Raw genomic sequence first — 228,928 nt, 5'->3', positions numbered from 1 at the left:
GCGACGACGTCGCCACGGCGTATCTGGGGGCGCCGGCCGACTGCGGCCCGCTCTACACCTGGACCCGCACGCCGGGTTACAACGGCCCGCCGCCGCCGACCGCGGAGGCCAGCCGAGCTCTGCAGGGCCCGGCGGTCGAGATCTGCCCGGTCTGCCACTACGTGTTGCCCGAGGGCTGGCGGCAGGGGCACGCCATCTGCATCGCCATGGCCGGGGCCCGTGCCACCGGCAAGAGTCTGTACATCGGTGTGTTGGTGAAACAGCTTGAGCTGCTGTGTGAACGGCTCGGGGTGTCGATGGAGCCGGTCACCCGCGCGACCGCGCAGGCCTATGCGACCAACTACGAGACACCGCTGTACGTGCAGCGCGGGCTGATCCCGCCGACCCCGACCGTGCACACCCAGGCCTCCACGCAGCGTGAACCGCTGATGTTCTCGATCGGCATCTGGCACGGCGTACGGCGGTTCCTGGTGTTGCGCGATGTGGCAGGCGAGGACATGGAGTCCGGTGATCTGCACACGCCGCCGTTCCGGTTCTTCGCCAATGCCGACGCGGTGTTCTTCATGTTCGACCCGTTGCGGGTCAAGGCAATTCGCGATCAGCTGCAAGATCTGCTGCCCGCCCAGCTGTTCAGCGGTGGCGACCCGCGATCGGTGCTCAACAACGTGACGATGGCGGTGGCGCCGGGGCAGCCCAAGCTCGCGGTGATCCTCTCGAAGTTCGATGCCCTACGCGTGCTGCGGGAGGTCGAGGGTTCCGAGTGGAGCCTGATCATGTCGAACGCGGGCGCGGCCTACCTGCGGGACACCTCCGACAGCCAGCAGTACGACGAGGTCGGTGGGCAGTTGATGCACGAAGAGGTACGCAGCCTGCTGACGCGGCTCAATGCCGGCTCCATCGTCGCCGCCGTCGAAAACCCGTCTAACGGAATGCGTTTGCAGAACCGCTATTTCGTCGTGTCCGCGTTGGGGCAGCCGCCCAGCGGCAACCGGCTGCATTCGCGGGGCATCGCCCCGTTCCGGTGTGCTGACCCTGTGCGGTGGGTGACGTCGAGCTTCGGGGTGCTGTAGGGGTGACGCAGGGTTGGGGGGATCCGTTCGGCGGGGCGCCGTTCGGTCAGTCACCGGATGGTCCGCCGATCATCTCCGCACCTGCTCAGCCCCCGCAGCAGCAGCCGCCGCGCAGAACCAAGACCGTCGTGATGCTGGCGGCTGTCGGTGGGATCGTGACCATAGCCGTTGCGGCGCTGGTGGTGTGGGCCGTGATGCCCGAGTCGCCGAGCACGCCGGCAGCGGGTCCGGCCTCGACGACCACATCGACACCGACCACCACGGCGGCACCGGCGCTGGCGACTCCGGCTCGACTGCCCGGTTTGCTGCTGAGCATGGACGAGGCCAAGCGCGCGACGGACGCGACGAGCACCGCCTACACCGTCACCGACAAGCAGCAGTTCAACGCCTCCGAAGGGGTTGCGACACAGCCTGACAACTGTCGCTCGGCGTTGTTCACCGGCGCCGGTGAGGTATTCGTGAACAGCGGTGCCACGGCCACGTATTCGCGATCGATCGTGCTGCCCGACCCGTTGACCACGACCGAGCTGGGCGGGGTCGAAGAGCGAGTGGTGTTGTACCCGAACGCGCCTGCGGCAACCAAGCAGGCCGCAGACATCGCGAATCGGTGGCGTGGGTGCGTGGGCCTGTTGACCGAGACGCTGAACAACGGCAAGAACTGGATCAAGTACCAGGTGGACCCTCTGGCCCGCTCACCGCAGGATCCGTCGATCGTGGTGTTGAGCAGCATCGTGACCGATACACCGGGTGTTCCCAACTTCCGCAACGTCCGGGTCGTCGCCGCCAAGAACAATGTCCTGGTCGATGTGGCGGTGTTCGGTGGCAATTTCGGCGATGGGGCGCAGACGATCACCGCGGAAATACTGGCCCGGATCGGCGATCTGACATGACCTATCCACCTCCGGACGACCCCTTCGGCGGGATGCCGTTCGGCCAGCTGCCGTCGGTTCCGCCACCGCCCTACAGCGGTCCGCCCGTCATTCCGGCTGCGCCGCAACCGCCGTCAGCGTCCGGCGAGGTCAACACCTTCGCGACGCTCTCGGTGGTGTTCGCATTCGTATTCGCTCCCATCGGCGCGGTGCTGGGCCATCTCGGCCTGTCGCAGGTCAAGCGCACCGGGCAGCGCGGCCACGACCGTGCCCTGATCGGGGTGGCCCTGTCGTACACGTTCATCGCGGCGGCCGTGGTCGGCCTGGTCGTGTGGATCGCGGTGAAACCGCCGGCTTCCGAGTCGAAAACCGTTGCTGCACAGACCACCACGACGACCACCTCGGCGCAGACCACCACGAGCCCGCTGCCACCGCCCCCGCCGCCACCTCCACCGGTCACTCCCGCGGGCATGGCCGGATTGCTGCCGAGCCTGGACGAGATGCGTCAGCTCATGAACACGCCGGATCTGACCGACGCGGGCAACGGCGACGAGGTGGGCGTGGTATCTCCGTCCGTGCAGACCTTCGACCCGCCGGAATGCGTGGTGTCGATGAATTCGTTCACCCCGGAGCCGTACAAGGACAGCGGCTACCGCTCGGTGCTGTCGGTGAATGCCTCGGGGCCCCATGGCAACACGCAGGCCGGCATCGGTGTGGCCGTCTTCGATGACGCCGCCGCCGCGCAGAAGACGCTGTCCCATTACATCGGGCTTCTGCAGCAGTGCGCAGGGAAGACGTTGACATGGACCATCGTCCAGGATGCCAAGTGGTCCAAGTTCATCCTCGGTGCACCCGAGAACAGCGGCGCCGTGACGGGTGTGCACAACACCAACATCGGTTCGACCACCGGCATCTATCGGGCCATCGGAGCCAAGTCCAATGTCCTGGTCGACGTGCAGATGGTCGGAGCGGATCTGACCGACCAGAACATCAGGGCGGTCAACAACGTCCTCGACAAGATTCCGGGCTGACGTGACATACCCGGGAGGACCAGAGGACCCGTTCGGTGGGGCGCCGTTCGGCAGCTATCCCGCGGGCCGGCAGCCCCCGTACGGTGGACCGCCGGTCATCCCGGCGCCCACCCCGCAGCCACCACCGCGCCGGAAGCGACGCGGCGTGATCCTCGCGGCGCTGGCCGCCGTGGTGGTGATCTGCGTTGCAGCGCTGGTGATCTGGCTGGTCATACCCGGCGATTCCAGCGCTCCGTCGGCCGGGCCGGCGGCGACCACGACGACCACGTCGACGAGCACCACCCCGACCTTGAGCGTGCCGGAACCCGTCAGCCCGTCGCAGCTGGCCGGCTTTCTGCTGTCCCTCGACGACGTCAAGCGGCTGGCGAACGCCGCCAACGACTACAAGACGACCGACAGCACGGCACTCAACGGATCGGAGGGCATCACCGTCACCCCACCGCAGTGCGTGTCCGCGCTGTTCGGCGGCGGCACCGAGGTATACGTTCCCAGCGATGTCATCGCGACCTTCGCCCGGAACGTGAACCTGGTCGGGGATATGAAGAAGGTCGGCCTCGGTGGTCTCGAGCAGCGCGTGGTGCTCTACGAAAACCCGTCTGTCGCAAGCCGACTCGTCGCCGATGTCGAGGCAAAATGGCGCGGGTGTGCAGGCCCGGTGTCCGTTGCCTTCGACGACGGTACGCCCACCTCGCATTACACGGTGGGGCCGGTCACCCACGGCAACCGGAATCCGTCCATCGTGCTGGTGAGTGCGACGATGGACAATTCACCGCTGTTCGTCAGCACACGGGTGGTCGTGGCCAAGGCGAACGTCGTCGTCGACCTCGCTTTGATGGGCGCCAATCTCGGTGAGAGCGCGGAATCGATTGCTCTGGAGATTCTGTCGCGGATACCGGCGTAGGCACCGACCCCTGTGCCATCGGTCGACCGGGCTGGAGGAAGCTGAGTCCAATCCGATGAGCAGAGAGGTGCTGGTGCGTGGGTAAGAACGAACGCGCGAAGATCGTCATGGCCGACGACGAGATCGCGGAATTCATCGAGCACAGCCGGACGGCGACCATGGCGACGCTGCAGGCCGACGGCCGGCCGCACCTCGTCGCGATGTGGTACGCGGTGCTCGACGGCGAGATCTGGTTCGAGACCAAGGCCAAGTCGCAGAAGGCGGTCAACCTGCGTCGCGATCCCACGGTCACGGTGATGATCGAGGACGGGCTCACCTACGGCACCCTGCGTGGTGTGTCCATCGACGGTCGAGCCGAGATCGTCGACGACCCGGAAACCATACTGCGCGTGGGCATCAGCGTGTGGGAGCGCTACACCGGCCCCTACACCGAAGAGATGCGGCCGTTCGTCGATCAGATGATGAACAACCGCATCGCCGTGCGGGTGGTGCCCGGCCGGCTGCGGAGCTGGGATCACCGCAAGTTGGGCTTGCCGGACATGCCGGTGAGCGGCAGCACGGCGCAATACCTGGGCGACGGGGTGTCCGGCTAGGACGTCGGATGCGGCCGCGGCTTGAGCTTGGCGTTGGGCAGCGGCGGCGCGGGCAGCCGTGCCGTGCGGCCGACGTATCCCTCGACGTCGCCGAACCGGGCGTCATTGGCCTGCCACTGTTCGCGGTACGCGGCGATGTCGTCATGGCTGCGTCCGACGAAGTTCCACCACATCACCAGTTCCTCGCGGAACGGGACACCGCCGAGGATGATCAGGCGAGCCGGGCCCGACCCGCGGTTGACCAGGTGAAGCTCGCGGTGGCCGGGGCTCTGGTACGCGAGGTCGGCGACCGCCAGAGGCGTTCCGGCCACCTCGACATCGCCCTCGTCGAGCAACACGCCGTGCTCGAAGGTCGGGTCGACCTGCAGGGTCACGGCGGCGCCGGGGTCGACGTCGAGCTGCGCGCCGAGCAGCGGGGTGAAGGTGTGTACCGGCGACCGCGAATTGGCCAACTCACCGAGGAATACCCGTAGCGTCGCTCCGCCGATGTCGCGGGCCTGCGGTGCGTAGTGGGCGAAATCGCGGTCGGTGTCGCGGTCGGCGTCGGGCAGGGCGACCCACAGTTGCACGCCGTGCAGGATGGTCGTGGTCGAGGTGGACACCTCGGAGTGGCAGATGCCTGCGCCTGCCGTCATGAGGTTCAGCTCGCCTGGACGGACCATCGCGTGTACCCCGGCGCTGTCGCGGTGTTCGATCTCGCCTTGGAAGAGCCAACTCACGGTCTGCAATCCGGTGTGCGGATGGGGCGGAACATCCATGCGGGTACCGCCGCGGACATCGTGGGGTCCGTAGTGATCGGCGAAGCACCACGCGCCGATCAGCGACCGGTCACGTTGCGGCAGGGTGCGCCGCACCAGCAGAGCGCGCGGCCCGCCGAGCGGCACCTCACGCGCGTGCAGAACCCCGGTGAATGCCGAAGCCGTGCAGGTGACTTCGGCCGGGAGGGCGTCGGTGTTGCTCATGGTTGCCACCGTAGTGCGATCCACTGGGCCGGCACGCCTGGTTAGCATGTCCGGCATGACCCGGCCGCTGACTGCCGACGACGTTCGCAATGTCACGTTGACGAAACCGCCCATGGGTAAACGGGGTTACGACCGCAAGTCCGTCGATGACTTCCTGCAACTCGTCGCCCGCCGGCTCGAGGGTCGTGGACACCTGAGCGCCGGCGACGTGCGCAACATTGCGTTCCCGAAGCCACCGCTGTTCCAGCGGGGATACAACGAGGACGAGGTCGATCGTCTGCTCGACGCGGTGGTCGCCACGCTCGAGCGCTGAAAGAAGTTGGGGGACGGTGCCGTCAGTGCGCCTCGCGGCGAGTGGTCGCTCGAAGCGACAGTTTTGGTGTGGGGCCCGGGGCAATGCCCGGCACCGTCGGATGCATAAACAGCACGCCCCGGGCCCCTATTCCTCCCCCGTGTGGAACTGCTGCCCTCCCGCCGCCGTCCCCTCGAAATCGGCGGCGAGAGGGCAGGTGGATCAGGCGGCTTCCGGGAAGATCAGCTTGGTCTTGCGGACCGGGTAGCCGTTGCGCTCGGCGAGCGAGCGGAGTTGCTTGAGCGCGAAGGTGCGGCCGCGGCCGCCTTCGGGAACCATGATCCCGGCCCAGAGCCCTTCGGCGCGCGGCAGTTCGCAGGCTTCCCGGGCGCACAGCCAACGGCGCGGGCACGCCCGGCAGATGACTTTCGCCTGGTCGTCGGGCGTGGAGGTCCAGCGCTCCGGGTTGGCGGTGCAGACGCCGAGCGGGATTCCGTTGGCCATCAATGCGGTCATGTGTACTGCTCCCCTCGTAAGGACTATGCGGTGTCCCGCGTTGAGGGGAACGCTATAGCAAGAACCGTAGCAGTGCAACAGTTTGCGGAAATTTAAACCGTTGCGGCGCTACGAAACAGTTTCGGTTGGCTCGCCAGCGTAAAACTACCTAGTTGTCATTACCTGCATGAACAGCACTGATGGCAAATGAAGCGGCCCGTGCTGGCTCCGTAGCATGGGTACGGTTGGCAGCCCGGCGAAGCTGTAGCACTGGTGCGGTTAGGCAAAAATCCTGAAACCCAAGTCGTAGCGGTGCTGCGGTATGGGGTTAGAATCGATGGGTCCACGCAGCCATCACGGGCCGCCAAGCGCTCCAGCTCATTCAGCTAAGGAACCATCCGGAGATGACCGATGCGGAGTTCGATCTCGCGACCGGCGAGTTCGACGTCGGCTTGATCCGCGCCGGAGCGGCTGCCGCTGCGCGCCGCCGCGAACTCGACATCAGCCAGCGCAGTCTCGCTGCCGACGGTGTTATCAATGCCGGTGCGCTGATCGCCTTCGAGAAGGGCCGCAGTTGGCCTCGCGAGCGCACCCGCTTGAAGCTGGAAGAGGTTTTGCGCTGGCCGCCGGGCACCATCGCGCGGCTGCGTCAGGGCGGTCCGGTCCCGGCTGCCGAACCCGCGCTGCCGCCCCCGCCCGCGGCGAGTCTGCCTGCCGAGCCCGCGGTAGCACCCAGTGCTCCCGCGTCGGCCCCGGCGAATGCCGAGGTGCCGCTGATCGCCCAGGCCGTGCTCACCGCGGCCAACACACTCGGTTCGACCATGGACGCCATGCCGCCGGTCACCGATCCCGACTTCACCCCCCGCGTCACGGCGATCCTCGCCGACCTGCGCCAGCTCGAGGCAGTGGCATCCCGGGCCGCTCGGATCAGCCAGGTGACCCCGGCGTTGATCAAGGCGCTCAGTGCGGTCCGGCATCAGATCGACGAGCTCACCATGCGAGCCGCCGCAGCGCCGGGGGCCACGCTGGGGCAGCGGCTCTACGCCGCGCGTCGACGCGCCAACCTCACCATGGGCGAGATGGCGCAGGCAGCGGGCGTGCCCGAGGACGTGATCAGCCGCACCGAGGCCGAATATCCGGTGGACGCCGCCGCCGTGCACGCGATCGAGGCGCTGATCAGCGCCATGGTCTGACCCCGGCGGTCAGTACCGCTCCCGGTGGCGGTCGTCTGACGACGGGAAGTGGTCGGCCAGCGCCGCGGCGATCTCCAGAAACTTGCGGCGTGCGGCCGGCGTCATCACCCGGGTGCCTTCGATCACGCCGCCGGGCCTCAGGTTCCCGTCGAACGGCACCTCCACGACGCTCTGGCCCTGTCCCGCGAACTGCCCGGCCAGGATGGACCGCGTCCGCTTGTCGGCGTGGCCATCCGAATCGTTGAGCACGACAACCGTGCGCTGCAGCAGGCTCGTCATGCCGCGGTTGGCGAGCCAGTCCAGCGTCTGACCGGCCGCGGCGGCACCGTCGACCCACGGCGAGGACACCACGATCAGGGCGTCCAGGTCCCGCAACACTTCCTGGGTGACCGGGGAGTCCATGGTCGAGCTGCAGTCCACGATCGAGATGGAGAAGTGCCGGTCGAGCCGGGTGGTCGCCTCGCGGTAGATCGCGGCGTCCAGGACTCGGCGGCGGGCCGGGGTGCCCTCGCCGGCCAGGACGAAAAGGCCTGCGGCGTTGTTGCCGACCCGGCTGCGCACATCGGCGAAGGTGTCGAGGTGCTTGTCGGAGGCCAGCTCCCAGTAGGAGCCCTGGGCGCGTGGGTCGACACGGCTGCCCAACTTGCCGAAGGCGGTGTCGGCGTCGATGGCGACGACGCGATCGTCCTGGCGCAGTTCGGCGAACACCGACCCGATGCTGGCCGAGACGGTGGTCTTGCCGACACCGCCCTTGCCCATGACGCCGACCTTGTAGTGGCCGCGCAGCACTCCCTTGATCTTGGCTTCGAGCTCGGCCTGCCGCACATCGTCGGCAGACGGTCCGGGGTTGATCAATCCGAACGACGCCTTGTAGACCAGCAGCCGCCAACCTCCTGCAGGGGGTTCACGACGCGGCGGGACGAGATCGTTGACGCGGATCCGGTCGGCGTAGGACCCGGGCGCGGTCGGCGGCGTGGCCTGAGGGTGGCCATCTGGCGCGAATCCGCCCTCGGCAGGCCACGGCGACCCCGGTTGTGGCCCGAAGGGTTGATGTGGCTGCGGAGCCGGGGGCGCAGGCGGGGCTGGAGGAGTGGGCTGCGGGGGTGACTGCGGCCGCTGCTGATGGACCGGCCAGCCGGACTGTTGTTCCCACTGGTTGCCTTCGGGCCGCGGAGGTGCCGAGGGAGCCGGGCGGCCGTCACGCGGCGGATGCGCAGGTTGCTTGGAATTCTGCTGCGCCGCTTGCTGAGGCGGCTGCTGTGGTTGAGCGGGCTCGCGGAAGCTGCTGCGGGGCTGCTCCTCTGCGGAAGCCTGCGGCGGGTCGGCGGCCTCGTGATGTCCGGGACGCGAGTCGTCGTCATTCGGGGCAGGCGACTTCGGCGGGACGTAGTCGACCGGGGGCCGGCCGGGCAGCGACGGTGCAGGCGGCTCCGGGGCCCGCCGCGGGTGGCGCGTCGGCCCGGTGTCCGGTTCGAAATCGGTGTCCTCCCCACCCGTCCAGCCGAGTTCTCTACGCAGGGTGTCGTCGGGGTCGGTCACGACTGAATCTCCTCGGGTTGTCACGCGACGGCTATCTCGACCGCCCTCAGTATCGACTACGCCACCGCCTCACCGCAGCCGCCGGTGGCAGCACCGGGTACCAGGCGTCGGCAGCTCATCTGCCGACGGCTCTGACCTCAATGTCATATCCGCAGGTTAAATGGCCGAAGGGCAACGGATTTGGGCAGAAATTTGGTGCTCAGACGGGCCACCTCGCGCTGGTAACGTCTGTCGCGTCGAGGGGTAATCTGGGTATGGGCGTGACGGGCGATATCGCCAAAACCGGCAAGGAACTGACTGAGGGTCGTGAACCCGGCGAGGGCATCCTCGATGCCGGGCGCAACGTCATCGAAGGCATGAAGACCACGACCGGTACCGGCATGCCGGACGACGGCAGCACGTTCGGTGCGGCGGCCGCGCAGCTCGGCAAGGCGGGTGACACGCTGAAGTCGGCGTTTCCCGACGACTCATGGCACAGCAGCGGATCGAGCGCCTACGCCGCCCGCAACAACGAGCAGCTCAGCCGCACCTCCGCGATGATCGAGGCCGATCACACCGTCGCGACCGTGCTGGCGCGCGAATCGGAGCAGATCTCCACCACCCGCGAAAACCTCGACGGGCAATCGGACTGGCTGGCCGACATGAGTCAGGTCACCACGGCCATCGGCAACATTCCGTATGTCGGCAAGGCTTCGCAGACCGCAACGGAGATCGCCATGGTGGCGCGTGCGCTTGGCGTCTCGACCGACCAGCTGCTCGCCATGCAGCAAAACGTCGACGCCAACGCCGCCGAACTGCACGGCGCCGTCGCCAAATATGCGGATATCGCGCGCGACACCAGGCCCGGCGGCGACGACCGCGACACCGAAGACAGCACACCGAGCCCGGCAGCGCCGGGGCGTGACGAATCCGCCGCCCCGGCCCCCGCGGTCTCCGCGACACCCACGTCTGCGTCCCGGCCGGCCCCTGCGGGCGCGGGCGGTGGGGACATGGCGGCCGTGATGGCGGGCACCGTGGTCGGCTCGATCCTCGGTCCGCTCGGCGGCATCCTCGGCGGCATCACCCAGGCCGCGTCGCAGGCCCTGCAGGCGGCGGTGCAGGCCGCCACGCAAACCGTCCAGGGCGTCACGCAAGGGGTCGGGCAGGCGCAGCCTCATTCGGCGACCCTGGACGACCAGGCCGAGAAGGTCGACCCGGCCGGTGACGGCAAGGACGAGAAGTCCGGTGAGGACGAGAAGGACGACAAGTCCGCGAAGGATGCGAAGGACCGCAGCAAGGCTGTCTTCCCCGCGGCGGAAAAGGGTGCACCGGGCGGGAATCCCGGCACACCCGACGCCGGCGCCGCCGTCACCGGCGCGGGCCCGACGGACAAAGGCGCCGCCAAGACGCTGCCGCCGGACCTTGGGTCAGGCGAATTCAGCGGCGGTGCCTTCCGTGCACCGGCCCGGGCGGAAGTGGATTTGAAGCAGGCTCAGCTAAGTGTTCCGGCTGCGGTTAGATTGGATGACGCTACTCCTGGATCTACGTCCGTGACGGGGACGTAAGAATCTAGGAAAGGGATCGAGGGGAAAACATGTCGGAGGATTTGCGCGTCGCTACCGAACATTTACGCGAACTGTCCAAAAGGCAAGGTCACGCCGCCGGCGAATTGGCCACGGCGTCGCAGGCCGTGACCGGCGTCGACAGCTCGCTGCGCTGGACACATGGGCCGATTTCATGGTCGACGGCCGGTGCGGTCGAGGCTGCACAGAAAGCTCGCCGTGCCGCGGGCCTCAGCATGGCGACGCAGTCCGAGGGCCTGAGTGAAAAGCTGACTGCCGCCGCGCGGCGTTACGACCACACCGATGAAGACCGGGCCGAGGCCCTGAAAACGCACACCGACAGCTTCGGACAGCTGGCGGAGCAAACCCGATGACGTCCGTGCACGGGGCTGATCCCGGCGCGCCGCATTACGACGACGTCGTCGGCGCCGAGGTGACCATCGACGGCATGCTGGTGATCGCCGACAAACTGGGACTGACGGATTTCCCGCCGTCCCTCGGTATCCGGCTGAACATCCCGCAGGTGGACCTGCGCCAGATCGTCTGGGAGCAGGTCGAACGGGACCTGACCGCGCAGGGTGTATTGGACGTTTTCGGTAACCCCCACCCTGAAGTCGCTGCCATGCTCGACACTCTGAGCAGAGCGGATCGCACCCTGGAGGGGCGCTGGTGGCGCCGCAACCTCGGTGGGAAGATGATCCGGTTCGTGGTGTGTCGTAAGGGGGCTCGACATGTCGTATGCGCGCGGGACAACGAGATGCTGGTGTTGCAGCGGGTGGCACCACAGGTCGGGATGGCCGGCATGGTGATGACGGTGCTCGGCACCGGTAACCCTGCCAACGTCGAACCGCTCACCGGCGTCGCCGACCAACTCGCGCAATGCCGCACCGCCGACGACCTCATCGGTTACGGCATCCCGCCCAACTCGGCCCGTGCTTACGCGAGCATCATCTCCGAGCCCGAGAGCTGGGTCGAGATCGTCGGCAGTGAACGCCTCCCCGGCGGGACGACTGCCCAATCCGATGTCGCCGCAGGGGTTTTGGACTCTGCACCGGGGCGGATCGTCTCGATCCCGCGCAAGGTCAACGGCGAGCTGTACGGCAGTTTCCTGTCCGGGACGCAGGACAACCTGCAGCGTGCCCTCGACGGGCTGATGGAGTTCCTGCCCTCTGGTGGCTGGTTCGACAAGACCGATTCGGACAGTTCCTATCTTCACTGAGAAAGGCCGCCACGGTGGGTGAGTCTCCGCCATACGACCGGGATTACGAAGACGACGATCAGGACATCCTTTCGGCGATCGATTTCGCGTACCCGGACCAGCAACCCGACGACGATGCCGACCTCGACGTGCAGGTCGGCGCCCCATCGGGGTCCGACGACGTCGAGACCGAGTTCACCGCTCTCGATGTCCTCGACGTCGAGACCGACGAACCCGACGTGCCGATCTTCAGCGTCACCAACCCGCCCGGGACGGTGACGGTCACCGCGTACATGGATGGCCGCGTGCAGCAGATCGACTTGTCGCCCAAGGCCGTCAACATGACCGAATCCGACCTCATCGACGAGATTCTCGTGATCGCCGAACTGGCGACGCAGGACGCTCGCTCGGCCCAGTACTCGTTCATGCTCGAAGGGATGCGAGAACAGGGGCACGACGATTTCGCGACCCGCGACTTCCTGACCCGTGATCTCAACCTGCCGACGCCCGAACAGTCCGACGCGGCCCGGGCCCAGATCTTCGCAACCCGCTACGGAGGAGAAAATGGCTGACCATCTCGCAGGCATGTTCGGGAGCGCCGTGGGCATGCTGGCCAGTTCCCCGGCCCGTGCCCTCGAGGTGTTCACCGAGATGACCAACTACGACGAATCGGCGTGCGACGCCTGGGTCGGGCGCATCCGGTGTGGTGACATCGACCGCGTGACCCTGTTCCGGGCGTGGTATTCGCGGTCCAACTTCGGACAACTCGCCGGTGCCGCCGAGATCTCGATGAACAGCCTGGGCGCGCGGATTCCGATCGGCGGCATGTTCAGCAGGGACATCAGCTACCCCATCAACTCGCCGTTGGCCATCACCATGGGCTTCGCGGTGCAGGAGGCCGCCCAGGGCAACTACGCCGACGCCATGGAGGCGCTCGAGAGTGCCCCGGCCGCGGGCTCGGAATACCTGGTCGCGTGGGTCAAGGCCGTCATCTACGGCGCCGCGCAGCGCTGGACCGACGTCATCGACGAGGTCCGCGGTGCCAGCGGGTGGCCGGACAAGTTCCTCGCCGCGGCGGCGGGCGTCGCGCACGGCGTCGCGGCTGCCAACCTCGGGTTGTTCACCGAGGCCGACCGCAGGCTCACCGAGGCGCACGACACCCCGGTCGGCGACGCGTGCGGCCCCGCCATCGCCTGGTACCTGGCGATGGCGCGCCGCAACGAGGGCAACGAGGAATCGGCCCGGGTTCTGTTGGAGTGGCTGCAGGCCAACTTCCCGGAGCCGAAAGTCACTGCTGCCCTTAATGATCCGACTTATCGGCTGAAAACCACCACGGCAGAGGCGATTTCGTCGCGTAAGGACCCCTGGGATCCGAACAGCGTTGTGGCCGACACCTCCGGCCGGGAGAAACTGCTCGCCGAGGCGCAGGCCGAACTCGACCGGCAGATCGGGCTGAGCCGGGTCAAGGAACAGATCGAGGCCTACCGGGCCGCCACCCAGATGGCCAGGATCCGTGCGGCGCGGGGGCATGAAGGTCGCCCAGGCCTCCAAGCACATGATCTTCGCCGGCCCTCCGGGTACCGGCAAGACGACCATCGCGCGCGTGGTGGCCAATATCCTGGCCGGTCTCGGGGGTGATCGCCGAGCCGAAGCTGATCGAGACGTCGCGTAAGGATTTCGTCGCCGAGTACGAGGGCCAGTCGGCGGTCAAGACGGCCAAGACCATCGACCGGGCGCTCGGCGGGGTGCTGTTCATCGACGAGGCGTACACCCTGGTGCAGGAACGCGACGGGCGGGCCGACCCGTTCGGCACCGAGGCGCTGGACACGCTGCTGGCCCGCATGGAGAACGACCGCGACCGACTGGTGGTCATCATCGCCGGCTACAGCAATGACATCGACCGGCTCCTGGAGGCCAACGACGGTCTGCGCTCACGGTTCGCGACGCGCATCGAATTCGATTCTTACGCACCCGAAGACATCGTCGAGATTTCGAAAGTCATTGCCAAAGCCAATGATTCACAGCTCGACGACACCGCTGCCAAGCGGGTGTACGAGGCGGCTTCGCTGCTCAGCCAGCGCCGGCTCAACGGTAAGCCGGCCTTGGACATCGCGGGCAACGGTCGGTACGCGCGCCAGCTGGTCGAGGCCGGCGAGCAGAACCGCGATATGCGGCTGGCCCGCACGCTCGACCTCGACAGCCTCGGGGTGGATCAGCTCAGCGAGATCAACGGCGAAGACATGGCATCGGCGATCGCGTCGGTGCACAGCCGACTGAACATCGGCGAGTAGGCGAGAACGGGCGATGGCAGGGTTCCGACTCACAACAAAGATCCAGGTCAGCGGCTGGCGGTTCCTGCTGCGCCGGGTCGAGCACGCGATCGTGCGCCGGGATACCCGGATGTTCGACGACCCGCTGCAGTTCTACAGCCGCGCGGTGTCGACGGGCATCGTCGTCGCCGTGATGGTGTGCCTGGGCGCGGTAGCACTGGCCTACTTCAAGCCGCTCGGCAAGCGCGGGAGTGACACCCTGGTGGTGGATCGCACCACCAACCAGCTCTATGTGATGCTGCCCGGCTCGGATCTGCTGCGGCCCGTGTACAACCTCACCTCGGCGCGATTGGCGCTGGGGCACGGCGACGCACCCACCGTCGTCAAGTCCGAGGAACTGAACCGCATGCCGAAGGGCCAGCCGATCGGTATCCCGGGCGCGCCGTACGCCACCCCGACGGGTGTTCCGGCATCCACCTGGTCGTTGTGCGACACCGTGACCAAGCCGGACAGCGCTGCGCCGGAAGTGGAAACGTCGGTCCTCATTCGGTCGCTGGTGACGGACATGTCCGTCGGGCCGCTGAACCCGAGCCAGGGCATGCTGGTGACGTTCAAGGGCGGCAACTGGCTGGTCAACGACGTCGGCAGGCACGCCATCGATCTGGCCGACCGCGCGGTGACCTCCGCGGTCGGTATCCCGGTCACCGCCAAGGCCACGCCGATCTCCGAGGGCCTGTTCAACGCGCTGCCCAACATGGGGCCGTGGCAGCTGCCGCAGATCGTCGCCGCCGGCGCACCGAATACCGTTGGGCTGCCGGCGAATCTGGTGATCGGGTCGGTGTTCCAGACCGCAACGGAATCCGGTAATCAGCAGTACGTGGTGCTGACCGACGGAGTGGCGCGTGTCAACGAGACGACCGCTGCGGCGTTGCGTGCGACCAACTCCTATGGTTTGCTCACGCCGCCGACGGTCGAGTCCAGCGTCGTCGCGAAAATCCCTGAGCAGGTGTACGTTTCGCCGCTGCCGGCCAAGCCGATGACCATCCTGCTCCGTCAGGAAGACCCGGTGCTGTGCTGGGCCTGGCAGCGCGAGCCGGGTGATCAGTCCGCCAAGACCACGGTGATCGCGGGGCGGCATCTGCCCATCTCGTCCGCGGCGATGGGTACCGGCGTCAAGCAGATCGAAGGTGACGCCACGGTGTACATCGACGGTGGGCAGTTCGTGCGGCTGCAGTCGCCCGATCCGAAAGTCGGTGAGGGCCTGTTCTACATCGATCCTCAGGGAGTTCGGTACGGGGTGGCCAACGCCGATGCCGCCAAGAACCTCGGCCTGGGAGCTCCGGTCAATGCGCCCTGGCCGGTGGTGAGCCTGCTCGTGGAGGGGCCGGTGCTGTCGAAGGATGCGGCCCTGTTGGAGCACGACACGCTGCCCGCGGATCCCCAGCCGCGCAAGGTGGAGGACAAGACAGGCTCATGACGACACGGAAATTCACTCCGACCATCAAGCGTGGTCCGCGTCTGACGCCGGGCGAGATCAACGTCGCTCCCCCCGACGATCTCGGCATCGAGATCCCGCCTTCGGGTTTCCAGAAGGCGATGCCCTGGGTGATGGGCGGCTGCATGATCGGCATGATCGCGATCATGGCCTTCACCGGCTTCCGGCAGCTGTCGCCGTACATGCTGATGATGCCGCTGATGATGATCATGGGCGCGTTCGGCATGATGGCCGGCGGCGGATCGGGCGGCAAGAAGGTTCCCGAGGTCAACGCCGACCGCAAGGAGTACCTGCGGTACCTGGCCGGCCTGCGTACCCGCGTGACGTCGTCGGCGTCGGCTCAGGTGGCGTTCTTCAGCTACCACGCCCCGCATCCGCAAGACCTGTTGTCGATCATCGGCACCAGCAGGCAGTGGTCGCGGCAGACCAACGGCAACCCCGACTTCTTCACCGCCGCCCGGGTGGGCATCGGTGCCGAGGTCGCGGTCGACCGGTTGCTCAAGCCGAACACCAGCGGCGAGATGTCGGGCGGGCAGGCCGCTCCGGCGCCGCATCTGGAACCCGTCAGCCACATGTGGGTGACCAAGTTCCTGCGCACCCACGGTCTGGTACACGATTGCCCCAAACTCGTTCAGCTGCGCGCTTTTCCGACCATCGCCGTCGGTGGTGACGAGGCAGGCGCGGCCGAGCTGCTGACCGCGATGATCTGCCACCTGGCGGTGTTCCATCCGCCGGACCTGCTGCAGATCCGCGTGCTCACCGACGATCCCGAGGATCCGAAATGGTCCTGGCTCAAGTGGTTGCCGCATGTGCAGCACCAGACCGACACCGATGCAGCGGGTTCCACCCGGATGGTGTTCACCCGGCCCGACGGGCTGGCCGATCTGACGGCGCGTGGGCCGCACACTCCCGACGCGGCGCCGGGCGGCCCGTACGTCATCGTCGTCGACCTCACCGGTGGCAAGGCCGGCTTCCCGGTGGACGGGCGGGCCGGCGTCACGGTGCTGACCCTGGGCAACCATCGCGGTTCGGCGTACCGGCTGCGGGTTTCACCGGACGGCATGACCGAGGACAAGCTGCCCAATCAGATCTACCGCGAGGTGGTCCGCAGCACCGACCGGATGACCCCAACGCAGGCCAACCGGATTGCGCGCAAGCTGGCGGGCTGGTCGATCACCGGAACGATCATCGACAAGAACGTCCGGGTGCAGAAGAAGGTCTCCAACGAGTGGCACCACCTGGTGGGCGCCCAGTCGGTGGAAGAGGTCACCCCGGCCCGCTGGCGGATGTTCAGCGACACCGACCGCGACCGGCTCAAGATCCCGTTCGGCCATGAATTGAAGTCCGGCGAGATCATGAGCCTCGACATCAAGGAAGGCGCCGAGTTCGGCGCAGGCCCGCACGGCATGCTGATCGGGACCACCGGCTCGGGTAAGTCGGAGTTCCTGCGCACGCTGATCCTGTCGTTGGTGGCCACCCACCATCCGGACCAGGTGAACCTCCTGCTGACAGATTTCAAGGGTGGTTCGACCTTCCTCGGCATGGAGAAGCTGCCGCACACCGCGGCGGTCGTCACCAACATGGAAGAGGAAGCCGAGCTGGTCAGCCGGATGGGCGAGGTGCTCACCGGCGAGCTCGACAGGCGCCAGTCGATCCTGCGGCAGGCCGGCATCCAGGTGGGTGCGGCCGGTGCGCTCTCCGGTGTCGCCGAATACGAGAAGCACCGCGAGCGCGGCGCCGACCTCGCGCCGTTGCCGACGCTGTTCGTGGTGGTCGACGAGTTCGCCGAGCTGCTGCAGAACCACCCCGACTTCATCGCGCTGTTCGACCGGATCTGCCGCGTCGGCCGGTCGTTGCGCGTGCACTTGCTGTTGGCGACGCAGTCGCTGAACACCGGCGGGGTCCGGATCGACAAGCTCGAACCGAACCTGACCTATCGAATCGCGTTGCGTACCACCAGCTCTGCGGAGTCCAAAGCGGTGATCGGCACTCCCGAGGCGCAGTTCATCACCAACAAGGAGAGCGGTGTCGGCTTCCTGCGCGTCGGCATGGAGGACCCGGTGAAGTTCCGCAGCCTCTACACCGGCGCCAACTACGTACCCGCCGGCAAGGACAGCGGCGACGAGGACAAGCCGCGTGCCAAGCGGCAGACCGCGATTCGGATCCGTCAGTTCACGACGGCACCGATCCTGGATGCGGCGGGAGCGACGCGATGAGCGCGCAGCGAGTAGCCGGAGGCGGATCGCGCATGAGTCCCAGCGACGAGACGGGGGTGGATCGCGGATGAGTACAGAGGCCGAACCCAAGGCGTTGCGCGAGGTGGTCCTCGGGCAGCTGGCCACCGGCGAGGCGCGCGCCTACAAGATGTGGCTGCCGCCGCTGGCCGACCCGACACCGGTCAACGAGTTGATCGAACGCGACTACCAGCGCCAGCCGCTGCGCTTCGCGCTGGGCATCATGGACGAGCCGCGCCGGCACCGGCAGGAGGTGTGGGGCGTCGACGTCTCGGCGGCCGGCGGCAACATCGCGATCGGCGGTGCGCCGCAGACCGGCAAGTCCACGTTCCTGCAGACACTGATGCTCTCGGCCGGTGCCACTCATTCGCCGCGGCAGGTGCAGTTCTACTGCATCGACCTCGGCGGTGGCGGTCTGATGTACCTCGAAGACCTGCCGCACGTGGGCGGTGTGGCGACCCGCGCCGAACCGGACCGGGTCAATCGCGTCGTCGCCGAGGTCAAGGCGGTGCTGCGAGCGCGCGAGCAGATGTTCAAGCAGTACCGGGTCGGCTCGATCGCGGCGTACCGCGAGATGCGGCAGGACCCCGAGCATGCCGCCTACCAGGACCCGTTCGGCGATGTGTTCCTGGTCATCGACGGGTGGCCGGCCTTCGTCGCCGAATTCCCCGATCTGGAGCCGGTGGTCCAGGACCTCGCCGGCCAGGGGCTGGCGTTCGGTGTGCACGTCATCATCTCGACGCCCCGGTGGACCGAACTCAAATCCCGTGTCCGCGACTACCTCGGCACCAAGATCGAGTTCCGCCTCGGTGACGTGAACGAGACGCAGATCGACCGGATCACCCGGGAAATCCCCGCCAACCGGCCCGGTCGGGCGGTCTCGGTGGAGAAACACCACCTGATGATGGGGGTGCCGCGGCTCGACGGTGTGCACAGCGCCGACGGGATCGTCGCGGCGATCTCGGCGGCCGTGCAGCACGTCTCCGAGCTCTACACCGAGCAGGCGCCCCAGGTGCGGGTGTTGCCCGAGCGGATCTACCTGCATCAGCTCGACCCCAACCCGCCCGGCCCGGATTCGGATTACCGGACCCGTTGGACGGTGCCGGTCGGCGTGCGCGAATCGGACCTCACGGTCGCCTACAACCAGATGAACGTGACGCCGCACCTGTTGATCTTCGGCGCGCCCAAGTCGGGCAAGACGACCATCGCGCAGGCGGTTTCGCGGGCGATCTGCGCCCGCAACAGCCCGCAGCAGGTGCGGTTCATGCTGGCCGACTACCGCTCCGGCCTGCTGGACGCGGTGCCGCAGAGTCATCTGCTGGCCGCCGGCGCCATCAACCGCAACAACGCGTCGCTGGAGGAGTCCATCAAGGCGCTCGCGCAGAACCTGCAGAAGCGCCTGCCGCCACCGGATCTGACGACGGCACAGCTACGGGCGCGGTCGTGGTGGAGCGGCCCGGACATCGTGTTGCTGGTCGACGACTGGCACATGATCGTCGCGGCCTCCGGCATGATGTCGCCGATGATGCCGTTGTCGCCGCTGCTGCCTGCAGCTGCCGACATCGGCCTGCATCTCGTGGTGACGTGTCAGATGAGCCAGGCGCACAAGGCCACCATGGACAAGTTCGTGGGTGCCGCGTACGGCGCGGGTTCGCCGACGTTGTTCCTCTCGGGGGAGAAGAACGACTTCCCGTCGCGGGAGATCACGGTCAAGAAAAGGCCCCCTGGCCAGGCGTTTATGGTGTCTCCGGACGCCAAGGAAGTCATTCAGGCGGCCTACATCGATCCCCCCGAAGAAGAAGTGTTCGCACCACCCCTACAGGGCGGTTAGTATTTATTCAACGCACTCAGCAACGCTGGCGGCAGCCCGCCAGCAAAGGGATCGGGGGACAGATTCCTTAGCGGACCGGCAAATTGCAGCCGGGCTGTTCGTGGGTGCACGTCCTTACTATTCGTCTCGAATAAAGGAGAACAGCAAATGCAACCGATGATGCACAATCCGGGCGCCGAAGCCATTGCTGCGCAGGTTATCGCAAATGCCGCACGTGGTCTCGCCGGTGGCACCACCGCCACCGCCGCAGTGACCGCACTGGTGCCTGCCGGCGCTGACGAGGTGTCCGCCCTGGCCGCGATGTCTTTCGCGAGCGAGGGTGTCGAAGCTCTGACGCAGAACACGTTCGCCCAGGAAGAGCTGACTCGGGCCGGTGCGGCGTACACGGAGGCCTCGGGCATCTACAACGCGGTCGACTCCGCGCAGGCCAGCACGCTCTAACTCTCGGTCAGCATTCGTCTCCAACAGATAGGTTCAACCAGCAATGGTCCCGGTACCGCCTGCGCCACCCACGTGGCACGGCATGCCACCCGAGGTGAACACGGGCCGGTTGATGGTCGGTGCCGGCCCGGCGCCGATGCTTCAGGCCGCGGCCGGTTGGGAAGCCATGGCGGTGCTGCTGGAGACGCAAGCCGACGAATTGGCGGCGGCGCTGGAAAACCTCACCTCGGTGTGGAGCGGGGCGGCCAGCGAACGCGCGGTCGCGGCAACCATGCCGATGGTGATGTGGCTGCGGACCACGGCCCTGCAAGCGCAGAAGCGGGCATTACAGGCCTCGGCGCAGGCCAGTGCTTATTCGGTGGCGCTGGCCACGACTCCGCCTATTCCGGAGATCGAGGAAAACCACATCACCAATGCGGTTCTCAATGCGACGAACTTTTTCGGGGTCAACACCGGAGCCATCGCCGCCAATGAGACGGATTATGTCGTCCGGATGTGGAACCAGGCGGCCGGCGCGATGGATGCCTACCAGGCCGAGACGGCCGTGAACCTGCTGTTCGAGCCGATCATGCCGATGACGCCGATCGTCATGCCCGGAGTAGGTGAGACGACCGCGGCTGCGGCGTTGGCGTCGACGGCCCCTCGGGCCGCCGAGGGGGCCCTCCGAAATTTGGTGATCGAACAGGTCGGCGCGACTGCGATGATTGAGTCGGTCGGTTTGATCACCGGCCGCACAGCAGCGCAAATCAATCAGGGGGAGCAGCGCGCGGTCGGCGCCGCGCAGAATGCACAGAATTCGGGTCAGCAGACTCAGCAGAGTCAGCAACCGGCGCAGCAGGGCCTTCAGCAAGGGATGCAGATGGCCATGCAGATGGGATCGCAGGCCGCCCAGATCCCGCAGCAGTTCGCGCAGATGATCCAGAGCCCGATGCAGACCTTGACCCAGCCGCTGCAACAGGTGACCCAGATGGTCAGCCAGTTCAGCAGCATGGGCGGCGGGCAGGACAAGGGCATTCAGATGGGGCTGATGAATGCGATGCCGTTCTCGAACCATCCGTTGGCCGGAGGCTCGGGGCCGAGCTCGGGGGCCGGGCTGGTCCGGGCGGCGTCGCTGCCGGGCCTCGGCGGTACCACGCCGCGTACCTCGCTGCTGTCCGGTCTGCTCGGCACCACCGAGGACGTCAAGATCCCGGCCGCCACAGGTGCCTCGTCGAACGCGACGGGCGGCCTGGCTCCGGTCGGGGCGGGCGGTGCCGGTCCGATGACCGGTACGGCCAAGGAGAAGAAGGAAGGCGAGTCGACGAAGCAGGGCCTTACCGCTGCGACGCCGCTGACCTACGACCAGTCGGAAGACGAAGACGACGACTGGTAAGTGGTTGCACCACAAGACTTCCCGGCCACAGGGTCGGAAGACTCGCCATACCCATGGTGAGGACAAAAGGAAAATAAGGGGTATCCAACATGGCAATGAATACAGACGTTGCCGTCCTCGCCAAGGAGGCCGGCAATTTCGAGCGTATCTCCGGTGAGCTGCAGAGCGTCATCGCGCAGGTCGAGTCCACCGGAAGCACGCTGGCCAGCCAGATGGTCGGCCAGGCCGGCACCGCAGCCCAGGCTGCTCTCGCGCGGTTCCACGAGGCCGCTGCCAAGCAGGTCCAGGAGCTGAACGACATCTCGCAGAACATCCACCAGTCGGGCACCCAGTACAGCTCGACCGATGACGACCAGGCCTCCTCGCTGTCCTCGGCGATGAACATCTGACCTAGAGACCACAGAGAAACGGAGAATCAGACATGACGGAACAGGTTTGGAATTTCGCCGGTATCGAAGGCGGAGTCGGCGAGATCCAGGGCGCTGTGAGCACCACCCACGGTCTGCTCGACGAGGGCAAGGGCTCGCTGGCCGCGCTCGCCTCGGTGTGGGGCGGCTCGGGTTCGGAGGCCTACCAGGCCGTTCAGACCCGTTGGGACAACACCTCCAACGAGCTGAACACCGCGCTGCAGAACCTCGCGCACACCATCAGCGAGGCCAGCTCGACCATGGCGCAGACCGAGGCCGGCGTCACTGGCATGTTCGCCTAGCACGACCATATGCACGCTTGTGGGCGGGTAGGCTAGCCGACTAGGCCAAGCCTCACCCGCCCACTGCGTGCGCCTGGGTGTAGACACCTGAATATCTTTATTTTCACTATTCTGAGGGGACCCCATGTCGGCCGACTATGACCGGCTCTTTCACTCGTCAGATCCGGGGAAACCGGTCGACGATGCCACGATCACCGTGGACCGAGATGCCATTCTGAAGGCCACGGCGACACCGCCGCCGATGCCGACTGGGGATACCGGATCGGGCGATGCGCCGTCGACACCCATGCCGGTGACGCCACCGCAGACCCAGGCGCAGTCGGCTCCGCCGCAGCGGCACGCTGAAGCGCCGCCGCCCATGCCCCAGATGCCGCCGCCCCCGGCCGCGCCGCAGTGGCCGCAGAACTCCATGTTGCGCGCCCCGCAGCAGCAGATGCCCACGGGAGCCCGCCACGAGCAGCCGCGCACGCTGCCCGGCCCGCCCGCCCGGGTGGCCCCCGGCCCGGCGCCCTCGCAGTTCCCCGAATTCGACCCCGAGATCAGTGGCGCATGGCGTGCCGGACAAGCGATTCCGGTTCCGGCCCAACCGGCGCAGACCTCCGCGGCGACCATGGGCAATCACCGCGCCATCGACGCGTTGTCGCACGTCGGCGTGAAGACCGGCGTGAAGATGCCGTCGCAGCGCGGCTGGCGGCACTGGCTCTACCTGATGACGCGCATCAATCTCGGGCTGTCGCCCGACGAGGTGTACGAGTTGGATCTGCACACCCGGATCCGCCGCAACGCGCGTGATTCGTACCAGATCGGCATTTTCGGCCTCAAGGGCGGCGTCGGCAAGACCGCCGTGACCGTTGCGCTCGGGTCCGCGATGGCGAAGATCCGCGGTGACCGCATTCTGGCCATCGACGCCGACCCGGACGGCGGCAACCTCGCTGATCGGGCCGGCCGGCAGTCCGCGGCAACCGTCTCCGACCTGCTGTCCGATCAAGAGTTGTCGCGCTACAACGACATTCGCGCCTACACCAGCATGAACTCCTCCAATCTGGAGGTGCTGTCCTCCGAGGAGTACAGCGGCGCCACCCGCGAGTTCAACGATGACGACTGGAAGGGCGCGACCTCTATCGTGTCGCGCTACTACAACCTGGTGCTCGCGGACTGTGGTGCCGGCCTGTTCCAGAAGTCGTCGCGTGGCGTGCTTTCCACGGTGTCGGGCATGGTGATCGTCGCCAGCGCCTCCATCGACGGCGCCCGGCAGGCTGCCATCACCATGGACTGGTTGCGCCAGAACGGTTATCAAGACCTACTCGGCCGCTCCTGCGTGGTGATCAACCACGTCACCCCGGGCAAACCGAACGTCGACGTCGAGGACCTGGTGCAGCAGTTCGAGCGGCACGTGCCGCCCGGCCGAGTCATCGTGCTGCCGTGGGACAAGCACATCGCCCAGGGCACCGAGATTCAGCTGGATCTGCTCGGCGACACCTTCCAGCGCCGGATCACCGAGCTGGCCGCGGCCCTGTCCGATGACTTCGACAGGCTCGAACGCCGTTGACCGCCACCGCCGCCGCCTCAGACACCTCAAGTGTGACGCCGGGCCGCCCGGCGACGACGCGGGTCACCGTCCTCACCGGTAAGCGGATGACCGATTTGGTGCTGCCCGCGGCGGCGCCGATCGAGACCTACATCGACGAAACCGTCAGTGTCCTGGCCGATCTGCTCGAGGACACTCCGAAGGACGTGCTGGCTGGATTCGATTTCACCGCGCAGGGCTCGTGGGCGTTCGCCCGTCCCGGGGCTCCGCCGCTGAAAGCCGAAGAATCGCTGGATGATTCCGGTGTGGTCGACGGATCGCTGCTGACCCTGGTGTCGGTGAGCCGCACTGAGCGGTACCGGCCGTTGGTCGAGGACGTGATCGACGCGATCGCCGTGCTCGACGAGTCGCCGGTGTTCACCCGGGAGTCGCTGCACCGCTTCATCGGGATCGCGATCCCGGTGGTTGCGCTGGCCGTCACGGTGATGTCCGTGGTGACGTGGAGCCAGACCAACCACGGTTGGTGGTGGCCCTTGGCACTGGCGATCTTCGGACTGGGGCTGCTGGGCGGAAGTGTGTTCGCGCAGACCAACTACGACAACGTCAACCTGGCCGAGAGCCTGTTGCTCGGTGCGGCGCCTGCCCTGGCCGGGGCCGCTGCGTTGGCGGTGCCGCTGCCCAACGGCGTCGACGGCTTGGGAGCTCCGCAGGTCGCTGGTGCCGGGGTTGTGGTGTTGCTGTTGACGTTGGCGGGCCGCGAGGCCGGGCCGAGGTCGCGTCGTTCGTCGCCGTGTTGGCGGTCGCCATCACGGGTGCTGCCGTTGCCTACGGGTACGGATCGCACGCCTGGGTGCCTGCGGGAGCGATCGCGTTCGGCCTCATCGTCGTCACCAACTCGGCGAAACTGACTGTGGCCGTGGCTCGTATCGCCTTGCCGCCGATCCCCGCGCCGGGCGAAGTCGTCTCCAACGACGAGCTGCTCGACCCGGTCGCGGGTCCTGACGCGGCTGAGGAAGAGACCTCGACCTGGCAGGCGATCATCGCGTCGGTGCCGGAATCGGCTGTGCGGCTGCAGGAACGCAGCCTGCTGACCCGCCAGCTGCTGATCGGCTTCCTGTCCGCGGGTGCCCTGGTGTTGTCCGTCGGCGCCATCGCCGTTGTGGTGCAGGGCCATTTCTTCATCCACAGCCTCATCGTGGCCGGCCTGGTTTCGGTCGTCTGTGGCTTCCGGTCTCGGCTGTACGCCGAAAGATGGTGCTCCTGGGCGCTTCTGGCAGCCGCCGTGATCGTCCCGACGGGCGTGATGGTCAGGCTGTGCCTGTGGTACCCGGACAGCGCGTGGCTGGTGCTGGCGATCTACACCGTCGTGGGTGTCGTCGCCCTGATCACCGTCGGTGCCACCGATGGTGTGCGGAGGGTTTCCCCGGTCACCAAGCGCATTCTCGAATTGACCGACGGTGCCGCGATCGCTGCAGTGATTCCGCTGCTGCTGTGGATCGCCGGGGTGTACGACCTGCTGCGAAATCTTCGTCTGCACTAAGGCTTGTCACCGATCCTGGGCGGGGCAGTTGCGCCGCCCAGGATCACCTTTTTGGCAGCCTGCCGAGAATTCGTGCGCCAGGGGTGGCTGCCTCCCTGGGATACTGACAGTCAACTGTTGAGTTCCTGGAGGTGGTCCGTGGGGCTGCTCGATACCTACCTGGAGACCTGGTCGCAGGCGCGGGAGACGTTCGGCCAGGGCACGCCCGAGGACGGCTCGCGGTTCGACGGTAGTTCCCGGCTGCAGCAGATGAAGACCAACGTCGAAGCGGCAGCGCCGGATTCTCGTTGGCAGGGCTCTGCCGCGGACGCCTACGCCGCGGCCAACAGGGAGCACGCCGCGGTCTACGGCAAGCTCGCAGATCTGGACAAGCGGATGGCCGCCGAAGTGAGGAACGCTGCAGCCGTCGTCACCGCAGGTCGGCAGAATCTCGATGTGAGTCGCGACTGGGTCGCCAGCGCCGCATCCTCGGTACCCAACAACGACGCAGGCCGGCAGGCCCTGATGACCATCGTCAGCAAGGGCACCGGCGACATCAGTGACATCATCCGGAAATCCACCGCCGACATGACCGAGATCGGCAGGCGGATCCAGGGACTCAAGGGCGAATATGAGGCGCTGACCCGCCAGAAGTTCGGCCCCGGAGCCGAAAAAGACCGTGACATCCACGAATTCAAGAACGACGGCAAGGACGAGCGGCCGACCAAGACCGACATGTCGTCCGGGGACATCAAGCAGATCGACGAGGCGAACCGCAAGCTGCTGCAGGAGATGCTCGACGAATACCAGCGCCTTCCCGACGGTCAGGTCAAGCGTGATCGACTGGCCGACATCGCGGCAGTCCAGGACGCACTGAAGGTTCCCGGTTCGCACTTGGTGTACCTGGAGAAGCCGGCCGACCCGTCGCAGATGATCCCTGCGGCCACCTCGGTCGGTGATCCGTTCACCGCCGACCACGTGTCGGTGACGGTTCCCGGGGTGTCCGGGACGACGCGCGGCACCATAGCCGGGATGACCGGTGAGGCAGCCCAATTGCGCAACGAAGCCATCGACATCGCCCGACAGGTCGGCGACAGCCAGAACATCGCCACTGTGGCGTGGGTGGGGTATCAACCGCCACCCAACCTCGGTGACTCCGGCATGCTCAGCGACGACCTGGCTCAGGCGGGAGCGCCGAAGCTCACGTCCTTCCTGCACGACATCGATGCGGCGTCGAAGAATCCGGGCCACACCACGGCCCTGTTCGGGCATTCCTACGGCTCTCTGACGTCTGGCATCGCGCTGAAGGAGGGAGCGAGCGCCTACGTCGACAACGCCGTGCTGTACGGCACACCGGGCTTTGAAGCCACCACCCCGGCGCAACTCGGCATGAACGACAACAACTTCTTCGTCATGGCCGCGCCCGACGATCCGATCAACCCGATCGGAGCTTTGGCGCCGTTCCACGGCTGGGGATCGGATCCCAACGACATCATCAACGATGATGGGCACCTGCGGTTCCGGTTCCAACACCTGGAAACCTCAGCCGGTGACACGCCGATACCCGGCTACGAATCGAAGACCGGCGCGTCAGGGCATTCTGATTACGGGCGGGATGCCGAACAACGGATGACCGGCTACAACCTCGCCGCGATCCTGCTCAACCGTCCGGATCTCGCAGTGAAGGAGACGCCCCTGTCATGGTGAGTTCACGGCGCGCCTGGCGCGGTCTGGCGGCGGCGTCCTTATTGCTTTGTGCCTCAACACTGATGGGTGGATGCCAGGTGACCGAGAATCCGTACGAGTCGAAGACTGTGAAGGGTGACGACGCCATCCAGCTCATCGACAGTCTGCGGCCCAAAGGCTCCTTCGAAACGGCCCGCCAACGCATCACCGACACAGCGGGCGTCATCGCCGCACGCATCGTCGCTGCCGTTCCCGGGCAGACGTGGAAGTTCGAGGACGATCCGCACGGTCTCGATGCCAAGCGGCAGGGGCTGCCGTGCGAAAAGCTCACCGGCGACATCGCCCGCCGGCCGATGGCCGATCCCGTGGTGTTCGGAAGGACCTTCAGAACAGAGGAATTCGCGACGGCCCACGACATCGTCCGTCAAGAAGCCGCCGCCTACGGCGCGACCGACCAATCGTCTCTCTTCAACGATCAGGCCAAGCGCGATTACGCCGTGACAGGCAACGGTTACGAGTTCAAGCTCGGCCAAATCAAGTACGCCACCCTCGAAATCACCGGAGACTGCTTCCTGATGCAGAGCGTGGTGAATCTGCCGGCGGGTCAATTGCCACCCGAACCGCCGATCGCGCCCACGCCTTGATGGGGTCATCCGCTGCTCCGAGTTCGACGCTAACGCAGTGATTCTCTTGGTTTAGCGGCACTTTCGTCGAATTGGATGGCGGCTGCGGTTCACACGCCGATCTTCGTGGAGATGGCATTGGCTACGTCAGAAGCACCACTTCCCGGATCGTCGTGGTTGCTCGCGTACCCGACAACTCGTACATCGACGATGTACTTGTCTCTCACAGAAACGGTGCGCCGATTGGGTGTGGAAGGGGAGGGTCCTCCGACAAGACCTTCGAGTGTCGAGTCGGTCGCTTGCATGTCCTTTAGGGTGTAGTTCTCCCCGTTGGAAGGGAATGTCATGGTGCGGCCCATGCAGTCTTTCCACTGCTGCGTCATAGCCGCGAACTGGGCCCTAGCCACTGCTTCGGAGGGGTAGATGATCACTGCCTCTTCGACGAGCCAACCGGTAGCGCTGACGGGAGGAGCCAATGCCTGTTGGGCGAACTCGGTTCCCCCGCTAGGTGCGTAGATATTTCCCGCTGCGACCGTGTAGGCGCCGAGGCATTCCGGCGCATCCACAATCGATGTGCGGTCGAACATCCTCGAGAGGGGACCTTCCGTTTCAGACTGGATGTTGGGGAAAAACGGAACATGCAGTACCGCAGTGAGTTCGGGACCGTCGAGTAGCCAGTCGTGTGGTGACAATTTCGGCTGTGCTGTCGGCGTAGTGCTCGACGATGTCGCCATTTGGGTCGACACCGTCGTCGAGGCTCGGTTCGGCGAACTGTTTGGCGACGCTTGTGGCGATGTGTCTGTGTCGCCGGGGTGAAGCAGTGACCACACCACGACGGTGACAACCGCGATCGCAATAGCGCAGTACGACAACGCCACGCCGACCAGCGCTCGGTCACGGCCCTGCTGCGGTTGGCGCCTGATCTCCGACAGCGCCAGGTGACCGAGCACAACTCCCACTGGGGCGAAGACGAATGCGAAGACAACCGACAGGGTGGCGAGAGTGTTGCCTCGCTGTTCCCGAGGAGGGGGTGGTGGTACAGCAGGCGGCGATGTTGGGGCGCCGCCGAACGGTTGTGCGTCGAACGGATTCGGCGAGTCACCGCCGCCGAGAGTCATGCATCCCCTTCAGTCACGTTCAGTGCAATCCGGTTGCAGCCGCATGGGTGTCGGGCGGGCGGTCACGCGGACGGCTACTGCTGGGGCGTGCCCTCTCTGGTCAAGCCCGCCACCATCTCGTCGAGTCGTTCCCGGTCGGCGGTGATCGATGCCGATGCTTTAGCGGTCGCCTTTTGCAGCGCCTCATTGAGCCGCTGCTCGACTGTTTGAGCACCCAGCCGAAGCAAGCCGTCCTCGATGAACACCGACTTCAGGTGATGGTGACCGTTCAGGGTCACCTCGACTGTGTTGGTTTCGTCAGCTGCCGTGAAGGTTTCGGTATTCATCTTGTGCAGTTGGTCGTCCATCAGAGCCTGCAGCTGTTGCGCCTTCTGCAGCACTGCGGCAACCTCGGGATGCATTCCATCGGTCATGACGGCTCCTTCACGTTTTCCTTGCGGCGTCGTTGCGGAATCTGACGGCCGATCACCGGCTCAGTCCACGCGCGGTCTTCCTTGTACAGGTCTTCATCTGGGGACAATTTCGGGTCGCGGCGCTTCTCCTTGCCCTGCTTACCGGCGCCGTGACCCATACCGCCACCCATGCCACCGCCACCCATGCCGCCACCCGCAGCGCCGGCGGGTACAGCAGCAGCATTCGCTCCCCGTGCGCCGGTGGGAGTCTGTCCGAACGAATCCGCGCCCATGGACGGTCCGAGCGGAGCTTTGGACATTCCCCCTCCGCCCCCGCCGCCTGCACCGCCTCCGCCGAGGCTGGCGGGCTTCAATGTTGGTTCGTTGAGCTTCGGCAGATCTGGTTTGCCGCCGAGCCCAGCTGGCATGCCGCCAGAAGCCGCGCCCGCTGCTGAGGGGGAGCCGCCTGCGCCTGACGGGGAACCGCTTGCGCCTGACGGGGAGCCGCCCGATGGCGCGTCGCCGGAGGGCGAAGCGGTTTGCGGCTTCGAGGCGGTCTTCTGTTCAGCACTTGCGGGAGACACGGTTGGCGTAGCCGAATTCGCGGACTGCGGCCCAGATTCACCCGGCTTGGGCCCACCCTCTTTCCGGGATAGGCTGTCATCTGGTCCAATACTGCGATCGTCAGGGCCACCGACATTGATCGCCCCGTCGGGAGGCGGATCGAGCGTGATGGCCTTCATCATGGCGGCATTCTTGTAGGTGTTGCGAATCTCATCGGACTCGGCTTGTAGCTTCGCCATCTCTTGGGCGATGAATTCTGCTGTCAACCCGTCGAATTGATCAACGCCGTTGATCATCATCCACTTGAGCACCGCGTCGCCGATCGCGTACCACTGATAGACGGGCGTATGTGCAGCCTTCGCGGTTTCCTGCGCGTCGGCGATGCGCTCTGCCTCGTCTGCGAGTTCCATCCACGCGCCCGCGAGTTTGGTAAACCACACCGACATCGCGTCGAACTTTTGGGATGCGGCCTCAGCCGCGCTTCCCTCCCATGGCACACCGTACGTGTTGAACTGCGAGCTCATGGTCGTCAGCTGCGCACTGGCTATACGCCACTGGGTAGCAGCCGTGCGGAGCGAAGATCCGTTGTCGCCGTCGTGTAGACGCTCCTCGGTGTCTTTGATCTGGGCGTAGCCCGCAGCCGAGAGCGCTGTTGGAGCATCGATAGCGCGAGGAGCGGGCAAGGCGTCTGTACTCGGTTGTTCGACCGTTACAGTCGGGAGTTGACCGCCCGCGCCTGCCTTGATCGCGTCTGCGACTTCGCTGTCGACCCTTTCGTAGGCATTGGCCGCAGATGTCAGGGCTTGCGTGAGACGCGTCTTTTGGTTGTCACCGACGACCTGGTAGCCCATGATGCCGTCTGCGCCCCGACCAAAGTTCTGAGCCACTGTGCCGGCGAAATCCAACCCGCAGGGCCGCTGGACCGATGACTGCCCCATACTCGTCGGAACTCTCAGGCCTTCGAGGCTCGTCGCTCGCGCCCGAATCTGGTCGGTCATCGCATTTACTTGCTCACCCATGGTCCCCCCGAACCAACTGGAGGCTCGCCTCCAATGACGGTTGTCACTGTTCCAACGCCATCTGGTAGCGGCTCTCTTCACGCGGATTGATCAGCTGGATGGGCAGCTGCCGGTGCCGAGGTGTGTCAATAAAGTTGGGCCGCAGGATGACTCGTCCCACTCCCTGGTGTGGGCCGAGGTACGTCGTGGCATGGGGCCACGCCACCCGGGGCACGCGTCCGACACGGCCGTTGATCAGCGAGGCGAACTCCCGGAACTGTGGACTCAGCGTGATCACCGCGCCGGCGGCGGCCGAGCGGATCAGGAACTGGGTGAACAGCCGGGCGTCGCCGAGGTTGATGCTGACGTCGACGTCGTCGAACGGCATGTACACCGGGTAGCGGTCGGCGGTCTCGCCGATCAGCACACCGGCCGACCCGATCGGGAGCTCGTAATGCTTGTCGGTCACCGGGCTGATGCCCTGCAGGGCAGCCCGTTGGCCGCCGAAAAGACACGAAAAGCCGCGTGGTGTCGTGGGATTGGCCAACGTGGTGAGCAGCACGGTGCTGATCGGCGCCATGCCCGGGATGACCCGAACGCGCGTGGTGGTGTGATCGGCACGCGCCGACCACCAGACATCGGGGCCGCCCGGTGCGCTGTAGGCAGCGGTAAACGTGCTGCGGCCCTTGATGACGGACCAGGATTCCTTCTCGAAGCTGATCTCCGTGGCTTTGTCGTAGTCGTCGAAGCTACGGCAGCATTGGGCGTCGATCCCGTGGCTGGCCAGCTGATCGGCGATCCGCGTCGTCGACGCCACCAGGTACCGGGCCAGGCCGGAGACGCCGGAGTCGCGGCGCTGTGCAGAGCGTTGCGTCGTATCGGGATTCGCACGCAGCACCACCCAGGTGCGCCGGTTCGCCGGCGCGGGATAGGGGCCCACCACCTGCTCGTAAAGCGCCACCAGGCTGGCCGGGGCGGTGCGGCCCACCCGATGCCCGGACGAGACGATGTCGGCCTCGAGGTCGGGGCAGTGTGCGAGCAACAGGTCCTCGACGAGCTTGCTGCTGATGATGTCGTCGGTCACGGCCTTGCCGTTGACGATCACGGTCGGGGTGAATGGCCTTGGCACCAACTCGATTACGGAGATCAGGTAGTCGCCCTGCCAGCGCACCGCGACGTGATCGCCGGGCATCACGGTCGATCCGACGGCCGGGTCGGAGGCCGGATCGGGCGTGGTGCGATGCCGGCGCCGCCACGAGAACACAGCGGCGACCCAGCCGGTCAGTCGGCGTCCGCGGATCGTCAGCACTGAGAACAATGCGACGAGCACGCCCAGCGTGATGCCCAACCACAGCAGGTGGAAGTGCATGCAGATTGCCACGCATGCCGGAATCAGCGCGGCAGCCCAGATGGCGTGGCCGGTGCTGAACCGAAAGCCGAACTGGCGCAGGAGGTTCATCGGCGTCGCCTCAACGCGCGGCGGGCCATGGCGGCCACCCCGAGGACGAACGCCAACCCCAGACCGATGGCGACGACGATGGTGATCGGGCCACGGTCTGGCGGCGGGATGTACACCGGCGGCGGTACTTCCTTGACCCGCATCGGGGCCTTGGCAGGACCGCTCGGGACCTCCCAGGTGAGCGCGGCGACCGGATCGATCACGCCGGCTCCGACGTAGTTGTCCACGCCGCCGCCGGGATGGCGTGCGGTGGCGGTGATTCGGTTGATGATCTGCGCGGCAGTGAGATCTGGGAAGCGCTGCTTGAGCAGGGCGGCCAGGCCCGACACGTAGGCAACCGAGAACGACGTGCCGAACAGGGGTTTGGGGCCGTCCTGGTCGGCGACGGCGTTGACCGGCTGGCCGTCGTATCCGAGCGCCGTGAGGTTCTCACCGGGTGCCGCGGCACCCACCCACGGTCCGGACATCGAGAATCCGCTCGGCTGACCGTTCTCGGCGATGCTGCCGACGGTCAACACCATCGGGTCGTACCAGGCCGGGCTGACGATGGTCTGAACTCCGCGCCATCCCCGAGGGTCGGAGGGGATCGACGGATCCGGCGGGAGGTTCTGAGTGCAGTCGCCGCCGGTGTTGCCCGCGGCCACCAAGATGACCACATTCTTGACGTTGACGGCGTAGTTGATCGCGGCGCCCAGGGTGGACTCGTCGATGCGGCGGGTCACCTTGTAGCAGGCCGCCTCGCTGATGTTGATCACCTGCGCGCCGAGGTTGGCGGCGTGCACGATGGAGCGGGCGAGGCTGCGGATGGAGCCGGCGGTCGGGGTGTCGTTCGGGTTGTTCGGATCCCGTTGGGCGCCTTTCGGTTGGAACATCCCGGAGGTCTGGCGGAGCGACAGGATTCGGGCGTCGGGAGCGACGCCGACAAACCCGTCGGTCGGGGACGGCCGCCCCGCGATGATCGACGCGGTCAGCGTCCCATGGGCGTCGCAGTCGGACATGCCATTGCCGCCCGCATCGACGAAATCACCGCCGGGTTCGGCAGGGACGCGCGGCGACCCGTTGACACCGGTATCGATGACGGCCACAGTTACGCTGGCGCCCGTTGCGAACTTCTGCGCATCGGCGATCCGGAGGTAGTTGTTGGCCCATGGCTTGTCGGCGAAGTTCGAGTTGGGCATGACCGTGGGGCCCTTGCACTCGTAGCGCTGCTCGGTCGGCTCGTCGGGACCCAATTGATCCGGCGGAACTGCTGCGGCGTCGATCACCGGCGGATCGATGGCCCAGGCCGGCGGTGCGCTGAACATCGCCAGCAACACCGCAAGCATCATGACGGCTAAGCGCTGCACGTCCTACGCACCCCCCTCGACGGTAGATCCGTCTGCCGTGTGCTGATGCACATGTAGCAAACAAATCTGCGCCTGCCCCGAACCGCGTCTACCTACGACAAGCCGACTGGCCATTTGCACGCAGGCAATCATAAGGGTGTACCAGACGTGGGAATTACGCTTTCTTCCTGGGGTACTTGGCCAATGACAGCAAGGCCGATTGTTGTCCCAGACTTTCCGTTCGAGGGGTGGCGGCAGCGGCAATAGACTTGTCGGTCAGCAAGTCCGTCAGAATCGGAGGGGCCGATGACGCAGTTCAGGGCTGACACAAGTGCCGTGACCTGGTGGGGGCAACAGGTCAGCAGCCTCAGTGACGAGGTTGCCAGCTTTGTCAGTGGTGCTCCGGCGACCTCGGGTGTGCAGAACAGCCACGGCACCATCGGCTTTCCGATGCAGGATGTGCTTGATGCCGCGCAATCGGCGCGCGGCAACGCCTTGGGCGCGACTCAGTCAGCGTCGGCCAAAATCGGTGACCTGCTGAAGCAGGCCGCCCAGGCCTACGAGCGTGGGGACTCGGAGGCCGCCGCCCGGCTCAAGGCGCAGGCCGATCGCATGGAGTCCGCTCAAACGGACAACCGCCAAGGCGCCGGGACGGTGATGAGCAAGGGTGCCCAGGGCGGCCCCCAGCCGGCGGGCCAGGTGATGAGCCAGTTCGGTCAGGTGGCCGGGCAGATGATGCAGGGCATGGCGCAGCCTGTTCAGGGCGCTGTGCAGGGGCTTTCGCAGATCCCGCAGCAGGCGATGCAGGGTGCGCAAGGTATCGTGCAGACCGCAATGCAGGGTGCCGGCGGCGGTGGCGCCGCGGCGGCCGATGCTGCAGCGAAGGCCAGCGCGGCCGGAGCCGGGCCGGGTGCGGGAGCCCCAGCCGGCCAGAGGCCACCAGTTCAGAGCGGGATCCTGAGCGAAGAGCGGATGCGCGAGCTTCAGGGGCTCCCACCATTCGGCGGTGACGTCATGGGTCACGCGGGTGGCGATGTCATGGGACACGGAGGGGGTGACGTCATCGTCCACGGCGAATCTCACCCGCGGCTTCCACCGATCTACGGGGACTGGCCCGACAACGGTGACACGTTGGAACCTGGACCGTCACAGTCGCCACCGGTCTCCCGGAACTGGCCCAACGACGACATGCCCGATACGCGCACCTGGGAATCGCCGCCGTTCCTGCCCGACAAGTCGTAGCGCTGGACGGGATTCGTGCACGTGGCCCCGCGGCCAGCCTGCGATACTGAGAGTTAGCTGTAGGGGATTCCGGGAGGTCGTGGTGGGGCTGCTCGATGCGTTCAACGAGACGTGGTCGCAAGCGCGGGAAACGTTCGGGCAGGGCACTCCTGAGGACGGCTCCAAGTTCGACGGCAGTTCGCGGCTGCTGCAGATGAAGTCGAGCGTGGAGGCCGCCGCACCTGATTCCCGTTGGCAGGGCACGGCTTCGGATGCTTATGCCGCGGCGAACAAGGAACATGCGCAGGTCTACGGCAAGCTCGCGGATCTGGACAAGCGGATGGCTGCTGAAGTCACCAATGCCGCCAATGTGGTGACCACTGGCCGGCAGAACCTCGACAACGTCAAGAGCTGGGTCTCCAGCATGGCGGCGTCGATTCCCGATACCGACGCCGACGAGCGTGACCGTAAGCTGCTGCCGATCGTCAACAAGGGTGTCAGCCAGGTCAGCGACATCATCCAGAAGTCCACTAACGACATGACCGACATCCGCGGACGGGTGCAGGGCATCAAAGGCGAATACGACGCTCTTACGAATCAGAAGTTTGCGCCGGGTGAGAAGGGGCCAGGGGAGAAGGGCCCGGGGGATAAGCCGGACGAGATGGGCAACAAGAAGGGCGACAAGCCCGACGAGAAGGACGTGCACACTCGGGCTGAGCAAGATGTGCACAAGACGCTCGCCGGCGATCAACAAGCTGCTGCGCAAGTGGACAAGGTTCTGTCAGGGATCAAACCAGGTCAGAAACTCACCGAAGAGCAATCGGCCTACCTGAGCCAGATGCAGGCTCAGCAGAAGGGAATGAGCGTCGAGGCACTCAAAAAAGCAGAGCAACGCCTAGGCGACCACAAGGGTGTCATCGCTAATTCGTGGCAGTTGATGAGTAACAAAGACGTACAATTTTCCGTCACTGAACCAAAGGTCGGGGCGCTCGATGATCCGAAATACACGACAAGGGGCGGCGCTGATTTATTGCCAGACAGTGTCCGAGACGTCTTGCAACGTGCTGATCAGACCATCGTGACGGACGATCGCCCCTTGACAAAGGCTCTTGCATTCGGATCGGAACTGGACAGTATTGCCGACATTGTGAAGGATGGAAACCCGGCATTCCAGACGGGAACTGAGCTCGATAGGCAAATGATAGTCGCCGCCGACAAAGCGATGGATGTCATCGCGGATAATCCTCGGGTAGGAGGTGCCGAAGCGATCCAGAGTCTGTTCGAAGCCGTTGATGACGATCACCGAATTATCAACGATCAGGTAATGGGCAGGAATGGGGTAAGTGCTGACGACTTCCTTCATGATGTCAATGCAATCGACTGGCCCGACAATGGGAAAGCTGCTGGCCATCTCTTCAGCTGGACTAACGAATCACACGATGCCCATCTCCCGGAAGAGCGAGCTCTGGCCGCGGAAACCGCAGACAAATATGCGAGTTACATTGGTAGTCACAAGCCTGACTTGATGGGCGGCGCCAATCACCATACGCTCGGGCAGGTAAATCCTGAGCTAGTCAGAGGATATGCGCATGGTCTAAGCCCATATATACCGGAAATCGCTGGGCTGTCGAGTGTCGGCGACGACGGCAAAGTATTCGCAAATTTTGAACCTGATAAGCAACTGCTGGATCAGCCAGTGGCCAAAGGCGTGTTCTCGGTGCTGAGTACCGATCCTGAAGCGTACAAAGAGTTCCACGGCGCTGCTAACGCACATGCACTCGCCGCAAGCTACTCATGGGCGGAAGATGTCAAGAATGGGGTGCACGTTTCGCAAAATGATCCGAGGTTAACGGACGCGCAGACGCTGAAGGGGCTCTCGGCGGTCGGTACTCAACAGGCAGCGGAGGCTCTCGGCAAGAACGCACACGAAATGTGGCAGGAGCAGAAGAGTGCCTACGAGTTGGGGCAAAAGGCAGTGACTGGGGGCCTGGGCACGATTCCCGGGTATGGCGTAGTGGCTGGCCCTAGCTTCGATGTGTTTGCCACGGTGATGGAAGACTCGATCATCGGCAAAGAGCCAACCGGTGACCATTACACCATTCCTCCTGCGTCAAAAGCGGAATGTGCACGCTTTGCACTTAATGCACTAAGTGCTAATGATGTACCGCTCGTGTATGACAACGTTGATAAATTCGATCCGCAAAAGTACTTTGCCGACCCACCCCAGGTGGCGGGCACACATGCGGGTGACACGGGGACTGGTGATAATCCGTATGAACCGCGCCCCGGTTATCATCCCCAAATACAAGATCTTCCTGGGCTGAAAGCCAACGGAGTGAGTGTGAACGATGCTGATTCGGTTCTTGCGAATGTACTGAACGCTACTGTGCCAGGTAGTCCAACTGATCGTCAGGATGCTACGCAGTCGATGTATGACAAATATGATCAGGTCACGCAGAATCCTGATCCGAAGATCGCGGAACCGCCGAAATGATCTTAGCGCGTACAAGGGTGCTAGTGCTCTTATGTGCTGTTGTGGTGCAACTCGTCAATAGCTGCGGAAAAACCCACAAAACCGAGGTGCGTGGGTGGCCGGGCGTAGCTAGTGACGTCCGGGTGCAATGGACTGCCGATCCGGGTATAGGGCTAACTGAGGGAGTTGCCGTTCCTGTGAGGGCGTACCTGGAGTCGTATGACCTCGTGGAGTTCACTGGCAACTTTGGCAATGCATACCCAGGCTTCCTCGACGCAGTGCCGCCAAATGAACCAACGAGTGCTTCGGATAAAACCTCGGCATGGGATCGGCGACCAACCGATCGATATCCCACGGGTTGGACTCTCGTCGGGAATCTTCGATTCCATATCCAGTCTGTCGAGAGCACTAGCCGTGGTGCAACCGTGACGCTATGCGAGTATCGATATGGACTTGGGCAGAGAAAGACAGATGGGACGTATGTTCCTTACCTTTCCAACGGTTGGTCCCCAGACAGAGGTATTTTCGGCGTCCGTTTGGACCTGACTGATGCGCAGGAGAAGTCTGAAGCCGGCCTTGCGCCACAGCGCGGTCCCGCGCTGAGCCCGAATACCAACGTATTTGGTGGGTGGCAGATAGTTGGCTACCTCACGACTTCCAGCGCTGGGTCCACTGATTGGCCGACAAAAGGTCAAGTGGTTTCTGCATGCGTCAGCGGTGCGCCAGACTCACTCGAACGGCGCAAGGATCTGGCCTCTGGTCCATTTACCGCTGCTGATTTCGCGTCATCGCCCGCTGAACCTGGGTGGCCTGAGTAGTCGTACGGCGGTCCTGCCGGAGGAGAGTGCAGGACACGTACTTGCGTTGGGACAAGGTCCCGCCGCCCTGAGGGCGCACCCAAATCTCAGTACAGCGCTGAAGCACCACGCTGCCTGCTTGCGCAACAACCGGCGAGATAGCAGGACCACAACATTTTCGAAGGCGTGTGGGAAGCCTTGGTTAGGGCGATGGCACTACGACAGCACCAACCAAATGACAACTCGCACCGTTCGAGAACGAACGGTGCGAGTCGTTGCGCGACAACTGCTTACGCGTCGAGGTCTTGCTCCACGAGGCCTGCGACGGTCGCGAGTGCGTCGGCGTCGTCGGATTCGACGGTGACCGATGCTCCGTTCCCGGCGCCGAGGGTCATGATCATGAGGGCGGATCCGGCGTCTACCGGCTCACCCCCGTCGACTGAAAGGGTCACGGGCACACCGGCGTTGACGACGGCCTCGGCGATGATGGCGGCGGGGCGGGCGTGCAGGCCGATGGCGGAGCCGACGATGACGGTCTTGCTGGGCATTGATTCTTCTCCTTAGGTGGTGGCCAGCGCCGGGGCGTCCGACGTGGTGACGGTGGGTTTGGCGAACTGCTTGGCCGCGACGACGGCCAGGGCGCTGACGACGGTGCCGGCAGCGAGCGCGACGAGGAACCACAGCAGGTTGCCGATCGCGAAGAACACGAAGATGCCGCCGTGCGGAGCCTTGGAGCTGACGTCGAAGGCCATGATCAGGCCGCCGGTGACCGCTCCGCCGAACATCATCGACGGTATGACCCGGAACGGGTCGGCCGCGGCGAACGGGATGGCGCCCTCAGAGATGAAGGACAGTCCCAACAGCCATGCGGCGCGGCCGTTTTCGCGCTCAGGCTCACTGAAGAGTCCGGGCCGCACCGTGGTTGCCAGGGCCATGGCCAACGGGGGCACCATGCCTGCGGCCATCACGGCGGCCATGATCCGCAGGGAGGCGGGGTCGGCGACGTTGAGCCCGGCGGTGGCGAAGGCGTAGGCGGCCTTGTTCACCGGCCCGCCGAGGTCGAAGCACATCATCAGACCAAGGATGACACCTAGCAGGATCACAGAACTGCCGGACAGGCCACCGAGCCAGTGAGTGAGACCCGAGGTGATGGCGGCCAGCGGCCGGCCGAGCAGCATGAACATCAGCAGGCCGACGATCAGTGAGGCGCCGAGCGGAATCACCACGACCGGCATCAATCCGCGGAACCACTTCGGCACCTTGAAGGAGCTGATCCACAGTGCGGCGAAACCGGCGATCAGGCCGCCCACGATGCCGCCGATGAACCCGCCACCGACGAAGACTGCCACGGCTCCCGCGGTGAAGCCTGGTGCGATGCCGGGCCGGTCGGCGATGGCGAACGAGATGTAGCCGGCCAGCGCGGGCACCAGGAAGCCGAAGGCCAGGCCGCCGAGGCTGAACAACACCGCCCCGAGATATTGGACGAACCCGCCGCTGGGCAGGTTGGTCAGCGAGTTGGTGGTGGCGATGATATGTGCCATCGAATCCGTTTGACCGGCAGGCTTGTTGGCGATCTCATAGCCGCCGAACAGGAAGCCGAGCGCGATCAGCAAACCGCCCGCGGCGACGAACGGGATCATGTAGCTCACGCCGGTGAGCAGGATCTGTCGCAGCCGGGTGCCCCAGCCGACGCCGCCGGCGGCGGTGGACGGCGCAGCCGAGGAGGCGGCGTCGCCCGCGACCCGTGGAGCGTTGGCATCGCTTGCCGCACTGACGGCTTCGGCGATCATCTTGCCGGGCTCGTTGATGGCCCGTTTCACGCCGGACGCGATGACGGGTTTACCGGCGAAGCGCTGCCGGTCCTTGACGCCGACGTCGGTGGCGAAGATGACGGCATCGGCTTCGGCAATGGTCGATGCGGACAGCGGGGTGCTGCCAGAGGAGCCCTGGGTCTCGACGGTGAAGTGCACCCCTGCTTCCTGGGCGGCGAGCTTCAAGGCGTCGGCGGCCATGTAGGTGTGGGCGATGCCGGTGGGGCATGCGGTGATGGCCACGATCGAGACGGTCTTGGGCGTGGCCGCCGGAGCTGCCGCCGGAGCTGCGACCGGAGCAGCCGCGGCAGCAGGAGCCGGGGCAGCCGGGGCAGGGTTGACCACACCGTCGACCAGGGCCACCACCTCGTCGGAGCTGGCGGCACTGCGCAGTGACGCCACGAAGTCCTTGCGGACCAGCGCGCGGGCGAGGCTGGACAGCAGTTTCATGTGTTCGGCCCCACCGGATTCCGGCGCGGCGATGAGGAAGGCGAGATCGGCGGGGCCGTCGGGGGCGCCGAAGTCGACACCGGGGGACAGCCGTGCGAAGCCGATGGTCGGTGCGTCGACGTAGGGCGATCGGCAGTGCGGGATCGCGATGCCGCCGGGCAGTCCGGTGGCGGACTGGGCCTCGCGGGCCAGCGCCGCGCCGATCAAGCCGTCGGCGTCGGAGCTGCGTCCCGCGGCGGCGAGCGCACCGGCGAGCCGGCCGATGACGGCTTCCTTGTCACCGTCGACGGCGACGTCGAGCAGGACGAGTTCTGGGGGTGATGATCGGTTGAGTCATAGCGGCACCTTCATGGCGTGGATACGGACGGCATCGAGGTCGAGTTGGGCGGGGGAGGGCAGGGCGGATCCGGGTAGGGCGGCAGCGGCACTGCCGTAGCCGACGGCCATGCGCAGCCGTCGTGGCGGTTCGGCACCGCCGACCGCGGCGCGCAGATAGCCGGCCAGGGACGCGTCGCCGGCCCCGACGGTGCTGCGCGGGGTGATGGGCGGGGGGTGTGGCGTGCCAGGCGCCGACCCGGTCGACGAGCACGGCACCTGCGGCGCCCAGAGTGGCCAGCACCGCGCCGACTCCGCGGTCGATCAACCGGGTGGCCGCTGCCACGACCGGTGCCGGATCACCTTGGGCGGCAGCTTCTTCGAGCTCTGCAGCCGATGCGCCGACCAAGTCGGCCAGCTCCTCTGCATTGGGTTTGATCAGGTCGGGGGCGGCGACCTCGAATGCCGCGGCGAGTGCGGCCAGCGGGGCTTCGGAGGTGTCCACGGCCACCTGACAGTCCAGTGGCGCCAGTTGCGCGACGATGCGGGCGTACCAGTCGATGGGGGCTCCGGGAGGCAGTGATCCCGACAGCACGACCCATGATGCGGACCGGGCCCGTTGCACGACGCAGTCGGTGAGGGCGGCCAGGGATGCTTCGTCGAGCAGTGCTCCGCGCTCATTGACTTTGGTTGTGGTGCCATCGGTTTCAGTGATGGCGAGGTTGGTGCGGACGGGCTCGGCGATGGGTACCGCGGTGAACGGGACGCCGCGGGAGCGCAGCGCGCCCAGCAGTGGATCGGTATCGGCGGCAGGTAGGACTGCCAATGCGTCGACATTGGCGAGGGTGAGGGCGCGGGCGACGTTGATGCCCTTGCCGCCGGGTTCGACCGTGACGGTGTCGATGCGTTGCACGGCGCCGCGGGTGAGCGGTCCGGGCAGTGTGACGGTGCGGTCCAGGCTCGGGTTGGGCGTGACGGTGACGATCATGCGATCACCACCTCGACACCGTGCGAGGTCAGCTCGCCACGGTCGGCCGCCGACACGTCACTGTCGGTGATCAGGGTGTCGACGCTGTCGATCGGGGCGAAGCTGATGAAGTCTTCGCGGCCGACCTTGGACGAGTCGGCGGTCACCACAACGTAATTGGCGGCCGAGACCATGGCGCGTTTGATGGCCGCCTCGTCGGAATCGGGGGTGGACAGGCCGTGCCGCACGGTGATGCCGTTGGTGCCCATGAATGCGACGTCGACTCGCAGTGTGCTCAGCACGGCCAGGGCGTGTTCGCCGACGGCAGCCTGGGTGAGGCCGCGGACGCGTCCGCCGAGGAGTTGCAATGTGATGGTCGGGCTGCCGGCCAGCCGGGCCGCGATCGGCACCGAGTTGGTCACCACCGTGAATTCCCGGTCGGTCGGCAACTGCGCGGCGATGCGTGCCGTGGTGGTTCCGGCGTCCAGCAGTATTGTGGCGCCGCTCAGCGGTAGGAAGTCGAGGGCCGTGGCGGCGATCGCATCCTTTTGTTCGGCGCGGGTGGTGTCCCGTTCACCGACGCCGGATTCGACGAGGTGCAGCGTGCGGGCCGGGACGGCGCCGCCGTGGACGCGGTGCAGCAGCCCGGCCTTGTCGAGGACGGCCAGGTCCCGGCGGACGGTTTCAGTAGTGACGTCATAGGTCTGTGCCAGTTCCGCGACAGAGGCGCGTCCCCTGGTCATCACCAGCGCAGCGATGGCCTGCTGGCGTTCTTCGGCGTACATGACCCTCCGTTTATGTGGGTTCCGGCACCAACTGAATGTTGATATGTGTTGTTTTACGCTTGATCGTGTTGACTTGTCAACGGTTTCTAGTAATCTGTCTCACATGAGCACTTCATCTCCGGTTACTTCACAGGTCGTCCTGCGCGGGGTCCCCGTGGTGGGAGGCGTGCAGTGTGGACCCGTGATCCGCCCGGGCCGGCTGCCCGTCGTCGACGCTCCTGTGGGTGACATCGACGAACCCGCGCGGGCGACGGAAGCCGCGCGCTTCAGTGCCGCGGCGGCGGCCGTCGCCAACCGCCTACGTGACCGGGCGGGGCGCGCCACCGGCGCGGCCTCCGAGGTGCTGGCCGCCACGGCCACACTGGCTCAGGACCGGGCCTGGCTGGGAGCTGCCGAGAAGCGGATCGCGGGGGGTGCGCCTGCGGTACGTGCGGTCGGCGAGGCCGTCGACCAGTTCGTCGCACTGTTCACCCAGCTGGGCGGGTTGATGGCCGAGCGCGTGACCGACCTGCGCGATATCCGCGACCGCGTCATCGCCGAGCTGTCCGGCCTGCCCGAGCCGGGGGTGCCGCTGCCGGATGTGCCGTCGATTCTGTGCGCCGAGGACCTCGCCCCGGCCGATACCGCGGGCCTCGATCCGTCGTTGGTGATCGGCCTGGCCACCACATTGGGTGGTCCCACCAGCCACACCGCGATCATCGCCCGCCAGCTGGGCATCCCGTGTGTCGTCGCGGTCGACGGGCTCGATGACGTCGCCGCAGGCGCCACGGTCCTGCTCGACGGAACAACGGGGACCCTCACGGTCGACCCCGACCCGCTCGAGGCGGCAACCGCCGTCACCGCGGCGCAACACGCTGCCGAACAGGCCCGGCAATGGACCGGTCCGGGGGCCACCGCCGACGGCCATACCGTCGCGGTCCTGGCCAACGTGCAAGACGGTGCCGCGGCCCGGGCCGCCCGGCAGACCCCAGCCGAGGGCGTCGGACTGTTCCGCACCGAGTTGTGCTTCCTCAACCGGGACACCGAACCCTCTGTCGCCGAGCAGGCCAAGATCTACGGGGAGGTGCTCGACGCGTTCACCGGCTGCAAGGTGGTGATCCGCACGCTCGACGCCGGTTCGGACAAGCCCCTCAAATTCGCGGGCCACCCCGACGAGGCCAACCCCGCGCTCGGCGTGCGCGGCATCCGGATCGCAGAGGGCAATCCGGGGCTGCTGCACCGCCAGCTCGAGGCCATCGCGGCCGCGGGCGCCGCGAGCGGCAATCAGCCGTGGGTGATGGCGCCCATGATCGCCACCGCGGCCGAAGCCAAGAGCTTCGCCGACGCCGCCCGGACCTACGGTCTGACCCCGGGCGTGATGATCGAGGTGCCCGCGGCGGCGCTGCTGGCCGACAAAATCCTCGAGCACGTCGACTTCCTGTCGATCGGCACCAACGACCTGGCGCAGTACACGATGGCCGCTGACCGGATGTCGGCTGACCTGGCGACCCTGACCGACCCCTGGCAGCCCGCGGTGCTGGCGCTGGTCGCCATGGCGGTACGGGCCGGTGCGGCGGTCGGCAAGCCGGTGGGTGTGTGCGGCGAAGCGGCGGCAGACCCGCTGCTGGCCTGCGTGCTGGTGGGCCTCGGGGTGACGTCGCTGTCGGCGGCCTCGGCAGCGATTCCGGCCGTTGGGGCGAAGCTCTCGCAGGTCACCCTGCAGCAGTGTCGGGATGCCGCCGATGCGGTGTTGGCGACCGCGACTGCCACCGAAGCTCGAGCTGCCGCGCTGACCCTCCTGCAGTAAGGAATAATCGGACCGCGGTCCGGTTATACGGGTATCAGTTCAGATACCCCAGGAGGTACAGATGCCCGCCATCACCGCCGACACCCTGACCTTGCCGCGCATCGCGGCACCCAAGGCGTCGGACACCGAACGCCCCGTTCGGTCCATCACCACCGGCCCGCGCGGCTACGAGGGCGAAGGATTCCCCGTCGTGCGTGCGTTCGCCGGTGTCAGTGCCGCCGACCTCGACCCGTTCGTCCACATGGACCAGATGGGTGAGGTGGAGTACCAGCCGGGCGAGCCTCGCGGCACCGACTGGCACCCGCACCGCGGCTTCGAAACCGTCACCTACATGATCGACGGCCGGTTCGCCCATCAGGATTCCCATGGTGGCGGCGGCCTGATCACAGATGGCGCCACGCAGTGGATGACGGCAGGGTCCGGCATCCTGCACATCGAGACCCCGCCGGCTGAACTCGTCGAGAGCGGTGGCACGTTCCACGGCATCCAGCTGTGGGTGAACCTGCCCCGCACGGACAAGTTCGCGACGCCCAAGTACCAGGCCATCGAGGGCAACGAGGCCAAGCTGCTGTCATCGCAGGACGGCGGCTCCCTGGTGCGCATCATCGCCGGTGAGATCGACGGGGCTCAAGGTCCCGGAGCGACGCACACGCCGATTACCATGGCGCACGCCACGGTCGAACCGGGTGCCCAGCTCAACCTGCCCTGGAACCGGGACTTCAACGCTCTGGTGTACGTGCTGAGCGGGCGTGGCAGCGTCGGCCCGGTCGCACACTCGATCCACCAGGGACAACTGGCGGTGTTCGGGCCCGGTGACCGCATCACGGTGACCGCCGAGGGCACCCAGGATTCGAACCGGCCCGCGCTGGAGATCCTGCTGCTGGGCGGCCGGCCGATTCGGGAACCGGTCTTCCACTACGGCCCGTTCGTGATGAACTCCAAGGCCGAGTTGATCCAGGCCCTGGAGGACTACCAGTCAGGCAAGTTCGGTCAGATTCCGGCGGACGCGTTGATGCCGCACCGGCCGTTCAACTGACGCGACTACGCATCGTCTCGGCGGGCTGCGGATACAGCAGTTCCAGCTCGCCGAGGTTGGCGGCCACCGTCACCAGCGGCAGCGCGGCCGAGACCGCGAGATCGTCACCGGTGGACTCGGCGCGCAGGCACCGCACCAGGCTGTCGCTGATCGGGATCAGCGACCGGGTGTCGCCGCCGACCAGCCGCGCACAGATCGCCTGCGCATGCACCTCCAGCACGTCCCGAGTCCGTTGATAGGCGCCCAGCGGCGGCGGGACGACATCGGCGATCAGCTCTGCGGCGGCCCGTACCCGAATCGCCCGGTTGGCCGCCTTCACGACGGGAGCGCGCAGATCCGACGGGCCACCGTTTTCCGAAAGATAATGGCGCACAGCGTCATCCAAGATACGCGTGGCCTGCAGCCCGTCGTAACTGAGCGCGTTGACCCGGTCGTCGGCCTCCTCGGATGCGCCCCGCGTCGCCCGTAACACCGCGGCGCGCAGGAATTTCGCCCCGACGCTCCTGGCGTCGTTGATCGCCTTGGACACCGACGCCGACGCGCCTCGCGGCCACAGCAGCAGCGACACCACGATGCCGACGGACGCACCGACCACCACATCCTCGACCCGGACCAGGCCCACCCGCCAGCCGGTCGGCACGATCAGGTTGAAGTTGATCAGCACCATCATGGTGAACGCGGCCTGACCGGCCGTGAACGACATCACGCCCGGCACATACGCCGAACCGAAGGCCACCACCGGCAGCAGCGCCCACAGCACCACCGGATCCACCCCGACCAGCTTGATCAGGATCGCGCCCAGCACGAAACCCACTGCTGTACCTGCCACTGCCCGCAAGACCCGGGTCCCGGTGGTCAGCGCGCTGCTCCGCAGCACCGACATGGCGCCGAGCACCACCCAGAAGCCATGCTGCACCGGAAACACGTGCGTGACCGTGACGGCGACCGCCAGGCCGATGCCCGTGCGCAGGCTGTTGCGCAGCACGACCGCGCGCGTGGCCAGAAATCCCTTGGCGATGGCCGCGACCGCGACGGTTTCGGGCATCACCCAGTCGGCGGCGCCGGTCTTCGGCAGCCGCATGCCCAGCACCCGGGCCCACACCGGCCGCGCGTCGGCCAGCGCGGCGTTGCTGATGATCCGACCGGTCACCGCGATGGTGGCCGAGGTGGTGCGCCGGACGAGCAGCGTGCGGCCGACGTCGACGGCGGACTCGTCGTCGGGTGCGTCGAGGACGGCGACGATGTCGTCTCGGTAGGTGCCCTGTGCGACCGTCCGCTGTTCGGCGAGTGCCGCGTGCAGGTCCGCGCTGTGGGCAGCCCGCTTGCCGACATCGCGGATGCGCAGCACCGCGGCGCTGTCGCGCAGCACCCGCACCGCCGTATCGCGCATCGGGCCGAGTAGGTCCCCGGTGTCGCCGGTGACCTGGTCGGTCAGCCAGCCCAGATCGTCGACCACCCGGACCAGGGCCCGGCTGCCCGCGGTCAGCGCGACCGGCCGGTAGTCGGCACCGAGAAAGTTCGCGTACAGGGCGTTCATCGCGCGGGTGACGTCGCGGCCCGACGCGGTGCCCTCCAGCCGATCGGCGAGCAGCCGGCATACCTGTGCGGCGTTGCGGCGCAACTCGTCGTGATGGCGCGGTGGAAACAGGAACAGGGCCGCGGGCACGCAGACGACCAACGCGATCAGCCAGCCCAGCAGCCTGTCGGGAATCGGACCGACGGGCGTACACACCGGCAGCACGAACATCAACAGGGTGGCGCGTTGACCGGCCGCGATGATCTCGCTGAGCACCCCGGAGAACGACACCACCACGCCGATGACGAACATCGCCGCGACGCTCAACCAGGGGTGCGGCGCGATGAGCGTGCCCAGGGCGATCAGCACCGCGCCGTTGAACGCGAGGCCGCAGTAGGCCAGGGCGCGGGCGGCCCGGTTGCCGGGGAAGTCGGCGGTGATCAACAGGGAGACGGCGCCGAAGATGCTGAACAACGGGGTCTGCGAGCCGGGGCCGACGGTAAAGCCGATGGCCGCCGCGATCGGGAGCACGATCGCCGCGCGTGCCGCGCGTCGCAGCGCGTCGCGTTCGGGGTCGCGGTCGCGGATCCGATCTACTGCCCGGTGCCAGAGCTCAACCGGGTTCAGCATGACTGCCGATGCTAGCCGGGTTGGCCGATTTCAGGGGCCGGAGTGAACCGGCCGGATTCCAGGGAATCGCGCAGCTGATCGGTAATCCATTGCAGGGCTTCAGTATTGCGCGGCAGAGTGCTCTGCTCGTAGCCGACGATGAGGTAGACGCCCCAGTCGGCGAAGTGCCGGGCAGTGGCTTCGTCGCCGATGATCTCCCGGGCCGATTCGAAGATGACGTCGAAGCGCAGTTGATCGACGACAGCCTGCACGGTGTAGACGTCGGGGTCCAGCGAGCTCCAGACTCGGATGGCGGCCTCGGCGCCGTGCGGCAACGCCAGCGCTTCGGCGATGAGGGTGTCGATCCGTCGGTGCGGGTCCGGATCGGCGCGCACGGCCTCCACCACCCGCAGCGTGCGGGCCTGGCGCCAGTGGGCGATCAGTTCCCGGGTGTAGGCCGCCCAGTTGGGAAAGTAGTGGTAGAAGGATCCGGTGGTGACGCCGAGCCGGTTGCACACCTCGGCGAGTTTCAGGCCGCCGTAACCCTGATCGGACAACACGTCCAATCCCGTGTCGAAGTACGACTCTCGGGAAACGACGCCAGCCATCCAGGTCACCATAGTTCGTCAGTCAACTGATGTCGGTCCTGATATTTTGCTGAGAATGTCGCCAATGGCGTCGCGACGGCAGGTGTTGCGACAAGTGCCGGGTGTGTTGTGGCACACTTTGTCATGTGGCGCATACCGCGAGCCGGGGACCAGGCCGTCCCCCCGCAGCTAAGGCTGCGGAGACCCGTGAGCGCATCTTGCATGCCGCGCGCGAGGTGTTCAGCGAACTCGGGTATGACGCTGCCACTTTCCAGGCGATAGCTATCCGGGCGGATCTGACCCGGCCCGCGATCAACCATTACTTCGGCAGTAAAAGTGTGCTGTACCGCGAGGTGGTCGAGCAGACCAATGCGTCGGTGATTGCCGCGGGAATTGCCAAGGCCAATGAGTCGTCCACGTTGCTCGGTCGCCTGTCGGCCTTTTTCGCCGCTGCGATGGACGCCGACTCGAGCGACCGATCGACGGCCGCGTTCCTGGTCACCTCCGTGTTGGAGGCCCAGCGGCACCCCGATCTGGTGTCGGAGGAACATGACGCGCTCAAGAGTTCCCGGGCGTTTGTGTCCTGGGCGGTCAACGACGCGGTCGAGCGCGGTGAGTTGAGTGGCGACACCGACATTCCTGCGATCGTGGAGATGCTGATCGCGGTGATGTGGGGCATGGGTTTCTACGCCGGATACGTCGGCAATGCCGACGAACTCGGGGTCATCGTGGACAAGTTCGAACTGCTGATGGCCAACAAACTCTGGCAATTGCGCGATTGATGCGTGAGCTGGAACACACCAGCCCATAGCTTGCCTAACTTGCTGAGTAGCATCGGTCAGATGAGCTCACTGCGCAGTCACGACGACACCTGGGACATCGCCACCAGCGTCGGTACCACGGCCGTCATGGTGGCCGCCGCCCGCGCCGCGGAAACCGAGCGCGAGGACCCGCTGATCACCGACCCGTATGCCCGGCTGCTGGTCACCGGTGCCGGCACCGGTATCTGGGAAACCTTGCTGGACAAGGACTTTGCCACCAAGATCGAGTCGGCCGACGCTGAGGCGGCGGCCATCTTCGAGCACATGGGCAACTACCAGGCGGTGCGCACGCACTTCTTCGACGAGTACTTCGCCGCCGCCGTGCAGGCCGGTGTCCGCCAGGTCGTCATCCTGGCATCGGGTCTGGATTCCCGGGCCTACCGGCTGGAGTGGCCCGCGGGCACCACGGTCTACGAGATCGATCAGCCCAAGGTGCTGGAGTACAAGGCCGCCACGCTCACCGAGCATGGTGTGCAGCCGAAGGCCGAGCGCCACGAGGTGCCGATGGACCTGCGCTTCGACTGGCCGAAGGCCTTGCGGGAGGCCGGTTTTGATGCCGGGCGGCCCACGGCGTGGCTGGCCGAGGGGTTGCTGATGTACCTGCCCGCCGATGCTCAGGACCGGCTCTTCGAGCAGATCACCGAACTGTCGGCGCCGGGCAGCCGCATCGCGGCCGAGACCGCCGGGCACACGGCCGCGGAGCGGCGCGAGGAGATGCGGGAGCGGTTCGCGCGGTTCGCCGCGCAGTTCAACCTGGAGCAGGCGCTCGACATCCAGAACCTGGTGTACGAGGACCCGGACCGCGCCGACGTCACACAGTGGCTCAACGAGCACGGCTGGCGAGCCAACGGCGTGCACTCCCTGGCCGAGATGCGCCGGCTGAACCGCTCTGTCGAATTGCAGCACCCGCACGACGACGACGCCTTCGCGACGTTCGTCACCGCCGAACGGATCTAGAAGCAACGCAACACAAAAGCGGGGCACCGGATGCTTTCCGGTGCCCCGCTTTGGTTGTCATCAGCGGCTCTGGTGAACCGTCGTGTCGACCTGCGGCACGTTCACGTGCTGGCCGACCTGGTTGAGCCAGTCCTGGTGGTCCACCCCGGCCGATGCCGGTCCAGCCAGGCCCAAGACGGCGGCGGCCAGTCCGCTTGCGACGACGGCGGTGAATCCAAACTTCTTCATTTCTCTTGCCTCTTCTTTGTTCTGTTGCTTTTCTGACTCGTTCAACTAGAGGCCGGGGGTGTTCATTCCGGTAAAACCTCGCGGAGCGCCGTGACAGTGCTCACTGCGTCCGGGCGGGGGGTGTCTTCGGCTGACCCGGTGCACGGACGACGATCTGGCCGCCGTATACAGAGAAGGACGCCCGACAGTGGTGATTGCTGACGGGCCCGAGCTCAGCCCTTTAACCGAGAGGAACCGTCATGCCAGGAGTGCAGGATCGCGTTGTTGTCGTCACCGGCGCCGGTGGTGGTCTGGGGCGTGAGTACGCCCTGACACTCGCCCGCGAGGGCGCCAGCGTCGTCGTCAACGACCTCGGCGGCGCCCGCGACGGCACCGGTGCGGGACACAACATGGCCGACGAGGTGGTCAACGAGATCAAGGCCGCGGGCGGACGCGCCGTCGCCAACTATGACAGCGTCGCCGAGCCTGAGGGCGCCGAGAACATCATCAAGACCGCGCTCGACGAGTTCGGCAAGGTCGACGGCGTGGTCAGCAACGCAGGCATCCTGCGCGACGGCACGTTCCACAAGATGACGTTCGAGAACTGGGACGCCGTGCTGAAGGTGCACCTCTACGGCGGATACAACGTCATCCGCGCCGCGTGGCCGCACTTCCGCGAGCAGAGCTTCGGCCGTGTCGTCGTCGCCACTTCCACCAGCGGCCTGTTCGGCAACTTCGGCCAGGCCAACTACGGTGCCGCCAAGCTCGGCCTCGTCGGCCTGATCAACACGCTGGCCCAGGAAGGCGCCAAGTACAACATCAAGACCAACGCGGTCGCGCCGATCGCCGCCACCCGCATGACCCAGGACATCCTGCCGCCCGAGGTGTTCGAGAAGCTCACGCCCGAGTACGTCGCCCCGGTGGTGGCCTACCTGATGACCGAGGAACTGCCCGACACCGACTCGGTGTTCATCGTCGGCGGTGGCAAGGTGCAGCGCACCGCGCTGTTCCAGAACGACGGCGTGACCTTCACCGAGGTGCCCTCGGTCGATGACATCGCCGCCAAGTGGGGCGAGATCACCGACCTGTCCGCAGCGCAGCAGGCCAGCTTCAAGCTGGGCTAGAACAAGTGAAAGCGCTTGTAGCGCAGGCACTCACCGGTACGTCCGGACTGGCGTACGTCGACGTCCCCGATCCTGTGTCCGACGATGCGGTGATCGTGGACGTCGGCGCCGCCGGCGTCTGCTTTCCGGATCTGCTGCTGTTGCGCGGCGAGTACCAGCTGCGACTGGAGCCGCCGTTCACCCCGGGCATGGAGGTCGCCGGTACCGTGCGGTCGGCGCCCGGGGGGTCGGGGTTCAGGCCGGGGCAGCGGGTGTCCGCGATGACGATGCTGGGCGGGTACGCCGAGCAGGTGGCTGTCGCGCCGTCCAGCGTCATCCCGACTCCCGACGGCATCGACGACGGCCAGGCCGCGTCGTTGCTGGGCAATTACTACACGATGCAGTTCGCGCTGGCCCGCCGCGGCGGCCTGCAGGCGGGCGAGACCGTTCTGGTGCTCGGCTCGGCGGGCGGCATCGGTGTCGCATCGATCCAGCTCGCAAAGGCCATGGGCGCCAAGGTCATTGCGATGGTGCACAGGTCCGGTGCCGAGGAGTTCGTGACGTCGGTGGGCGCCGACGTGGTGTTGCCGCTGACCGACGGTTGGCGTCAGGCGGTGCTCGACGCCACGGACGGCCAGGGCGTCGATCTGGTCGTGGACCCGATCGGGGGTGACGCCTTCGACGACGCCATCCGCGTGCTGGCGCCCGAGGGGCGGCTGTTGGTGATCGGATTCGCCGCCGGTGGCGGAATTCCGACCGTCAAGGTGAACCGCCTGCTCTTGCGCAACGTCAGCGTGGTGGGTGTGGGGTGGGGCGAGTTCCTGCGCCGCCACCCGGCCGCCCAGGGGCAGGTCGGAGCCGAACTGAACAAGCTGGTGGCCGGCGGCCTGCGTCCGCCGCCGCCCGTGCGGCATCCGTTGTCCGACGGGACCGCGGCACTCGATGCGCTGGCCGGCGGGCAAGTGCGCGGGAAGCTGGTGCTGGAGCCGTGATGAAAGCTCTCGCGTTCGACGTATTCGGGACCGTCGTCGACTGGCGGTCATCCATCATCGCCGAACTCGCGGCGTTCGGGAACACCCGTGGGCTGCAACGGGATTGGCCGGCCTTCGCCGATGCCTGGCGGGCCGGCTACGCCCCGGCGATGGACCGGGTGCGGCGCGGGGAGCTGCCGTGGACGAGGATCGACGACCTGCACCGCCAGATCCTGGTCTCGCTGCTCACCGAGGCCGGGATCGAGGCCGGGGATGACGAGGTCGATCACCTCAACCGCGCGTGGCACCGGCTGAACCCGTGGCCCGATGCGGTCGCCGGGCTGACCCGGCTCAAGGACCGCTTCGTCATCACCACGCTGTCCAACGGGAACCTGTCCCTACTGACCAGCATGGCCAAACATGCTGGGCTGCCGTGGGATTGCGTGATATCGGCTGAGCTGTTCCGGCACTACAAACCCGATCCCGAGGCGTATCTGGGCTGTGCCGAACTGCTCGACGTCGCACCCGGCGAGCTGACGCTCGTCGCCGCACATCCGTCGGACCTGCGGGCGGCCCAGGCGGCCGGGTTGGGCACGGCCTACGTGGCCCGGCCCCGAGAACATGGCCCGCACGGCGAGCTCCACGTCGTCGAACCGGGCGAGTTCGATGTGGTGGCGACCGATTTTCTCGACCTCGCCGACCAGCTCGGTGCGTAGCGTGGAGCTGTGGACACTGCGTCGAATCAAGCACTGCGCCGGGCACTAGATCTGTTGATCGATCCGCCGGTTGATCCCGATACCAGCAAGGGCTACCTCGATCTGTTGGGCGCGGGCTCCGACGCACCCAAGAACTCGGGGACGATCCAGAAGTGGTGGGCATCCCCGGTCGGGTCGATGCTCTACGACCGTGCCCAGTTGCTGAACCGTCGGCTACTGGCGGTGACGCGACCGCCCGTCGACTGGCTGAACATCCCGTCCGGTGGCGTCGTGCTCGACGTCGGCAGCGGCCCCGGCAACGTCACCGCGGCGCTGGCTCGGGCCGCCGGCCTCGACGGGTTGGCCCTCGGCATCGACATCTCCGAGCCCATGCTCGCCCGGGCGGTCGCCGCCGAAGCGGGCCGGCAGGTGGGCTTCATCCGCGCGGACGCCCAGCGACTCCCGTTCCGGGACGAAACCTTCGACGCGGTGAACTCGATCGCAGTGCTGCAGCTGATCCCCGACGCCGACGCCGCACTGTCCGAGATGGTGCGGGTGCTGCGTCCGGGCCGGCGCATCGCCGTCATGGTGCCCACAGTCGGGCGCGGCCCGGTGCGCCTGCTGTCGAAGGGCGGCGCGCGGTTCTTCGGTCAGGACGAGATCGGCGACATCTTCGAGGAACTCGGCCTGCTCAGGGTGCGAACCAAGAGCGTCGGCGCCATCCAGTGGGTGCGCGGCCAGAAGCCGTGAGCACTCTTGGCGTCGTACTCGTCGCGGTCGCCATCGCCGTCGGACTGGTCGGCATCGTCGTGCCGGTCCTACCGGGCGGGCTGCTGGTGTTCGCCGCTATCGCGGTGTGGGCGATCGTCGAACACACCGCGGTGTCGTGGGTGGTGCTCGGGGTCGCGGCGGCGCTGTTCATCACCACCGAGGTGGTCAAGTACCTGTGGCCGGTGCGCCGCATGCGCGCCGCCGACGTCCGGACGTGGAGTCTGGTGGCTGGTGGCGTGCTGGGGATCATCGGGTTCTTCGCGATCCCGGTCCTGGGTCTGCTGCTCGGCTTCGTGGTCGGGGTGTACCTGGCGGAGTTGTCGGTGCGGAGAGACGGACGCCGAGCTTGGGCGTCGACGGTGCACGCACTCAAGGGCGTGGCGCTGTCGGTCGGAGTGGAGTTGACCGGCGCGCTGCTGGCCACGGCGGCCTGGGTGACGGGATTGGTGTTCAGCAATTGACTGGGCAATGGACATTGAGCGCTTCCGACGGCGAGGTGCTGCTGCATACGGGCGTCATCGGTACCGCGGCGCGCATGGGGCACCGGTTGACCATCGCGATGCGGTCGTGGCGAGCGACGGTGGACTGGGACGGTGACGACCCCTCTGGTGTCGAGGTGACCATCGACCTCGATTCCCTCGACGTCGTCCACGGCGAGGGCGGGATGACGCCGCTGTCCGGTGCCGAGAAGACGCTGGTGCGTACCAACGCGCTGAAGACGTTGCAGGCCAAGCGGTTTCCCCAGGCGACGTTTCGGTCGTCGGCGATCGACCGCAACGGTGACACGCTGCGACTGGTCGGAACCCTGCAGATCGCCGGGCGCAGCGGTGGGCAGACCGTCGACGTCCGCGTCGAGCCCGACGGCGCGGAGTGGCGCATCGCGGGTGAGGCGGTGGTGCGGCATTCCGATTTCGGCATCAAGCAGTATTCGATGCTGATGGGCGCTATGAAGGTGGCCGATGAGGTGGAGGTCACGATCGCCGTGGCCAGGCTTCGCTGACAGCACCCTGTCAGTACTGCCGATCCGGTGTGGAAAGTCGGGGAAGCGGGTAGTGCTGAAACCGGGGAACGTGAGGAGTCCCAACGTGAACATTCTTTCTGGCACCGCTCAAATCGTCGGTCGCACCGCAGACGCCGCCACAGCCACCGCCGGAGCTCTCGGAGGCGCCGCGGTCAACGGCGTGGTGGGCGGGATCAAAGGAGTCGGCTCCGGGGTCAATTCCGGCCTCAGACAAGGCAGCAAGTCATCGGCCGCTGCCGCCCTCACCATGGCGGGCATCGGCGCTGCGGGGTTGGTCGAATGGCCGGTGCTGTTGACCGTCGGTGGCACGGTGCTCGCGGTACACGAGATCAGTCGGCGCACCCGTACCGAGGAGAACGAAACGCCGAGTGAGTCGCGGCCCGCGTCGAATCGTCCGCGGAAAGCGGGCGCGCGCCGAACCGGGACTCGGCGTTCGGGCTCGCGCACCGCGCAGTGATCAGCGCGAGCGGTGTCAGCTGTCGGTCGAGGCGACTGGGTGGTCGTCGATGTGCAGGACGCCGCAGCGCCACAACACCGCGTACAGCTCGCGCAACGGAACGGTCAAGACACGCGCCACGATGTCGGCCATTGGATCGACCGGCACAGTGGACGTTGTCACGCCTGTCACGGTGCGTAATCGAGACGTCGAAAAGTCGAAACCGACATGACGGAGAGGTGACGAATGCCCGAAGAATCGCAACAGGCACAGAGTCACCGCGAAGCGGTGCAGCGGGTGCGCGATGCCCGCGGCTTTGCGCTGACGTTGCCGGTGGTGGGCCGCGTCGCGGTGCCGCCCCCTGAGCAGCTGGCCTTCTACAGCGCACTGGGCGTGCTCGTGGCGGTCGAGATCATCGACTGGCCCGTCGCCCTGTTGCTCGGTGCCGGGCAGGTGCTGATGCGCAACGAACAACGCCGGATCGCCCCGCAAAACGGCAAGGCTTAACCCAGCAGCGTCGCACGCAGTCCGGCGAGGTCCGCGTCCGTCACACCGGCAGCCTGTAGGAAGCCGGACGGCGAACCGTAGCTCTGCTCGAGCGTGCGCCACGCGGCGTCGAGGTACTCCTCGCGCACGCCGAGCACCTCGTCGGTCAGGCGAGCTTCGGCGAAGGAGATGACCTCAGCGTCGGCTGATCGGGCCCGCACCGACTCGAGGATGCGCTCGCGCAGCGCAACGATGGCGTCGTTGCTGCGCAGGAAGTCCGCCATCACGGTGTCGCTCGAGACGCCGACGGCATTCAGCACGGTCGCCACGGTGAACCCGGTGCGGTCCTTGCCTGCGAAGCAGTGCGCGAGTACGGGCCGGCCGGCGGCCAGCAGCGAGATCACTTGGCGCACAGCGGTATGCGCGCCGGGCAGGGTCGGGAATTCCTCATAGACCTCGACCATGTACCGCTTGGCGGCGTCGACGATGTTCTCGTCGCTCGGGGACTCGGCCATCACCCGCTGGAAGGTGGACTCGTGCGGTGCTTCTTGATCGGAGTCGTCCTGGAAGTGGAACGGCAACATGTGGACCTCGACGCCGTCGGGCACCAGGCCGGGGCCACGGCGCTGCACCTCGCGGTACGAGCGCAGGTCGGCGACATCGGTGATGGCCAAGTTGCGGAACCGGTCGCGTCCCGCGTCGGAGAGCGCGCTCAGCTCACTGGACCGGTAGAGCCGGCCGGGCCGAATCCCGGTGGACTCCGCCACATCTCGGAAGTTCCACGCTCCCGACAGTTCTCCCAGCTCGACGGTCATGCGGACGTCACCGCCGTGCTCGATTGGCGGCTCGCCGCCGAAGCAAGTGGGGACTTCTCGCGACCGAGTTCGGCGCGGGCAATGGTGCGCATGTGTACCTCATCGGGTCCGTCGAACAGCCGCATCGCGCGGTGCCAGCCGTAGAGCCGCGCCAACGGGAAGTCGTCGCTGATGCCGGCCGCACCGTGAACCTGGATGGCCCGGTCGATGACGGTGCACGCCACCTGCGGCGCCACCGACTTGATCTGGGACACCAGCACGTGGGCAGCCTTGTTGCCCTGCTGGTCGATGGTCCAGGCGGCCTTCTCGCACAGCAGCCGGGCCTGGTCGATCTCGTTGCGCGACTTGGCAATCGACTCGCGCACCACACCCTGTTCGGCCAACGGCTTACCGAACGCGACCCGCTTCTGCACCCGGTCGACCATCAACGCCAGCGCCCGCTCGGCCGCCCCGAGTGCACGCATGCAGTGGTGGATGCGGCCGGGACCCAGCCGGGCCTGGGCGATGGCGAACCCGCTGCCTTCCTCGTGGAGCAGGTTCTCGGCAGGCACCCGCACGTTGTCGAACACGATCTCGCAGTGCCCGTGCTGGTCCTGCCAGCCGAACACCGGCAGGGACCGTTGGATGTCGACACCGGGCGTGTCGATCGGCACCAGGATCATCGACTGCTGGGCGTGCGAGGCCGCGTCCGGATTGGTGCGGCCCATCACGATGAGGATCTTGCAGCGCGGATCGGCGGCCCCACTGATCCACCACTTGCGGCCGTTGATGACGTAGTCGGCCCCGTCGCGCAACATGGTCGTCTCGATGTTGCGGGCGTCCGAGGAGGCCACGGCAGGCTCGGTCATCGCGAACGCGCTGCGGATGTCGCCGGCCAACAGCGGCTCGAGCCATTGCTTGCGCTGCGCCTCGGTCGCGAACAGGTGCAGGGTCTCCATATTGCCGGTGTCGGGCGCCTGGCAGTTGATCGCCTCGGGGGCGAGCTCCAGGCTCCACCCCGAGATCTCGGCCAGGGGTGCGTACTCCAGGTTGGTCAGCCCCGACTCCGAGGGCAGGAACAGATTCCACAGCCCGGCGGCCTTCGCCTTGACCTTGAGCTCCTCGATCACGGGCGGCACGGTGTGGTCTTTGGGGCCACGCTCCTCGCGATACGCCTCGTAAGACGACTCCGCCGGGAACACGTGCTCGGTCATGAAGTCGGTGAGCCGCTTGTGGTAATCAGCCGCCTTGGCTGACATCGCGAAGTCCATGCCAGCCACGATATGACACATGGTTAGACAGGTAGAACATAGGCATGACTGGAACTCCCCCGCCCGGTAGCCGCCCGCCTTTCCCGCCGTTCACTCTGGAAACCGCCACGCAGAAGGTCCAAGCCGCCGAAGACGCCTGGAACACCCGTGACCCGCACCGGGTGAGCCTGGCCTACACGCCGGACTCCCACTGGCGTAACCGTGCCGAGCACATCGTCGGCCGCGAGCAGATCGTGGAATTCCTGACCCGGAAATGGCAGCGCGAGCTGGACTACGTGCTGCGTAAGAGCCTGTGGGGATTCCGGGAGAACCGGATGGCGGTGCGGTTCCAGTACGAGTGGCATGACGCCGACGGGCAGTGGTACCGCAGCTACGGCAACGAGTTGTGGCAGTTCACCGATGACGGGTTGATGGCTCGGCGCGAGGCCAGCATCAACGACGTTCTCATCGAGGAGTCACAGCGGCGTTACTTCGGTCCGCGTCCGGAGTCGGAGTACGGCCGTGACATCGAGCTGTGGTGATTGAGCGGCTCGCCGTTGTGGCGACGACCGAGCGTCCACGCCAGTAGCCCCGCCACGACCGCCAGGCCGATGACCACCGCCGCCACCGCGTTCCACCCGGCCGCATCGAAGGCCACCCCGCCGAACCAGCCGACGGCGCTCGACCCGCCGTAATAGAAGAGGTTGTAGAGCGACGAGGCCTGCGCCTTGCCGTCGGCGGATGCGGCAGTGCCGACCCAACCCGACGCGATGGCGTGCGCCCCGAAGAACCCTGCGGTGGCGATTACCAGTCCCGCCAGCACGGACACCAGATTGTGGCTGGTCGTGATGGCGACGCCGACGATCATCGTCGCGATCGAGGAGAGCAGCACCGTCCGTCGGCCGAACCGGGTGGCTTCGGCGCCCGCGCGCGCCGAAGCCCAGGTGCCGGCCAGGTAGGCCACGAACACCAGGCTGACCGCGGTCTGCGGCAGATGGAAGGGCGCGGCCATCAGCCGGAAGCCCAGGAAGTTGTAGATCGCGACGAACCCGCCCATCAACAGGAAGCCCTGCGCGTAGAGCACCAACTGGCGTGGCGAGCGCAGATTGGCCCACAGCCGTGGACCCAGCTCGCGGTGACTGCGGGTGGGCGTGAATCCCTGCGCGGGTGGCGCGAGTTTGGCGAACGCCAGCGCGGCCAGCCCACACAGCACGGCCACCGTCAGCACGCCGATGCGCCAGCCGAAGTGTTCGGCCACGGGCCCGGTGACGAGCCGGCCGGCCAGCCCGCCGATGGTCGTGCCGGCGACGTAGGTGCCTGCGGCCCTGGCCGCGTGTCCGGCGTTGATCTCCTCGGTCAGGTAGGCGACCGCGACGGCCGGTACGCCTGCCACCACGAGACCCTCCAGGAACCGGCCGGCCAGCAGTAGCTGGAATGTCGGGGACAGTGGCACCAGGAGGCCGAGAACTGTTGCGGCCGTGACGGATATCGTCATCACCTGAACCCGGCCGATGCGGTCTGCCACGGCGGCCCACGGGATCACGCCGACTGCGAGGCCGATGGTGGCGGTCGACACGGCCAGCGCGGTGCCCGCGGCGCCGGTGCCGAGGTCACGCGCGATCAGGGGCAAGACCGCTTGTGGTGAATACAGTTGCGCGAACGTGGCGACGCCGGCGCAGAACAACGCGGCGAGCAGGCGACGGTAGTCGGCGGAGCCGCGGGTATGTCCTTGCCAGTCAGCCGAGATTGTCGAACCTGTAGTCACCGAAATGACGTTAGGTAGCTACCTTCGATGTGTCCAATGCATAGAACTAGGTATCTTCATGCGCCTGACGTATGACGAACTCGGCGAAGCGTTCCGCCGCAGGCGGCAACGGCCGATCCGCGGGCCAGGCCAAGCCCAGCTGACGCTTGGCCGAGGTCTGCAACAACGGGACGTAGACCGCGCCCGGCTCGGCGCGCTCGGACCGGGGGACGGGCACGACCGCGACGCCGAAGCCCGCGGCGACCAGACCCTCCATCGTCGGGATCTCCATCGCCTCGAACACCACCTGAGGCTCGATCCCGGCCTCGGCACACAGTTCGTCGGTGAGCTGACGCAGCCCGAACTCGGGTGCCAGCGCGACGAACGGCTCGTCGCCGGCTTCGGCCAACCGGATCCGGGCCCGGTCGGCGAACCGGTGCCCCCGCGGCACGGCCAGGCACAACCGCTCCAGATACAGGCCACGCCACCGGTAACCGTCCGGGCGTGGGGAGGTGATGGCCAGGTCGACTCGACCGCCGGCCAGCGCGTCGACGATGTCGTGGGCGGCGCCCTGGATCAGGGCGAACTGCACGCGGGGCGCTTCGGCGCGGAACCGCCGCAGCAGGTCGGGTACGAACCAGCTGGCCTGCGAATGCAGGAACGCCAGCCGAACAGTTCCCGTGTCGGGATCGCGCACCGCGGCGATTCGCTCACTGGCAGAACGCATCTCGGCCAAGCTGCGCCGTGCGTGCTCGAGCAGGATCTCGCCGTAGGCGTTGAGGCGTAACCGGCGGCCGACCCGGTCGAACAACGGGGTGCCCACCTCGTCCTCGAGCCGGGCCAGGGCTCGCGACAGGGTGGGCTGGCTGATGTGGAGCTCGGCTGCGGCGTCGGTGACGTGCTCGGTCTCGGCGAGGACGACGAACCAGTGCAGCTCGTCCAGATGCATGGGGGTGATTCTTGCGTGTTTTTCGGGGTTCCGACGTTATTGCCTGTGGGATGCTGTGCGCCATGGCCGAGAAGGTGCGGGTGGTGGTGGGCGATGACCATCCGATGTTCCGCGAGGGTGTGGTGCGGGCACTGACCTCCAGCGGCGAGATCGACGTGGTGGCCGAGGCCGACAACGGCGCGGACGCACTGGAACTCATCAAGACCCACCGGCCCCAGGTGGCGCTACTGGACTACCGCATGCCGCAACTCGACGGCGCGCAGGTGGCGGCCGCCGTCAGCCGCGACGAGCTCGGCACCCGGGTGTTGTTGATCTCCGCGCACGACGAGTCGGCCATCGTGTACACCGCCCTGCAGCAGGGCGCGGCGGGTTTCCTGTCCAAGGAGTCCACCCGCAGTGAGCTGGTCAACGCGGTGCTGTCCTGCGCCAAGGGCCGCGACGTGATCGATCCGAACCTCGCCGCGGGGCTGGCCGGTGAGATCCGGCGGCGCAACGAACCCGACGCGCCGGTGCTCAGCCCGCGCGAGCGTGAGGTGCTCGATCTCATCGCCAAGGGCCTGAGCATCCCCTCGATGGCCAAGGAGCTCTATCTGGCGCCCTCGACGGTCAAGACCCACGTGCAGCGGCTCTACGAGAAGCTCGGGGTGTCAGACCGGGCCGCCGCGGTCGCCGAGGCGATGCGGCGCAAGCTGCTGGACTGACATGGCGTTCCAGCGGACCGTCGACTTCTTTGCCTCCCAACCCGTCCGGGTGTCAGCCGTGCTGCGGGTGCCGCTCATCGTGCTGATCCTCGTGCTGGTCTCGGTGTGGGAGGTGGACCACTGGCTGCCCGAGGTCTACGCCGTGATCATCGGCGTGTACGCCGTCGCGGCCGTCGTCTGGCTGGTGGTGGTGCTGCGCGGGCCGATGCCCCGGTGGGTGGAATGGGCCTCGACGGCGGTCGACGTGCTGGTGTTGGTGGCGCTGTGCGCGGTCTCCGGTGGTGCGACGGCGGCGCTGCTGCCCGTGTTCTTCCTGCTGCCGATTTCCATCGCCTTCCAGGACCGCCCGGTGCTCACCGCACTGCTGGGTGCCGCGACCGCCGTGGGTTACCTGGTGGTGTGGATCTTCTACTCCAAGCGGGACGACAACGTCGGGCTGCCCAACGTCGTCTACATGCACGTCGGCTTCCTGGTCTGGCTCGCCGTGGCGACGACCGCGTTGTCGCTGGTGCTGGTGCGCCGGTCGGCGCGGGTGCGGTGGCTGCTGGAGGTGCGGCGCCGCTTGGTGTCGGAATCCGCCCGCGCCGATGACATCCGCAATGCCGAACTCGCCGAGCACCTGCACGACGGGCCGCTGCAGACGTTGTTGGCGGCCCGGCTGGATCTCGACGAGATTCGCGAGCGGATACCGGATCCCGCTCTGGACCGGGTGCGCGCGGCGCTGCAGGAGACCGCCGCCGGGTTGCGTTCGACGGTCACGGAGTTGCACCCGCAGGTGCTGGCGCAGCTCGGCCTTGCCGCGGCCGTGCGGGAACTGTTGCGGCAGTACGAGAATCGCGATGTGGTGGTGACTGCCGACATCGAGGATGTCGGGCAGCCGGAGTCACAGGCCCTGCTGTACCGCGCGGCCCGCGAGCTGCTGGCGAACGTGAACAAGCATGCCCGCGCCACCGAGGTGAGCGTAGGACTTCATCGCAAGGGGGACCGAATTGTGTTGGTAGTGGCCGACGACGGCGCGGGATTCGATCCGGCGAGGGTCACGACATCGGTGGCAAGTGGGCATATCGGCTTGGCGTCCTTGCAGGTTCGTGTCGAAGCCAACGACGGAACCATGGACATCGACACCTGGCCGGGCAGCGGTACGCGGGTGACGGTGACGCTCTAGCACCCTATTTCACGCACGGAATGCCGGAAACCTTCATCTGGGTCAGGTCGGTGGGCGCCGGTGAGTAGCTACCGGTCGCCGTGGCGGCCACGGTGGTCACCGGCGCGCTGACAGTGGTGGACGAGGTGGTCGTCGACCCGGACGCTGCCGATGACGTCGTCTCGCTGCTCGATAGCGCGTCGGTATTGCGGTCGAGGTAGTCGTCGGCGGGAAAGTCGGTGCCGATGGTCAGTTGCACGGCACCGGGCGCAACACCGGTGGACGGCTCTGCCGTCAGCCCGAGTTCATCGGCAAGCGCGTGGCCCGCAGTGTCGGCGCCCTGCCCGTATTCGACGGTGGTGGTGGCCGACAATGACGATGCGTCACCGACCTGACCTTCGGTGAATCCCTTTGCCGCGAAAGTAGATTCGAGATGCGTGGCCAGTCCGTTGAAGGACGACGCGTTGATCACGTTGAGTACTGCGCCGTGACCGTTGAGCTTCGACTCCTTCGCCGGTGTGCTCGTGGGTGCCGAGGCGGAGTCGGGGCCGGAGACCAGGTCGTGCACGATCTTGCGGACGGTGGGGACGTCGATGATGTTGACGTCCTCGCCGAGGGAGTCCTGCCCGAACTCCTTGATCGGCAAGGTGTACAGCGACGGCGGATGATCGGTGAGAGCCGATGCGCGCTTGGCGAATTCGGCGAGGTCGAAACCTGAGTCCAGCGCGACGTTCTGCTTCGCGACGTTGAGCAGGTTGCGCAGTGTGCTGGCGTTGTTGAGCCCGCCGCCGTGGCTCAGTGCCGACACCAGGGCGGCGATGAAGGCCTGCTGACGGCGGGTGCGGTCCAGGTCGGTGAAGTTCTCGTCGTTGACGTCGCGGCGCTGCCGGACGAACGCCATCGCCTGTGCGGCGTCGATTTCCTGCACACCCTTGTGGAAGTTGGCCCCCGAATAGGGATCTTCGGTGTCGGCGTTGAGACACACGGTGATCGGTTCGACGGCCTTGGCGATCTGGAAGAACGCGCCGAGGGTGACCTCGACGAAGTGGTCGATCGGGATGCCCAGCAGATTGCGCACCGTGGCGATCTCGGCCTTGCGCCCGGCCTCGCGGGCCTGCTGCTCGTGGATGGCCGCGTTGTCGGAGTCCGACTCCATGTTGTCCATCGCGTGCTGGTAGGCCAGCCCGTAGGCCTGCTTCACCTTGCCCTTGCACGTGCCGCTGGGACACCCGGCCAGCTGGACGTAGTCGTCGCGGGGGATGGAGAACGCGGTGGCCGGGCTGCCGTCACCGGGGAGATGGACGACGATCAGCACGTTGGAGTTGTAGCCGCCCACCGTCTCGTCGCCGGCGTGCAGTGCATCGTAGATGTCCTGCGGCAGCGGATTGCCATGCTGGTCGAGCCGGCTGTCCAGCCCCATGATGAGGATGTTCTGGGTGTTACCCGACGACGCGGGACCGCCCGCCAGCGCGTTGGACGTGGTGATGCCGTTGAGCGCTCCGTGATAGCCCACCCAGCCCATGCCGGTGCCTGCCAGCACGGCCGTCGCGGCCAGGCCCACGGCCAACCTGCGGGCAACGCGAAGACCGCGGCGCGGGACTCGGCCGCCCATCCGGTGCCGAGCCGGAGGGTACGCGTGTGCGGGTTGTGTCATAGTCGCCAGTCATTATGCGGTTACCTGCCATTATGCGGCCTGTCAGGACCCCAAAGCCCGCGCGATCACCATTCGTTGGATCTGGTTGGTGCCTTCGAAGATCTGCGTGATCTTGGCTTCCCGCATGAACCGCTCCACGCGGTAGTCGCGGGTGTAGCCGGCGCCACCGAACACCTGCACGGCATCGGTGGTGACTTTCATCGCAGCATCGGTGGCAACGAGCTTGGCCACGCTGGCCTGCGTCGAATACGGCAGACCGGCATCGCGGCGGCGCGCGGCGTCCAGGTAGGTGGCCCGGGCGCTGACCACCGCGGCGGCCATGTCGGCCAGCAGAAAGCCCAGGCCCTGATGATCGATGATCTTGCGCCCGAACGTGGTGCGCTCGTTGGCGTAGCGCACAGCCTCGTTCAGCGCCGCCTGTGCGATGCCGACGGCCACCGCCGCGATACCGAGCCGGCCCGAGTCCAGAGCCGAGAACGCGATCGACAGGCCCTGACCCTCGGAGCCGATGAGTCGGTCGGCGTCGAGCAGTGCGTTGTCGTAGAACGCCGATGTGGTGGGGACCGCGTGTAGCCCCATCTTCTCCTCGGGCTTGCCGAAGGTCAGACCGTCGAGATCGCCGGGCACCAGGAAGCACGACACTCCGCGAGACCCCTCGCCGGTCCGTGCGAACAAGGTGTAGAAGTCCGCCTTGCCGCCGTGGGTGATCCATGCCTTGGACCCGTTGAGCACGTAGCCGTCGCCGGACCGCGTGGCCGAGCAGCGCAGCGCCGCGGCGTCCGATCCCGCCTGGGGCTCCGACAGGCTATAGGCGCCGATCTGGGTGCCCGAGAGCATGCCGGGCAGCCAGCGCTGCTTCTGCTCGTCGGTGCCGTAGGCCAGCAGCGGATGCGACGACAGGCTGTGCACGCTGACGGCCACGGCGATGGCAGCCCAGCGGGCGGCGATCTCCTCGAGTACCTGTAGGTACACCTCGTAGGGCTGACCGCCGCCGCCCCACTGCTCGGGCTGGGGCAGGCTCAGCAGACCTGCCTGCCCCAGTTGGCCGAAGACCCCTTCCGGGTACTTCTCGTCCCGCTCGTGTTCGTCGACGATCTCCTCGAGCACCTTGTCCGCGATATCGCAGGTCAGGGCGATGAGATCGCGCGCCTCATCGGATGGCAGTAAGCGGTCGACCGGCATACTTGCACATCCTAGTTTCTGGCGGGCTACACGCGTTCCACGGCGGGCAGGGCGGCGAGGATGTCGTTGACGCGGTCGCGGGCGTCGCCGAACAGCATCTGCGTGTTCTCGCGGAAGAACAGCGGGTTCTGCACGCCGGCGTAGCCCGAGGCCATGGACCGTTTGAACACGATGACGTTGTCGGCGTTCCACACGGTGAGCACCGGCATACCGGCGATCGGGCTGCCGGGGTCCTCGGCCGCGGCCGGGTTGACGGTGTCGTTGGCGCCGATGACCAGGACGACGGAGGTGCCGTCGAAGTCGTCGTTGATCTCGTCCATTTCCAGCACGATGTCGTAGGGCACCTTGGCCTCGGCGAGCAGCACGTTCATGTGGCCGGGCAGGCGACCGGCGACGGGGTGGATGCCGAAGCGCACATCGACGCCGCGCTCGCGCAACTTGCGGGTCAGGTCGGCCACGCCGTACTGGGCCTGGGCCACGGCCATGCCGTAGCCGGGGGTGATGATCACCGAGTCGGCGTGGGCGAGCAGCTCGGCCGCGCCTTCGGCGTTGATCTCGCGGTGCTCGCCGTAGTCCTTGTCTTCGGCCGGGCCGGCCTCGATGCCGAAGCCGCCGGCGATCACGGAGATGAACGACCGGTTCATGGCCTTGCACATGATGTAGGACAGGTAGGCACCGGATGAGCCGACGAGTGCGCCGGTGATGATCAGCAGGTCGTTGGAGAGCAGGAAGCCTGATGCTGCTGCGGCCCATCCGGAGTAGCTGTTGAGCATCGACACCACCACGGGCATGTCGCCACCGCCGATGGAGGCGACCAGGTGCCAGCCCAGCAGCAGCGCGAGTGCGGTCACCACGGCCAGCAGCCACAGGTGCGGGGAGATGACGAACCACACGGTCAGGGCGAAGAACGCGACCAGCGCGCCGACGTTGAGAAAGTTCTTGCCGGGCAGCATCAGTGGTGCGGATTTGATCCGGGCCGACAGTTTGAGGTTGGCCACGATCGAGCCGGTGAAGGTCACTGCGCCGATGAAGACGCCGACGAACACCTCGGCGGAGTGGATGCCGAGCATGCCCTCGGCGTTGAGGTGTGCGGCCTCGGCGCCGGCGAGATCGTTCTCGACGTGCAGGTAGCCGTTCCAGCCGACCAGCACGGCGGCCAGACCGACGAATGAGTGCAGCAGGGCGATCAGTTCGGGCATGCCCGTCATCTCGACCACTCGGGCGCGCCACAGCCCGATCGCCGCGCCGACGATCATGGCGCCGACCAGCAGGGCCAGCCCCAAGGGTTCGATCTTGCGGTCCAGGGCCAGTGCGATGGTCGCGATCAGCGCTACGGCCATCCCGACGATGCCGAAAGTGTTTCCGGCCCTTGATGTCTCATGCTTGGACAGGCCGGCCAGGGCGAGGATGAACAGAAGTGCCGCGATGACGTACGCCGCGGAGGCAACGTTTTCTAAGGTGAACATGGGATCCATTCGAAAGATGTCTTGTGGGAGAGCGGGTTCTAGCTGCGGGAGAACATCGCGAGCATGCGGCGGGTCACCGCGAAGCCACCGAAGACGTTGATGCTGGCGAGCAGGATCGCCGCGCAGGCCAGCACGGTGACCGGGACGTTGTGCTGGCCGATCTGCAGCAGCGCGCCGACCACGATGATTCCCGAGATCGCGTTGGTCACCGACATCAGCGGGGTGTGCAGCGCGTGATGCACATTGCCGATCACGTAGTAGCCGATCACGATCGCCAGCGCGAAGACCGTCAGGTGCACCTGCAGTGCGCTCGGGGAGATCGCGATCAGCGCGAAGACCGCAGCCGCGACGGTGAACGTCACCCCGAGCCGGCGTCCGGTCGACATCGGCTGCTTTTCCGGCTTGGCGGCGGGGGCTTCGGCGGCCGCCTTCGCGACGGGCGCAGCGGACACCTGCACCGGTGGCGGCGGCCAGGTGACCTCACCGTCGCGCACCACGGTCACCGACCGCTGCACCACGTCGTCGAAGTCCAGGATGAGCTTGCCGTCCTTCTCGGGCGTCAGCAGCTTGAGCAGGTTCACGAGGTTGGTGCCATACAGCTGGGAGGCCTGCGCTGGCAGGCGGCCCGCCAGATCGGTGTAGCCGATGATCGTGACACCGTTGTCGGTCACGACCGCCTGATCCTTGACGGTGCCTTCGACGTTGCCGCCGTTGGCCGCGGCCATGTCGACGATCACGCTGCCCGATTTCATCGACGCGACCATGTCGGCAGTGATGATGCGGGGCGCGGGCCTGCCGGGGATCAGCGCGGTGGTGATGATGATGTCGACGTCCTTGCACTGCTCGGCATAGAGCTGTGCTTCGCGGGCCTTGTAGTCGTCACCCATCTCTTTGGCGTAGCCGGTGGTCGACACTTCGGCGGCCTCCGGATCGACCGCGAGGTATTCCCCGCCCAGCGACGCGACCTGATCGGCGACCTCGGGGCGCGGGTCGGTGGCCCGCACGATGGCGCCGAGGCTGCCCGCGGCACCGATGGCGGCCAGCCCGGCGACCCCCGCGCCGACCACGAGCACCTTGGCCGGGGGTACCTTGCCGGCTGCGGTCACCTGACCGGTGAAGAACCGGCCGAACTCGTGAGCGGCTTCGATCACTGCTCGGTAGCCGGCGATGTTGGCCATCGAGGACAGCACGTCCAGGGACTGTGCCCGGGAGATGCGCGGCACCGCGTCCATGGCCAGCACCGTGATGCGCCGCGTGCCGAGCTTCTCGACGAGTTCGGGTTTCAAGGCAGGCGAGATCAGGGCGACCAGGGTCGCACCGTCGCTCATCGCGGCGGTCTCGTCATCGGTGGGTGCGTTGACCTTCAACACCACATCTGTTGCCCATACCTGCTCGAACGAGCCGATCTCGGCGCCCGCCGCTACGTAAGCGCTGTCGGCGAAACTCGAGGCCACCCCTGCGCCGGATTCGACGACGACGGTATAGCCGAGCTTGGTAATCTGTCCCACAGTCTGCGGTGTGGCAGCGACGCGCGTTTCTCCTGGCTGAGACTCGCGCGGAATCCCGATGATCATCTACTTGTGTCCGATCTGTTGATTGGGCATGGATGAGTGTTGCATTTGAGTTCGGCTATCTCGTACGTCCTCCAATGCCCGACGACGCCCTTGGCTTTGGGGCTTACCTTTGACCTGCGGCGTTCAATTTGGTCTGACACCCAATATATATCCCCCAAAAGGGGGACCTGTGAGATAAGTCTCAGAGCCAGTCGCGACGCTTGAACATCACGTACAGCAGGACCACGAGAACGACGATCAGGGTCGAACTGGCGATGAATCCCACGACGGTGTTGATGCCCGGATACACGACGTTCTGGCCGTAAAAACCGGTGATGGCAGTCGGAACCGCAATGATCGCGGCCCAGCCGGTCAGCTTCTTCATCACGGTGTTGAGCCGGGCGTCCTGCAGCGACAGGTTCGTCTCGAAGACGGTGGTGACCATGTCGCGCAGGGATTCCGTCCACTCTGACGCCCGCAGCACGTGGTCGTAGAGGTCGGCGTAGAGCGGGTCGAGCTCGGGCGAGATCTGCGAATCCATGCGGCGATGCTGGATGGTGCTGACCACCTCGCGCATCGGCAGTACGACGCGGCGCAGCTGGACCAGATCCTTGCGCAGCCGGAAGGTGCGTCGCTGTAGCCCGCGTTGCGGGCCGCCGTCGTCGAACAGTTCGTCCTCGAGTGATTCGATGGCGTCGTCGAGTTCCTGGACCGCCTCGAAATGTCCGTCCACCACCACGTCGAGCAGGCCGTGTACGAGTGCGCCGACTCCGTACTGTTGGCCGCCGAGTTCGTCGAAGCGCCGGGAGACCTCGTCGGCGTCGAAATCGGTGGGCTCCGGTTCGGCCGGTGGCAGTCGCACGGTGATGAGCCCGCGGGGCAGTACGAAGGCCGAGATGCGGTGCTTGACCAGTGTGCTGGAGATGTCGTCGGTCGGGATCCTCAGGTGCACCGCGTACACCGTGAAGAACGTATGTGTGTGGTACACGGACGCTTTCGTGCGTTCCATCGGCGCCATGGCGTCCTCGACGGCCCAGATGTTGAGTCCGAGTTCCTCGGCGAGAGCCCGCAGCGTGTCGTGATCGGGATCGTAGATGTCAGCCCAGATCAGGGTGTTCTCGTCTTGCAGACAGTCCGAGATCCCGTCGAATGTGAAACCGTCGACCGGCTGGCCCGCTCGCCAGATCCTCCCCTGCACCCGGGTCATGGCCATCGAGTCAATCACGCTCTGCGGCAGTGACCATCGGCAAAAGATAAGTCCGCACGTACTCACGCGTGTCTTCGAGCGTGGTGAGTTTGATGCTGGAGTGCGGCGTGACGATGAAGGACAACGTGAGTCGGGTGTGCAGTTCGGCAACGGTGCGCAGGTGGCGTTCCTGGGCTTCGGTGGTCTCGGCCGTCCCGTACAGGTCGGTGCGTAGCTGGGCGGCGGAGTGCTCGGTGGCGAAATCGATGATGGCGCCGGCGTCGACGGTCAGGCTCGGCAGGATGGTCTCGGGCTCGGTGCGCAACAGCTTCTTGAGGAGAGCGTGCTCACGCAGGAACGTCACGGTGAACACAGTGTCGAAGACCATGCGGTCCTCCAAGCTCTCGGCCTGCGCACGAGCTCTGTCGCTGCCTTCGAGATAGCGGCGCGCCTCGGCGAGTACCAGGGCGTCGATCAGCGCATCCTTGGTGGGGAAGCGTCGGTACAGTGTCGCGCGGCCAACACCGCTGCGGCGTGCCACGTCTTCCATGGTGGTGCGCCGGATGCCCACCAGCTCAGCCTGTTCCAGCGCTGCAGCCAGGATGCGGGTGCTGATCGCGTCCGGTTCGCGGACCAGGGTCAGCACCGCGGGGTCGGGCCGGGCGAGCCGTCGCACGAAGTCGGCTGTTCGCGTCGTTGTCACGCAACTCCTCCTTGCCTGCGGATGCCCGTCGTCGTAGCGTAGTCATCGACACAAGCGAGACGATGAGCGTCTATTTGTCTCTCCGTCTCATTCTAGGGATCGATCACGGCTCGGGGAGGGTGTTGATGGACATCGGACTGTGGGCGCGATGGGTGGCACTGCACGCGGTGCCGAGGACGTTCATGAGATTTCAGGCGGTGCGGGGAAATCCCGTGGCCGGGCTGATCGCCAATCATGGGCGTGGCCTCGATCCATATCCGCTGATGGAGGAGATCCGGGCGCGCGGGCCGCTCATCCGCACGCCCTTCGCATGGGCCAGTGCCGACCACTCGGTGTGCCGAGAAATACTGCGGGACAAACGGTTCGGCGTCACGCCGCCGACGGGTATGGAGCTGCCCGCACCCCTGCGGGCACTGCTGGCGCGCACCGACCCCGGGGTCGCGAACCCGGTCGAGCCGCCTGCGATGGTGATCGTCGATCCGCCCGACCACACGCGTTACCGCCAACTGGTCGCGCAGAGCTTCACGCCGCGGGCCATCGACACCCTCGACACCCGCGTGGCCGAGGTGACGCGCGAGCTGATCGACCGACTCGCCGCCAGCCCGGAGCCGGACCTGATCGCCGACTTCGCCTCGGCGCTACCCGTCGCGATGATCGCTCAGATCCTCGGCCTGCCCGAGGACACCCATGCGCGGCTGTTGCAGTGGGGGCACCACGGAGCGCCGTTGCTGGACATCGGGATTCGCTGGCGGACCTATCGCCAGGCCATCGACGGGCTACGCGGCATCGACGGCTATCTCACCGAGCACTTCCGTCGGGTGCGGACCGGTGTCCCCGACGACAACCCGTTCAGCCGCATGGCGGCCGACAACACCCTCACCGAACGCGAACTCACCGCCAACGCAGCACTTCTCATCGGCGCCGGGTTCGAGACCACGGTGAATCTCATCGGCAACGGCATCGTCCTGCTGCTGCAGCACCCCGATCAGCTGCAGCGACTGCGTGACCAACCCGATCTGTGGCCCGCAGCGGTAGAGGAGATCCTCCGCATCGACAGCCCGGTCCAGATGACCGCCCGCACCGCGCGATGCGACATCGACCTTGCAGGACAACGCATTCGGGCCGGTGACATGGTCGCGGTGTTGCTCGGTGGCGCGAACCGCGATCCGAGGGTGTTCCCCGCTCCGGCGGTCTTCGACGTCACTCGACGCAATGCCCGCGACCACCTCGCGTTCGCCTCGGGTATCCACGCGTGCCTGGGCGCCGCCCTGGCCCGCATCGAAGGCACCACGGCGTTGCGCGCGCTGTTCGAGTCCTATCCCGATCTACGGCTGACCGAGCGCCCGAAGCGGCGAGATCTGGTCAACCTCCACGGATTCGAGCGGCTGCCCGCCCAATTGGGCTGCAGGCGAACGGAGGCCGTCGGGTTGACGGGGTGAGTGCCGTCAGATCCGGTCGAAGATGCTGTTGACGATGTCGTCGCCGATGCCGAAACCGGCTCCGTTGACGATCGCCTGACCGAACCGACCGCCCAGGAAGTGCTGCAGTGCCCCACCCTGTTGGGGTTGGTACTGCGGCGCGTACTGCGGCTGGTAGGCCTGCTGGGCCGGGTACTGCGGCTGCTGGTACTGCGGTTCGGGCTGCTGATACACCGGGGCCTGCACGTGGTTGTCCACCAGCGCATGGATGGCGGTCAACAGCTGGGTGGTGGAGCTCTCCTCGTCGCGGATCGCCAGCGCGATCTCCTTGAGGTCGAGCGCCCACTCCCGAGCGTTGGCGTCGCCGGCGGCAGCCGCAGTCGACAGCTTGCCCGCCAGCGCCTGCAGCAACGCCGAAGTCTGCTGAGCCTGTTGCTGCAGCGCGGCGTACTGGCTGTCTACTGTCGCAGTATCCATGCGCACATCTTTACCGGCCGGTGCTGTGATCCAGCTGGAAGTTTGCTGCGATGCTGCGGGCGGCGTGGGCGCGGCGCCGACCAACGGGATCATGGTGGTTCGTGGCCATGTCGGCCGGCCCGCAACGAAATCGAGCAATCGGGTAGTGCCCGGCCGGTTCGGCCCCAACATGGGTGGCAAGAGTGCGGTCAGTTCAAACCAATCAGAGGTGTAATCATGCCTATGTTCGATATGTCCGAGCGCGCGCAGCAGTACCAAACCCAGTTGCTCGACTTCATAGATTCGCAGGTCTATCCCGCCGAAGCGGTCTACGACGAGCAGATGCGGGCGGCGGGTGATCCACACTTTCATCCGCCGGTGTTGGAGGAGCTCAAGGCCGAGGCGCGACGGCGGGGGTTGTGGAACCTGTTTCATCCTCATCCGGAGTGGGGGCCGGGTCTGTCCAATCTGGAGTACGCGCCGCTGGCCGAGATCATGGGCCGCAGCCACCTCGCCTCCGAAGCGTGTAACTGCAGTGCGCCGGACACCGGCAACATGGAAGTGCTCACGTTGTTCGGCACCGACGAGCACAAGGAGCGTTACCTCAAGCCGTTGCTCGATGGCACCATCCGGTCGGCATTCGCGATGACCGAGCCGCAGGTGGCCAGCTCGGATGCCACCAATGTCGAGATGTCCATGGTCCGCGACGGGGACGACTATGTGCTGAACGGTCGAAAGTGGTTTGCCTCCAACGGGATGCACCGCAATTGCAAGGTGCTGATCGTGATGGGCAAGACCGATCCGAGCGCTGCGGTGCATCGCCAGCAGTCGATGATGGTGGTGCCCATCGACGCGCCGGGCATCACCGTGATCCGGAACCTGCCGGTCTTCGGCTACCAGGACCGTGAGGGGCACGCCGAGATCGTGTTCAACGACGTTCGGGTGCCCGCCTCCGATGTGCTCAAAGGTGAAGGGGAGGGCTTCGCCATCAGCCAAGCCCGTCTCGGACCGGGCCGGATCCACCACTGCATGCGGTCCATCGGTATGGCCGAGCGTGCGCTGGAATTGATGTGCAGGCGCGCGCAGTCGCGGGTCACGTTCGGCAAGCCGCTCAGTGAGAACGCCAACATTCAGGACTGGATCGCCGAGGCACGCATCGACATCGAGATGATCCGGCTGCTCACGCTCAAGGCGGCCTACCTGATGGACACCGTCGGTAACAAGGCTGCCCGCACGGAGATCGCGGCGATCAAGGTGGCCGCGCCCAACATCGCGTTGAAGATCATCGACCGGGCCATCCAGGTGCACGGTGGCGGTGGGGTCACCGACGACTTCCCGCTGGCGATGGCCTGGGCTCATCTGCGGACGCTGCGACTGGCCGACGGTCCCGACGAGGTGCACAAGCGGGCCATCGCCAAACAGGAACTGCGCAAGTACCGGAATGAGGCATCGGCATGAGCGGACTCGATCTCACTGGACGCACCGCGATCATCACCGGCGCCTCTCGCGGTATCGGTCTGGCTGCGGCACAGGCGATTGCGGCAGCCGGTGGCAACGTCGTGGTGACGTCGCGGCGTCAGGATTCCGCCGATGCTGCGGCGGCGGAAGTGGGCGCCAATGCTGTGGGCGTCGCGGCTCATGCCGTCGACGAGCAGGCCGCGCAGCGGTGCGTCGATCTGACCCTGGACCGATTCGGCAGCATCGACATCCTGGTCAACAACGCCGGCACCAATCCGTCCTTCGGTCCGCTGATCGACCAGGACCATGCCCGGTTCGTCAAGACCTTCGAGGTCAACCTGTGGGCACCGATCCTGTGGACCTCGCTGGTCACTCGAGCGTGGATGGGTGAGCATGGTGGTGCGGTGGTCAATACGGCGTCGATCGGCGGTATGGGATTCGAGCCGAACCTGGGTCTGTACAACGCGTCGAAGGCGGCGCTGATTCACCTCACCGGGCAGCTCGCGCTGGAGCTTTCGCCCACGGTGCGGGTCAACGCGGTGGCCCCGGGCGTGGTGCGCACCAAGCTGGCCCAAGCGCTGTGGAAAGAGTATGAGGGCCAGTTGAATCTGATGACGGCACTGGGACGCATCGGTGAACCGGAGGATGTCGGTGCAGCGATTGCGTTTCTGGTGTCCGATGCGGCGAGTTGGGTGACCGGGGAGACGTTCGTCATCGACGGTGGTCAGCGCCTCGGTGACGCCGCGCCGTTCCGGCGGCAGGGCAACCATGGTTGAGGGGAGCGAGGCGGTGGACGTCGCGGCCGTGCAACAGTGGCTCAGCACCCTCGGCGTGGAATACGTACCGCCGCTGCGGTTTGGGCGGATCGGCCTGGGGCAGTCGAACCTCACCTACCGCGTCACCGACGACGCCGGGCACTCCTGGGTGCTGCGCCGCCCGCCCCTGGGGCATCTGCTGGCCTCCGCCCACGACGTCGAGCGGGAGGCGAGGATCATCTCGGCATTGGCGGACACCGATGTACCCGCACCCCGAATCCTCGGTGTGACCACGGTTTCCGAGGTGCCACTGGTGTTGATGGAGTTCGTCGACGGACTCGTCGTCGACACCATGGAGGTTGCCGGTGCACTGACCCCGCAGCAGCGCCGGCGGATCGCGCTGTCACTACCGCGCGCCCTGGCCAAGATTCACGCCGTTGATCTCAACCGGACCGGGCTCGTGGATCTCGCCAGCCACAAGCCGTACGCGCAGCGTCAGCTCAAGCGGTGGGCCGGGCAGTGGGAGCTCTCCAAGACCCGCGACCTGCCCGAACTGGACCGGCTCACGCGTCGTCTGGCCGCCGCGGCGCCCGAACAGCGCGAGATCAGCCTCGTGCATGGTGACTTTCACCTGCGTAACCTGATCACCGCCGAGGATTCCGGCGAGGTGGTGGCGGTGCTGGACTGGGAGCTCTCCACGCTGGGTGATCCGCTCGCCGACATGGGCAGCCTGCTCACCTACTGGCCCGAGCCCGGTGAGAGCACCGGCGGGGACTTCGCGCCGTCCACCCTGGAGGGGTTTCCCGATCGCGCCGAGATGGCCCAGCTCTATCTAGCCGAAACGGGCCGTGACCCGGCCGCGCTGCACTACTGGCACGTGCTCGGGCTGTGGAAGCTGGCCATCATCGCCGAGGGCGTCATGCGCCGGGCCCTGGACGAACCGCAGAACAAGGCCGCCGCAGGCACACCGACCGTTGCCCGGATCGATGCGCTGGTCGAGAAAGCCTGCGAACTCGCCGATGAAGCCGGCATTTCCCGATGAGCGATCGATCGTCGATATCAGGAGCCACCAGGTTCTGGATCAGCCTGGGCACCGGCCTGGTCGTCGGGGCAGCGGCCGGCGCCGCGTCAGGGCGCTGGCCGGTCGGTCTGCTGACGGTCGTCATCGTCACGGCAGGGCTCAGCGTGGTGTGGGCGTTGACCGTGCTGTGGCCCATGGACTCCGACCAGACGCGTGAGCATGCCAGTGACGCCGACGTTCACGGCGATGTCGGGGATCTCGTGCTGGTGCTCATCCTCGCCGCGAGTCTGACCTCGATCGGCATCCTGCTGGCCTCCGCCAACGACGCCGACAAGGCCAAATATGCCGGTATGTCGCTGGTGGCGATCCTGACGGTGTGGGCGCTGTTGCACACGATGTACGCCGCGCGCTACGCCCGGATCTATTACCAGGGCGAGGTGCGGGACATCGACTTCAATTCCGATGCGCCACCACGCTATGTCGATTTCTACTACTTCTCGTTCAACCTCGGCATGACCTATCAGGTGTCCGATACCGATGTCACCACCTCGCATCTGCGTGGCGAGGTGCTCAAACACTGCTTGTTCAGCTATATCTACGGCACCGTGATCATCGCGTGCACCATCAATCTCGTGATCAATCTCGTCGGGTAGTCGTCGCCGCCGCGGCAGTAAAACTCGCCGTGAGCAGAGATCTTCTCGCGGGCGCACCAGCCCGGTACCAATACTGTTCGTGAACCTGACACCGCCGCGACGCTGCTGCCTGCGCGCCTCGTAAGCCTTTCCACCCCACAGAAAGTCAAGGTGCGTGTCCGTCGTAACGAGTATTTCCCCAGCCGAGTCCGCCGCCGGCGCACCAACCATCGTTGCCCCGCCGTCACCGTGGCGGGCCCGGTTGACCAAGCTCGCCCTGCCGTTGGCGTCGGTGGTGGTGTTCCTCGCCGTATGGCAGGTGGTGGCCTGGGCGGGCATCTGGAATCAGACGTTCGTGCCGTACCCGAGCACGGTGTGGCGGGCGTTCATCGATGTCTCCACCACGCATGACGGCACCCGTGGTTACGCGGGATACCTGCTGATCGAGCACCTGTACATGACGCTGCGCCGGGTGTTGGCCGGTGTGGTGATCGGTGTGGGTGTCGGCGTCGCGCTGGGCCTGGTGATGGGTTCGGTGGGCTGGCTGCGCAGCGTGCTCGAACCATGGCTGACCTTCCTACGCGCGTTGCCGCCACTGGCCTACTTCTTCCTGCTCGTCATCTGGTTGGGCATCGACGAGGCACCGAAGATCACCTTGCTGGCACTCGCCGCCCTACCGCCCGCGGCCGTGGCCACCACCGCTGCCGTGCTCGCCGCCCCGGTCGGGCTGCAGGAGGCCGCCCGCGCTCTGGGGGCGTCGCGGGCCCAGGTGATCCGTGACGTCGTGGTGCCTGCCGCACTGCCCGAGACATTCACCGGCATCCGGCTGGCCGTCGGTATGGCCTACTCGTCGGTGGTCGCCGCCGAGTTGTTCAACGGCATCCCCGGTATCGGCGGATTGGTCAAGGACGCAAGCAATTACAACAACACACCGGTGGTTCTCGTCGGCATCTTCGCCATCGGGATCTCGGGCCTGGTGATCGACGGAGCGCTGCGTGCCGCCGAGCGGCGGGCGGTCCCCTGGAGAGGAAAGATATGAGAATCGGCAGACTTGCCGCACTGGCCGTGGCGACAGCGCTCACCCTGGCCGGCTGCGCCGTCGACCACTCCGGCCAGGACGCCGCGAAACCGACCATTCGTGTTGGGTACCAGTCGTTCCCGAGCGGTGACCTGGTCGTCAAGAACAACAAGTGGCTGGAACAGGCGCTGCCCGGCTACAACATCAAGTGGACGAAATTCGATTCCGGAGCCGACGTCAACACCGCGTTCATCGCCAAGGAACTCGACTTCGGCTCCATCGGTTCGAGTCCGGTGGCGCGCGGACTGTCGGCGCCGTTGAACATCCCGTACAAAGTGGCATTCGTTCTCGACGTCGCGGGCGACAACGAGGCGCTGGTGGCGCGTAACGGCACCGGCATCAACACGATCGCCGATCTGCGGGGCAAGCGCGTCGCCACCCCGTACGCATCCACCGCGCACTACAGTCTGCTCGCCGCGCTGGCTCAGAACGGCTTGTCGCCCAACGACGTTCAGCTGATCGATCTGCAGCCCCAGGCCATTCTGGCGGCCTGGGACCGCGGTGACATCGCCGCCGCCTACACGTGGCTGCCCACGCTGGATCAGTTGCGCAAGACCGGCAAGGACCTGATCACCAGCCGTCAGCTGGCCAAGGACGGCAAGCCGACGCTGGACCTCTCCGCGGTGTCCGACGAGTTCGCGGCCGCGCATCCCGACGTGGTCGACGTGTGGCGGCAGCAGGAAGCCCGCGCGCTCAACCTCATCAAGGACGATCCGGGTGCCGCCGCCAAGGCCATCGCCGCCGAGGTGGGGCTGAGCCCTGACGACGTCGCGGGGCAGCTCAAACAGGGCGTGTATCTGACGCCCGAGCAGGTCGCGTCGCCGGAATGGCTTGGTACCGAAGGAAAGCCGGGCAACGTCGCGGTGAACCTGCAGAGCGCCTCGCAGTTCCTGGCTGACCAGAAACAGATCCCGGCGCCTTCGCCGTTGGCGGCATTCCAGGGCGCCATCTACACGAAAGGACTCCCCGGTGTCCTCACCAAACAGCAATGACGCCAAGGGCAGTCTGCGCATCAGCAACGTGGCCCACCGTTACGGTCGGGGCGCCGACAAGGTCACCGCGTTGGGGCCGGTCGACCTCGATGTCGAACCGGGCGCCTTCCTGGTGCTGGTGGGCGCCTCGGGCTGCGGCAAGAGCACCCTGCTGCGGCTGATCGCGGGGTTCGAAACCCCGTCGGAGGGCGAGGTGCAGGTGGCCGGAACCCGGCCGACTCCCGGGGTGAGCTCCGGTGTGGTGTTCCAGCAGCCGAGGTTGTTTCCGTGGCGCACCGTCGGAGGCAACATCGACCTCGCGCTCAAGTACGCCAAGGTTCCGCGTGAGCGCCGGGCCGACCGGCGTGAGCAACTGCTGGAGCGAGTCGGCTTGGAAGGCACCGGAAACCGCAAGATCTGGGAGATCAGCGGCGGCCAGCAGCAGCGGGTGGCGATCGCCCGGGCATTGGCGGCCGAGACCCCGCTGTTCCTCCTCGACGAGCCGTTCGCGGCACTCGACGCGCTGACCCGCGAACGGTTGCAGGACGACGTGCGTCAGGTGAGCGCGGAGTCGGGCCGCACCACGGTGTTCGTCACGCACAGCGCCGACGAAGCGGCGTTCCTGGGCTCACGCATCGTGGTTTTGACGCGGCGGCCGGGCAAGGTGGCGCTGGACCTGCCGGTTGAACTGCCGCGCACCGGGGTGTCCGCCGACGAACTGCGGCGTTCCCCTGAGTATCTGAAGTTGCGTACCGAGGTCGGCGACGCCGTGAAGGCAGCCGCGGCATAGCTGCCCCGCCGAATTCGACGGTAATGTCGTAAATCCGCGTGGGCAGCGACACTTTCGTGGAAGTCGAGGCTAGGCGATCCGGGTCAGAAAGGCGTTGATCAACTCGGCCACATCGTCGTTGGCGGTCTCCAGCAGGAAGTGTCCGCCGTCGAGGACGTGGATCTCGGCGTCGACCGCGTCTTTGCCGAACGCGCGGGCACCGTCGGGCCCGAAGATCGGATCACCGCCGCCCCACACCGCCAGCACCGGCACGGCGCTCGTCCGCAGGTATTCGTGCAGTGCCGGGTACAGCGGAGCGTTGGTCGCGTAGTCGCGGAACAGCTGCAGTTGAACCGCGTCGTTGCCGGGGCGGGCCAGTTGTGCTGCGTCGTGCACCCAGGTGTCCGGGTCGACCAGGCTTTCATCCGAAACACCGGTCAGGTACTGCCATTTGATGCCCTCGACGTCCAGTGCGGTGCGCACGGCGGCCTCGGTCTCGGGTGTCTGCTCACGCTGGTAGTCCCACACCGTGGTCCAGAAACTCTCCACGAATCCCGCGTCGTAGCCGTTGCCGTTCTGCGTGACGATCGCGGTGATGGCCTGCGGCTGCCGCAGGGCCAGGCGCCAGCCGATGGGTGCGCCGTAGTCCTGAACGTAGATCGCGTAGCGGGTGAGGCCCAGCTGCTGCAGGAGGCCTTCGGTGAGGTCGGTGAGCGCGTCGAATGTGTAGGTGAATTCATCGACGGTAGGGGCGTCGGAGTGGCCGAAGCCGAGATGGTCCGGTGCGATCACGTGGTAGCGCTCGGCGAGCTGGGGGATGAGGTTGCGGAACATGTACGAGCTGGTGGGGAAGCCGTGCAGCAGCACGATCGCGGGGGCATCGGGAGAGCCCGCCTCGCGGTAGAACAGCCGGCGGCCGTCGACGGTGGCGTAACGGTGGTGGATACGAACCGACATGTCTAACTCCCTATAACTATTTATATGGTTAGTTCAGTGAACGCCCAAACGGACTAACCTGTCAATAGGGTATTGATAGTTAGAAATGAACAGGCTGGAAAAAGCCCGGTACGGCGGACCGGGTTTAGGCCCGCTCAGGCGGTGGCGAGAGGTGTGGATACGGCGAGCATCAGAAGCCCGGGGTGGTCACGGGCGTGTGCCGGTCAAGAGTGCCGGCTGTGGCCGAGAACTGCAGAAACGAGATGGGGGCGCGTCCTCGTGACGGGACGCGCCCAAGACGTCAGGGTGGCGATTACACCGGGGGATACGCCGGGGGCGGGTACACACCGCGCAGGCCCCACGGAACCCAGTTGAAGAAGTATTCGATCTCGTCACTGGCGTCGTAGTCCGGATTCGGATCCATGCGCGAAGTCTAGACCGGTTGGCTCCGCGCGGACCAGGCATTGCCTACACTGTTCAACCAACGAGTTGATAGGTGAAGTACGGAGATTCCTATGGCATCCGATCCAGAGGCCGGGCGAGGCCGCGGTGCCGCGTCCACGAACGGTACATCGCGGCGCGACGAACTGCTCACCGTGGCCGCCAAACTGTTCGCCGCGCGCGGCTACCACGGCACCCGGATGGATGACGTGGCCGAGGCCGTCGGGCTGAACAAGGCCACGGTCTACCACTACTACGCCAGCAAGTCGCTGATCCTCTACGACCTCTACAAGAGCACCGCGGACTTCACCGTCGAGGCCCTGCACGACGATCCGAGCGCCTCGGCCCGCGAGACCATCTACAACTTCACTCGTCGGCTTCTGGTCGGCATCGCCAACGACCTGGAGAAGGCGGCGGTGTACTTCCAGGAGGGGCCCTATATCACCGAGTGGTTCACCGAGGAGCAGGTCGCCTACATCCGGCACGCCGAGGCGCAGGTCTACGAGCATGTACGCGACGTCATCGACCGTGGCATCGCCAGCGGCGAGTTCTACGACTGTGACTCGCACGTGCTGGCGCTGGGCTACATCGGCATGACCCTGGGCGCTTACCGCTGGCTGCGGCCGCACGGCAGGCGCTCGGCGCAGGAGATCGCCGTGGAGTTCAGCACCGCCCTGCTGCGCGGGCTGATCCGCGACGAGACCGTCCGCAACGAATCACCGTTGGGTGTCGAGGTCTAGAACCGGAACTGGTTCAGCACGTCGTAGCGGCCCGCGAGGGTGGCGTTGAAGAAACCCAGCAGCAGCCGTTGTGGGGCGAGCGGAATCGTGCGGTAGTTCGCGTACGCCGGAACCCGGTCGATGAGCCGCAGCCGCGGAATCCAGCGTTCGACCGCACTCATGTCGCTGATGCCCCACTTGACCATGCCGTTGCTGAACAGTCGGGACAGCTTGGGGCCGATCGGGGCGATGGTGTCGAAGTCGATTTCGCCGTGCTCGAAGCGGTCGGTCAGGCGCTGCAGCAGCTCCCGCACGTCCCTTTCATCCAGGTACATCAACAGCCCTTCGGCCACGATCAACGTGGGACGGCCGGTGGGAACCTCGTCGAGCCAGCCGGCATCGGTCACCGATGATCCGATCATGCGATACCCCGGCCCATCGTCGTAGAGCTTGCGCCGAAGCTCGACCACGCCGGGCTGGTCCACGTCGAACCAGTCGACGGTTTCGGGGCGCCGCACGCGGAAGGCGCGGGTGTCCAGCCCGCACCCGAGGTGCAGCACGACGGCGTCGGGGTGGCGGGTCAGGAAGGGATTGGTCCAGTCGTCGAGTTGTTTGGCGCGCAGCCCGACCAGGAACTGGTTGGCCCACGGCTGTGAGGCCCGGTGCATGCGCTTGAAGTCGTAGTCGATGCGGTCGACGGCTTCGGCGGCCGCGTGATCGCCGAGAACTGGTTGCGCCAACCGGCTTTCGCACGCCCGCAGATACAGCGTGCACAGGTTCGTCCATTCCACCGATCCCCAGCGCACCGCGCTGAAGTCCACCTTGTTGGTCGTCATGACCCCCTCCTTTGTGATTGCCGGTAGTCGGCCCAGAGCCGGAGCATCTCGTCGTGGTACGCCTGGCTGGAGAACTCGCAGAAGTGCTTGAAATCCTCGAGCCGTTCGCGTTGGTCGGGGCGGTCCCCGTCGAGGATCGCCAGCCCGAAGTCGGCGGCCTCGATGCCGAGCTTCATTCGGGACAGCTGCACGCTGAGCACACTGGTGAAACCCCCGGGCCGCACGCGGTAGCGGTGTTGGCGACTCGCGCTGGGCAGCCGCTCGATCAACCCGCCCTCCTGCAGCTGGCGCGCGACGGTGCTCACCGAGGCCTTGCTGACCGAGAGCGTGTCGGCCAGCGCGGTCAGCGACTGCTCCGGCGGGTCGGCGATCATCAACCAGCCGTAGACCCGGCCCATCGTGCGTGAGCCACCGAGCAGCTCCATGAACAGCCCGATGCGGTCGACGAATTCCGACTCTTCCGGCGTCAACGTCCCTCCAGATAGTTCGTTCAGTACAAACTAAACGAACTATACGTCGGGTCGCGCGGTGGTCGTCAAGAGTCGAAGCCCAGACTGGTCGACATGAAGTCGACCATCATGTCGCGCCGGGATCTGGACTTCCTGCTCTACGAATGGCTGCATGTCGAGGAGCTCACCGCGCTGGACCGCTTCGCCGAGCATTCGCGCGAGACCTTCGACGGCGTGCTCGAGTTGTCGGAGCAACTCGCGACCCGCTACTTCGCTCCGCACAACAAGCTCTCCGACGCCAACGAGCCGAGTTTCGACGGGCAGACCGTCACGCTGATCCCCGAGGTGAAAGCGGCGTGGGACGCGTTCGCGGCGGCCGACCTGCTGGCGATGGGCATGGACGCCGAACTCGGCGGTGCGCAGTTGCCGGCCGTCGTGGCGCAGGCCGCATTCGCCTGGATCGCCGCGGCCAACGTGTCGACCTCGGGATACCTGATGCTGACCATCGCGAACGCCAACCTGCTGGCCCGGTTCGGCTCGGCCGAGCAGATCGAGAACTTCGTCAAACCGATGCTCGCAGGCCGCTTTTCGGGAACGATGGCACTCTCGGAAACGCAAGCCGGGTCATCGCTGGCCGACATCACCACCCGTGCCGAGCCCGTCGACGACGGCAGCTACCGGTTGTACGGCTCCAAGATGTGGATCTCGGGTGCCGAGCACGAGCTCACCGACAACATCGTCAACCTGGTGCTGGCGAAGATCCCCGGCGGCCCCACCGGTACCAAGGGCATCTCGCTGTTCATCGTGCCGAAGTATCTCGCCGACGGCGCCCGCAACGGCGTGGCCATCTCCGGGCTGAATCACAAGATGGGACAACGGGGTATCACCAACACCGTGCTCAACTTGGACGGCGCCGTCGGCTATCTCGTCGGCGAACCGCACCGCGGCATCGTCTACATGTTCCACATGATGAACGAGGCCCGGCTCGGCGTCGGCATGGGTGCGGTGGCGTTGGGCTACACGGGGTACCTCAAATCGGTGCAGTATGCCCGGGAGCGGCCCCAGGGCCGTCCGCTGGGCGTCAAGGATCCGACGACGCCGCAGGTGCCGATCATCGAGCATCCCGACGTCAAGCGAATGCTGTTGGCGCAGAAGGCCTATGTCGAAGGAGGCCTGGCGCTCGGCCTGTACTGCGCCAAGCTGGTCGATACCGGGGACACCGCTCTGCTCGACATCCTGACCCCGGTGGCCAAGAGCTGGCCGTCGCAGTGGTGTCTGGAGGCCAACAGCCTGGCGATCCAGGTGCACGGCGGCTACGGCTACACCCGCGAGTACGACGTGGAACAGCACTACCGGGACAACCGGCTGAACCCGATCCACGAGGGCACGAACGGTATCCAGAGCCTGGATCTCTTGGGCCGCAAGGTCACTCAGAACGGCGGGGCCAGCTTGATGGCGCTGGGGGAGCGCATCGCCGTCACGGTCAAGAAGGCCCGTGACGGCGCGGAGGCCGGCTTGGCCGATCAGCTCGACGCTGCCTGGCAGCGCTTGGTCGCGGTGACAGCCGGAATGTTCGCCGCGGGCGACGTCGAAGCCGCGATGGCCAACAGCGCCGTGTATCTGGAAGCCTTCGGGCACATCGTCGTGGCATGGATCTGGTTGGAACAGCTCCTGGTCGCCGACGGGCACGACGGAGATTTCTACGACGGCAAACGGCAGGCCGCCCGCTACTTCTTCCGTTACGAACTGCCAAGGACCGCACCGCAGTTGGATCTCCTGGAGAGCCTGGACCGCACCACCCTGGACATGCGCGACAGCTGGTTCTAATCGAACCTGATGATCTGACGCACCGCGGTGCCGTCGGCCAGAGCGTCCATCCCGGCGTTGATCGCGTCGAGCGGGATGGTCGCCGACACCAGTTGCTCGACGGGCAGGCGCCCGGCCCGCCACAGTTCGACGAAGCGCGGGATGTCGCGGGCCGGAACCGCCGAACCGAGGTAGCTGCCGATGAGTGAGCGTCCTTCGGCGACGAAACCCAGTGGGGACACCGAGATCCGGGCGTCGGGCCGTGGCAGGCCGACGGTGATGGTGCGTCCGCCCGGACCCGTCAGCCCGATCGCGGTCTCCAGTGCGGCCGGATGTCCGGCCGCCTCGATCACGACCGTGGCCAACACGTCGGCGGCCTGCTCGGGTGTGTAGGTCTCGTGTACGCCCAGTGCTCGGGCCCGGTCGAGTTTGTCGGTCACCTGATCGACACCGATGACGCGGACGCCGTCGTGGGCCAGCGCGGTGAGTGCCGCCGCCATCCCCACCCCGCCCAACCCGACGACGATGACCGTCTGGCCGGCCTGCGGTTTGCCCACATTGAGGACGGCCCCGCCGCCGGTGAGAACCGCGCAACCCAACAGGGACGCGACGACCGGTGGGACGTCGGCAGGCACCGGCACCACCGAGCGGCGATCCACCACGGCGTACGTGGCGAACCCGGACACCCCGAGGTGGTGGAACACCGGCTCGCCGTCACGGGTGAGCCGGATACTGCCGTCCATCAAGGTGCCCGCGCCGTTGGCGGCGCTGCCCGGACCGCAGGGGGTCAACCCGTCGGTCGCGCACGCCGGGCAACTGCCACAGCGGGGCAGGAACGTCATCACCACGCGCTGCCCGATGGGCAGATCGGTGTCGCCGGCCTCGACGATGCCGGCGGCTTCGTGCCCCAGCAGCATCGGCACGGGCCGCACCCGGTTGCCGTCCACCACCGAAAGGTCCGAATGACACAGGCCCGCGGCCTCGATACGGACCAGCAGCTCGCCAGGGCCCGGCCCGGCGAGGTCGAGGTCGGACACGGTCAGCGGCCCGGACTGGGCGTACGGGCGGGGCAGGCCGATGTGGTCGAGGACGGCTCCACGGATCTTCATGACCGACAGCCTGCCGTGACTGCAAGACTTCCACCATGACCGAGGCTCCCGCCGAATTCACCTCTGCCGACTTTCCGCTGCACTGGCCGGTGCTCACGCGGTGGACCGACAACGACATGTTCGGGCATTTGAACAACGCGGTGTACTACGAGCTGTTCGACACCGCGATCAACGCGTGGATCAACACGAACTGCGACATCGACCCGATCACGGCGCCGTGGCTGGGCGTGGTGGCCGAGTCGGGATGCCGATTCCTCTCGGAGCTCAAGTTCCCGGATCTGCTGGTCGTCGGGCTGTCGGTGACCCGGCTGGGCCACAGCAGCGTCACCTACCGGTTGGGGCTGTTCCGGTCCGACGGGCCGGTCGCTGCGGTCGGTCACTGGGTGCATGTCTACGTCGAACGGGAGTCCCGACGCCCGGTGCCGATTCCCGATGAGATCAGGTCCCTGTTGGTCTCGATATGCTCGGCGGATGCCGCTGGTAAGTAAGACAGTCGAAGTCGACGCTCCTGCCGAGACGATCATGGCGATCGTCGCCGACTTCGAGGCCTATCCGCAGTGGAACCCGGAGATCAAGGGATGCTGGATTCTCGCCCGCTACGACGACGGCCGGCCCAGCCAGCTGCGGTTGGACGTCGAGATCCAAGGGCAGGCCGGAGTCTTCATCACCGCGGTCTACTATCCCGCCGAAAACCAGATCTACACCGTGTTGCAGCAAGGTGACCACTTCTCCAAGCAGGAGCAGCGGTTCTCGGTGGTGCCGCTCGGGGCGAGCACACTGCTGCAGGTCGACATGGAGGTCGAGGTCGACACCAAGCTGCCGATCCCGAGCCTGATGGTGAAGAAGCTCATCGGTGACACCCTCGATCACCTGGCGAACGCCTTGATTGCCAGGGCGCAGCAGCTGTCCGCCTAGTCGTACTTCACGCCGAGTGGCCAGTTGTGCGCGGTTTTTCCGCGGTGAGCGTGTAATAACTGGCCACCGGGCGGTAGGGGACCGGCTCGGCGATCCACTGCGCTAAATGTCCGACGCCGGATCGGACTCGTTTTCGTGATCCCACATGCCGCTCTCGTCGAGCCGGGCGATCAATCGCGTTGCGCCATCGGTGAACTGGACGGCGTTGAGCCGCACCGCGGTGTCGATGTCGCGACGACGCAGTGCCGCGACCAACGCCCGATGATGCTCGACCGCCTCGGCGCCCCACCGTGGATCGTTCGAGTAGACCAGCGCCGGCAGATACCGCGCGACGTGAAGAAGGAACCAGGCCAACTTGATTCGGCCGCTGGCCCGGTTGAACGCGCGGTGGAACGCGAACTCCGCCGACGAGACCTCCTCGGCGTCCGCCCGGGCCACTGCCACTTCGAGGTCGGCATTGAGCCGCTCGAGCTCGTCGATCTCCTCATCGGTGATGCGCTCGGCCGCGGTGGCGGCGAGTTCGCGCGCGATGGTGGCCTGCAGCCAGAAGATGTCCTCGACGTCGGCGCGCGTCAACGGGACCACGACATGCCCGCGGTGCGGCTCCAGCTGCACCATGCCCTCACCGCGCAGCGTGCGCAGCGCCTCGCGCACGGGTGTGATGCTGACGCCCAGGGTGGCCGCCGTTTCGTCGAGCCGGATGAACGTGCCGGGCCGCAGGACACCGGTCATGATCTCGGCGCGCAGATGGGCCGCAACTTCGTCGGACAGTTGCTCGCGGCGGGCGACGCGACGGCGCCGCGCGGCGGGGCGGGCGGGTGCGTTCACATGATCTCCGGTCAGGCTTGTCCTTGTGAGGCCGAGGCCATAGTGTGACCGGGGCAACCCAATGTTTGATCAAATATCAACATCGTGCAACCCGATGGGAGTACCGGACCGTTGACAGCCGAGCCGTCCCCCACCGACCAGCCTTATCTGGCGCGTCGTCAGAACTGGACCAACCAACTGGCGCGGCACGCGCTCATGCAGCCGGACAGGACCGCGCTGCGGTTCCTGGGGCACACCACCACCTGGCGTGAGCTCGACGAGCGGGTCGACAAGTTGGCCGGTGCCCTGAGCCGACGCGGTATCGGCGTGGGCGACCGGGTGCTGATCCTGATGCTCAACCGTCCCGAGTTCATCGAATCCTTCCTTGCCGCAAGCAAACTGGGTGCCATCGCGGTACCGGTGAACTTCCGGATGACGCCCCCGGAGATCGCCTTCCTGGTCGGCGATTGCCAGGCGCGCGTGATCGTCACCGAATCCGTCCTGGCCGGCGTGGCCACCGCGGTCCGCGATCTGGACCAGACGCTGCAGACGGTGATCGTCGCAGGCGGTGGCGGCGAGGACGGCGTGCTCGGCTACGACGACCTCATCGCCGAGCCGGGGGATGGCCCGGAAGTCGTTGACATTCCCGATGATTCGCCCGCGCTGATCATGTACACGTCTGGCACGACGGGTCGGCCCAAGGGGGCGGTGCTCACCCACGCCAACCTCACCGGCCAGGCCATGACCAACATGTTCACCGTCGGCGTCGACCTCAGCAACGACATCGGCTTCATCGGCGTCCCGCTGTTCCACATCGCCGGGATCGCCGGCAACGTGACCACCGGGCTGCTGTTGGGCCTGCCCACCGTGCTCTACCCGCTGGGAGCCTTCGATCCGGGGGCGCTGCTGGATGTGCTGGAGGCCGAGAACGTCACCGGCATCTTCCTGGTGCCCGCACAGTGGCAGGCCGTCTGCGCCGCGCAGCAAGCCAAGCCCCGCAACCTCAAACTGCGCGTGCTGTCCTGGGGCGCGGCCCCGGCGTCGGACACGCTGCTGCAGACCATGGCCGAGACCTTCCCCGGCGCCCAGATCCTTGCGGCGTTCGGGCAGACCGAGATGTCGCCGGTCACCTGCATGCTGTTGGCCCAGGACGCCATTCGGAAATTGGGCTCCGTCGGCCGCGTCATTCCCACGGTGTCGGCTCGCATCGTCGACGAGAACATGAACGATGTGGCAGTCGGTGACGTCGGCGAGATCGTCTACCGGGCACCGACACTGATGGCCGGCTACTGGAACAACCCGAAGGCCACCGCCGAAGCGTTCGCCGGCGGCTGGTTCCACTCCGGTGACCTGGTACGCCAGGACGAGGAGGGCTACGTCTGGGTGGTGGACCGCAAGAAGGACATGATCATCTCCGGCGGGGAGAACATCTATTGCGCCGAGGTGGAGAACGTCCTGGCAGCCCACCCGGCGATCGTCGAGGCCGCCGTGATCGGCCGCCCGCACGAGAAGTGGGGCGAGGTGCCCGTGGCCGTCGTGGCGCTCAGCGGTGGTCAGGATTCGCCGCTGAGTCTGGCTGATCTCGACGGGTTCCTCACTGAGCGGCTGGCCCGCTACAAGCACCCCAAGGCGCTCGAGATCGTCGAGGCGCTGCCGCGTAACCCGTCGGGCAAGGTCCTCAAGACCGAGCTCCGTGAGCGATTCGGTCGCGAAGAGCGGATTAACGTTAGCGAAAGTTATTCTCCGTCAACGGTTTCTGCAGGTAATCGGGGAAAATAGTGAATAGGGGCGGGGTTTGCTAACGGTTCGCGGCATAATCCAGCCGATGCGGTGCACGGCCACGTTTGTATCGGGTACAGTCCTGTGGTCTCACTTACTACCCACGAGTAGGGAGATTGAGATCACGTACGCGGGGTTGAGGCAAGGAGGGGGCGTGCGACACGTCCAGGGGGTGCACCGGTGACGGCATCGTCCAATGCACTTGTCGGCTACGTCCGTGATCAGCTCGAGAAGCCGATGGCGATGGTCGGTGGCTTCTTCAAGATGACAGTACTCACCGGTAAGGCGCTTCTCACCCGGCCGTTCCAGTGGAAGGAATTCGTTCTTCAGAGCTGGTTCCTGATCCGGGTCGCGTTCCTGCCGACGCTGGCGGTGTCCATCCCGCTGACGGTGCTCATCATCTTCACGCTGAACATCCTGCTCGCGGAGTTCGGTGCGGCCGACATCTCCGGCGCCGGTGCGGGTCTGGCCGCGGTGACGCAGCTCGGACCCCTGGTGACGGTGTTGGTCGTGGCCGGTGCCGGGTCGACGGCCATCTGCGCCGACCTCGGCGCCCGGACGGTCCGCGAAGAGATCGACGCCATGGAGGTGCTGGGCATCGATCCGATCGAGCGCCTCGTGGTTCCGCGTGTCGTCGCCGCGACCTTCGTCGCCTTCTTGCTCAACGGAACGGTGATCATCATCGGCCTGGTGGGTGGCTTCTTCTTCGGTGTCTACATTCAGAACGTCTCCGCCGGTGCGTACGTCTCGACGCTGACACTGCTCACCGGTTTCCCCGAGGTCATGATCTCGGTCATCAAGGCCACGATCTTCGGTCTGATTGCCGGGCTGGTGGGCTGCTACCGCGGGTTGACCACAGCCGGCGGTTCGAAAGGTGTTGGTACGGCGGTGAACGAGACCCTGGTCTTGTGCGTCATCGCCCTGTTCGCTGTGAACGTCGTGCTCACCACCATCGGTGTGCGGTTCGGAACGAAGACCTGACATGAGTACATCAACAGTCCTTCGCTCCCGGTTCCCCCGGGCGTTCGCGCGTTCCTCCGAGGTCGCGGCCGCACCCGCCCGGCTGCTCGACAGCATGGGCCACGTCGCCTGGTTCGTGGTGCAGGCGGTCGGACACGTACCGCACGCCTTCCGCTACTACCGGCGTGAGACGCTGCGGCTGGTGGCCGAGATCGGCATGGGCACCGGCGCAATGGCCGTCATCGGCGGCACCGTCGCGATCATCGGCTTCGTCACGCTGTCCGCGGGTTCACTGATCGCCATCCAGGGTTTCGCGTCCCTGGGCAACATCGGTGTCGAGGCGTTCACCGGATTCTTCGCCGCCCTGGCCAACGTCCGCGTCGTCGCGCCCGTGGTCACCGGCCAGGCACTGGCCTCCACGGTCGGCGCGGGCGCCACCGCCGAACTCGGTGCCATGCGCATCAGCGAAGAGGTCGACGCCCTGGAAGTCATGGGCATCAAGTCGATTTCGTACCTGGTGTCCACCCGGCTGATGGCAGGCGCCATCGTCATCGTCCCGCTGTACGCGATGGCCATCCTGCTGTCGTTCCTGTCGGCACAGCTGGTGACGACGATTTTCTACTCCCAGTCGGTCGGAACGTACGAGCACTACTTCCATACGTTCCTGCGCGTCGACGATGTGATGTGGTCCTTCCTCGAGGTCGTCATCATGTCGATCATCGTGATGTTGAACCACTGCTACTTCGGCTATTACGCCAGTGGCGGTGCTGTCGGTGTCGGTGAGGCAGTGGGGAGGTCGATGCGCACCTCGTTGATCGCAATCGTGGTGGTAGTCCTGTTGGCATCGTTGGCGCTGTACGGCACCGACCCCAACTTCAACCTCACGGTGTAGCGCCATGACCGCGCCGCACGCCCCCTGAACAAGTCGAAGACCCCGCCGTACAAATTGGCGGGGCTCGTGCTGGCCCTGGTGACCGCGCTGATCCTGGCGCTGACCTGGCTGCAGTTTCGCGGATTTTTCGAACCCAAGACGCAGCTGACGGTCCTGTCCGGCCGCGCAGGCCTGTCGATGGACCCGGGGTCGAAGGTCACCTACAACGGTGTGCCGATCGGCCGGCTGGCGACGGTCAAGGTGGTCGAGGTCAACGACAACCCGGAAGCCAAGCTGATCCTGGATGTCGACCCGAAGTACCTGCATCTCATCCCGCAGAACGTGGATGCCGAGTTGCGGGCCACCACGGTGTTCGGCAACAAGTACATCTCGTTCATCTCGCCGCCGAATCCATCTCCGGAGCGGGTCTCCGCGGATACGCCGATTCAGGCGCAGGGCGTGACGACGGAGTTCAACACGCTGTTCGAGACCATCACGAAGATCTCCGAACAGGTCGACCCGATCAAGCTCAACGAGACCCTGACGGCGACGGCCCAGGCCCTCGACGGGCTCGGCGACAAGTTCGGGCAGTCGATCGTCAACGGCAACACCATCCTGGCCGACCTCAATCCGCGCATGCCGCAGATCCGGCACGACATCACGGGTTTGGCCGATCTCAGTGAGGTCTACGCCAACGCGTCACCGGATCTGTGGAACGGTCTGACCAACGCGGTGACCACCGCCCACACCCTCAACGACCAACGCGGCAACCTCGATCAGGCGCTGGTGGCCGCGGTCGGGTTCGGCAACACCGGCGGTGACATCTTCGAGCGCGGCGGCCCGTACCTGGTCCGTGGCGCCCAGGACCTGCTGCCGACCTCGGCGCTGCTGGACAAGTACAGCCCTGCGCTGTTCTGCACCATCCGCAACTTCCACGACGCTGCACCGAAACTCGCTGCCGCCCTTGGTGGTAACGGCTATTCGCTGCTGACGCACTCACTCGTCGTCGGCGTCGGCAACGCCTACGTGTACCCGGACAACCTGCCTCGGGTGAACGCCAAGGGCGGTCCCGAGGGCCGGCCGGGCTGCTGGCAGCCGATCACCCGTGACCTGTGGCCGATGCCGTACCTGGTGATGGACACCGGTGCATCGATCGCGCCGTACAACCACTTCGAGCTCGGTCAGCCGTTGACGGCCGAGTACGTGTGGGGCCGCCAAGTGGGGGAGAACACGATCAACCCATGAGTGACGTTTACGGAACGAATCATCCGATGCCATGCGGGACCCGAGCCTGCGAGGGAACCGCATGAGCATCAAGGGCACACTCATCAAACTGGGGATTTTCTCCCTGGTGTTGCTCACGTTCACCGCGCTCATCTTCGTGGTGTTCGGTCAGATCCGGTTCAACAGCACCAACGAGTACTCGGCGGTGTTCAAGAACGTCAGTGGTCTGCGCAGCGGGCAGTTCGTCCGGGCCGCCGGCGTCGAGGTCGGCAAGGTTTCCAAGGTCGAGCTGATCAACGGCGGCGAGCAGGCCGAGGTCACGTTCAACGTCGAGAAGTCGTTGCCGTTGTTCGACCAGACCACCGCGGCGATCCGCTACCAGGACCTGATCGGCAACCGCTACCTGGAGCTCAAGCGCGGCGAGAGCAACAAGATCATGCCTCCCGGCAGCACCATCCCGCTGGACCGGACCCAGCCCGCGCTGGATCTCGATGCCCTGGTCGGTGGTTTCCGGCCGCTGTTCAACTCGCTGGCCCCGGACAAGGTGAACACCATCGCCAAGTCGCTGATCACGGTTTTCCAGGGGCAGGGCGGCACCATCAACGACATCCTGGACCAGACCTCGCAGCTGACCTCCACGATCGCCGACCGCGATCAGGCCATCGGCGAGGTGATCAAGAACCTCAACATCGTCCTGGACACCACGGTCAAGCATCAGAAGCAGTTCGACGACACGTTGAACAACTTCGAGATCCTGATCACGGGCCTGAAGAACCGGGCCGACCCGATCGGCGCCTCGGTGGCCAACATCAGCAACGCGGCGGGCTCGCTCGCCGACCTGCTGAGCGACAACCGGCCGCTGCTGCACGACACGCTGGGCTATCTCGACGTCATCCAGAAGCCACTGATCGACCAGAAGCAGGAGGTCAACGACATCCTGGTGCAGATTCCGGCAGCACTGAAGATCATCGGCCGAGCTGGTGGTATCTACGGTGACTTCTTCAACTTCTACGCCTGTGACCTCTCGTTGAAGCTCAACGGGTTGCAGCCGGGCGGCCCCGTCCGAACCGTACGAATCACTTCGCAGCCGTCGGGTAGGTGCACGCCGAAATGAGGACACTGCAGGGTTCCGACCGGTTCCGTAAGGGCCTGATGGGCGTGGCCGTGGTCGCGCTCATCATCGGGGTGGGGTCGACGCTGACCAGCGTGCCGATGATCTTCGCGGTACCGACCTACTACGCGCAGTTCACCGACACCGGTGGCCTGAACGTGGGCGACCGGGTGCGCATCGCCGGTATGGACGTCGGCGACGTCAAGACGATGGACATCAGTGGCGACAAGGTGGTGATCGGCTACACGCTCGGCGGCCGCACCATCGGCACCGAGAGCCGGGCCGCCATCCGGACCGACACCATCCTGGGTCGCAAGAACATCGAGATCCAGCCCCGGGGCAACCAGACCCTGTCGCCGGGCGGGACATTGCCGGTCGGCCAGACGACCACGCCGTACCAGATCTACGACGCCATCTTCGATGTCACGCGTAATGCTTCGGGGTGGGACATCCAATCGGTCAAGCAGTCGCTGAACGTGCTGTCGGAGACGGTGGATCAGACGTCGCCGCATCTGAGCGCGGCGCTCGACGGCGTGGCCAGGTTCTCCGAGACCATCGGCAAGCGCGACGATCAGGTCCGCCAACTGCTGGCCAACGCGAACAAGATCGCCACGGTGCTCGGTGACCGCAGCACCCAGGTCAACCAGCTGCTGGTGAACGCGCAGACCCTGCTGGCCGCGGTCAACCAGCGTGGTCAGGCCGTCAGCATGCTGCTCGAGCGGGTGTCGTCGGTGTCGCAGCAGGTCGAGGGCCTGATCAACGACAACCCGAACCTCAACCACGTGCTGGAGCAGTTGCGCACGGTCAGCGACATCCTGGTCCAGCGCAAGCAGGACCTCGCCGACACGCTGAGCATCGCGGGCAAGTTCATCACCTCGCTGGCCGAGGCGCTGGCCTCGGGCCCGTACTTCAAGGTCATGCTCGTCAACCTGCTGCCGCCGCAGATCCTGCAGCCGTTCGTCGATGCGGCGTTCAAGAAGCGTGGCATCGATCCGGAGGAGTTCTGGCGCAACGCGGGCCTGCCGTCGTTCCGGTTCCCGGATCCCAACGGCAAGCGGTTCGAGAACGGCGCACCGCCGCCGGCGCCGACGCCGCTGGAAGGCACCCCGGAGCATCCGGGACCGGCCGTCCCTCCGGGTTCGCCGTGCTCGTACACGCCGACGGCGCAGGGCATCCCGTCGCCGGGCAACCCGCTGCCGTGTGCGGCTGCCACCGTGGGGCCGTTCGGGGACAATCCGTACGGGCCCAACTACAGCCCGCCCGATGTGGCGACGTCCGCACCGAATCCGGATGGTGTGGCGCATTCACCGGGTGTGCCCAGCGCGGCCATCCCCGGCCAGATGCCGCCGGATCAGCCGGGCGCCCCGCCGGCCCCGCTGGCTCCCGGTCCGCCGGGTGCCCGCACCGTGCCGGTCAGCCCGCAGCCCGGGCCCGACGAGTTCGTCCCCGGGTTCGCGCCGATACCGCCACCGCTGAATGCGCCTCCCGCACCTCCGGGTCCGGGTCCGCAGCTGCCGCCGGTGGACACGGCTCCGTTGCCGGGTAACCCGCCGTTCCTTCCGCCCGGGTCGCAGGGATAGGCCACAGCTATGTCAACGATTTTCAACATCCGAAACATGAAGCTGCCGCACATGTCGCGGCTGGCGGTGATCTTGGGTGCGCTGGCAGTGGTGGTGGCCCTCGCGGTCGGCTACTTCGGTATCAGCCTCTACAAGAAGCTGACCAACACGACGGTCACGGCGTATTTCCCCGAGGTGCTCGCGCTGTATCCCGGCGACAAGGTCCTCATCATGGGTGTCCGCGTCGGCGCGATCGACAGCATCGAGACCGCCGGCGACAAGATGAAAGTGGTCTTCCACTTCAACAACAAGTACAAGGTGCCGGAGAACGCCAGCGCCTCCGTGCTGAACCCGAGCCTGGTGGCCTCGCGCGTCATCCAGCTGTCACCGCCTTACACCGGCGGCCCGCAGATGCAGGACGGCGCGGTCATCCCGGTGGACCGGACCCAGATCCCCATCGAGTACGACGAGCTCCGCAACCAGGTGACCCGCCTGCTCCACGACCTGGGGCCCACACCCGAACAGCCCAAGGGCCCGTTCGGTGACATCGTCGAGTCGTTCGCCGACGGCTTCGCAGGCAAGGGCGAACAGCTCAACCGCACGCTGAACGGCCTGTCGGAGGCTTTGACCACGCTCAACCAGGGCCGCGGAGACTTCTTCACGATCGTCAAGAGCCTGGCGCTGTTCGTCAATGCCCTGCACAAGAGCGATCAGCAGTTCGTCGCGCTCAACAACGATCTGGCGCAGTTCACCAACTACTTCTCCAAAGACGACGAGTTGGCCAGCGCGGTGCAGAACCTGAACCAGGTGCTCAAGACCACCCGTCAGTTCTTGGACAAGAACGGTGGCGTGCTGACCCACGACGTCAACAACCTCGAAGAGGCCACCACGGCGATCCTGCAGCCGGAACCGCGCAACGGTCTCGAGACGGGTCTGCACGCGTACCCGAACCTGGCCGCCAACGTGGTCAATATCGTGGCGCCCAACCAGGGCGGCATCATCGGTCTGCCGGTGCTGCCGGGCCTGACCAACTTCTCCAACCCGTTGCAGTTCATCTGCAGCTCGATCCAGGCGGGAAGCCGCCTGGGCTACCAGGATTCGGCGGAGTTGTGCGCGCAGTACCTGGCGCCGATCCTCGACGCGATCAAGTTCAACTTCCTGCCGTTCGGCATGAACCTGGCGAGTACCGCGATGACGCTGCCCAAGCAGATCGCGTACTCCGAGCCGCGGCTGCAGCCGCCGGGCGGATACAAGGACACGACCGTTCCGGGCATCTGGGCGCGTGACACGTTGTTCTCGCACGGCAACCACGAGCCGGGCTGGACTGTCGCGCCGGGCATGCAGGGCGTGCAGGTGCAGCCGTTCACGCAGAACATGCTGACGCCGGAGTCGTTGGCCGAGTTGATGGGTGGCCCCGACATCGTCGCCCCGCCGGCCCCGCCGGCGTTCGGGGCGCCTCCCGGTGGCAACCTGCCGGGTCCGCCCAACGCCTACGACCAGAACAATCCGCTGCCCCCGCCGTGGTACCCGCAGCCCGGGCCGCCGCCCGGTCCGGCGCCAGGCGTCGTCCCAGGAGATCCGTTGTCAGCCATCGCCCCGGCGGCTCCGGCCGCCCCGGCACCCGCACCCGCACCGAGTGGGCCGCCGTTGCCCGCAGAGGCAGGAGGGTCGTAATGCGTGGGATCAGGCTGCCTAAAAGGGTGGCGCCCAAGAAGGTCGGCCTGCGACTGGCGGTGTTGGCGGCCGCGACGCTGATGCTCACCTCGTGTGGGCAGTGGCGTGGCATCGCCAACGTCCCGCTGCCGGGTGGGCCGGGCACCGAGGGTGGCCACACCACCCTGTACGTGCAGATGCCGGAAACGTTGGCGCTCAACGCCAACAGCCGGGTGCGGGTTCGCGACGTGTTCGTCGGCCGGGTCCGCAGCATCGAGTTGGTCAACTGGGTGCCGACGCTGACGCTCGACCTGGAGCCGGGCATCGAGCTGCCGAAGAACACGCTGGCCAAGATCGGCCAGACCAGCTTGCTGGGTTCGCAGCACATCGAGCTCAACCCGCCGGATCAGAATCCGTCCAAGGAGATGCTGCGCAGCGGCGACACCATCCCGCTGGCGCAGTCCTCGGCGTACCCGACGATCGAGCGGACACTGGCCGGGATCTCCGGCATCCTGACCGGCGGCGGCATCCCGAACATCGAGGTGATCCAGACCGAGGTGTTCAACATCCTCAACGGTCGGGCCGATCAGATCCGGCAGTTCCTGGGCCAGTTGGACACCTTCACCGACCAGCTCAACCAGCAGCGCGACGACATCAGTCGGGCAATCGATTCGACGAATCAGCTGCTCAACATCGTGGCGCAGCGCAACGACACGCTGGACCGGGTGCTCACCGAGTTCCCCCCGCTGATCCAGCATTTCGCCGACACGCGCGACCTGTTCGCCGATGCGGTGACGGCCCTGGGCCGGCTGTCGGCCGCGGCCGACACGACGCTGCGGGGCAGCAATGCCAACCTGCACACCAACCTGCAGAATCTGCAGCGTCCGCTCAAGCAGCTCAGCCGGGCGGCCCCGTACCTGGTGGGCGCACTCAAGCTGCTGCTGACGGTGCCGTTCAACATCGACAACATCCCGAAGGCCATCCGTGGCGACTACATCAACGTGTCGCTGAACCTGGACCTGACGCTGAGTTCGGTGGACAACGCGATCTTGTCCGGTACCGGTGTCTCGGGCATGCTGCGGGCGCTGGAACAGGCCTGGGGCCGCGATCCGAACACGATGATCCCGGATGTGCGGTTCACGCCGAACCCGCACGATGTGCCCGGTGGTCCGCTGGTGGAAAGGGGGGAGTGAGAGATGCTGCTGACCCGCTTCATCAAGATGCAGCTCGTCATCTTCCTGACGCTGACGCTGGTCGCGCTGGTGGTGCTCGGTCTGGTGTTCCTGCGTCTGCCGACGTGGGCAGGCGTGGGGATGTACAACCTGAACGCTGAGTTGCCGAACTCGGCAGGCTTGTACAAGACGGCCAACGTCACCTACCGCGGCACCACCATCGGGAAGGTCACCTCGGTGGAGCCCACCGAGACCGGTGCCCGGATCCAGATGAACATCTACGACCAGTACAAGATCCCCACCGACGCCACGGCCAACGTGCACTCGGTGTCGGCGGTCGGTGAGCAGTTCATCGACCTGATCTCCCCCGGAGAGTCGAAGGCCTACTTCGCATCGGGCGACACCATCACCAAGGGCACCGTGCCCGCCGAGGTGGGGCCCGCGCTGGACGCCGCCGAGCACGGGCTGTCGGTGCTGCCGAAGGAGAAGATCGGGGTTCTGCTGGACGAGACCGCGAAAGCGGTTGGTGGCCTTGGTCCGTCACTGCAGCGCCTGGTCGATTCGACGCAGTCCATCGCCAGCGACTTCAAGGACAACCTGGACCCGGTGAACGACATTGTCACCAACTCCGGGCCGATCATCGACAGCCAGGTGAATTCGGGCGACGCGATCTCGCGCTGGGCGAGGAACCTGAACACGATCTCGGCCCAGACCGCCCAGAATGATGCGGCGCTGCGGAGCACCATCGAGCAGGCCGCGCCGACGGCCGATCAGCTGAACGCGGTGTTCGGGGACGTTCGGGAGTCGCTGCCGCAGACGTTGGCGAACCTCGAGATCGTCATCGACATGCTCAAGCGCTACAACAAGAACGTCGAGCAGGTGTTGGTGGTGCTCCCGCAGGGCGCCGCGATCGCGCAGACCGCGACGATCTTCGCCCCTGAGGGCCTGCTGCACTTCGGTCTCGGTATCAACATGCCGCCGCCGTGCCTCACCGGCTTCCTGCCGGCGTCGCAATGGCGGGCGCCCGCCGACACCACGACGGCGCCGCTGCCGTCGGGCCTGTACTGCAAGATCCCCAAGGATGCGCAAAACGCGGTCCGCGGTGCCCGTAACTACCCGTGTGCCGATGTACCGGGCAAGCGGGCGGCCACCCCGGCCGAATGCCGCAGCAACGAGCCGTATGTCCCGATGGGCACCAACCCGTGGTACGGCGACCCGAACCAGATCCGCAACTGCCCGGCCCCGGCCGCGCGATGCGATCAGCCCGTGGACCCTGGCCGGGTGATCCCCGCGCCCTCGGTGAACACCGGGTTGAACCCGTTGCCTGCGAGTATGTTGCCACCGCCTGAAGTGGGCGGATCGGCTCCGACCAGCGATCCGCTGACCGCACCGCGAGGCGGTAGCGTCGTTTGCAGTGGACAGCAGCCGAACCCTTGCATCTACACTCCGGCAGCAGGTTCGACCGCGACCTATAGCCCGTCAAGCGGCGAGGTGGTCGGTCCAGGCGGTGTGAAGTACTCCGTCACCAACTCGAATAAACCAGGAGATGACGGATGGAAGGAGATGCTGGCGCCAGCCGGCTGAACCTCGCCGACCAGCAGGACCCCGAACACCCAGAATCTGGCCCCGAGGAGGCCGTAGAGCACTCCAGCGAGCAGGATGTCGAGCATTCCCGCGAGCCGGAAGCCGCGGTGGGTCCGGACGGGCCGGAAGTCGAGTCGAGCTCCGACGTCGAGCGGCGTCCGTCCCGGCTGGGCCGGGGCGCGATGGCCGCGATCTGCGCCGGTCTGCTCGTCCTGACCGCACTGGCCGGAACGGGCGGCTACCTCGCACTGCGGTCGCACGCCGAGAGCGAGCAGATCGCCCGCGACGAGGCGTCCGCGCTGCAGGCGGCCAAGGATTGCGTGACGGCCACGCAGGCACCCGACACGGCGGCGATGACGGCGGCGCAGACCAAGATCATCGAATGCTCGACCGGCGACTTCGGTGCCCAGTCGGTGCTCTACAGCAGCATGTTGATGGAGGCCTACCAGGCGGCGAACGTCAAGGTGCAGGTCTCCGATCTGCGTGCCGCGGTGGAGAAGCACAACGACGACGGTTCGATGGACCTGTTGGTCGCGGTCCGCGTCGTCGTCAGCAACACCGAGAAGTCCAATGAGGAGCAGGGCTACCGGCTGCGGGTGAAGATGGCACTCGACGACGGTGTCTACAAGGTGGCCAGGCTCGACCAGGTCACCTCGTGACGGCCGTGTTGGACACCCCTTCGTCGGACACCGTCGACTCGCCGGGTGCGGACGCCGCCCCGGAGCCGCGGCCGGCGTCGTGGCCGGTGCGTGCCGGAGCGTTCGCAATCGATGTGTTGCTGGGCGTCGGCGTGATCGCGACGCTGGCTGTGCTGGCGTTCGCGGCGCCGACCTATGGCTGGCTCTGGTGGGTGTACGCCGGCGTCGCCATCGTGGTGATGATCGCGATGCTGGTCAACCGCGTGCTGCTGCCCACCAGGACAGGCTGGACCGTGGGTCGGGCAGTGGCCGGCATCAGGGTGACGACCGCTGGTGGCGGTGACGTCGGGCTGGTGCGGTTGACGCTGCGCGAGCTCGCACATCTGCTGGACACCGCCGCCGTGTGCATCGGCTGGTTGTGGCCGTTGTGGGACAGCCGCAAGCGAACGTTCGCCGATCTGCTGGCGCGCACCGAGGTGCACCGTGTGGGTGTGCGTGACGAGGACGTGCGCGATGTCCGGCGCCGAGCCGCGATCGTTCTGCTGGCAGGCGTGCTGGTGTCCGCAGCGGCGGTGGCGCTGGGATATTTCGGCTCCTACCGCCAGGAGCTCGCCGTCGAGCAGGCCCGTGCCCAGCTCGTCGACCAGGGACCGCGGATCGTCGAACAGTTGCTCAGCTACGGCGTGGACTCCATGGACCAGGATTTCGCCAAGGCGCTCAACCTGACCACCGACAACTACCGTCCGCAGCTCGTCGTGCAGCAGGCCGCAGTCCGCAAGGCCGGGCCCAACACCAACGAGTACTGGGCCGTGAGTAGCGCGGTGTTGCCCGAGTCGAGCAAGACCGAGGGGACCATGTTGCTGGCGCTGCAGGGCCAGCGTGGCATCGACCCGAAGAACCTCAAGTTCCTCACCGCCACCGTGCGGGTGGACTTCCACAAGATCGACGGGCAGTGGCGGGTGGACAACCTGACCGTGCTCACCAAGCCACAGATGAACGGGGCGGGACAATGAGCCCACGCCGCAAGATCGATAGCTCGGAGCCGGATTACTTTGCCGTGCAACCGAAACCGCCGAAGCGGTGGGGGCTGCCGGTGGTGGCCGTGCTGTCGTCGCTGCTCGTCGCGGCGGCGATCGCCGGTGGCACCTTCATGCTGGTACGCCATGTGTCCGGGGACCGGGTGAAGGGCAAGGACGCCGCGGCGCTCGGGTACGTGCGCGAGTTCATGACGATGTACACGACGATCGATCCGTACCACGCCAATGACTACGCCGACCGTATCGCGGCGCAGGGCACCGGCGACTTCGCGAAGATGTTCAAGGACAGAGAGAACGAAATCGTGGTCCAGGTGGCTCGTGCCGAGCCGACGGAGGGCACGGTGGAGGATGCGGGCATCCAACGCTGGAACGACAACGGCAGCGCTGATGTGTTGATCGCCGTCAAGACCAGCACGCGGTCCCCGGACGGCAAGTCAACGATTGCAAGTGGCGCCCGGTGGGTGGTCACGACGATTCGAGAGGGACAGCAGTGGAAGATCAGCCAACTGAACCAGGTGATCTGACCACCGAGACGTCGAGCCCGGAGGGTTCGGCAGGCCCGCAGCGCCGTCGTCGGATGCCGTGGCAGCGCAAGGCCAAGGCGACGCCGGCTGAGACAGCGGCCGACGAGTCGTCGGCCGAGAAGGCCTCGACGAGCACGCCGTCGCCGGAGGCGCGGCCCAAGCCGCGGACGCCGGTCGGCAAGGGTCGCCGCGGGGAGGCGGTCAGTGACGAGACCGCCGACGTGGTGGAGCCCGAAGCCGAGGACGACGAGGCTGTAAAGCCCGAGGCGGATGAGCCCGCTGTGGAGGCTGCCGACGAATCTGCCGAGGAGTCACCGGAGTCCGAAGAGTCACCGGAGTCCGAAGAGTCACCAGCTTCTGACGATGAGAACGTCGAGACTGTCATGGTCCCGTTCCGGCCGGCTGGGAAGCGGTTGACGTACGTGGCGGCCGGAGCCGCGGCGTTGTTCGTGGCGGCGGGCGCGTTCGCGGGTGCGATGGTCCAGCCGTACCTCGCCGACCAAGCCCTGGTCGCAACCAAGCTCAAAGTCGCGGAGACCTCGGCCAACGCGATCACCACGCTGTGGACGTACACGCCGGACAACATCGATTCGCTGCCTCAGCGCGCGTCGCAGTACCTGTCGGGTGATTTCGCAGCCCAGTATCGGACCTTCGTCGATTCGATCGTGCCGACCAACAAGCAGGCGCAGGTCTCCAGCAACACGCAGGTGATGGGCACGGCGGTGGAGAGCATCGGGCCCAACGAGGCCACCGCGATCGTCTACACCAACTCGGTGTCGACGAGTCCGGTCACCAAGAACATCCCCTCGCTGCGGTATCTGTCCTACCGGGTGACGCTCAAACGCGACGGAAGTAATTGGCGGATAACGCAAATGCCTGCACTGACCAAACTGGATCTGTCACCGCAGCTGTAACCCGGAACTCCTCGCGATGGCCATCCAGTCGCCGGTCTCGCACCGGTTGACCGTTACCGCGTTACTGCTGCTCACCTTCGCGACGGGCATCGTCGATGCGATCAGTGTGCTGGTGCTCGGCCACGTGTTCGTCGCGAACATGACCGGCAACGTGATCTTCCTGGGGTTCTGGTTGGTGCCGCATTCTGGCGTGGACCTGGCGGCGGCCGTCGTCGCGTTCGTCAGCTTCGTCGCGGGCACGGTTGTGGGCGGACGGTTCGCGCGTCACCTGCAGAGCAATCCGAGGCGATGGCTCACCGTCACGCATTCGGTGGAAGTGGTCATGCTGCTGACGCTTTCGGTCCTCGCCGGCGTCGGTGTGCTCGACTACCAGGACAACCGGAAGCTGATTCTCATCTCCGGGTTGGCGATCACCTTCGGTATCCAGAACGCCACGGCACGGCAGTTCGGCATCCAGGAACTCAGCACCACCGTGCTGACACAGACGATCGTGGGCATCGGACTCGACAGCAGATTGGCCGGCGGCACGGGCGATCGGGAGAAGCTGCGTTACGGCGTGGTGGCGACCATGATGGGCGGCGCGGTGGTCGGCGCCTCGCTGACGCTGTTCACGGTGGCGCCGGTGATTGCGCTGGCGGCGTTGGTCATTGCCGCCAGTGCGGCGATCTTCCGCTTCGGTTCTTAACCTTTCGCCGGCGAGTGGCCAGTTATGCACGCAAATCACAAAAAACCGTGTAACAACTGGCCACTCGCGGGCGGAAGCGCGGGAGCTAGGGTTCGATGCGGATCGGCCCGGGCGACCACAGCCCGGACCGGGTTGCCGTGCCGAGGTCGATGCGGGCTTCCGGGGCGTCGACGACGGTGTCGAATTTCCGCAGCGATCCCCAGTCGCGGCCCCAGTCGCGGGACAGGTAGGTGGGCATGACGTGGGCGCGCAACAGCACATCGGAGATGCCGAGCAAGCCGCCGTTGCGGCCCTCCTGCCAGGTGTCGGGGTTCTGCAGCTTGGCCGGATAGTCCGGTGAGATGCGGTATCTGGGTACCTCGGTGACGCCGTTGGCGTGCAGCATCGGATGCTGGCAGGGGAACACCAGCCCCACCATCCAGTCGAGCAGGATCGGCTGGGTGGTGCCGAGATACTCCTGCATCGACCGCAATTCGGGAACCCGCGGCGGGGTGACGGCAACCCAGTCGCCGGGGTTCAGCGAGCGGTCGTCGGCGATCACGCGCACATAGTCTGCGTCGGCGGGAATCTGTGCACGCGGGAACCGCAATGATCGCCAAGACGGTTGGGGCCCAATGTCGTACGGCGTGAGCCGGCCGGTAGGCTGCGGCGTACCGTCGGGCCCGACGCGCCCGTATTCCAGTGCCACGGTCTGTGCTTCGATGTGGCCGTAGAGCACGCTGTTGCCGGTGATGGTTCCCGCGGCGGTCACCACCACGAGTGGGTGCGCGTCGTCGGCGGCCGGCAGCCGGTACCACGCCGAGGCCAGCGTGCTGGGCTGTTGGGGTCCGGCGGTGAAGCTGCCCAGCACCGGAACTCGCGCGGGGTCCAGACCGTAGGGCAGCGTGGGGGCCGCCGTCCAGTCGTAGTCGGTGCCGGGTTGGGCATTGGTCTGCCAGACCGACTCGGCGACAATGTGTTCGGGTAACCCGTCGGGGCTGAACCCGACGGGGGCGTCACCGCCCAGCGGGCCCAGTGGGCCGTACGCGCCGGCTTCGGGCGTCAGGAATCCCACGTTGGGATCGGGTTCGACGAGCACATCGTCGGCCAGACCGCAGCCCCCGCTGAGTTCACGAATGTTGGCCCAGCCGTTGGAGTATGTCGGGTATTCGCGGACCATGCCGATGGTCAGGGACGCGACGAACACGATCACCATGAACCCGGCCGCGACCGGCACCGGCGCGGTGGTGAGCATGCGGACGAAGCGCCGTTCGGGCCGCGTCGTCGGCATGATGTGCAGCAGCGCCGCGTAGCACGCCGTCAGGAGGAAGAGTCCGAAGAACACGCTGCTCGCGGTGACCGGTCCCAGGTGCGGTGTGCTGTCGTTGAACGGAACGCCGTAGCTCGACACATACCACCAGCCGTTGGTGGACGCGAAACACAGTGCGACAACGAATAATACGGCTGACAGGAAGGCCATCCGGTTGCGTGCCGAGCGCACGATCGTCGGACCCATCAGCACCGTGGCCAGCGCTGCCATCGCGGCGCCCACCGCGGCGAACAACCCGAAGTGGTGGATCCACTTGGTCGGGGTAAAGGTGAGGAAGAAAATGGTCGCGAAGATGATGCCCATCAGCCGCCAGGCCGGGCCGGTCGCCACACCGGGAATCTTCTTGCGGCGCAAGAACAACACCATGGACGGGAACAGGCACGCCATCGTGATCAGGATGCCGAACCGTCGTGACAGCGCACCGTCGGTGGTGGGCAGCACCAGGTAGAAGTACCGCAGATTCTCGGTGTACCAGGGCTGGCTGGGGCCGATCGCGGTGCGCACCCGGGTGGCCTCCAGCACCGCGGCGAACGTCTGGTCGGCGAACACGACGGTGAGCACCACGAAACCGGCGGCCAGCAGCGGCGCGAGCAGTGGCCAGGCGCCGATCACGCGGTGCCGGGCGACGAAGACCCGCAACAGTGGACGCCCGCCGGCCACCAGAGCTGCCACCGCGATCAGCCCAGTCGGCTGGATGCCGAGGGTGAACGCGGCGGTCACGACCGCCAACGCAGCGGGGGTGACCCGGCTGGAGATGATGGCCCGTTCGATGAGCACGTAGGTGATCAGTGCGCCGGCCGCGATCTGGCCCTCGGGCCGAAGACCGTTGTTGAACGGCATCCACGCGGCGATCAACACGAACGCCGCGGCCCACAGCGCGGGTCGGCTTGCCGCCACCGCGGGCCCCAGCCGGGGCAGCACCTCCCGGGACAGCAGCAGCCAGCACACCAACGCGCAGACCAGATCTGGCAACCGGATCCACAGACTGATATCGCTGACGTGGGTCATGACGGAGAGCAGGTTGTAGTACCAGCCGAACGGATCTTCGGGGCTGCCGAACCAGCGGAAGTAGTTCGACATGTACCCGGCATGCCCGGCCACGCGAGCCATCTGCATCTGATAGCCGTCGTCGGAGGCGCCCGCACCGGCGATGTACCAGTAGAGCGACACCACGATGACGGTCGCGTCGACCCAGGTGAACGTGCGCCACCGGGTGGGGATCCACCGCTGCATCCGGCGACCGTCGAGCCGGTCGAGCTGCCACAGCGCCACGAGCGCGATGACGGTGGCCACCATCCCGATCAGCATCGCCGCGAGCTTCAGCGGCGTGGGTGAGGTGGTGTAGCGGGTGTCGATGGTCGCCGAGACCGAAAGTCCGCTCGGCGCAGGGCCGCTGAGATCTGTGAACACGCCGACGATCTGTGGGCGCAGGTTGGGGTCGGCGTAGCCGGTGCGGCGATCGACGCCGTCGGGGCCGGGGAGCCCGACGAAGGTGGCGAAGGTGCCGTCGAGAGACGACGTGATGTCGATGCGACTGCATCGCATCGCCTCGCTGCGCGCGACGGTGGCGACGACGACGTTGCGCACCAGCACGTCGACGCGGTCCTTGCTGACGGTGACGAAGAGTCCGTTGAGGCCGGCGTCTTTGCCGTCAGCGGGGATGGTGCCGAATAACAAGCCGCCGTCGGCCGGCATCTGCTGTACCAGCGTGCAGGGGACAGTGGCCGTCAGAGAAACCGGCGTCAGCGTGATCAGCGGCGCTGTCACGTTGCCGAGGCGGCCTTCCTGAGGCCAGTTCAGCGTCGCCGTCGTCTGGACTACAGGCAGGATGGGAGTGAGTGCACTGAGCACAAAACCGATCAGGCCGGCAACGATCGCAACCCAGCGCCACGCCTTCACTGAATGATGTTCCCGCCCATTGCATAACCAATATATGAAACAACTGTTACGGTCAAGGCGAGGCACGCCCGACGAGATCTGGCCGATGTTTGCGGGAAATTCGGCCGAATGATTGCGGCGTTGAGCTCCGGAACCCTAACCTGATCGCCATGACGAGGGGGATTGTCCGAATTGGCGCTGCCGTACTGGCGGCCGGAGCGTTGCTGAGTGCCACGGGTGCGACGGCGGGAGCGTGGCCCATCCCGTTGACGGACGTCGACTACCGCTACCTGAACGCCACCCGCGGCGTCTTCCCCGGCGACGACGATCAGCTGTTGACGGCCGGCCGACAGATCTGCAGGTTGCTCTACACCGGCCAGCACACCCAGGATGCGATCGACGCCATGGTCGGTCAGTACGGCGCGACCCCGGATCAGGCTGCCGTTGCCGTCCGGGCCGCGCGCAGCACGTACTGCACCCAGGCGCCGGGCTGACCTTCTCGGTCGAACTTACGGACAGGTGAAGTCCAGCTCGAAGGGCTTCGTCACCTGTTGTTGGTTCGACGCGTCCAAGCCGACGGCGGTACCGGTGATCTTGTAGGAATTGCCGGTCTTGGTGGCCGACGCGTTGCCATGGCCCGCCGCGGCGTCGGCGTAACCCAGCGTCACACCGTTGACGTTGCCGAGTCCTACGGAGTGAACGGCCGGTGGCGAATCATTGCTGATCACCGCGCCCACACCGGTTGCGGCATCGCCGATCGTGACGTTGATGTCGGATTCCGCGGCGGTGCACGTCACCGGTCCGGACACCTTCTGGGCCTGGCCGTCGACGAGGACCGTGGTTGCGCCCGAAGCGCCGGCTGACGTGGGCTCCGACGGCGAGGCGTTGTTGGCCGTCGTGGCGGACGTACCGGTGGAGCTGCCGTTGGAACATCCGGTGACGGCGCAAGCCGCGACCGCTGCGCTTGCCACGCCGATCATCACAACGCGTGTGATCATGTCGTCTCCTTGAGAGGTGTAAGGCCCGGCGGGTCGTCCGCGGGGCGCCGGAACGGCCCTTCGTGCGGGCAGTTCCGACGCCGCTACGTCGTGCGGATCAGAACAGTGGGATCCACACACCGAAGAACCAGAATCCCCAGCCCCCGAAAACGGGGTTGAAGATCGGTATCGCGTTGTAACCGTTGTAGTCGAACGGTCCGAAATCTACTCGGGCCCTGGCGATATCGCGGTTAGGACCGTCCCACCGGCGGTTCCAGCCACCCGGAGGAGGCGGGCCGTTCCAGCCGCCGGCAGGAGCGGGGCCGTCCCAATTGGGCGGTGGGCCGCCAGGCGCGGGACCGTCATTCCAGCCCGGACCACGTTCAGGCGGCGGGGGCGGCGCACCGTCGCCCGGAGTGCTGAACCCGTGCGGAGCGTCCCTCGGGCCGCCGATCTGGTTGTTACCCCGGTCGAACCGACCGCCAGGAGCGTTCGGTTGACCGTTGGGATGGTTGTCGGGGCCGTTGTTCTGCGGGCCGTTGTTCTCGGGGCCCTGTGGCCCGTTGTTTTGCGGACCCTGCGGCGCGTTCGCCGGCGGATTTCCCTGCGGCCCGCGGCCCTGGGGTGCCTGCGGCGCGTTGTTTTGCGGTCCCTGCGGCGGGCTGTTCTGTGGACTCTGCGGCGCGTTGCCCTGCGGGCCTTGAGGCGGATTGCCGCGCGGGCTCTGCGGTCCGTTGTTCGGCGTCTGAGGCGGGGTGCCCGGACCGCCACCGTTGCCACCCGGTCCGGGCTGGCAGTTGGTGGCATTGGCCTGATCGCACGGCTGCGGCGCCGCTGCAGCCTGCCCTGCCGTCAAGAACGCTGACACGCTGATGCCTGCAGCGGCCGCCGCAGTACCGGCTATGCGTTTCACACTCATGGTGACTCTTTCTCCCCGACCCCCCGCCGTGACGTCACTGCGGGCACAGGTCTCCACATTGACACCGCCGACGGGTTCCAAACCGCGGCGACGGACAACCGCAGCGAACTTTCAGTGAACCCGCAGCACGGATGCTTCGGATTTGAGTGTCCCGTGAGTGCCAGCTATGTAGAGGCTGTGTGAAACATGTTGCTGGAGAGGTGGTCTCGGCCTGTGTGTGTGACGAAAATGCGGGCCAACTGCATCGATCAGCCCTGCGGCATGGGCCTACGGTACGGTCAGTGAGTGGGAGACGTTGCGGAGCTCCGGTTTCTCGTGGCCGCAGGCCGAGGCGGTGAGGTGAAGCCGCTGAAACCCAGAGTGTTTCATCGTTATCCAATGAGAGGCATGACATGGTCGACGTGAAGTCGTTGAAATTCCGACTTGTCCGCACCGGGCAGCGATTCGTCGTGAATCCGCTGGCGCGGCGTTCGTCGAGTCTGACCATGCTGGAGACCACGGGGCGCAAGAGCGGCTTGCCACGGTTGACGCCTATCGGCGGCAGGCGCCAGGGCAACAGTTTCTGGCTGGTGTCCGAACATGGATACCGGTCCGACTACGTCCGCAACATTCAAGCCGACCCGCATGTACGTCTGCGGCTGAGGGGGCAATGGCGTACCGGCATCGCCACACTGCTCCCTGATGACGACACGGAGAAGCGACTCGATGATCTCGGCGGCCTCAACAGTGTCGGTGTGCGCGTAGCCGGAACCGACCTGTTGACCATCCGGATCGACCTCGAACCCGTCGGCTCGTAGGCCACCGCGGCGCGCAGTACCCTCGCCGATATGCCTTCAGTTCTGGTCACCGGCGCGGGCCGTGGTATCGGCAGGGCCATCGTCGAACACCTGGCCCTGACCGGATGGGACGTCATCGCCGGAGTGCGTTCGGAAGCCGATGCTGAGTCGGTCGCCGCGATCCATTCGCAACGCATCTCCACGGTGATCCTCGACGTCACCGACGCCGGGCATATCGATGCCTTGGAAGCTGCGCTGCCACCGCGCCTGGACGCCGTGGTGAACAATGCCGGCATCGTGGTGGCCGGCCCGGTCGAGGTGTTGACCTCCGACGACTGGCGTAAACAGTTGGAGGTCAACGTGATCGGCCAGTTCGCCGTCACCAGGGCGGTGCTGCCGAAACTGCGGGAGTCCCGCGGACGGGTGATCTTCATCTCGAGTGTCAACGGTCAGTTGTCCTCGCCGATGCTTGGCGCGTACGCGGCATCGAAATTCGCGCTGGAAGCCGGTGCGGAGGCGCTGCGAATCGAGCTGCGGCCCTGGCGGATACCCGTGGTGATCGTGGAGCCGGCGCAGACCGACACCGACATGTGGCGCAAGGCCGACGCCATGGTGGTCGACGTGGAGGCCGCGACGCCGCCCGTACAACGCGCCCTGTACGCCAAGCACATCGAAGGGATGAAGAAGCTCATTCCGGTCTCGAGGAAGTTGGCCGTGCCGCCGACGAAAGTCGTTGCGGTCGTGGAGGAGGCGCTCACCGCCCGCAACCCGAAAGCCCGGTATCTCGTTGGGTTGGGCAACAAGGTCCAGGTCGCGTTCATGCGGAACACCCCTGCGGCGGTGCGGGACCGGATCCTGGCGAGAGTCTTCGGCGTGCCAGGCCGGGTCTGATGGACCATTTCGTCAAACGCAATCATTCGGCGCCGCAAGGGTTCTTCTCGGCGGAAGCGGCAGGACTGCAGTGGCTGGCCGTGGACGGTGGCGTGCGGTGCGCCCGGGTGATTGCGCACGACGCGACATCACTGACGCTGCAACGGTTGCAGTCGGTGGCACCGTCGACGCGCGCGGCGTCCGAGTTCGGCCGTGCTCTGGCGGTAACCCACGACGCCGGTGCGTCGGCGTTCGGTGCCGGGCCCGATGGCTATCATGGCGCAGGATTTTTCGGGCCGATGTCTGAGCCGCTCCCGATGTCGTTGACCCATCACGATTCCTGGGGCACCTTCTATGCCGACGAGCGGCTGGAGCCCATGGGCGGACTTGCGGGCCGTCAGCTCGACGCCTCGACCCGCCGTGGTCTCGACGAGGTGGCGGCGTGGTGCCGCGCGGGTCGGTTCGACGACAGGGACGGCCCGGCCCGCCTGCACGGTGACCTGTGGAGCGGCAACGTGATGTGGACTGCCGACGGCGTGGTGCTGATCGATCCGGCGGCGCACGGCGGACACCGCGAGACCGACCTGGCGATGCTGGCACTGTTCGGGTGCTCGCACCTAGGTGAGATGCTGACCGCCTACGAGTCGGTGCATCCGCTGCAGGACGGTTGGCAGAACCGCGTGGGGCTGCATCAGCTCTACCCGCTGCTGGCGCATGTCGTGCTGTTCGGCGGGAGTTACGCCGCCCACGTCGCTGCGGTCGTGACGAAACTGCTGGCCGCCATCAGCTAACGGCACTTTCCCTGTCGGATCGCTCGGACGCGGCATCCGCGACGCTGTTCGGCGGTGCTGACCCGATGTTGCCTGAAAGCCGCCGCGCAGCAGCCTGCTTACGCGAAGCCGCAGCTCGCGAGCGTGAGATGAGATCGGCTAGCGGGTTTGCGGCCAAGCTGTGAACTCGCTGTCAGCAATTGACGCCTACGTAGATGTGGCAGTCCCTGACATTTGCGTCCTCACAAAATCGGCTCGGCATATTCACTGGCAGACGCCATAACGACGCAGAAGCGGCGAGCAGGCGCCTCTTATCCGACATCGACGAAAATTTTCCTTAGCAATCGTAGTGATCTAGATCACCGGGGTGCTAGGTTGCCTGAGAGTAACCTGAGATGGTTCCCGAAAGGACTGGTCATATGGCCGTTAAGCACCGCAAGTCGAAGCAGCGGACAAAGAAGATTGCGACTATCGGTGCAGCGACGGCAACCGTCACAGCCCTGACCGTCGGCGTTGCCCAGCCGGCCGAGGCAAACGCCGCTGTGGTGAGCCGCGATGTGGCACTCAGCGCGGCCACCGGCCCCAACTACACGCAGATCATCACCGACTCATCCGACAGCCTGAACAACATCCTGTTCGCAGCGGGCAACTTCGGTGGCGCCGCCGCCGGCGCGTGGGATCCGATCGCATCGGCATTCCCGGCGGGTTGGCTGCCGACGTTCAATGCGGGGACGACGCAGACTGATCTGCTCAGCGCAGATGGCTTGCTCACTGCCCTGACGACCGCGATCAGCAGCCTCACCACGCCCCCCGACGTCAGCACGATTCCAGGCATCTCTGCCAGTGACGCGGCCGATATCAACACTGCGTTGCAGGTGGCGCTCGCGCCGCTTGGCCTGGTCGCTACACCGGTCGGGGGATTGGGCACGGTTGCTGTCGGACTGGTCAACACAGCTCTGAATGGGCTCAATGGGATACCCCTGATCGACGGCGTTCCGCCGCTTGACAATCTCATACCGGGCCTTCAAATTACGGACACGAATTACCAATCCAGTTACAACTGGGCGCTGCTTGGCCTGAGTGGCCAGACGAACGTCAACAATCTGTTTGCACAGATACCCGGTTTGACCGGCAGTTCGCTCGTCAGCAGCATCCTCAGCAATCTCACGATCGGCGGTGTGCCTATCGGCCAGGCCGATCCTGCAGACCGGATCCTGGTCAACGGCATTCTGGCGCCGCTCAACCTCATCAACACCCCCTCGCTGACCATTTGGGATCCGTCAGGCGCCGGTGACTACAAGTTCCCGTTGGGCGGTGAGATCGGGTGGCTGGCGACCATGCCGGTACTGGACGTCGGCCCGCTGGATCTGACCTTGCCGATCGTCGGTTCTGTTGTCTCCACCACCGACACCGTCATCGCCGTACCGATCTTCGCGGGCGGCGTTGCGCTGCCGCTGAACCTCGCGACGTTCGCCACCGTCGCCACACCCGGCCTGGTATTGCCCACTGCCACAGGCGTTTCCACCTTTGCTGGGCACCAACCTGCAGTCGTTCGCGATCCCGCTGCTCGGCGTCAGCTACACGAGCCTGAACACCTTGCAGGCCGGTTACCTGGGCACCAACGGCTTCAACTTCAACAGCGGGCAGACCGTCGGCTTGCTGACCACACCGCTCGGCGCACTGCCCATCGTCTACTCGCTGGGCTCGGTCAACGCAGGCACCACGGGATTCGGCTTTACGCTGCCTTCGCTCTTCACGATCGGCCTGCTGCCGCACTTCCAGGTCGGTACCGCGCCGACGCAGCAGTCACCGGACGGCATCATTCCGGCGGACGTGCTGAACCTTGGCCTGGACGTGCCGACCCAGACCGACAGCATCACCCATCTGCTGGGGCTTCCGGACGTCGGCAAGACCCTCTCGGATTCCGTGCTGACTCCGGTCTTCAACGCCACGGCAGCGCCGCTGGGAGCACAGCTCACCAATTACCTGAACAACAACGTCGGTTCGTGGGCCGACGGATTCGCCAACTTCGTCAAGCAACTCACCGCCGCGATCGCTAACGCGTCGTACAACCTGCCGGGCGCGAATCAGCCTGTGGCGACCAACGCGTCGCCGTTGGCCGTCAACGCCGCTCCGCAGACCGGACTGCCCACTCTGCCGTTGGCCAAGACGTTGTCTCTCCCGGCGGCGCCGTCGCTGAACACGAATACCAGTACAACGACGACGAATTCGACCGCGGACGAGACGAAGTCCACGGCGTCGGACACCAGCAAGGTGACCGACAACACCAAGAAGGTCAGCACATCGGCCAACGCCGCGCGCGACCGCGTGAACACCTCGGTCACGCAGGCCACCAAGCAAATCAACGACACGGCCAAGAAGGCCACCAAGCAGATCGGCGATACCGCCAAGCAGGCGAGCGACAACCTCAACAACATCGCGAAGAAGGGCCAGGACGCGGTCAAGAAGACCGTTGCCGGAGCCACCCAGGGCGCCAAGGACACGGCGGACAAGGCCGGAGCATCATCGAAGTAGCAACACAACGGCAGCACCACCCAGGTCGCCACCATCTCGGCGTGGCGACCTGGCCGGCCAACTAGGCTCCGTACATGCCGTTGGGTGCGGGGGCCAAGTTCGCGGGCTATACCGTCATGCGGCTGTTGGGTTCGGGCGGCATGGGTGAGGTCTATCTGGCCATGCACCCGCGGCTGCCGCGCGAGGATGCGCTCAAGGTTCTTCCGGTCGAGATGAGCACCGACGCCGAATACCGCGCCCGGTTCACGCGGGAAGCGGATCTGGCGGCGCGGCTGTGGCATCCGCACATCGTCGGGGTCCATGACCGCGGGGAATTCGAGGGCCGGCTGTGGATCGCCATGGACTACGTCGACGGCACCGATGCCGCCCGGCTGGTGCGCGAACAGTATCCCGGCGGCATGCCGGCCACCGAGGTCGCGAAGATCATCAACGCGGTTGCCGCCGCGCTGGATTACGCCCATGAACGCCAGCTGCTGCATCGCGACGTCAAGCCATCCAACATCCTGCTGACCAATCCTGATCACGGCCAGCGCCGAATCATGCTGGCAGACTTCGGTGTTGCCCGCGCGACCAATGACGACACCGGGCTGACGACCACCAACACGGCGGTGGGATCGGTGGCCTACACCGCGCCCGAGCAGTTGACCAACGACCCGCTCGACGGCCGGGCCGACCAGTACGCGCTGGCGGCAACGGCCTACCATCTGCTGACCGGCGCGCCGCCGTTCGCGCACTCCAATCCGGCGGTGGTGATCGCCAAACGGCTCAGCAGCCCGCCGCCGATGTTGTCCGACACCCACCCACAGCTGCGGTCGCTGGATTCAGTGTTGACCCGCGCGATGGCGAAAGACCCTGGCGCCCGGTTCAATTCCTGCGCGGAGTTCGCCGATGCCTTCGCGATGGGTGCTGTGCTGCCGAACCTGTCGACGGGGGACCCGCCCACCGCGCCGACCCGGGTCGCCGAACCGCCCCGGCCGCGTACACCCGCACCGCCGCCGCAGCGCGCGGTCCCGCCGCCCCTGGTGGTGTCGGGGTGGTCGAGTCCGAACATTCCGGTGACACCCCCGCCGCAGTCCTCCGGCCCGGCGATCTCTCCGGTCAGCGCAAAACGCGGCCGTAGCCCGCTGCCGTGGATCCTGTCGGCGGTTGTGCTGGTGGTCGTCGTGGGCGCAATTGTGTTGGCGGTCAACATCATCGGCGGTTCCACGACGACGTCGACCACCGGCGGGTCGCTGACCCCGATCACCAGCACGCCGGCATCGGCCACCACGACCACGACAACGTCGACACCGCGCACTCCGACGGCCACCGCGAAGCCCCCACTGGTGCCGGGTCCGGACACCCGCAACGAGGATTGCGGTGCCGGAATTCAACTTCCGGGTCAGCAGGGCTGGGCCACGCGCGCCGGGCGTGGCTCTCCGGAGACGTCATGCTTCCTGGCGCGCAGCGTTCTGGAGTCCTACTGGGCCGAATATCCCGCTCCCAGCAAGGATCAACGCACTGTCGAGGCGGCAGGCACAGTGCCCTGCAACACGACAGGCAGCCAGTGCGCGGGGGACAAGTTCGTGATGAACTGCGGCGTCAACGGCAGCGACGGCTGGATCACCTGCACGGGCGGGAAGAACGCACGTGTCTATCTCTTCTAGCGGCCTTCGCAACACCGTGACGGCCGTCGCGGTCTGCTGTGCAATCGTCGCCGGCTGTTCGGCCCCACCGCCCCCGGCGGCGAAACCAGCAGAGGCTCCACCCATTCCCGCGGCCGCACCCCTCGACGCTCTGGCCGAGAGTTTCGCGGCCCTGGCCGCGACCATACCCGCCGCGGTGGGCGTCGCCGTCGCGTCGGCGCGCGGGATCCGGCTGTTCGGCAACTGGTCCGCGGGCCCGGCGTGGTCGACCATCAAGGTGCCACTGTCCATCGCCGCGCTGCGCACTGAGCCCGACCGGGCCGCCGCGTTGGTGAACAAGGCAATCATCCAGTCCGACAACACCGCTGCTGAGCAGCTCTGGTCGATGCTCGGCGATCCGTCGGCGGCCTCCCACGCGGTCGAGGCGGTCCTGCACGATGGGCAGGACATGACCACCGTCGTGCAATCCCAACGGGTGCGCGACGGGTACAGCGCCTTCGGCCAGACGCAGTGGGCGATGCAGGCGCAGGCCGGATTCGCCGCCCGGTTGCCGTGCCTGTCCGGGGCCGGTCCCGTACTCGACGACATGCACAAACTGGCCGCCGACCAACAGTGGGGACTCGCCGGAGCCGATGGGGTTGCCGCCAAGGGTGGTTGGGGCCCCGGCGTCGACGGCGCCTACCTGGTCCGGCAGCTCGCGACGGTCAGCAGCCCGTCGGGAACCTTCGGCGTCGCCCTGGCCGCCCAGTCCGACGGCGGCACCTATGACGCCGCCGTCGCCACCATCAACCTGCTCGGCGACTGGGTCAAGCAGCACCGCAACGAGTTTCCCGCGATGCCCTGCTGAGGGTTTCGGCGCGCCGCGAAACGGGTAGGCGGCGAGCACGATGGTGGCAGGCACAGTTTCCGACGATGTTCATGCGGTCCTTCCCGAGTGGGAGGGCTTCGCACAGGCGGTACGGGGCCGCCGTCCGGATGCCGGCACCTGGTGCGAGGGCTGGACCGTACGCGATGTGCTGATCCACAACACCGGCAATGCCGAGGAATTCACCCGCGTACTGGCCGCCCAGATCGAGGGTGAACCGGTGCCGACGCGCGGTTTCGAAGAACGGGAAGGGCCCTACCGCAATATGGGTGACGCTGAACTGTGGGCGGCGTTCATCGCCCGATGTGAGCAGCTTGTCGAGGTCAGCGTGGCCGGCGCCGCGGAACTGCCTGCCGGCACCCCGATCGCGTGGACCGGTCGCACGGTCACACCCGGCTTCTTCGCCGAACACATGCGCGAAGAAATGGTGTTGCACCGCTGGGACATGACCGGCGACGATGCCACAGCAACGGAGTCGCTGTCCCAATCCTGGATGACCCAGCACAGCGTGTTCGATGTCGGCACACCGTTGCTCGTCAGGGGGACCACCGGGCTGGATCTCGGCCCGGACGGTCGCATCGAGGGCCGCCTGCGCGCCCCGGGAACCGACGACATTCGAGTAGTCGCCACCGCCCAGGGCAACACGATCGAGATGGTGCCGCAGGAGGGCGAGGCCACCATCGAAAGCGATCCGGCGGTCCGCGCCCTGTTGCTGTGGGGCCGTCGCCCGGCGGACCCGTCCCGCTGGCACAGCCAAGCGGGACCAGATGCCCTACGCCGGCTGCGGACTCTGCTCAGCGGTTACTAATTGCGTGCCAGCGCGCCCTCGGCGAGGCCACCCACGACGGGGCCGAGCTGCTGGGCATATTCGGTGGTGATGTGGTTGTCGTCGCGGAACACCATGGTGTTGCCGATGATGACGGGGCAGCGGTCGGCCGTGCAGAAGAACTCGCCGAGATTCGCGTACTGGCCCCCTCCGGCCTGCACGGCCGCGGCCTCTGCGGCGATGCCGGTGTCGTTCATCGCGATCGACCGTTGTGGCGTGCAGGCACCGACGTCGTTCATGTGCGCCGAGAGGCACGTCGGCACCGTGTCGTGGGGATCCGGAACAGGGCCGAGCACCAGAACTTTCGCGCCCGTACCGCGCAACTGGGAGACCAACCGGGTCAACGCATCCAGCCACACCGGGTCATAGCTGGTGAAGCCGAAGTCGGCGCCGTAGCGGCGCACCATGTCGACCACCACGAGCGCCGGGCGTTCCTGCTGCACCCGGGCCAGCACCGCGGCCCGCCACTGCTTGCACTCGGTGAACTCGCGGCCCAGATAGGGGCTGACGATCGGCAGCTTCAACACCGGGCAGGTGACCTTGGCCATGGTTTCCAGTCGCCAGCCACGCTGACGCGCAACGGGTTCCAGTGCGGGGTACCACATGCCCGCGTGTGAATCGCCGATCAGTGCCACCGTGGTCTTCGAATTCACCTGACCGGCGGCGCATTCCGGCGGGGTCAGGTCTTTCCACGACAACACGCAGCCGTTGAGGAACACCTCCGGTTTGGTGATGTTGCCCAGCGAGGGCGACAGATTCGACGGCACGGCCCGCAGATTCGCCGACGTCGCCACGGCGGCCCTCAGCTGTTCGGCAGGCGTCAGTGTTTTCGGTGCGGGGCCCGGTACGGGCGCCTGCACTGCGGCGACCGGGACGGCCGCAGGCCCGGACCCGGTCGGTACCGGCCGGACGGCCAGCAGGATCAGACCGGCGCACACCGCGACGCCGGTGGCGGTCGCCCCCATCGCGAGGCTGCGCCAGGCCGACGCGCGCAGGGCCGCCGCGAACCGGGCCGGGTTCTCGATGAGATGCAGCGTGAGGACCGCCAGGCCCAGCGACATCAGCACCATGAGCACCCGGCCGCCCAGCCTGAGCGGCCCACCGAACAACGCGGGTGCCAACAACAGCAGCGGCCAGTGCCACAGGTACCACGAGTAGGACACCCGGCCGATGCCGCGCATCACCGGCAGGGCCAACAGCCGCCCCGCTCCCAGGGTGGGTATCGCGCAGCCGGCACCGATCACCAGCGCGGTACCCAGGGCAGGCAGCAGCGCCGCGGTGCCGGGGTAGGGCTCCGAAGCCCGGATCTGGGTGCAGGTCACCAGGATCAGTCCCAGCCCGCCCCAGCCCGCGATGGCGGCGCACACCGGCGGCAGCGTCCGCCAACTCGCGGCGGTCAACGCGACCACGCCACCGACGGCCAACTCCCACGCCCGGGTGGGCAGGGAGAAGAACGCCCACGGCGGCATGGTCTGGGTCCAGGCCAGCGACAGCGCCAACGAGCCGCCCGCCACAGCCAACAGCACCAGTGCGTACGGCGTGGCCGCGCGGGTGCTGCGCCCGGACCGCGTCAACAACCACGCCACCCCGATGATCAGCGCCGGCCACAGCAGATAGAACTGCTCTTCGACACCGAGGGACCAGTAGTGCTGCAGCGGCGAGGGCGGGGTGTCGGCAGCGAGGTAGTCGGTGCCCTCGACGGCGAACCGGTAATTGCCGACATAGAGCGCGCTGGCGATCGCGTCGCCGAGCACGCCGCGGGCCTGCAGCGGCGGCAGCAGCGCGACCGCGCCGATCGATGTCGCGACCAGCACGACCGCCGCGGCGGGCAGCAGTCGCCGGGCCCGCGCGGCGTAGAACGACGCCAGCCGCACCGTGCCGGTCTGGCCGGCCTCGCGCCACAGCAGCCCCGTGATCAGGAAGCCGGAGACCACGAAGAACATGTCGACGCCGATGAATCCGCCGCCGAGCCCCGGCACGCCCGCGTGATAGAGCACGACGGCCAGAACCGCGACCGCGCGCAAGCCCTCGATATCGGGCCGAAACTGCTTGGTGGACGCCATCTTCCGGCCACTCGCGGAAACGCCGCGGCGGGACGTGGGTTGCTCGGAATCCGACGTTCTGTTCACTCGAGTAACGATCGTGCCATGAGGTTCTGCGGTAACCCGGGATTTGTTGCTAGCGTCGTGGCGGTGCGGCGGGTAGCGATGGCGGTGGTGCTGATAGGGCTGGTGGCCGGCTGCGGTCACAGCGCACCCACAGCCACCAAGACGACGGCGGTCACCACGGCGTCCAGCGCGGCGAAGGCTGCCGACGGCACCTGCAACCTCAACGGGCTCCCGCCGGAAGCCGGGCAGACCGTCAAGCTCATCGAATCCGGCGGCCCGTTCCCGTACCCGAAAAACGACGGTGTCGTCTTCGGCAATTTCGAACGCGTCCTGCCCCAACACGAACGCGGCTATTACCACGAGTACACGGTGCCCACGCCCGGCTCGAAGAATCGGGGCGCCCGCCGCATCGTCACGGGAGGGCAGCCGCTGAACCATCCGCCGGAGTTCTATTACACCGGCGACCACTATCAGAGCTTCTGTCGGATCGGAGGCATGTGAAGACCTATCGGATCGACGGGGCCGCGGTCGGATCCAAAGCCGACCTGTTCACCGAGATCGGACGTGCCGTCAACGGAGACGGTGGCTACTTCGGCTCCAACTTCGACGCGCTCGCCGATTGCCTGCGGGGTGGCTTCGGCACACCCGAGAACGGCAAGTTCAGGTTCGTCCTGACCGACTACAAGCATGTGAAGACCGCGCTCGGGCAAGAGGACTGGAGCACGCTGCTCACCGTCTTCACCAGTGAATCCGTCGATTTGTGGCTGGCCGCCTGAACAGTCGACAGCAAACCTGATGCAGGGTAGCTGATGCTTGTCCGACGGGAACAAACCCGGCGTACCCACGAGTTAGCAACCGCGCTCCGCGGCAACGGGGTTCACGCCGCCGACACCGTATGAGCGCACCGGCCGCACGCCGTTCGCAGGGCGGTTACGCTGGCTTTCTGTGGTGTGCTCGCCGGCACCGCGGAACGGACGAAGACTGGAGCGACGTGGGCATGACCGAGAAGCAACCAACCGGGACGGTGACGTTGCTGATGGCTGCCGCCGAGGGGTCGGCACGCCTGTGGCAAACGCAACCCGGAGACATGGCCGCATCCCTGCCCTGGCTGCGGGCGACCATGAACCACCTGATCGCCCTCAATGACGGTGTTCTGCGTGGCGGCGAATACGCATGTGACAGCTTCGTGGCCACCTTCGGCCGGGCCTCCGACGCGGTGGCCTGCGCGCTCGACCTGCAACTGGCGCCGTCGGATCCGTTCTCGTTGTGCATCGGCCTGCACACCATCGAAATGCGCACCGGCGAGTCCGTCGCCACCGTGAGCACGGATGTCGCTGCGCGGCTGCGAGATATGGCCCACGGTGGTCAGACGCTGATGTCGGTCGCCACGGCGTCGCTGGCCGCCGACCGGCTGCCCGCCGGGGCGTCGCTGATGTACATCGGCGACCACGATCTGGGCGAGATGCCGTGGCACGAGCGGCCTTTCCAGCTGCGCCACGCCGGAGTGCGCGACCAGTTCCGGTCAGTGCGCGCGTCGGACGACACCGTCGCTCAGCATCACTTGAACTGACGGGCTAGTTGAATCCGAGCCAGCTCGGCAGGGCGCGTTCCCGCGAATCGCACAGCACGGCGCGGGTGTCGCAGTTGCCGCGCGGTGAGCCGGCGCCGCTCCACATGCCGCCGGTGTCGCGTCGCAGCACGATCGCCGACGAGCCGCCACCGTCGAGTAGCAGCGCGTTGTCGGCGCCCAGGCCGCGGAACAGATCCTGCATGTTGTCCGGGGTGTAGCTGCCGCCCTGGAACACGTAGAACTGGTCGGCCGCCCGGTTGTAGCCCAGCGCCGTGCGAGCCGCGCTGGGGCCGTTGTCGTTGAGTTGGCCGGTGTCACCCGGGGCCAGCAACCCGATGCCGGACACCGCGACGAACCGCGCGTTCTGGTCGAACAGCCGCTGGATCACGGGGGTGGCTGCGTCGTAGTCGTCGGGCCCCTTGGGCATCACCACGTACGGAGCCCCGCCGGTCGGCAGGATCATGGTGGCCAGCGCCGTCCAATGTTCGTCACCGCCGGAGAGGCCCTGCTTGCCAGCGTAGGCCAGCGTGCCGGTCACGGCGGTGTTGGCCCGGCCCTGCCCGCGGGTGTTGTCGACGTAGGCGCCCAGCGGTGAGCTGCAGCCGGTGTCGCGCCACGAGCCGCTCTTCTGCCCGCGCACGTCGAAGAAGTTGGCGTTGATGGCGATGGTCGGCTGGCCCAACGCCTGCCAGGCTTGAAGGGGCGCATAGGTTTCCGAGGCCTGCCAGAGACCTTCGCCGGTACGGGCACCGGGCGTGCGCTCACACCGGGACTGATAACCCTGATGGCTGTCGACCAGCAGTCGTGGGCTCAGCCGGGACGAGGCGTTCTTGATGGTCATCAAGTGGCCGCCGTTGTTCAGCGTGTACTGGTTGCCCGACGCCGACATGAACGGTGCGGCGAATTGCCCGCCGAAGTTGTAGACGAGGTACGAGCCCTTGGTGTTGGCGATGGCACCGAGCAGCAGCGCCTTGGCGTCCTCGGCCCGCGCCGTCGGTGTGCCGGCGTTGCTCAACACAGCGCACAACGCGAGGGCGGTCGCACCTGCTACCACACGTTGTTTCAGTTTTGCCAGCGCAGGCACGCTGTACACAATAATCACACAGGAAACTCTGTCAACATTAGTAACACTACAATCTCGATTGGGTACCGGACGTGCGACTTCGCCGGTAAACCCGGCATTCGTCCAATCGGACGACACGCCGATGCGCGCTGCCGGGCATCGCGAGACTGCAGTTAGCTGTGGCGGCTTCCGCGACCGCGACGACGAAGCTTTGAGCCATGAGAACAGACACCGTTCTCCGCGAAGAACATCCCCAAACCCGCACTGCTGCAATGAAATACGCGACCGAAGCGCTCGGCACTTTCTTCGGCGGCGCCGCGAAGGGCCTGTTCGCGGTGCCCACGCTGTGGGTCTACCTGGTGGCATAGGTGCTCGCCGCCGTCGCCGCCGGCTTCGCGTTGCGGGCGCCCAACCCGCCGACTAATCCTCATCAACCTGAAGGCTGCCTGCACCCGCGGGCCGCCTTTCGTTGTCCCGGTCAGGTTTTCGGCGCCAGTCGGTACACCGCGCCGGCGGCGTCGTCGGTGATGTACACCGCGCCATCGGGTCCCGCGACCGCGGCGACCGGCCGGCCCCACCGCGAACCGTCGTCAGCCTGAAATCCGCCGACCAGTGTCTGCTGTGGTCCCAATGTGCCGTCCTGCCAGGCGAAGAACGACACCTCGGGTGCTTGCGCGCGGGCCCGGTTCCACGACCCGTGCACACCCACCAGCGCGCCGGTACCGAACCGCGCCAGCTTGGTGAAACTCATACCGAGCGGGGCCGAATGCGCGGGCATGGCCTGCTCCAGCGGCGGCAGCGCCGCACAGTCCAGCTTGCTGCCGTCGGCGTTGGTCTGGATGTCGCGGATGAACCCGGCCGGGGCGGCACCGTCGGGATTGCAGTAGGGCCAGCCCAATTCGCGTCCCGGAGTGAGCTTGGCGACAGACTCCGGTGGATGGTCGTTGACGTAGGCCTGGTCCACCTTGCCGTCGGGATCCGCGACGTTGTCCCGGTTGTTCACCGCGGTCCACAATGATCCGTCGGGAGCAAAGGCCAGGCCCGTACCGTTGCGCACCCCGGTCGCGAACGGTTGGGCCGGCCCGCCGCCGGGTGGCACGCGCATGACGGTGGCCCGCGGCGGGGTGGCGCTGCGGTCATCAGCCGAGATGTTGCCCGTCGACCCGATCGAGAAGTACACCGCCCCATCGCGTCCCACCACCACACTCTTGAGCGCGTGGGCGTACGCGCCACGCAGGTCGGGGCTCTTGGCGTCGGGAAGATCTCCGGCGACCGTGCGGGGATTGACGGCGCGACCGTCGGCGTAGTCGTAGGCGTCGACCTGGTCGCTCTCCGCGACATACAGGGTGGATCCCGCGAAAGCCAGACCGTGCGGCTGGTCCAGCCCGGCGAGCACAACCTGCCGCGTGGGTAGCGCCTGTATGACCTGACCGGCGCCCGGTACCGACACCAGGAGCCTGTCATCGGGTGTCCAGGCGGCCATCCTGGCGCCGGGGACTCGCGCGACGACCGTCAGCGTCCAGCCGGCAGGCACCTGAGCGCTGCGGGGCCGGTCGAACGGCGACTGCGAGAGGGCGTCGGGGACCTCGACGGTGACCGTGGAAAGGCCAGCGGGAACAACGGGCGGTGGGTTCGGTGCCGGTGTGGGCGGGGAGCTGCAGGCCGCCGTCGCGACCAGAACTGCTGCGAGCGCGCTACGCGCCGCCCAGACCCGCATGCATCTCCCACACCAGGATCTCGGCGTCCGTCGACGCGCTCACGCGTTGGCCGCCGCTGGCGGTGAGCCGGGCCGCGTCGCCCGCCGTCAGCTCACCGGAGTCTTCGAGCGTCACCGCGCCCCGCGTGACGAACAGGTGCACGTACGGAGCCTGCGGCACATCGACCGAGTCCCCGGACTGCAGCCGGGCGCCGTGCAGGGTGGCGTTGCGGTTGTGCAGCGTGACGGCGGCGTCCACGGCGCCCGACGCGATGGGCGTCAGCGAACTGGTGAGCTCGATCTCCTGCTGTTGATAGCCCGGCGTCACGTTCGCCTCGTCCGGCAATACCCACATCTGCACGAAATGGACTGGCGTAGCAGAAGATCCGTTCTTCTCCGAATGCGAGACTCCGGAACCCGCCGACATCCGCTGCGCCAGGCCGGGATAGATCACGCCGGAGTTGCCCATGGAATCGCGGTGTGCGAGTTCGCCGTCCAGCACCCATGTGACGATCTCCATGTCCCGGTGCGGGTGCGTGTCGAACCCTGAAGCCGGTTTGACGATGTCGTCGTTGTTGACCAGCAGCAGGCCGTGGTGGGTATTGGCCGGGTCGTAGTAATCGCCGAATGAGAACGAATGCCTGGACTGCAGCCATTCGGTGGTGGTGAGGCCGCGGTCGCCGGCGTGGCGAATGTCGACGATCGGAGGCATGCCGCCCAGCTTAGCGACCTACCGTCAACCCACCGGTCGGGCGGACTTAGTGTGTGAGTCGTGGATATCAATGGAGCTAGCGCAATCGTCACCGGTGGCGCATCAGGTATCGGCGCGGCAACCGCCCGCCAGTTGGCTGCCAAGGGAGCCCGCGTCGTCGTGGCTGACCTGCAGGCCGAAAAGGGCGAGGCACTCGCCAAAGAGATCGGCGGCGTGTTCGTCACCGTCGACGTGACCAATACCGACCAGATCATCGATGCGGTCAACACCGCTGCCGATCTGGGCCCGCTGCGGGCCCTGGTGAACTCGGCAGGCATCGGCTGGGCCCAGCGCACCATCGGCAAGGACGGCCAGTTCGAATCCGCCCACAACCTCGACGTCTACAAGAAGGTGCTGGCGATCAACCTGGTCGGCACCTTCGACTGCATCCGGCTGGCCGCCACCGCGATGAGCCGTAATGAGCTCACCGACACCGGCGAACGCGGCGCGATCGTCAACATGACCAGCGTCGCAGCCTTCGACGGCCAGATCGGGCAGGCGGCGTACTCCTCGTCCAAGGGCGGCGTCGTCGGCCTGACCCTGCCGGTCGCGCGTGATCTCTCCGCGGTGGGCATCCGCGTCAACACCGTCGCTCCGGGCCTCATCGACACCCCGATCTACGGGGAAGGCGAGGCGTCCGAAGCGTTCAAGGCCAAGCTCGGCGAATCCGTGCTCTTCCCGCACCGCCTGGGCAAGCCCGAAGAACTGGCCTCGATGGTCATCGAGCTGATCACCAACTCGTACATGAACGCCGAGGTGGTCCGCGTCGACGGCGGAATCCGGATGCCACCCAAGTAGTTTCGCCAGTAGTTTCGCGAGCAGACGCAAAGGTCCCCGCACGCCCGGCGTGTCGGGGACCCTTGTGTCTGCTCGGCGGGGAAGGGTTACCAGTCCGACTCGTCGAACCTGATGACGCCGCGAATGTTGTTGCCGTCCAACATGTCCTGGTAGCCCTGGTTGATGTCCTCGAGCTTGTAGGTGCGCGTGATCATGTCATCGATGTTGAGCAGCCCCGACTTGTAGAGCGCGGTCAGCCGCGGCGTCTCCACATGCGAGCTGCCGCCGCCGAAGATGTTGCCCTTCAACGTCTTCTGCAGCATGGTGAACAGGAACAGGTTGAGCTTGACGTCGGCGTCCATCATCGACCCCATGCCCGTCACCACGCAGGTGCCGGTCTTGGCGGTGAGGATCATCGCCTCTTCGATGTACTCGCCCTTCATCTCGCCGACCGCGATGATGACCTTGTCGCCCATCAGGCCGTGGGTGACGTCGATGATCGGAGCGATGGCCTCGGCCATCGACGGGTAAACGTGCGTCGCGCCGAACTTGATGGCCTGTTCACGCTTCCACTCGTTCGGGTCGATGGCGATGACCTGCTTGGCCCCCGAGATCACCGCGCCCTGCAGCGCGCTCATGCCGATACCGCCGACACCGACGATGATGACCGTCTCGCCGGGCTTGACATCGGCGACGTTGGTGGCCGAGCCGAAACCCGTCGGCACCGCGCAACCCATGATGGCCGCGGTCTCGAACGGGATGTCCTTGTCGATCTTGACGACCGAATCCTTGTGCACGGTCATGTACGGCGCGAACGTGCCGAGCAGGTTCATCGGCGACACCTCGCGGTCGCCGGCATGGATGCGGCTGGTGCCGTCGGCGATGGCCTTGCCACCCAGCAGCACGGCGCCACGGTCACACAGCGACCGGAAGCCCTTCAGGCATGGCGGACATTCACCACAGGCCGGGATGAAGGCGAGGATGACGTGGTCACCCTCTTCGATGCCGGTGACGTTCTTGCCGACCTTCGTGACCACACCCGCGCCCTCATGGCCGCCGAGTGCGGGCAACGCGATCGGGGTGGCTCCGGTGGTGATGTGGTAGTCGGAGTGGCACATGCCCGCGGCATGCATCCGGATCTGTACCTCGTCGGCGACGGGGTCCCCAAGGTCGATCTCGTCGACCTTGAACGGCGAATTGAGTTCCCACAGCAGGGCGCCCTTGGTCTTCATGACAGGCGATCATAGAACACGTTTCAGAAAGTGTGACAAACAGCACTCTGAACTGGATGTATGTGAGCTTCTCTTCGTCATTTGTCTGTGCGCCGAGTGGCCACTTGTGTCACGCGATTGGCTGGTTTGCGTGTCATAACTGGCCACTCGGCGCGGTCGGGTTATCCCCAAACTGGAGTTCATCCACAGCGCCGGCCCGCGGTGCGGCTCGGGCGGCTATCTCGTCGGCCCTCGGCGACACCGTGGGCACATGGAGAGACCAATTCTCGGATCTGAGGCGCTTGCCGCGCGAGCGATGACCCGGCGAGCACTGGCGAACCGATACGACGCGATCTACCGCGACGTCTATCTGGCCAAGGGCGTGGAGTTGACCGCGGCGCTGCGAGCCGAGGCGGCCTGGTTGTTCGCCGGGCGACAAGCGACATTGGCAGGGCTCTCGGCGGCAGCGGTGTACGGCACGCGGTGGATCGAGACGGGCGAGCCTGCCGAGTTCTATCGCCGCAACGGCAAGCCCGTGCGCGGGATCTTGGTGCACCGCGACGAACTCCTGGATGACGAGACTCGGCTGTTCACCGGGATTTCAGTGACGACGCCGGCACGCACGGCGTTCGACCTCGGCCGGCGCCGCGGCAGGGACGAGGCGGTCATCCGGCTGGATGCGCTCGCCCAGGCGACGTTCGTGACGGCGGACGACGTCAACCCTCTGCTGCAGCGCCATCCAGGTGTGCGTGGACTGGTTCAACTGCGTGAGGTGCTGGGCCTCATGGACGGTGGCGCTGAATCGCCGCAGGAAACCCGCACCCGGCTGGTTCTCGTCGACGCGGGGCTGCCGAAGCCCGAGACGCAGATTGTGGTGCCTGGCGACTTCGGCGGTAGAAGTCACGCACGAATTGACATGGGCTATAAGGAGTTAAAGGTAGGTGTCGAGTATGAGGGCGCACAGCATTGGACAGATCCGCGAGTGCGCGCCAATGATATCGAGCGCTATGCAGAGTTGGCCGCGCTGGGCTGGTTGATCATCCGTGTCGGGGCTGAGCTGCTGGATCGTCGACCGTGGGTTCTCGTTGCCCGCGTCTGTGTTGCGCTGCGGGCAGCCGGCGCCGAATGGCCAGTTATCGCACGCATTTTGGGCGATCGCGTGGCATAACTGGCCACTCGGCGGGTGACGGGGCCGGCGGGTGACGGGCGTGGGTGGCTATGGGTGTCGAGTGGCCAGTTGTGTACGCAATTCCGGGGTTTCGCGTGGCATAAGTGGCCACTCGGCGGCTAGAGGGAAGCCGGCAGCCCGAACTTCTCGAACAACGACTGGTCCATGAATGCCACGACATGGGATATGCCGTCAGCGCCGATGGCCAGCACGTGCAACTGGAACGCTTCGTGCACGCCGGTCTCGGGATTGAGCATGTACATCGCCGCGGCGGGCTGATCGTTGGCGGTCGTCGGGATGAACCGCATGTCGCCGGCTTTCTCGGCCGGGCACTTGTTGCGCGACAAGTCGCCGATGGCCTGCGGGCCGCGATACCAACTGTCGAAGGGGGGCATTTCCCAGATGGCCTCGGCAGTGAAGAGCTCCACGAGCTTGTCGATGTCGTAGGCCTCGAATGCAGCGATGTAGCGGCTGAGCATGTCCTGCGCTTCGGGCGACTCGGGCGCGACCACCGGGTCGTCCTGTGTGGGACCGGCGGCTTCGAGCTGGGCCCTGGCGCGTTGCAGCAGGCTGTTGACGGCGGCCGTGGAAGAACCCAGCGCACCGGCAACTTCCGAGGCTTTCCACTGCAAGACCTCGCGCATCACCAGCACGGCGCGCTGGCGGGGAGACAGGTGTTGGAGCGCCGCCACGAATGCCAGCCGCACCGATTCGCGGTTGCCGACGATGTTCACCGGATCGGCGGACTCGTCGGGCAGCGGCTCGAGCCAGGGCACTTCGTGGTGCTCGGCGACGTCCTCTGTGCCTGTCGAGCTCGGGGTGCCCAACCCGGACGGCAGCGGTCGGCGCTGACGGCCTTCGAGAGCCGTCAGGCAGGTGTTGGTGGCGATCCGGTAGAGCCACGTCCGGACCGAGGATTTGCCTTGAAAGCCCTCGTAGGACTTCCATGCGCGCAGATAGGTCTCCTGCACCAGATCTTCGGCGTCGTGCAGCGAGCCGGTCATCCGGTAACAGTGCGCGAGCAGCTCGCGCCGGTACCGCTGGGCGTCGGCGAGGAAGGCGTCAGCCGGACTGCCGCTGTCGAGTGAAGGTGCGAGCACGGTCACGTCGTCGAGCCTACGCACGCCCACCGACAACTACGATCGAAAAATGGCTCGGCGGGGGGTGGAAGGCTGGAATATCGCGGCCTTCGTGCTGTATGTCCTCCTTATCCCGGCCGCCTTCATCGAGTTCATGATGAGTGCTCTGGGCTTCGGCATGGCCACCGATGGCTGCCACGACGCGGCCTGCGACGCCAGCTACCACGAAGAAGCCGCGATCATCACCGTGGGAATCGGACTGGTCGTGGTCTTGGTGGCCACCGGCGCGGTGATGCTCTATGGCCTGACCCGCGGGAAGATCGTCATTGTCTGGCCGTTCGTCGCCGCGGCGGCCATGGTCGGCGTGTTCGTCCTGGGTACCGCAGTGCTGCATTAACCGTTAACCTGCACCCCGCTACGCTCGCCTGATGACCAGTACCCGTACCGAGCGGACCTTCGACGGCGTCGGCGGGGTGCGCATCGTCTACGACGAGTGGACGCCGGAGGGTGAGCCCCGCGGCGTCATCGTGCTGTCGCACGGGCTGGGCGAACACGCGGGGCGCTACCACCACGTCGCGCAGCGCTTCGGTGAGGCCGGGCTGATCGTCTACGCCCTCGATCACCGCGGCCACGGCCGGTCCGGTGGCAAGCGGGTGTACCTGCGGGACATGTCGGAATACGTCGGCGACTTCCACACCCTGGTCGGTATCGCGGCCACCGAGCATCCTGATCTCACCCGCATCGTGCTCGGGCACAGCATGGGTGGCGGCATCGTGTTCAGCTACGGCGTCGAATATCCCGACGAGTACACCGCGATGGTGCTGTCCGGGCCCGCGGTGGCCGCGCAGGCCTCACTGTCAGCGCTGCTGGTCGTCGCGGCCAAGGTGCTCGGCAAGATCGCTCCCGGGCTGCCCGTCGAAGAACTCGACGCCACTGCCGTCTCCCGGGACCCCGCCGTGGTCGCCGCGTACAACGCCGACCCGCTCGTGTGGCACGGCAAGGTGCCTGCGGGCATCGCCAGGGCCTTGATCCTCGTCGGTGAGACCATGCCGCAACGGGCCTCCGCGCTGGCCGCTCCGCTGCTGGTGGTGCACGGCGAGAAGGATCGGCTGGTGCCGGTCGAAGGCAGTCATCGCCTCGTCGAGTGCGTCGCCGCCGAAGACGTCCACCTCAAGGTGTACCCGGGCCTGTACCACGAGGTGTTCAACGAGCCCGAGCAGGCGCTGGTGCTCGACGACGTCACGTCGTGGATCGAGGCGCATCTGTGAGACGAATTGCCGCCGCACTGCTGTCTGTGCTGCTGCTGGCCGGTTGCGGATCCGAGCAGCCGGCCAAATGGGTCGACCAGGACGTCAGTTTCGACGCCGACGGCCTGACCATCTTCGGCACCTACCGCAACAACGGCCGGTCCGGTCCGGCCGCGCTGCTGATCTCCGAGAGCGGGCCGACGGACCGCAACGGCGACAACAAGGTGGTCGGCCCGATCGGCAACATGCGCCAGATCGCCGAGGCGCTGTCCGACGACGGCGTGGCCACCCTGCGCTACGACAAGATCGGTACCGGCAAGACCAGGCTGGGGCCCTACCAGCAGAAGCCGACGGAGGTCGTCAGCGCCGTCTACACCACCGGCGCGGCGGCCGCGCTGAAGTTCCTCGGCGACCAGTCCCACACAGACAAGGATCGACTGTCGATCTACGCGGTCGGTGAGGGCGCGATCCATGCCATGACGCTGGCCGGCCGGGGTGAGGAGAAAGTGCATTCGGTGGCGCTGTTGCAGCCGCTCGCGGGCCGGTACCTGGACATCATCACCAATCGGGTGCGCTCGGGGTCGACACCGGAGGTGCTCAACGCCTGGCTGGGTGCCGTGGAGCAGATTCGCACCAAGGGCACGGTCCCGGACAACCTGCCCGAGGGCCTGAGCGCGATCGTCAACAAGGGCAACCTGAACGCCATCGTCGAAGCCGACAAGATCGATCCCCTGGCACTGGCGGCCGCGCTGCCTGCCGGCTTGCCGGTCCTGCTGACCTGCTCGGATTCGGACTCCCAGGCGAGCTGCGACGCCGAACGTCCGTTGATCGACGCGCTGCATCACACGGCGCTCAAGGTCGTCGAGCTCAAGGGCGTCAACCACATCCTGCGCGACGACCCGACCGACAGCATCGCGAACTACGGCAAGCCCGGCCCGCTGTCCCCGCAGGTGCTCGATGCGCTGAAGGCTTTCTCCGGGCAGTGATGTCAGGGGTGTTTTCTAGGATCGTGCCGTGAGCGACGACAAGATGCTGGCGCGTATCGCCGCCCTGTTGCGCCAGGCCGAGGGCACAGACAATGCGCACGAGGCCGAGGCGTTCATGGCCGCTGCGCAGCGGCTGGCCACGGCCACCGCAATCGACCTGGCGGTGGCCCGGTCGCATTCCGCCCAGCGCACCAAGGCGCAGATGCCGGTACAGCGCACCGTGACCATCGGGCAGGCAGGCACCAAGGGGCTGCGCACGTATGTGCAGTTGTTCGTGATGATCGGGATGGCCAACGACGTGAAATGCGATGTCGCGTCGAACTCGACGTTCGTCTACGCCTACGGTTTCGCCGAAGACATCGACGCCACCCATGCCCTCTACACCAGCCTGGTGCTGCAGATGGTCAAGGCATCGGAGTCCTACATCGCCTCCGGCGCGCACCGGCCGACCCCGACCATCACCGCGCGGCTGAACTTCCAGCTGGCATTCGGCTCCCGCATCGGGCAACGGCTGACCAAGGCCCGCGAGGAGGCCAAACAGGAAGCCGACCGCACGGACCAGCCGGGGACGGCAATTGCCTTGCGGGACAAGGATATCGAGCTGAAGAGCTTCTACCGCCAGGCCTCGCAGGCGCGGGGCACGTGGCGGGCCACCAGCGCGTCGGCCGGCTATTCCTCGGCGGCGCGCCGGGCCGGGGACCGCGCCGGGCAGCGGGCGCGGCTCGGGCCCAACACCGAGTTGTCGGGCGCGCGCGGCGCATTGGAGCAGTGACGGCGCGAGATGCTCAGCGGGCCAAGGTGTATGCCGCGGAGCAGTTCGTGCGGACCATGTTCGACCGTGCGGCGCAACACAGTTCACGCGCCATCGACTTCTTCGGTATCTCGCTGACGTTGCCGCCGGAGGCGAAATTCGGCTCGGTGGAGTCGGTGCAGCGCTATGTCGACGACGTGCTCGCCCGCGTCGGCGCCCCGCCAGTGAGCGTGCGGGCCCGTCGCGGTACCGCCGCCGCCCACTATGAACTCATCGATGGTGCGGCCGTCATCGCGGTGCCCGAACGGGATTCGACGTGGGCGTTGCGCGAGCTCGTCGTGCTGCACGAACTGGCCCACCACCTCAGTCCCGCGCCGCCGCCGCATGGGCCGGCCTTCGTCGCCACCTACTGCGAACTGTGCGAAACCATCATGGGGCCGGAGGTCGGCCTGGTGTTGCGGATGGTGTACGCGCAAGAAGGCGTGGTCTAGCCTGGCTGAGGTGACCGAGCCCGCGGACGTCGACGCCATGTTCACCCAGCTGCTGCACACCGAGGACGACGCGCTGATCGCCGCTCGGGAATCCTCGACGACCGCCGGGATGCCCGCCATCGAGGTGTCTGCTCAGCACGGAAAGTTGTTGTCGCTGTTGGCCAGAATGTCAGGGGCGCGGCGGGTGCTGGAGATCGGCACGCTGGCCGGCTACAGCACCATCAGCCTGGCCCGCGCGGTCGGCGAGGCGGGCCACGTCGTCACCCTCGAATACGATCCCCGCCATGCCGAGGTGGCCCGGACCAACCTGGTGCGCGCCGGGGTTGCCGAACGTGTCGAGGTGATCGTCGACGCGGCGTTGGACACCCTGCCGCGGCTCGCGGAGCGGGGGGACGTGTTCGATCTGGCGTTCATCGACGCCGACAAGGAGAACAACGTCGCCTACGTCGAATGGGCGATCAAGCTCGGCCATCCCGGGTCGATCATCGTGGTGGACAACGTAACCCGGTTCGGCCGGGTGTTGGCTCCCGCCGCCGACGATCATCAGGCCCGCGCGGTGCGCGACATGCTGGAGATGATGGGCAACCATCCTCGGTTGGACACCGCGGCGATTCAGACCGTGGGCACCAAGGGGTGGGACGGGTTCGCCGTGGCCGTCGTCAGTTGAGAGCTGGAACGCGACGAGCGTGCGTGAACTGCTGCCGATAGACGGTGTGTCGGGCAGCAGACACGCACGCTCGCGGTGCTGGGTGAGGTGCTTCGAGAGGTGCCTAAGCCGAGGCGTCGGCGGTCTGCTTCTCCGCCGGCTTGGGCCAGGGCTCGGGGACGGGGCGCTGGCGCACCAATTGGGGCCACCAGAACCACTTTCCGAGCAGGGCTGCGATCGACGGCGTCATCAATGAGCGGATGACGAGGGTGTCGAAGAGCAGGCCGAGGCCGATGGTGGTGCCGACCTGGCCGATGACGGCGAGTTCGCTGACGGCCATGGACATCATGGTGAAGGCGAACACCAGGCCTGCCGAGGTGACCACCGAGCCGGTGCCGCCCATGGCGCGGATGATGCCGGTGTTGAGCCCCGCGTGGATCTCTTCTTTGAACCGCGACACCAGCAGCAGGTTGTAGTCGGCGCCGACGGCCAACAAGATGATCACCGACATGGCCAGCACCATCCAGTGCAGCTCCAGCCCGACCAGGTGCTGCCAGATGAGCACCGACAAGCCGAAGGACGCACCCAGGGACAGCACCACCGTGCCGACGATGACGGCCGAGGCCACCACGCTGCGGGTGATGATCAACATGATGATGAAGATCAGGCAGAGCGAGGCGATTCCGGCAATCAACAGGTCGTAGTTGGCGCCCTCCTGCATGTCGCTGAACATGGCCGCGGTACCGCCGAGATAGATCTTGGACCCTTCCAGCGGGGTGCCTTTGATGGCTTCCTTGGCGGCCAGCTTGATCGGTGCGACGTGCGAGATGCCTTCGGGGCTCATGGGATCACCGTCGTGGCTGATGATGAACCGCACCGCGTGCCCGTCGGGCGACAGGAACATCTTCATGCCGCGCTTGAAGTCGGGATTGTCGAACGCTTCCGGCGGCAGATAGAACGAGTCGTCGTTCTTGGCCTTGTCGAACGCCTGTCCCATGGCGGTGGAGTTGTCCTGCATGGCGGCCATCTGATCCTGCAAACCACCCTGGGTGGCCTGCATGGTCTGCATCATGGCCTTCATCGACGTCATCGTCGCGATCATGGGCGGCATCAACGCGAGCATCTGCGGCAGCATCGCGTTGAGGTGGTCCATGTCGGGGACGATGTTCTTGAAGTCGTCGGTCATGGTGTCGATGCCGTCAAGCGCGTCGAACACCGACCGCATGGCCTGACACATCGGGATGTCGTAGCAGTGCGGTTCCCAGTACAGGTAGTTGCGGATGGGCCGGAAGAAATCGTCGAAATCGGCGATGTGGTCCCGCAATTCCTCGATATCCGCGACCATGCCGTGCATCTTGCCGACCATGCTGTTCATGGTCTTCGACATCTCGGTCATCAGCGCGATCATCCGAGTCATCGTGTCGATCATCGTCTGCATCTGCTCGGCCTGGACACCCATGTCCTTCATGCGGTCCTGCATGTACTTCTGATTCATGGTCTGGGTGGTGCCCTGCATGCTGATGTTGAACGGGATCGAGGTGTGCTCGATGGGCGTGCCTTGCGGGCGTGTGATGGCCTGTACGCGGGAGATGCCCGGCACTCCGACCACCCGCTTGGCGATCCGTTCGATGACCAGGAAGTCCGCGGAGTTGCGCAGATCGTGGTCGCTCTCGATGAGCAGGAGCTCGGGGTTCATCCGGGCCTGGGAGAAGTGCCGGTCGGCGACGGCGTAGCCGGTGTTGGCCGGCAGGTCCGTCGGCAGGTACTTGCGGTCGTTGTAGTTGGTCCGGTAGCCCGGCAGCGTCAGCAACCCGACGAGTGCGAGCCCGATGGTGGCGACGAGGATCGGCACGGGCCAGCGCACCACCGCGGCGCCGATCTTGCGCCAGCCGCGAGTACGCATGGCGCGCTTGGGTTCCAGGGTCTTGCCGAACTTCGTGGCGACCGTGATGATCGCCGGGCCCATCGTGAGTGCGACGACAACCACCATGACCATGCCGATGGCCAGCGGGATACCCAGCGACTGGAAATAGGGCAGCCGGGTGAAATGCAGGCAGAAGGTGGCGCCCGCGATGGTCAGACCCGAGCCCAGCACCACGTGCGCGGTGCCGTGGAACATCGTGTAGTAGGCCGATTCCCGGTCCTCACCGACACTGCGGGCCTCTTGATATCGGCCTATCAGGAAGATCGCGTAGTCCGTCGAGGCGGCGATCGCGAGCATCACCAACAGGTTCGTCGCGAACGTCGAGAGCCCGATGATGTTGTAGTAGCCGAGGAACGCGATCAGACCGCGCGCCGCCGACAGTGACATGACGACCATCAGGATCGTCAGGATCACGGTGATGATCGACCGGTACACCGTCAGCAACATGACGATGATGACCACGAAGGTCAGGGCCGTGATCATCTCGAGGCTGCGGTTACCGGCGATCTCCTGGTCGGCCGACATCGCGGCCGGGCCCGTCACGTAGGCGTGCACCCCTGGCGGAGCCGGCACGCTCTTGACGATGTTCTCCGCGGCTTCGACGGACTCGTTGGCCAGCGCCTCACCCTGGTTACCGGCCGTGTAGACCTGCACGTAGGAGGCCTTGCCGTCGGAGCTCTGAGCACCCGATGCGGTCAGCGGGTCGCCCCAGAAGTCCTGCACGTGCTCGATGTGCTTGGTGTCGGCGCGCAGCTTGGCGACGATCTGGTCGTAATAGTCGTGTGCGGCCTGGTCGAGTGCGTGGTCGCTTTCCAGCACGATCATGACCGAGCTGTTGGACTTGAATTCTTCGAAAACCTGACCGACGCGCTTCATCGCGATCATCGACGGGGCGTCGTCGGGGCTCATCGAGACCGAGCGCATCTTCCCCACCTCTTCGAGCTGGGGAACGATCACGTTGAGCACCACGATGACCGCGATCCAGCCGAGGATGATCGGCAGCGCCAGCCGCCGGATCCACTTGGCGATGCCGCTGTGGTCGGCGGCATGCTTGGGCGGCGGGCTCGCCGGGAACGCGTCGGTGGGCGCGTCGTGCGTGGGGGTGCTCATGCAGATTTCACCAAGCAGAAGGTCTGGGCGTTGACGCCGGTGGACGTGCGCTGGTCTTTGAGTTCGTCATCGACGGTGATGCGGCAGCTGATGGTGCTGCCGTCGCCTTGCGCCACGATGTTGGGGAACACCGACGGCGCGGTGCTCTCCAGTCGCAGTGTCCACGGCAGGGACACCCCGTCGACGCGCTGGGGCTGGGCGTCGAGGTCCAGGTAGTTGACGTCGGCGGTGGCGCCGGGTTCCCCGGTGATCTCGTAGACCACGACTTTGGGGTCGAACGGTTTGGTGTCGTCGACCTTCGCGCTGGCGACACCCGAGCCGTCACCGGCACCGAAGAAGGTACGGACCCGCATCACGGTGAATGCCCCGATGACCACCACCACGAGGATCAGCACGGGGATCCAGAACCGTCTCAAGAGCTTCATGTTTCGCTGGTCAGCCTTTCGGATGCAGGCAGCTGTCCTTGCCGTACGACAAGTGAAACCTATACAGTCGGCTAACTTCAATCAAGTCGATTGGGTAATCCAAGGTGTGACCTGAGACGCCCTTGGGTACGCTCCTGGCGACGGAGGGACGAGTGTGGCGAAGGCAGTGGCGCCGCGCGGGTTCGCGCGTGAACGAGTGTTGGAAGCAGCACTCGCTCTATTCGCAGAGCACGGGGTCAACGGCACGTCCCTGCAGATGATCGCCGATCGACTCGGGGTCAGCAAGGCCGCCGTCTACTACCAGTTCCACTCCAAGGAAGAGATCGTCCTGGCCGTCATCCAGCCAGTGTTCGACGACATGGCGCGGCTGGTCAGGATCGCCGAAGCGATGTCCACTCCCGAGGCGCAGCAGGAAGTCGCGGTCAACGGGATGGTCGATTTCACGGTGCGCCACCGCCGCGTGACCGCGGTGTTCCACGGCGACCCGGCCATCGACACTCTGGTCAACAGCCGGGCCGATCTCAGTGACATCATCGAGCGGCTCACCGTGATGCTGCTCGGTACCGATCCCGATGTCACCACCAGGATCGTCATTTCCGTGCTGGCCTCCGGAATGTACGGCAGCGCAACCGATCCCAAGCTCAGCGACATCGATGACGGCGACCTGCACCAGGTGCTGCTGGACTGCTGTCAGCGGCTGATGCGCACGCGAGGCGCAATTGGGGATCTGCGCACGCGAGGAGCAATTGGGATCTAGCCACGCAGTGCGGAGGCGAAGATCGCAGGCAGCTTGCTCCATCCCGGTGAGCCGGCGAAGTCGACCAGCAGCCGGCCCGTGGTGGCCGCGGTGCGGTTGTTGACGAACCACGGCGGCTTCGGCGACAGTGACCACTCCCGGTGCAGCACCGAACGTGGCGACGGGCGGAACGGTCCCCGCACGACCGTGCGTTCGGGCCGGTCGATCAGGAATGCGTTGTGCACCACGCCGACTCCGCTCTGGATGTCGTTGCGCAGGTGCCCCGGGAACGCGCCCCAGGTTGCGGTGGGGGTCAGGTAACCGACGCCGGTCCAGGCGTTGACGGCGATGGTGCCGTAGCGCAGCTGCGCGATCAGCTCCTCGAACTTGTCGCCGAGCCCGGTGATGGTGTCGGGGTGCGCAATGATGTTGACCCCGAGCGTGCCGACGAACTCGTCGTTGGCGACCCGGACTGCTTCCTCGGCGAATTGTTCACCCGCAGGGTCGAGTTCGATGATGCCCAATACGGGACTGAAGTACTCGGTGTGCAGCAGGGCCTGACGATCCTGCGGATCGACGACGAGCACGCGGGCTCCGTTGACGCCGAGGTGCTGAGCTTCCGGGTAGGACGCGTCGGCGCCGGCCACCCGCGCATCGGAGCCCGGGTAGTACGCCGGGCGCTGCGGTGCGTCGTTGAGGGCCTTGCGCAGCGCCGCGATGAACTCGTCGCGTTGCGGCCAGTGTTTGGACAACACCACCACCTGCGCGGCGATGCAGTTGTAGCCGTTGTTGTGCAGCCGCTGGGTGGCGACGTGGTTGGCCTGGAAATCGATGTCGGCCTTGGTCCACTGGCCCGGCAGCACGATCGTCGGCGACACCCCGCCCAGCTCGGCCGTCATCTCTTTGTGTAGCACCGGCTCGTCGGCGGCCTTGCGGGCCGCGCCCTCGGTGCCGGTGCCGAACACGATCGCGTCGTAGGTCAGCGCGCTACCGGTCATGTGCACGTGGTCAACGAGCTTGTGCCGCACCAGGTATGTGCCCTCGTCGGCGCCACCGGTGAGGATCCGCACCGCGCCGACGGCGATGAACGGCGCCAGCACCTTGGACAACACCGGTAGCAGCGGATCGGTGATCGGGTTGAGCTTGAGCGCCACCACCCGGTTGTTGGCGAACAGTTCGTAGATGGTGTCCAGCGGGGCGATCGAGAAGATGTTGCCCGCGCCCAGCACCGCGCCCACGCCGTGGGTGTGGCTCGGATCCCGCTGGGCAAGTCCGGCGGCCCGCACCGCCTCGGCCTGTCCGATGCCGGGTTGCAGCCACACGTCGGCGCTGAAACCGGACAGCAGTAGTTGGTCGAAGGTGGTGAGCGGCAACGCTTTCACGGTGAGGCGCCCGCCCGGGGCGGTACCGAATTCGGCGTCGTCGAGCGGGCTGCGCCCGGCTTCGAGCTTGGCCAGACTCTCCGAGAGCGCGGCCAGGCCGAAGGTCAGGGCGTACGGGCCGGACATCCACTCCTCGCCCACCAGGGGTGAGGACGCGTCGAGCCCTTTGATGCCGATGGCGGCATGCACCCATTCGGCGGCGTGTTCGACGGTCAGGGTGCGCATCTCGTCGAGCAGGCGTCTGCGGGCGGCCAACGGCAGTGCCGCCCAGTTCTTCTCGCCCTCGACGAGTTCTTCGAGGGCGCGGTCGATGTGTTCGGTCATAGGTCAGCTCGCGGTCTTGTCGAATTCCAGCAGTGCATCGTGATGGTTGTGCGCATAGGGCGCGGGGCCCTCGCCGATCTCCCGCTTGGCCACGATGTGACTGTACTGCTCGAACGGTGTCGCCTTGCCCCACTTGGCCCGGGCTTCCGCCGGGGTGTAGGTGACCGTGTTCTTGGCCGGGACGCCCAGCAGCACGGGTCCGACGATCGGCGTGGTGTGCGGCGTCGTCAGGTTCAGTGCCTTGATCTCCAGCCGCGGGTTGCTCGCGATCAGCTTGAGGAACGGGCGCACCACCAGGCGGGCCGCGACGTCGGCGAACCGATTCTGCGGGATACCACCGAGCAGCCGCATCCACTGCGGCATGGTCGCGATGATGGCGGCGCGCATCGGGATGTTGAACGCCTTGCGCAGCAGGTGCGGCATCTTCTCCGGCAGGATGTGGTACCCGAGGTCGACCAGGTAGTCCATCATCCGCTGGGCCACTTCGGAGCCCACCAGATCGGGACGGAAGCTCTCGAAGTACTCGCGGATGCCCTCGCGGGTGCGCGGCACGTCATCGGGATTGATGGTCTGGAATTCGGCGGCTCGCGCGCATTCCTCCCAGTACTGCAGCTCCTCGGCCTCGGTCAGCTTGCCCGGGCCGAACATCTCGTAGGTGTAGAGGATCGAGTGCCAGGCGGTCAGGTGGATCCACAGCTGCGAGTGCGGATCGTTGGCGTCGAACGGCCGCTTGGTGATGGGCTCGGTACCGACGGCCTTGGAGTGGATCTTCACCAGGATCTCCGATGCGTCGAGCACCGACTTGGCGTCGCCGAAGGCCACCAGCGCGAAGTACTGCATGGTCCGGTCGTAACGCAGCCGGGTGCGGGCGTAGACCTGCCCGGTGGCGTCGACGGCGGCGGCCAGGAACGGGTCCAGGTGCTCGATGGTCACCGCGCGGGAGAAGCCCAGCAGCATCGAGGTGGGGTAGCTCCACACCTTCCAGGTGACCGATTCGGGGCCGAAGAAGCCGTAGTCCTCGGCGGGGGCGAGTGCTGTGGACACCGCATTCATCTGCGTCGTTCCCTTCGAAACTAGGTGGTACAAGGTGTACCAGTTAGGCTATGGTACGTCATGTACCACTTAATTGGCTAGAGTGTGTTGCGTGGAGTCAGTCAGCGGCCGGACGGCCAGGTGGGCCGGGCAGCGCGAACGCCGCCGGGCCGAGTTCGTCGACGCGGCATTGTCGGCGATCGCCGAACACGGACCGCAGACCTCGACCGAACAGATCGCCGCATACGTCGGCGTCACCCGCACCAAGCTCTACCGGCATTTCACCGATGCGGCCGACCTGCAGCGCGCGGTCGCGCAGCGGGCCAGCGAGATGCTCAACGCCGAACTGGCGCCGCTGTGGACACCGCACGGATCGATGGCCCAGATCATCGAGGCCAGCGTCGGCGCCCATGTGCGGTTCCTCGTCGACCACCGCAACCTCTACCGCTACCTGGCGCGCTGTTCGCTCGGCGAGGACGGCTCGGCGCCCGACGCGATCGCCGACATCAAGCTCACCATCGGTACCCAGCTGTGCCAGCTGTTCGCTGTGTACCTCAACGCTTTCGGCGTGGACACCGACCCGCAGCCGCTGGCGTTCGCGATCGTCGGGCTCGTGGAGTCCTCGGCGGGCCGCTGGCTCGACCATCCGGGGCCGACATCGGCGGAGGGGCTGGTCGCCGACCTGGTGCGCTGGATCTGGTTGCTGGTCGACGACACGCTGCGGGCCGGCGGTGTCCATCTCGACCGGGACGAACCGCTGGCGACGCCGGACGTTATCGCGGCCGACACCCAGCGTTATCGGATGGTGGGTCAATAACGGTCCCTGTGAGCGTTTCGCGCCCTATCCTGACCTCGGGGAACCCGGTTTTCGAGGGGTGGCATGACGCTGACGGGACGCAACGACGAGCTCGGCACCATTCGTCGGGTGTTGCACGGCAGCAAGCATTGCGGCGTCATGATCGTCGGGCCGGCAGGCGTCGGCAAAACCGCACTGGCCCGTCAGGTACTCAGCCAGGCCGCCACCACAGGTGACCGCACCAGCTGGTTCGTCGGCACCGAATCCGCCCGGTCGCTGCCGCTGGGCGCGTTCACCGGGGCTATCAGCCAGGACATGTGCGATCCGCTGCCCAGCGTCCGCAGGTTGATCGATTCCTTTGTCGCTCAACAACACCAACGCCGCAGCATGATCGGGGTCGACGACGCGCACCTGCTCGACGAGCTCTCCGCACATGTCCTGCACCAACTGGCCCAGGCCAGGGGAGTGCGGCTGGTGGTCACCGCACGGGCCGGCGGCGCCGCCCCCGACGCCGTCACCGCGTTGTGGAAGGACGGCCTGCTCGCCAGGCTCGACCTGGAGCCGCTGTCGGCCGAGGCGACGCGCGCCTTCATCGAGCAGACGCTCGGCGGCCCGGTCGACAGCCGCAGCGCACGGCGGTTCTGGAAGCTCACCGGCGGCAACGCGCTGTATCTGCAGCAGGTACTGAAAGACCAGATCGACGGCCAACGCCTGCGGCAGGTGGCCGGGGTGTGGATGTGGGACGGCGACCTGGCCGTCTCGCAGAGCATCACCGACATGGTGGGCAGCAACCTCGACCGGTTGCCTGCCGGCCCGGCCATGGTGGTCGACCTGCTGTCGCAATGCGAACCCCTCGATGTCGACGTGCTGTGCGACCTGGTGAGCCGCGAGGATCTGGAAGCCGCCGAGACGCTGCGGGTCGTCACGGTCGAACGCGACGGATCGCGGCTGCAGGTTCGGCTGGCCCATCCGCTCTACGGTGAGCTGCGCCGCGCCACCGCCGGCGAGATGCATCTGTCGGGGCTTCGGGGACGGCTCGTCGAGCGGCTGTCATCGAACCCCGACGACGATCTGCGCGCCACGGTCCGGCGCGCCCTGCTGATGCTCGGCTCGGACCTCAAGCCCGACCCGCAGCTGTACCTCGATGCCGCCCGAGCGGCGATGACGCTGCTGGATCCGCACGCGGCGGACCGCTTCGCCGCCGCGGCCGACGAGTGCGGGGCTTACGAGGCCGCGCCGATGCGGGCGATGGCGCTACTGCTGCTCGGCCGCGGCGAGCAGACGGAAACCGTGCTGGCCCAGATCAGTTCGGAGGGTCGCCCGGACGCGCATCGGTGGGCGACGCTGCGGGCCGCCAACCTGACCTGGATGCTGGGCCGCCCCCGCGACGCCGCGGTCATCCTCGAGCAGTTGGCCGCCGAGCCGGAGTCGGAATCCGACCGGGCGGCCCGCCTGGCGATCCAGGCCGGCGTCGACGCCGTGCTGGGGCGCTGTGAAGCGGCGCGTGACAATGCCCGGGCCGCAATCGCATCGGGCCTGCTGCCCGACTACCACGCCATGATCGCGGCGGTGGCGCTGACGATGGCCCTGGGCGCGCTGGGTGAAGTCGACGACCTCAACGAGGTCGCTACCGACGCGATCGACCGGGCGATCAACTCGTTCGAGTCGTCGCAGACCCGATTCTGGTACGGCGGTGTGTACGCCCGGGCCTGCCGGTTGACCGGGCGGATCGACGAATGTGTGCGTAACGCCAAGCAATTGGCTGATTCGGCGCGGGACCTGCCCGGCCTGGCCCAGGCCAACCTGGCGTTCCTGCTCGGCCATGTCGAGTTGGTCCGCGGCGCGATACCCGAGGCGGTCGGGCTACTGCACGAGGCGCTCGCCGGCGTCGAAACCCACGGGGGCTCAACAGGTCTGCGCCCGGCGAGCTGCTTCGGCCTGGCCGAGGCGCACGGCAAACTCGGGCAGGCCGAGGAGGCAGCCCAGGCGTTGGCGCAGGCCCGGCAATGGGTACCGGACGACTACGTGTACATGCAGACCAACCTCTCACTGGCCACCGGATGGGCCATGGCCGCAGGCGGATCGCTGACCGAGGCCATCGCCGCCGTCCGCGCCGCCGCCACCGAGGCCCGTGAACGCCACCAACCCACCCACGAACTCGCCTGCCTGCAGGCGGCGACCCAGTGGGGTGACACCTCCGGCGCCGCGCGGGCTGCCGAACTGGCCGCCGAGTTGCGACTTCCACTGGCCGACGCGGTCGCGCGGCACGCCGCGGCGCTGGCTGCGAATGACGGTGCAGGCTTGCTCGACGCGTCGAGCAAGTACCAGGCGATCGGGGACCGGGTGACCGCCGCCGACGCCGCCGCGCAGGCGGCCGTCGCGTTCAGCGGATCCGGGCAGGGCAAGCGCGGGTTGTATGCCGCGGCGGTGGCACGCCAACTCGCCACGGACTGCGGGGGCATTTGCACGCCGGCACTGCGGCACCCGGCGGGCCAGCCGCTGACCCAAAGACAGCGCGAGATCGTCGAATTCGTCGTCGCCGGGCTGTCCAACAAGGAGATCGCCAAGCGACTCGTGATGTCGGTGCGCAGCGTCGAAGGCCACCTGTATCGCGCCTGCCAACGCGTCGGGGCGAGCTCGCGCGAAGAACTGGCCGCGATCGTGCGGGGTGGCTTTCGGGGTTAGCTGACGCGGCAGTGCCCGCTCTTGCCGAGTGCAAGCGTTCATCTTCTCCGACCACGGCGGACCGGCGTAATCTGGGCAGTGAATGGATGGGTGCGGCACGGGCCGAATCCCTTGCCGCGTAGTGGAAGGGGTAGGAAATGACAACGGTCCATTCGTCAATCGATCAACACCCCGACATCCTGGCGCTGCGGGCCAACTACGACCGTGTCGCCGAGTCGATGGCAGCGCAGGCGACCTTCGGCCTGACCTTGATGGCAGGGCTCTACGTTGCGTTGTCGCCGTGGATCGTCGGCTTCGAAGCCACGTCAAGGCTGACCATCAACGACCTGATCATCGGCGGCACCATTGGATTCCTGGCCCTGTGCTTCGGGTGTGCGCTCGACCGCAGCCACGGCTTGACGTGGACGGTGCCGGTCTTCGGTGTGTGGTTGATCATCTCGCCGTGGATCTTCGTCACCGGGCCGACTGCGGGCATGATCTGGTCGAACGTGGTCAGCGGTGTCGTGGTGTGCCTGCTCGGCCTCTACGCGGCATATCTCGGGATGCGCTTCCGCAACTCCGGTACTCGGCACGCCTGATCCCGCAGTCAATCTCGACGTCGGGCGCGGAGCAGGTCCGCCGCCTCGGTCTGATAGGCGTGTTCGGCCCATTGCAGTGGCGTGGAGCCGAACCGCCCATCGGTGAGTGACGGGTCCGCACCCGCGTCCAGCAGCCTCCGGATCAGCACCAGGTCGCCTTCCCAGACGGCCTGGTGCAGTGGCGTGGCGCCGTCATCGTCGCGGGCGTTCGGGTCGTCGGGAAAGCCCGGAACACTCACGTCGACCCCGGATATGTCGATGCCGTGGCGCGCCAGCAGGTCGAGTCGCTCCGTGAAGCCGTGCTCCGCAGCCCAGTGGATCTGGCGCTGCCACATCTGTTCTCGGGTCTCCATGGCCTCGCCGAGCCGGCGCTCCCACGGGCTGGGCTCGGCATCGGCCAGGCCATGGGCGAACAACAGGTCCAGGTGTGAATTGTCGGGGCGGAACATCCGGTTGTAGAGCGTCTGCTGGTCGACCGGATGGGCGCCGCGGTGCAGCAGCAGGGTGGCCAACGCGGCGGCCTGCGGGTGGCGCGGCTGACGGCGTGGCCCCTGCTCGCCCTCCCCGAACACCCCGGTCAACAGTGTGAACGGCGTCGACAGCCCGCACCACAGGTAACCGGCATTGGGGTCGGCGCCGGCATCGAGCAGCAACGCCGCGGCCTTGGTGACGTCTTCGGCGGTGTGGCTCAACGGAACTCGTGAATAGCAGAGATACATCAGCGGTGCCCAGCCGAACGGTCCGCCGCCGGTGTTGGCGAGCGCGGGCCGCTTGCGCAGATGGCCGGCGAGCGCGTCGGGGTCGGCGGCCGCGGCGGCGGCCCAGACGCTGCGCTCGACCAGTGCGGGGTCGGCAGCCAGCAGATCCGCCGCGGACTGCCACCGGGGCGGAGCGTCGGATTCGTTGTACCGCAATGACGCCCAGGAGCAGAACCGGTCGGCCGGGTCGAGGGTGTTCTCGTCGACGGCGCCCGGGTCGACGCTGAGTGCGGCTGCTTCGCGCAGGTAGTGCACCAGCGCGGGCCAGCTGGTGAAGCCGTACCGGCGAGCGACCGTGAGCTGGGCTTGGTGCAGCGGGGTGTGATTCGCACGTTGCAGCGTGCGTGCTTCATCACGGAGCTTGTCCAGTGCCGGATTGTTGGGCAGTCGGCTGGCCATGACGGCCTCCTCTCATACGCCCGCGTCCGCGAATCGGGCCGAGAAGAGGTCGGTCACAAGGTAAGTCGATCGGCAGGGAGGCTGAGCCTCTTCGAGCGGACATCGGGCGTTCCTGCGCGCCCGGTCTCACTGTACCGGCCCGCGAGCGTGCGCGAAATGCTGACGATTTGCGGTGTGTCGGCCAGCAGACTCCCCCGCAAGCGGGAGGGGCCCCCAGCACGCTCGCGGTGCAGGGGACCCCCTACGTGCAGACGGCGCCGACGGCGGCGGACTGCACCAGCTTGGTGTACTTGGCCAGCACGCCGGTGGTGTACGTCGGGGGCAGCGGCTGCCAGCCGTCCTTGCGCCCGGCGAGTTCAGCCTCGTCGACGAGGATGTCGAGCGTGCCGTTGGCGACGTCGAGGCGGATCCGGTCACCGTCGCGCACGAATGCGATCGGACCGCCGTCGACGGCCTCCGGTGCGATGTGCCCGACGCACAGACCCGTCGTCCCGCCGGAGAACCGGCCGTCGGTCATCAGCAGCACGTCCTTGCCCAGCCCGGCGCCCTTGATCGCGCCGGTGATGGCCAGCATCTCGCGCATACCCGGGCCGCCCTTGGGGCCCTCGTAGCGGATGACCACGACGTCGCCGTGGGTGATGGTGCCGTCTTCCAGAGCGTCCAGCGCCGCGCGCTCACGCTCGAAAACCCGTGCGGTGCCTTCGAACACGTCGGAGTCGAAGCCCGCGGACTTGACCACGGCACCCTCGGGGGCCAGCGACCCGTGCAGGATCGTGATGCCGCCCGTGGGATGGATAGGGTTGTTCATCGCGCGCAGCACCTTGCCGTCCGGATCGGGCGGCGCGATGTGGGCGAGGTTCTCGGCCATCGTCTTGCCGGTGACCGTCAGGCAATCCCCGTGCAGCAGACCGGCATCCAGCAGCGCGCGCATCACCACGGGCACGCCGCCGATCTCGTCGACATCCTTCATGACGTGGCGACCGAACGGCTTGACGTCCGCCAGGTGCGGCACCTTGGCGCCGATGCGGGTGAAATCGGCCAGCGTCAGCTCGACCTCGGCCTCGCGGGCGATGGCCAGCAGGTGCAGCACCGCGTTGGTGGACCCGCCGAAGGCCATGACCACGGCGATGGCGTTCTCGAACGCCTCCTTGGTCAAGATGTCGCGGGCGGTGATGCCGCGGCGCAGCATTTCGACGACCGCTTCGCCCGACCTGCGGGCGAACTCGTCGCGCCGCTTGTCGATGGCGACGGGAGATGCACTGCCCGGCAACGACATGCCGAGGGCCTCGGCCGCCGAAGCCATGGTGTTCGCGGTGTACATGCCGCCACACGCACCCTCACCCGGACAGATGGCGCGCTCGATGATGTCGACGTCCTCACGCGACATCAGCCCGCGGGCGCACGCGCCGACCGCCTCGAAGGCGTCGATGATCGTGACTTCCTTCTCGGTGCCGTCGGTCAACTTCGCGACGCCGGGCATGATCGAGCCGTTGTAGAAGAAGACGCTCGCCAGGTTCAGTCGCGCGGCCGCCATCAGCATGCCGGGGATCGACTTGTCGCAGCCGGCCAGCAGCACGCTGCCGTCGAGGCGCTCGGCCTGGATGACGGTCTCGACGCTGTCGGCGATCACCTCGCGGGACACCAGCGAGAAGTGCATACCTTCGTGGCCCATCGAGATGCCGTCGGACACCGAGATGGTGCCGAACTCCAGCGGGTACCCACCTGCGGCGTGCACACCGTCCTTGACCGACTGCGCGAGGCGCTGCAGCGACATGTTGCACGGGGTGATCTCGTTCCACGACGACCCGACGCCGATCTGCGGTTTGACCCAGTCGTCGTCGCCCATCCCTACCGCGCGCAGCATGCCGCGGGCTGCGGCCTTCTCCAGGCCGTCGGTGACGTCGCGGCTGCGCGGCTTGATATCAGGAGTTTCCGAGGAGGGCATGGAAGCAGTATGCCGCGTGCCGTTTCTCCCGGCCAAACCAGTATTCATACCCCGGAGGGGTACCGGTATGCTGGTCTGATGGATGTGGCTGAGGGCTCTGGGGTGCATGGATACTCGCCCCAGAAGGACAACTACGCCAAACGGCTGCGCCGGATCGAGGGGCAGGTCCGCGGGATCGCGAAAATGATCGAAGAGGACAAGTACTGCATCGACGTCCTCACCCAGATCAGCGCCGTCAACAGTGCGTTGCAATCGGTGGCGCTGGGGCTGCTCGACGAACACCTCGGCCACTGCGTCACCCAGGCCGTGGCGGAGGGTGGCGAGCAGGCCGACGCCAAACTCGCCGAGGCCTCGGCCGCGATCGCACGGCTGGTGCGGTCCTAGCTTCCGAGCTCGCGCTCGATGCGTTCGACCTTCGCGGTGAGCTGACCGGTGTAGCCCGGGCGGATGTCGGCCTTGAGCACCAGGCTGACGCGCGACGACACCGCGGCCACGGCTTCGACGGCCCGTTTGACCACCGGCATGACCTCGTCCCACTCACCCTCGATGTTGGTGAACATCGCGTTGGTCTCATTCGGCAGGCCTGACTCGCGGACCACCCGGACGGCTTCGGCCACGGCGGCGCCGACACCACCGGACTCGTCACCGCCCATCGGGCTGACACTGAAGGCGACAATCATGTCGTCAATTCTGCGCGGCCGTCCGCGAGCCCGACGAAAGTGTTGTCACCGGGCGATTCGAGCGACGTTTGCGTCGAACTCGGCGTTAGGACGGCCTAGTGCTTGCTGTAGAGCGTCGGGCGCACCACCAAGACCACGCGGTCGGCGACGTCGGCCGGAACCTCGGTCAGCGATCCGCTGTAGCGGTCGTTGAGCTTGAGGAAGAACTCCGCCTTCGGATCCGGCACGATCTCCTCGACCACACCGCGAACCTCCAGGTAGCGGTACGGATTGTCGGGATCGTGGATCGACATCGCCACCGCGGGCTGCGCCGTGATGTTGCGGTACTTCTGCCGCTTGGTGGTGTGGGTGAAACGCAGCCGTGAGCCGTCCCAGTCGAACCACATCGGGTTCACCTGGGCCGTGCCGTCGGGCCGGGTGGTGGCCAGATGGCCGAACAACGGCCGATCGAGCAGGTCTTCAAACCCATCCGGTACAGCAACCATTACGCATCCCTTCGGTTCGGTTGTCCGAAACTGCAACGCCAAGCCGTTACCGTGGCATCCCACCATGACCGTCGAGCTGTCGTCGACATCCACAGGCCCGTGGACGGTGCGCGTCGCCGCATCGCTCACGGTGCTGGCCGCAGCGTCCTTCATCTACGTCACCGCCGAGATCCTCCCGGTCGGCGCGCTGCCGGTGATCGCCGCGGATCTGCGGGTCAGTGAAGGGCTGGTCGGCAGTCTGATGGCCTGCTACGCGCTGGTCGCGGCGGTGACGACGGTCGCCCTGGTGCGGCTGACCGCGTCCTGGCCGCGGCGTCGCACCCTGCTCGCGACGCTGGTGTGCCTGACCGTCTCGCAAGCCATTTCGGCCATCGCCCCGAACTTCGCGGTGCTGGCCGGCGGGCGCGTGCTGTGCGCGCTGACCCACGGTCTGATGTGGTCGGTGATCGCGCCCATCGGAGCGCGGCTGGTACCGCCCAGCCACGCCGGCCGGGCCACCGCGGCGGTCTACGTCGGTACCGGCCTGGCCCTGGTGGCGGGCAACCCGCTGACCGCGGCGATGAGCGAGTTGTGGGGCTGGCGGATGGCCGTGGCGGTGGTGGCAGGCGCCGCAGCGGCGGTGGCGCTGGCGGCCTGGGTGATCTTGCCGCCGATGCCGGTGGCCCGCGACGACGTGCCTGCCCGCCAGGTGCACCGCCACAACGGCCGGTTGATGACGCTGTCCGGGCTGACACTCATCGGCGTCACCGGGCATTTCATCGCCTATACGTTCATCGTGGTGATCATCCGCGACGTGGTGGGTGTGCACGGACCGCACTTGGCCTGGCTGCTCGCCGGCTACGGCGTCGCCGGACTGATCGCGATGGCGGCCATGGCGCGGCCGCTGGACCACTGGCCCAAGGCCTCGGTGGTGGCGTGTCTGGCCGCGCTGGCCGCCGCGCTGGCGGCGTTGACGACGCTGGCGTTCGACAGCGCCGCAGGCACGCTGACGGTGCTGGTCGGGGTGGCAGCCATGGTGTTGTGGGGCGCGGCGTCGACCGCATTGCCACCCATGCTGCAAGCCTCGGCGATGCGCACATCACCCGAGGATCCCGACGGCGCGTCCGGCCGCTACGTGGCCGCCTTCCAGGTGGGCATCATGGCCGGCTCCCTGGTCGGTGGCGTGCTCTTCGACAACGCCGGCCTGGCCGTCATGATCGCCGCCTCGGCGGCGTTGATCGTCGTCGCGATGGTCGGAGTACTGGCCACCCGCGACGTGTTCAAGGTTTCCTGCGCAACCACCGAGAAGTAACGCCGGACACGTCTGCGCCGACTGACAGTGCAGTTCAGCGCCGTGGATACGGCCGGGGTCGGGGTGTGAAGGCCTCTCGCGGCAGTAGCTGGTCTCCGCGCTGTGCGACACTGGAGAAAGTTCTGCTGTCTGGAGGTTATCTATGCCGAAATCGGCAAAACGCAGACTGATCACCGTTTTCATGGCCGCGGGATTGGTCGGCGGACTCGTGTTGAGCCCGTCCGCGCTGGCGGATCCCGACGTGCCACCGGCGCCCGTGGACCCAGCTTTCCCGCCGCCACCTCCAGGCGTGCTGCCTGCGCCCGACCCCGCCGCCGCGGCCGATCCGCTGGCCCCGGCTGCGCAACCGGCCGCCGTTCCGCCGTCGGTCACCAACTACGGCGCCCCCGCGGTGATCCCCTCGGGTACCCCGGCCGGCCAGAACCCGACCCCGTACACGGGCGAGCCGGTGTTCCTGCCGCCGTCCTTCAACCCGGTCAACGGGTCCATGGTGGGCGTCGCCAAGCCGATCTACATCCAGTTCCAGCGGCCCATCGCCGACAAGAAGCTCGCCGAGGACGCCATCCACATCTCGTCGAACCCGCCGGTGCCCGGCCGGTTCTACTGGGTCAACGACACCCAGGTGCGCTGGCGGCCGCAGGACTTCTGGCCGTCCAACACGGTGGTGAACATCGACGCGGGCGGCACCAAGTCCAGCTTCCGCGTGGGTGACTACCTGGTGGCCACCGTCGACGACAAGGCCCACCAGATGCAGGTGATGCGCAACGGGAAGCTGGAGAAGACCTTCCCCGTGTCGATGGGCAAGCCCGACGGCAAGCACGAGACCAAGAACGGCACCTACTACGTGCTGGAGAAGTTCCCCAGCATCGTCATGGATTCGGCCACCTACGGCGTGCCCAACACGTCGCCCGAGGGCTACAAGCTGACGGTGCAGGACGCGGTCCGCATCGACAACAGCGGCGCGTTCGTGCACAGCGCCCCGTGGTCGGTGGCCGATCAGGGCAAGCGCAACGTGAGCCACGGTTGCATCAACCTCAGTCCGGAGAACGCGCAGTGGTTCTACGACAACTTCGGCAGCGGTGACCCGGTCGTCATCAAGAACTCCACGGGCCTGTACAACCAGCCCGACGGCGCTTCCGACTGGCAGATTTTCTAGTTCGGGTCAGCCGGTCGTACGCCGCACCACCAAACGCGGTTCGAGCACCACGTCGAGCCGTTCGGTGCGGCCGTTGTCGAGGCGGTCGACGATTGCCTCAACGGCGCTGAGGGCTTGCTGCCGGGGCTCCTGACTGACCGTGGTCAGGTCGATGTGGGCCAGCCGGGCCAGCACACTGTCGTCGTAGCCGGTGATCGCGATGTCACGAGGCACCGCGACCCCTGCCCGCAGCAGGTGGTCCATCAACCCGATGGCGCTGCGGTCGTTGGCGGCCACCACGGCAGTGGGACGCTCGGGCCGCTGCAGCAGCACCTGCGCGGCGTGGATCCCCGCGCTCTCGGTGAGATCGCCGTCGATGACGTCGATCTCGGCGGACAGGCCGTGGCGTTTCATGGCGCGCGTGTACCCCGCTTTGCGGTCGGCGGGGATGGTCCCGGTTCCGCCGCTGAGATGCGTGATGCGCCGATGGCCGAGGGCGACCAGATGGTCGACGACCCCACCGATGCCGCGCCCGTCGGCTGTGCGGACCACGTCGACCTCGGGGCACGAGGTCCGGCGCCCGACCACCACCACGGGCGCGCGACGGGCGGCGTCGGCCAGGTGCGGGTCGTCGAGCTCGGGGCCGAGCAGGATCAAGGCCTCGCAGCGGAAGCTCAGCAGGGTGTCCACGACGGCCGCTTCGGGATGTGTTGCGGTGACCGCGCCCAGCACCACCTCGTAGTCGAACGCGGCGGCTTCGGCCACGATGTCCTCGACCAGTTCGGCCTGAAAGGGGCTGCGGATGTTGGCGGCAACGCCGATCAGGTGGGTGCGCTTGGCCGTCATGAGCGCCGCCGCGCGATTGACCCGGTAGCCCAGCTCGTCGGCCGCTGCCAGCACGCGTTTGCGCGTCTGAGCGCTCGGTCCGGGCGCGTTGCGGAACACCAGCGACACCGACGCCTTGGACACACCGACCTTGTCGGCGATGTCCTGCATCGTCGGCTGATCGCGGCTGGCTGGCATCCGGCTCCCTTCACGGTCTTGACATGATGCTGCGGCGGCGCCCATAGTATCGGACTTAGACCGGTCTAATAGATCGGTTTAAGCGAAGGGACTCACTGTGAAGCTCGGCGTGTACACCGCGATCCTGCACGACAAGTCGCTGCCCGAGGCGCTGGAGGTCATCGGCTCACTCGGCCTGACCGGCGCCGAGATCAACGCGGGCGGATTCCTGCCTACGCCACACCTGCCGGTGGCCGAGCTGCTCTCCGGTGCCGTATCTCCCGCGGCCTACCTGTCCACCTTCGACGGCACCGGCATCGAGATCGCCGGGCTGAACTGCAACGGCAATCCGCTGCACCCCGACCCACAGGTGGGACCCGAGGACGCCGAAGACCTGCGCAACGCCATCCGCGTCGCCGGGCTGCTCGGAGTGGACCGCGTGGTCACCATGTCCGGTCTGCCGCAGGCACATCCGGGTGGGCAGTGGCCGGCGTGGAACGTCAACACCTGGGACTCTGGATATCTGGACTCACTGGACTACCAGTGGAACGAGGTCGCGGTGCCGTTCTGGACCGACATCGACGCGCTCGCCCGCGACAACGGCGTCAAGGTCGCCATCGAAATGCACCCGCAGAACCTGGTTTTCAACCCGCCCACCCTCAAGCGTCTCGTCGAGCGCACCGGCGCCACCAATGTCGGCGCCGAGATGGACCCCTCGCACCTGTTCTGGCAGGGCATCGACCCGGTCGCCGCCATCGACTGGCTGGGCCCGTTGGTTTTCCACGCCGCTGCCAAAGACACCCGGATCAACGACAACTGCCGTATCTACGGCGTGCTCGACGAGCGGTTCACCCGAATTCCGTTGGAGCTCAACCCCACCGGGCTCGGTGGCCGGCACGTGGTCAACAAGTGGCCCGAAGACTCCGCATGGGATTTCGTGGCGGTCGGCCGCGGCCACGACGTCGACTTCTGGTCCCGCTTCCTGGCGGCGCTGCACCGCGTCGACCCGGACATGTGGGTCAACATCGAGCATGAGGACGTGGCTTTTGGGCCGCTGGAGGGCCTGCAGGTTGCCGCCGAGACCCTCAACGCCGCCAACTTCTCCTGACTTTCTGGTGCGGGACTTCCTCCGGCGGGGCTTTCTCCGGCGAGCAGTCACTGCGGTACCGCAACCACGGCGTGTCGCGTACCTAAGTGTCTGCTCGCCGGGAGAACTCGCCGGGAGAACTGGGCAGGAGAACTGGCGGGAAAGGTTAGTTCCAGATGCGCACGCGCTGGGCGGGATCCAGGTACAGCTCGTCGGTGTCGGCCACCTCGAACGCCTCGTAGAACGAGTCGATGTTGCGGATCACGCCGTTGCAGCGGAACTCCGGCGGTGAGTGCGGGTCGACCGCCAACCGCCGGATGGCCTCGGCGTCACGAGATTTGGTGCGCCACACCTGGGCCCAGCCGAAGTACACCCGCTGCACGCCGGTCAGTCCATCGATCACCGGCGGTTCCTCGCCCTTGAGGGAGAGCTCGTAGGCCAGCAGCGCGATGGACAGCCCGCCGAGATCACCGATGTTCTCACCGACGGTGAAGGCGCCGTTCACGTGATGGCCCGCGTCCAGCGCCCGCGGCGTGAACTTCTCATACTGCTCGATCAAAGCCTTTGTGCGGAGACCGAATTCGGCCCGGTCAGCGTCGGTCCACCAATCCACCAGATTGCCGTCGCCGTCGTACTTGGCGCCCTGATCGTCGAAACCGTGGCCGATCTCATGACCGATGACGGCCCCGATACCGCCGTAGTTGGCGGCGTCGTCCGCGTCGGCGTCGAAGAACGGCGGCTGCAGAATGGCTGCGGGAAAGACGATTTCGTTCATGCCAGGGTTGTAGTACGCGTTGACCGTCTGCGGCGTCATGAACCACTCGTCGCGGTCCACCGGCCCGCCCAGCTTGGCCAGCTCCCGGTCGGAATTGATCAGGTTGCCCCGCCGGTAGTTGCCGTACAGATCGTCGCGCACGATCACCAGCTCGGAATAGTCCCGCCAGCGCGCCGGGTAGCCGATCTTCGGGGTGAACTTGTCGAGCTTGTCCAGCGCCTTGGCCCGGGTCTCCGGCGTCATCCAGTCCAGGTTGGTGATGCTGACGCGGTAGGCCTCGCGCAGATTGGCGACGAGCTCGTCCATCCGGGCCTTGGCCTCCGGCGGAAAGTGCCGCTGCACATAGAGCTTGCCCAGGGAGTCGCCCATCAGGCTCTCCACCACCGACACGGCGCGCTTCCACCGGTCGCGGATCTGCTCGGTGCCGCTCAGCGTGCGGCCGTAGAACGAGAAATCCTCGGCCACCAGATCATCGGTGAGCAGGCCGGCGCGGCTGTGGATCACCCGCCAGCGGGCCCACGCCTTCCAGTCCTGCAGATCCTCGCCCGACCACAGCGCCGCGAAGGCCGTGAGGTAGTCGGGTTGACGGACCACGAGTTCGGCGACCGCCTCCGGCGTCGTCCCGAGGCCACGCACCCAGACCGACCAGTCGAACCCGGGGGAGTCGGCGGGCAGGTCGGCGAACGTACGCAGGTTGTAGGTCAGGTCCGCGTCACGTCGCTTCACCACGTCCCAGTGCGCGGCGGCGAGCTTGGTCTCCAGCGCGACGATGCGGGCGGCCGCTTCGTTCTGGTCCCCGCCGTACACGAGAGAGAACATCCGCGCGATGTGCGCCGGGTAGGCCGCCAGGATCTCGGCGTGCTGCTCGTCGCGATAGTAGGACTCGTCGGGCAGCCCGATCCCGGACTGGCTGACGTGCAGCAGATACCGCGTCGAATCCTTGGAATCGGTGTCGATGTAGACGCCGGCGCCGCCGCCGACGCCGGTGCGCTGCAGTGCGCCCAGCACCCCGGCCAGTTCGTCGGGAGTCGTGGCAGCGTCGATGGTCGCCAGCTCGTCGAGCAGCGGGGCAAGCCCGCGCGCGGCGATGGTCTGCTCGTCCATGAAGCTGGCGTAGAGGTCGCCGATGCGCTGCTCGTCGGTGCCGTTCGCGGCCCCTGACTGTGCGGCCTGGGTGATCAGATCGCGGATCTGCTCCTCGGCCCGGTCATAGAGGGACCGGAACGCGCCGTCGGTGGCCCGGTCGGCGGGGATGTCATAGTCGGTCAGCCAGCGGCCGTTGACGTGGCCGAACAGATCGTCCTGGGGGCGGGCCTGCGCGTCGACATGGCTCAGGTCGATACCGGACTTGATAGCTTCTACCGTCACCCCGACATTCTTCCAGACGCCTCGGCGGTGCTCTGGGCCTTGCAACGCACCGGTAGCCTCACGCGCATGCCCGAAGCCCCTGCCAAGGACAGCACCGACGAGAGCGAAGACAGCGCCGGCGGCCTCTTCACCGGCTACGGCGTCGCGTCGGCGGTGCTGGGGGTGATCGCCGTGGCCGCCGTCGTGCTGGCCGCCCTGATCTGGAGCGGACACCGCAACCAGGCCGACGAGCGGGCCTACCAGACGCGCGTGCTGCAAACCGCGGCCGACTGGACCAACATCCTGATCAACCTCAACAAGGACACCGTCGAATCGGGTGTGCAGAAGCTGCACGAAGGCACCGTAGGGCAGCTCAACACCGACTTCGACGCGACCGTCCAGCCGTTCCGGGACCTGGTCAAGCGGCTGCAGTCCAACTCGACCGGACAGATCGACTCGGTGTCCATCGAATCGATCTACCACCCGCCGACCGGCCCGAACGGCGCGCCCCAACAGCCACCCCAGCCCGAACTGACCGGCCTGGTGTCCCGCATCGACCACGTGCTGGTGGTGGCCACCTCGGTGAGCCAGAACGCCGGCTCGGACAAACCGCAGACCGTGCGCTGGGCGCTGCGGCTGGACGTTTCCGACGTCGACGGACAGTTGATGATCTCGCGGCTGGAGCCGATCCGATGAGAAACCGGTTGAGAGTCCTGGCCTTCGACATCCTCGCGCCGCTGGCCGCGATCCTGGCGCTGGTGTTCATCGGTCTGGCGCTGGCCTGGCCGCTGTGGTGGGTGTCGGTGTGCTCGGTGCTGTGCCTGTTGATCGTGCAGGGCGTCATCGTCAACGTGGTGCTGGCGCGCCGCGACGGCGTGACCGTCGGCACCGACGACGACGGGCCCGGGCTACGGCTGGCAGTTGTCGGGGTGGCGACGGTCGCACTGGTGGCCGCGGTGCTCGTCGGCTATCTGCGCTGGACGCAGCCCGACAACACCTTCAACAGCGACCGTGGCCAGGTGGTCCGCATCGCCAGCAGCGTCGCCGAGGCCACCGCCACCTTCGCGCCGCAGAGCCCGACCGCCTCGATTGACCGGGCCGCGGCCATGATGACGCCGGAGCGCGCCGACGCGTTCAAGAAGGAATTCTCCGGCGTCGCCAAGGATTTGACGAGCAAGAACGTCTCGGCGACCGCGAGCACCATTTCGGCGGGCGTGGAGGCGCTCGGGCCCGAGGCGGCCAGTGTCGCGGTGGTGCTGCGCGGCACCCAGAGCGTGCCCGGCAAGCCGGCCGACAACGCTGTGCTGGCCCTGCGGGTCACGCTGACCAAGTCCGACGGTCGCTGGGTCGTCGACAACGTGGTGCCGCTGCACTCCCGGTAGAGCACTCAGCGGGGCCGGCGCGAATCGATCACCCCGGTGTTGAACCCGGCCAGGTGCAGACCTCCGGCGAACCGGGCGTGCTCGATCTTCAGGCAGCGGTCGGCCACCACCTGCAGGCCGCCGGCCTCGCCGTCGCGGGCGACCTGGTCATGGCGCAGCCCCAGTTGCAGCCACAGCGTCTTCGCGCCGACGGCGATGGTCTCGTCGAGCACACTCGGCAGATCGTCGTGGCGGCGGAAGACGTCGACCAGGTCCGGGACGGCAGGCAGGTCGGCGAGGGTGGGATAGACCGGAAAGCCATCGATCTCGCTGATGGTCGGATTCACGAGAAAAAGCTCGTAGTCGCTGGTCGATTTCAGGTAGGTCCAGACGAAGTAGCTGGCGCGCGACGGGTTGGCCGAGGCTCCGACGATGGCCACCGACCGGGTCTCGCGCAGGATGCGCTGGCGGGTCAGGGCGTCAGTCATCTTTGGCCGCCTCGGTGAGGGCCTGATCCAGATCCCAGATGATGTCGTCGACGTCTTCGATACCCACACTGATGCGCACCAGCTCGGGCCCGACTCCGGCGGTGCGCAGTTGCTCGTCGGTGAGCTGGCGGTGCGTGGTGCTGGCCGGGTGGATGACCAGGGTGCGCACGTCACCGATGTTGGCCAGGTGGCTGGCCAGTTGTACGGAGTTGATGAACTTCTCGCCTGCGGCCCGGCCGCCGGTGACCCCGAACGCGAACACCGCGCCGGGGCCGTCGGGCAGGTAGCGCGCCGCCCGTTGGTGATGCGGGTGCGACGGCAGGCCCGCCCAGCGCACGTAGCTCACCCGCGGATCGTCCTCCAGCCACTGCGCGACCGCCCGGGCATTGGCTATGTGGGCGGCCATCCGCTGCGGCAGCGTCTGCACGCCCTGCAACAACTGGAATGCCGATTGCGGGGCCAGGGCGGCACCCAGATCACGCAGTTGCTCGCTGCGCAGCTTGGTCAGGAAGCCGTACTCGCCGAAGTTGCCCCACCAGCTCAGTCCGCCGTAGGACGCGACCGGCTCGGTCAACGCCGGGAACTTGCCGTTGCCCCAATCGAATCGGCCGGAGTCGACCGCCACACCGCCGAGCGTCGTGCCGTGCCCGCCGAGGAACTTGGTCGCCGAGTGCACCACGATGTCGGCGCCGTGCTCGATGGGCCGGCACAACGCCGGGGTGGCGACCGTGGCGTCGACGACGAGCGGCAGCCCGGCGGCGTGGGCCACCTCGGCGAGCCCGGCCAGGTCGGCGATCTCGCCGGATGGGTTGGCGATCACCTCGGCATAGAGCAGCCGGGTGCGGTCGGTGATGGCGGCCGCATAGTCGGCCGGGTCGGTGCCCGCGACGAACGTGGTGTCGATTCCGAAGCGGCGCAGCGAGACGTCGAGCTGGGTCACGGTGCCGCCGTAGAGGCTTGCGGCCGACACGATGTGATCGCCGGCCCCGGCAAGCGCGGCGAACACCGCGAACTGCGCCGAGAGACCGCTCGCGGTGGCCACCGCGCCGAGACCATTCTCGAGGCTGGCGATGCACTCCTCGAACGCCGCGACCGTCGGGTTGGCGATCCTGCTGTAGACGTTGCCGTACTTCTGCAGCGCGAACAGGTTGGCCGCATCGTCGGTGTCGGTGAACACGAAGCTGGCGTTGGCGTAGATCGGTGTCACCCGCGCGCCGGTACCCGCGTCCGGACGTTGTCCGGCATGGATGGCGCGCGTGGCCAAACCGAAAATCCGGTCAGTCACGGGTGGGCAGCGTACGACAGCCGAAGCGCGACGACCAGAGTTGCGATCTCGGTGGCGTTATTGTCCCGAGCGCTGGGCGGCGAGCTTGGCGAACCGGTCGGACAACCGCTGCATCCGCAGCAGCAGCGAGGCCGGCGGGCTGACCGTGCCCTCCAGGTAATTGGCGAAGTCTTCGTTGGAAACCCCGGCGCGGGAGGCGAATTCCTGCGGAGCGAGCTCAGACCGGCGTAGCAGCCCCTGGATGCCGCGAGCCACGTCGGCGCGTTCGCTGGCCTCAAGATGCTCGCGGGTGCGCAGCAGCACCTCGGACAGCGCCTTGGACACTCCGTACGGGCGCGCGGTCTCCAGAACTTCCTCGACCTGACGCGCGGTGCGGCCGTAGGGGTCTCGCTTGACGGCGGCCACGATCCGTTGCCACACCGCCATGTCGTCGGTCTCGAGCGCGGCCCTGATGGCGGCGGTGGGCCAGTACTCGACCGGCCGGTCGTCGAACGGAGGTTTACGCGGGGGCAGTGGGGAGCGAGAACGCCCACGCGGGGGGACGTTCTCGCGGTGTGGTTCGCGAGTGTCCCGTGCCTCCGGGGCCAACGTCACTTCGCCTCCTCCAGCATCGCTACAGCCACCGACAGGCAGCGTTGCCTGACTTTCTCCCAGTCATTTGCAGCCTCTGGTCCAGACATTCTGACATCGTGTTCGTCGGACGGTTGCGGATCGGCCAAGCGGCGTACCAATTGGGTCGCCACCCACCGACTTCTGGGTTGTTGACCACAGTAATACCGGTCCATGCCCGACAACACCAGAGCCGCTGTCTGGGTTTCCATCGATTCGACCAGGTCAGCAAACTCGGCGTAGTCCTTTGTGGTGTTGCGGCACATGATCAGATAGCACTTCTAACCGGAGGGTTTCGGCGCCTGTCGGGATCTGCAGCCGGTCGCCGGTGGGCAGCTGCACATTGGTGGTCTCCATCGGGCCGCGTCGCTCCACGGGCGCGCGTTTGGTGTCGGCCTCGGTCTCCAGCGCGTCGACGGCGACCGACAGCCGGCCCCGCCACATCGTCACCGGATGCACGGCGCACGGTTTGGTGCGGCCCGGGCGCTGCTCGGCCAGCCGGGTGGTGAACTGGCGGCAGCCGCTGAACGCCAGCGGATCGGTAACGGTAATGGTCTGGGGCGCAAGGCTTTTCATGCGGGCTGCGGAGCGGACCATCATGCGCAGATCGGCTCCGGTCGGTCCCGTCGCGGCGATGTTGTCGGGGATGATGACCAGGTCGGTCACCTCGATCTTCGGCAGCGGCTTCTCGAAATCCACCTCGGGCAGGATGCGGTCGAGCCAGCGTGGCAGCCACCAGTTCCACTCGTCGAACATCGCCATCAGAGCGGGCACCAGCACCAGCCGGACCACTGTGGCGTCGACCGCGATGGCCACCGCGCACGCCACACCGAGCTGGGCGACGAGCGGCATGCCGGCAAATGCGAAACCGATAAAGACCGCGATCATGATCAACGCCGCGCTGGTGATGGTGCGGGCGCTGGTGCTGACGCCGTAGGCGACGGCGTCACGCGTGTTGTTGGTCTGCAGGAACCGTTCGCGGATACGGGTCAACAGGAAGATCTCGTAGTCCATCGACAGGCCGAACGTCATGGCCAACACCAGCGGCGGGATGGTGCTGTCGAGCGAGCTGAGCTTCTCGAAGCCGAGCCCTTCGAACCAGCCCCACTGGAACACCACCACGAGGCTGCCGTAGGCCGCGGCCACCGACAGCACGGTCATCAGCACGCCCTTGAGGGCCAGGAACAGCGACCGGATCGACACCAGGAGCATCACGAACGCGATCAACGCGACGAACACGAACACCCAGGGCTGCGTCGCGGAAACCCGATCGTCGAAGTCCTTGATCAGCGCGGTGGGACCACCGACGTCGACGCGGACGTTCGGGCCTGCCGCGGCGGGCAGCTTGTCGCGCATCCAGTCGACGGCCTTGCGGGCCGCAAGATCCTCGGGGTCCACCGACAGCACCGCCGAGAGCAGCGCGCTGTTGCCGTTGCCGTTGTCGGAGAACACCGGGGGTTGCACCATGATCACGCTGGGCGCCTGGGCCATCTGCTGCCGCACGGCGTCGACCGCCGACTTCTCGGCGGCCTTGCCGTCAGGAACCGTCACCAGCACCCGGATCGGACCGAGCGCACCCGGACCCAGGGCGTCGGCGGCAGCGTTGACCCCGCCGCGGATCTCGTGCGTCGGCTCGAACTGACGCTGCATGCTGTTGCCGAGCACCATCGAGAAGGCCGGCGCCGCCAGCGTCAGCAGCAGCACGACGGCCGCCAGCGCCGATGCCCACGGACGCAGCATCACCGCGCCGGTCCATCGGGTCCAGAACTTGGACTGGCTCGCCTCGACCCGGCGCGACCAGTGCAGATACGACGAGCGTTTGGCGGCCGCGTGCCCGAAAGTGGCGAGCACCGCGGGGGTCAGCGTCGTCGAGGTCAACACCGCGACCGCGACCGCGAGGATCGCGCCGGTCGCCATCGACACCAGCACCGGCGTGTTGATCAGGTAGATGCCCGTCATCGAGGCGATCACGGTCAACCCGGACAGCACGACGGCCAGCCCGGACGTGGCCATCGCGGCGTCGACAGCCTCGGTCGGGTCGCGGCCGGCCCGCAGTTCCTCGCGGAAGCGCATCAGGATGAACAGCGAATAGTCGATGGCCAGCGCGATGCCGAACATCGACACCGTCGATGTCACGAACACGCTCATGGTCGTGAACATCGACAGCAGATAGACCAGACCCATGGTCACCACGACCGTGCAGATGCCCAGCACCAGTGGCAGCGCTGCGGCGGCCAGCGAGCCGAACACGGCCAGCAGGACGATGAGCACGATCGGCAGGTTCCACTTCTCGGCCGCGGCGATGTCGTGCTTGGTGGCCTGGGTGGCGGCGGCGCCGAGCGCGCCCTGCCCGATCACGTAGAACTTGACCTTGCCGTTGCTGCTTTCGCCGGGTTGGTCGCCGTGGATGCCGACCTTCTGGCGTAGCTGTTTGGCGACGTCGACCGCGCCGGTGTTGTTGAAGTCCAGCTGCAGGGTCAGCACATAGGGCCGGTCGGGCTGCGGCGCCGGCTGCTGCGGGTTGGGCACGATCTTGACGCTGGGGACCTGCTTGGCGATCTGTTCCAGCCGGGCCACCGCGGCGTTCATGTCGTTGAACGACGCATCGGCGCGTGGTGCCGCGACCAGCGCCAGCGGGGAGGCGCCCTGATCGGGGAAATGCTCTTCGAGCTGGCGCTGCACGTACAGAGACTGCGAGCCCTCGACTTCGAACCCGCCGCCGGTCAAATTGGACGACTGGTTCATCGCGAGGTAAATGGAGGGCACCAGCAGCAGCAACCAGGTGGCGAACACCGCCCAGCGGAATCTGCGCAGATTGCTGCTCAAGCGCATCATGAACTGCTGGATGCGAGGTCCCCTCTTTCTCCCCCGGCGTTGCGTACGGAAGCGTACCTCGCACTGCGGTAGGCTCACCCGCCCGTCGGCCGCCATGAGACCGCACCGTGATGTGGGCCGGATTACCGCCTGCACGGCTAACGCTATTCGCTGACATCGCGACATAGATGGCAAGATGGCCCCCGGCTGTGCATGCGTCGGGGGCTTCGCATGCCGCCGATCGTGAGGAGCCTGTCCATGAAGCCGATATCTGCTGGGCTGCGCCGCGGCCTTGCCGGCGCGTTTGCGGTGTCTGCGGCGGGCGGCGTGGCCGCCACCCTGTTCCTTGGGCCGACCGCAACCGCCGGGACCGATCCGTGCGCGGCCAGCGAGGTAGCCAGGACCGTCGGTGGCGTCGCCACCAACATGGGCTCCTACCTCGACGCCCATCCGCAGACCAACCAGGCGTTGACCACCATCAGCCAGCAGCAGGCGGGCCCGCAGACCCTGGGCGCGGTCAAGGCGTACTTCGACGCCAACCCGCAGGTGGCCAAGGACATGCAGCAGCTGCAGTCGCCTCTGGTCAGCCTCGGTACCCGCTGCCGGTTGCCGGTCAGCCTGCCGCAGATGATGGGTCTGCTGCAGGGTGCGCAGCAGAGCGTGCCCGCCGGTGTGCCGTCGGCGCTGAATGCCGCTGTGCCAGGTACCGGCCCGCTGCCCGGGTCCGCGGCCAGCCCCGGTTTCAACCCGGGAACGTTGCCCGGCGTCACCACCGCGACGGGCACCACCACCCGCTAGCGCGTCGAACCGGAGTTCGTCGGGCCGGGGGAGACACTTCATTGGGCACAAGGCGGGAAACTCGCACCGGATTCTGCTTAGCTTGCAATGCCGGTACCCGCCCGGGGTTACGGCCTCCCATCCGATGAAGGAGCTTGACCATGTTGCTCTCGGCCCTGAACGCGCGGCGCGTCGTAGCCGGCGTGGCCGGCGCCGGCGCGGTTGCCGGCGCGATGCTGTTCGGTGCGATCCCGTCGGCCATGGCCGATGACCCGCCCAACTGCACTGCGGCTGACCTTGCCGGAGTGGCCTCGGGTGTGTCCGCCTCGACGTCCGCCTACCTGTTCACCCACCCGGACGTGAACGCGTTCTTCACCAGCCTCAAGGGTCTGCCCCGGGATCAGGTGCGCACCAAGGTGCACGACTACCTCGAGCAGAATCCGCAGACCAAGGCTGATCTGGTCGGGATCCGCCAGCCCCTGGTCGATCTGAAGAATCGGTGCGGCGGCACGCCGCCTCAGACCCCGTAATCTGGTGCGGGTGGGAAACTCCCCCGCGAACGGCGAAGGACCCGTCGTGCCCGACGGCGCGAATCGCACGGTCCTGATGGTCGATGACGACCCGGACGTACGTACCTCGGTGGCCCGCGGCCTGCGGCACTCCGGGTTCGACGTCCGGGTCGCGGCCAGCGGTAAGGAAGCACTGCGGCTGCTGTCCAGCGAGTCGCACGACGCCCTGGTACTCGACGTTCAGATGCCCGAACTCGACGGCGTCGCGGTGGTGACGGCGCTGCGCGCACTGGGCAACGACATCCCGATCTGCGTGCTGTCCGCGCGGGACACCGTCAACGACCGCATCGCCGGCCTGGAAGCCGGCGCCGACGACTATCTCACCAAGCCGTTCGACCTGGGTGAACTCGTGGCGCGCTTGAACGCGCTGCTGCGCCGGTCCAGCCACACCGACCGGCAGTCGGACAGCATGACCGTAGGTCCGCTGACCATCGACACCGCACGGCGGCTGGTGTTCGTCGGCGGCGAGCGGGTGGAGCTCACCAAACGCGAATTCGACCTGCTGGCCGTGCTGGCCGAGAACGCCGGTGTGGTGCTGTCCCGGCAGCGGCTGCTGGAACTGGTGTGGGGCTACGACTTCGACGTCGACACCAACGTCGCCGACGTGTTCGTCTCCTATCTGCGCCGCAAGCTCGAACGTGACGACATGCCCAGGGTGATCCACACCGTGCGCGGCATCGGTTACGTGCTGCGGGACGAGTCGTGAGGGCCTGGCGCTAGGTGCGGCTGTTCAGCCTGTTCCGGTCGACGTCGTTGCGTACCAGGGTGGCCATCGCGGCCGCGGTGGCGGCGTCCGCGGTGGTCGCCGTGTTCACCATCCTCACCTCGGTGGTGCTGGCCAACAACGACGCCGCTCAGCTGGACCGCCGGCTCGACTCGATCATCGACGCCAGCTTCAACCCCGATCAGTTCCAGGATCCGCGCCGCGGTGTGCTGACCACGGGCCGGGCCAAGACCACCGGCGAGCTGGTGTTCCAGCGCGGGCCGCAGCTGCCGGCCCTGCCGCCGGGGACCGCCACGGTGGAGGTCAACGGCGCCGAATACCGGGTCCGCACCATCGTGCTGGACCAGGACGGCGGCCTGCTGATGTCGATCGGCATCCGCGCCGACAGCATCCTGCTCAGCGCCAACCGGATCCCGGTCTACATCGTCGTCGGTGTTGTCACGGTGCTGATCGCCGGTGGGCTGGGCTGGCTGCTGGCCGGGCCGGCCGTGCGTCCGCTGCGCAAACTGACCGAGCACACCAGCAAGCTGGGCCGTGACACCGCGACCATGCCCGAGGTGCGCGGCGTGCGGGAGGCCGAGGACCTGTCCGAGGCGATGGCCGGCATGCTGACCCGGCTCGCCGCCGCGCAGCAGGCCACCACCAATTCCCTGCAGGCCGCCCAGGACTTCGCCGCCAACGCCGCGCACGAGCTGCGCACCCCGCTCACCGCGATGCGGGCCGACCTGGACACGCTGCGCATCCACGATCTTCCCGAGGACGAGCGCGACGAGGTGGTGGCCGACCTGTCCCGGGCGCAGCGCCGGGTGGAGGCCATCATCACCGCGCTCGGTCAGCTCGCGTCGGGGCAGCTCGCCCAGCAGGAGGACCGCGAACTGATCGACGTCACCGAGATGCTCTACCGGGTGGCGCGGGAGAACATGCGCGGCGGCTCGGTCGAGGTCGAGGTGCGCGCCGACAGCAATGTCGGGTCGGTGCTGGGCTGGCCGGCCGGGCTGCGGCTCGCCGTGGACAACCTGGTGCGCAACGCCGTCACGCACGGCGAGGCCACCCGGATCGTGCTGGCGGCGCACCGCCGTCAGCCGGTGCTGACGATCGTGGTCGACGACAACGGCCGCGGCCTACCCGCCGAGGAGCACGAGACGGTGCTGGGCAGGTTCCGCCGGGGCAGCACCGCGGGTGCGGGCGGTTCCGGTCTGGGACTGGCACTGGTGGTGCAACAGGCAGAGCTGCACGGCGGGTCGATCCGGCTGTCGGACAGTCCGCTGGGTGGCCTGCGGGCGACCCTGACGGTGTCCACGTCGCGTGAGCGGGTGGCAGACGGCGATCAGCTGGACTGAACGTGGTTGCGGCGCCGCAATCCGGCCAGCGCGGCGCGCCAGCCCAGCAGCAGCACCGCGGTCACCAGCGACGCGACCACGATGAAACTGCCGGCCACTCCGGCCGAGGTGAGCTTGCGCAGCAGCATGCCGACCACGACGGTGCTGATCCAGACCGCAATACCGGTGGGCGCCAACGACGTCGGGCGCTGCCAGCCACGCGACACCAGCCAGCCCGCGAGCGTGCCGACCAAAAAAGGCCACGCGGTCTCGGCGACGCCGGCCACCGTGATGCCCTCCGCATGGCTGCGCCGACCGATGGTGCAGAACACAACTACGGCAACAAGATCCGCGAGCAGAGCAAGCAGGCTAGCCCGTCGCATACGTCATCACATCCAATACCAGTGGGCTGACCTCGGATTGGTCGCGGATGGCGAAGCCCGGCTGCAGCGCGGCCGGCTTGCCGTCGAGCAGCGGTTCGAGCGAATCCTGCGACACCAGCCGAGAGTCCAGCCGGAACGACTTGAACACGAATGGTAACCCGTTGGATGCCAACGGATCAGGCCCGTCCATCAGATGGAAGTGCAGGTGCGGCGCGTCGGAATTGCCCGAGTTGCCCAACGAGGCGATGACCTGCCCGGCCTTGAGTTGATCGCCCGGTTTCACCCTCAGGCTGCCCGGCTTGAGATGGGCGTAGAACGCGTAGTTGCCGTCGCCGATGTCCTGCACGATGTGATTGCCGCCATACTGCTGCAGCGCCAGCCCCTTCGGCGTCACCCCCGGCACTTGCTCGGGCTGCCCGTCGAGGACCGCGACGACCTTGCCGTCTGCCACGGCGTGGATGTCGGCGCCGAAGTACGGGTAGCTCTCGACCTTGGCCTTGTCCCCGGTGAAGATTCGGTTCTGCGCGTCGAGCTGGACGTAGTCGATGGCGAATCGCTCAGCGGCCCAAAGCTTTCCGTTGATCGGGTTGAGGGCCATCCGGTGCGCGGTCATATCGCAGCAGCTGTTGACATCGGCCCAATCGTTGCCGGCCAGCGGCGGGGTGATCGACGCCGGCTTACGGGTCTGCACCGATGCCGGCGCGACGGTCTCGGTGAGTTCGGCGGGAATCAGCGGTGGCATCGGCTTGCTCACGGACACGCTGACGGCATGGTCGATGTGACCGGGCAGGTGCGCCGGGTCGTCGGCGATGACGTCGAGCCACACGTACGCGCTCTGGCCCGGGCCGAGCACCGTGGTGCCGGTCGTCGGGAACGCCACCAACCGGGTCCAGTACTTCAGGTTGTCGCCGGACAGCGTCAGCAGTTTGCGGTCGCCGTCCAGCGCGCTGACCGAGGTCAACGTGATGTCGGTGGGCATGGTGTTGGTCAGCATGAGCTCGTAGGCCAGGTGGGTGCGCCCGTCGGTCATCGGCACGGGCACCGGATCGGCGAGCACCGAACCGATCACCGGGGTGGCGGCCGCGGGCGGGGTGGTCGACGTGGTCGTGGTGGCCTGCGGCACCTGCGCCGACGAACATGCGGTCAGTGCGGTGGCCAGCGCACCGACCAGTGCGAGGGCCACGGCGGAGTAACGCATGAGCGCTCCTAGCGTTCGGATTCCGGGTTGGCGGGTGCCGACTCGGCCGCTGTGGTGTCGGTGCACGCGGATGGCGGGGCGTCGGCATCCGGATCGATGTCCTTCTCCGTCCGGAACATGAAGAAGAACACCACCCAGCCGATCGCGGAGATGAAGATCCAGCTCACCAACCGGTAGATCAGCATCGCGGAGATCGCCGAGGCCAGCGTCATCCCGCTGGACACCAGGCCGGGCACCAGCACCGCCTCGACCACCAGCAGGCCGCCGGGCATCAGCGGGATCGAGCCGACCGCGCGGGCAGCCGCGTAGGCCACCACCACACCGGCCAGCGACGGGTGCCCACCGGCCGCGTAACACGCGAACGCCAGGCAGGCCACGTCGGCGATCCAGTTGAACAGCGACCAGCTGAACGCGACGCTGAGGTCACGTCGCCCCAGACTGACCGATTCCAGTTGGCACAGGATCTCGCGCCATTTCCCGATCCCGGTGTCACTCGGCTTGCCGCGCAGTGAGTTCACCCAGGTCAGCACCTTGACGCCGATGCCCTCGATCAGCTCGGGGCGGGTCGCCACAGCTTGGGCCAGCAGGATGATGGCGACGAAGCCGCCGAGCGAAAAGATAAGGGACAGCGGGTTTTTGCTCGCGCCGAGCATGAACGCACCGCCGAGGCCCAGCAGCGCCAGGCCCACCACCTGCAGCACACCCGACATCACCAGCTGCCAAGATGCGACCAGCGGCGAGGCGCCCCAGATGCGTTGCTGGCGGTAGACGAAGGTAGCCGAGAGCACCGGCCCGCCCGGCATCGTGGTCGACAGCGCGTTACCGGCGTAGAACGCCGCCTCGGACCGCCACTGCTGCACCGGCACCCCGGCCGAGCGCAGCAGCGTCCGCTGAATCTGGGCGAAGCTGTGCATCGACGCCATCGCGGCCACCACAGCGGCCAGCACCCACCACGCGTTCGCGGTCAGCAGGCTCTTCCACGCCTTGGCGAGCTGATCCCACACGAACGTCAATTCGACCGCCAGGACGGCGACCGCGACGGCGAGAATCAGCCATCGCAGCCACCAGTACTTGCCGCGCGTGGATCGCGCCCGGCCGCGGGCAGTGAGCGCCGGCGCGTCGTATGACACGCCCTACAGGGTAACCGCGCAGGTCGCGCCGTCATGAGCACTGGTGCGGGCGTGGCGCAGCTACGCTACGGGCATGCCATCGGATTCGGTTGCTGACGATGCCGTGACACCCCTTGTCCGCAAGACCGCGGCCTGGTGCTGGCGATTGCTGATCATCCTCGCCGCCGTCGTCGCGGTGCTGTGGCTGATCAAACGACTCGAGGTGCTCGTGGTTCCGGTGGCGCTGGCCGCCATGGTGACCGCGTTACTGCTGCCCGCCGTGGACTTCATGGACACCCGTGGCGTGCCGCGCGGTATCGCGGTGGCGCTGGTGTTGCTGACCGGCATCGCGGTGGTCGGCGGCATCCTCACCTTCGTCGTCAGCCAGTTCGTCGAGGGTGCGCCCGCGCTCGTCGAGCAGATGACCCGCAGCATCGACGGTCTGCGGCACTGGCTGATCAACGGGCCGCCCCATCTGAGCAAGGAACAGATCGACCAGGCCGGCAACACCGCGATCAACGCGCTGCGCAACAACCAGGAGAAGCTCACCACCGGCGCGTTGTCCACCGCGGGGACGCTGACCGAGCTGGTCACCGGTGCCTTGCTGATGCTGTTCACGCTGATCTTCCTGTTGCAGGGCGGACGCAACATCTTCGGATTCGTCACCAAGGTGATCCCCGGCAACGTGCGCGAACGCGTGCGCGACGCCGGGCGGGCGGGCTTCCACTCACTGGTCGGCTATGTGCGCGCGACGTTCCTGGTGGCCCTGGTCGACGCCGTGGGTATCGGCACGGGCCTGGCGATCATGGGTATCCCGCTGGCCCTGCCGCTGGCGTCCCTGGTGTTCATGGGCGCGTTCATCCCGCTGGTCGGTGCGGTGATCGCAGGCTTCCTCGCGGTCGTGGTGGCGCTGCTGGCCAAGGGCTTCATCTACGCGTTGATCACGCTGGGCCTCATCATCGCGGTGCAGCAGCTGGAGGGTCACGTGCTGCAACCGCTGGTGATGGGTCGGGCGGTGTCGATCCATCCGCTGGCCGTGGTGCTCGCCATCGCCGGCGGTGGCGTGCTGGCCGGGATCGTCGGCGCGCTGCTCGCGGTGCCCGCCGTCGCCGTGCTCAACAGCGCGATCCGGGTGCTGATCGCCCCCGACCCGGCGGTCGAGGAGGCCCGCCAGGAAGCCGAGGGGGAGGGCGTGATGATCGAAGCCACGCCCGATACCCCGGACCGACGGCTGGCGCCGTCCGACAACGACTAGAGCCGGCCCTCGCGGCGCAGCAGGTCCTGCGCGCTCATCCCGCCGCCGCGCCGCTTCGGCTCGTCCTCACGGGTGTTGAGCTTCTCGGTGGACGGGTCCTGATCGCGCTGACGCAGCGACGGCATCGCCGTGGTGGCGTCCGAACCGCCGTTGTCGGCGGGCCGTTGCGCGCTGAACGCCGTCGTCGGCGCGGCATCGTCGCCCCCTGACTGCGGCATCGCGCGGGTGGGGTCAGCAGACGGCCGCATCGGCGGTGGCGGGGGAGTCGGCTGAGCCGACGGCCCACCACGCAGCGCACCGAGCCAGGACTCGATCTCCCGTTCCTCGCGCTGGGCCGGCGCAGCGGGCTTCGCCGAGCCTTCCACGGGCGGCTGGGGCAGCTGAGTGCGTTCGGTCGGCGCATTGCTGTGACCCGTCGCGGTGTTGACCGCATTGGTCACCGCGTTGCGCACCGCATTGCGTGCCATCGCCAGCCGGGTTGTGGCCGGCTCGTCGGCTTCCTGCCGGGGCGGCTGCGGCGGCGGAGCCATCCGCGTGGTTCCCGCGGCCGACGGGGCGTTGGTGCGGGCCGGCGGCAGCTGTCGCGGATCGGCAGCGGGATGCGTCGGATCGTGCGGACGGGGCCGGGCCGCCGGTGGCGGCGGGGTGCCGGCACCGACGAGGGCGCGTTCGTCGTCCGCAGGCTCGCGCACGGCCGGACGCTTGCGTTCGTCGGGCAGCTCGGTCTCGCCGAGGCCGATGCGCTGCTGGAGCCGCTTCATCCACAGCGGTGCCCACCAGCAGTCGTCGCCCAGCAGCTTCATGATGGCCGGCACCAGGAACATTCGGATCACGGTGGCGTCCAGCAGCAGGGCGATCAGCAGACCGAAGGCAAGGTACTTCATCATCACCAGGTCGGAGAAGGCGAAGGCGCCGGCCACGACGGCGAGGACCAGGGCCGCACCGGTGATCAGCCGGCCCGTCGTCGCGGTACCGATCCGGATGGCCTCGGCGGTCGACATGCCGCGTTCGCGGGCTTCCACCATGCGGGACACCAGGAACACTTCGTAGTCGGTCGACAGGCCCCAGATCACCGCGATGATCAAACCGATCATCGGTGCCATCAGTGGCTGTGGCGTGTAGTTCAGCAGACCTGACCCGTGTCCCTCGATGAACATCCAGGTCAAGATGCCCATGGTCGAGCCGAGGGTCAGCGCGCTCATCAACGCGGCCTTGATCGGCAGCACCACCGATCCGAAGGCCAGGAACATCAGCACGGTCGTGGTGCTCACCAGGATGACCACCATCAGCGGCAACCTGGAGAACAGGCTGTGGATCGAGTCCTGCTCGAGGGCCGGGGTGCCACCCACGTACACCGTGATGCCGCGCGGCGGCTGCAGGGCACGCAGATCACCGACCTTGGTGGCGGCATCGCCCCGGTTCTCCAGGCCGTTCTGGATCACCCGGACCGACGGGTCCTTGGATCCGCTGTCGTTGGCCGGGCGCTCCTTCCACATCGCATCCGGGTTGTTGTCCGGATCGGTGAAGCCGGAGACGGTCAGCGCCTTGGCGCGCATGTCGGCGATCTGGTTGTCGGTGATCGGCTGGCCGTCGTCCCGCTTCATCACGATGGTGAGCGGCTCCGTGCGGAAACCGGGGAAGAGCTTGTCGAACTGTTCCTGCGACTGGCGGACCGGATTGTCCGGCGGCAGGTACTTCTCGCTGATGCCCGCGAGCGCGAGATGCCCGATCGGCAGGACGAGCAACGTCATCAGGATCAGGATCGGGGCGGCGAACGCGATCGGCCGCTTCATCACCACGTTGACCAGCCGGCCCCAGAAACCCCGTTCGACTTCTTCGCGGGTCTTGGTCTTCTGGGTCTTCTCGGCGAACCAGTCGATGATCCGGCGCGAGAACGGCCAGTTGGCCAGGAACGGCACACGCAGCAGGGTGCGGACGCCGAGCGCGTCGACGTTGGCCCCGAGAATGCCCAGCGTCGCGGGCAGCACCGTGATCGAGAGGAATGCCGCGAGCATGACCGAGGCGATGATCGCGTAGGTGATCGACTTGAGGAAGCCCAGCGGAATGAGCAGCAGGGGCAGTGACGAGGCCACGATGATGACCGCGGAGAACGCCACGGTCCGGCCGGACGTCATCACCGATCTTCGTACCGCGGCCTCGGTGTCGTAGCCTTCGGCGAGTTCTTCTCGGAACCGGCTCACGATGAACAGGCCGTAGTCGATCGCGATGCCGAAGCCCATCATCGTCACGACCGGCTGGGCGAAGAAGTGCACCGGGCCGAACTCCGCGGTGAACCGCAGGATGCCCAGCGCGCCGCCGATGGTCAGACCGCCGATGATCGCCGGCAGGGCCGCCGCGACAGCACCGCCGAACACGAAGAACAGCACCACGGCCACGAGCGGCACGATGGCCAGCTCGGCGCGTTTCTGGTCGGTGCCGATGGTTCCGGTCAGCTCGCTGGCCAGCGGGTTGAGGCCGGCCAGCTTGATGTCGCCGCCGTTGACCTTCTGCAGGTCGGGCGCGATGGCCTGGTAGTTCTTGAGGATCGCGTCGTCGTCGTCGCCCTTGAGCGGGACGCTGATGAAGGTGTGGCGCAGGTCCTGCGTCTTCATCTGGCTGACGGTCGGGTCGGTGGTGTCGGGCGCTTTCAGCCAGCCCACCCAGCCGACGACCTGGTCCGGGTGGTCCTTGGCCACCTTGTCGAGCTCCCCGATGACCTTCTTCTGCCAGTCCTTGTCGGTGACCTTCTTGTCATCCGGGGGTGTCAGGATCGCCACGACGTGGCTGGTCCGGTCACGGCCGTACACCTCGTCGCCCAGCAGCGACGCCGCCACGGACTGGCTGCCCTCGTCGTAGAAGCCGCTTTGCGTGACGTGCTTTCCCAGGTCGGCCCCGTAGATGCCGCCACCGAGGCAAAGCGCCACCATGACACCGATGACGATGTACCTGAACCGGTACACCGTTCGACCCCACCAGGCGAACACTTATGCTCCTAACTAGATCCGTGGAGACCCGCGCATCGAATTTCTCGGCGAAATTTCTTCAGGCCTTGTGCAGTTGTTACACGCGCGAGTTCAGCAGCGATGACAGCGGCCGGAACGGCTGCAGCCATGCCCCCTGCTCGGGCAGCGAGTCCAGGCCGATCCGTGGCAGCGGTTCCCGGAAAACACCAGGAATGTCCTCTAGATCGACAAACTCCAAGGTATCCGACGCTAGCGCCCAGCTTGCATGTTCGCGAAATCCGAGCACCTGCACCGGGGTGCCTTCGCGAGCAATGTCTTCCAGCGGGTGCCGGAACGCCTGCCCGTCGGCGGATGCGACCAGCACCGCGGCCAAGCCCTCATGGCGGCGCAGCGCGATGTGGTCGAGCATGTCGCTGTCGACGTCGCTGTCGTCATCAATCTTCGGTTTTGCGAAGACGGCGAACCCCACGTTACGCAAAGCCTCCACCCATGGGCGAACGACATCGGCGCTACCTGGGGCGATGTTGGTGAAGACGGTGGCCTCGGGCTCCAACGAGATGCCGGGTTCGGCGGTGGAGAGCTCAGCGGTGTAGCCCAGCAGCCAGCGGCCCAGCGCGTCGAAGCGGGGCCGGTGCGCGGCGGTCGGCCGGCCGCCGAGGATGGAGCCGAGCCCCATGTCGAGATTGGGTGCATCCCACACCAGCAAAACCCGGCGCGTCGTCGTGGTGCCGTCGGCCTGTGACGCGTCTTGCACACTGTGCTCTTGCACACCGTCGTCCAGCTCGGGGAACACACTCATGGCCGCTTCTCCCAGATCAATTCGGTGATGTCCGGACCGGCGAGGGCCTTCTGCTCGTATTTGGTGACGGGCCGCTGCACCGACATGGGTAACGCCGCGGCCGCCGGTCCGTCTTCGACCCGGCGCAGCAGCGGCTCGGCGTCACCGACCTCCGCCATGAATTCGGCGTACCCGCTGTGGTCGGTGGCGGCGTGCAGCACACCGCCGGGACGCAGCCGGTCGGCGATCAGCGCGACCGTCGCGGGCTGCAGCAGCCGGCGCTTGTGATGGCGGGACTTGGGCCACGGATCGGGGAAGAAAACCCGAACCCCGGTCAGCGCGCCCGGGGCGATCATGTGCTCGAGCACGTCGACGCCGTCGCCGCGGACCAGGCGGATGTTGTTGATGCCTGCCCGGTCGATGCCGGTGAGCAGCTGGGCCAGCCCCTTGCGGTAGACCTCGACGGCGATCACGTCGATGTTCGGTTCGGCCTGCGCCATCGCCAGGGTCGAGGTTCCGGTGCCGGAGCCGATCTCCAGCACCAGTGGAGCGCTGCGGCCGAACCAGGCCGCGGTGTCCAGGTTGACCACGGGTTTGCCGTCGTCGTTGCGGGCCTGCATGCCCAGGTCGGGCCAGCGGCGGTCCCAGGTGGCCTGCTGTCCGCTCGACAGCGTCGAACGCCGGGTGCGGAAGCTGGTCACCCGGGGCAGGCGGTGCGGCTGGTCGGTGGCCCCGGTGTCGTCCGGTTCCGGAGCCGGCCGGCCGGCGACATCCAGCCTGGGCACGTGCATTTGTCCATGGTGTCTCATTGGCGCCGAAGTCCCCGCATCGTGGTAGAGATTGATACCCAACAGTTGCCTTGAACTGTCAGGGTCAAACGGCCGTTCGTGAGCCTGCCCGGGACGTGCCACGATTTCCAGTGGGGACCGGAGCGGGTCCGGATGTCGCAGGGAAGGCCGCCACATTTTCGCAGATGAGCTCGCGTGTTTCGCTGACCGCGCCGGTGGTTCACGGTTGGCGCAGATAAGCATGCGGGCGTCGGTTCCGGTGGGCATTGCCGTGCGGGGACGCCGGGGCGTCGGTGCCGCGACGGTCGCCGACGCGCTGTCCGCCGCGGGTGTGGTGGTGTCCGATGCCGGCGAGGTCGTGGTCATGGTGATCGCCGAGGTGTGCAAGCCCGAGGATCTTGCGGTGTTGGCCGAGCTGCGCCGCGCCGGGGTCCCGGTGTTGATCGTGTTCAACAAGGCCGACCTGGCCGGTTCGGGTCCCGGTGGCCCGATGGCCACCGCGCAGCGCCGGGCGGTCGAGTTGCGCGCCCTGACCGGGGTGCCCGTGGTGCCGATGGTGGCGTTGTTGGCGGCGGTGACGCTGCCCGCCGAGTTGGTCGCGGCGTTGCGGACGCTGGCCGTGCAACCGGCGGATCTGACCTCGGCCGACGCGTTCGTGGCCGGGGAGCACGCCGTGCCGCATGCGCTGCGGGCTCGGCTGCTGGCCACCCTCGACCGGTTCGGTGTCGCCCATGCCAGCCTGGCGTGCAGCCGCGGCGCCGACGCGAACGAGCTGCCTGGTCTGCTGCGCCGGCGCAGCGGCGTCGAGGAGGTCCTCGCCGCGGTGCACGACGTGGCGGCGCCGGTGCGTTACCAGCGGGTGCGGGCCGCGCTGGCCGAATTGCGGGCGTTGGGCGGCGACGAGGTCGGTCGGTTCCTCGCGGCCGACGACACCGTGATCGCGGTGATGGCCGCGGCCGTCGAGGTGGTGCAGGCCCACGGTCTGGTGGTCGATCCCGGTACGCGGCCCGACGCCCATGTGCGGCGGGCCAGGCATTGGCGGAATTACGGTCGAGGCCCGGTCGACGCGCTGCACCGCAGCTGTAGCGCGGACATCGTCCGTGGCTCGCTGCGGCTGTTGGGCGCCCGATGACCGACGTCGATCCCGATCAGGATCCGGTCGCTGCGGCCGATGCCGTCGTCGCGGCGATCGATCCGGGACTCAACTCGCCGGGAGTCGAACCCCGTGACGTCGTCCTGGTCACCGGGCCCTGGCTGGCCGGTGCCACCAGTGTGTTGGCGGCGTTGCGAGACCGCATGCCGCAGCAGCCGTTCGTCGAATCCACCGAACTGGTGGCCGGGGAGGCGCCGGCGGCCGTTGTCTTCGTGGTGTCCGCGGCCGCGCCGCTGACCGAATCCGATTGTGCGCTGGTCGATTTGGCGTCCACCTATACCGACCTGGTGATCGGGGTGGTGTCGAAGATCGACGCGCACCGGGGCTGGCGGGAGATCCGGGATGCGGACGCGGCGATCCTGGCGGAGCGGGCCGGCCGGTATGCCCACATGCCGTGGGTGGGGGTGGCGGCGGCGCCGGACCTGGGTGAGCCGCAGCTCGATGCGTTGGTCGAGCTCTTGACGGCGCGGCTGGCCGAGGCCGAGGTGCGCCGCCGCAACCGGCTGCGGGCGTGGGAGGCCAGGCTGGCCGCGGTGATCGGCAGGTATGAGGCCGACGGCGCGGGAGCGGACCGCAAGGCCAGGGTGGAGGCGCTGCGCCAGCGTCGCGACGACATCGCGCGCGGTCGCAGGCTGGCCAGGACCGAACGCAGCATCGCGCTGCGCAGCCAGCTCCAGCAGGCGCGGGTGCAGCTGGGTTACTTCGCCCGCAATCGCTGCAGTTCGGTGCGCACCGAATTACAGGAAGACATCGCCGGGCTCAGTCGCAGGCGCATGGACGCGTTCGAGGAGTACGTGCACCGCCGCGCCGACGATGTGGTCGATGAGGTCGACGACGGCGTCACCCAACACCTCGGCGACGTGGCGGCCGAGTTCGGGCTGACGGCCCCGCCGCCCGCAGCGCAGCCGCCGCAACCGGTCATCGAGGCACCGTCGCTGCGGTCCCGGACCTTGGAGACCCGGCTCATGGCGGTGCTGGGCGTCGGCTTCGGTCTGGGTGTGGCCTTCGCGGTGAGCCGCATGCTGGTCGGGGCGGCGCCGCATCTGGCCGTGGCCGGCCTGGTGGTCGGGGCGGTGGTGGGGCTGCTGTTGACGGTTTGGGTGGTCGGCGTCCGCGGGCTGCTGCGGGACCGCGCAGTGCTCGACCGCTGGGTCGCCGACGCCACCGCAGCACTGCGATCGACGCTGGAGGAGTTCGTCGCAACTCGGGTGCTGGCCGCGGAAACCGCATTGACCACCGAATTGGCCGCGGTCGAGGAAACCGAAGCTCAGTCCACCGCTCAACAAATCGCCGAAATCGACGCCGAATTACGCGAGCACGCCATCGCGACGGCGCGGGCGGCCGGTCAGCGGGACCGCCGCATACCTCCTTTACAGCGTGCCCTCGACACCGTCCGGGCAGATCTTTATGGCAGCTCAGGGCCTACTGCGGAGTAACCCGCCAACTGAATCGTTCTTGTGAGTAATCGGACATTGCAGTCGTCCACAATGGGTATGTCACCCGCGTTAACCTCATAGCCAAGGACCCCCCCGACCGCGTTATTTACGTGGTACGCGCTCCGAAAAAACTCACGCAGGAGACTTTTATGCCCGCAGCGACCATTCCGGGTTTGGACACCGCACCGACCAAGCACGAGGGCCTACTGGCCTGGGTGCGTGAGGTGGCCGAACTGACGCAGCCCGACCGAGTGGCGTTCGCAGACGGGTCCGAGGAGGAGTTCAACCGCCTCGCCGCCCAGCTGGTCGACGCCGGCACCTTCCAGAAGCTCAACGACGAGAAGCTGCCCAACTCCTACCTCGCCCTCTCCGACCCGTCGGACGTGGCCCGGGTCGAATCCCGGACCTTCATCTGCTCCGAGCGCGAGATCGACGCGGGGCCGACCAACAACTGGATGGACCCCACCGAGATGCGGGGCATCCTCACCGAGCTGTACCGGGGCTCGATGCGCGGCCGCACCATGTGGGTGGTGCCGTTCTGCATGGGCCCGCTGGATGCGGAGGATCCCAAGCTGGGCGTGGAGATCACCGACTCCGAGTACGTCGTGGTCTCCATGCGCACCATGACCCGGATGGGGCAGGCCGCGCTGGACAAGCTCGGTGACGACCGCTTCTTCGTCAAGGCCCTGCACTCGCTCGGCGCTCCGCTGGAGCCCGGTCAGGCCGACGTGCCGTGGCCGTGCAACGACACCAAATACATCACCCACTTCCCGGAGACCCGGGAGATCTGGAGCTACGGCTCCGGCTACGGCGGCAACGCGCTGCTGGGCAAGAAGTGCTACTCGCTGCGCATCGCCTCGGCCATGGCCCACGACGAGGGCTGGCTCGCCGAGCACATGCTGATCCTCAAGCTGATCTCCCCGGAGAACAAGGCGTACTTCATCGCCGCGGCGTTCCCGTCGGCGTGCGGCAAGACCAACCTCGCGATGCTGCAGCCCACCATCCCGGGCTGGCGCGCAGAGACCGTCGGTGACGACATCGCCTGGATGCGATTCGGCAAGGATGGCCGGCTCTACGCCGTCAACCCCGAGTTCGGCTTCTTCGGCGTCGCGCCCGGCACCAACTGGTCGTCGAACCCGAACGCGATGAAGACCATCGAGGCGGGCAACACCGTCTTCACCAACGTCGCCAAGACCGACGACAACGAGGTCTGGTGGGAGGGCCTGGAAGGCGACCCCGACCACCTCATCGACTGGAAGGGCCACGACTGGTACCGCGAGTCGGAGGAAAAGGCCGCGCATCCCAACTCGCGCTACTGCACCCCGATCTCGCAGTGCCCGACGCTGGCGCCGGAGTGGGACGACCCGCAGGGCGTGCCGATCTCGGCGATCCTCTTCGGCGGACGCCGCAAGACCACGGTGCCCCTGATCACGCAGGCCCGCGACTGGCAGCACGGCGTGTTCATCGGTGCCACCCTCGGGTCCGAGCAGACCGCCGCCGCCGAGGGCAAGGTCGGCACGGTGCGCCGCGACCCGATGGCGATGCTGCCGTTCCTGGGCTACAACGTCGGCGACTACTTCCAGCACTGGATCAACATCGGCAAGAACGCCGACGAGTCGAAGATGCCCGCGGTGTTCTTCGTCAACTGGTTCCGCCGTGGCGAGGACGGCCGCTTCCTGTGGCCGGGCTTCGGCGAGAACAGCCGCGTGCTCAAGTGGGCCATCGAGCGCATCGAGCATCAGGCCGACGGCAAGAGCACCCCGATCGGCATCGTGCCGACAGCCGCCGACCTCGATCTGAGCGGGCTGGACGTGGACCCCGCCGACGTCGACGAGGCGCTGGTCGTCAATGCCGAGGAGTGGCGGGCCGAGCTGCCGCAGATCGAGGAGTGGTTCGAGTTCGTCGGCGAGAAGCTGCCGACCGGTCTCAAGGACGAGTTCGACGCGCTCAAGCACCGTCTCGCCGAAGACGCCTGAGCCCAGCGCGCCAGCGCCGCGAGCGTGCTGGGGGCCCCTCCCGCTTGCGGGGGAGTCTGCCGGTAGACACGCCGCAACACCTCAGCAATTCGCGCACCCTCGTGACGTCACGAGGGTGCGCGTTTGCTTAGGCGCACATGGTGTTACGCACGCGCAGGCCACCACATGCGTTCGCCCAGCAGGCTCATCGCGGCAGGCACCAGGTATGTCCGCACGACGGTGATGTCGAGCAGCAGGCCGATGCCGATGGTCGAACCGATCTGCACCAGATTGAGCACCGTCCCACTGGTGAGAGCAAACATGGTGATCGCGAAAACCACTCCCGCCGTGGTGATCACACTCCCCGTGCTGCCGAAGCCCCGGATGATGCCGCTGATCACCCCACTGTGCGATTCCTCCCGGATGCGCGCGGCGAACAGCATGCTGTAGTCGGCTCCGACTGCGACGAGTGCCATGAACGACACCGGGAACACCGACCAGTCCAGGTTGATGCCGATGATGTGCTGCCAGATCAGGGTGGACATTCCGGCCGCGGCGCCGAACGACAGCACGACCGCGGCGATCATCAGTACGGGCGCAACCAGGCTGCGCAGCATGACGATCAGGACCAGCAGCACCGCCGCGACCGCCACGACTGCGAAAAGCGCGAAATCACGCCAGGTTTGGTCGAGATGGCGCTGCGACAGCGATGCCAGGCCGGTCGATTCGATGGTCGCATGTTCCAACACCGTGCCGGTGGTGGCGTTGTGGGCCGCGGCGATGACGTCGGGCACCGCGCCCATCGCCTCGGCGCCGTACGGGTTCACCGCCCACACCACCATCATCCGGGCGCTGCGGCCGTCCGGCGAGATGAGCAGTCGCTCGCCCGCGGTGAACCTGGGGTCGCTGCGGCCCTCCGACGGCAGATAGAAGCCGCGCCCCGCACCCGTGGCGGTGTCGGCCGACAGGCGGTGCAGGAAGTCCGACGCGCGGTTGAGTCCCGCACCGAGCTCGGTGGTCAACTCCACCATGGTGTCGGTGCCGGTCTTCACCTCGCCCAACCCTGTGGTGAGGCGGCCCAAACCTGTTGACAGTTCGGTGATTCCGGATATCAACCGGTTGAGGTCCTGACGCGTCTGATCGGGTGTGCGGGTGCCCAGTTGGTCGAGCATGGCGCGCAGTCCTTTGATGCCGGACCGCAGGTCGGGCAGGGCGTCCAGCGCGGTGGCCACCGGACGCTCGGGTACCAGTGGTGCCGCGAGCGTCAGCCCGTTGATGGCGAGCAAGGCGCGCCCACCTGTGGCCGCGTTGAGGTCGGCGAATGCTTGGCGGGCGCGCATGCAGTCCGCAGCGCAATCCGGACCGGGATCGACCGCCGTGAGCGGGTCGAACACCGCGTGCAGCGCAGCCGTGGGAGCGGCGAGTTTGGCTCGGGTGGCGTCGATTTCGCTGACCGCCCGGTCCAGGGAGTCGGTGGCGGTGGACATGGTCCGCACCACAGTTGCGACATCGAGCGATCCGTCCGAGAGGGTGTCGGCCACCCGGTTCGCGGATTCCAGTGTGCCCAGCAGGTTTCGGGTGAGAGCGACGAGATCGTGGGCGCCCTTGGCGAGTTCGGGCAGTCGCTCGGCCGCGCCCGCGGAACCGTCGTGCAGTTGCGTCACGCCGGCCGCCAACCTCTTGAGTTGCGGGATGGCCTGCTCGACACGGGTGTGGGCATCGGCCAGCCCGTCGCCGACCTGTGCGGTCTGCGATCCGATGGCGGTCTCGGGCAACGGTTTTCCGTCCGGGCGGGTGATGGAGCGGACATAGGCGACTTGCGGCAGGTTGCCGATCGACATGGCGACGAGGTCGAGGGCGGCCAGATCGTTGGTGTTGCGCATATCGTGATCAGCCCGGATGGTGACGAATTCCGGCGCTGCCTCGTTGACGCCCCAATGTCGGTAGACCGCGTCATACCCACGCTTGCTGTCGGTGGCCCGCAGCTGCATGGCGTTCTCGTCGATGTTGGGCCGGAAGGTGAGCAGCACTGCGCTGGTGGCGAGCAGGAACACCAGTGAGGCGGCGACCAAGGCCGGTGCCCGCCGCACGATGGCCGCTCCGCGGCGGCGCCAGCGCCGTTCGTCGAGCGGGCGGGGTTCGGCGAAGCCGCGTCGTCCCCACAGCGCCATGATGGCCGGGGTGAGTGTCAGGCTGACGGCCATGGTGATCGCGATCGACAGCGCGATCGGTGGGCCCGCGGTCCGGAACATGCCGATCTTGGTGAACACCATGGCCATTCCGGCGCCGGCGATGGTCAGCGCCGACGCGATCACGATGCCCGCGGTGTGGGCGCCGGAGCGGGCCACCGCGTCGTCGACCGCGAGCTCGCGGCGTCGGCCTTCGTGGTAATTCGCCAGCAGGAAGATCCCGTAATCGGTGCCGGCGCCGAGCACCATGGCGGTGACGAGCGCGATGGTGAAGTTCGATACCGACAACAGGTCGGCACCGCCGAGCCAGGAGACGACGGGACGGGCGACGCCGAGCGAAATGCCCACGGTGAGAAGCGGAATCAGGGCGGTCAGCAGTGAGCGGTACACCGCCAACAGCAGCAGCGTGATCAGCACGACCGAGACGACGGTGATGATGGCCAGCGAGGTGTCGATGGCGGAGAACAGGTCCGACAGCGTCGGTGCGGCACCGGTGAAATGCACGTCGACACCGGTTGGGTGCGGCAGCGCGGCGACCGCGGCACGGACGTTCTCGGTCGACCGGTGCGCTCGGGTGGATCCGACGTCGCCGGTTGTCGCGACGATCAGGTGGATGGCCTTCCCGTCCGGGCTCAGTCCGAGTTTCTCCATCCCGGGTGTGCCGTAGGTGTCCAGCACGTAGGCCACGTCGTCGGTGTCGGCGACGAGCCGGGACACCAGCTCGCGGTAGTAGGCAGCGTCGGCCGGCCCGAGCGTGCGGTCGCTGGACACCACGATGCTGCCGATCGCCGTGGTGTCGGGGACGCCGAAGTCGCGGGACATCTGGCGCAGGGTTTCGGTGGTCGGGCTTTCCGGGGTGAACGGCGCCGAATGTTCGGCGACGGTGTGTTCGAGTTGGGGGATCGCCAGGTTCAGCGTGCCCGCCAGCGCCAGCCACGCTCCGAGGATCCACCACGCATGCTTCGCGCAGGCTCGAGCGAGTTTGCCGAAGATCTCAAGATCATGCATTCCCGGATCGTAGACCAATCAGTCTATGTCTGGCCGACTAGGATGGATCAATCGGTCTATCGGTGAAGTGGAGTGTGCGTGCGTATGGCTGGCCCGCGGGAACGACTCATCGCGAGTGCCATCGAGCTGATGCGGGAACGTGGTGTTCACGCGACCGGCCTCAGCGACCTTCTTGAGCACAGCCGGGCCGCGCGCGGCTCGATCTACCAGCACTTTCCCGAGGGGAAAGTGCAGTTGATGGTGCAGGCGACGCTGGCAGCCGGGCGCACGATCACGTCGAAGATCGAGGAGTTGACGCAGGCGTTGCCCGCCGATGACGTGATCATGGCGTTCGTGGCCGGCTGGAAGGAAAGCCTCACGAGCAGCGGATTTGCCGCCGGGTGCCCCATCATGGCGGCTGCCCAGGCCGGTCCGGACGCGCTCGCGGTGCGCGACGCGTCAGCGCAGGTATTTGCCGACTGGGCGCGCGTCATCGCCGGGTCGATCGCGTCGAAGGGAGTCGATTCGGCAACGGCGGCCTCGCTGGGCAGCTTCATCGTCAGCTCGCTCGAGGGCGCCATCATCCAGTGCCGGAGCGCTCGTTCCCTGCAGCCGCTCGATGACGCCCACGCGGGTCTGATGCTGCTGTTGCGCCATGTCGGCGCCGATTGAGCGCCGGGAAGCCCGCGCATCAGGGTTGCCGCACTCGATAGTTCGGCGATTCGAAAACTATTGTTCACGATTTTGACCAGCAAATTTCCGCGTCCAGGACGCGAATATTCATAGATGCGCTACGTTGCTGGGTGGTGCGGCAAAGGGTAGCCTTCCCAGCAGCGAAGGGGAGTAGTTCCTGACCGTCGGCCCGGCCGACGCGATGCGGATGGTCGACATGCTGGCGGCGGGAGTCGCCCGGTCATCCACCGGAGGCGATATCCGGCGAGCGAGACCTTCGGCCGACAAGCCCGTGTCGGTCCGAGGTTTCGTCGCGCCGTCGATGAGGCCACGGGCCGCCAGAAGACAAAGGACTTCACGTGACGCGCACGCACGGACGAACCCTCGCCCGGTCGCTGATCACCACAGCCCTGTTCATCGTGCCCGCCCTGGTCGTCAGGATCGCCGGGCTGCATCCCAACCCCGTCGCCGCCCTCGTGATCTACGGCGCGGCGGTGGTCGCCGCGAGCTTCCTGCTGGCGTGGGCCGCCGAGGCCGCCCAGATCGACGTCTCGGGAGGCCTGGCCATCGCCGTGTTGGCTCTCATCGCCGTACTGCCCGAGTACGCCGTCGACCTCTATTACGCGTACACCGCAGGCCACAACCCTGACTACGTGCAGTTCGCCGCGGCCAACATGACCGGCTCCAACCGGCTGCTGATGGGTGTCGGTTGGCCCGTCGTCGTCCTGGTGGGTCTGTGGGTGGCCCGCAAGATGTCCGGTCGGAAAGTCGCAGCGATGGCGCTCGAGCCGGGCAACCGCGTCGAGCTGGGATTCCTGCTGATCGCGGGTGTCGTGGCCTTCGTGATCCCGGCGACCGGGCAGATCCATCTCGTGCTCGGCGTCGCGCTACTGGCCTGGTTCGGCTTCTACCTCTACAAGATGAGCCGCGGCGAGGTCGAGGAGCCGGATCTTGTCGGCACCGCGGCCGCGATCGGCGTCCTGCCGACCCGGGCCCGACGGTCGACGGTCGTGGCGCTGTTCGTCATCGCAGGCGCGGTCATCCTGATGTGTGCAGAGCCGTTCGCCGAAAGCCTGATCGGCGCGGGCGCCGAACTCGGAATCGACCAGTTCCTGCTGGTCCAGTGGCTCGCACCGCTGGCATCGGAGGCCCCCGAGTTCATCATCGCGATCATCTTCGCCAGTCGCGGGAACGGCACCGCCGCCATCGCGACGCTGATCTCCTCGAAGGTCAACCAGTGGACGCTGCTGATGGGATCGCTGCCCATCGCCTACGTGGCCGGGGGCGGCGGCCCTGCTCTGGTGCTCGACGGCCGGCAGATCGAGGAGGTTCTGCTGACCGCTACCCAGACGATGATGGGCATCGCGCTGATCCTGGCGCTGCGGTTCCACCGTTACACCGCGCTGGCGCTGCTCGCCCTCTTCGTCGTCCAGTTCCCGATCACTTCGACTGACGGGCGGTTGGTGTTGTGCGGCGGGTACGCGGTGCTCGCGTTGATCGGGTTCGTGATCAATCGTCACCACCTGGCCGTGACGCTGCGAGCGCCGTTCCGTTCGGCCGAGATCGCTGACGACACGGCCGCCGAGCCGGCACTCGCGCGATAGCTCACCGGCACCACTTGACACCTGTCAAGTGGTGCCGGTTACAGTGCCTCATGCAGATCCGCGAGCACGTCGGGGCCAACAAGCCGGCGATCATCCTCCACCCGTCGGGCACGGTCGTCACGTTCGACGAACTGGAGGCGCGCGCCAACCGGCTGGCGCACTATTTCCGTCAGCGCGGACTGGTCGAGGGTGACGTGGTCGCGATCCTGATGGAGAACAACGAGCACATGCATGCCGTCATGTGGGCGGCCCGCCGCAGCGGCCTGTACTACGTGCCGATCAACAGCCATCTCACCGCGGCGGAGGCCGCCTACATCGTCGACAACAGCGGCGCCAAGGCCATCGTGGGCTCGAGCGCACTGCCCGAGTTGTGTGCGGGCCTGGCCGAGCATCTGCCGAACGGGCTGCCCGAGATCCTGCTGCTGGCCGGGGCCGGGCGGTTGGACGGCTGGCAGCCCTATCCGGAATGCGTTGCCGGCCAGCCTGATACGCCGATCGACGATGAGATCGAAGGTGATCTGCTGCAGTACTCGTCGGGTACCACCGGCCGGCCGAAGGGCATCAAACGCGAACTGCCGCATGTCCCGCCGACGGAGTACCCGGGTCTGATGGCGGCCTTGGTCGGATTCTGGATGACGCCGGATTCGGTGTACCTGAGCCCCGCGCCGCTCTACCACACCGCGCCGTCGGTGTGGTCGATGCAGGCGCAGGCCGCCGGCATCACCACCGTGGTCCTGGAGAAGTTCGATGCCGAGGGCACTCTCGACGCGATTCAACGGTACAAGGTGACGCACGGCCAGTTCGTGCCCGTCATGTTCACGCGGCTGCTGAAACTGCCGCAGAGCGTGCGTGATTCGTACGACGTTTCGAGCCTGCGGCGGGTGATGCACGCCGCGGCGCCGTGTCCGGTGGAGATCAAGAAACAGATGATCGACTGGTGGGGTCCGATCGTCGACGAGTACTACGCCTCATCGGAAGCCATCGGCGCGACCCTGATCACCGCCGACGAATGGCTGGCGCACCCCGGTTCGGTCGGCCGCGCGATGACGGGCATCCTGCACATCCTCGACGAGAACGGCAACGAGCAGCCCGTGGGTCAGCCCGGCGAGATCTTCTTCGAGGGCGGCGCCGATTTCGAGTACCTCAACGACTCCGAGAAGACCGCGTCCTCGCGCGACGCCCACGGCTGGAAAACGGTGGGAGACATCGGATATCTCGACGAGGACGGCTACCTGTACCTCACTGATCGCCGGCATCACATGATCATCTCCGGCGGGGTGAACATCTACCCTCAGGAAGCCGAGAACATGCTGGTGGTGCACCCCAAGGTGATGGACGCCGCGGTGTTCGGCATCCCCGACGACGAGATGGGCCAGGCCGTCAAGGCCGTGGTGCAGACCGTCGATCCTGCCGATGCCACACCGGAGTTCGCCGACGAGCTGCTGTCCTGGTTGCGTGATCAACTCTCGCACTACAAGTGCCCGCGGTCGATCTCGTTCGAGGCCCAGCTGCCCCGCACCGACACGGGCAAGCTGTACAAGCAGGGGTTGATCGAGAAATATTCGTGATGTGATCGAGCTGCCGGGCGGGATTCGCGTCGCCGTCGAAAATCCCAGTGACGCGGCGACGTTCACCGTCACCGAATCCAGCACTGAGGACCGCCGCGCGGTCACGGTGGATTCGGTCGAGCAGACGCTGGCCACGCTGGCGCAGCGGTGTGAACGCTGGCCGCAGGCCGCAGCCGTGTGCGACGACGTACTGCGCAGCCTCGACGTCGCGGCACCGGCGTTCGGTGGGCTGATCACCGAGTCCCTGGCCTATTCCACGCTGCAGGCCGGGCCGGAATTCGCCCGCTGGCTGACCGAACGCGGCCCGGCGACGGTGCCGCTGCTGCCCGATCCGGTTCAGGCCGAACGTGACGGCAACACGCTGCGTGTCCGGTTCAACCGGCCGCAGCGCCACAACGCCTTCTCCACCGATGCCCGGGCAGCGCTGCTGGAGGCGCTGGAGGTGGCCCGGCTGGACTCGTCGGTCGACGAGGTGGTGCTCAGTGGCAACGGCCGATCGTTCTGCAGCGGAGGCGATCTCGCCGAGTTCGGGTCTTTCGACGACCCGGCAAGCGCGCATCTGGCCCGCACGCGGCACAGTCCCGCGCTGGTGTTCGACGAGTTGACCGCGCGGCTGGGCCGCCGCTGCCGAGCGCGGGTGCACGGTCAGGTGTTGGGCAGCGGCCTGGAGATGGCGGCGTTCTTCGGTTGGGTCAGCGCGGACGCGCAGGCCACGTTGGGCCTACCGGAGCTGGCGCTGGGGCTCATTCCCGGCGCCGGCGGAACCGTGAGTATCACACGGCGCATCGGCCGTTGGCGCACTGCCTATCTGGTGCTCAGCGGGCGCACGATCGACGCCGCGACGGCGCTGGACTGGGGGTTGGTGGACGAGATCGTCAGTCGGTGAAGTCGATGCGCACCGAGACCGGCGTGGTCTCCAGTGATTTGACCACCCGCGCCGCGATCACTCCGAACTTGCGGCCCCGTGCCGCGACGTCGTCGTCCGGACGGAACTGCGCGACGCCGGTGCGCCACCGGTTCCCTTGCCTGATGCGGACATTCGGGTTCGACGTGATGTTGCTGCCCCAGCCCGAACGCGTACCGTGCTGGCATATCACCCACGCGCCGGTCGGATCGAACTGGGCGGAAACGGGAACCCTGCGCAATTGACCGGTTTTGCGGCCGGTGGTCTCCAACTCCGACGCCAGCGCCGTGCGCAACCCCAGACGCGACAGGGCCGTCACGGCCGGGTTGAGCACATGGCGTCCCAGCGCCCGCTCGCGGCGGAACTTGTTCAGCGTCTTGTCGGTCATGAGTTCCTCCGTGCCCGGAAAGCGTTGACTCCGTTGTTCTTGAGCAGTGCCGCGGCCGTGGCCAGCGGGCCGATCGTCGGGTCGGGCTCACCGCCCGCGGCGAGCCGGTGCAACTGGGTTCCATGCCATTGCAGTTCCAGCGCGCTGAGGAAGGTCTTGGCGCGGGCCGTGTTGGCGAGCCGGGCGGGCATGGCCGGTGCGATGTCCGGGACATGGAGGCGCGCGTCGTGTGCCACCAGCACGCTGTCGGCGGCCGCCGGGTTGACGGTGGTCGGCCTGCCCAACCCGACCACATCGCAGGCTCCTGAGCTGACGGCCTCACTCATCGCCGCCCGCGTGCGGAAGCCACCGGTCACCGCCAGCGGCACGTTCCCCGAGAACTCGCGAGCGGCTCGGGCGTACTCGAGGAAGTACGCCTCGCGCGCCTTGGTGGACGTCGACTGCACGACGGGCCTGCCCTCCATCGCGGGGGATTCGTATGTGCCGCCGCTGATTTCGATGAGGTCGAGGTTCTCGGCGGCCAAGGCGGCGATCACGGCGCGTGACTCTTCCTCGGTGAACCCGCCGCGCTGGAAGTCGGCGGAGTTCAGTTTGATGGCCACGGAAAAGCCGGGACTCACAGCAGCGCGGGTCCGCCGCACCACCTCGAGCGCGAATCGCATGCGACGCTGCGGGTCGCCACCCCAGCGGTCCGTGCGCTGATTGGTGCGCGGCGAGAGGAACTGTGCGACGAGGTATCCGTGTGCGCCGTGAATCTGGACGCCGTCGAAACCGGCGGCGTCCGCGACCGCGGCGGTGTGCGCGTAGCGGTCGATGATGGTTTCGATCTCGTCCTCGGTGAGGGCGCGCGGCGCCTGCCACCCCGGCACACTCATGCGGACGGCCGACGGCGCCACCGGCTGCGACCGGGTGGCCAACGGATTGGCTTGCCGCCCAGGGTGGTTCACCTGCATCCAGACCAGGCTGCCGCCGTCCTTGGTGGCTTTCGCCCAGCGGGACAGTCCGTCGAGGTGGCGGTCGTCCTCCACGACGACGTTGCCCGGCTCGCCGAGGTGGTCGCGGTCGACCATCACGTTTCCGGTGACAACGAGCCCGAACCCGCCGGTGCCCCAGCGCCGGAAGAGCTCGACCAGACGCTGGTCCGGACCATGGTCCGCGGTTCCCAGGCCCTCGCTGAGCGCCGACTTCATCAGCCGGTTGCGCAGCACCTGGCCGCTGGCCAGGGTGAGCGGATCGTGGATATCGGGCATGTCGGTCTCCTCGCAACGGCGCGCTGGGATGCTGTCGGCGACGCTAGTACACCGATTGGTCTACCGCAAAGTGTGCAGGTAGACTGACCGGTTTAGCAGGGAGGCAGCAAGCACGATGTCGGCACGAGACACCTTGATCGCGAGTGTGACGGGACTACTGCGGCGCCGCGGCGTCGCGGGGACCGGCCTCAACGCACTGCTCGAGGACAGCGGCGTCTCGCGGCGGTCCATCTACCTGAACTTCCCGGGCGGCAAGGAAGAACTCGTCGCCGAGGCCACCCGCGTCGCCGGGCAGGCACTGACCGCACTGATCCGGGCGGCCGACGAAGGGCGCGAACCCGCCGAAGCCGTGCAGGAATTCATCGACCAATGGAAGCTGCAGCTGGCCGAGACGCATATGGAGGGTGGCTGTCCTATCGTCGCGGCCGTTCTCGGCCGCTGCGACGCCCCGCAAGCCGCCGATGCCGCTGCCGAGGCGTTCGGAGACTGGCACGCGATCCTGGCCGAGCGGCTGATCCGGGCCGGTGCCGACGCCGACGCGGCGCGTTCCCTGGCGACGATGACGATCGCGTCGGTCGAGGGTGCGGTCATCATGGCGATCGCGGCGCAAAAGACCGACGCCCTCGATGATGTCGGTCGCCATCTCGTCGAACTCACCAGGCTGCACCTGCCGAGGGCCTGAGCCCTACCCGCTCTGCGCCACAATGGCCGGGTGGGTTCATGCGCGGTCTCAGCATCGGTGCTGGCGCGCGCCCAGCGAGTGGCCGATGACTTCGCCGCGCTCACCGGCATCGGCGTCGATGCCACCGAACTGATCACCGGCCGGGCCGCACTGCTTGACCTCACTGCAGCCGGTCAGATTTCGGCGGGCGGAGCCACGCGCTTGTTTCGCGCCGCCGAGGGCTGGTGCGCGCTGACGCTGTCACGACCCGACGATCTCGCCATGGTGCCCGCCCTGCTGCAAGCCGATACCGTCGCCGACGATCCATGGCCCGCCATCGAGGCATGGGCCGCCGGATTGCCGGGCGCCGGGGTGGCAGGTCGGGCGCGGCTTCTGGGTTTACCGGTCGCGGTACTCGGCGAGACCGCGGCCACACCACCTCAGGTGAGCGTGCTCGGTCCGTCGCGGGCGATCCCACTGTCCGATGTGCTCGTCGTCGATCTGTCATCGATGTGGGCCGGGCCGCTGTGCGGCCGATTGCTGGCGCGCGCCGGAGCCACGGTGGTGAAGGTGGAGAGCGTCGCCCGTCCCGACGGCACCCGCGCCGGCGAGCCGACCTTCTTCGGCTGGATGAACAGTGGAAAGCTCTCTTACGCAGTGCAGTTCGACCATCCTGATGAACTGGCCGCGTTGCTGGGCGTCGCCGACGTGGTGATCGAGGCGTCCCGGCCTGCCGCTCTCGACCGCCGGGGACTGGGGCCGCGGACCGTGACAGCGCGCCCGGGGCGGGTGTGGCTACGCATCACGGGCCACGGCACTCACGGGGAACGGGCCGGCTGGGTGGCCTTCGGCGACGACGCCGCAGTGGCGGGTGGTTTGATCGGATACCGCGGCGGTACACCGGCATTCACCGGAGATGCGATAGCCGATCCGCTCACCGGTCTGCACGCCGCCCGCGCCGTCGTGGCAGCACTCGGGCGCGGCGGCGGAGAGCTCATCGAATTCGCCATGGCCGCGGTGGCTGCCGAGTATGCCGGACTGCCCACCGACGACAGCGTCATCGCCGCGATGCCACCCGCCCCGGTTTCCGCAGGCCCCGCGTTCGGTGCGGACAATGCCGCAGTGCGCCGCCTGGTGACCCAACGAGCCGCCACCCCATGCTGATTCAACGAGCGAGCCTGCTCGGCAACAAGGTTGTCGACATCCGCCTGGGCGAGCAGATCGAGCAGGTGGCCGAGAGCTTGCGGCCGCTGCCGGGCGAACTCGTCCTCGACGCCGGGTTCGGCACGGTGCTCCCTGGCCTGCACGACCATCACCTGCATGTGTATTCCGCAGCGGCCGAACTGAACTCGGTACGCGTCGGGCCGCAGGACGTGCGGGACTCCGACGGCCTGGCCCAGGCACTGACACGAGCGGTACCCGGTGCCGACGGATGGATCAGGGCCGTCGGCTACCACGACACGGTCGCCGGACCGCTGGACCGTGACCTGCTCGACGCGCTCGCGCCGCCCAATCCCATACGGGTGCAACACCGCAGCGGCGTGATGTGGACACTCAACTCAGCCGGCCTGGCCGCTGTCGGGCTCGCCGACCATCCCGACGGCCGGCTACGCAGTGCCGACCGAGCCTGGTCGGACGTCCTCGAGCGCACCGAGCCGCCGCTCGATGCGTTCAGCGCGGGGCTCGCGGCCTACGGCGTCACCGGCGTCACCGATGCCACCCCCGATCTCGACATCACGGTCCGGATACGCCAGCGGGTGCATGTGTTGGCGCCGGGCAAGCGCATCCTGCACGACGATGCCCTCGACCTCGATGCGCTGATCACCTGGATCTCCGACCGCCATACCGAAGGGATACCGGTCGCCCTGCACTGTGTGACCGCGGCGCAACTCGTCGTCGCCATCGCCGCCCTACGGGTCGCGGGCCGGCATCCCGGCGACCGCATCGAACACGCCGCGATGGTGCCCGCCGACTGCATCGCGGATCTGGCCGGTCTCGGGGTCACCGTGGTCACCCAGCCGAACTTCGTGGCCGAACGCGGCGACCAGTACCGTACCGATGTGCCTGCGACCGAACAAGACCAGCTGTGGCGCTTGGCTTCTCTGCGGTACGCCGGGGTGCCGGTGGCCCTGTCCACCGACGCGCCGTTCGGTGACAGCGATCCGTGGGCGGCGATGCGCGCGGCCGTACACCGGCGGTCGCCCACGGGGCAGGTACTCAACGCGGCCGAATGTGTCGATGCGCGAACGGCTCTGACGCTGTTCCTGGGCAGTGCCACACAGCCGGCCCGGCCACGCACCGTCGCACCGGGTCAACCTGCGGATCTGTGCGTGCTGTCCGCTCCGCCGCGCGAGGCACTCGGTCAACTCGATGCCGGCCTGGTGGTCGCGACGGTGATCGGTGGTGCGATGGTATTCACCCGATGACACAGACAACGGTGTGGAGGGCGCCGGGCATGCCCGCGTTGTTGGGTGCCGCGGTTCTGGGCTTCGTCGGTTTCGCCTTGCTGCTGCCGGTTGCCCCGATGTGGGCCGTGCACAACGGCGCCGACGATTTCGGCGCCGGATCGGTCAACGCGGTCCTGATGGCATGCACCGTGCTGGCGCAACTCTCGGTCGGGCTGGTGTTGCGTCGGCTGGGGTGGCCGGTCACCCTGGCGATCGGCCTGGCCCTGCTCGGGGCCCCCGCGATCGCGCATCTGCTGGCCCACAACCTGCCGACGGTGCTGCTGCTCGCCGCGTTGCGCGGGTTGGGTTTCGGCATCCTCACGGTGTACGGGGTCGACGGTATCGCGGGCCTGTTCGGTCAGGAGCAGCGTGGACGGGCAGCGGGAGCGTACGGACTTGCCATCGCCGCACCGCAATTCGTGCTCACCCCGGTGGCGACGTGGTTGGTCCATCAGGTCGGATACACCCCGGTCTTCGTGCTGGCCACCGCGCCGCTGCTGGGCGTACCACTGGCGCTGATGTTCATCCATCCGGTGCCGCGACCGCCGACCCAGCGCGGCGAATTCCGTGCGGTGAGCCGTGGACTGGTCGGACCGATCGGTGCGCTCGTCGTGATCACCGCCGCAGGCGGAGCGGTGATCACGTTCGCGCCGCAATTCGGGGACCCCCCAACGGCCTTCGTGACGCTGCTGGCATTGACCGGGCCGGCAACGCTGGGGCGATGGCTGATCGGCGGTCCGGCCGACCGGTTCGGGGCACATCGATTCATCGCCCCGATGCTGGGTCTGGGTGTGGCAGGGCTGGCGGCGATCGCGGTGGGAATCCTCTACAGCCCCGTGGTCATCGTCGCGGGTGCTCTGCTGCTCGGGCTGGCGTACGGCGGGCTGCAGAACCTCACCCTGGTGCAGGCCCTGGCGGCCAGCGGCGGGCAATCCCGCGGCGCGGTCAGCGCGGCCTGGAACATCGGCTTCGACGGCGGAACAGGACTGGGCGCTTTGGTGGCAGGCGCGCTCGCCACCTCGGGCTCGTTCCCGGTGGCCTTTGCGGTGCTGGCCGCTGCGTGCGCGGTGATGGCGGTCGTCTGGAGCTCGACAGGACGCCCACGTACCGACTGATCCCAAAGGGCTTGCGGCGGCCTAGGCGTCGGGGCGATCGATATGCCGGTGCTCAAACGGCCTGGCGCTGCAGTGTCACCGATGCGGTGTTGGCTTCCGATCGGGCGATACCGCGCCCCTGCGCCGTGACGGCCAGCGCGGTCCGGTCGCCGCGGAACAGGTCGCGGGAGAACTCGCAGGGGATACCGTTCTGGTCATAGGTGACCCGCGTGATCAGCAGCAGGGCGGCCTTCGGTTTGATGCCGAGCAGGGTGGCTTCGCTGCTGGTGGCGTTGACGGCTTCGATCCGCTCGTCGGCCCGGCCGGTCACCAAACCGTATCGGGTTTCCAGGATTTCGTAGAGCGAGCCGCCGAGTTGCTGTTCCAGCAGTCCCGGGAAGGCGTCGGCGGGGAACTGGGCGTGCTCCAGGGAGAACGGGGAGCCGTCGGCCAGCCGGATGCGCTGGATCTCGACGACGTACTCACCGTCATTGAGGCGCAGCGCGGTTTGGGTGGCCTGGTCGGGGGTGGTGATGCGGGTGGACAGCACCCGGGTCCCGGCGATGTAGCCCTGACTGGTCAGAAATGCGGGCACCCCGACGACGTCGGACAGGTTCCGTTCGACCTGACCGTGGCTGATGAAGATGCCGCCGGCCCGCCCGATCACCCGGTGGACCAGCCCCGCCTCCTCCAGCGCGGCAAGCACTTGGCGGAGGCTGGAGCGGCTGGTGCCGTAGCGTTCGGCGAGGTCGCGTTCACTGCCCAATTTGGCGCCCGGGGTACCCGCGTTGATGTCGGCGACTATGCGTCGCCGCAACTCCTCGCTCTGCGCTGCCACCCCGGACCCCTCTCCATTTTTGGTACAGCCAATTCTAGCCGTTTGGGGTATCAGAGTTCGGCGATAGCCAGATGCGACTCGGGCAGAATCTGGCCACCGTCGACCACCAGCGATTGACCGGTGATGTAGGCGGCTTCGTCGGTGGCGAAGAACAGCGCGGCGTTGCCGATGTCGGCCACCGAACCCAACCGACCCGCGGGTACTGCGGAGGCCATTTGGTCGAGGTATTCCTGGCCCATTTCACCGAGGCCCTCGGTGATGATGTTGCCGGGCAGCACGGCGTTGATGGTGATCTGCTTGGGCGCCAATTCCATGGCCGCGGTACGCAGGAAGCCCAGCTGGGCAGCCTTGGAGGCACCGTAGTGCGACCAACCGGGGTATCCGGTGATCGGGCCGGTGATGGACGATGTGATCACCACGCGGCCGTGACCGCTGGCGGTCAGCGCCGCGAGCGCGGCCTGCACGATGTAGACGGTGCCCTTGAAGTTGACGGCCAGCACCTCTTCGATGGATTCGGGGGTCAGGTCCTCCAGCCGTCCGGACGGGAAGATCCCCGCGTTGGCGCACACGATGTCCAGGCCGCCGTGCCGCTCGACTGCCTCGGCCACTACGCGGCGTGCGTCCTCGGGGCTGGAGACGTCGGCGCTGAGCCCGCTGACCTTGCCCGGCGCAGCGGACAGATCGGCTACGGCCTTGTCGAGGTCGGCCTGGCTGCGACCGGTGATCAGTACGTTGACCCCGGCGTTGGCGAACGTTTCGGCGATGCCTCGGCCGATACCCTTGCTGCCGCCGGTGACGATGGCCGAGCGGCCCTGAAGCGATGCGAACATGTTGGGATCCTTTGTGAGTCAGGTCAGAGTGTGGCCGTCGGAGCGCAGATACCGTTCGGCAAGTTCACAACTTCCCGCGGCGTAGCTGATCGCTTTGGTGGCCGATTCCCTGGAATGGCTGTGGCTGCCCATCCAAGCCAACAGCAGCAGCCTGCGCAACAGTACGAACGATGCGAGCATGTCTTCATCGGTGGCAGGCAGTTCGCGGCGGCTGCGGTAGCCGCTCACCCACGACTCCTGCCATTCGGGCAGCGCCGGATCATCTTCGATGAACGATACGGCGGTACCGAAATCGTAGAAATACCAGCCGAATCCACAATCATCGAAATCGATGACGGTGATCTTGGACGACTCGGTTCCGGCGGAATCGACCAGCAGATTGGCCAACCTCAAGTCGGCGTGGATGAGCCCGAACCGGTCCGGCCCGGTTCCGTACGCCTCCAGACGCGTGTGCAGCAGCGTCTGGGCCCGCTCGAGGACGTCGCGCTCCGACGGTCCCACACCCTCGGCGTCCTGCCAGCGTCCCCACCGAGGCTGAGCACCCAGGCTGTGCTCCCAGTCCCAGGAGAACCGATCGAACCCGGCGGGACGCGCCCACCGATGCGAATGCTCGTGCAGCGCAGCGGTGATCCGGCCCAAGGTGTGGAAGTCCTCCATCGTCAGGGCGTTCTCGTCGGGCTCCGCGCCGGCGACCATGTCGAAATGCACGGCGTACCTGGGAGTCCCGTCGACATTGACGGTGACCACGCGACGTCCGTCGGTGGCAGGCAGCACGGTCGGCACTGTGACGTCACTGTCAGCCCGCAGCGCCGCCAGCCAGTCCAGCTCCGATTCGATCTCGTGGGACCGGTGGTAATCCCGCCGGTGCACGCGCAGAATCGACCGGGTTTCGGCATCCTCGACGAGATACGTGGCGTTCTCGGACAGATTCAGTAGCCGCAACGTCGCGTTGGGCCCGATGTCGTACTGGCGCAGGGCGAGTTGGGCGACATCGATCTCGTCGGTGATAACCATCTAGTGGTCCTGTCCTTCAATTCCCGCCAACACTGTCGTGATGCGATCACGGGCCGCCGTCACGTCCGCGACACTGCCACCGATGTACAGCCGACCGGCAGCGCCGATCATTTGTACGTCCACCACGGTAAGCCCGGGCGCGGCCCGTTCGGCCTCATTGGCCGCGACGGCCGCGAAAAGCGCCGGGGTCATTTCGTAGACCAGCAGCGACTGACCGGGCAGGATCATCGAGGCCTGCCGATTGCGGTTGAGGATCACCGCGTGCTGATCGGTGATGTCCTCGATGATGTCGTGGTAGAGCACCCGGGGCCGCAGCTGATCGGACGCCGAGTTGCCGGTGCCGGCCAGAATCGCCTCGCCCGCCCGCTGCACATCTTCGAGGTTGGCGGAGTGGATCTCCAGTACCCCGAATTGCCGCTCCACATAGAGGATTCCGGGCTGGATACCGGGAACCTCGCGCAAGGCCAGGTCGATCACGCGCTCGATGGCCAAGGCGGGGGACACCTCGACGATCAGCGCGTGCTCGCCCTCGTACGGCGGGTAGCCGCGGGCGCGGGTCGGCGTACCCAGATAGGCGGCGAACTGCCGCTGCAGGTCTTCGACCAGCAGGTAGACGCGGATCTGGGTGCGGATCCGCGTGCTCTCGTCTGCTTGCGTCGGCATGGCTACTTGCTGGACACCGAGAAGTGCGCGCCGAGCTCGTTGTGCGGCCGCGGGATGACGTGGACGCTGACCAGCTCACCGACCTGCGATGCCGTCTCGGCGCCCGCCTCGGTGGCTGCCTTGACCGCGCCGACCTCACCGGTGACGATGACGGCGACCAGCCCGTCGCCGACCTGCTGCCGATCGGTGATGGTGACATTGGCGGCCTTCACCATGGCGTCGGCAGCGGCCAGCGCAGCGACGAAGCCCTTGGTCTCGATCAGTCCGATTGCATTGCTGGACATGGGGATATCTCCTTATTTGTTGGGGTTGGAATCGATGGATCCGATGATGAGTGCGTCTACCGGGGGTGGCGTACCGGTGAACCAGCCCGAGGCCACGGAGCCCTGAGCGACGAGGACGTGCTCACCGACACCGGTGCCGAGGACGTCGAACGCGATCAACCGGGACCCGGTGCCGTCCACCTCGACCTCGAGGAAGGCACCGGCCGGGATGCCTTCGATGCGGCGCGTCGCCCAGACGTTCCCGGTGACAGTCGCTGAAATCATTTGCGCTCCTTGGTGATCGTAATGCCCAGGGATCGAGCCTTTTCCCTGGCCAACGGGGTGAGCACGGCGCGGCGGCCCAGGATCAGGGTGCCTCCGGCCAGGTCCGCGATGTGGCGTTCGGTGACCGCGCCGCTGTCGATCCGGTGCGTCGCGCCGCCGGCCGGTGCCGCGCTGCCTGCCAGCCGGAAGCTCAGCCGGCCGGCTTTCAGATCGGCGCGGGTCTTCGGGCTTTCGAACAGCCGCAGCAACTTTCGTACGAAGGCGTCCAGGTCGGAGTCCTTGGACAGCCGCACGGTTTCGATCCGGTTCTTGCCATCGACGGCGCGCGGTCCGGTGGGGTCGAGACCCAGCTGATCGGCCACCGTCGCGACGGGTGGGGCCGGGGCCGGAGGCGAGGGGACAGCCACCGTCGGCGGTGCCGACAATACAGCCGCAGTCCCCGGAGGCGGGGTGGGTTTGAGACCCGAAACCGCTTCGCGCACCACCTCTCTGACGAGGGCGCGGAGATCGTCACGGTTGATGTTCATGCAGTGGCCCTTGCCAGCGCATCCTGGGCGGCCTCGGCGGCCTGACGCACATCGGCCTCGGTACCGGAGAGATACACCCGGCCGGTCGCGCCGATCATCCGGAAGTCGACCACCTTGATGTCGGCGGCCTTCTCGGCCTCGTTGGTGGCCAGGATCGCGTACGACGCCGGGGCGACCTCCAGGACGAACAGCGACTCGCCCGGCAGCACCATCGACCCGATCTTGTTGCGGTTGATCAGGAACGCGTGCTGGTGGTCGACGCTGGAGATGATGCGCGAGGCCAGCACATTCGGCCGCACCGCGCTGTCCAACGTGGCGCCCAGCTCATCGAGCGCGGCATCGGCGGCGGCCTTCACCGCTCCGGTCTCCCCGTGGAACTCCAGATATCCGAATTGCCGCTCTACCACCAGGATTCCGGCCTTGACCTCGGCATGCTTGAGGGCGACATCGGTGACGCCCTCGATGTCGAGGCCGGGAGCCACCTCGATGATCTGCGCGGCCTGGTTGGCCCGCGGCAGCGCACCTTTGATCCAGGTGCCCAGGTACGACATGGTCTGCGGTTGCAGCCGGTCGATGAAGATGAACGAACGCAGTTCAGCCACAGCCCTACCTCTTGATCAGTTGTGCGAGTTCTTCGATGACCAGCGCGCGCAATTCGGCTCGCAGCGCGTCCAGCCCTGCATCCGACGCCCGGTTCGGCGTCGCGTAAGACCGCCGCGGTGGCACCGCAACGCCGTCACGGTCATTGGATGCGCGCGGATACTGCGGCACCTGCCCGGCAGGCGAGTGCCACGGGTTGATGCCGGCGAAATTGCCCATCACCACGCCCGGTTCGCTGTTGTAGGCGATGCGGGCCCAGTTGATCAGGTTCTGCGGCTGCAGGTTTTCCCCGATCGAACTGCGTCCGACGAACCCGGTGCCGATGGTCATCGACGGCGCCAGGTTGGTGTCCAGCCCGGAGCTGCCCGTCGAATTGCCGACGTTGACCGAAACCCGCAGCACCGGCACCTGCGCCGCGAAATCGCTGATCACGGCCGGGTTTTCGCTATGGATGGCGGCCGAATGTCCGGCTCCGCCGATCCGCACCACGGCGCGCGCGGCGCGGATACCGCGGGCGGCGTCGGCCGCGGTGGTCATGCCCAGCACGGGGGAGAGCTTCTCGTGGGCCAGCATCTCTTCTGCGATGACGTCGTCGAACGGCGCGATGAGTACCCGGGTCTTCGGTGTCACCCGCAGCCCGGCCTGCCCGGCGATCCATGCGGCGTCGCGGCCCACCACATCGGTGTTGAGGTGGCCGTCGGCGAACATGTAGGCCCGCAGGCGTCGAGCGCCGTCTTCGTCGAGGATGTGGGCCCCGGCGCGGGTCAGTGCCGAGCGCAGCTTGTCGGCGACGGCGTCCTCGACGATGAGCACCGATTCGTTGGTGCACAGCACCGAGTTGTCGAACGCCTTGCTGTCGACGATGCGCTTGGCCGCGGCGTTGATGTCGGCGCTGGCGTCGACGAAGACCGGGACGTTGCCCGGCCCGACGCCCAGTGCCGGGTTGCCCGACGAGTACGCGGCGCGGACGACGCCGGTTCCACCCGTGGCCACGATGACGTCGGTGCGCTCGTCGGCCATCAGGGCTTGAACCAGCGGGATGGACGGCTCGTCGACCACCTGCACGATGCCCTCGGGTGCGCCGGCGGCGACGGCGGCCTCGGCGAGCACCCGCGCGGCGTCGGCCGAGCACCGCTTGGCCCGCGGGTGCGGAGCGACGACGACGGCGTTGCGGGTCATCAGTGCCAGGATCACCTTGAAGTACACCGTGGCAACGGGATTGGTGGTCGGCGTCAACGCCAGCACCACCCCCGCAGGCCGGGGCAGCTCGACGATCTTGCGCGCCTCATCGAGCCGCGGCGAGACATAGTCCTGGTCTCGGTAGTAGTCGACGATGCCCCGCGAGCAGGCCCGGTTCTTGGTCACTTTGTCGGCCGCCACGCCCATACCGGTCTCGGCGACCGCCTCGGTGGCGAACCGTTCAGCCTCGGCGTAGCCGGCCTCGGCCACGGCGTTGACGATCGTGTTCACCGCGGCCGCGTCGTAGTCGGCGTACGCCGCGGCGGCCCAGCGGGCCCGCTCGAGCATGTGGCCGGCCTGCGCAACGTTAGTCATGACGCCTTAAGTCCCTTCGCAGCGGTCTTTGCCCTTGCCACCGCTACGGCGAGGCGGTCCAGCACGTCCTCACACAGTTCGCGGGACAGCAGCAGACCCGGTTTGAATTGCAGCACACGGGGATCCAGTGTCGAGAAGATCGCCCACACTCCGAGCTGATAGAGCTCGCGCATGACGAACTTGGCACCCTCGGGATGGTCGAATTCCAGTCCGATCACCACGCCGTTCTGCCGGATGCCGACGAACCAGTCCGGATGGTCGGCCTGGATGCGCTGCAGGCCGTGGTCGAAGATGTCGGAGATGTAGTGGACCATCGAGCGCACCTCGGGGCGGGTGCAGATCTCCAGCGTCTTGATGGCGGCGACGCAGCCGAGTTCGGCGCCACCGAAGGTGGAGATGTGGCCGAAACCGTCCTCGTTGAGCCACTGCGCGGCGCGATCGCCGAGCAGGGCCGCCGTGATCGGGTACATGCCGCCGGACAATCCTTTGCCCGTCACCAGGATGTCGGGTTCGATGCCGTGTTTGGTGATGCCCCATAGTTCACCGGTGCGCATCAGACCGGTCTGCACCTCGTCGGCGATGTAGAGCGTGCCGTACTTCTCGGTCGCGGCCTTGACCGCTTCGAGGTAACCCGGTGCGGGAAGGGGGAATCCGTAGGTCGCCGGGATGGTCTCCATGATCACCGCGGCGATGTCACCGGAGGCCAGCACCTTCTCCATGGCACCGATGTCGTTGAACGGCACCTGCAGGAACTCGTCGGGCTGGTCGGCCAGGAAGAACTTGGCGAACCGGTCGTCTCCGGTGGCCACCGCCAGGCCGGTGTGGCCGTGGTAGGCCTTGACGATCGAGACGATCTTGCGGCGCTTGGTGGCATGCCGGGCGCTCTTGAGCGCGATGTCGATGGCCTCGCCGCCACCCGACCCGAACGCGACCTTCTTGATCGACGCCGGCGCGGTCTCGACCAAGCGCTGCGCCAGGGCGGTGCGGGCCACCGACGGGAAGTGGTGGTTGCCGACGTCGAAGTGCTGCATGCCTTCGGTAATCGCTTGCATCACTTCGGGATTGCGGTGACCCAGGTTGTAGGTCCCGCCGTTGAGGTGCATGTCGATGAGACGACGCCCCTCCATGTCCCACAGGAAGTAACCCTCGCGGCGGTCGATGACCAGATCGACACCGGTGTCGGTCCAGAACTGCGTCTTGTCTGGATTCCAGAACGTCTTCGCCTTGTCCAGCACTTCGGCTTTGGATTCGAACGTGAACGTGCCGTAGTCGTACATGCGGCTCCCTCTTGAGCTACCTGGTAGCTGTGATGCCCCACACCGTAAATGGTCGCAACCATTTCTGTCAATGGATCAAGCGAACCCTTGCCAATGGGTTTTGGTAGTGCCAATATACGTACAGTTCGTACTGTGGCCCAGGCCACATCGAGCCTTCATCATAAGCCTGGAAGGTAAGCCGGTAGATGACCGAACAAGCTGTCACGAAGACTGAAAACGCAGCTCATGATGTACAACGCTTGAAACGTAACGCCGTCGGCACCATCGGCGTGATCTTCATGGCGGTGGCCACCGCCGCCCCCATCACCGCAATGGTCGGTAACGTCCCGATCGCTGTCGGTGCCGGAAATGGTTCACACGCTCCGGCGGGCTACATCGTAGCCACCGTGGTCCTCGGCCTGTTTGCCGTCGGCTACGCCACCATGGCCAAGCACATCACCACCACCGGTGCGTTCTACGGCTACATCTCGCACGGCCTCGGCCGTATCGTCGGGATGGCCAGCGGCGGCTTGATCACCATGGCCTACGTGGTGTTCGAGCCATCGCTCATCGGCATCTTTTCGTTCTTCTTTCAGAACCTGATGCAGTCGCAGCTGGGCATCCACATTCACTGGATCATCCCGGCCCTGCTCATGCTGACGGCCAACGCGATCCTGACCTACTTCGACGTCAACCTGACCGCCAAGGTGCTCGGCGTGTTCCTGGTGACCGAGATCGTCATGTTGGCACTCGGCGCGGTGGCGGTGCTGATCCACGGTGGCGGTCCCGAGGGCTTCGCGGTCAGCCAGACGCTCAACCCTGCGGGCGCGTTCACGCCTGCCGCCGGAATTGCTGGTGCCAGTGCGGGTTTGGGCTTGTTCTTCGCGTTCTGGTCGTGGGTCGGGTTCGAGTCGACGGCGATGTACGGCGAGGAATCGCGCGACCCCAAGCGGATCATCCCGCGCGCTACCATGCTCAGCGTCCTCGGTGTCGGCGTGTTCTACGTGTTCGTGTCGTGGATGGCCATCGCGGGCACCGGCCCGCAGAAATCCGTCGAACTTGCTCAGAGTGCCGACACCGCGTCGGAGATCTTCTTCGGCCCGGTGCGTGGCTATTACGGCGAATGGGCGATCACCGTCTTCAACATCCTGCTGGTCACCGGTTCGTTCGCGTGCGGCATGGCGTTCCACAACTGCGCGTCGCGATACCTCTACGCGCTGGGCCGGGAGGGTCTGTCCAAGGGGCTGCAGAAGACCCTCGGCGCAACGCATTCCAAGCACGGCTCGCCGCACATCGCGTCGTTCGTGCAGACCGGTGTCGCCCTGGTGATCATCCTGGCGTTCCTGTTCGCGGGTATGGATCCTTACGTCCACATGTATTCGCTGCTGGCCATCCTCGGCACCATGGCGATCCTGATCGTGCAGTCGCTGTGTGCGTTCTCCGTGATCAGCTACTTCCACCTGCGCAAGAACCATCCGGTGTCCAAGCACTGGTTCAAGACGCTTATCGCCCCCGGGCTCGGCGGCATCGGCATGCTCTACGTGGTGTGGCTGCTCTGGGAGCACAAGGATGCGGCAGCCGGTACCGCGTCGGGCACCCTGCTGTTCAAGCTGACTCCATGGATCGTGGTGGGGCTGTTCGTGTTCGGCGCCGCCCTGGCCACCTACTTCAAGTTGCGTGATCCGCGCCGCTATGAGCTGATCGGCCGGATCGTGTTCGAGGACACCGTCGTTCGAGACTGACGCCGTGGACACGTTCGAGCGTGGCGTGCTGCAGTTCGTCCTCGCGTGGGCTCCCTACGGGGGTCCACGCGAGGACGATGTCTGGCTGCAGTTCGGGATGACGGCCGAGCAACTGGGCGGGCGGTTCGCCAATATCGTGGCGGGGCTGCTGCCGCGCGTCCGTGCGCTGCCCAACGCCGACCGGTGTCTGCTGCAGCGGGCCTGCGTTCACCTGAGAAGGCAACGCACCGGGCAGTCAGTGTCCGATGCTGAAAGCCGTTCGCAGAGCTGCGATCTGGCTGGCGATGAAATCGCGTGACACCGCGGACTTCGGCGCCAGCTGATCGAATCCGTGAAAGGCGCCGTCCACGATCTCCAGCTTGCAGGGCACCCCGGCGTCGCGCAGCCGCTTCGCGTACCTGACGTCCTCGTCGTGGAACAGGTCGAGGGTGCCGACGCCGATCCACGCGGGCGGCAGGCCCGACAGATCCGGCCGGCGGGCCGGCACGGCGGCCGCCGGGTCTGCGTCACCGAGGTAGGCCGACCAGCCGAACCGGTTACTGCCCTGCGTCCACAGCCGGTGGCCCGGGTGGTCGAACTCGCGGCCGGCCGTGCGGTCGTCGAGCATGGGATACACCAGAATCTGTGCCGCAAGCGGTATTTCACCGCGATCACGCGCCAGCAGCGCGAGCGCGGCGGCCAACCCGCCGCCCGCACTGGCGCCGGCGACCGCCACCCGCGTGGGATCAACCGCCGGTAGCGTCGCCAACCAGGCCAGTGCCGAATAGCAGTCCTCGAGCCCGGCCGGGTACGGATGTTGCGGTGCCAGGCGGTACTTCACCGCCGCGACGGTGATGCCCAGTTCGGCGGCGAAGCGGCGGCACAGCGCGTCGTCCTGCGCGGGGCTGCCGATGACGTAGCCGCCGCCGTGAATCCACAACACCGCAGGTCCCGGGGTGGTCGTGACACCCGTCGGCCGGAACAAACGCACCCCGGCGCCCGAGGCGAGCGTCAGCACCTCGACGTCGTCCGGGGCGGTCCGGCCGTGCCATTCGGTGAGCTTCTGCATGACCGGCAGCGTCGTGCGGGTGACGAGGCTGCGCGGCACGAACCGCGCCAGGCGGGCCAGGTCGGGATGAAACGAGGTGGCGGACGGCACACCATTGTGTCTACCACTTAGCTTGGCTAGCGGTTAGGTCAGTACCGTCTCGAACGCGATCCGGTCCCCGCGGTAGAGCGCCCGCACCAGCTCGATCGGCACCCCCTGCGTATCCAGCGAACGGCGGTTGAGCAGCAGCATCGGCATCGCGGTGGTGGATTCGAGCAGCTCGGCTTCCCGCGGTGACGCCAGGGCAGTCTCGATGCGTTCGGTGGCCGAGCCGAACCGCACGCCCGTGGCCCGGATCGCCGCATAGAGCGATGTGGTGGGGTCGAAGGTGGTCGCCAGGCCGGTGAAGCGGTCCGATGAGAGGTATGTGCTCTCCAGGCCGATGCGCTGATCGTCGGCGAGCAGGACCCGCTCCAGGTGCAGCACCGGGGCGCCGACCGGGATCGCGAGGCCCGCCGCGAGTTCGGTGGTGGCGCCGACGATCTCGGTGGTCACCGCCAACCGCCCGGGGGTGCGCCCCACCGCCAGCGCGCCCTCGGTGTAGGACTGCAATCCCAGCGGCTGGGTGAGTTTGGGTCGCGACACCACGGTGCCGCGCCCGCGTCGTTCGATGCGCCCGGCCACGAGCAGTTCGTGCAGGGCCTGCCGGACGGTTTCGCGGGCCACCCCGAACTGGACGGCCAGCTCGCGTTCGGCGGGCACCGGGTCGCCCTCGGCGAGATCGGCCAGCATGGTGTCGAGCGCGGTGCGGATCACGTAGGGCTTCGGCAGCGGCTTCGGCTGCGGGCCTGTCACCGGTCAGTTACCTTGCCGCACAACCCGTTCGGCGACCGCCAGCACGTCGTCGACGGTGGCGCCGCGGCCTTGTGGATCCTTGGCCGCGTCGTCGTAACGCCGCAGCCGAAGCGCGTCGGGCCACCAGGGGTGTCCGACGTACGTCGCATCCACGCCCGCCCCGCCTTGATGCTGCAGCGACAGCGCCGATACATCCGAGAGTGTGTAGTCCGGGTCGGTCGCGGCCAGGTAGCGCTTGGCTGCCACGTGCGCGCCCGCGAGCCAGCCGACGCGCTCGCCGAACCTCGGCGTCAGCCAGTCCCGCGCGAAGCAGTCGTGCTGTTCGACGCCCGCATGGTGCTCGAACAGCGGACTGTGGGCCAGATCGTGCAGCGCGGCGGCGAGCACCAGCTCATCGTCGGCACCGTCGTCGACGGCGCGGGCCGCGGACTGTAGAGCGTGATCCAATTCGTCGACGGCTTCCTCGTCCCATACCCCGCGCAGGGAATGCAGCACGCGGCCGATCTCGGCGACCTCTCGCATGCCGACAGTGTAACCCCGTTTGGTCTATACCAGTTCTTAACCTGGTGTTCGGCGCCGCAACACCCGCAGGACCGGAGCCCGTCGTGATCAGCAGCGATGGTCATCAACCATGCGCGTGACGATCATCGGTGGGGGGATTCTCGGCACCGCGCACGCCGTCGAAGCGGTGAGTCGCGGTCATCAGGTCGTACACCTGGAGCGCGAAGCCGAGGCCCGGGGTGCGTCGGTGCGCAACTTCGGCCTGGTCTGGGTTTCGGGGCGCTCGACCGGTGAACTGGAGGCCGCGCTGCGCTCGCGCGAGCTGTGGGAGAAGCTCGCCGCCGACATCCCCGGGATCGGCTTCCGGCCGTCCGGTTCCATCACGCTGCTGCGTACCCCCGCCGAACTGGCCGTCGCGCACGAGGCCGCCGAGGGCGCGGACGCGTGTCACCGCGGCTTCACCCTGCTGGAACCTGGTGAAGTGCGCGCGCTCAACCCCGCGCTGCGAGGCGAATTCCTCGGCGGGCTGCATTGCGCGCTCGACGCGGCGGTCGAGTCCCGCCAGGCATTACCGGCCCTCCGCGACTACCTGTCCGCAACCGGCCGCTACGAATTCGTGCCGGGCGTCGAGGCTCGCGGGGTCGACAACCGCACCGTGCGCGACGACCACGGCAACCGCTACGAGGCCGATCTGGTGCTGGTGTGTGCGGGGGCCGCGCACGGCGGGCTGGTCCGCGAACTGGCGGGCAACCTCCCGGTGCGGCGGGTGCGGTTGCAGATGATGCAGACCGAGCCGCTCGGCGAGACCCTGACCACCGCCATCGCCGATGCCGACAGCTTCCGCTATTACCCGGCCTTCGCCGGTGCCGCGCTGGACACGTTGCGCACCAACGAGGCTCAGCATCCTGTCGCCGAGGCGGCGCACATGCAGCTGCTGTGTGTGCAGCGCCTGCACGGCGGCCTGACCATCGGCGACACCCATGAATACGACGAACCGTTCGGGTTCGACGTGCACGAACCGCCCTACGACTACCTCGTGAACGTCGTCGAGGAGTTCCTCGGCCGCACCCTGCCCCCGATCCGGCAACGCTGGGCCGGGGTGTACAGCCAATGCGTCGACCCGCATCAGCTGGTGTGCCGGGCCGAACCCGAGGACGACGTGTGGGTGATCACCGGTCCGGGGGGACGCGGGATGACGCTCGGGCCCGCCATCGCCGAGCAGACCGCCGATCTCATCGGATTCTGAGTGAGGAAAACCCATGTCTACCAATGACATACAACTCGACGACATCCAGCTTGCCGTCATCGATATGGCAGGTACCACGGTGTCCGACGACGGGCTGGTGGTCAGCGCATTCGATTCGGCGGCCACCGCCGTCGGACTTCCCGCGGCCGGACCCGAACGGGACCGGGCCCGAGAGTACGTGCTCGACACCATGGGGCAGTCCAAGATCGAGGTCTTCCGGGCCCTGTTCGGCACCGAGGATCTCGCGCGACGCGCCAACGCCGAATTCGAGAAGGCCTACGCCAAGTTGATCGCCGCCGGCCGGGCGGAGCCCATCGACGGTGCGGCCGAGGCGATCACCGAGTTGCGCCAGGCCGGCATCAAGGTTGCGCTGACCACCGGGTTCAGCGGCGTCACGCAGGGCAAGTTGCTCTCCGCGCTCGGCTGGCAGGATCTGGCCGATCTGGTGCTCGCGCCGGAACCCGGCGTGCGCGGGCGTCCGCACCCGGACCTGATCCTGACCGCGTTGATCCGGCTGCAGGCCGATGCCGTCGAGAACGTCGCGGTCCTCGGCGATACCGCCAACGACATCGAAAGTGCCCTGCGCGCAGGCGCTGCCATCGCCGCAGGCACCCTCACCGGTGCGCATTCCGAAGAGCAACTGCGCGCCGCCGGGGCCACCCACGTGGTCGGCTCCGTCACCGACTTCGCCGACCTGTTGTTGCTTGGCTGATCAGAGAAGGAACCCATGAAGACACGACATCTACTGCGCGCGACGGCAATCGCGGCGGTCGCACTCACCGCAATGTTGAGCGCGGCCTGCGGCGGCACCGGAACGATTGGCTCCGGTGCGGCCAGCGCCATCACCGTCTACAGCGCCGATGGCCTGGGCTCCTGGTACAAATCGACCTTCGACGCGTTCACCAAGGACACCGGTATAGCGGTGAACCTGGTCGAGGCGGGCTCCGGTGAGGTGGTCTCGCGCGTGGAGAAGGAGCAGTCCAGTCCGCAGGCCGATCTGCTGGTGACGCTGCCGCCCTTCATCCAGAAGGCCGACAAGACAGGGCTTCTCGTGCCCAGCGGAGTCGACAGCACCGGTATCGCGGCCGGGCAGGTCGGACCTGACGGCAGGTATGTGCCCATCGTGAACAACGCGCTGAGCTTCATCGCCAATCCGTCCGTCAAACCTGCTCCGGCGGGCTGGGACGATCTGCTCGACCCGCGATTCAAGGGCAAACTGCAGTACTCGACGCCGGGGCAGGCCGGCGACGGCACCGCGGTGCTCGTGCTGCTGCAGCACCTGCGCGGCCGCGACGGTGCGCTCGACTACCTGGCCAAACTGCAGGCCAACAACGTCGGGCCGTCGTCGTCGACCGGCAAGCTGCAACCCAAGGTCAGCAACGGCGAACTGCTGGTCGCCAACGGCGACGTGCAGATGAACCTCGGCTCCATCAAGGACGACAAGTCGACCTTCAACATCTTCATCCCCGCGCACGACGGCAAACGCACCACGGTGTCGCTGCCCTACGTCGCCGGCGTCACCAAGGGCGCTCCGCATGCCGACAACGCCAAGAAGCTCCTGAGCTACCTGCTCACCGACGGCGTGCAGAAGACCGTCGCCACCGGTGCGCTGGGCATCCCGGTGCGCGAGAACCTCGCCACCAATGGTGCACCGCAACCGAATACGCCAGCGAGCGTGCTCGAGGGAGTCGACGTGTGGGTGCCGGACTGGAACGCGGTGCTGGCCGGGCTCGACGCCGATCTGGCGGCCTATCAGAAAGCCACAGGCAACTGATGACCGACAAGCGCTTGCGCGAGGAGCCGACATGACCGAGATCGGAGTGGGCAGGCCGAAGTCGTCGGCTCCGCAGAAGCGCGATGAGGAGCGCGAACCCGTCACGCCGGCGATCACTTTCGACCGCGTGGGTGTGCGCTACGGGCGCGGTAAACGTGTGACGCAGGCCCTGATCGACTTCAACCTGCGCGTGGCCGGCGGTGAGACGGTGGCACTGCTGGGGCCCAGTGGCTCGGGCAAGTCGACGGCGCTGGGTGCGCTCGCCGGGTTCGTGCGGCCCACGTCGGGCAGCGTGCGGTTGGCCGGGCGCGACATCACCGACCTGCCACCGGCCAAACGTGGCATCGGCGTGGTGCTGCAGTCCTATGCGCTGTTCCCGCACATGCGGGTGGCCGAGAACATCGCGTTCGGCTTGAAGGCGCACCGGGTTCCGCGCGCCGAGATCGGGGTCCGGGTGGCCGAAGCCCTGGACAAGGTCGGCATGGCTGCCTACGGGAAACGTTTGCCCCGTGAGCTTTCCGGTGGGCAGCAGCAGCGCATCGCGATCGCCCGGGCGCTGGCGATCCGACCCAGGGTACTGCTGCTCGACGAGCCGCTCGCGGCCCTCGACGCGCAACTGCGGCAGTCGATGCTTGCCGAACTGCAGCAGCTCAAGGAGTCGCTGCCGGACACCGCGATGCTCTACGTCACCCACGATCAGGCCGAGGCGCTGGCGCTGGCCGACCGGATCGTGGTGATGAACAACGCCCGGCTGATGGACGTCGACACCGCCGAAAACCTGTGGAAACGCCCACCTACCAGCTTCACGGCGGCGTTCCTCGGCGGCGCCAACCTGATTCCGTGCACGGTGGGCCGGGTCATCGGAACCTCGGCGCTGGTGACCGTCGCCAACCGCACTGTCAGCGCCGAGGCGCCCCAGCCGGCCGTCGGCAAGATCGACTGGGCGCCGGGGTCTTCCGCGCTGTTGTGTATCCGGCCGCACGCCCTGCAATTGGTGTCGCTGGGTAACCGCGACGCCATGCGGGCCGAGGTGAAATCCGCGGTGTGGCGGGGCGCCACGACGCGTCTTGTCGTGTCGGTCAACGGGCTTCCTGACTGCCTCGTCGAACTGGACGTACCCGGCCACGCGCAATTCGAGGTGGGCAGTGAGGTCGGCGTCCGAATTCCGGAGCCGGCCGGGGTGCTCGTGCAGGCCGCCGCGTGACGCTCCTCGACGAGCACGTCGCAGAAGCCCCCGACCGGGCCGCCGCGCCGCGGTCCCGGGCGGCGCTGTGGGTGCTGCCGCCAGTGCTGGTGGTGCTGCTGATCGCGCTCTATCCGCTGCTGCGGGTGCTCGGTGAGTCGGCCGACGCGGGCATCTGGGCCGAGGTGCTGGGCTCGGCGGTGTTCCGGGATGCGTTGTGGCGCACCGTCGCCATCGCGGTGACGTCGACGGTCGGTTGCCTGATCCTGGGCACCTTCGTGGCGATCGTGCTGGCGTTCGTGCCGTTTCCCGGTTCGCAGCTGGTGGGCCGGCTGATCGACACCGTGCTGTCGCTGCCGTCGTTTCTCATCACCCTGGCCTTCACGTTCCTGTACGGCACCGCGGGTGCGGTCAACGCCGCGATCCTCGGCGTCACCGGCGGTGATACTGCGGTGCTCAACTTCCTCTACACGCCGGCCGGTGTGGTTGCCGCCGAGATCACGTTCTTCACGCCGTTCGTGGTGCGGCCACTGCTGGCGGCTTTCGCATTGGTACCGCGCGCGCAGCTCGACGTGGCGGCCAGCCTGGGCGCCACGCCCCTGCGGGTACTGCGATCGGTGATCCTGCCGGAGGCCTGGCCCGCGCTGGTAGCCGGCGGCAGCCTGGCTCTGCTGTTGACGCTCAACGAGTTCGGCATCGTGTTGTTCACCGGCGCCAAGGGCGTCATCACGCTGCCGGTGCTGATCTACACGCGCGGCATCGTCACCTTCGACCTGCCCGGTGCCGCGGTCATCGCGACCGTGCAGGTCGTGCTGTCACTGGGCCTGTACGCGGGGTACCGAATCATGTTCGCCCGCATCACAACCGGAAGGGGCGTGGCCGATGCTGCTGTGGAACAGGCGAACTAGAGCTCTTCTGCTGGCCGTCTTCGGCCTCGTCGTGCTCGTGGTGTTCGTGGCGCCGCTGGCCACCGTGGTGCTGGCGGGTCTGGCCGGTACGTGGACATCGGCGCTGCCGTCGAACCTGGGCTTCGGCCATTTTCAGGATGCGCTGTCCGGGGAGAACCTGGCCAGCCTGTCGGTGAGCCTGCAGACCGCCTTCGTGGCCGGGGCGATCGCGCTGGTGCTGGGAACCTGGGCAGCGCTCGCGGCGCGGGAGTGCCCGTCGTGGCTACGGAAATTCACCGACGCCGTGTTTCATCTACCGATCGCCGTGCCGTCGGTGGCCATCGGCCTCGGGCTGCTCATCGCGTTCAACTCCCGCCCGCTGCTGCTCGGCGGCACGCGGTGGATCGTGATCCTCGCGCACACTGTGCTGGTGCTGGCCTTCGCGTTCAGTGCCGTCTCGGCGGCACTGGACCGGCTCGACCCGGCCTACCGGCAGGCCGCGGAATCCCTTGGTGCCGGCCCTGTTCGGGTGCTGACCCGCGTGACGTTGCCGTTGCTGCTGCCCTCGTTGGGAGCCGCGGCCGGATTGGCGGTCGCACTGTCGATGGGTGAGCTTACCCGGCAACGTGGAAGACCCTGCCGGTCACCATCTTCGGTCTTACCGACCGCGGTCAGGCGTTCCAGGCCGCCGCGTGCACCACGATTCTGCTGCTCGTCACCCTGCTGGCCCTGGTGATCCTCGGCCGCATCAAGGGCCGCGCCGCCCTGCGTTAGCCTTTGCACCGCGAGCGTGCGTGTCTGTTGCCCGACACGCGGCACTTCAGCAGCACTTTGCGCACGCTCGCCGGGCGCTCAGGGTGCGGAAGCCGTCAACGCCGCCCGAATCTCGACGTAGCGCGTCAAGAAGAGGCGTTCGTCGAGCCGCTTACGCCGCATCCAGCCGGTCACCTCGTCATTGCATTTGCTCGCATTGCATGACGCGCACGCCGGTACGACGTTGTCGATGGTGTACCGGCCGCCACGGGAGATGGCCATGACGCAATCTCGCTGCAACGTCGTGCCGGTCGCGCCGCAGTAAGCGCATCCGCTCCAGGCAAGCTTGATCGCGGTCCACTGCTCGTCGGTCAGGTCGTTGACGACGCTGTCCATGCGGCGCTTGCGCTTGCGGGCCGCCCGGGCCCGACGAGTTCGACTGACCGCCATGCGGTTGAGCGTAGGCGCCGCGAGCGTGCGTGAACTGCCGGTGGAACACGGCGTGTCGGGCAACAGACGCGCACGCTCGCGGGGCAAGGGGAGTGCGCGCGGGCAAGGGGAGTGCTCGCGGGGTCAACCCGAGAACTACTTCAGCAGCGGGTCACGGGGCAGGCCGAGGATCCGCTCGGCGATGGTGTTGCGGGTGATCTCGGAGGTTCCGCCGGCGATCGTCATCGCCCGGTTGCCCAGGTAGGCGCGGGTCAGCTTGCGGGTGGCTCCGGAGACCGCGGCGGTGCCGGCCAAATCCATGCCGAGTTCGGTCAACCGTTGCGAATGCTCGGCCACCAGGAGCTTGGTCACGTTGCCCTCCGGGCCTGGCTCGGCACCGGCGATAGCGCGCGATACCCGTCGCAGGTTCAGCAGCCGCAGGGTGTGACCGATGGCGATTACCTCTCCGGCGCGCCGTGCGTAGCCGGCCCCGGCGGGCGACGCGTCGAGCATGGCGACGAGATCGTCGGCGCTGAATCCGGTCGGCGCCGCTGAGCCTCCCCCGATCGAGATGCGTTCGTTGCCCAGTGTCGCCCGCGCGACCAGCCAGCCCTTGTTCACGTCGCCCACCACATTCTCGTCGGGCACGAACACGTCGTCGAAGAAGACCTCGTTGAAATGAGCGTCACCGGTCAGTCCTTGCAGCGGATTCACCTTGACCCCGGGTGATTTCATGTCGATCGCCATCATCGTCACGCCCGCGTGCTTGGGTGCGTCGGGGTCGGTGCGCACGGTGGCCAGGCCCCACTGGCAGTGCTGAGCCAGGCTGGTCCACACCTTCTGGCCGGTGACCCGCCAGCCGCCGTCCACCTTCTTCGCCGCGGTCCGCACCGCCGCGGCATCGGATCCGGCGCCCGGTTCGGAGAACAGCTGGCACCACATGACGTGTCCGCGCAGCACCGGCTCCACCCAGCGTTCGCGTTGATCGTCGGTGCCGGCCTGCGCGATGGTCAGCGTCACCCATCCGGTGATCCCCATGTCGGCCCGCTCGACTGGCCCTGATTCCCCGGTCGCTGCGCTCCTGCCCTCCGAGGCGAACTCCTCCTCGATCACCAACTGCTCCAACACATCTGCTCCACGACCCCAGGGCGCGGGCCAATGCGGCACGAGATAGCCGGAGTCGACGAGATAGTCGCGACGCTGCTCGGCGGGCAGGGCCCGCACCGCCGCGGCAGCCTCGGCGGCGGCCTTGCGGTGCACTTCCGCTTCTGCGGGGAGCGTGAACGACGCGCCGTGCGCCCGGCCGGTGCGCTGCGCGTCGACGACGTCGAGCAATGGGTCGGCGCCCTCGGTGAGCAGCGCGGCGAGCGTCCGGGCCCGGCGCAGGTACAGGTGTGCATCGTGTTCCCAGGTGAACGCGATACCGCCGTGCAACTGAATGTTGTACTCCGCGTTGAAGACCACCGCGCGGGCGGCGTGTGCGGCGGCGACGGCTGCCGCGAACCAGGCTCCGTCGAGATCGTTGGCGCGCGCGGCATCCCACACTGAGGCGGTGGTCTGTTCGGCGGCCACCAGCATGTTGGCCGCGTGGTGTTTGACGGCCTGGAACGTGCCGATGGTGCGGCCGAACTGTTCGCGCACCTTGGCGTACTCCACCGCCATGTCCAGCGCCGCCCACGCCACGCCGACCGCCTCGGCACCGGCCAGGATGCGAAACACCGTGCGTGCCAAGCGTGCAGCGCCGCGGATCACCCGGTCATCGGCGACCGTGACAGCACGCAGTGTGACGGTGCCGATGCTGCGGGTGGGATCGAGCCCGTCCTCGGCTGTCACCGTGACACCGTCGGCGGTGGCGTCGACGATGACGAGGTCGTCTCCCGCGGTGAGCACCAGCACGTGCGCGTCGGGCGCGCCCAGCACGGCGGCGGCCGAGCCGCCGAGCGCGCCGTCCGTGCCGATGCTCACCGTGCCGGCCAGCCCGAGCGCCCCAACGGACGAGCCACTTGCCAGCCCCGGAAGTAATTGGGCCCGAATCGATTCGGGGGCAAGGCGATCGATCACCACCGCCGCGGCGACGGTGGGCAGAAACGGTCCGGGCATCAGCTCGCGGCCGGCGACCTCGACGACCACGGCCAACTCGGGAAGCCCGAAACCCAACCCTTCGTGTTCTTCGGCGACGGCGAGCCCGTTCCATCCGAGATCGACTGCCGCCGACCAGATTTCGTCGGGGTAGCTACCCGGGGTGGCGAGGCTGGCGCGGGCCGCGGCGCGGCTGCCGAGCCGCGACAGCTGCCCGAGGGCCGATTCGGCGAGGTCTTGGTGTTCTTCGGTGATGGCCAGAGCTGACTTACCCATGTTTAGCGAAGCTAACGGCGTGAGCGCCCGACGTATAGGTGATCCAGGTCACAGTTCGACATCCACTGTACAACTTGGCGAAGTTGTCGCCTGGCATCTGTCGGTGCGCGGTACGCTCGCGAAATGACGGCACGACCGGACGACCGGCACCGCGGACCCAGCCTTGCCAGCCGGGCTCGTTGGTTGCTGCGCGCGACGCCGGCCGACCACGTGCTGGCCTGGACCGTGGCGTCGGCCTCGTTGCCGATCGTCGGCAAGCACCTGGAACCACTCGGCGCGATAGCCGCGATGGGTGTCTGGGGCTTCCGCCACATGCCCGACTTCCTCACCTCGTCCGCGAAATCTCGTCTGGCCCCGGGAAATGCCCAGGTACGCAAGGCGGAGCGGGGCATGACCAACTCGATCGCCCAGGCGGCACTGCGGGGTGTGGTCACCCCCGCCGATCTCGACATCGACTGGCCGGCCCAGCGGCCCATGCCGCCGCTGTGCAACTCGCTGGAGTACCGCCGTGACGTGTACCGGACCTCGGTGCGCTACGGCGACAGCCCGACTCAACTGCTCGACGTGTGGCGGCCCAAGCATCTGCCCAGCGAGCCGGCGCCGGTGCTGCTGTTCGTCCCCGGTGGCGCCTGGGTGCACGGCAGTCGGATGTTGCAGGGCTACGCCCTGATGTCGCACCTCGCGCAGCGCGGCTGGGTGTGCCTGTCCATCGATTACCGGGTGGCGCCGCATCACCGTTGGCCGCGGCACATCACTGACGTCAAGGCCGCGATCGCCTGGGCCAGGGCCAACGTCGACAAGTTCGGCGGCGATCGCGGCTTCGTCGCCGTGGCGGGGTGTTCGGCGGGCGGGCACCTGGCTGCGCTGGCCGGGCTCACTCCCAACCACCCTGAGCTGCAGGGCGCGCTGCCCGACGGCTCGGACACCTCCGTGGACGCGGTCGTCGGCATCTACGGTCGCTACGACTGGGAGGACCGGTCCACCGAGGAGCGGGTGCGCTTCGTCAACTTCCTCGAACGCGTTGTCGTCGGCCGCCGCATCGACCGGCACCCGGAGATCTACCGACTGGCATCGCCCATGGCGCAGATCCACCGCGACGCCCCGCCGTTCCTGGTCGTGCACGGCACCGGCGACAGCGTCATCCCGGTCGAACAGGCCCGCGTTTTCGTCGACCGGCTCAAGGCCGTATCCCAGTCACCCGTCAGCTATATCGAATTGCCCGGTGCCGGGCATGCCTTCGATATGACCGACGGGGCCCGCACCGGCTCCATCGCGACCGCAATCGGGCTGTTCCTCAACCAAATTCACCGAAATCGGATGCTTGAACGGGCCAAAGCGGTTATATAGACGCCTCCACACGGGAGGGCAGAAGTGAAGCGGTTGAGTGGGTGGGACGCGTTCCTGCTGTACACCGAAACGCCCAACGTGCACATGCACACGTTGAAGATCGCGGTCATCGCGTTGGACGACCTCGGCGACCGCACCTTCGGCATCGACGAGTTCCGGCAAGTGATCCACAGCCGGCTCTACAAGCTCGATCCGTTCCGCTACCAGCTGGTCGACATCCCGTTCAAGTTCCACCACCCCATGTGGCGGGAGAACTGCGACGTCGACCTCGATTACCACATCCGGCCGTGGCGGCTGCCCGCCCCGGGTGGCCGTCGCGAACTGGACGCCGCCATCGGCGAGATCGCCAGTACCCCGCTGGACCGCAGCCGCCCGCTGTGGGAGATGTATTTCGTCGAAGGCCTTGCCGACGGAGGAGGTGCCGACAGCGCGGGTCCGCGGATCGCCGTCGTCGGCAAGGTGCACCACGCGCTGGCCGACGGCGTCGCGTCGGCGAATCTCATGGCCCGCGGCATGGATCTGCAGCAGGGACCACAGCGGGACCGGGATTCCTATGCCACCGATCCGGCTCCGTCCAAGGGCGAGCTGGTGCGTTCGGCGTTCCGTGACCACCTGCGCCAGATCGGGCGGTTGCCCGCGACGGTGCGCTACACCGCCGAGGGCATCGGGCGGGTGCGACGCAGTCACCGCAAGCTGTCTCCGGAGCTCACCCGCCCGTTCACCCCGCCACCGAGCTTCATCAACCACGTGCTCGGCCCGAAGCGGTTGTTCGCGACGGCGACGCTGGCGCTGACCGACGTCAAGGAAACCAGCAAGGCCCTCGGCGTGACCATCAACGACCTGGTGCTGTCCATGTCCTCGGGTGCGTTGCGGACACTGTTGCTGCGCTATGACGGCAAGGCCGACCATCCGTTGCTGGCCTCGGTCCCGATGAGTTTCGACTTCTCCCCGGACCGGATTTCCGGCAACCGGTTCAGTGGTGTGCTGGTCGCGCTGCCGGTCGACGTCGACGACCCAGCCGAGCGGATCCGCCGCGCGCGCGAAGCGGCGAATCTGGCAAAGGAAAGCCATCAACTGGTCGGCCCCGAACTGGTCGCCCGCTGGGCGGCGTACATGCCGCCGGCGCCGGTGGAGGCGGCGTTCAAGCGGTTGTCCGCCAAGGACGGCCAGAACAAGGTGCTCAACCTCAACATCTCCAACGTTCCGGGCCCGCGCGAACGCGGCAAGGTCGGCGGTGCCACCGTCACCGAGATCTACTCGGTGGGGCCCATCACGGCCGGCAGCGGCCTGAACATCACCGTGTGGAGCTATGTCGACCAACTCAACATTTCGGTGCTCGCCGATGACGCCACCGTCAAGGATCCGCACGAGGTGACCGACGCGATGCTCGCGGAGTTCGGCAGCATCCGGCGGGTGGCGGGATTGCCGGACACGCTGACGGTGGTCGAGTCGGCCATGCCGCAATAGCAGGGGCGCGGCCGGTCTCCGGGGTTAATCTGGCCTGAGTTGGCCTGATTCCGGATCGAGGATTGCAGCGATGGCCGAGGGTGATCCGCTGGCGACGCGGCAGAGCTATGTGGGCGATCTCGCCACCGAACTCGCCGCCGAGGGATTCGGAGAGGCGCAGGAGATCGGCCGCGGCGGCTTCGGCGTCGTCTACCGCTGCGCCCAGCCGACGTTGGACCGCACTGTCGCGGTCAAGGTGCTGAACTCGGATCTGGACGACGAGAACATCGACCGGTTCCTGCGGGAACAACGTGCCATGGGCCGGCTGTCCGGGCATCCGAACATCGCCACCATCATGCAGGTGGGCGTGACCTCCGGCGGCAGGCCGTACCTGGTGATGCCGTTTTACGCGAAAGGCTCGCTGGAGGCGCTCATCTCCAAGCATGGGCCACTGGACTGGGTGGAGATGCTCAGTGTCGGGGTGAAGATCGCCGGTGCACTCGACGCCGCGCACCGTGCAGGCATCCTGCACCGCGACGTCAAACCGGGCAACATCCTGCTGTCCGATTATGGTGAGCCGCAGCTGACGGATTTCGGGATCGCCCGTGTCTCCGGCGGATTCCAGACGTCGTCGGGCCTGATCACCGGATCGCCCGCGTTCACCGCCCCCGAAGTTCTCGAAGGTGGCGCCCCGACCGTCGTCTCCGATGTGTATTCGCTTGGAGCGACACTGTTCTGCGCACTCACCGGGCACGCGGCGTTCGAACGCAAACAGGGCGAGAAGGTCGTGGCCCAGTTCCTGCGGATCACCTCGCAGCCCATCCCCGACCTGCGGGAGCGGGGTATGCCCGGTGACGTGGCCGCCGCCATCGAGCAGGCGATGTCCCGCGATCCCGCGGAGCGCCCGGCCAGCGTCACCGAACTCGGCGACATCCTGCGCGACGTACAGCAGCACAACAAACTCGGCGTCGACGTGATGGCCAAGCCCGTCGAACTCGGGGTCGAACGGCAGGCACCGCCCGCGCCGTCGGCCGAGCGGCGCCGCACCGTCACCCCGCCACCCACACCGGCCACCAAGTACCGGCCCGCGACCCCGGTCAAGGGCCTTGTCAATCGTGAGCGGCTGACCGAACTGCTGCGAGCCGGGGGAGAGCGCAGGCTCGTATTCATCCATGCGCCACTGGGTTACGGCAAGAGCACGCTGGCGGCCCAGTGGCGTGACGAACTCGCCGGCACGGGTGTGGCCGTCGGCTGGCTGACCGTCGACGAGGACGACAACAACGTGGTGTGGTTCTTGGCGCACTTGGTCGAGGCGATCCGCCGGGTCCGTCCGAGCCTGGCCGAGTCGCTGGGGGCGACGCTGGAAGAGCACGGCGAGAACGCCGATCGTTACGTGCTGACCGCCCTGGTCGACGAGATCCATGCCAGCGGTGAGCGGATGGCCGTCGTGATCGACGACTGGCACCGGGTGTCCGACGCCCGCACCATCGCTGCCCTCGGCTTCCTCATCGACAACGGATGTCATCACCTGCAGCTCATCGTCACCAGCTGGTCGGGTTCGGGGCTCCCGCTGAGCAAGCTCAGGATTCACGACGAGCTCGTCGAGATCAACGAAACCACAATGCGATTCGATGTAGAAGAAGCACGGGCATTGTTGCTCGAGGTGGGAAAGCTCGACCTCTCACCCGCCGACGTCGCGGCGCTGACCACCTCGACCGACGGGTGGGCCGCCGCGCTGCAGCTCGCCACCCTGTCGTTGCGCGGGGCAGACGACGCCCCGAGCCTGCTGGCCCGCATCGCGGAGCACGACGCGATCGTCGGTGAGGTGGTCGGTGAATTCCTCGCTGAAAACGTCTTGGACACATTGGAACCCGAGCTGCTCGACTTCCTCATGCTGACCTCGATCACCGAACGGACCTGCGGTGCACTGGCAGGCGCACTCGCCGGGGTGTCCGGTGGACAAGCCCGGCTCGAGGACGTGGAGCGGCGTGGCCTGTTCCTGCGTCGGGCCTGCGAGGACCGCACCTGGTTCCGGTACCACCACATGTTCGCCGAATTCCTCCGGCGCCGGCTGGAACGCGACCGGCCTGACGTCATCAACGATCTGCATCGCGCGGCAGCCGCCTGGTTCGCCGCCAACCACGACCTCAACGAGGCCGTGGATCATGCTCTGGCCGCGGGTGATTCGGACTATGCGGTCGAGTTGGTCGAGCAGGATGAGACCTATCTGCTCGAACAGTCCAAGATGACGACGTTTCTGGCGATCGTCAAGAAGCTCCCGGCTCAGGCAGTGCTGACGCGGGCTCCGCTGCAGCTCGTCATCGCCTGGGCGAACATCCTGTTGCAGCGTCGGGCGGAGACCTATACCGCGCTCAACCGATTCGAGACGGCCCTGAAGAACAGCGGTCTGCCGGAGTCGCTGCAGACAGACCTTCGCGTCGACGCCGACGTGGTGCGAAGTGTCGCAGAGGCTTTCGGGGACCACACCGACCGCATCGAAGCGTTGGTCGCCGAGGTACTGGCCCGGCCGGACTCGCTGCCGCCTCGTGTCGCCGGCGTGGCGGGCAACATCGCCACCTTCGCGGCGATCTATCGTTTCGACTACGCGGCGGCGCGGCGGCACTCGGCGTTCGCCGCGCGGTATCACGACCTGATGGGTGCCTTCGCCCCGGTGTACCGGCTGTGCTTCGATGCGATCGCCGCCAAACACCAGCTGGATATCCTGGGAGCCATGGACTTGTTGCGGCAGGCCCATGGGATGGGCGCCGAGCTGGGTCCACACTCCCACGCGGTGCGGGTGGCCGGTGCGCTGCTCGGTGAATTGCTCTATGAGACAGGAGAGTTGGCTGAGGCGTCGCGCATCATCGAGGAGAGCTACGCACTGGGCTCCGAAGGCGGCGCGGTGGACTACATGATCGCGCTGTACGGAACAGCGGCCCGGCTCAAGGCGGCCGACGGCGATCTCGATGCCGCGGCCGCCCGGTTATCCGACGGGATGCGGGCCGCCGAACGGCTCGACCTACCCCGGCTGGCCGCGGTGATGACCAATCTGCGGATCCGGCTCGGCCTGCCGGTCACCCCGGATGTCGCGGCCCGCTTACGGGCGTCGGGCCCGGTGGCGGCCGGTACCGACGGAATCGCCATCGTCACTGCCGAACTCGACGAGGACTCCGGTGTGCGGTTGCTCGCCGCGAGCGATTCGGCTGACGACCATGCCGAGGCGCTGCGGCGGGCCGAGCAACTGGCCGCCGGAATCGATGGCACGCAACGCCCGTGGGCTGCCCTGCAAGCCGGGTTGCTCGTCGCGGAGACCCTCGTGGCCACCGGACACCGAGCCGAAGGCCTCGGCCATCCTGCCGTCGCCCGGTGCGCCGATCTCGGCCTGACTCGGCTTCTACAGGACGCCGGGCTGACGTGATTCGCCGAACGGCCAGTTGTGCACGCTATTTCGGCGAAGACGTGCCACAACTGGCCACTCGGCGCTCACAGTAAGACGAGATCCCGTGCCGTGCGGGCCAGGTGGGCGATGGTCGGCCAATCCTGTCGAGCGACGACGTCGGCCGGCGTCAGCCAGCTTCCGCCGACGCACCCCACGTTGGGGCTGGCCAGGTAGTCGCCCATGTTGGCGGGCGTGATGCCACCGGTGGGGCAGAACCGGGCCGCGGGCACCGGCGAGTGGATGGCCCGCAGATAAGGGGCGCCGCCTGCCGGTTCGGCGGGGAAGAACTTGAGTTCGGTGTAGCCGTGTTCGAGGAGCTGGAGCACCTCGGACACCGTGGATACGCCGGGGAGATGCGGTAATCCGCTGTCCTGCATGGCTCCCAGCAGCGCGGGGGTGCTGCCCGGCGACACCAGGAACTGTGCCCCGTTGGCCAGGGCCTGCGCAGGCTGCTGCGTGTCGATGATGGTGCCCGCACCCACGAGGATCTCGGGTACTTCGTTGGCGATGCGTTTGATGGCCTCCAGGGCGGCCGGGGTACGCAGGGTCAACTCGATCACGGGCAGGCCGCCGTCGACGAGGGCCTTGGCGATCGGCACCGCGTCGGCGGCGTCGTGCACGACCACGACGGGAATGACGGGGACGAGGTCGAGCAGGGATTCGATGGTCATACGGCACTCCTGAAGATGGTGGCGCCCTCGTCGGCTGGGCCGACGCCTGCGCGCATGCTGGCAAAAAGTTCCCGGCCGGTGCCGATCCATTCATCGGCGGTCGGGGCCTGCCCGGTGTCCGGGCGGGAGTCGAATTCCTCGGCGGTGACATCGACCGACAACGTGCCGGTGGTGGCGTCGAGGGTGATGACGTCGCCGTCGCGCAACCTGGCCAGCGGACCGCCTGCGGCGGCTTCGGGGGTCAGGTGGATGGCGGCGGGTACCTTGCCCGACGCGCCGGACATCCGGCCGTCGGTCACCAGGGCCACGTGGTAGCCGCGGTCCTGCAGCACACCCATGGCCGGGGTCAGTTTGTGCAGCTCGGGCATGCCGAGGCCCTGCGGACCCTGATAGCGGACCACCCCGATGAAATCGCGGTCGAGTGTGCCGGACTTGAACGCCTCCAGGAAGTCCTCCTGGCTGTCGAACACGACCGCCGGCGCGGTGACGGTGCGGTGTGCGGTGTCGACGGCGGAGGTCTTGATGACGCTCGTTCCGAGGTTGCCGGTCAACGTCTTCAGGCCGCCGTCGGGAGCGAACGGCTCATCGACGCCCCGCAGCACTGAGGTGTCGAGGCTTTCGGACACGCCGTCGACCCACTGCAGCGACCCGTCGATCAGTCGCGGCTCTCGTGTGTAGCTACGCAGTCCGGGCCCGACGACGGTGAGGACGTCGTCGTGCATGAGCCCGGCGCCGAGCAGGGACCTGATCAGGAACGCCATACCACCGGCGGCCTGGAAGTGGTTGACGTCGGCCTTGCCGTTGGGATAGATCCGCGCCAGCAGCGGCACCACGGCCGACAACTCGGCAATGTCGTTCCAGGTCAAGATGATTCCGGCGGCCCGGGCGATGGCGACCAGATGCATGGTGTGGTTGGTGGAACCACCGGTCGCCAGCAGCGCGACCGCCCCGTTGACCACTGCGCGTTCGTCTGCCACTTCGCCGACCGGGGTGTATTCGTCGCCCAATGCGGTGATCTCACCGGCCCGTGCGCCGGCCGCGGCGGTCAGCGCGTCGCGCAGCGGGGTGTCGGGGCTGACGAGACTGGAGCCGGGCAGATGCAGACCCATGGCCTCCATCAGCAGCTGGTTGGAATTCGCGGTGCCGTAGAAGGTGCAGGTGCCGCGGCCGTGATACGAGGCCGCCTCGGCGTCGAGCAGCGCCTCCCGGTCGACCTTGCCTTCGGCGTAAAGCTGTCGGATTCTTGCCTTTTCGCCGTTGGGCAGACCTGACTCCATCGGGCCCGCAGGCACGAAGATCGCGGGCAGGTGCCCGAAGCTCAGTGCGCCGATCAGCATGCCGGGCACGATCTTGTCGCACACACCGAGCATCAGTGCGGCGTCGAACATGTCGTGGGACAGGGCGATTGCCGTCGACATGGCGATCACGTCGCGGGAGAACAACGACAGCTGCATCCCCGCCCGGCCTTGGGTGATGCCGTCGCACATCGCCGGAACGCCGCCGGCCATCTGCGCGATGGCACCCGCGCTCAGCGCCGCGGCCTTGAGCTGGGCGGGGTAGTCCTCGAATGGCTTGTGTGCCGAGAGCATGTCGTTGTACGACGACACGATCGCGATGTTGGGTTTGACGATATGCCGCAGCGCCTTCTTGTCAGGTGCCTCGGCAGCGGCGAAGCCGTGGGCCAGGTTGGCACATGCCAGCCTGCCGCGGGCCGGGCCGTGCTGGGTTTCGGCGGCCATGCGCTCAAGGTAGGCGCCGCGCGTCGTAGCGCTGCGCTCGATGATCCGCTGGGTCACCGCGGCGACGACGGAATTGACGGCGTTCATGCGGCTTCCTCGTACCGGCCGCACAGGTATGGAGCGGGTCGTATCACTGATCCTCCTCGATGGAGCTTGATCGGTTCAGTAGGGAAACTACCGCCGCCTTAGGGCTTTGGCAAGCAAACTTATGTATTCCAAATACCTAAATAGGCAGGCTTACGTTTTGCTCTGGAGCTAGGCGTCTTGCTTCAATGGAGGCCATGGCACTCCCTGCGGTAGCTCCGACCCCGGGGGAAGTGTTTGCGGTGATCCGGGATCACCGGACCGTCACCCGGGCCGGGATCGGGCGCATCACCGGCCTGTCACGTACCGCGGTGACCGCGCGGGTGGCTGCCCTCGAATCGCTTGGGGTGGTGACCGAGCGGAACCAGGCGGCCTCGACCGGTGGGCGCCCGGCCGCGCAGCTGATGTTCAATGTCGACGCCGGCGTGGTGTTCGCGGCGGCCATCGGCCGCAGCCGCACGCAGCTCGCGGTGTGCAACCTCGCGGGCGACATCTTGGCATCCAGCGAGATCGACCAAGAGCCGGGCATCGGCCCCGGCGAATTGATGCCCGATCTCGTCAAGCGTCTCGATGCCCTGCTCGACGACTCCGGACGCCGTGGTGCCCGCATCTTCGGGGTGGGGCTGAGCCTTCCCGGCACCGTTGATCAGCGATCCGGTGCCAGCCTCGATTCCCCCAACATGGGTGGGTGGGACGGCGTGCCGTTGACCCCGTACTTCCGGGGCTTCACCGACGCGCCCGTGCTCATGGACAATGATGCCAATGTCATCGCACTGGCCGAAAGGCGCGGCGGCCTAGGGGAATTCGACGACATGCTCGTGGTCAAGGCGTCGACCGGCCTGGGGGCGGGCCTCATCATGGGTGGGCGGCTGCAGCGCGGCGCGGTGCAGGCTGCCGGCGAGTTCGGCCACAGCAAGACCCCGGCCGCCGCGGGAGTGCCCTGCCGCTGCGGCGACACCGGCTGTCTGGAGGCGATCGCCGGCGGCTGGGCGCTGGTTCGCGATCTCCAACGCGATGGCCACCCCGTGGGGCATCTCCGTGACGTCGTCACGCTGGCGCACAGCGGGGACGCCGAGGCCCGCCGCATGATCCGCGAGAGTGGACGGCATATCGGCGAAGTGCTCGCGGCCGCGGTCAACCTGCTCAACCCTGGTGCCCTTGTCGTCGCGGGCGACATGGTCGGCGCCTACGACGTATTCGTCGCGGGTCTGCGAGAGACCTTGTACGGCAACGCTACTGCGCTGGCCACCCGCACACTGCAGATCATGCCCGCGATCCACCGGGAACGCTCCAGCATGGTCGGTTGTGCGATCACCGCGCTCGACCATGTGCTGAGTCCCGGTGCCGTCGACGCGGCACTCGGGAATGCGCTGCCCTGAGCCGCGACGTAACGCGGCAAAGTTCTGGTGCTCCGCCTCTACGAAGGGTATTTTTACAGCTACCGTTTGGATAAATACCTGGAGGCGGCTGTGCGAGTCGAAGTCGACCGGGATCGTTGTGAGGGCAACGCCATCTGCGTGAACCTCGTACCGCAGCTGTTCGAACTCGATGCGGATGACTACTCGGTGGTCAAGCTGGACCCGGTGCCTGCCGAATTGGAAGAACTCGCCGCCCGCGCCATCAGAGAATGCCCACGGGTGGCGCTGCGGCGCGGGCCCGACTGAGTGACATCGAGATTCACACCAGGGACAAATCCGACGGGAAGTTTGTCCCTGGTGTGAGTCTCGGTGCGGCCGGCTGACGTCAGACCGCCGGTGGTTCGAAACCCAACTCGGCCAACCGGTCCCGGTAGGCGACGACGGTGCCCAGCTTGACCGACTCGTAGCCACGCACCAGGTCGGCAGCGGCCGCCGCGGCGACCGCGGTGTCGTAACTCTCGACGGTCAGTGTCGCGGCCGTCCCGAGCACCATCTCCCGGTAATGCGCCAACAGTGCACGTTCCGTGCGGCGCAGCGACGCGTGACCGAACGGGTCGAAGACAGTGCCCCGCAACCGCTTTCCCTTGGCCAGCAGCCGCAGTACCAGGTGGCTGCGCGGCCCGAACCCGATCTTGGAGCGACGCCCCATGGCCCGCAGCGCCGGTGGATGCAGCCGGTAGGTGAGGTCGGTGGCACCGGGGAACTGTGCCTGCACGGTCGCCGCGAAAGCGGGATCGGTGAGCAGCCGGGCGACTTCGTACTCGTCCTTGTACGCGGTCAGTTTGAACAAGCCCTCGGCGACTGCCGTGCTGAACTCCGTGCGGGCGCCCAGGCGACGCTCCGCGGCCCACACCGCCTCGACCACGTCGATGTACTCGGCGGCCACCGTGCGGCTCTGGTAGGCCACGAGTTCCGCGGCGCGGCGTTCGACCAAGGGCCGCAACGGTTCTGCCACCGTGATGCGGGAGCCGACGACGGCCGGCAGGGCGGGGATGGTGCGGCTTTCCGCCGCGTGGGGAGTGGTCGCTTCGGAGAATGCCTCGGGGGCGCAGACCGCGGCCCGGCCCCAGCGGAAGGCAGCCACGTTGGTGGCGACCGCCACGCCGTTGAGCTCGATGGCGCGCTCCACGAAGGACGCCGGGACGGGCAGCGCGCCGAGTTGTACTGCCGCGCCCACCAGGAGGAAGTTCGCGGCGGCGGTGGACCCGAACAAGGTTTCCGCGGCCGCGAGTGCATCGAAGCTGAGCAGATCCCGGGTGGACACACTGAGCCGGTCCAGCAGGGCATGGTCGTCGGGGTGGGTCACCTGCGGATCGGCCACCATCGCGCCGGTGGCCGTGCGGCTGGTCGAGGCCACCGCGACCGTACGGCTGCTGTGCGCGTACCGCAGGTTCTTCGCGTCGGCGGCGGTCAGCAGGTCGAAGGCCAGCAGGCAATCAGCCGTCGCCGGGCTGACGCGGTTCGACGACGCGATCGGCCCGGTGCTGAGCCGCAGATGCGACGTGACCGGGCCCGCCTTCTGGCTCAGGCCCGTCTGGTCCAGCCCCTGCACGTGCAACCCGGCCTGCAGGGCCGCGACGCCGAGCACCTGGTTGACGGTGACGATGCCCGTCCCACCGATGCCCGCCAGAAAGATGTTGCAGGTCGACGCCGGTCGGGTCACCGGTGGTTGGGTCAGGTCGGGCAACGCCGGAGTCCTACGCTCCGTGCGCTGCTGGTGTTCCGGGAGTTCGACGGTGACGAACGACGGGCAGTCGCCGTCGAGGCAGCTGTAATCGGTGTTGCAGCTGGTCTGGTCAATGCGGGTCTTGCGGCCGAACTCGGTTTCCACCGGCTGTACCGACAGACAGTTGCTCTTCACGCCGCAGTCTCCGCAGCCCTCGCACACGGCCTCGTTGATCACGACCCGCGTGCGGCGCACCGGTTGCAGACCCCGCTTGCGTTTGCGCCGTGCCTCGGCCGCGCACTGTTGGTCGTAGATCAGGACCGTCACGCCCTCGGTGTCGCGCAGGATCCGTTGCGCCTCGTCGAGCCGATCCCGATGCCACAGCAGGGTTCCGGACGCGAGACTGCTCGCCGGGTACCGTGTGGGGTCCTCGGCGCACACGATGATCCGCCGGACCCCTTCGGTGCTCAGCTTGTGGGTGAGCGCGGGCACCCCGAGTGCGGCCTCGGCGTCCTGCGCGCCGGTCATCGCGACGGCCGAGTTGTACAGGATCTTGTAGGTGATGTTGACGCCGGCGGCCACGCAGGCCTGCACAGCCAGCTGCCCGGAGTGGAAATACGTTCCGTCACCGATGTTCTGGAAGATGTGCTTGACGCCGGCGTACGGCGCCTGCCCGATCCACTGGGTCCCCTCGCCGCCCATCTGGGTCAACCCGATCACGGCGGATTCCGGGCGCGCCGACATCGTCACCAGGGTGTGGCATCCGATTCCACCGGCCGCCAGCGACCCGTCGGGAACAACCGTGGACCGATTGTGCGGGCATCCTGAGCAGAAGTACGGGGTACGCGTCGTGGTCAAGGGGGTGAGCTCGAGCCGCGGCGGCGGCAGCGGCGCCACGGGCATGCGCGGATGCAGTATCCGGTGCAGCGGGCGCAGCAGACGCGCGGCCGTGAGTTCACCGTCGGCGGGGACGAGGGGGAGTCCGGCGCCGTCCAGCTTGCCGATCACTTGCGGGCGGTCGTCGAGATCGTAAAGTGCCTGTATCACCTGGGTTTCGACGAACGTCGTCTTGTCTTCGACGACCAACACCGTGTCCACCCCGCGCGCCAACTGGCGGATCCGGTCGGCGCCGAGCGGGTAAGGCATCCCCACGCGCAGTATCCGGATTCCGCGCCGATCCAGATCGTCCTCGTGCAACCCGAGTTCGTCGAGCGTCTGCCGCAGGGCGTCGTAGGCGGTTCCGACCGCGACGATGCCCAGCCACGCCTCCGCCGGGTTCACCTCGACGGTGTCGATGTCGTTGGCGGCGTTGAACGCCTGCACCATCGCCCAGCGCGGACCGTAGAGGTCGGCCTCGGCGAGCACGCTGTCCGGCGGAGCCGCCATGACCCGTTGCCGGTAGGTCCACGGCCTGCCCTGCCACTGCAGGTCCGGTAGCGTGATCGCGAAGTCCGCGTAGTCCCGCCGTACCGTCCAAAGGCCATCTGCCACATCGGCATTGAGCTTGAGGGCGACGGGACAGCCCGAGACCCGGGACAGCGCGACGCCGTACAGCCCGAAGCCGATGATCTCCTCGGCGTTGCGGGGGAACAGCACCGGGATGTTCATCGCGGCCAGTGAGCGCTCACTGGAGGCAGGCACCGTGGACGACTTCGCCGCCGGATCGTCACCGACCATCAACAGGACGCCGCCGGACGGATGCGCGCCGTAGACGGTCAGGTGCCGCAACGCGTCGGTGGCGCGGTCCAACCCCGGCCCCTTGCCGTACCAGACCCCGACGACACCGTCATGCGTTCGGGTGTCCTGCGGCAGCTCCAACTGACTGCCCCACACCGACGTCGCCGCCAACTCCTCGTTCATCCCCGGCACCAGCGTCACATCGTGGTGCTGCGACAGCCCGTCGATACCGGCCAGCAGCTTGTCCAACCCGGCCAAGGGGCTGCCTGGATATCCGGATACGAACGTCGCCACCGTCCGTCCGGCGCGCCTGTCGCGCGCGTGTTGTTCGACGAACTGGCGTGCCACCGCCTGCACGCCGGTGAGCAACACAGGTCCGGAGTCCACCCGGTAGCGGCTGGCCAGATTCGCCGAAACTCTTGGGGCGTCGTCGAGTTGGGTCACCAGATAACGATCACCGAGCTCATCACCATGGTCAACACAAGCGCTCGCAACTGAGCAGGATGGTCAAATCTGTGGTAGCCGTCACATCGCCAGCTGAGCGGATTGCTCAGCGCAGCACGGCGCCGGGATTGAGGATTCCGTGGGGGTCGAGCGCGTCTTTGATGCGGTGGGTCAGTGCCATCACGTCGTCGCCGAGCTGCGCAGGCAGCCAGTCGCGCTTGAGCCGTCCGACGCCGTGCTCACCGGTGATGGTGCCGCCGAGGTCGATCGCCAGCTCCATGATGCGGGCGAACGCGCGGTGCGCCCGGTCGGTGGCGTCGGCGTCAGTGGGATCGAACACGATGACCGGGTGGGTGTTGCCGTCCCCGGCGTGGGCCACCATGCAGATGAGCACATCGCACTCGTCGGCGATGTCCTCGACCCCGGTCACCATGGCAGGCAGCTGCGGTATCGGAACCCCGACGTCTTCCAGCAGCAGGCTGCCCAGTTTCTCGACCGCCGGGAACATCGCTCGCCGGGCCGCGGTGAACGCCGCGCCCTCGGCCGGATCGTCGGTGGCGAAAACCTCTGTTGCCCCGCATTTCTCACATTCGGCCAAGATGGTGGCCACCTCGTCGGCGGCGGCCCCTGGCGCGTCGGACTGGATCAACAACATGGCCTGCGCCGACCGGTCGAGTCCCATCTTCATGTGATCCTCGACCGCGTTGATGCTGGCGTGGTCCATGAATTCCAGCATCGCCGGGCGGAGCATTGCCGTGATGGCGACGACGGCATTGGCGGCGGCGTGCACCGAGCCGAACAGGGCCACCACGGTCGACGCAGGAGACTGGGCGGGGATGAGTCGAAGCGTGAGTTCGGTGATGACGCCAAGGATGCCTTCGGAACCGACGAACAGTTTTGTCAACGACAGGCCCGCAACGTCTTTGAGGCGCGGTCCGCCGAGGCGCACGGCAGTACCGTCGGCCAGCACCACCTGCATGCCCAGCACGTAATCGCCGGTCACGCCGTACTTCACGCAGCACAAGCCGCCGGCGTTGGTGGCCGCGTTGCCGCCGATCGACGAGATGTCGACCGAGGCCGGATCCGGCGGGTACCACAGACCATGTTCGGCGGCAGCCAGTTTGACCTCGGTGTTGGTCAGACCCGGCTGTACCACCGCGGTACGGGTGGCCACGTCGATCCGGATCTTCCGCATGCGTTCGGTGCTGAGCACGATGGCGCCGTCCACTGCGTCGGCACCGCCGGACAATCCGGAACCGGCACCGCGCGGTACCACCGGGACGGCGTGTGCCGATGCCCAGCGCAGCACCTCCTGCACGTCTTCGGTGCAGGTCGCGCGCACCACGGCCAGCGGCGTGCCCGCAGTCGGGTCCGCCGCGGAATCTCTCCGGTATCGCTCGATGACATCGGGGTCGCGCAGCACCGCGCCTGCAGGCAGGGCCGCGGCCAAGGACTCGATCGGCGTCATGACGACGGCTCCTCGTCGCGCGGTGCGGGCGTCGACCGGCCCCACCCGCGCGTCTTGGTCAGCTTCTGCAGCAGCGGCTGCGTCCGGTAGCTCAGCGGCGTGGTCAAGGTCAGGGTGGTGCTCGAATGCACCACACCCGGAATCCCGACAATGTGCTCGATGAGCTGTTGCAGCCCCGCCTGGGTTTCCGTCGCGACCCGGGCGAGCAGATCCTCTCGACCGGTGGTCACGTGGATCTCCAGCACTTCCGGTATGGCCGTGAGCAGTTCGGCGATGCGCAACAGACGGCCCTGCTGCACCTCCAGGGCGATGAAAGCCTGCACCGCGATGCCCGCGGCGCCCAGATCGATGTCGGGCCGGAAGCCCCGCAGCAGCCCGCTCTCCTCCAGCCGGCGCAGCCGCGACTGGACGGTGTTGCGCGCGACGCCGAGATGCGACGCCAGTTCGGCGACGCCCATGCGGGCGTTGCGCCCGAGCAGGTCGATCAAGTCTGAGTCGAGTTGGTCGAGGCTGATCACGGTTCAGTTCACCGGGACGTGCTCAGGGTCGACAGCGTCCAGTGCGGAAACACCCACCAACTGTAGGGGGCGGGTGGTCTCGACGTGAAGGATCTCCGCAGCGTGCCGGTCAGCGGTGCTCCGACGCCTCTCCGGCGCCCGAGGAGACGCGGGACATCTCGCGTTGCGCCAGCACCCAGTTCAGGAACTTCTCGACGGCATCGGCGGTGTAGTGCCCGTGCGGGGAGCCGAAAATGTCGAATGCGTGCTGGGCGTGCGGGATCTCGGCGTAGACCACCGGCGCAGTCGCCACTTCCTGCAGAGCCGCGACGAACTCGCGGCCTTCGTCGACCGGGATCAGCGAATCGCTGGTGCCGTGCAGCACGAAGAACGGAGGTGCTTCCGGATGAACCAGCGTGATGGGCGACGCGTCGTGGTAGAGCTGCTCGTTGCCTGCGAACGGGAGCTTGACGATGACCCGCTGCAGCGCGTCGACGAACTGGCCGCGGCCGTTGCCCGTCCTGCTGAACCAGTCGTAACGGCCGTAGATCGGCACCGCCGCGACCACCGAGGTGTCGGCATCCTCGAAGCCCGGCTGCCATTTCGGGTCGTTGGGTGTCAGAGCCGCCAGCGCCGCCAGGTGTCCACCGGCCGATCCGCCGGTGATGCACACCGATTCCGGGTCGCCGCCGTATTCGGCGATGTTGGCCTTCACCCAGGCCAGCGCCTGCTTGACGTCGATGATGTGGTCGGGCCACGGGTACTTCGGGCTGACCCGGTAGCCGATCGACACACAGATCCAGCCCTGTTCGGCGAGCTGACCCATCAACGGATAGCCCTGCGGCCTGCGGTCGCCGATCATCCACGCGCCGCCGGGCACCTGCAGCAGCACCGGCGCTTTACCGTCCCGCGGCAGGTCGGCGCGCCGCCAGATGTCGGCCAGATTGGCTTTGTGCGGACCGTATTTCACCGTCTGCTGGACATACCGGCGACGGATCCGAGAGGTCGCCCACACCCCGGCGGGCCGCCCGGCCCGGGCCACCTCGCGGTAATCCGCACCGAGAGCGTCGCGCAGCGGCGTCTCGAACGACGGCCGGGACTGCACGCCGCGCCGGTGCACCAACACCAGAAGCGCCCACGATACGGCCTTGAGCAGCAAGGAGATTCGTCCCGAAGCCGTGCGGTGGTCACCGCGGATCACCCGGCGCAGCGCGTCGAGCATGGAGCCGGTGATCACCAGCGGCGCGTTCTCCGAGGTCGGCCATCCGAACGCGAACGCCAGCAGGGTGCCGTTACCTCTGCGGATCAACGGACGTACCGCGTTGGCGGCGTTCGCGACTTCGGCGGCGGCACTGAGCACCGCGCTGCGCCTACCCATTGGCACGCTCCTGCAGTTCACGGCGGGCGATCTTGCCGGTGTTGTTGCGAGGTAGCTCATCGAGCACGGTAATCTCCCGTGGCACTTTGTAATTCGCGAGATTCTCGCGCACGTACGTTTTCAGTTCGTCGGGTGTGACCGGATTGGTCAGCACCACAAAGGCCGTCAGGCGCTGGCCGAACTGCTCGTCGTCGACGCCGATCACCGCAGCCTCGGCGACATCGGGATGGCCCGCGAGCACCTTCTCCACTTCGATCGGGTAGACGTTCTCGCCGCCGGACACGATCATCTCGTCGTCGCGGCCCACCACGAACAGCCGGCCGGCATCATCGAGGTATCCCACGTCGCCCGAGCACATGTAGCCGTCGTGGAAGTCCTTGGTACTACCGGAGGTGTAGCCATCGAATTGCGTCGAGTTGCGGACGTAGATGGTGCCCACCTCACCGGCCGGGAGTTCGGTGAAGTCGGCGTCGAGAATGCGGATGTCCGTGCCTTCCGCAGGCTTACCAGCAGTGTCGGGCGCGGCACGCAGATCAGCCGGGGTGGCGGTGGCGATCATGCCCGCCTCGGTGGCGTTGTAGTTGTTGTAGATGACGTCGCCGAACCGGTCCATGAACTTGGTGACGACGTCGGGCCGCATCCGCGAACCGGAGGCCGCGGCGAACCGCAGTGAGCGCCCGTCGTAGCGGCGCAACACATTGTCGGGCAGATCCATGATCCGGTCGAACATCACCGGTACGACGCACAGTCCGGTCGCGCGGTGCCGGTCGACGAGCTCGAGCGTGGCCTCCGGGTCGAACTTGCGCCGGGTGATGATCGTGCAGGCCATCGACGCCGCGAAGGCCAACTGCGAGAAGCCCCAGGCGTGAAACATCGGGGCCACGATCACCACCGGCTCCTCGGCGTGCCACGGCGTACGGTCCAGGATCGACTTGAGCACCTCCGGGCCGCCACCGGAATGCCTGGCGCCCTTCGGGGTTCCGGTGGTTCCCGAGGTCAGCAGGATGACTCGGCTCTTGCCGGTGGCCCGCTGCGGCTGCTTGCCCTCGAACTCGTCGACGAACTTGGCCACGGTGGCCTCGTGGGCATGGGTGTCGGTCCACGCCACGATGCGTGCGGCGGTCGGCCGGTCGGACAGGGCACGGTCCACCGTCGCGGTGAACTCCTCGTCGAAGATGATGGCGTCGACGGCTTCTCGCGTCACCACCTCCGCGAGGGCCGGACCTGCGAACGACGTGTTGAGCAGCAGCACGTCGGCGCCGATGCGGTTGGCGGCGATCAGCGACAGCACGAAACCACGGTGGTTGCGGGCCATGACGCCCACCACCTGCGGTGCGCCGGCAGGAAGGGCCTGCAGCGCGGCCGCCAGCGCATCGGCGCGCTGGTCCAGCTGGCGCCACGTCAGCGTGCCCAGCTCGTCGACCAGGCCCGCCCGATCCGGGCAGCGTTGCGCAGAACTCGCGAAACCTGATGTGACACTCATGTTTTCGCGCGCCATCATGGCTGCGATCCGCAGATACTTGTCCGGGCGCAGTGTGGTCAGCAGCCCCGAACGGCGCATGGTGTTGGCCAGACCGGCGGCACCGGTGAGCTGACCGGCAGCGTTGTTGAGCTGGCTGGCCAGACGATCGAGCGGTCCCACCCCAACTCAGCCGATCACCGGGAAACGGCGCTCATCGGCGAGCTCGTCGAGGGCGCGCTGCATGACCCGTCGGACATGGGCGTCGACCTCGTCGATGTCGGGATCGTCGCCGAACTCCGCGGCGATGTCCACCGGCGGGAGGGCCTGCATGACGATCTTGCTCGGCAGCGGCACGTTGAGCGGCAACACCGCGGACAGCCCGAACGGGAAACCGAACGACACCGGCACGA

211 protein-coding genes and 4 pseudogenes (2 of these 215 only partly in view) are annotated in these 228,928 nt (G+C 67.1%); 125 read left to right on the top strand and 90 right to left on the bottom strand.

Annotation, left to right across the window (positions count from 1 at the left end; genetic code table 11):
* From BTO20_RS36080 to BTO20_RS36060, 5 genes are all read left to right on the top strand, one after another.
* Positions 1-1,070: the 3' portion of a hypothetical protein gene (locus tag BTO20_RS36080; protein ID WP_064948404.1), read on the top strand. The gene continues 88 nt to the left of window position 1, outside the view; the window shows 1,070 of its 1,158 coding nt (coding positions 89-1,158); its start codon lies off the left edge, out of view; the stop codon is at positions 1,068-1,070.
* Between the two features lie 2 nt (positions 1,071-1,072).
* Positions 1,073-1,960, top strand: coding sequence for a sensor domain-containing protein (locus BTO20_RS36075; RefSeq protein ID WP_087081226.1), 888 nt, complete (start codon positions 1,073-1,075; stop codon positions 1,958-1,960).
* On the top strand, positions 1,957-2,970 hold the full coding sequence (locus BTO20_RS36070) for a sensor domain-containing protein (RefSeq protein ID WP_087081224.1): 1,014 nt from the start codon (positions 1,957-1,959) through the stop codon (positions 2,968-2,970). Before BTO20_RS36075 ends, BTO20_RS36070 begins: the two co-directional genes overlap by 4 nt.
* A gap of 1 nt (position 2,971) precedes the next feature.
* Positions 2,972-3,871 (top strand): sensor domain-containing protein, encoded by a 900-nt coding sequence (locus tag BTO20_RS36065; protein WP_087081222.1) that lies wholly within the window; start codon positions 2,972-2,974, stop codon positions 3,869-3,871.
* A gap of 77 nt (positions 3,872-3,948) precedes the next feature.
* Positions 3,949-4,464 carry a pyridoxamine 5'-phosphate oxidase family protein gene (locus BTO20_RS36060; RefSeq protein WP_087081220.1) on the top strand — a complete coding sequence of 172 codons (516 nt, stop codon included), beginning with the start codon at positions 3,949-3,951 and terminating at the stop codon, positions 4,462-4,464.
* Here the strand turns inward: BTO20_RS36060 and BTO20_RS36055 are convergent.
* Positions 4,461-5,426, bottom strand: a complete 966-nt coding sequence (locus BTO20_RS36055) for a pirin family protein (RefSeq protein WP_087081218.1) — start codon at positions 5,424-5,426, stop codon at positions 4,461-4,463. The genes BTO20_RS36060 and BTO20_RS36055 overlap by 4 nt on opposite strands.
* Before the next feature lie 55 nt (positions 5,427-5,481).
* On the opposite strand from BTO20_RS36055, the gene BTO20_RS36050 reads away from it, so the two are divergent.
* Positions 5,482-5,739, top strand: a complete 258-nt coding sequence (locus BTO20_RS36050) for a DivIVA domain-containing protein (RefSeq protein WP_408632139.1) — start codon at positions 5,482-5,484, stop codon at positions 5,737-5,739.
* Positions 5,740-5,940: 201 nt separating this feature from the next.
* Here BTO20_RS36050 and BTO20_RS36045 read toward each other — a convergent pair whose 3' ends face one another.
* The gene (locus BTO20_RS36045) at positions 5,941-6,234 is read right to left on the bottom strand and encodes a WhiB family transcriptional regulator (RefSeq protein ID WP_087081214.1); all 294 of its coding nucleotides are present in this window, start codon (positions 6,232-6,234) and stop codon (positions 5,941-5,943) included.
* A gap of 383 nt (positions 6,235-6,617) precedes the next feature.
* On the opposite strand from BTO20_RS36045, the gene BTO20_RS36040 reads away from it, so the two are divergent.
* Positions 6,618-7,406: a helix-turn-helix transcriptional regulator gene (locus BTO20_RS36040; protein WP_087081212.1), complete on the top strand. Its 789-nt coding sequence runs from the start codon at positions 6,618-6,620 to the stop codon at positions 7,404-7,406.
* Positions 7,407-7,415: 9 nt separating this feature from the next.
* Here BTO20_RS36040 and BTO20_RS36035 read toward each other — a convergent pair whose 3' ends face one another.
* Entirely contained in the window at positions 7,416-8,945 is a 1,530-nt protein-coding gene (locus BTO20_RS36035; RefSeq protein ID WP_087081210.1) for a MinD/ParA family ATP-binding protein, read from the bottom strand.
* Positions 8,946-9,199: 254 nt separating this feature from the next.
* Between BTO20_RS36035 and BTO20_RS36030 the strand changes: the two genes are divergently transcribed.
* The 16 genes and pseudogenes from BTO20_RS36030 (at position 9,200) to BTO20_RS35955 (ending at position 27,413) form a co-directional block, all read left to right on the top strand.
* Positions 9,200-10,489, top strand: coding sequence for an EspA/EspE family type VII secretion system effector (locus BTO20_RS36030; protein ID WP_087081208.1), 1,290 nt, complete (start codon positions 9,200-9,202; stop codon positions 10,487-10,489).
* A gap of 29 nt (positions 10,490-10,518) precedes the next feature.
* Entirely contained in the window at positions 10,519-10,860 is a 342-nt protein-coding gene (locus BTO20_RS36025; protein ID WP_087081206.1) for an ESX-1 secretion-associated protein, read from the top strand.
* Complete coding sequence (locus BTO20_RS36020; RefSeq protein WP_087081204.1) at positions 10,857-11,705, top strand: ESX secretion-associated protein EspG; 849 nt, start codon at positions 10,857-10,859, stop codon at positions 11,703-11,705. Before BTO20_RS36025 ends, BTO20_RS36020 begins: the two co-directional genes overlap by 4 nt.
* A gap of 14 nt (positions 11,706-11,719) precedes the next feature.
* Entirely contained in the window at positions 11,720-12,256 is a 537-nt protein-coding gene (locus tag BTO20_RS36015; protein WP_087081202.1) for a secretion protein EspD, read from the top strand.
* Positions 12,249-13,975, top strand: a pseudogene (eccA, locus tag BTO20_RS36010) (type VII secretion AAA-ATPase EccA). Before BTO20_RS36015 ends, eccA begins: the two are co-directional and overlap by 8 nt.
* A gap of 13 nt (positions 13,976-13,988) precedes the next feature.
* Complete coding sequence (gene eccB, locus BTO20_RS36005; protein WP_087081199.1) at positions 13,989-15,431, top strand: type VII secretion protein EccB; 1,443 nt, start codon at positions 13,989-13,991, stop codon at positions 15,429-15,431.
* Positions 15,428-17,665: a type VII secretion protein EccCa gene (gene eccCa, locus BTO20_RS36000; RefSeq protein WP_087081197.1), complete on the top strand. Its 2,238-nt coding sequence runs from the start codon at positions 15,428-15,430 to the stop codon at positions 17,663-17,665. Before eccB ends, eccCa begins: the two co-directional genes overlap by 4 nt.
* A gap of 67 nt (positions 17,666-17,732) precedes the next feature.
* On the top strand, positions 17,733-19,514 hold the full coding sequence (eccCb, locus tag BTO20_RS35995) for a type VII secretion protein EccCb (RefSeq protein WP_087081195.1): 1,782 nt from the start codon (positions 17,733-17,735) through the stop codon (positions 19,512-19,514).
* A 147-nt stretch (positions 19,515-19,661) separates the two neighbouring features.
* Complete coding sequence (locus BTO20_RS35990; protein ID WP_064948421.1) at positions 19,662-19,955, top strand: PE domain-containing protein; 294 nt, start codon at positions 19,662-19,664, stop codon at positions 19,953-19,955.
* Positions 19,956-20,037: 82 nt separating this feature from the next.
* Positions 20,038-21,327 (top strand): PPE family protein, encoded by a 1,290-nt coding sequence (locus tag BTO20_RS35985; RefSeq protein WP_087083187.1) that lies wholly within the window; start codon positions 20,038-20,040, stop codon positions 21,325-21,327.
* Positions 21,328-21,416: 89 nt separating this feature from the next.
* The gene (locus BTO20_RS35980; protein WP_029368902.1) at positions 21,417-21,716 is read left to right on the top strand and encodes a WXG100 family type VII secretion target; all 300 of its coding nucleotides are present in this window, start codon (positions 21,417-21,419) and stop codon (positions 21,714-21,716) included.
* A gap of 32 nt (positions 21,717-21,748) precedes the next feature.
* Entirely contained in the window at positions 21,749-22,036 is a 288-nt protein-coding gene (locus BTO20_RS35975) for a WXG100 family type VII secretion target (protein WP_029368901.1), read from the top strand.
* A 124-nt stretch (positions 22,037-22,160) separates the two neighbouring features.
* Complete coding sequence (locus tag BTO20_RS35970; RefSeq protein WP_087081193.1) at positions 22,161-23,585, top strand: MinD/ParA family ATP-binding protein; 1,425 nt, start codon at positions 22,161-22,163, stop codon at positions 23,583-23,585.
* Positions 23,582-25,104 (top strand): annotated as a pseudogene (gene eccD, locus BTO20_RS35965) (type VII secretion integral membrane protein EccD). The gene BTO20_RS35970 and the pseudogene eccD overlap by 4 nt, the downstream one beginning before the upstream one ends.
* A gap of 138 nt (positions 25,105-25,242) precedes the next feature.
* The gene (locus tag BTO20_RS35960) at positions 25,243-26,790 is read left to right on the top strand and encodes an alpha/beta hydrolase (RefSeq protein WP_232490969.1); all 1,548 of its coding nucleotides are present in this window, start codon (positions 25,243-25,245) and stop codon (positions 26,788-26,790) included.
* Positions 26,784-27,413, top strand: a complete 630-nt coding sequence (locus tag BTO20_RS35955) for an LppA family lipoprotein (protein WP_087081191.1) — start codon at positions 26,784-26,786, stop codon at positions 27,411-27,413. The genes BTO20_RS35960 and BTO20_RS35955 overlap by 7 nt, the downstream gene beginning before the upstream one ends.
* A gap of 89 nt (positions 27,414-27,502) precedes the next feature.
* On the opposite strand, the gene BTO20_RS35950 is transcribed toward BTO20_RS35955, so the two are convergent.
* From BTO20_RS35950 to mycP, 5 genes are all read right to left on the bottom strand, one after another.
* The gene (locus BTO20_RS35950; RefSeq protein WP_087081189.1) at positions 27,503-28,510 is read right to left on the bottom strand and encodes a sensor domain-containing protein; all 1,008 of its coding nucleotides are present in this window, start codon (positions 28,508-28,510) and stop codon (positions 27,503-27,505) included.
* A 74-nt stretch (positions 28,511-28,584) separates the two neighbouring features.
* Positions 28,585-28,923, bottom strand: coding sequence for a YbaB/EbfC family nucleoid-associated protein (locus BTO20_RS35945; RefSeq protein WP_087081187.1), 339 nt, complete (start codon positions 28,921-28,923; stop codon positions 28,585-28,587).
* Positions 28,920-30,464, bottom strand: a complete 1,545-nt coding sequence (locus BTO20_RS35940) for a PPE domain-containing protein (RefSeq protein ID WP_157680412.1) — start codon at positions 30,462-30,464, stop codon at positions 28,920-28,922. Before BTO20_RS35940 ends, BTO20_RS35945 begins: the two co-directional genes overlap by 4 nt.
* Before the next feature lie 64 nt (positions 30,465-30,528).
* The gene (gene eccE / locus BTO20_RS35935; RefSeq protein WP_087081184.1) at positions 30,529-31,923 is read right to left on the bottom strand and encodes a type VII secretion protein EccE; all 1,395 of its coding nucleotides are present in this window, start codon (positions 31,921-31,923) and stop codon (positions 30,529-30,531) included.
* The gene (gene mycP / locus BTO20_RS35930; RefSeq protein WP_408632220.1) at positions 31,920-33,251 is read right to left on the bottom strand and encodes a type VII secretion-associated serine protease mycosin; all 1,332 of its coding nucleotides are present in this window, start codon (positions 33,249-33,251) and stop codon (positions 31,920-31,922) included. Before mycP ends, eccE begins: the two co-directional genes overlap by 4 nt.
* Before the next feature lie 303 nt (positions 33,252-33,554).
* Here mycP and BTO20_RS35925 point away from each other — a divergent pair, with 303 nt between their 5' ends.
* Together BTO20_RS35925 and BTO20_RS35920 are read left to right on the top strand one after the other, a co-directional pair.
* On the top strand, positions 33,555-34,490 hold the full coding sequence (locus BTO20_RS35925) for an ESX-1 secretion-associated protein (RefSeq protein ID WP_087081180.1): 936 nt from the start codon (positions 33,555-33,557) through the stop codon (positions 34,488-34,490).
* Positions 34,491-34,572: 82 nt separating this feature from the next.
* Positions 34,573-36,963, top strand: coding sequence for a TPR repeat region-containing protein (locus tag BTO20_RS35920; protein WP_157680411.1), 2,391 nt, complete (start codon positions 34,573-34,575; stop codon positions 36,961-36,963).
* A gap of 1,066 nt (positions 36,964-38,029) precedes the next feature.
* Here BTO20_RS35920 and BTO20_RS35915 read toward each other — a convergent pair.
* From BTO20_RS35915 to BTO20_RS35900, 4 genes and pseudogenes are all read right to left on the bottom strand, one after another.
* Complete coding sequence (locus BTO20_RS35915; RefSeq protein ID WP_029368877.1) at positions 38,030-38,287, bottom strand: HPr family phosphocarrier protein; 258 nt, start codon at positions 38,285-38,287, stop codon at positions 38,030-38,032.
* Between the two features lie 12 nt (positions 38,288-38,299).
* A complete protein-coding gene (locus tag BTO20_RS35910) occupies positions 38,300-40,303 on the bottom strand; it encodes a PTS fructose transporter subunit IIABC (RefSeq protein ID WP_087081175.1) in 2,004 nt (667 codons plus the stop codon).
* A gap of 30 nt (positions 40,304-40,333) precedes the next feature.
* Positions 40,334-41,303, bottom strand: a pseudogene (locus tag BTO20_RS35905) (1-phosphofructokinase family hexose kinase).
* Positions 41,300-42,067, bottom strand: a complete 768-nt coding sequence (locus BTO20_RS35900; protein ID WP_087081173.1) for a DeoR/GlpR family DNA-binding transcription regulator — start codon at positions 42,065-42,067, stop codon at positions 41,300-41,302. Before BTO20_RS35900 ends, BTO20_RS35905 begins: the two are co-directional and overlap by 4 nt.
* A 103-nt stretch (positions 42,068-42,170) precedes the next feature.
* Between BTO20_RS35900 and BTO20_RS35895 the strand changes: the two genes are divergently transcribed.
* Both BTO20_RS35895 and BTO20_RS35890 read left to right on the top strand, forming a co-directional pair.
* Positions 42,171-43,853, top strand: coding sequence for a phosphoenolpyruvate--protein phosphotransferase (locus BTO20_RS35895; protein ID WP_232490968.1), 1,683 nt, complete (start codon positions 42,171-42,173; stop codon positions 43,851-43,853).
* Between the two features lie 61 nt (positions 43,854-43,914).
* Positions 43,915-44,889 carry a pirin family protein gene (locus BTO20_RS35890; RefSeq protein ID WP_087081169.1) on the top strand — a complete coding sequence of 325 codons (975 nt, stop codon included), beginning with the start codon at positions 43,915-43,917 and terminating at the stop codon, positions 44,887-44,889.
* Here BTO20_RS35890 and BTO20_RS35885 read toward each other — a convergent pair.
* Positions 44,882-47,035 (bottom strand): FUSC family protein, encoded by a 2,154-nt coding sequence (locus tag BTO20_RS35885; RefSeq protein ID WP_087081167.1) that lies wholly within the window; start codon positions 47,033-47,035, stop codon positions 44,882-44,884. The two genes, BTO20_RS35890 and BTO20_RS35885, sit on opposite strands and share 8 nt — an antisense overlap.
* A gap of 11 nt (positions 47,036-47,046) precedes the next feature.
* Positions 47,047-47,622: a TetR/AcrR family transcriptional regulator gene (locus tag BTO20_RS35880; protein WP_198344192.1), complete on the bottom strand. Its 576-nt coding sequence runs from the start codon at positions 47,620-47,622 to the stop codon at positions 47,047-47,049.
* Between the two features lie 125 nt (positions 47,623-47,747).
* Between BTO20_RS35880 and BTO20_RS35875 the strand changes: the two genes are divergently transcribed.
* Positions 47,748-48,383 (top strand): TetR/AcrR family transcriptional regulator, encoded by a 636-nt coding sequence (locus tag BTO20_RS35875; RefSeq protein WP_083164188.1) that lies wholly within the window; start codon positions 47,748-47,750, stop codon positions 48,381-48,383.
* Positions 48,384-48,443: 60 nt separating this feature from the next.
* On the top strand, positions 48,444-49,379 hold the full coding sequence (locus BTO20_RS35870) for a class I SAM-dependent methyltransferase (RefSeq protein WP_087081165.1): 936 nt from the start codon (positions 48,444-48,446) through the stop codon (positions 49,377-49,379).
* Between the two features lie 60 nt (positions 49,380-49,439).
* Here the strand turns inward: BTO20_RS35870 and BTO20_RS35865 are convergent, their stop codons facing one another.
* Positions 49,440-49,607 (bottom strand): hypothetical protein, encoded by a 168-nt coding sequence (locus tag BTO20_RS35865; RefSeq protein WP_087081163.1) that lies wholly within the window; start codon positions 49,605-49,607, stop codon positions 49,440-49,442.
* 239 nt (positions 49,608-49,846) lie between these two features.
* On the opposite strand from BTO20_RS35865, the gene BTO20_RS35860 reads away from it, so the two are divergent.
* The 7 genes from BTO20_RS35860 (at position 49,847) to BTO20_RS35830 (ending at position 54,604) form a co-directional block, all read left to right on the top strand.
* A complete protein-coding gene (locus BTO20_RS35860) occupies positions 49,847-50,710 on the top strand; it encodes an SDR family oxidoreductase (RefSeq protein WP_087081161.1) in 864 nt (287 codons plus the stop codon).
* A gap of 5 nt (positions 50,711-50,715) precedes the next feature.
* Positions 50,716-51,681: an NADPH:quinone oxidoreductase family protein gene (locus tag BTO20_RS35855; RefSeq protein ID WP_087081159.1), complete on the top strand. Its 966-nt coding sequence runs from the start codon at positions 50,716-50,718 to the stop codon at positions 51,679-51,681.
* A complete protein-coding gene (locus BTO20_RS35850; RefSeq protein WP_087081157.1) occupies positions 51,681-52,376 on the top strand; it encodes a haloacid dehalogenase type II in 696 nt (231 codons plus the stop codon). The genes BTO20_RS35855 and BTO20_RS35850 overlap by 1 nt, the downstream gene beginning before the upstream one ends.
* Positions 52,377-52,385: 9 nt before the next feature.
* On the top strand, positions 52,386-53,105 hold the full coding sequence (locus BTO20_RS35845) for a methyltransferase domain-containing protein (RefSeq protein WP_087081155.1): 720 nt from the start codon (positions 52,386-52,388) through the stop codon (positions 53,103-53,105).
* Complete coding sequence (locus tag BTO20_RS35840; protein WP_087081153.1) at positions 53,102-53,587, top strand: DUF456 domain-containing protein; 486 nt, start codon at positions 53,102-53,104, stop codon at positions 53,585-53,587. The genes BTO20_RS35845 and BTO20_RS35840 overlap by 4 nt, the downstream gene beginning before the upstream one ends.
* A complete protein-coding gene (locus BTO20_RS35835; protein ID WP_087083180.1) occupies positions 53,557-54,126 on the top strand; it encodes a YceI family protein in 570 nt (189 codons plus the stop codon). Before BTO20_RS35840 ends, BTO20_RS35835 begins: the two co-directional genes overlap by 31 nt.
* Before the next feature lie 85 nt (positions 54,127-54,211).
* Entirely contained in the window at positions 54,212-54,604 is a 393-nt protein-coding gene (locus BTO20_RS35830) for a hypothetical protein (RefSeq protein ID WP_087081151.1), read from the top strand.
* A 15-nt stretch (positions 54,605-54,619) separates the two neighbouring features.
* Here the strand turns inward: BTO20_RS35830 and BTO20_RS39665 are convergent, their stop codons facing one another.
* The gene (locus BTO20_RS39665) at positions 54,620-54,766 is read right to left on the bottom strand and encodes an Rv1535 domain-containing protein (protein WP_157680410.1); all 147 of its coding nucleotides are present in this window, start codon (positions 54,764-54,766) and stop codon (positions 54,620-54,622) included.
* A 63-nt stretch (positions 54,767-54,829) separates the two neighbouring features.
* Between BTO20_RS39665 and BTO20_RS35825 the strand changes: the two genes are divergently transcribed.
* Positions 54,830-55,090: a hypothetical protein gene (locus tag BTO20_RS35825; RefSeq protein WP_087081149.1), complete on the top strand. Its 261-nt coding sequence runs from the start codon at positions 54,830-54,832 to the stop codon at positions 55,088-55,090.
* Here BTO20_RS35825 and BTO20_RS35820 read toward each other — a convergent pair.
* Together BTO20_RS35820 and BTO20_RS35815 are read right to left on the bottom strand one after the other, a co-directional pair.
* Positions 55,087-55,884 carry a tyrosine-protein phosphatase gene (locus BTO20_RS35820; protein WP_087081147.1) on the bottom strand — a complete coding sequence of 266 codons (798 nt, stop codon included), beginning with the start codon at positions 55,882-55,884 and terminating at the stop codon, positions 55,087-55,089. The two genes, BTO20_RS35825 and BTO20_RS35820, sit on opposite strands and share 4 nt — an antisense overlap.
* Positions 55,881-57,122 (bottom strand): acyl-CoA dehydrogenase family protein, encoded by a 1,242-nt coding sequence (locus BTO20_RS35815; RefSeq protein WP_198344615.1) that lies wholly within the window; start codon positions 57,120-57,122, stop codon positions 55,881-55,883. Before BTO20_RS35815 ends, BTO20_RS35820 begins: the two co-directional genes overlap by 4 nt.
* A gap of 56 nt (positions 57,123-57,178) precedes the next feature.
* Here BTO20_RS35815 and BTO20_RS35810 point away from each other — a divergent pair, with 56 nt between their 5' ends.
* Positions 57,179-57,655: a nuclear transport factor 2 family protein gene (locus tag BTO20_RS35810; protein ID WP_087081143.1), complete on the top strand. Its 477-nt coding sequence runs from the start codon at positions 57,179-57,181 to the stop codon at positions 57,653-57,655.
* Here BTO20_RS35810 and BTO20_RS35805 read toward each other — a convergent pair.
* Both BTO20_RS35805 and BTO20_RS35800 read right to left on the bottom strand, forming a co-directional pair.
* The gene (locus BTO20_RS35805) at positions 57,601-58,878 is read right to left on the bottom strand and encodes an MFS transporter (protein ID WP_087081141.1); all 1,278 of its coding nucleotides are present in this window, start codon (positions 58,876-58,878) and stop codon (positions 57,601-57,603) included. The genes BTO20_RS35810 and BTO20_RS35805 overlap by 55 nt on opposite strands.
* A 46-nt stretch (positions 58,879-58,924) precedes the next feature.
* On the bottom strand, positions 58,925-59,806 hold the full coding sequence (locus tag BTO20_RS35800; protein ID WP_087081139.1) for a LysR family transcriptional regulator: 882 nt from the start codon (positions 59,804-59,806) through the stop codon (positions 58,925-58,927).
* 50 nt (positions 59,807-59,856) lie between these two features.
* On the opposite strand from BTO20_RS35800, the gene BTO20_RS35795 reads away from it, so the two are divergent.
* Together BTO20_RS35795 and BTO20_RS35790 are read left to right on the top strand one after the other, a co-directional pair.
* Positions 59,857-60,507, top strand: coding sequence for a response regulator (locus BTO20_RS35795; RefSeq protein ID WP_087081137.1), 651 nt, complete (start codon positions 59,857-59,859; stop codon positions 60,505-60,507).
* 1 nt (position 60,508) lies between these two features.
* The gene (locus BTO20_RS35790; protein ID WP_087081135.1) at positions 60,509-61,672 is read left to right on the top strand and encodes a sensor histidine kinase; all 1,164 of its coding nucleotides are present in this window, start codon (positions 60,509-60,511) and stop codon (positions 61,670-61,672) included.
* 4 nt (positions 61,673-61,676) lie between these two features.
* Here BTO20_RS35790 and BTO20_RS35785 read toward each other — a convergent pair whose 3' ends face one another.
* From BTO20_RS35785 to BTO20_RS35760, 6 genes are all read right to left on the bottom strand, one after another.
* Entirely contained in the window at positions 61,677-63,263 is a 1,587-nt protein-coding gene (locus BTO20_RS35785; protein WP_198344613.1) for an LCP family protein, read from the bottom strand.
* 84 nt (positions 63,264-63,347) lie between these two features.
* Positions 63,348-64,487, bottom strand: a complete 1,140-nt coding sequence (locus BTO20_RS35780; RefSeq protein ID WP_087081132.1) for an acyl-CoA dehydrogenase family protein — start codon at positions 64,485-64,487, stop codon at positions 63,348-63,350.
* Positions 64,488-64,513: 26 nt separating this feature from the next.
* The gene (gene pntB, locus BTO20_RS35775; protein ID WP_087081130.1) at positions 64,514-65,953 is read right to left on the bottom strand and encodes a Re/Si-specific NAD(P)(+) transhydrogenase subunit beta; all 1,440 of its coding nucleotides are present in this window, start codon (positions 65,951-65,953) and stop codon (positions 64,514-64,516) included.
* Between the two features lie 38 nt (positions 65,954-65,991).
* Entirely contained in the window at positions 65,992-67,527 is a 1,536-nt protein-coding gene (locus BTO20_RS35770) for a Re/Si-specific NAD(P)(+) transhydrogenase subunit alpha (protein ID WP_087081128.1), read from the bottom strand.
* A gap of 181 nt (positions 67,528-67,708) precedes the next feature.
* Positions 67,709-68,713, bottom strand: a complete 1,005-nt coding sequence (locus tag BTO20_RS35765) for a magnesium transporter CorA family protein (protein ID WP_087083178.1) — start codon at positions 68,711-68,713, stop codon at positions 67,709-67,711.
* Between the two features lie 10 nt (positions 68,714-68,723).
* A complete protein-coding gene (locus BTO20_RS35760) occupies positions 68,724-69,395 on the bottom strand; it encodes a TetR/AcrR family transcriptional regulator (RefSeq protein ID WP_087081126.1) in 672 nt (223 codons plus the stop codon).
* A 125-nt stretch (positions 69,396-69,520) separates the two neighbouring features.
* Here BTO20_RS35760 and BTO20_RS35755 point away from each other — a divergent pair, with 125 nt between their 5' ends.
* On the top strand, positions 69,521-70,834 hold the full coding sequence (locus tag BTO20_RS35755) for a cytochrome P450 (protein ID WP_087081124.1): 1,314 nt from the start codon (positions 69,521-69,523) through the stop codon (positions 70,832-70,834).
* Between the two features lie 6 nt (positions 70,835-70,840).
* On the opposite strand, the gene BTO20_RS35750 is transcribed toward BTO20_RS35755, so the two are convergent.
* Positions 70,841-71,290: a hypothetical protein gene (locus tag BTO20_RS35750; RefSeq protein ID WP_087083176.1), complete on the bottom strand. Its 450-nt coding sequence runs from the start codon at positions 71,288-71,290 to the stop codon at positions 70,841-70,843.
* Between the two features lie 216 nt (positions 71,291-71,506).
* On the opposite strand from BTO20_RS35750, the gene BTO20_RS35745 reads away from it, so the two are divergent.
* The 7 genes from BTO20_RS35745 to BTO20_RS35715 all read left to right on the top strand — a co-directional run bounded on the left by BTO20_RS35745 (position 71,507) and on the right by BTO20_RS35715 (position 77,974).
* The gene (locus BTO20_RS35745; RefSeq protein ID WP_087081122.1) at positions 71,507-72,727 is read left to right on the top strand and encodes an acyl-CoA dehydrogenase family protein; all 1,221 of its coding nucleotides are present in this window, start codon (positions 71,507-71,509) and stop codon (positions 72,725-72,727) included.
* Complete coding sequence (locus BTO20_RS35740) at positions 72,724-73,503, top strand: SDR family oxidoreductase (protein WP_087081120.1); 780 nt, start codon at positions 72,724-72,726, stop codon at positions 73,501-73,503. The genes BTO20_RS35745 and BTO20_RS35740 overlap by 4 nt, the downstream gene beginning before the upstream one ends.
* Positions 73,496-74,524: a phosphotransferase family protein gene (locus BTO20_RS35735; protein ID WP_087083174.1), complete on the top strand. Its 1,029-nt coding sequence runs from the start codon at positions 73,496-73,498 to the stop codon at positions 74,522-74,524. Before BTO20_RS35740 ends, BTO20_RS35735 begins: the two co-directional genes overlap by 8 nt.
* Positions 74,525-74,538: 14 nt before the next feature.
* The gene (locus BTO20_RS35730) at positions 74,539-75,156 is read left to right on the top strand and encodes a DUF1345 domain-containing protein (protein WP_198344612.1); all 618 of its coding nucleotides are present in this window, start codon (positions 74,539-74,541) and stop codon (positions 75,154-75,156) included.
* A 172-nt stretch (positions 75,157-75,328) separates the two neighbouring features.
* A complete protein-coding gene (locus BTO20_RS35725) occupies positions 75,329-76,174 on the top strand; it encodes an ABC transporter permease (protein WP_087083172.1) in 846 nt (281 codons plus the stop codon).
* Positions 76,171-77,205, top strand: a complete 1,035-nt coding sequence (locus BTO20_RS35720) for a taurine ABC transporter substrate-binding protein (RefSeq protein WP_087081116.1) — start codon at positions 76,171-76,173, stop codon at positions 77,203-77,205. Before BTO20_RS35725 ends, BTO20_RS35720 begins: the two co-directional genes overlap by 4 nt.
* Positions 77,183-77,974, top strand: coding sequence for an ABC transporter ATP-binding protein (locus BTO20_RS35715; RefSeq protein ID WP_087081115.1), 792 nt, complete (start codon positions 77,183-77,185; stop codon positions 77,972-77,974). Before BTO20_RS35720 ends, BTO20_RS35715 begins: the two co-directional genes overlap by 23 nt.
* A gap of 69 nt (positions 77,975-78,043) precedes the next feature.
* Here the strand turns inward: BTO20_RS35715 and BTO20_RS35710 are convergent, their stop codons facing one another.
* Both BTO20_RS35710 and BTO20_RS35705 read right to left on the bottom strand, forming a co-directional pair.
* The gene (locus BTO20_RS35710; protein WP_087081113.1) at positions 78,044-78,910 is read right to left on the bottom strand and encodes an alpha/beta fold hydrolase; all 867 of its coding nucleotides are present in this window, start codon (positions 78,908-78,910) and stop codon (positions 78,044-78,046) included.
* Positions 78,911-79,202: 292 nt separating this feature from the next.
* Positions 79,203-79,313, bottom strand: coding sequence for a hypothetical protein (locus tag BTO20_RS35705; protein WP_018602834.1), 111 nt, complete (start codon positions 79,311-79,313; stop codon positions 79,203-79,205).
* 91 nt (positions 79,314-79,404) lie between these two features.
* On the opposite strand from BTO20_RS35705, the gene BTO20_RS35700 reads away from it, so the two are divergent.
* Positions 79,405-80,070, top strand: a complete 666-nt coding sequence (locus tag BTO20_RS35700; protein WP_064948799.1) for a TetR/AcrR family transcriptional regulator — start codon at positions 79,405-79,407, stop codon at positions 80,068-80,070.
* On the opposite strand, the gene BTO20_RS35695 is transcribed toward BTO20_RS35700, so the two are convergent.
* Together BTO20_RS35695 and BTO20_RS35690 are read right to left on the bottom strand one after the other, a co-directional pair.
* Entirely contained in the window at positions 80,067-80,885 is an 819-nt protein-coding gene (locus BTO20_RS35695) for a class I SAM-dependent methyltransferase (protein ID WP_087081111.1), read from the bottom strand. The genes BTO20_RS35700 and BTO20_RS35695 overlap by 4 nt on opposite strands.
* A complete protein-coding gene (locus BTO20_RS35690) occupies positions 80,882-81,355 on the bottom strand; it encodes a GbsR/MarR family transcriptional regulator (protein WP_087081109.1) in 474 nt (157 codons plus the stop codon). The genes BTO20_RS35695 and BTO20_RS35690 overlap by 4 nt, the downstream gene beginning before the upstream one ends.
* Positions 81,356-81,448: 93 nt before the next feature.
* Between BTO20_RS35690 and BTO20_RS35685 the strand changes: the two genes are divergently transcribed.
* Positions 81,449-83,161, top strand: coding sequence for an acyl-CoA dehydrogenase (locus tag BTO20_RS35685; protein WP_087081107.1), 1,713 nt, complete (start codon positions 81,449-81,451; stop codon positions 83,159-83,161).
* On the opposite strand, the gene BTO20_RS35680 is transcribed toward BTO20_RS35685, so the two are convergent.
* The gene (locus BTO20_RS35680; protein ID WP_087081104.1) at positions 83,158-84,249 is read right to left on the bottom strand and encodes an alcohol dehydrogenase catalytic domain-containing protein; all 1,092 of its coding nucleotides are present in this window, start codon (positions 84,247-84,249) and stop codon (positions 83,158-83,160) included. The genes BTO20_RS35685 and BTO20_RS35680 overlap by 4 nt on opposite strands.
* Positions 84,250-84,284: 35 nt before the next feature.
* On the opposite strand from BTO20_RS35680, the gene BTO20_RS35675 reads away from it, so the two are divergent.
* Positions 84,285-84,737, top strand: a complete 453-nt coding sequence (locus tag BTO20_RS35675) for an acyl-CoA thioesterase (protein ID WP_087081102.1) — start codon at positions 84,285-84,287, stop codon at positions 84,735-84,737.
* On the top strand, positions 84,721-85,164 hold the full coding sequence (locus tag BTO20_RS35670; RefSeq protein WP_087081100.1) for an SRPBCC family protein: 444 nt from the start codon (positions 84,721-84,723) through the stop codon (positions 85,162-85,164). Before BTO20_RS35675 ends, BTO20_RS35670 begins: the two co-directional genes overlap by 17 nt.
* 102 nt (positions 85,165-85,266) lie before the next feature.
* Here the strand turns inward: BTO20_RS35670 and BTO20_RS35665 are convergent, their stop codons facing one another.
* Positions 85,267-85,992 carry a GntR family transcriptional regulator gene (locus BTO20_RS35665; protein ID WP_087081098.1) on the bottom strand — a complete coding sequence of 242 codons (726 nt, stop codon included), beginning with the start codon at positions 85,990-85,992 and terminating at the stop codon, positions 85,267-85,269.
* 111 nt (positions 85,993-86,103) lie between these two features.
* On the opposite strand from BTO20_RS35665, the gene fadD5 reads away from it, so the two are divergent.
* The 14 genes from fadD5 to BTO20_RS35595 all read left to right on the top strand — a co-directional run bounded on the left by fadD5 (position 86,104) and on the right by BTO20_RS35595 (position 101,682).
* Positions 86,104-87,750 (top strand): fatty-acid--CoA ligase FadD5, encoded by a 1,647-nt coding sequence (gene fadD5 / locus BTO20_RS35660; RefSeq protein WP_087083170.1) that lies wholly within the window; start codon positions 86,104-86,106, stop codon positions 87,748-87,750.
* 237 nt (positions 87,751-87,987) lie between these two features.
* Entirely contained in the window at positions 87,988-88,731 is a 744-nt protein-coding gene (locus BTO20_RS35655; RefSeq protein WP_197514948.1) for an MlaE family ABC transporter permease, read from the top strand.
* A gap of 94 nt (positions 88,732-88,825) precedes the next feature.
* A complete protein-coding gene (locus BTO20_RS35650; RefSeq protein WP_408632219.1) occupies positions 88,826-89,602 on the top strand; it encodes an MlaE family ABC transporter permease in 777 nt (258 codons plus the stop codon).
* Between the two features lie 66 nt (positions 89,603-89,668).
* Positions 89,669-90,826, top strand: coding sequence for an MCE family protein (locus BTO20_RS35645; protein ID WP_269770315.1), 1,158 nt, complete (start codon positions 89,669-89,671; stop codon positions 90,824-90,826).
* Positions 90,827-90,887: 61 nt separating this feature from the next.
* Positions 90,888-91,919 carry a virulence factor Mce family protein gene (locus tag BTO20_RS35640; RefSeq protein WP_087081091.1) on the top strand — a complete coding sequence of 344 codons (1,032 nt, stop codon included), beginning with the start codon at positions 90,888-90,890 and terminating at the stop codon, positions 91,917-91,919.
* Positions 91,916-93,496: a virulence factor Mce family protein gene (locus BTO20_RS35635; protein ID WP_087083168.1), complete on the top strand. Its 1,581-nt coding sequence runs from the start codon at positions 91,916-91,918 to the stop codon at positions 93,494-93,496. The genes BTO20_RS35640 and BTO20_RS35635 overlap by 4 nt, the downstream gene beginning before the upstream one ends.
* Positions 93,497-93,505: 9 nt before the next feature.
* Complete coding sequence (locus tag BTO20_RS35630; RefSeq protein WP_087081089.1) at positions 93,506-95,149, top strand: virulence factor Mce family protein; 1,644 nt, start codon at positions 93,506-93,508, stop codon at positions 95,147-95,149.
* Positions 95,149-96,321, top strand: a complete 1,173-nt coding sequence (locus BTO20_RS35625) for a virulence factor Mce family protein (protein WP_087081087.1) — start codon at positions 95,149-95,151, stop codon at positions 96,319-96,321. Before BTO20_RS35630 ends, BTO20_RS35625 begins: the two co-directional genes overlap by 1 nt.
* A 3-nt stretch (positions 96,322-96,324) precedes the next feature.
* Positions 96,325-97,884, top strand: a complete 1,560-nt coding sequence (locus BTO20_RS35620; protein ID WP_087081085.1) for an MCE family protein — start codon at positions 96,325-96,327, stop codon at positions 97,882-97,884.
* Positions 97,854-98,543 carry a hypothetical protein gene (locus BTO20_RS35615; protein WP_087081083.1) on the top strand — a complete coding sequence of 230 codons (690 nt, stop codon included), beginning with the start codon at positions 97,854-97,856 and terminating at the stop codon, positions 98,541-98,543. The genes BTO20_RS35620 and BTO20_RS35615 overlap by 31 nt, the downstream gene beginning before the upstream one ends.
* Complete coding sequence (locus BTO20_RS35610) at positions 98,540-99,535, top strand: RDD family protein (RefSeq protein WP_087081081.1); 996 nt, start codon at positions 98,540-98,542, stop codon at positions 99,533-99,535. Before BTO20_RS35615 ends, BTO20_RS35610 begins: the two co-directional genes overlap by 4 nt.
* Positions 99,532-100,083, top strand: coding sequence for a mammalian cell entry protein (locus BTO20_RS35605; RefSeq protein WP_087081079.1), 552 nt, complete (start codon positions 99,532-99,534; stop codon positions 100,081-100,083). Before BTO20_RS35610 ends, BTO20_RS35605 begins: the two co-directional genes overlap by 4 nt.
* A complete protein-coding gene (locus BTO20_RS35600; protein ID WP_087081077.1) occupies positions 100,050-100,997 on the top strand; it encodes a prolipoprotein diacylglyceryl transferase in 948 nt (315 codons plus the stop codon). Before BTO20_RS35605 ends, BTO20_RS35600 begins: the two co-directional genes overlap by 34 nt.
* Before the next feature lie 16 nt (positions 100,998-101,013).
* Complete coding sequence (locus BTO20_RS35595) at positions 101,014-101,682, top strand: YoaK family protein (protein WP_087081075.1); 669 nt, start codon at positions 101,014-101,016, stop codon at positions 101,680-101,682.
* A gap of 85 nt (positions 101,683-101,767) precedes the next feature.
* Here the strand turns inward: BTO20_RS35595 and BTO20_RS35590 are convergent, their stop codons facing one another.
* Positions 101,768-104,890, bottom strand: a complete 3,123-nt coding sequence (locus BTO20_RS35590) for an arabinosyltransferase domain-containing protein (RefSeq protein WP_269770314.1) — start codon at positions 104,888-104,890, stop codon at positions 101,768-101,770.
* Between the two features lie 149 nt (positions 104,891-105,039).
* On the opposite strand from BTO20_RS35590, the gene BTO20_RS35585 reads away from it, so the two are divergent.
* Positions 105,040-105,363: a DUF732 domain-containing protein gene (locus BTO20_RS35585; RefSeq protein ID WP_087081073.1), complete on the top strand. Its 324-nt coding sequence runs from the start codon at positions 105,040-105,042 to the stop codon at positions 105,361-105,363.
* Positions 105,364-105,378: 15 nt separating this feature from the next.
* On the opposite strand, the gene BTO20_RS35580 is transcribed toward BTO20_RS35585, so the two are convergent.
* Together BTO20_RS35580 and BTO20_RS40025 are read right to left on the bottom strand one after the other, a co-directional pair.
* Positions 105,379-105,864 (bottom strand): lipoprotein LpqH, encoded by a 486-nt coding sequence (locus BTO20_RS35580; RefSeq protein WP_198344611.1) that lies wholly within the window; start codon positions 105,862-105,864, stop codon positions 105,379-105,381.
* 100 nt (positions 105,865-105,964) lie between these two features.
* On the bottom strand, positions 105,965-106,765 hold the full coding sequence (locus tag BTO20_RS40025; protein ID WP_198344190.1) for an MAP_0585 family protein: 801 nt from the start codon (positions 106,763-106,765) through the stop codon (positions 105,965-105,967).
* A 392-nt stretch (positions 106,766-107,157) separates the two neighbouring features.
* Between BTO20_RS40025 and BTO20_RS35570 the strand changes: the two genes are divergently transcribed.
* Genes BTO20_RS35570 through BTO20_RS35560 form a run of 3 tightly spaced genes read left to right on the top strand, consistent with a single transcriptional unit; the run spans position 107,158 to position 109,202 of the window.
* Positions 107,158-107,562 carry a nitroreductase/quinone reductase family protein gene (locus tag BTO20_RS35570; RefSeq protein ID WP_087081069.1) on the top strand — a complete coding sequence of 135 codons (405 nt, stop codon included), beginning with the start codon at positions 107,158-107,160 and terminating at the stop codon, positions 107,560-107,562.
* A 30-nt stretch (positions 107,563-107,592) separates the two neighbouring features.
* Positions 107,593-108,432, top strand: a complete 840-nt coding sequence (locus tag BTO20_RS35565; protein ID WP_087081067.1) for an SDR family NAD(P)-dependent oxidoreductase — start codon at positions 107,593-107,595, stop codon at positions 108,430-108,432.
* A complete protein-coding gene (locus BTO20_RS35560; protein WP_087081065.1) occupies positions 108,432-109,202 on the top strand; it encodes a fructosamine kinase family protein in 771 nt (256 codons plus the stop codon). The genes BTO20_RS35565 and BTO20_RS35560 overlap by 1 nt, the downstream gene beginning before the upstream one ends.
* A 1,273-nt stretch (positions 109,203-110,475) precedes the next feature.
* On the opposite strand, the gene BTO20_RS40020 is transcribed toward BTO20_RS35560, so the two are convergent.
* Positions 110,476-110,694, bottom strand: coding sequence for a hypothetical protein (locus tag BTO20_RS40020; protein ID WP_198344189.1), 219 nt, complete (start codon positions 110,692-110,694; stop codon positions 110,476-110,478).
* A 14-nt stretch (positions 110,695-110,708) separates the two neighbouring features.
* Here BTO20_RS40020 and BTO20_RS40015 point away from each other — a divergent pair, with 14 nt between their 5' ends.
* From BTO20_RS40015 to BTO20_RS35525, 4 genes are all read left to right on the top strand, one after another.
* Positions 110,709-111,716, top strand: coding sequence for a hypothetical protein (locus BTO20_RS40015; protein WP_087081057.1), 1,008 nt, complete (start codon positions 110,709-110,711; stop codon positions 111,714-111,716).
* A 74-nt stretch (positions 111,717-111,790) separates the two neighbouring features.
* Positions 111,791-113,362, top strand: coding sequence for a serine/threonine-protein kinase (locus tag BTO20_RS35535; protein WP_087081055.1), 1,572 nt, complete (start codon positions 111,791-111,793; stop codon positions 113,360-113,362).
* A 103-nt stretch (positions 113,363-113,465) separates the two neighbouring features.
* A complete protein-coding gene (locus tag BTO20_RS35530) occupies positions 113,466-114,188 on the top strand; it encodes a serine hydrolase (protein WP_087083163.1) in 723 nt (240 codons plus the stop codon).
* A gap of 40 nt (positions 114,189-114,228) precedes the next feature.
* Positions 114,229-115,014, top strand: a complete 786-nt coding sequence (locus tag BTO20_RS35525; RefSeq protein WP_087081054.1) for a maleylpyruvate isomerase N-terminal domain-containing protein — start codon at positions 114,229-114,231, stop codon at positions 115,012-115,014.
* On the opposite strand, the gene BTO20_RS35520 is transcribed toward BTO20_RS35525, so the two are convergent.
* Complete coding sequence (locus BTO20_RS35520; RefSeq protein ID WP_087081052.1) at positions 115,011-117,095, bottom strand: acyltransferase family protein; 2,085 nt, start codon at positions 117,093-117,095, stop codon at positions 115,011-115,013. The two genes, BTO20_RS35525 and BTO20_RS35520, sit on opposite strands and share 4 nt — an antisense overlap.
* A gap of 144 nt (positions 117,096-117,239) precedes the next feature.
* On the opposite strand from BTO20_RS35520, the gene BTO20_RS35515 reads away from it, so the two are divergent.
* The 3 genes from BTO20_RS35515 to BTO20_RS35505 all read left to right on the top strand — a co-directional run bounded on the left by BTO20_RS35515 (position 117,240) and on the right by BTO20_RS35505 (position 118,710).
* Entirely contained in the window at positions 117,240-117,641 is a 402-nt protein-coding gene (locus tag BTO20_RS35515; protein WP_087081050.1) for a ribonuclease domain-containing protein, read from the top strand.
* Positions 117,638-117,916, top strand: coding sequence for a barstar family protein (locus BTO20_RS35510; RefSeq protein ID WP_087081049.1), 279 nt, complete (start codon positions 117,638-117,640; stop codon positions 117,914-117,916). The genes BTO20_RS35515 and BTO20_RS35510 overlap by 4 nt, the downstream gene beginning before the upstream one ends.
* Positions 117,917-118,137: 221 nt before the next feature.
* A complete protein-coding gene (locus BTO20_RS35505; protein WP_087083161.1) occupies positions 118,138-118,710 on the top strand; it encodes a nucleotidyl cyclase domain-containing protein in 573 nt (190 codons plus the stop codon).
* Between the two features lie 4 nt (positions 118,711-118,714).
* Here BTO20_RS35505 and BTO20_RS35500 read toward each other — a convergent pair whose 3' ends face one another.
* On the bottom strand, positions 118,715-119,803 hold the full coding sequence (locus BTO20_RS35500; protein WP_087081047.1) for a phosphodiester glycosidase family protein: 1,089 nt from the start codon (positions 119,801-119,803) through the stop codon (positions 118,715-118,717).
* A 188-nt stretch (positions 119,804-119,991) separates the two neighbouring features.
* On the opposite strand from BTO20_RS35500, the gene BTO20_RS39655 reads away from it, so the two are divergent.
* The gene (locus BTO20_RS39655; RefSeq protein WP_157680408.1) at positions 119,992-120,141 is read left to right on the top strand and encodes a hypothetical protein; all 150 of its coding nucleotides are present in this window, start codon (positions 119,992-119,994) and stop codon (positions 120,139-120,141) included.
* Between the two features lie 110 nt (positions 120,142-120,251).
* Here BTO20_RS39655 and BTO20_RS35495 read toward each other — a convergent pair whose 3' ends face one another.
* Together BTO20_RS35495 and BTO20_RS35490 are read right to left on the bottom strand one after the other, a co-directional pair.
* Positions 120,252-121,490 (bottom strand): PQQ-dependent sugar dehydrogenase, encoded by a 1,239-nt coding sequence (locus tag BTO20_RS35495; RefSeq protein ID WP_087081046.1) that lies wholly within the window; start codon positions 121,488-121,490, stop codon positions 120,252-120,254.
* A complete protein-coding gene (locus BTO20_RS35490; protein WP_087081044.1) occupies positions 121,468-122,181 on the bottom strand; it encodes a pirin family protein in 714 nt (237 codons plus the stop codon). The genes BTO20_RS35495 and BTO20_RS35490 overlap by 23 nt, the downstream gene beginning before the upstream one ends.
* 60 nt (positions 122,182-122,241) lie before the next feature.
* Here BTO20_RS35490 and BTO20_RS35485 point away from each other — a divergent pair, with 60 nt between their 5' ends.
* On the top strand, positions 122,242-123,018 hold the full coding sequence (locus BTO20_RS35485) for an SDR family NAD(P)-dependent oxidoreductase (RefSeq protein ID WP_083166798.1): 777 nt from the start codon (positions 122,242-122,244) through the stop codon (positions 123,016-123,018).
* Positions 123,019-123,104: 86 nt separating this feature from the next.
* Here the strand turns inward: BTO20_RS35485 and BTO20_RS35480 are convergent, their stop codons facing one another.
* Positions 123,105-124,229: an NDMA-dependent alcohol dehydrogenase gene (locus BTO20_RS35480; RefSeq protein ID WP_087081042.1), complete on the bottom strand. Its 1,125-nt coding sequence runs from the start codon at positions 124,227-124,229 to the stop codon at positions 123,105-123,107.
* Between the two features lie 250 nt (positions 124,230-124,479).
* Between BTO20_RS35480 and BTO20_RS35475 the strand changes: the two genes are divergently transcribed.
* Complete coding sequence (locus BTO20_RS35475) at positions 124,480-125,376, top strand: hypothetical protein (RefSeq protein ID WP_087081040.1); 897 nt, start codon at positions 124,480-124,482, stop codon at positions 125,374-125,376.
* Between the two features lie 119 nt (positions 125,377-125,495).
* Here the strand turns inward: BTO20_RS35475 and BTO20_RS35470 are convergent, their stop codons facing one another.
* On the bottom strand, positions 125,496-126,512 hold the full coding sequence (locus BTO20_RS35470; RefSeq protein ID WP_087081038.1) for a sigma-70 family RNA polymerase sigma factor: 1,017 nt from the start codon (positions 126,510-126,512) through the stop codon (positions 125,496-125,498).
* Between the two features lie 13 nt (positions 126,513-126,525).
* On the opposite strand from BTO20_RS35470, the gene BTO20_RS35465 reads away from it, so the two are divergent.
* Genes BTO20_RS35465 through BTO20_RS35440 form a run of 6 tightly spaced genes read left to right on the top strand, consistent with a single transcriptional unit; the run spans position 126,526 to position 130,597 of the window.
* Complete coding sequence (locus BTO20_RS35465) at positions 126,526-126,852, top strand: hypothetical protein (protein WP_087081036.1); 327 nt, start codon at positions 126,526-126,528, stop codon at positions 126,850-126,852.
* Between the two features lie 31 nt (positions 126,853-126,883).
* Complete coding sequence (locus BTO20_RS35460) at positions 126,884-127,723, top strand: alpha/beta hydrolase (protein WP_087081034.1); 840 nt, start codon at positions 126,884-126,886, stop codon at positions 127,721-127,723.
* Positions 127,720-128,688 (top strand): hypothetical protein, encoded by a 969-nt coding sequence (locus BTO20_RS35455; protein ID WP_087081032.1) that lies wholly within the window; start codon positions 127,720-127,722, stop codon positions 128,686-128,688. Before BTO20_RS35460 ends, BTO20_RS35455 begins: the two co-directional genes overlap by 4 nt.
* A 28-nt stretch (positions 128,689-128,716) precedes the next feature.
* Positions 128,717-129,460, top strand: a complete 744-nt coding sequence (locus tag BTO20_RS35450) for a DUF2786 domain-containing protein (protein WP_087081030.1) — start codon at positions 128,717-128,719, stop codon at positions 129,458-129,460.
* Positions 129,457-129,930, top strand: a complete 474-nt coding sequence (locus BTO20_RS35445) for a TIGR04338 family metallohydrolase (protein WP_087081028.1) — start codon at positions 129,457-129,459, stop codon at positions 129,928-129,930. Before BTO20_RS35450 ends, BTO20_RS35445 begins: the two co-directional genes overlap by 4 nt.
* A 37-nt stretch (positions 129,931-129,967) precedes the next feature.
* Positions 129,968-130,597 carry an O-methyltransferase gene (locus BTO20_RS35440; RefSeq protein WP_408632218.1) on the top strand — a complete coding sequence of 210 codons (630 nt, stop codon included), beginning with the start codon at positions 129,968-129,970 and terminating at the stop codon, positions 130,595-130,597.
* Between the two features lie 103 nt (positions 130,598-130,700).
* Here the strand turns inward: BTO20_RS35440 and BTO20_RS35435 are convergent, their stop codons facing one another.
* Both BTO20_RS35435 and BTO20_RS35430 read right to left on the bottom strand, forming a co-directional pair.
* Entirely contained in the window at positions 130,701-133,610 is a 2,910-nt protein-coding gene (locus BTO20_RS35435; RefSeq protein WP_087081025.1) for an MMPL/RND family transporter, read from the bottom strand.
* Positions 133,607-134,035 (bottom strand): MmpS family transport accessory protein, encoded by a 429-nt coding sequence (locus BTO20_RS35430; protein ID WP_087081023.1) that lies wholly within the window; start codon positions 134,033-134,035, stop codon positions 133,607-133,609. Before BTO20_RS35430 ends, BTO20_RS35435 begins: the two co-directional genes overlap by 4 nt.
* A 154-nt stretch (positions 134,036-134,189) precedes the next feature.
* Between BTO20_RS35430 and BTO20_RS35425 the strand changes: the two genes are divergently transcribed.
* Entirely contained in the window at positions 134,190-134,792 is a 603-nt protein-coding gene (locus tag BTO20_RS35425; RefSeq protein ID WP_087081021.1) for a TetR/AcrR family transcriptional regulator, read from the top strand.
* Here BTO20_RS35425 and BTO20_RS35420 read toward each other — a convergent pair.
* Entirely contained in the window at positions 134,789-136,477 is a 1,689-nt protein-coding gene (locus BTO20_RS35420; protein ID WP_087081020.1) for an aldehyde dehydrogenase family protein, read from the bottom strand. The genes BTO20_RS35425 and BTO20_RS35420 overlap by 4 nt on opposite strands.
* Before the next feature lie 3 nt (positions 136,478-136,480).
* On the bottom strand, positions 136,481-137,521 hold the full coding sequence (locus BTO20_RS35415) for an oxygenase MpaB family protein (protein ID WP_232490966.1): 1,041 nt from the start codon (positions 137,519-137,521) through the stop codon (positions 136,481-136,483).
* A 100-nt stretch (positions 137,522-137,621) separates the two neighbouring features.
* On the opposite strand from BTO20_RS35415, the gene BTO20_RS35410 reads away from it, so the two are divergent.
* The 3 genes from BTO20_RS35410 to BTO20_RS35400 all read left to right on the top strand — a co-directional run bounded on the left by BTO20_RS35410 (position 137,622) and on the right by BTO20_RS35400 (position 141,568).
* The gene (locus tag BTO20_RS35410; RefSeq protein WP_087081016.1) at positions 137,622-138,326 is read left to right on the top strand and encodes a TetR/AcrR family transcriptional regulator; all 705 of its coding nucleotides are present in this window, start codon (positions 137,622-137,624) and stop codon (positions 138,324-138,326) included.
* Positions 138,327-138,389: 63 nt separating this feature from the next.
* Positions 138,390-140,990, top strand: coding sequence for a LuxR C-terminal-related transcriptional regulator (locus BTO20_RS35405; RefSeq protein ID WP_232490965.1), 2,601 nt, complete (start codon positions 138,390-138,392; stop codon positions 140,988-140,990).
* Positions 140,991-141,127: 137 nt separating this feature from the next.
* A complete protein-coding gene (locus BTO20_RS35400) occupies positions 141,128-141,568 on the top strand; it encodes an SPW repeat protein (RefSeq protein WP_087081014.1) in 441 nt (146 codons plus the stop codon).
* 8 nt (positions 141,569-141,576) lie between these two features.
* Here BTO20_RS35400 and BTO20_RS35395 read toward each other — a convergent pair whose 3' ends face one another.
* A complete protein-coding gene (locus BTO20_RS35395) occupies positions 141,577-142,725 on the bottom strand; it encodes an ankyrin repeat domain-containing protein (RefSeq protein ID WP_087081012.1) in 1,149 nt (382 codons plus the stop codon).
* Positions 142,726-142,966: 241 nt separating this feature from the next.
* Positions 142,967-144,670, bottom strand: coding sequence for a dihydroxy-acid dehydratase (gene ilvD / locus BTO20_RS35390; protein ID WP_087081010.1), 1,704 nt, complete (start codon positions 144,668-144,670; stop codon positions 142,967-142,969).
* A 78-nt stretch (positions 144,671-144,748) separates the two neighbouring features.
* Between ilvD and ricR the strand changes: the two genes are divergently transcribed.
* Positions 144,749-145,054, top strand: a complete 306-nt coding sequence (ricR, locus tag BTO20_RS35385) for a copper-sensing transcriptional repressor RicR (protein WP_087081008.1) — start codon at positions 144,749-144,751, stop codon at positions 145,052-145,054.
* On the opposite strand, the gene BTO20_RS35380 is transcribed toward ricR, so the two are convergent.
* Both BTO20_RS35380 and BTO20_RS35375 read right to left on the bottom strand, forming a co-directional pair.
* Positions 145,051-145,350: a thiamine-binding protein gene (locus BTO20_RS35380; protein WP_083166774.1), complete on the bottom strand. Its 300-nt coding sequence runs from the start codon at positions 145,348-145,350 to the stop codon at positions 145,051-145,053. The genes ricR and BTO20_RS35380 overlap by 4 nt on opposite strands.
* A 95-nt stretch (positions 145,351-145,445) precedes the next feature.
* Positions 145,446-145,835, bottom strand: a complete 390-nt coding sequence (locus tag BTO20_RS35375) for a PPOX class F420-dependent oxidoreductase (protein ID WP_087081006.1) — start codon at positions 145,833-145,835, stop codon at positions 145,446-145,448.
* A gap of 64 nt (positions 145,836-145,899) precedes the next feature.
* Here BTO20_RS35375 and BTO20_RS35370 point away from each other — a divergent pair, with 64 nt between their 5' ends.
* Positions 145,900-147,126 (top strand): MFS transporter, encoded by a 1,227-nt coding sequence (locus tag BTO20_RS35370; RefSeq protein WP_087081004.1) that lies wholly within the window; start codon positions 145,900-145,902, stop codon positions 147,124-147,126.
* A 142-nt stretch (positions 147,127-147,268) separates the two neighbouring features.
* Positions 147,269-148,282: a L,D-transpeptidase gene (locus BTO20_RS35365; RefSeq protein WP_087081002.1), complete on the top strand. Its 1,014-nt coding sequence runs from the start codon at positions 147,269-147,271 to the stop codon at positions 148,280-148,282.
* 6 nt (positions 148,283-148,288) lie between these two features.
* Here the strand turns inward: BTO20_RS35365 and BTO20_RS35360 are convergent, their stop codons facing one another.
* The gene (locus BTO20_RS35360; RefSeq protein WP_087081000.1) at positions 148,289-149,284 is read right to left on the bottom strand and encodes a LacI family DNA-binding transcriptional regulator; all 996 of its coding nucleotides are present in this window, start codon (positions 149,282-149,284) and stop codon (positions 148,289-148,291) included.
* Between the two features lie 97 nt (positions 149,285-149,381).
* Here BTO20_RS35360 and BTO20_RS35355 point away from each other — a divergent pair, with 97 nt between their 5' ends.
* Positions 149,382-150,371: a sugar phosphate isomerase/epimerase family protein gene (locus BTO20_RS35355; protein WP_087080999.1), complete on the top strand. Its 990-nt coding sequence runs from the start codon at positions 149,382-149,384 to the stop codon at positions 150,369-150,371.
* Positions 150,372-150,516: 145 nt separating this feature from the next.
* Here BTO20_RS35355 and BTO20_RS35350 read toward each other — a convergent pair whose 3' ends face one another.
* Positions 150,517-152,493 carry a M13 family metallopeptidase gene (locus BTO20_RS35350; RefSeq protein ID WP_087080997.1) on the bottom strand — a complete coding sequence of 659 codons (1,977 nt, stop codon included), beginning with the start codon at positions 152,491-152,493 and terminating at the stop codon, positions 150,517-150,519.
* Positions 152,494-152,559: 66 nt separating this feature from the next.
* Here BTO20_RS35350 and BTO20_RS35345 point away from each other — a divergent pair, with 66 nt between their 5' ends.
* Both BTO20_RS35345 and BTO20_RS35340 read left to right on the top strand, forming a co-directional pair.
* The gene (locus BTO20_RS35345; RefSeq protein ID WP_087083157.1) at positions 152,560-153,168 is read left to right on the top strand and encodes a hypothetical protein; all 609 of its coding nucleotides are present in this window, start codon (positions 152,560-152,562) and stop codon (positions 153,166-153,168) included.
* Positions 153,165-153,854: a hypothetical protein gene (locus BTO20_RS35340; protein WP_087080995.1), complete on the top strand. Its 690-nt coding sequence runs from the start codon at positions 153,165-153,167 to the stop codon at positions 153,852-153,854. Before BTO20_RS35345 ends, BTO20_RS35340 begins: the two co-directional genes overlap by 4 nt.
* Before the next feature lie 5 nt (positions 153,855-153,859).
* Here BTO20_RS35340 and BTO20_RS35335 read toward each other — a convergent pair whose 3' ends face one another.
* The 5 genes from BTO20_RS35335 to BTO20_RS35320 are packed head-to-tail and all read right to left on the bottom strand — an operon-like array spanning position 153,860 to position 159,050.
* On the bottom strand, positions 153,860-154,321 hold the full coding sequence (locus tag BTO20_RS35335; protein WP_087080993.1) for a CoA-binding protein: 462 nt from the start codon (positions 154,319-154,321) through the stop codon (positions 153,860-153,862).
* Positions 154,314-155,606, bottom strand: a complete 1,293-nt coding sequence (locus BTO20_RS35330; protein WP_087080992.1) for an O-acetylhomoserine aminocarboxypropyltransferase/cysteine synthase family protein — start codon at positions 155,604-155,606, stop codon at positions 154,314-154,316. Before BTO20_RS35330 ends, BTO20_RS35335 begins: the two co-directional genes overlap by 8 nt.
* 57 nt (positions 155,607-155,663) lie before the next feature.
* Complete coding sequence (locus BTO20_RS35325; protein WP_198344187.1) at positions 155,664-156,200, bottom strand: XRE family transcriptional regulator; 537 nt, start codon at positions 156,198-156,200, stop codon at positions 155,664-155,666.
* Positions 156,197-156,481 (bottom strand): hypothetical protein, encoded by a 285-nt coding sequence (locus tag BTO20_RS41450; protein ID WP_408632138.1) that lies wholly within the window; start codon positions 156,479-156,481, stop codon positions 156,197-156,199. Before BTO20_RS41450 ends, BTO20_RS35325 begins: the two co-directional genes overlap by 4 nt.
* Positions 156,441-159,050 carry an MMPL family transporter gene (locus BTO20_RS35320; RefSeq protein ID WP_408632137.1) on the bottom strand — a complete coding sequence of 870 codons (2,610 nt, stop codon included), beginning with the start codon at positions 159,048-159,050 and terminating at the stop codon, positions 156,441-156,443. Before BTO20_RS35320 ends, BTO20_RS41450 begins: the two co-directional genes overlap by 41 nt.
* Positions 159,051-159,287: 237 nt before the next feature.
* Here BTO20_RS35320 and BTO20_RS35315 point away from each other — a divergent pair, with 237 nt between their 5' ends.
* The 4 genes from BTO20_RS35315 (at position 159,288) to BTO20_RS35300 (ending at position 162,439) form a co-directional block, all read left to right on the top strand.
* Positions 159,288-159,827 (top strand): hemophore, encoded by a 540-nt coding sequence (locus tag BTO20_RS35315; RefSeq protein ID WP_087080990.1) that lies wholly within the window; start codon positions 159,288-159,290, stop codon positions 159,825-159,827.
* Between the two features lie 140 nt (positions 159,828-159,967).
* Complete coding sequence (locus BTO20_RS35310; RefSeq protein WP_087080988.1) at positions 159,968-160,336, top strand: heme-binding protein; 369 nt, start codon at positions 159,968-159,970, stop codon at positions 160,334-160,336.
* Between the two features lie 76 nt (positions 160,337-160,412).
* Positions 160,413-161,081, top strand: a complete 669-nt coding sequence (locus BTO20_RS35305; protein ID WP_197514654.1) for a response regulator transcription factor — start codon at positions 160,413-160,415, stop codon at positions 161,079-161,081.
* Between the two features lie 14 nt (positions 161,082-161,095).
* Entirely contained in the window at positions 161,096-162,439 is a 1,344-nt protein-coding gene (locus BTO20_RS35300) for a sensor histidine kinase (RefSeq protein ID WP_232490964.1), read from the top strand.
* On the opposite strand, the gene BTO20_RS35295 is transcribed toward BTO20_RS35300, so the two are convergent.
* The 3 genes from BTO20_RS35295 to BTO20_RS35285 are packed head-to-tail and all read right to left on the bottom strand — an operon-like array spanning position 162,427 to position 165,129.
* Complete coding sequence (locus BTO20_RS35295) at positions 162,427-162,801, bottom strand: DUF3054 domain-containing protein (RefSeq protein WP_087080982.1); 375 nt, start codon at positions 162,799-162,801, stop codon at positions 162,427-162,429. The genes BTO20_RS35300 and BTO20_RS35295 overlap by 13 nt on opposite strands.
* Positions 162,788-163,999 carry a M23 family metallopeptidase gene (locus BTO20_RS35290; protein WP_087080980.1) on the bottom strand — a complete coding sequence of 404 codons (1,212 nt, stop codon included), beginning with the start codon at positions 163,997-163,999 and terminating at the stop codon, positions 162,788-162,790. The genes BTO20_RS35295 and BTO20_RS35290 overlap by 14 nt, the downstream gene beginning before the upstream one ends.
* 8 nt (positions 164,000-164,007) lie before the next feature.
* Complete coding sequence (locus BTO20_RS35285; RefSeq protein WP_087080978.1) at positions 164,008-165,129, bottom strand: lysylphosphatidylglycerol synthase transmembrane domain-containing protein; 1,122 nt, start codon at positions 165,127-165,129, stop codon at positions 164,008-164,010.
* Positions 165,130-165,202: 73 nt separating this feature from the next.
* Here BTO20_RS35285 and BTO20_RS35280 point away from each other — a divergent pair, with 73 nt between their 5' ends.
* Positions 165,203-166,363, top strand: a complete 1,161-nt coding sequence (locus BTO20_RS35280) for an AI-2E family transporter (RefSeq protein WP_087080976.1) — start codon at positions 165,203-165,205, stop codon at positions 166,361-166,363.
* Here the strand turns inward: BTO20_RS35280 and BTO20_RS35275 are convergent.
* From BTO20_RS35275 to trmB, 3 genes are all read right to left on the bottom strand, one after another.
* Entirely contained in the window at positions 166,360-169,347 is a 2,988-nt protein-coding gene (locus BTO20_RS35275; RefSeq protein ID WP_087080974.1) for an MMPL family transporter, read from the bottom strand. The two genes, BTO20_RS35280 and BTO20_RS35275, sit on opposite strands and share 4 nt — an antisense overlap.
* Before the next feature lie 76 nt (positions 169,348-169,423).
* On the bottom strand, positions 169,424-170,125 hold the full coding sequence (locus tag BTO20_RS35270; RefSeq protein ID WP_198344186.1) for an NYN domain-containing protein: 702 nt from the start codon (positions 170,123-170,125) through the stop codon (positions 169,424-169,426).
* On the bottom strand, positions 170,122-170,913 hold the full coding sequence (gene trmB, locus BTO20_RS35265; RefSeq protein WP_087080972.1) for a tRNA (guanosine(46)-N7)-methyltransferase TrmB: 792 nt from the start codon (positions 170,911-170,913) through the stop codon (positions 170,122-170,124). Before trmB ends, BTO20_RS35270 begins: the two co-directional genes overlap by 4 nt.
* A gap of 220 nt (positions 170,914-171,133) precedes the next feature.
* Here trmB and BTO20_RS35260 point away from each other — a divergent pair, with 220 nt between their 5' ends.
* From BTO20_RS35260 to BTO20_RS35250, 3 genes are all read left to right on the top strand, one after another.
* On the top strand, positions 171,134-172,024 hold the full coding sequence (locus BTO20_RS35260; protein ID WP_087080970.1) for a P-loop NTPase family protein: 891 nt from the start codon (positions 171,134-171,136) through the stop codon (positions 172,022-172,024).
* Positions 172,021-173,481: a hypothetical protein gene (locus BTO20_RS35255; protein WP_087080968.1), complete on the top strand. Its 1,461-nt coding sequence runs from the start codon at positions 172,021-172,023 to the stop codon at positions 173,479-173,481. The genes BTO20_RS35260 and BTO20_RS35255 overlap by 4 nt, the downstream gene beginning before the upstream one ends.
* A 149-nt stretch (positions 173,482-173,630) precedes the next feature.
* On the top strand, positions 173,631-175,457 hold the full coding sequence (locus BTO20_RS35250; protein ID WP_087080966.1) for a phosphoenolpyruvate carboxykinase (GTP): 1,827 nt from the start codon (positions 173,631-173,633) through the stop codon (positions 175,455-175,457).
* A gap of 143 nt (positions 175,458-175,600) precedes the next feature.
* On the opposite strand, the gene BTO20_RS35245 is transcribed toward BTO20_RS35250, so the two are convergent.
* On the bottom strand, positions 175,601-178,633 hold the full coding sequence (locus tag BTO20_RS35245) for an MMPL/RND family transporter (RefSeq protein WP_087083151.1): 3,033 nt from the start codon (positions 178,631-178,633) through the stop codon (positions 175,601-175,603).
* An 84-nt stretch (positions 178,634-178,717) separates the two neighbouring features.
* Between BTO20_RS35245 and BTO20_RS35240 the strand changes: the two genes are divergently transcribed.
* The 4 genes from BTO20_RS35240 (at position 178,718) to BTO20_RS35225 (ending at position 183,342) form a co-directional block, all read left to right on the top strand.
* Entirely contained in the window at positions 178,718-179,284 is a 567-nt protein-coding gene (locus BTO20_RS35240) for a TetR/AcrR family transcriptional regulator (protein WP_087080964.1), read from the top strand.
* Between the two features lie 359 nt (positions 179,285-179,643).
* Entirely contained in the window at positions 179,644-180,888 is a 1,245-nt protein-coding gene (locus BTO20_RS35235) for a sodium:proton exchanger (protein ID WP_087080963.1), read from the top strand.
* A 50-nt stretch (positions 180,889-180,938) separates the two neighbouring features.
* A complete protein-coding gene (gene fadD4 / locus BTO20_RS35230; protein WP_087080960.1) occupies positions 180,939-182,456 on the top strand; it encodes a fatty-acid--CoA ligase FadD4 in 1,518 nt (505 codons plus the stop codon).
* Between the two features lie 4 nt (positions 182,457-182,460).
* A complete protein-coding gene (locus BTO20_RS35225; protein ID WP_408632217.1) occupies positions 182,461-183,342 on the top strand; it encodes an enoyl-CoA hydratase/isomerase family protein in 882 nt (293 codons plus the stop codon).
* On the opposite strand, the gene BTO20_RS35220 is transcribed toward BTO20_RS35225, so the two are convergent.
* On the bottom strand, positions 183,332-183,748 hold the full coding sequence (locus BTO20_RS35220) for a nitroreductase family deazaflavin-dependent oxidoreductase (protein WP_087080956.1): 417 nt from the start codon (positions 183,746-183,748) through the stop codon (positions 183,332-183,334). The genes BTO20_RS35225 and BTO20_RS35220 overlap by 11 nt on opposite strands.
* Positions 183,745-184,998: an NADH:flavin oxidoreductase/NADH oxidase family protein gene (locus BTO20_RS35215; RefSeq protein WP_087080954.1), complete on the bottom strand. Its 1,254-nt coding sequence runs from the start codon at positions 184,996-184,998 to the stop codon at positions 183,745-183,747. Before BTO20_RS35215 ends, BTO20_RS35220 begins: the two co-directional genes overlap by 4 nt.
* 115 nt (positions 184,999-185,113) lie before the next feature.
* Here BTO20_RS35215 and BTO20_RS35210 point away from each other — a divergent pair, with 115 nt between their 5' ends.
* Genes BTO20_RS35210 through BTO20_RS35195 form a run of 4 tightly spaced genes read left to right on the top strand, consistent with a single transcriptional unit; the run spans position 185,114 to position 189,221 of the window.
* Complete coding sequence (locus BTO20_RS35210) at positions 185,114-185,680, top strand: TetR/AcrR family transcriptional regulator (protein ID WP_087080952.1); 567 nt, start codon at positions 185,114-185,116, stop codon at positions 185,678-185,680.
* A 30-nt stretch (positions 185,681-185,710) separates the two neighbouring features.
* On the top strand, positions 185,711-186,823 hold the full coding sequence (locus BTO20_RS35205; protein WP_087080950.1) for a CoA transferase: 1,113 nt from the start codon (positions 185,711-185,713) through the stop codon (positions 186,821-186,823).
* Positions 186,817-188,085 (top strand): amidohydrolase family protein, encoded by a 1,269-nt coding sequence (locus BTO20_RS35200; RefSeq protein ID WP_087080948.1) that lies wholly within the window; start codon positions 186,817-186,819, stop codon positions 188,083-188,085. Before BTO20_RS35205 ends, BTO20_RS35200 begins: the two co-directional genes overlap by 7 nt.
* A complete protein-coding gene (locus tag BTO20_RS35195) occupies positions 188,082-189,221 on the top strand; it encodes an MFS transporter (protein ID WP_332460256.1) in 1,140 nt (379 codons plus the stop codon). Before BTO20_RS35200 ends, BTO20_RS35195 begins: the two co-directional genes overlap by 4 nt.
* Positions 189,222-189,273: 52 nt before the next feature.
* Here the strand turns inward: BTO20_RS35195 and BTO20_RS35190 are convergent, their stop codons facing one another.
* The 10 genes from BTO20_RS35190 to BTO20_RS35145 are packed head-to-tail and all read right to left on the bottom strand — an operon-like array spanning position 189,274 to position 197,051.
* Positions 189,274-190,038 (bottom strand): GntR family transcriptional regulator, encoded by a 765-nt coding sequence (locus BTO20_RS35190; protein ID WP_087080944.1) that lies wholly within the window; start codon positions 190,036-190,038, stop codon positions 189,274-189,276.
* 50 nt (positions 190,039-190,088) lie between these two features.
* Positions 190,089-190,868 (bottom strand): 3-oxoacyl-ACP reductase FabG, encoded by a 780-nt coding sequence (gene fabG / locus BTO20_RS35185; protein ID WP_087080942.1) that lies wholly within the window; start codon positions 190,866-190,868, stop codon positions 190,089-190,091.
* Between the two features lie 18 nt (positions 190,869-190,886).
* Positions 190,887-191,882, bottom strand: coding sequence for a phosphotransferase enzyme family protein (locus tag BTO20_RS35180; protein WP_087080940.1), 996 nt, complete (start codon positions 191,880-191,882; stop codon positions 190,887-190,889).
* Complete coding sequence (locus BTO20_RS35175) at positions 191,883-192,545, bottom strand: microcompartment protein (RefSeq protein ID WP_087080938.1); 663 nt, start codon at positions 192,543-192,545, stop codon at positions 191,883-191,885.
* A gap of 2 nt (positions 192,546-192,547) precedes the next feature.
* The gene (locus BTO20_RS35170) at positions 192,548-192,829 is read right to left on the bottom strand and encodes a BMC domain-containing protein (RefSeq protein ID WP_029373255.1); all 282 of its coding nucleotides are present in this window, start codon (positions 192,827-192,829) and stop codon (positions 192,548-192,550) included.
* 12 nt (positions 192,830-192,841) lie between these two features.
* Positions 192,842-193,093 carry a EutN/CcmL family microcompartment protein gene (locus tag BTO20_RS35165; protein WP_087080936.1) on the bottom strand — a complete coding sequence of 84 codons (252 nt, stop codon included), beginning with the start codon at positions 193,091-193,093 and terminating at the stop codon, positions 192,842-192,844.
* Entirely contained in the window at positions 193,090-193,620 is a 531-nt protein-coding gene (locus BTO20_RS35160) for a hypothetical protein (protein ID WP_087080934.1), read from the bottom strand. Before BTO20_RS35160 ends, BTO20_RS35165 begins: the two co-directional genes overlap by 4 nt.
* On the bottom strand, positions 193,617-194,222 hold the full coding sequence (locus tag BTO20_RS35155; RefSeq protein ID WP_083165203.1) for a BMC domain-containing protein: 606 nt from the start codon (positions 194,220-194,222) through the stop codon (positions 193,617-193,619). The genes BTO20_RS35160 and BTO20_RS35155 overlap by 4 nt, the downstream gene beginning before the upstream one ends.
* Positions 194,223-194,226: 4 nt before the next feature.
* A complete protein-coding gene (locus BTO20_RS35150) occupies positions 194,227-195,774 on the bottom strand; it encodes an aldehyde dehydrogenase family protein (protein WP_087080932.1) in 1,548 nt (515 codons plus the stop codon).
* A complete protein-coding gene (locus BTO20_RS35145) occupies positions 195,771-197,051 on the bottom strand; it encodes a class-III pyridoxal-phosphate-dependent aminotransferase (protein ID WP_087080930.1) in 1,281 nt (426 codons plus the stop codon). Before BTO20_RS35145 ends, BTO20_RS35150 begins: the two co-directional genes overlap by 4 nt.
* A gap of 185 nt (positions 197,052-197,236) precedes the next feature.
* On the opposite strand from BTO20_RS35145, the gene BTO20_RS35140 reads away from it, so the two are divergent.
* Together BTO20_RS35140 and BTO20_RS35135 are read left to right on the top strand one after the other, a co-directional pair.
* A complete protein-coding gene (locus tag BTO20_RS35140) occupies positions 197,237-198,772 on the top strand; it encodes an APC family permease (RefSeq protein ID WP_087080928.1) in 1,536 nt (511 codons plus the stop codon).
* A 4-nt stretch (positions 198,773-198,776) separates the two neighbouring features.
* On the top strand, positions 198,777-199,070 hold the full coding sequence (locus BTO20_RS35135; protein WP_198344185.1) for a hypothetical protein: 294 nt from the start codon (positions 198,777-198,779) through the stop codon (positions 199,068-199,070).
* Here the strand turns inward: BTO20_RS35135 and BTO20_RS35130 are convergent.
* The 3 genes from BTO20_RS35130 to BTO20_RS35120 all read right to left on the bottom strand — a co-directional run bounded on the left by BTO20_RS35130 (position 199,008) and on the right by BTO20_RS35120 (position 201,176).
* Positions 199,008-199,910, bottom strand: coding sequence for an alpha/beta hydrolase (locus BTO20_RS35130; protein ID WP_232490963.1), 903 nt, complete (start codon positions 199,908-199,910; stop codon positions 199,008-199,010). The two genes, BTO20_RS35135 and BTO20_RS35130, sit on opposite strands and share 63 nt — an antisense overlap.
* A 33-nt stretch (positions 199,911-199,943) precedes the next feature.
* Positions 199,944-200,591 (bottom strand): GntR family transcriptional regulator, encoded by a 648-nt coding sequence (locus BTO20_RS35125; RefSeq protein WP_087083148.1) that lies wholly within the window; start codon positions 200,589-200,591, stop codon positions 199,944-199,946.
* 66 nt (positions 200,592-200,657) lie between these two features.
* On the bottom strand, positions 200,658-201,176 hold the full coding sequence (locus tag BTO20_RS35120) for an HD family phosphohydrolase (protein WP_087080926.1): 519 nt from the start codon (positions 201,174-201,176) through the stop codon (positions 200,658-200,660).
* A gap of 109 nt (positions 201,177-201,285) precedes the next feature.
* On the opposite strand from BTO20_RS35120, the gene BTO20_RS35115 reads away from it, so the two are divergent.
* The 6 genes and pseudogenes from BTO20_RS35115 to BTO20_RS35090 all read left to right on the top strand — a co-directional run bounded on the left by BTO20_RS35115 (position 201,286) and on the right by BTO20_RS35090 (position 207,019).
* On the top strand, positions 201,286-202,401 hold the full coding sequence (locus BTO20_RS35115) for a TIGR03364 family FAD-dependent oxidoreductase (protein WP_198344184.1): 1,116 nt from the start codon (positions 201,286-201,288) through the stop codon (positions 202,399-202,401).
* Positions 202,402-202,414: 13 nt separating this feature from the next.
* On the top strand, positions 202,415-203,113 hold the full coding sequence (locus BTO20_RS35110; RefSeq protein ID WP_087080924.1) for a phosphonatase-like hydrolase: 699 nt from the start codon (positions 202,415-202,417) through the stop codon (positions 203,111-203,113).
* A 15-nt stretch (positions 203,114-203,128) separates the two neighbouring features.
* Entirely contained in the window at positions 203,129-204,175 is a 1,047-nt protein-coding gene (locus BTO20_RS35105; RefSeq protein WP_087080921.1) for a 2-aminoethylphosphonate ABC transporter substrate-binding protein, read from the top strand.
* A 31-nt stretch (positions 204,176-204,206) separates the two neighbouring features.
* A complete protein-coding gene (locus BTO20_RS35100; RefSeq protein WP_087080919.1) occupies positions 204,207-205,379 on the top strand; it encodes an ABC transporter ATP-binding protein in 1,173 nt (390 codons plus the stop codon).
* A complete protein-coding gene (locus BTO20_RS35095) occupies positions 205,376-206,266 on the top strand; it encodes a 2-aminoethylphosphonate ABC transporter permease subunit (protein WP_087080917.1) in 891 nt (296 codons plus the stop codon). The genes BTO20_RS35100 and BTO20_RS35095 overlap by 4 nt, the downstream gene beginning before the upstream one ends.
* Positions 206,241-207,019, top strand: a pseudogene (locus tag BTO20_RS35090) (ABC transporter permease). Before BTO20_RS35095 ends, BTO20_RS35090 begins: the two are co-directional and overlap by 26 nt.
* A 78-nt stretch (positions 207,020-207,097) precedes the next feature.
* On the opposite strand, the gene BTO20_RS35085 reads toward BTO20_RS35090, so the two are convergent.
* Together BTO20_RS35085 and BTO20_RS35080 are read right to left on the bottom strand one after the other, a co-directional pair.
* Positions 207,098-207,448 (bottom strand): HNH endonuclease, encoded by a 351-nt coding sequence (locus BTO20_RS35085; RefSeq protein ID WP_087080915.1) that lies wholly within the window; start codon positions 207,446-207,448, stop codon positions 207,098-207,100.
* A 135-nt stretch (positions 207,449-207,583) separates the two neighbouring features.
* Positions 207,584-209,782 carry an acyl-CoA dehydrogenase gene (locus BTO20_RS35080; protein WP_087080913.1) on the bottom strand — a complete coding sequence of 733 codons (2,199 nt, stop codon included), beginning with the start codon at positions 209,780-209,782 and terminating at the stop codon, positions 207,584-207,586.
* Positions 209,783-209,905: 123 nt separating this feature from the next.
* Here BTO20_RS35080 and BTO20_RS35075 point away from each other — a divergent pair, with 123 nt between their 5' ends.
* The 3 genes from BTO20_RS35075 (at position 209,906) to BTO20_RS35065 (ending at position 215,993) form a co-directional block, all read left to right on the top strand.
* Positions 209,906-211,129: an alpha/beta hydrolase gene (locus BTO20_RS35075; protein ID WP_198344183.1), complete on the top strand. Its 1,224-nt coding sequence runs from the start codon at positions 209,906-209,908 to the stop codon at positions 211,127-211,129.
* A gap of 24 nt (positions 211,130-211,153) precedes the next feature.
* Positions 211,154-212,596 (top strand): WS/DGAT/MGAT family O-acyltransferase, encoded by a 1,443-nt coding sequence (locus BTO20_RS35070; RefSeq protein ID WP_087080911.1) that lies wholly within the window; start codon positions 211,154-211,156, stop codon positions 212,594-212,596.
* A gap of 70 nt (positions 212,597-212,666) precedes the next feature.
* Positions 212,667-215,993: a serine/threonine-protein kinase gene (locus BTO20_RS35065; RefSeq protein WP_087080909.1), complete on the top strand. Its 3,327-nt coding sequence runs from the start codon at positions 212,667-212,669 to the stop codon at positions 215,991-215,993.
* Positions 215,994-216,058: 65 nt separating this feature from the next.
* Here BTO20_RS35065 and eda read toward each other — a convergent pair whose 3' ends face one another.
* On the bottom strand, positions 216,059-216,685 hold the full coding sequence (eda, locus tag BTO20_RS35060; protein ID WP_087080907.1) for a bifunctional 4-hydroxy-2-oxoglutarate aldolase/2-dehydro-3-deoxy-phosphogluconate aldolase: 627 nt from the start codon (positions 216,683-216,685) through the stop codon (positions 216,059-216,061).
* A complete protein-coding gene (edd, locus tag BTO20_RS35055) occupies positions 216,682-218,511 on the bottom strand; it encodes a phosphogluconate dehydratase (protein WP_087080905.1) in 1,830 nt (609 codons plus the stop codon). The genes eda and edd overlap by 4 nt, the downstream gene beginning before the upstream one ends.
* A 194-nt stretch (positions 218,512-218,705) precedes the next feature.
* Here edd and BTO20_RS35050 point away from each other — a divergent pair, with 194 nt between their 5' ends.
* Both BTO20_RS35050 and BTO20_RS35045 read left to right on the top strand, forming a co-directional pair.
* The gene (locus BTO20_RS35050) at positions 218,706-219,887 is read left to right on the top strand and encodes an ROK family transcriptional regulator (protein ID WP_198344182.1); all 1,182 of its coding nucleotides are present in this window, start codon (positions 218,706-218,708) and stop codon (positions 219,885-219,887) included.
* Positions 219,888-219,977: 90 nt separating this feature from the next.
* Positions 219,978-220,172 (top strand): ferredoxin, encoded by a 195-nt coding sequence (locus tag BTO20_RS35045; protein WP_087083142.1) that lies wholly within the window; start codon positions 219,978-219,980, stop codon positions 220,170-220,172.
* A gap of 79 nt (positions 220,173-220,251) precedes the next feature.
* Here the strand turns inward: BTO20_RS35045 and BTO20_RS35040 are convergent, their stop codons facing one another.
* From BTO20_RS35040 to BTO20_RS35015, 6 genes are all read right to left on the bottom strand, one after another.
* Positions 220,252-223,713 carry an indolepyruvate ferredoxin oxidoreductase family protein gene (locus BTO20_RS35040; protein ID WP_087080902.1) on the bottom strand — a complete coding sequence of 1,154 codons (3,462 nt, stop codon included), beginning with the start codon at positions 223,711-223,713 and terminating at the stop codon, positions 220,252-220,254.
* A 106-nt stretch (positions 223,714-223,819) separates the two neighbouring features.
* Entirely contained in the window at positions 223,820-225,181 is a 1,362-nt protein-coding gene (locus BTO20_RS35035; protein WP_087083140.1) for an FAD-binding oxidoreductase, read from the bottom strand.
* The gene (locus BTO20_RS35030) at positions 225,178-225,699 is read right to left on the bottom strand and encodes an Lrp/AsnC family transcriptional regulator (protein WP_087080900.1); all 522 of its coding nucleotides are present in this window, start codon (positions 225,697-225,699) and stop codon (positions 225,178-225,180) included. Before BTO20_RS35030 ends, BTO20_RS35035 begins: the two co-directional genes overlap by 4 nt.
* A 109-nt stretch (positions 225,700-225,808) precedes the next feature.
* On the bottom strand, positions 225,809-227,056 hold the full coding sequence (locus BTO20_RS35025) for an alpha/beta hydrolase (RefSeq protein ID WP_087080898.1): 1,248 nt from the start codon (positions 227,054-227,056) through the stop codon (positions 225,809-225,811).
* Complete coding sequence (gene fadD12 / locus BTO20_RS35020; protein ID WP_232491301.1) at positions 227,049-228,617, bottom strand: acyl-CoA ligase FadD12; 1,569 nt, start codon at positions 228,615-228,617, stop codon at positions 227,049-227,051. Before fadD12 ends, BTO20_RS35025 begins: the two co-directional genes overlap by 8 nt.
* 87 nt (positions 228,618-228,704) lie before the next feature.
* Positions 228,705-228,928, bottom strand: the 3' end of a protein-coding gene (locus BTO20_RS35015) for a 1-acyl-sn-glycerol-3-phosphate acyltransferase (protein WP_087080896.1). The gene runs 586 nt beyond the window's last position; only the last 224 of its 810 coding nucleotides appear in the window; its start codon lies beyond the right edge, outside the window — the gene reads right to left on this strand; its stop codon occupies positions 228,705-228,707.

Origin of the sequence: Mycobacterium dioxanotrophicus, from assembly GCF_002157835.1 — a bacterium.
In the GTDB taxonomy this organism is placed as follows: domain Bacteria; phylum Actinomycetota; class Actinomycetes; order Mycobacteriales; family Mycobacteriaceae; genus Mycobacterium; species Mycobacterium dioxanotrophicus.
The sequence above is the reverse complement of the archived record's forward strand: the minus strand, read 5'-3'. Positions and strand labels throughout refer to the sequence as shown.

What these genes read in the sequence shown, in the direction of transcription:
- BTO20_RS35255 (WP_087080968.1), top strand. Translation starts at nt 172,021, where the DNA reads ATGACCGACGTCGATCCCGATCAGGATCCGGTCGCTGCGGCCGATGCC.
- BTO20_RS35615 (WP_087081083.1), top strand. Translation starts at nt 97,854, where the DNA reads ATGGAAGGAGATGCTGGCGCCAGCCGGCTGAACCTCGCCGACCAGCAG.
- BTO20_RS35680 (WP_087081104.1), bottom strand. Translation starts at nt 84,249, where the DNA reads ATGAAGATCCGTGGAGCCGTCCTCGACCACATCGGCCTGCCCCGCCCG.
- BTO20_RS35685 (WP_087081107.1), top strand. Translation starts at nt 81,449, where the DNA reads ATGAAGTCGACCATCATGTCGCGCCGGGATCTGGACTTCCTGCTCTAC.
- BTO20_RS35165 (WP_087080936.1), bottom strand. Translation starts at nt 193,093, where the DNA reads ATGATTTCAGCGACTGTCACCGGGAACGTCTGGGCGACGCGCCGCATC.
- BTO20_RS35345 (WP_087083157.1), top strand. Translation starts at nt 152,560, where the DNA reads ATGCCCGAAGCCCCTGCCAAGGACAGCACCGACGAGAGCGAAGACAGC.
- BTO20_RS35240 (WP_087080964.1), top strand. Translation starts at nt 178,718, where the DNA reads ATGGCTGGCCCGCGGGAACGACTCATCGCGAGTGCCATCGAGCTGATG.
- BTO20_RS35670 (WP_087081100.1), top strand. Translation starts at nt 84,721, where the DNA reads ATGCCGCTGGTAAGTAAGACAGTCGAAGTCGACGCTCCTGCCGAGACG.
- BTO20_RS35795 (WP_087081137.1), top strand. Translation starts at nt 59,857, where the DNA reads ATGCTGTGCGCCATGGCCGAGAAGGTGCGGGTGGTGGTGGGCGATGAC.
- BTO20_RS35525 (WP_087081054.1), top strand. Translation starts at nt 114,229, where the DNA reads ATGGTGGCAGGCACAGTTTCCGACGATGTTCATGCGGTCCTTCCCGAG.
- BTO20_RS35915 (WP_029368877.1), bottom strand. Translation starts at nt 38,287, where the DNA reads ATGCCCAGCAAGACCGTCATCGTCGGCTCCGCCATCGGCCTGCACGCC.
- BTO20_RS35145 (WP_087080930.1), bottom strand. Translation starts at nt 197,051, where the DNA reads ATGTACGACTACGGCACGTTCACGTTCGAATCCAAAGCCGAAGTGCTG.
- BTO20_RS36045 (WP_087081214.1), bottom strand. Translation starts at nt 6,234, where the DNA reads ATGACCGCATTGATGGCCAACGGAATCCCGCTCGGCGTCTGCACCGCC.
- pntB (WP_087081130.1), bottom strand. Translation starts at nt 65,953, where the DNA reads ATGTTCACCTTAGAAAACGTTGCCTCCGCGGCGTACGTCATCGCGGCA.
- BTO20_RS35400 (WP_087081014.1), top strand. Translation starts at nt 141,128, where the DNA reads ATGACAACGGTCCATTCGTCAATCGATCAACACCCCGACATCCTGGCG.
- BTO20_RS35780 (WP_087081132.1), bottom strand. Translation starts at nt 64,487, where the DNA reads ATGCCGGTCGACCGCTTACTGCCATCCGATGAGGCGCGCGATCTCATC.
- BTO20_RS35370 (WP_087081004.1), top strand. Translation starts at nt 145,900, where the DNA reads ATGACCGTCGAGCTGTCGTCGACATCCACAGGCCCGTGGACGGTGCGC.
- BTO20_RS35735 (WP_087083174.1), top strand. Translation starts at nt 73,496, where the DNA reads ATGGTTGAGGGGAGCGAGGCGGTGGACGTCGCGGCCGTGCAACAGTGG.
- BTO20_RS35745 (WP_087081122.1), top strand. Translation starts at nt 71,507, where the DNA reads ATGCCTATGTTCGATATGTCCGAGCGCGCGCAGCAGTACCAAACCCAG.
- BTO20_RS35570 (WP_087081069.1), top strand. Translation starts at nt 107,158, where the DNA reads ATGGTCGACGTGAAGTCGTTGAAATTCCGACTTGTCCGCACCGGGCAG.
- BTO20_RS35290 (WP_087080980.1), bottom strand. Translation starts at nt 163,999, where the DNA reads ATGCGTTACTCCGCCGTGGCCCTCGCACTGGTCGGTGCGCTGGCCACC.
- eda (WP_087080907.1), bottom strand. Translation starts at nt 216,685, where the DNA reads ATGACCATCGAATCCCTGCTCGACCTCGTCCCCGTCATTCCCGTCGTG.
- BTO20_RS35170 (WP_029373255.1), bottom strand. Translation starts at nt 192,829, where the DNA reads ATGTCCAGCAATGCAATCGGACTGATCGAGACCAAGGGCTTCGTCGCT.
- BTO20_RS35850 (WP_087081157.1), top strand. Translation starts at nt 51,681, where the DNA reads ATGAAAGCTCTCGCGTTCGACGTATTCGGGACCGTCGTCGACTGGCGG.
- eccCb (WP_087081195.1), top strand. Translation starts at nt 17,733, where the DNA reads ATGAGTACAGAGGCCGAACCCAAGGCGTTGCGCGAGGTGGTCCTCGGG.
- BTO20_RS35695 (WP_087081111.1), bottom strand. Translation starts at nt 80,885, where the DNA reads ATGACGACCAACAAGGTGGACTTCAGCGCGGTGCGCTGGGGATCGGTG.
- BTO20_RS35825 (WP_087081149.1), top strand. Translation starts at nt 54,830, where the DNA reads ATGCCCGAAGAATCGCAACAGGCACAGAGTCACCGCGAAGCGGTGCAG.
- BTO20_RS35870 (WP_087081165.1), top strand. Translation starts at nt 48,444, where the DNA reads ATGAGCTCACTGCGCAGTCACGACGACACCTGGGACATCGCCACCAGC.
- BTO20_RS35250 (WP_087080966.1), top strand. Translation starts at nt 173,631, where the DNA reads ATGCCCGCAGCGACCATTCCGGGTTTGGACACCGCACCGACCAAGCAC.
- BTO20_RS35535 (WP_087081055.1), top strand. Translation starts at nt 111,791, where the DNA reads ATGCCGTTGGGTGCGGGGGCCAAGTTCGCGGGCTATACCGTCATGCGG.
- BTO20_RS35755 (WP_087081124.1), top strand. Translation starts at nt 69,521, where the DNA reads ATGGACATCGGACTGTGGGCGCGATGGGTGGCACTGCACGCGGTGCCG.
- BTO20_RS35990 (WP_064948421.1), top strand. Translation starts at nt 19,662, where the DNA reads ATGCAACCGATGATGCACAATCCGGGCGCCGAAGCCATTGCTGCGCAG.
- BTO20_RS35360 (WP_087081000.1), bottom strand. Translation starts at nt 149,284, where the DNA reads ATGCCAGCCAGCCGCGATCAGCCGACGATGCAGGACATCGCCGACAAG.
- BTO20_RS35640 (WP_087081091.1), top strand. Translation starts at nt 90,888, where the DNA reads ATGAGCATCAAGGGCACACTCATCAAACTGGGGATTTTCTCCCTGGTG.
- BTO20_RS35475 (WP_087081040.1), top strand. Translation starts at nt 124,480, where the DNA reads ATGGAGAGACCAATTCTCGGATCTGAGGCGCTTGCCGCGCGAGCGATG.
- BTO20_RS35605 (WP_087081079.1), top strand. Translation starts at nt 99,532, where the DNA reads ATGAGCCCACGCCGCAAGATCGATAGCTCGGAGCCGGATTACTTTGCC.
- BTO20_RS35435 (WP_087081025.1), bottom strand. Translation starts at nt 133,610, where the DNA reads ATGAGCACCCCCACGCACGACGCGCCCACCGACGCGTTCCCGGCGAGC.
- BTO20_RS35625 (WP_087081087.1), top strand. Translation starts at nt 95,149, where the DNA reads ATGCGTGGGATCAGGCTGCCTAAAAGGGTGGCGCCCAAGAAGGTCGGC.
- BTO20_RS35395 (WP_087081012.1), bottom strand. Translation starts at nt 142,725, where the DNA reads ATGGCCAGCCGACTGCCCAACAATCCGGCACTGGACAAGCTCCGTGAT.
- BTO20_RS35700 (WP_064948799.1), top strand. Translation starts at nt 79,405, where the DNA reads ATGGCATCCGATCCAGAGGCCGGGCGAGGCCGCGGTGCCGCGTCCACG.
- BTO20_RS35940 (WP_157680412.1), bottom strand. Translation starts at nt 30,464, where the DNA reads ATGACCGACCAGATTCGGGCGCGAGCGACGAGCCTCGAAGGCCTGAGA.
- BTO20_RS36050 (WP_408632139.1), top strand. Translation starts at nt 5,482, where the DNA reads ATGACCCGGCCGCTGACTGCCGACGACGTTCGCAATGTCACGTTGACG.
- BTO20_RS35595 (WP_087081075.1), top strand. Translation starts at nt 101,014, where the DNA reads ATGGCCATCCAGTCGCCGGTCTCGCACCGGTTGACCGTTACCGCGTTA.
- BTO20_RS35480 (WP_087081042.1), bottom strand. Translation starts at nt 124,229, where the DNA reads ATGAAGACCAAGGGCGCCCTGCTGTGGGAACTCAATTCGCCGTTCAAG.
- eccB (WP_087081199.1), top strand. Translation starts at nt 13,989, where the DNA reads ATGGCAGGGTTCCGACTCACAACAAAGATCCAGGTCAGCGGCTGGCGG.
- BTO20_RS35505 (WP_087083161.1), top strand. Translation starts at nt 118,138, where the DNA reads ATGACCGAGAAGCAACCAACCGGGACGGTGACGTTGCTGATGGCTGCC.
- BTO20_RS35790 (WP_087081135.1), top strand. Translation starts at nt 60,509, where the DNA reads ATGGCGTTCCAGCGGACCGTCGACTTCTTTGCCTCCCAACCCGTCCGG.
- BTO20_RS35705 (WP_018602834.1), bottom strand. Translation starts at nt 79,313, where the DNA reads ATGGATCCGAATCCGGACTACGACGCCAGTGACGAGATCGAATACTTC.
- BTO20_RS35985 (WP_087083187.1), top strand. Translation starts at nt 20,038, where the DNA reads ATGCCACCCGAGGTGAACACGGGCCGGTTGATGGTCGGTGCCGGCCCG.
- BTO20_RS35365 (WP_087081002.1), top strand. Translation starts at nt 147,269, where the DNA reads ATGCCGAAATCGGCAAAACGCAGACTGATCACCGTTTTCATGGCCGCG.
- BTO20_RS36070 (WP_087081224.1), top strand. Translation starts at nt 1,957, where the DNA reads ATGACCTATCCACCTCCGGACGACCCCTTCGGCGGGATGCCGTTCGGC.
- BTO20_RS36040 (WP_087081212.1), top strand. Translation starts at nt 6,618, where the DNA reads ATGACCGATGCGGAGTTCGATCTCGCGACCGGCGAGTTCGACGTCGGC.
- BTO20_RS35440 (WP_408632218.1), top strand. Translation starts at nt 129,968, where the DNA reads ATGTTCACCCAGCTGCTGCACACCGAGGACGACGCGCTGATCGCCGCT.
- BTO20_RS35315 (WP_087080990.1), top strand. Translation starts at nt 159,288, where the DNA reads ATGAAGCCGATATCTGCTGGGCTGCGCCGCGGCCTTGCCGGCGCGTTT.
- BTO20_RS40025 (WP_198344190.1), bottom strand. Translation starts at nt 106,765, where the DNA reads ATGAGTGTGAAACGCATAGCCGGTACTGCGGCGGCCGCTGCAGGCATC.
- BTO20_RS35105 (WP_087080921.1), top strand. Translation starts at nt 203,129, where the DNA reads ATGAAGACACGACATCTACTGCGCGCGACGGCAATCGCGGCGGTCGCA.
- BTO20_RS35120 (WP_087080926.1), bottom strand. Translation starts at nt 201,176, where the DNA reads ATGCGAGAGGTCGCCGAGATCGGCCGCGTGCTGCATTCCCTGCGCGGG.
- BTO20_RS35465 (WP_087081036.1), top strand. Translation starts at nt 126,526, where the DNA reads ATGGCTCGGCGGGGGGTGGAAGGCTGGAATATCGCGGCCTTCGTGCTG.
- BTO20_RS35895 (WP_232490968.1), top strand. Translation starts at nt 42,171, where the DNA reads ATGAGCACTTCATCTCCGGTTACTTCACAGGTCGTCCTGCGCGGGGTC.
- BTO20_RS35890 (WP_087081169.1), top strand. Translation starts at nt 43,915, where the DNA reads ATGCCCGCCATCACCGCCGACACCCTGACCTTGCCGCGCATCGCGGCA.
- BTO20_RS35100 (WP_087080919.1), top strand. Translation starts at nt 204,207, where the DNA reads ATGACCGAGATCGGAGTGGGCAGGCCGAAGTCGTCGGCTCCGCAGAAG.
- BTO20_RS35080 (WP_087080913.1), bottom strand. Translation starts at nt 209,782, where the DNA reads ATGGGTAAGTCAGCTCTGGCCATCACCGAAGAACACCAAGACCTCGCC.
- BTO20_RS35515 (WP_087081050.1), top strand. Translation starts at nt 117,240, where the DNA reads ATGGCGGTGGTGCTGATAGGGCTGGTGGCCGGCTGCGGTCACAGCGCA.
- BTO20_RS35035 (WP_087083140.1), bottom strand. Translation starts at nt 225,181, where the DNA reads ATGACGCCGATCGAGTCCTTGGCCGCGGCCCTGCCTGCAGGCGCGGTG.
- BTO20_RS35430 (WP_087081023.1), bottom strand. Translation starts at nt 134,035, where the DNA reads ATGAAGCTCTTGAGACGGTTCTGGATCCCCGTGCTGATCCTCGTGGTG.
- BTO20_RS35150 (WP_087080932.1), bottom strand. Translation starts at nt 195,774, where the DNA reads ATGACTAACGTTGCGCAGGCCGGCCACATGCTCGAGCGGGCCCGCTGG.
- BTO20_RS35765 (WP_087083178.1), bottom strand. Translation starts at nt 68,713, where the DNA reads ATGACCCGGGTGCAGGGGAGGATCTGGCGAGCGGGCCAGCCGGTCGAC.
- BTO20_RS35970 (WP_087081193.1), top strand. Translation starts at nt 22,161, where the DNA reads ATGTCGGCCGACTATGACCGGCTCTTTCACTCGTCAGATCCGGGGAAA.
- fabG (WP_087080942.1), bottom strand. Translation starts at nt 190,868, where the DNA reads ATGTTCGCATCGCTTCAGGGCCGCTCGGCCATCGTCACCGGCGGCAGC.
- BTO20_RS35975 (WP_029368901.1), top strand. Translation starts at nt 21,749, where the DNA reads ATGACGGAACAGGTTTGGAATTTCGCCGGTATCGAAGGCGGAGTCGGC.
- BTO20_RS35945 (WP_087081187.1), bottom strand. Translation starts at nt 28,923, where the DNA reads ATGACCGATGGAATGCATCCCGAGGTTGCCGCAGTGCTGCAGAAGGCG.
- BTO20_RS41450 (WP_408632138.1), bottom strand. Translation starts at nt 156,481, where the DNA reads ATGTGCCGCAACACCACAAAGGACTACGCCGAGTTTGCTGACCTGGTC.
- BTO20_RS35280 (WP_087080976.1), top strand. Translation starts at nt 165,203, where the DNA reads ATGCCATCGGATTCGGTTGCTGACGATGCCGTGACACCCCTTGTCCGC.
- BTO20_RS35335 (WP_087080993.1), bottom strand. Translation starts at nt 154,321, where the DNA reads ATGACTGACGCCCTGACCCGCCAGCGCATCCTGCGCGAGACCCGGTCG.
- BTO20_RS35245 (WP_087083151.1), bottom strand. Translation starts at nt 178,633, where the DNA reads ATGCATGATCTTGAGATCTTCGGCAAACTCGCTCGAGCCTGCGCGAAG.
- trmB (WP_087080972.1), bottom strand. Translation starts at nt 170,913, where the DNA reads ATGAGACACCATGGACAAATGCACGTGCCCAGGCTGGATGTCGCCGGC.
- BTO20_RS35900 (WP_087081173.1), bottom strand. Translation starts at nt 42,067, where the DNA reads ATGTACGCCGAAGAACGCCAGCAGGCCATCGCTGCGCTGGTGATGACC.
- BTO20_RS35380 (WP_083166774.1), bottom strand. Translation starts at nt 145,350, where the DNA reads ATGATTGTCGCCTTCAGTGTCAGCCCGATGGGCGGTGACGAGTCCGGT.
- BTO20_RS35295 (WP_087080982.1), bottom strand. Translation starts at nt 162,801, where the DNA reads ATGCGACGGGCTAGCCTGCTTGCTCTGCTCGCGGATCTTGTTGCCGTA.
- BTO20_RS35420 (WP_087081020.1), bottom strand. Translation starts at nt 136,477, where the DNA reads ATGACCGAACACATCGACCGCGCCCTCGAAGAACTCGTCGAGGGCGAG.
- BTO20_RS35585 (WP_087081073.1), top strand. Translation starts at nt 105,040, where the DNA reads ATGACGAGGGGGATTGTCCGAATTGGCGCTGCCGTACTGGCGGCCGGA.
- eccCa (WP_087081197.1), top strand. Translation starts at nt 15,428, where the DNA reads ATGACGACACGGAAATTCACTCCGACCATCAAGCGTGGTCCGCGTCTG.
- BTO20_RS35140 (WP_087080928.1), top strand. Translation starts at nt 197,237, where the DNA reads ATGACCGAACAAGCTGTCACGAAGACTGAAAACGCAGCTCATGATGTA.
- BTO20_RS35085 (WP_087080915.1), bottom strand. Translation starts at nt 207,448, where the DNA reads ATGGCGGTCAGTCGAACTCGTCGGGCCCGGGCGGCCCGCAAGCGCAAG.
- BTO20_RS35175 (WP_087080938.1), bottom strand. Translation starts at nt 192,545, where the DNA reads ATGCCGACGCAAGCAGACGAGAGCACGCGGATCCGCACCCAGATCCGC.
- BTO20_RS35220 (WP_087080956.1), bottom strand. Translation starts at nt 183,748, where the DNA reads ATGACCGACAAGACGCTGAACAAGTTCCGCCGCGAGCGGGCGCTGGGA.
- BTO20_RS35880 (WP_198344192.1), bottom strand. Translation starts at nt 47,622, where the DNA reads ATGGCTGGCGTCGTTTCCCGAGAGTCGTACTTCGACACGGGATTGGAC.
- BTO20_RS35815 (WP_198344615.1), bottom strand. Translation starts at nt 57,122, where the DNA reads ATGTCAGCCAAGGCGGCTGATTACCACAAGCGGCTCACCGACTTCATG.
- BTO20_RS35490 (WP_087081044.1), bottom strand. Translation starts at nt 122,181, where the DNA reads ATGCCTCCGATCGTCGACATTCGCCACGCCGGCGACCGCGGCCTCACC.
- BTO20_RS35180 (WP_087080940.1), bottom strand. Translation starts at nt 191,882, where the DNA reads ATGGTTATCACCGACGAGATCGATGTCGCCCAACTCGCCCTGCGCCAG.
- BTO20_RS35750 (WP_087083176.1), bottom strand. Translation starts at nt 71,290, where the DNA reads ATGGATACTGCGACAGTAGACAGCCAGTACGCCGCGCTGCAGCAACAG.
- BTO20_RS35215 (WP_087080954.1), bottom strand. Translation starts at nt 184,998, where the DNA reads ATGCCCGATATCCACGATCCGCTCACCCTGGCCAGCGGCCAGGTGCTG.
- BTO20_RS36030 (WP_087081208.1), top strand. Translation starts at nt 9,200, where the DNA reads ATGGGCGTGACGGGCGATATCGCCAAAACCGGCAAGGAACTGACTGAG.
- BTO20_RS35950 (WP_087081189.1), bottom strand. Translation starts at nt 28,510, where the DNA reads ATGACTCTCGGCGGCGGTGACTCGCCGAATCCGTTCGACGCACAACCG.
- BTO20_RS35310 (WP_087080988.1), top strand. Translation starts at nt 159,968, where the DNA reads ATGTTGCTCTCGGCCCTGAACGCGCGGCGCGTCGTAGCCGGCGTGGCC.
- BTO20_RS36025 (WP_087081206.1), top strand. Translation starts at nt 10,519, where the DNA reads ATGTCGGAGGATTTGCGCGTCGCTACCGAACATTTACGCGAACTGTCC.
- BTO20_RS35075 (WP_198344183.1), top strand. Translation starts at nt 209,906, where the DNA reads ATGACGGCACGACCGGACGACCGGCACCGCGGACCCAGCCTTGCCAGC.
- BTO20_RS35770 (WP_087081128.1), bottom strand. Translation starts at nt 67,527, where the DNA reads ATGATCATCGGGATTCCGCGCGAGTCTCAGCCAGGAGAAACGCGCGTC.
- BTO20_RS35050 (WP_198344182.1), top strand. Translation starts at nt 218,706, where the DNA reads ATGGCACTCCCTGCGGTAGCTCCGACCCCGGGGGAAGTGTTTGCGGTG.
- BTO20_RS35650 (WP_408632219.1), top strand. Translation starts at nt 88,826, where the DNA reads ATGGGCCACGTCGCCTGGTTCGTGGTGCAGGCGGTCGGACACGTACCG.
- BTO20_RS35160 (WP_087080934.1), bottom strand. Translation starts at nt 193,620, where the DNA reads ATGAACATCAACCGTGACGATCTCCGCGCCCTCGTCAGAGAGGTGGTG.
- BTO20_RS35740 (WP_087081120.1), top strand. Translation starts at nt 72,724, where the DNA reads ATGAGCGGACTCGATCTCACTGGACGCACCGCGATCATCACCGGCGCC.
- BTO20_RS35720 (WP_087081116.1), top strand. Translation starts at nt 76,171, where the DNA reads ATGAGAATCGGCAGACTTGCCGCACTGGCCGTGGCGACAGCGCTCACC.
- ilvD (WP_087081010.1), bottom strand. Translation starts at nt 144,670, where the DNA reads ATGCCCTCCTCGGAAACTCCTGATATCAAGCCGCGCAGCCGCGACGTC.
- BTO20_RS35115 (WP_198344184.1), top strand. Translation starts at nt 201,286, where the DNA reads ATGCGCGTGACGATCATCGGTGGGGGGATTCTCGGCACCGCGCACGCC.
- BTO20_RS35955 (WP_087081191.1), top strand. Translation starts at nt 26,784, where the DNA reads ATGGTGAGTTCACGGCGCGCCTGGCGCGGTCTGGCGGCGGCGTCCTTA.
- BTO20_RS35635 (WP_087083168.1), top strand. Translation starts at nt 91,916, where the DNA reads ATGAGGACACTGCAGGGTTCCGACCGGTTCCGTAAGGGCCTGATGGGC.
- BTO20_RS36055 (WP_087081218.1), bottom strand. Translation starts at nt 5,426, where the DNA reads ATGAGCAACACCGACGCCCTCCCGGCCGAAGTCACCTGCACGGCTTCG.
- BTO20_RS35025 (WP_087080898.1), bottom strand. Translation starts at nt 227,056, where the DNA reads ATGGGTAGGCGCAGCGCGGTGCTCAGTGCCGCCGCCGAAGTCGCGAAC.
- fadD12 (WP_232491301.1), bottom strand. Translation starts at nt 228,617, where the DNA reads ATGCGCCGTTCGGGGCTGCTGACCACACTGCGCCCGGACAAGTATCTG.
- BTO20_RS35375 (WP_087081006.1), bottom strand. Translation starts at nt 145,835, where the DNA reads ATGGTTGCTGTACCGGATGGGTTTGAAGACCTGCTCGATCGGCCGTTG.
- BTO20_RS35885 (WP_087081167.1), bottom strand. Translation starts at nt 47,035, where the DNA reads ATGCTGAACCCGGTTGAGCTCTGGCACCGGGCAGTAGATCGGATCCGC.
- BTO20_RS35820 (WP_087081147.1), bottom strand. Translation starts at nt 55,884, where the DNA reads ATGACCGTCGAGCTGGGAGAACTGTCGGGAGCGTGGAACTTCCGAGAT.
- BTO20_RS35405 (WP_232490965.1), top strand. Translation starts at nt 138,390, where the DNA reads ATGACGCTGACGGGACGCAACGACGAGCTCGGCACCATTCGTCGGGTG.
- BTO20_RS35270 (WP_198344186.1), bottom strand. Translation starts at nt 170,125, where the DNA reads ATGAGTGTGTTCCCCGAGCTGGACGACGGTGTGCAAGAGCACAGTGTG.
- BTO20_RS35810 (WP_087081143.1), top strand. Translation starts at nt 57,179, where the DNA reads ATGACTGGAACTCCCCCGCCCGGTAGCCGCCCGCCTTTCCCGCCGTTC.
- BTO20_RS35620 (WP_087081085.1), top strand. Translation starts at nt 96,325, where the DNA reads ATGCTGCTGACCCGCTTCATCAAGATGCAGCTCGTCATCTTCCTGACG.
- BTO20_RS35065 (WP_087080909.1), top strand. Translation starts at nt 212,667, where the DNA reads ATGGCCGAGGGTGATCCGCTGGCGACGCGGCAGAGCTATGTGGGCGAT.
- BTO20_RS35260 (WP_087080970.1), top strand. Translation starts at nt 171,134, where the DNA reads ATGCGGGCGTCGGTTCCGGTGGGCATTGCCGTGCGGGGACGCCGGGGC.
- BTO20_RS35125 (WP_087083148.1), bottom strand. Translation starts at nt 200,591, where the DNA reads ATGCTGGCCGATCTCGCCGAGGGCGACCCGGTGCCCGCCGAACGCGAG.
- BTO20_RS35865 (WP_087081163.1), bottom strand. Translation starts at nt 49,607, where the DNA reads ATGAAGAAGTTTGGATTCACCGCCGTCGTCGCAAGCGGACTGGCCGCC.
- BTO20_RS35110 (WP_087080924.1), top strand. Translation starts at nt 202,415, where the DNA reads ATGTCTACCAATGACATACAACTCGACGACATCCAGCTTGCCGTCATC.
- BTO20_RS36020 (WP_087081204.1), top strand. Translation starts at nt 10,857, where the DNA reads ATGACGTCCGTGCACGGGGCTGATCCCGGCGCGCCGCATTACGACGAC.
- BTO20_RS35495 (WP_087081046.1), bottom strand. Translation starts at nt 121,490, where the DNA reads ATGCGGGTCTGGGCGGCGCGTAGCGCGCTCGCAGCAGTTCTGGTCGCG.
- BTO20_RS35655 (WP_197514948.1), top strand. Translation starts at nt 87,988, where the DNA reads ATGGCGATGGTCGGTGGCTTCTTCAAGATGACAGTACTCACCGGTAAG.
- BTO20_RS35925 (WP_087081180.1), top strand. Translation starts at nt 33,555, where the DNA reads ATGACGCAGTTCAGGGCTGACACAAGTGCCGTGACCTGGTGGGGGCAA.
- BTO20_RS35210 (WP_087080952.1), top strand. Translation starts at nt 185,114, where the DNA reads ATGTCGGCACGAGACACCTTGATCGCGAGTGTGACGGGACTACTGCGG.
- BTO20_RS35860 (WP_087081161.1), top strand. Translation starts at nt 49,847, where the DNA reads ATGCCAGGAGTGCAGGATCGCGTTGTTGTCGTCACCGGCGCCGGTGGT.
- eccE (WP_087081184.1), bottom strand. Translation starts at nt 31,923, where the DNA reads ATGAACCTCCTGCGCCAGTTCGGCTTTCGGTTCAGCACCGGCCACGCC.
- BTO20_RS35195 (WP_332460256.1), top strand. Translation starts at nt 188,082, where the DNA reads ATGACACAGACAACGGTGTGGAGGGCGCCGGGCATGCCCGCGTTGTTG.
- BTO20_RS35630 (WP_087081089.1), top strand. Translation starts at nt 93,506, where the DNA reads ATGTCAACGATTTTCAACATCCGAAACATGAAGCTGCCGCACATGTCG.
- edd (WP_087080905.1), bottom strand. Translation starts at nt 218,511, where the DNA reads ATGAACGCCGTCAATTCCGTCGTCGCCGCGGTGACCCAGCGGATCATC.
- BTO20_RS39655 (WP_157680408.1), top strand. Translation starts at nt 119,992, where the DNA reads ATGAGAACAGACACCGTTCTCCGCGAAGAACATCCCCAAACCCGCACT.
- BTO20_RS35460 (WP_087081034.1), top strand. Translation starts at nt 126,884, where the DNA reads ATGACCAGTACCCGTACCGAGCGGACCTTCGACGGCGTCGGCGGGGTG.
- BTO20_RS35980 (WP_029368902.1), top strand. Translation starts at nt 21,417, where the DNA reads ATGGCAATGAATACAGACGTTGCCGTCCTCGCCAAGGAGGCCGGCAAT.
- fadD4 (WP_087080960.1), top strand. Translation starts at nt 180,939, where the DNA reads ATGCAGATCCGCGAGCACGTCGGGGCCAACAAGCCGGCGATCATCCTC.
- BTO20_RS35710 (WP_087081113.1), bottom strand. Translation starts at nt 78,910, where the DNA reads ATGTCGGTTCGTATCCACCACCGTTACGCCACCGTCGACGGCCGCCGG.
- BTO20_RS35785 (WP_198344613.1), bottom strand. Translation starts at nt 63,263, where the DNA reads ATGGGCGGCCGAGTCCCGCGCCGCGGTCTTCGCGTTGCCCGCAGGTTG.
- BTO20_RS35305 (WP_197514654.1), top strand. Translation starts at nt 160,413, where the DNA reads ATGGTCGATGACGACCCGGACGTACGTACCTCGGTGGCCCGCGGCCTG.
- BTO20_RS35320 (WP_408632137.1), bottom strand. Translation starts at nt 159,050, where the DNA reads ATGATGCGCTTGAGCAGCAATCTGCGCAGATTCCGCTGGGCGGTGTTC.
- BTO20_RS35340 (WP_087080995.1), top strand. Translation starts at nt 153,165, where the DNA reads ATGAGAAACCGGTTGAGAGTCCTGGCCTTCGACATCCTCGCGCCGCTG.
- ricR (WP_087081008.1), top strand. Translation starts at nt 144,749, where the DNA reads ATGGATGTGGCTGAGGGCTCTGGGGTGCATGGATACTCGCCCCAGAAG.
- BTO20_RS35675 (WP_087081102.1), top strand. Translation starts at nt 84,285, where the DNA reads ATGACCGAGGCTCCCGCCGAATTCACCTCTGCCGACTTTCCGCTGCAC.
- BTO20_RS35565 (WP_087081067.1), top strand. Translation starts at nt 107,593, where the DNA reads ATGCCTTCAGTTCTGGTCACCGGCGCGGGCCGTGGTATCGGCAGGGCC.
- BTO20_RS35520 (WP_087081052.1), bottom strand. Translation starts at nt 117,095, where the DNA reads ATGGCGTCCACCAAGCAGTTTCGGCCCGATATCGAGGGCTTGCGCGCG.
- BTO20_RS35200 (WP_087080948.1), top strand. Translation starts at nt 186,817, where the DNA reads ATGCTGATTCAACGAGCGAGCCTGCTCGGCAACAAGGTTGTCGACATC.
- mycP (WP_408632220.1), bottom strand. Translation starts at nt 33,251, where the DNA reads ATGATGCTTGCGGTGTTGCTGGCGATGTTCAGCGCACCGCCGGCCTGG.
- BTO20_RS35560 (WP_087081065.1), top strand. Translation starts at nt 108,432, where the DNA reads ATGGACCATTTCGTCAAACGCAATCATTCGGCGCCGCAAGGGTTCTTC.
- BTO20_RS35800 (WP_087081139.1), bottom strand. Translation starts at nt 59,806, where the DNA reads ATGCATCTGGACGAGCTGCACTGGTTCGTCGTCCTCGCCGAGACCGAG.